The sequence below is a fragment of the Sphingopyxis sp. GW821-FHT10B01 genome (genome assembly GCF_059415685.1).
In genome coordinates this window covers 1-228290 of record NZ_JBWKNS010000002.1, presented here as the reverse complement: position 1 = coordinate 228290, position 228290 = coordinate 1, and the positions used below count along the sequence as shown (strand labels likewise).

204 protein-coding genes and 4 pseudogenes (1 of these 208 running past the window's edge) are annotated in these 228290 nt (G+C 65.2%); 107 read left to right on the top strand and 101 right to left on the bottom strand.

The window, feature by feature from the left end; translation table 11 throughout:
• From AC07NV_RS05500 to AC07NV_RS05475, 6 genes are all read left to right on the top strand, one after another.
• A protein-coding gene (locus AC07NV_RS05500) for an arylsulfatase (protein WP_495165337.1) crosses the window boundary here: on the top strand, window positions 1-438 show its 3' portion. It extends 1236 nt beyond the left edge of the window; the window shows 438 of its 1674 coding nt (coding positions 1237-1674); its start codon lies beyond the left edge, outside the window; its stop codon occupies window positions 436-438.
• 109 nt (window positions 439-547) lie between these two features.
• Window positions 548-1441, top strand: coding sequence for a TauD/TfdA dioxygenase family protein (locus tag AC07NV_RS05495; protein WP_495165336.1), 894 nt, complete (start codon window positions 548-550; stop codon window positions 1439-1441).
• 2 nt (window positions 1442-1443) lie between these two features.
• Window positions 1444-2841 carry an FAD/NAD(P)-binding protein gene (locus tag AC07NV_RS05490; protein WP_495165989.1) on the top strand — a complete coding sequence of 466 codons (1398 nt, stop codon included), beginning with the start codon at window positions 1444-1446 and terminating at the stop codon, window positions 2839-2841.
• Between the two features lie 386 nt (window positions 2842-3227).
• Entirely contained in the window at window positions 3228-3809 is a 582-nt protein-coding gene (locus AC07NV_RS05485; RefSeq protein ID WP_495165335.1) for a hypothetical protein, read from the top strand.
• The gene (locus tag AC07NV_RS05480; RefSeq protein ID WP_495165988.1) at window positions 3730-4341 is read left to right on the top strand and encodes an RNA polymerase sigma factor; all 612 of its coding nucleotides are present in this window, start codon (window positions 3730-3732) and stop codon (window positions 4339-4341) included. Before AC07NV_RS05485 ends, AC07NV_RS05480 begins: the two co-directional genes overlap by 80 nt.
• Window positions 4338-4655 (top strand): hypothetical protein, encoded by a 318-nt coding sequence (locus AC07NV_RS05475; RefSeq protein WP_495165334.1) that lies wholly within the window; start codon window positions 4338-4340, stop codon window positions 4653-4655. Before AC07NV_RS05480 ends, AC07NV_RS05475 begins: the two co-directional genes overlap by 4 nt.
• Here AC07NV_RS05475 and AC07NV_RS05470 read toward each other — a convergent pair.
• From AC07NV_RS05470 to AC07NV_RS05460, 3 genes are all read right to left on the bottom strand, one after another.
• On the bottom strand, window positions 4652-5377 hold the full coding sequence (locus AC07NV_RS05470) for a hypothetical protein (protein ID WP_495165333.1): 726 nt from the start codon (window positions 5375-5377) through the stop codon (window positions 4652-4654). The genes AC07NV_RS05475 and AC07NV_RS05470 overlap by 4 nt on opposite strands.
• Window positions 5378-5385: 8 nt before the next feature.
• Window positions 5386-6597, bottom strand: a complete 1212-nt coding sequence (locus AC07NV_RS05465) for a toxic anion resistance protein (RefSeq protein WP_495165332.1) — start codon at window positions 6595-6597, stop codon at window positions 5386-5388.
• A gap of 63 nt (window positions 6598-6660) precedes the next feature.
• Window positions 6661-7620 (bottom strand): bile acid:sodium symporter family protein, encoded by a 960-nt coding sequence (locus tag AC07NV_RS05460; RefSeq protein ID WP_495165331.1) that lies wholly within the window; start codon window positions 7618-7620, stop codon window positions 6661-6663.
• Window positions 7621-7727: 107 nt separating this feature from the next.
• On the opposite strand from AC07NV_RS05460, the gene AC07NV_RS05455 reads away from it, so the two are divergent.
• Window positions 7728-8381 (top strand): 5'-methylthioadenosine/S-adenosylhomocysteine nucleosidase family protein, encoded by a 654-nt coding sequence (locus AC07NV_RS05455; protein WP_495165330.1) that lies wholly within the window; start codon window positions 7728-7730, stop codon window positions 8379-8381.
• A gap of 310 nt (window positions 8382-8691) precedes the next feature.
• Here the strand turns inward: AC07NV_RS05455 and AC07NV_RS05450 are convergent, their stop codons facing one another.
• Together AC07NV_RS05450 and AC07NV_RS05445 are read right to left on the bottom strand one after the other, a co-directional pair.
• Window positions 8692-9699, bottom strand: a complete 1008-nt coding sequence (locus AC07NV_RS05450; protein ID WP_495165329.1) for a cytochrome d ubiquinol oxidase subunit II — start codon at window positions 9697-9699, stop codon at window positions 8692-8694.
• Complete coding sequence (locus tag AC07NV_RS05445) at window positions 9696-11081, bottom strand: cytochrome ubiquinol oxidase subunit I (protein WP_495165328.1); 1386 nt, start codon at window positions 11079-11081, stop codon at window positions 9696-9698. The genes AC07NV_RS05450 and AC07NV_RS05445 overlap by 4 nt, the downstream gene beginning before the upstream one ends.
• 236 nt (window positions 11082-11317) lie before the next feature.
• Between AC07NV_RS05445 and typA the strand changes: the two genes are divergently transcribed.
• The 4 genes from typA to AC07NV_RS05425 all read left to right on the top strand — a co-directional run bounded on the left by typA (window position 11318) and on the right by AC07NV_RS05425 (window position 16016).
• Window positions 11318-13150, top strand: coding sequence for a translational GTPase TypA (gene typA, locus AC07NV_RS05440; protein ID WP_495165327.1), 1833 nt, complete (start codon window positions 11318-11320; stop codon window positions 13148-13150).
• Window positions 13151-13276: 126 nt separating this feature from the next.
• On the top strand, window positions 13277-13786 hold the full coding sequence (locus AC07NV_RS05435; RefSeq protein WP_495165326.1) for a hemerythrin domain-containing protein: 510 nt from the start codon (window positions 13277-13279) through the stop codon (window positions 13784-13786).
• A 65-nt stretch (window positions 13787-13851) separates the two neighbouring features.
• Window positions 13852-15465 (top strand): NAD(P)/FAD-dependent oxidoreductase, encoded by a 1614-nt coding sequence (locus tag AC07NV_RS05430; RefSeq protein WP_495165325.1) that lies wholly within the window; start codon window positions 13852-13854, stop codon window positions 15463-15465.
• Window positions 15462-16016 carry a pseudouridine synthase gene (locus tag AC07NV_RS05425; RefSeq protein ID WP_495165324.1) on the top strand — a complete coding sequence of 185 codons (555 nt, stop codon included), beginning with the start codon at window positions 15462-15464 and terminating at the stop codon, window positions 16014-16016. Before AC07NV_RS05430 ends, AC07NV_RS05425 begins: the two co-directional genes overlap by 4 nt.
• A gap of 171 nt (window positions 16017-16187) precedes the next feature.
• On the opposite strand, the gene AC07NV_RS05420 is transcribed toward AC07NV_RS05425, so the two are convergent.
• Entirely contained in the window at window positions 16188-18005 is a 1818-nt protein-coding gene (locus AC07NV_RS05420; RefSeq protein WP_495165323.1) for a right-handed parallel beta-helix repeat-containing protein, read from the bottom strand.
• A 363-nt stretch (window positions 18006-18368) separates the two neighbouring features.
• On the opposite strand from AC07NV_RS05420, the gene AC07NV_RS05415 reads away from it, so the two are divergent.
• Window positions 18369-19418: a hypothetical protein gene (locus tag AC07NV_RS05415; protein ID WP_495165322.1), complete on the top strand. Its 1050-nt coding sequence runs from the start codon at window positions 18369-18371 to the stop codon at window positions 19416-19418.
• Here AC07NV_RS05415 and AC07NV_RS05410 read toward each other — a convergent pair.
• Window positions 19415-20203: a LytTR family DNA-binding domain-containing protein gene (locus AC07NV_RS05410; protein ID WP_495165321.1), complete on the bottom strand. Its 789-nt coding sequence runs from the start codon at window positions 20201-20203 to the stop codon at window positions 19415-19417. The genes AC07NV_RS05415 and AC07NV_RS05410 overlap by 4 nt on opposite strands.
• A 141-nt stretch (window positions 20204-20344) precedes the next feature.
• Between AC07NV_RS05410 and AC07NV_RS05405 the strand changes: the two genes are divergently transcribed.
• Both AC07NV_RS05405 and AC07NV_RS05400 read left to right on the top strand, forming a co-directional pair.
• Entirely contained in the window at window positions 20345-21337 is a 993-nt protein-coding gene (locus tag AC07NV_RS05405) for an alpha/beta hydrolase family protein (protein ID WP_495165320.1), read from the top strand.
• Window positions 21338-21357: 20 nt separating this feature from the next.
• On the top strand, window positions 21358-21837 hold the full coding sequence (locus AC07NV_RS05400) for a hypothetical protein (protein WP_495165319.1): 480 nt from the start codon (window positions 21358-21360) through the stop codon (window positions 21835-21837).
• A 166-nt stretch (window positions 21838-22003) separates the two neighbouring features.
• Here the strand turns inward: AC07NV_RS05400 and AC07NV_RS05395 are convergent, their stop codons facing one another.
• On the bottom strand, window positions 22004-22777 hold the full coding sequence (locus tag AC07NV_RS05395) for an SDR family oxidoreductase (protein WP_495165318.1): 774 nt from the start codon (window positions 22775-22777) through the stop codon (window positions 22004-22006).
• A gap of 128 nt (window positions 22778-22905) precedes the next feature.
• Between AC07NV_RS05395 and AC07NV_RS05390 the strand changes: the two genes are divergently transcribed.
• Window positions 22906-23772 carry a helix-turn-helix domain-containing protein gene (locus AC07NV_RS05390; protein ID WP_495165317.1) on the top strand — a complete coding sequence of 289 codons (867 nt, stop codon included), beginning with the start codon at window positions 22906-22908 and terminating at the stop codon, window positions 23770-23772.
• Window positions 23773-23825: 53 nt separating this feature from the next.
• Here the strand turns inward: AC07NV_RS05390 and AC07NV_RS05385 are convergent, their stop codons facing one another.
• The 4 genes and pseudogenes from AC07NV_RS05385 to AC07NV_RS05370 form a co-directional block, all read right to left on the bottom strand.
• The gene (locus tag AC07NV_RS05385) at window positions 23826-26501 is read right to left on the bottom strand and encodes a TonB-dependent receptor (protein WP_495165316.1); all 2676 of its coding nucleotides are present in this window, start codon (window positions 26499-26501) and stop codon (window positions 23826-23828) included.
• Between the two features lie 212 nt (window positions 26502-26713).
• A pseudogene (gene ligD / locus AC07NV_RS05380) lies at window positions 26714-27619 on the bottom strand (non-homologous end-joining DNA ligase); the annotation flags it as partial.
• Window positions 27613-27807, bottom strand: a pseudogene (locus AC07NV_RS05375) (non-homologous end joining protein Ku); the annotation flags it as partial. The pseudogenes AC07NV_RS05375 and ligD, both read right to left, overlap by 7 nt.
• A gap of 65 nt (window positions 27808-27872) precedes the next feature.
• Window positions 27873-28874 carry a pyridoxamine 5'-phosphate oxidase family protein gene (locus AC07NV_RS05370; RefSeq protein ID WP_495165315.1) on the bottom strand — a complete coding sequence of 334 codons (1002 nt, stop codon included), beginning with the start codon at window positions 28872-28874 and terminating at the stop codon, window positions 27873-27875.
• A 149-nt stretch (window positions 28875-29023) separates the two neighbouring features.
• On the opposite strand from AC07NV_RS05370, the gene AC07NV_RS05365 reads away from it, so the two are divergent.
• A complete protein-coding gene (locus AC07NV_RS05365) occupies window positions 29024-31183 on the top strand; it encodes a TonB-dependent siderophore receptor (protein ID WP_495165314.1) in 2160 nt (719 codons plus the stop codon).
• Window positions 31184-31206: 23 nt separating this feature from the next.
• On the opposite strand, the gene AC07NV_RS05360 is transcribed toward AC07NV_RS05365, so the two are convergent.
• Window positions 31207-31386, bottom strand: coding sequence for a hypothetical protein (locus tag AC07NV_RS05360; protein ID WP_495165313.1), 180 nt, complete (start codon window positions 31384-31386; stop codon window positions 31207-31209).
• Window positions 31383-32549 (bottom strand): PepSY-associated TM helix domain-containing protein, encoded by a 1167-nt coding sequence (locus tag AC07NV_RS05355; RefSeq protein ID WP_495165312.1) that lies wholly within the window; start codon window positions 32547-32549, stop codon window positions 31383-31385. The genes AC07NV_RS05360 and AC07NV_RS05355 overlap by 4 nt, the downstream gene beginning before the upstream one ends.
• Before the next feature lie 213 nt (window positions 32550-32762).
• Between AC07NV_RS05355 and AC07NV_RS05350 the strand changes: the two genes are divergently transcribed.
• Window positions 32763-33191, top strand: a complete 429-nt coding sequence (locus AC07NV_RS05350; RefSeq protein ID WP_495165311.1) for a hemerythrin domain-containing protein — start codon at window positions 32763-32765, stop codon at window positions 33189-33191.
• 9 nt (window positions 33192-33200) lie between these two features.
• On the opposite strand, the gene AC07NV_RS05345 is transcribed toward AC07NV_RS05350, so the two are convergent.
• Together AC07NV_RS05345 and AC07NV_RS05340 are read right to left on the bottom strand one after the other, a co-directional pair.
• The gene (locus AC07NV_RS05345; protein WP_495165310.1) at window positions 33201-34799 is read right to left on the bottom strand and encodes a ShlB/FhaC/HecB family hemolysin secretion/activation protein; all 1599 of its coding nucleotides are present in this window, start codon (window positions 34797-34799) and stop codon (window positions 33201-33203) included.
• Between the two features lie 47 nt (window positions 34800-34846).
• A complete protein-coding gene (locus tag AC07NV_RS05340) occupies window positions 34847-35803 on the bottom strand; it encodes a hypothetical protein (protein WP_495165309.1) in 957 nt (318 codons plus the stop codon).
• Window positions 35804-36213: 410 nt separating this feature from the next.
• On the opposite strand from AC07NV_RS05340, the gene AC07NV_RS05335 reads away from it, so the two are divergent.
• Both AC07NV_RS05335 and AC07NV_RS05330 read left to right on the top strand, forming a co-directional pair.
• Complete coding sequence (locus AC07NV_RS05335) at window positions 36214-38538, top strand: TonB-dependent receptor (RefSeq protein ID WP_495165308.1); 2325 nt, start codon at window positions 36214-36216, stop codon at window positions 38536-38538.
• A gap of 104 nt (window positions 38539-38642) precedes the next feature.
• Entirely contained in the window at window positions 38643-38912 is a 270-nt protein-coding gene (locus AC07NV_RS05330; RefSeq protein ID WP_495165307.1) for a DUF3297 family protein, read from the top strand.
• 30 nt (window positions 38913-38942) lie between these two features.
• On the opposite strand, the gene AC07NV_RS05325 is transcribed toward AC07NV_RS05330, so the two are convergent.
• From AC07NV_RS05325 to AC07NV_RS05310, 4 genes are all read right to left on the bottom strand, one after another.
• Window positions 38943-39092 (bottom strand): hypothetical protein, encoded by a 150-nt coding sequence (locus tag AC07NV_RS05325; RefSeq protein WP_495165306.1) that lies wholly within the window; start codon window positions 39090-39092, stop codon window positions 38943-38945.
• An 82-nt stretch (window positions 39093-39174) separates the two neighbouring features.
• Window positions 39175-39759, bottom strand: coding sequence for a CHAP domain-containing protein (locus AC07NV_RS05320; RefSeq protein WP_495165305.1), 585 nt, complete (start codon window positions 39757-39759; stop codon window positions 39175-39177).
• Window positions 39760-39924: 165 nt separating this feature from the next.
• A complete protein-coding gene (locus tag AC07NV_RS05315) occupies window positions 39925-42243 on the bottom strand; it encodes a putative bifunctional diguanylate cyclase/phosphodiesterase (protein ID WP_495165304.1) in 2319 nt (772 codons plus the stop codon).
• A gap of 142 nt (window positions 42244-42385) precedes the next feature.
• The gene (locus AC07NV_RS05310) at window positions 42386-44137 is read right to left on the bottom strand and encodes a fatty acyl-AMP ligase (protein ID WP_495165303.1); all 1752 of its coding nucleotides are present in this window, start codon (window positions 44135-44137) and stop codon (window positions 42386-42388) included.
• A gap of 180 nt (window positions 44138-44317) precedes the next feature.
• Between AC07NV_RS05310 and AC07NV_RS05305 the strand changes: the two genes are divergently transcribed.
• From AC07NV_RS05305 to AC07NV_RS05290, 4 genes and pseudogenes are all read left to right on the top strand, one after another.
• The gene (locus AC07NV_RS05305; protein ID WP_495165302.1) at window positions 44318-44890 is read left to right on the top strand and encodes a regulatory protein RecX; all 573 of its coding nucleotides are present in this window, start codon (window positions 44318-44320) and stop codon (window positions 44888-44890) included.
• Window positions 44891-44925: 35 nt separating this feature from the next.
• Window positions 44926-45387: a DUF192 domain-containing protein gene (locus AC07NV_RS05300; RefSeq protein WP_495165301.1), complete on the top strand. Its 462-nt coding sequence runs from the start codon at window positions 44926-44928 to the stop codon at window positions 45385-45387.
• Between the two features lie 60 nt (window positions 45388-45447).
• The gene (locus AC07NV_RS05295; RefSeq protein WP_495165300.1) at window positions 45448-45834 is read left to right on the top strand and encodes an NADH:ubiquinone oxidoreductase subunit NDUFA12; all 387 of its coding nucleotides are present in this window, start codon (window positions 45448-45450) and stop codon (window positions 45832-45834) included.
• 176 nt (window positions 45835-46010) lie between these two features.
• Window positions 46011-46247 (top strand): annotated as a pseudogene (locus AC07NV_RS05290) (DUF2155 domain-containing protein); the annotation flags it as partial.
• A 35-nt stretch (window positions 46248-46282) separates the two neighbouring features.
• Here AC07NV_RS05290 and aat read toward each other — a convergent pair.
• Both aat and AC07NV_RS05280 read right to left on the bottom strand, forming a co-directional pair.
• Window positions 46283-47056, bottom strand: coding sequence for a leucyl/phenylalanyl-tRNA--protein transferase (gene aat / locus AC07NV_RS05285; protein WP_495165987.1), 774 nt, complete (start codon window positions 47054-47056; stop codon window positions 46283-46285).
• A 5-nt stretch (window positions 47057-47061) separates the two neighbouring features.
• Complete coding sequence (locus AC07NV_RS05280) at window positions 47062-47892, bottom strand: class I SAM-dependent methyltransferase (protein ID WP_495165299.1); 831 nt, start codon at window positions 47890-47892, stop codon at window positions 47062-47064.
• Between the two features lie 64 nt (window positions 47893-47956).
• On the opposite strand from AC07NV_RS05280, the gene AC07NV_RS05275 reads away from it, so the two are divergent.
• Together AC07NV_RS05275 and AC07NV_RS05270 are read left to right on the top strand one after the other, a co-directional pair.
• A complete protein-coding gene (locus AC07NV_RS05275) occupies window positions 47957-48133 on the top strand; it encodes a hypothetical protein (protein ID WP_495165298.1) in 177 nt (58 codons plus the stop codon).
• Between the two features lies 1 nt (window position 48134).
• Window positions 48135-48695, top strand: coding sequence for a demethoxyubiquinone hydroxylase family protein (locus AC07NV_RS05270; RefSeq protein ID WP_495165297.1), 561 nt, complete (start codon window positions 48135-48137; stop codon window positions 48693-48695).
• Window positions 48696-48699: 4 nt separating this feature from the next.
• On the opposite strand, the gene AC07NV_RS05265 is transcribed toward AC07NV_RS05270, so the two are convergent.
• The 6 genes from AC07NV_RS05265 to AC07NV_RS05240 form a co-directional block, all read right to left on the bottom strand.
• A complete protein-coding gene (locus AC07NV_RS05265; protein ID WP_495165296.1) occupies window positions 48700-50190 on the bottom strand; it encodes a TadA family conjugal transfer-associated ATPase in 1491 nt (496 codons plus the stop codon).
• Window positions 50191-50376: 186 nt separating this feature from the next.
• Complete coding sequence (locus tag AC07NV_RS05260) at window positions 50377-50634, bottom strand: ATP synthase F1 subunit epsilon (RefSeq protein ID WP_495165295.1); 258 nt, start codon at window positions 50632-50634, stop codon at window positions 50377-50379.
• 45 nt (window positions 50635-50679) lie between these two features.
• The gene (gene atpD / locus AC07NV_RS05255; RefSeq protein WP_495165294.1) at window positions 50680-52218 is read right to left on the bottom strand and encodes a F0F1 ATP synthase subunit beta; all 1539 of its coding nucleotides are present in this window, start codon (window positions 52216-52218) and stop codon (window positions 50680-50682) included.
• Window positions 52219-52242: 24 nt separating this feature from the next.
• The gene (locus tag AC07NV_RS05250; protein ID WP_495165293.1) at window positions 52243-53118 is read right to left on the bottom strand and encodes a F0F1 ATP synthase subunit gamma; all 876 of its coding nucleotides are present in this window, start codon (window positions 53116-53118) and stop codon (window positions 52243-52245) included.
• A 51-nt stretch (window positions 53119-53169) separates the two neighbouring features.
• Entirely contained in the window at window positions 53170-54699 is a 1530-nt protein-coding gene (gene atpA, locus AC07NV_RS05245) for a F0F1 ATP synthase subunit alpha (protein ID WP_495165292.1), read from the bottom strand.
• 3 nt (window positions 54700-54702) lie between these two features.
• Window positions 54703-55269 (bottom strand): F0F1 ATP synthase subunit delta, encoded by a 567-nt coding sequence (locus tag AC07NV_RS05240; protein WP_495165291.1) that lies wholly within the window; start codon window positions 55267-55269, stop codon window positions 54703-54705.
• A 199-nt stretch (window positions 55270-55468) separates the two neighbouring features.
• Here AC07NV_RS05240 and AC07NV_RS05235 point away from each other — a divergent pair, with 199 nt between their 5' ends.
• Together AC07NV_RS05235 and AC07NV_RS05230 are read left to right on the top strand one after the other, a co-directional pair.
• Window positions 55469-56161, top strand: coding sequence for a dienelactone hydrolase family protein (locus tag AC07NV_RS05235; protein ID WP_495165290.1), 693 nt, complete (start codon window positions 55469-55471; stop codon window positions 56159-56161).
• Window positions 56158-56964 carry an alpha/beta hydrolase gene (locus AC07NV_RS05230; RefSeq protein ID WP_495165289.1) on the top strand — a complete coding sequence of 269 codons (807 nt, stop codon included), beginning with the start codon at window positions 56158-56160 and terminating at the stop codon, window positions 56962-56964. Before AC07NV_RS05235 ends, AC07NV_RS05230 begins: the two co-directional genes overlap by 4 nt.
• Window positions 56965-56979: 15 nt before the next feature.
• On the opposite strand, the gene AC07NV_RS05225 is transcribed toward AC07NV_RS05230, so the two are convergent.
• The 3 genes from AC07NV_RS05225 to AC07NV_RS05215 all read right to left on the bottom strand — a co-directional run bounded on the left by AC07NV_RS05225 (window position 56980) and on the right by AC07NV_RS05215 (window position 59816).
• On the bottom strand, window positions 56980-58524 hold the full coding sequence (locus AC07NV_RS05225) for a S1C family serine protease (protein ID WP_495165288.1): 1545 nt from the start codon (window positions 58522-58524) through the stop codon (window positions 56980-56982).
• Between the two features lie 41 nt (window positions 58525-58565).
• Window positions 58566-59387, bottom strand: coding sequence for a DUF2306 domain-containing protein (locus tag AC07NV_RS05220; RefSeq protein WP_495165287.1), 822 nt, complete (start codon window positions 59385-59387; stop codon window positions 58566-58568).
• A gap of 96 nt (window positions 59388-59483) precedes the next feature.
• On the bottom strand, window positions 59484-59816 hold the full coding sequence (locus AC07NV_RS05215) for a winged helix-turn-helix transcriptional regulator (protein ID WP_495165286.1): 333 nt from the start codon (window positions 59814-59816) through the stop codon (window positions 59484-59486).
• A gap of 110 nt (window positions 59817-59926) precedes the next feature.
• Here AC07NV_RS05215 and AC07NV_RS05210 point away from each other — a divergent pair, with 110 nt between their 5' ends.
• From AC07NV_RS05210 to AC07NV_RS05195, 4 genes are all read left to right on the top strand, one after another.
• Complete coding sequence (locus tag AC07NV_RS05210) at window positions 59927-60799, top strand: NAD(P)-dependent oxidoreductase (protein WP_495165285.1); 873 nt, start codon at window positions 59927-59929, stop codon at window positions 60797-60799.
• Window positions 60800-60886: 87 nt separating this feature from the next.
• Window positions 60887-61357, top strand: coding sequence for a DUF1203 domain-containing protein (locus AC07NV_RS05205; RefSeq protein WP_495165284.1), 471 nt, complete (start codon window positions 60887-60889; stop codon window positions 61355-61357).
• Window positions 61354-62388 (top strand): bifunctional DNA-binding transcriptional regulator/O6-methylguanine-DNA methyltransferase Ada, encoded by a 1035-nt coding sequence (gene ada, locus AC07NV_RS05200; RefSeq protein ID WP_495165283.1) that lies wholly within the window; start codon window positions 61354-61356, stop codon window positions 62386-62388. Before AC07NV_RS05205 ends, ada begins: the two co-directional genes overlap by 4 nt.
• Window positions 62388-63146, top strand: coding sequence for an isocitrate lyase/PEP mutase family protein (locus tag AC07NV_RS05195; RefSeq protein WP_495165282.1), 759 nt, complete (start codon window positions 62388-62390; stop codon window positions 63144-63146). The genes ada and AC07NV_RS05195 overlap by 1 nt, the downstream gene beginning before the upstream one ends.
• 3 nt (window positions 63147-63149) lie before the next feature.
• Here the strand turns inward: AC07NV_RS05195 and AC07NV_RS05190 are convergent, their stop codons facing one another.
• The 4 genes from AC07NV_RS05190 to AC07NV_RS05175 form a co-directional block, all read right to left on the bottom strand.
• On the bottom strand, window positions 63150-64697 hold the full coding sequence (locus tag AC07NV_RS05190) for a tetratricopeptide repeat protein (protein ID WP_495165281.1): 1548 nt from the start codon (window positions 64695-64697) through the stop codon (window positions 63150-63152).
• A 68-nt stretch (window positions 64698-64765) separates the two neighbouring features.
• Entirely contained in the window at window positions 64766-66934 is a 2169-nt protein-coding gene (locus AC07NV_RS05185) for a primosomal protein N' (RefSeq protein ID WP_495165280.1), read from the bottom strand.
• A 144-nt stretch (window positions 66935-67078) separates the two neighbouring features.
• Complete coding sequence (locus AC07NV_RS05180) at window positions 67079-68164, bottom strand: PepSY-associated TM helix domain-containing protein (protein ID WP_495165986.1); 1086 nt, start codon at window positions 68162-68164, stop codon at window positions 67079-67081.
• A 4-nt stretch (window positions 68165-68168) separates the two neighbouring features.
• Window positions 68169-70313, bottom strand: a complete 2145-nt coding sequence (locus AC07NV_RS05175) for a TonB-dependent receptor (protein ID WP_495165279.1) — start codon at window positions 70311-70313, stop codon at window positions 68169-68171.
• Between the two features lie 135 nt (window positions 70314-70448).
• Between AC07NV_RS05175 and AC07NV_RS05170 the strand changes: the two genes are divergently transcribed.
• Window positions 70449-72761, top strand: coding sequence for a patatin-like protein (locus tag AC07NV_RS05170; protein ID WP_495165278.1), 2313 nt, complete (start codon window positions 70449-70451; stop codon window positions 72759-72761).
• Here AC07NV_RS05170 and dnaJ read toward each other — a convergent pair whose 3' ends face one another.
• Window positions 72762-73886, bottom strand: coding sequence for a molecular chaperone DnaJ (dnaJ, locus tag AC07NV_RS05165; protein ID WP_495165277.1), 1125 nt, complete (start codon window positions 73884-73886; stop codon window positions 72762-72764).
• A 61-nt stretch (window positions 73887-73947) separates the two neighbouring features.
• On the bottom strand, window positions 73948-75855 hold the full coding sequence (gene dnaK / locus AC07NV_RS05160) for a molecular chaperone DnaK (RefSeq protein ID WP_495165276.1): 1908 nt from the start codon (window positions 75853-75855) through the stop codon (window positions 73948-73950).
• Between the two features lie 153 nt (window positions 75856-76008).
• Here dnaK and AC07NV_RS05155 point away from each other — a divergent pair, with 153 nt between their 5' ends.
• Window positions 76009-76566: a copper chaperone PCu(A)C gene (locus tag AC07NV_RS05155; RefSeq protein ID WP_495165275.1), complete on the top strand. Its 558-nt coding sequence runs from the start codon at window positions 76009-76011 to the stop codon at window positions 76564-76566.
• Window positions 76567-76572: 6 nt separating this feature from the next.
• Entirely contained in the window at window positions 76573-77049 is a 477-nt protein-coding gene (locus tag AC07NV_RS05150) for a vgr related protein (protein ID WP_495165274.1), read from the top strand.
• Between the two features lie 49 nt (window positions 77050-77098).
• Here the strand turns inward: AC07NV_RS05150 and AC07NV_RS05145 are convergent, their stop codons facing one another.
• Together AC07NV_RS05145 and AC07NV_RS05140 are read right to left on the bottom strand one after the other, a co-directional pair.
• Window positions 77099-77275 carry a hypothetical protein gene (locus tag AC07NV_RS05145; RefSeq protein ID WP_495165273.1) on the bottom strand — a complete coding sequence of 59 codons (177 nt, stop codon included), beginning with the start codon at window positions 77273-77275 and terminating at the stop codon, window positions 77099-77101.
• A 36-nt stretch (window positions 77276-77311) separates the two neighbouring features.
• On the bottom strand, window positions 77312-77749 hold the full coding sequence (locus tag AC07NV_RS05140) for a hypothetical protein (RefSeq protein ID WP_495165272.1): 438 nt from the start codon (window positions 77747-77749) through the stop codon (window positions 77312-77314).
• A gap of 43 nt (window positions 77750-77792) precedes the next feature.
• Here AC07NV_RS05140 and AC07NV_RS05135 point away from each other — a divergent pair, with 43 nt between their 5' ends.
• On the top strand, window positions 77793-79145 hold the full coding sequence (locus tag AC07NV_RS05135) for a DNA recombination protein RmuC (protein ID WP_495165271.1): 1353 nt from the start codon (window positions 77793-77795) through the stop codon (window positions 79143-79145).
• Window positions 79146-79148: 3 nt separating this feature from the next.
• Here the strand turns inward: AC07NV_RS05135 and AC07NV_RS05130 are convergent, their stop codons facing one another.
• The 8 genes from AC07NV_RS05130 to AC07NV_RS05095 form a co-directional block, all read right to left on the bottom strand.
• Window positions 79149-79862: an META domain-containing protein gene (locus AC07NV_RS05130; protein ID WP_495165270.1), complete on the bottom strand. Its 714-nt coding sequence runs from the start codon at window positions 79860-79862 to the stop codon at window positions 79149-79151.
• 160 nt (window positions 79863-80022) lie between these two features.
• Complete coding sequence (locus tag AC07NV_RS05125; RefSeq protein WP_495165269.1) at window positions 80023-80835, bottom strand: TrmH family RNA methyltransferase; 813 nt, start codon at window positions 80833-80835, stop codon at window positions 80023-80025.
• A 4-nt stretch (window positions 80836-80839) separates the two neighbouring features.
• Window positions 80840-81118 carry an HPr family phosphocarrier protein gene (locus tag AC07NV_RS05120; RefSeq protein ID WP_179493804.1) on the bottom strand — a complete coding sequence of 93 codons (279 nt, stop codon included), beginning with the start codon at window positions 81116-81118 and terminating at the stop codon, window positions 80840-80842.
• Entirely contained in the window at window positions 81115-81543 is a 429-nt protein-coding gene (locus AC07NV_RS05115) for a PTS sugar transporter subunit IIA (RefSeq protein ID WP_495165268.1), read from the bottom strand. The genes AC07NV_RS05120 and AC07NV_RS05115 overlap by 4 nt, the downstream gene beginning before the upstream one ends.
• Before the next feature lie 14 nt (window positions 81544-81557).
• A complete protein-coding gene (rapZ, locus tag AC07NV_RS05110; RefSeq protein WP_495165267.1) occupies window positions 81558-82496 on the bottom strand; it encodes an RNase adapter RapZ in 939 nt (312 codons plus the stop codon).
• A 10-nt stretch (window positions 82497-82506) separates the two neighbouring features.
• Window positions 82507-82953 (bottom strand): HPr kinase/phosphorylase, encoded by a 447-nt coding sequence (locus AC07NV_RS05105; RefSeq protein WP_495165266.1) that lies wholly within the window; start codon window positions 82951-82953, stop codon window positions 82507-82509.
• A 51-nt stretch (window positions 82954-83004) separates the two neighbouring features.
• The gene (locus AC07NV_RS05100) at window positions 83005-84624 is read right to left on the bottom strand and encodes a sensor histidine kinase (RefSeq protein ID WP_495165265.1); all 1620 of its coding nucleotides are present in this window, start codon (window positions 84622-84624) and stop codon (window positions 83005-83007) included.
• Window positions 84617-85327: a response regulator gene (locus AC07NV_RS05095; protein WP_495165264.1), complete on the bottom strand. Its 711-nt coding sequence runs from the start codon at window positions 85325-85327 to the stop codon at window positions 84617-84619. The genes AC07NV_RS05100 and AC07NV_RS05095 overlap by 8 nt, the downstream gene beginning before the upstream one ends.
• A gap of 243 nt (window positions 85328-85570) precedes the next feature.
• Here AC07NV_RS05095 and AC07NV_RS05090 point away from each other — a divergent pair, with 243 nt between their 5' ends.
• Together AC07NV_RS05090 and AC07NV_RS05085 are read left to right on the top strand one after the other, a co-directional pair.
• Window positions 85571-87172 (top strand): phosphoenolpyruvate carboxykinase, encoded by a 1602-nt coding sequence (locus AC07NV_RS05090; RefSeq protein WP_495165263.1) that lies wholly within the window; start codon window positions 85571-85573, stop codon window positions 87170-87172.
• Between the two features lie 49 nt (window positions 87173-87221).
• The gene (locus AC07NV_RS05085; protein WP_495165262.1) at window positions 87222-87674 is read left to right on the top strand and encodes a hypothetical protein; all 453 of its coding nucleotides are present in this window, start codon (window positions 87222-87224) and stop codon (window positions 87672-87674) included.
• Here AC07NV_RS05085 and AC07NV_RS05080 read toward each other — a convergent pair.
• Window positions 87671-89503, bottom strand: a complete 1833-nt coding sequence (locus AC07NV_RS05080) for a DUF885 domain-containing protein (RefSeq protein ID WP_495165985.1) — start codon at window positions 89501-89503, stop codon at window positions 87671-87673. The genes AC07NV_RS05085 and AC07NV_RS05080 overlap by 4 nt on opposite strands.
• Before the next feature lie 150 nt (window positions 89504-89653).
• Entirely contained in the window at window positions 89654-90052 is a 399-nt protein-coding gene (locus tag AC07NV_RS05075; RefSeq protein ID WP_495165261.1) for a DUF3597 domain-containing protein, read from the bottom strand.
• A 178-nt stretch (window positions 90053-90230) separates the two neighbouring features.
• On the opposite strand from AC07NV_RS05075, the gene AC07NV_RS05070 reads away from it, so the two are divergent.
• A complete protein-coding gene (locus tag AC07NV_RS05070; RefSeq protein ID WP_495165260.1) occupies window positions 90231-90860 on the top strand; it encodes a DUF937 domain-containing protein in 630 nt (209 codons plus the stop codon).
• A gap of 132 nt (window positions 90861-90992) precedes the next feature.
• Here the strand turns inward: AC07NV_RS05070 and AC07NV_RS05065 are convergent, their stop codons facing one another.
• The 3 genes from AC07NV_RS05065 to rplU form a co-directional block, all read right to left on the bottom strand.
• Window positions 90993-91589, bottom strand: a complete 597-nt coding sequence (locus AC07NV_RS05065) for a GNAT family N-acetyltransferase (RefSeq protein ID WP_495165259.1) — start codon at window positions 91587-91589, stop codon at window positions 90993-90995.
• Window positions 91590-91826: 237 nt separating this feature from the next.
• Window positions 91827-92096 carry a 50S ribosomal protein L27 gene (gene rpmA / locus AC07NV_RS05060; protein WP_332817915.1) on the bottom strand — a complete coding sequence of 90 codons (270 nt, stop codon included), beginning with the start codon at window positions 92094-92096 and terminating at the stop codon, window positions 91827-91829.
• Between the two features lie 48 nt (window positions 92097-92144).
• Window positions 92145-92633: a 50S ribosomal protein L21 gene (gene rplU, locus AC07NV_RS05055; RefSeq protein WP_495165258.1), complete on the bottom strand. Its 489-nt coding sequence runs from the start codon at window positions 92631-92633 to the stop codon at window positions 92145-92147.
• 319 nt (window positions 92634-92952) lie between these two features.
• On the opposite strand from rplU, the gene AC07NV_RS05050 reads away from it, so the two are divergent.
• Entirely contained in the window at window positions 92953-93468 is a 516-nt protein-coding gene (locus AC07NV_RS05050) for a hypothetical protein (protein WP_495165257.1), read from the top strand.
• A gap of 85 nt (window positions 93469-93553) precedes the next feature.
• Here the strand turns inward: AC07NV_RS05050 and pspF are convergent, their stop codons facing one another.
• A complete protein-coding gene (gene pspF, locus AC07NV_RS05045; protein ID WP_495165256.1) occupies window positions 93554-94585 on the bottom strand; it encodes a phage shock protein operon transcriptional activator in 1032 nt (343 codons plus the stop codon).
• A 178-nt stretch (window positions 94586-94763) separates the two neighbouring features.
• On the opposite strand from pspF, the gene AC07NV_RS05040 reads away from it, so the two are divergent.
• From AC07NV_RS05040 to AC07NV_RS04995, 10 genes are all read left to right on the top strand, one after another.
• Window positions 94764-94934: a hypothetical protein gene (locus AC07NV_RS05040; protein ID WP_495165255.1), complete on the top strand. Its 171-nt coding sequence runs from the start codon at window positions 94764-94766 to the stop codon at window positions 94932-94934.
• Between the two features lie 101 nt (window positions 94935-95035).
• On the top strand, window positions 95036-95701 hold the full coding sequence (pspA, locus tag AC07NV_RS05035) for a phage shock protein PspA (protein WP_495165254.1): 666 nt from the start codon (window positions 95036-95038) through the stop codon (window positions 95699-95701).
• 12 nt (window positions 95702-95713) lie between these two features.
• Entirely contained in the window at window positions 95714-95989 is a 276-nt protein-coding gene (gene pspB, locus AC07NV_RS05030; protein ID WP_093509607.1) for an envelope stress response membrane protein PspB, read from the top strand.
• A gap of 1 nt (window position 95990) precedes the next feature.
• Window positions 95991-96371: an envelope stress response membrane protein PspC gene (gene pspC, locus AC07NV_RS05025; RefSeq protein WP_495165253.1), complete on the top strand. Its 381-nt coding sequence runs from the start codon at window positions 95991-95993 to the stop codon at window positions 96369-96371.
• 54 nt (window positions 96372-96425) lie between these two features.
• Window positions 96426-96725 (top strand): hypothetical protein, encoded by a 300-nt coding sequence (locus AC07NV_RS05020; RefSeq protein WP_495165252.1) that lies wholly within the window; start codon window positions 96426-96428, stop codon window positions 96723-96725.
• A 14-nt stretch (window positions 96726-96739) separates the two neighbouring features.
• Window positions 96740-97060 (top strand): hypothetical protein, encoded by a 321-nt coding sequence (locus AC07NV_RS05015; RefSeq protein ID WP_495165251.1) that lies wholly within the window; start codon window positions 96740-96742, stop codon window positions 97058-97060.
• 13 nt (window positions 97061-97073) lie between these two features.
• The gene (locus AC07NV_RS05010; RefSeq protein WP_495165250.1) at window positions 97074-97346 is read left to right on the top strand and encodes a hypothetical protein; all 273 of its coding nucleotides are present in this window, start codon (window positions 97074-97076) and stop codon (window positions 97344-97346) included.
• Window positions 97347-97373: 27 nt separating this feature from the next.
• Window positions 97374-97643 (top strand): hypothetical protein, encoded by a 270-nt coding sequence (locus AC07NV_RS05005; protein WP_495165249.1) that lies wholly within the window; start codon window positions 97374-97376, stop codon window positions 97641-97643.
• A gap of 24 nt (window positions 97644-97667) precedes the next feature.
• Complete coding sequence (locus AC07NV_RS05000) at window positions 97668-97922, top strand: hypothetical protein (RefSeq protein ID WP_495165248.1); 255 nt, start codon at window positions 97668-97670, stop codon at window positions 97920-97922.
• A gap of 133 nt (window positions 97923-98055) precedes the next feature.
• Window positions 98056-98466: a SufE family protein gene (locus AC07NV_RS04995; protein ID WP_495165247.1), complete on the top strand. Its 411-nt coding sequence runs from the start codon at window positions 98056-98058 to the stop codon at window positions 98464-98466.
• Between the two features lie 100 nt (window positions 98467-98566).
• Here the strand turns inward: AC07NV_RS04995 and AC07NV_RS04990 are convergent, their stop codons facing one another.
• From AC07NV_RS04990 to AC07NV_RS04965, 6 genes are all read right to left on the bottom strand, one after another.
• Window positions 98567-101227, bottom strand: a complete 2661-nt coding sequence (locus AC07NV_RS04990; protein WP_495165246.1) for a TonB-dependent receptor — start codon at window positions 101225-101227, stop codon at window positions 98567-98569.
• A gap of 269 nt (window positions 101228-101496) precedes the next feature.
• A complete protein-coding gene (gene clpX, locus AC07NV_RS04985; RefSeq protein WP_495165245.1) occupies window positions 101497-102765 on the bottom strand; it encodes an ATP-dependent Clp protease ATP-binding subunit ClpX in 1269 nt (422 codons plus the stop codon).
• A 169-nt stretch (window positions 102766-102934) separates the two neighbouring features.
• Window positions 102935-103585, bottom strand: a complete 651-nt coding sequence (gene clpP / locus AC07NV_RS04980; protein ID WP_495165244.1) for an ATP-dependent Clp endopeptidase proteolytic subunit ClpP — start codon at window positions 103583-103585, stop codon at window positions 102935-102937.
• A 168-nt stretch (window positions 103586-103753) separates the two neighbouring features.
• Window positions 103754-104092, bottom strand: coding sequence for a ferredoxin FdxA (fdxA, locus tag AC07NV_RS04975; RefSeq protein WP_088474054.1), 339 nt, complete (start codon window positions 104090-104092; stop codon window positions 103754-103756).
• Between the two features lie 115 nt (window positions 104093-104207).
• Entirely contained in the window at window positions 104208-104567 is a 360-nt protein-coding gene (locus AC07NV_RS04970) for an RNA-binding S4 domain-containing protein (RefSeq protein WP_495165243.1), read from the bottom strand.
• Window positions 104567-107347, bottom strand: coding sequence for a helicase-related protein (locus tag AC07NV_RS04965; protein WP_495165984.1), 2781 nt, complete (start codon window positions 107345-107347; stop codon window positions 104567-104569). Before AC07NV_RS04965 ends, AC07NV_RS04970 begins: the two co-directional genes overlap by 1 nt.
• Before the next feature lie 246 nt (window positions 107348-107593).
• Between AC07NV_RS04965 and AC07NV_RS04960 the strand changes: the two genes are divergently transcribed.
• The 4 genes from AC07NV_RS04960 to AC07NV_RS04945 all read left to right on the top strand — a co-directional run bounded on the left by AC07NV_RS04960 (window position 107594) and on the right by AC07NV_RS04945 (window position 113055).
• Window positions 107594-109168, top strand: coding sequence for a peptidoglycan DD-metalloendopeptidase family protein (locus AC07NV_RS04960; protein ID WP_495165242.1), 1575 nt, complete (start codon window positions 107594-107596; stop codon window positions 109166-109168).
• Window positions 109169-109248: 80 nt separating this feature from the next.
• Window positions 109249-110247 carry a porphobilinogen synthase gene (gene hemB / locus AC07NV_RS04955; protein WP_495165241.1) on the top strand — a complete coding sequence of 333 codons (999 nt, stop codon included), beginning with the start codon at window positions 109249-109251 and terminating at the stop codon, window positions 110245-110247.
• A 4-nt stretch (window positions 110248-110251) separates the two neighbouring features.
• Window positions 110252-112504 (top strand): spermidine synthase, encoded by a 2253-nt coding sequence (locus AC07NV_RS04950; protein ID WP_495165240.1) that lies wholly within the window; start codon window positions 110252-110254, stop codon window positions 112502-112504.
• On the top strand, window positions 112501-113055 hold the full coding sequence (locus tag AC07NV_RS04945; protein WP_495165239.1) for a gamma carbonic anhydrase family protein: 555 nt from the start codon (window positions 112501-112503) through the stop codon (window positions 113053-113055). The genes AC07NV_RS04950 and AC07NV_RS04945 overlap by 4 nt, the downstream gene beginning before the upstream one ends.
• An 86-nt stretch (window positions 113056-113141) precedes the next feature.
• Here AC07NV_RS04945 and AC07NV_RS04940 read toward each other — a convergent pair whose 3' ends face one another.
• The 6 genes from AC07NV_RS04940 to AC07NV_RS04915 all read right to left on the bottom strand — a co-directional run bounded on the left by AC07NV_RS04940 (window position 113142) and on the right by AC07NV_RS04915 (window position 119185).
• Complete coding sequence (locus tag AC07NV_RS04940; protein ID WP_495165238.1) at window positions 113142-113720, bottom strand: urate hydroxylase PuuD; 579 nt, start codon at window positions 113718-113720, stop codon at window positions 113142-113144.
• A gap of 80 nt (window positions 113721-113800) precedes the next feature.
• Window positions 113801-114472: an inner membrane-spanning protein YciB gene (locus tag AC07NV_RS04935; protein ID WP_495165237.1), complete on the bottom strand. Its 672-nt coding sequence runs from the start codon at window positions 114470-114472 to the stop codon at window positions 113801-113803.
• The gene (gene ftsY / locus AC07NV_RS04930; protein ID WP_495165236.1) at window positions 114469-115395 is read right to left on the bottom strand and encodes a signal recognition particle-docking protein FtsY; all 927 of its coding nucleotides are present in this window, start codon (window positions 115393-115395) and stop codon (window positions 114469-114471) included. Before ftsY ends, AC07NV_RS04935 begins: the two co-directional genes overlap by 4 nt.
• Window positions 115392-116633, bottom strand: a complete 1242-nt coding sequence (locus AC07NV_RS04925) for a MiaB/RimO family radical SAM methylthiotransferase (RefSeq protein ID WP_495165235.1) — start codon at window positions 116631-116633, stop codon at window positions 115392-115394. Before AC07NV_RS04925 ends, ftsY begins: the two co-directional genes overlap by 4 nt.
• Window positions 116630-117436, bottom strand: a complete 807-nt coding sequence (gene dapF, locus AC07NV_RS04920) for a diaminopimelate epimerase (RefSeq protein ID WP_495165234.1) — start codon at window positions 117434-117436, stop codon at window positions 116630-116632. The genes AC07NV_RS04925 and dapF overlap by 4 nt, the downstream gene beginning before the upstream one ends.
• A gap of 105 nt (window positions 117437-117541) precedes the next feature.
• Entirely contained in the window at window positions 117542-119185 is a 1644-nt protein-coding gene (locus AC07NV_RS04915; RefSeq protein ID WP_495165233.1) for a putative bifunctional diguanylate cyclase/phosphodiesterase, read from the bottom strand.
• Between the two features lie 275 nt (window positions 119186-119460).
• Here AC07NV_RS04915 and ffh point away from each other — a divergent pair, with 275 nt between their 5' ends.
• The 5 genes and pseudogenes from ffh (at window position 119461) to AC07NV_RS04890 (ending at window position 124406) form a co-directional block, all read left to right on the top strand.
• Window positions 119461-120921, top strand: coding sequence for a signal recognition particle protein (gene ffh, locus AC07NV_RS04910; RefSeq protein WP_495165232.1), 1461 nt, complete (start codon window positions 119461-119463; stop codon window positions 120919-120921).
• Between the two features lie 41 nt (window positions 120922-120962).
• Window positions 120963-121418, top strand: a pseudogene (rpsP, locus tag AC07NV_RS04905) (30S ribosomal protein S16); the annotation flags it as partial.
• Window positions 121419-121607: 189 nt separating this feature from the next.
• Window positions 121608-122099: a ribosome maturation factor RimM gene (rimM, locus tag AC07NV_RS04900; RefSeq protein WP_495165231.1), complete on the top strand. Its 492-nt coding sequence runs from the start codon at window positions 121608-121610 to the stop codon at window positions 122097-122099.
• Window positions 122096-122830 carry a metallophosphoesterase family protein gene (locus AC07NV_RS04895; RefSeq protein ID WP_495165230.1) on the top strand — a complete coding sequence of 245 codons (735 nt, stop codon included), beginning with the start codon at window positions 122096-122098 and terminating at the stop codon, window positions 122828-122830. Before rimM ends, AC07NV_RS04895 begins: the two co-directional genes overlap by 4 nt.
• A gap of 58 nt (window positions 122831-122888) precedes the next feature.
• The gene (locus AC07NV_RS04890; RefSeq protein ID WP_495165229.1) at window positions 122889-124406 is read left to right on the top strand and encodes a serine hydrolase domain-containing protein; all 1518 of its coding nucleotides are present in this window, start codon (window positions 122889-122891) and stop codon (window positions 124404-124406) included.
• 86 nt (window positions 124407-124492) lie between these two features.
• Here the strand turns inward: AC07NV_RS04890 and AC07NV_RS04885 are convergent, their stop codons facing one another.
• Complete coding sequence (locus AC07NV_RS04885; protein ID WP_495165228.1) at window positions 124493-124693, bottom strand: hypothetical protein; 201 nt, start codon at window positions 124691-124693, stop codon at window positions 124493-124495.
• A 128-nt stretch (window positions 124694-124821) separates the two neighbouring features.
• On the opposite strand from AC07NV_RS04885, the gene AC07NV_RS04880 reads away from it, so the two are divergent.
• The 12 genes from AC07NV_RS04880 to AC07NV_RS04825 all read left to right on the top strand — a co-directional run bounded on the left by AC07NV_RS04880 (window position 124822) and on the right by AC07NV_RS04825 (window position 132378).
• Window positions 124822-125715, top strand: a complete 894-nt coding sequence (locus tag AC07NV_RS04880; protein ID WP_495165227.1) for a LysR substrate-binding domain-containing protein — start codon at window positions 124822-124824, stop codon at window positions 125713-125715.
• Between the two features lie 57 nt (window positions 125716-125772).
• Window positions 125773-126054 carry an AbrB/MazE/SpoVT family DNA-binding domain-containing protein gene (locus AC07NV_RS04875; RefSeq protein WP_495165226.1) on the top strand — a complete coding sequence of 94 codons (282 nt, stop codon included), beginning with the start codon at window positions 125773-125775 and terminating at the stop codon, window positions 126052-126054.
• A gap of 11 nt (window positions 126055-126065) precedes the next feature.
• The gene (locus tag AC07NV_RS04870; protein ID WP_495165225.1) at window positions 126066-126431 is read left to right on the top strand and encodes a type II toxin-antitoxin system VapC family toxin; all 366 of its coding nucleotides are present in this window, start codon (window positions 126066-126068) and stop codon (window positions 126429-126431) included.
• Window positions 126428-127165 (top strand): tRNA (guanosine(37)-N1)-methyltransferase TrmD, encoded by a 738-nt coding sequence (gene trmD / locus AC07NV_RS04865; protein ID WP_495165224.1) that lies wholly within the window; start codon window positions 126428-126430, stop codon window positions 127163-127165. Before AC07NV_RS04870 ends, trmD begins: the two co-directional genes overlap by 4 nt.
• Window positions 127166-127170: 5 nt before the next feature.
• Window positions 127171-127548 (top strand): 50S ribosomal protein L19, encoded by a 378-nt coding sequence (rplS, locus tag AC07NV_RS04860; protein WP_056345487.1) that lies wholly within the window; start codon window positions 127171-127173, stop codon window positions 127546-127548.
• A gap of 98 nt (window positions 127549-127646) precedes the next feature.
• Window positions 127647-128273, top strand: a complete 627-nt coding sequence (locus tag AC07NV_RS04855; RefSeq protein ID WP_495165223.1) for a DUF1287 domain-containing protein — start codon at window positions 127647-127649, stop codon at window positions 128271-128273.
• A 47-nt stretch (window positions 128274-128320) separates the two neighbouring features.
• Window positions 128321-129346, top strand: a complete 1026-nt coding sequence (locus AC07NV_RS04850) for an aspartate-semialdehyde dehydrogenase (RefSeq protein ID WP_495165222.1) — start codon at window positions 128321-128323, stop codon at window positions 129344-129346.
• 4 nt (window positions 129347-129350) lie between these two features.
• Window positions 129351-129767 (top strand): hypothetical protein, encoded by a 417-nt coding sequence (locus tag AC07NV_RS04845; RefSeq protein ID WP_495165221.1) that lies wholly within the window; start codon window positions 129351-129353, stop codon window positions 129765-129767.
• Entirely contained in the window at window positions 129764-130546 is a 783-nt protein-coding gene (locus AC07NV_RS04840) for a dimethylarginine dimethylaminohydrolase family protein (protein WP_495165220.1), read from the top strand. The genes AC07NV_RS04845 and AC07NV_RS04840 overlap by 4 nt, the downstream gene beginning before the upstream one ends.
• Window positions 130547-130690: 144 nt before the next feature.
• On the top strand, window positions 130691-131314 hold the full coding sequence (locus tag AC07NV_RS04835; protein WP_495165219.1) for a DUF2238 domain-containing protein: 624 nt from the start codon (window positions 130691-130693) through the stop codon (window positions 131312-131314).
• A 3-nt stretch (window positions 131315-131317) separates the two neighbouring features.
• Window positions 131318-131923 (top strand): hypothetical protein, encoded by a 606-nt coding sequence (locus AC07NV_RS04830; protein WP_495165218.1) that lies wholly within the window; start codon window positions 131318-131320, stop codon window positions 131921-131923.
• A complete protein-coding gene (locus AC07NV_RS04825; protein WP_495165217.1) occupies window positions 131923-132378 on the top strand; it encodes a GFA family protein in 456 nt (151 codons plus the stop codon). Before AC07NV_RS04830 ends, AC07NV_RS04825 begins: the two co-directional genes overlap by 1 nt.
• A gap of 4 nt (window positions 132379-132382) precedes the next feature.
• Here the strand turns inward: AC07NV_RS04825 and AC07NV_RS04820 are convergent, their stop codons facing one another.
• Genes AC07NV_RS04820 through AC07NV_RS04810 form a run of 3 tightly spaced genes read right to left on the bottom strand, consistent with a single transcriptional unit; the run spans window position 132383 to window position 135522 of the window.
• Window positions 132383-133972 (bottom strand): MDR family MFS transporter, encoded by a 1590-nt coding sequence (locus AC07NV_RS04820; protein ID WP_495165216.1) that lies wholly within the window; start codon window positions 133970-133972, stop codon window positions 132383-132385.
• 6 nt (window positions 133973-133978) lie between these two features.
• Window positions 133979-135076, bottom strand: coding sequence for an HlyD family secretion protein (locus AC07NV_RS04815; protein ID WP_495165215.1), 1098 nt, complete (start codon window positions 135074-135076; stop codon window positions 133979-133981).
• Window positions 135076-135522 carry a MarR family winged helix-turn-helix transcriptional regulator gene (locus AC07NV_RS04810; protein ID WP_495165214.1) on the bottom strand — a complete coding sequence of 149 codons (447 nt, stop codon included), beginning with the start codon at window positions 135520-135522 and terminating at the stop codon, window positions 135076-135078. The genes AC07NV_RS04815 and AC07NV_RS04810 overlap by 1 nt, the downstream gene beginning before the upstream one ends.
• Before the next feature lie 126 nt (window positions 135523-135648).
• Between AC07NV_RS04810 and AC07NV_RS04805 the strand changes: the two genes are divergently transcribed.
• The 4 genes from AC07NV_RS04805 to AC07NV_RS04790 all read left to right on the top strand — a co-directional run bounded on the left by AC07NV_RS04805 (window position 135649) and on the right by AC07NV_RS04790 (window position 139426).
• A complete protein-coding gene (locus AC07NV_RS04805) occupies window positions 135649-136296 on the top strand; it encodes a 2-hydroxychromene-2-carboxylate isomerase (protein WP_495165213.1) in 648 nt (215 codons plus the stop codon).
• Window positions 136293-136754 (top strand): GFA family protein, encoded by a 462-nt coding sequence (locus AC07NV_RS04800; protein ID WP_495165212.1) that lies wholly within the window; start codon window positions 136293-136295, stop codon window positions 136752-136754. The genes AC07NV_RS04805 and AC07NV_RS04800 overlap by 4 nt, the downstream gene beginning before the upstream one ends.
• Entirely contained in the window at window positions 136751-137503 is a 753-nt protein-coding gene (locus AC07NV_RS04795) for an alpha/beta fold hydrolase (protein WP_495165211.1), read from the top strand. The genes AC07NV_RS04800 and AC07NV_RS04795 overlap by 4 nt, the downstream gene beginning before the upstream one ends.
• A 75-nt stretch (window positions 137504-137578) precedes the next feature.
• Complete coding sequence (locus AC07NV_RS04790) at window positions 137579-139426, top strand: M2 family metallopeptidase (protein ID WP_495165210.1); 1848 nt, start codon at window positions 137579-137581, stop codon at window positions 139424-139426.
• 117 nt (window positions 139427-139543) lie between these two features.
• Here AC07NV_RS04790 and AC07NV_RS04785 read toward each other — a convergent pair whose 3' ends face one another.
• Together AC07NV_RS04785 and AC07NV_RS04780 are read right to left on the bottom strand one after the other, a co-directional pair.
• Window positions 139544-140491, bottom strand: a complete 948-nt coding sequence (locus AC07NV_RS04785; protein WP_495165209.1) for a hypothetical protein — start codon at window positions 140489-140491, stop codon at window positions 139544-139546.
• Window positions 140492-141358: 867 nt separating this feature from the next.
• Entirely contained in the window at window positions 141359-141691 is a 333-nt protein-coding gene (locus AC07NV_RS04780) for an ArsR/SmtB family transcription factor (protein ID WP_495165208.1), read from the bottom strand.
• 48 nt (window positions 141692-141739) lie between these two features.
• Between AC07NV_RS04780 and AC07NV_RS04775 the strand changes: the two genes are divergently transcribed.
• Complete coding sequence (locus AC07NV_RS04775) at window positions 141740-142222, top strand: SRPBCC family protein (RefSeq protein ID WP_495165207.1); 483 nt, start codon at window positions 141740-141742, stop codon at window positions 142220-142222.
• A 6-nt stretch (window positions 142223-142228) separates the two neighbouring features.
• On the opposite strand, the gene AC07NV_RS04770 is transcribed toward AC07NV_RS04775, so the two are convergent.
• Window positions 142229-142666 carry a winged helix-turn-helix transcriptional regulator gene (locus AC07NV_RS04770; RefSeq protein WP_495165206.1) on the bottom strand — a complete coding sequence of 146 codons (438 nt, stop codon included), beginning with the start codon at window positions 142664-142666 and terminating at the stop codon, window positions 142229-142231.
• A gap of 70 nt (window positions 142667-142736) precedes the next feature.
• On the opposite strand from AC07NV_RS04770, the gene AC07NV_RS04765 reads away from it, so the two are divergent.
• Window positions 142737-143543 carry an SDR family NAD(P)-dependent oxidoreductase gene (locus AC07NV_RS04765; RefSeq protein ID WP_495165205.1) on the top strand — a complete coding sequence of 269 codons (807 nt, stop codon included), beginning with the start codon at window positions 142737-142739 and terminating at the stop codon, window positions 143541-143543.
• A 116-nt stretch (window positions 143544-143659) separates the two neighbouring features.
• On the opposite strand, the gene AC07NV_RS04760 is transcribed toward AC07NV_RS04765, so the two are convergent.
• Both AC07NV_RS04760 and AC07NV_RS04755 read right to left on the bottom strand, forming a co-directional pair.
• Window positions 143660-145141, bottom strand: coding sequence for an AMP nucleosidase (locus tag AC07NV_RS04760; RefSeq protein ID WP_495165204.1), 1482 nt, complete (start codon window positions 145139-145141; stop codon window positions 143660-143662).
• Between the two features lie 185 nt (window positions 145142-145326).
• A complete protein-coding gene (locus AC07NV_RS04755) occupies window positions 145327-145809 on the bottom strand; it encodes a peroxiredoxin (protein ID WP_495165203.1) in 483 nt (160 codons plus the stop codon).
• Window positions 145810-145939: 130 nt separating this feature from the next.
• Between AC07NV_RS04755 and AC07NV_RS04750 the strand changes: the two genes are divergently transcribed.
• Window positions 145940-146503 carry a YqgE/AlgH family protein gene (locus AC07NV_RS04750; protein WP_495165202.1) on the top strand — a complete coding sequence of 188 codons (564 nt, stop codon included), beginning with the start codon at window positions 145940-145942 and terminating at the stop codon, window positions 146501-146503.
• Window positions 146504-146507: 4 nt separating this feature from the next.
• Here the strand turns inward: AC07NV_RS04750 and AC07NV_RS04745 are convergent, their stop codons facing one another.
• Window positions 146508-146909, bottom strand: a complete 402-nt coding sequence (locus AC07NV_RS04745; protein ID WP_495165201.1) for a hypothetical protein — start codon at window positions 146907-146909, stop codon at window positions 146508-146510.
• 400 nt (window positions 146910-147309) lie between these two features.
• Here AC07NV_RS04745 and ahcY point away from each other — a divergent pair, with 400 nt between their 5' ends.
• The 9 genes from ahcY to trxA all read left to right on the top strand — a co-directional run bounded on the left by ahcY (window position 147310) and on the right by trxA (window position 163592).
• Window positions 147310-148725 (top strand): adenosylhomocysteinase, encoded by a 1416-nt coding sequence (gene ahcY / locus AC07NV_RS04740; RefSeq protein ID WP_495165200.1) that lies wholly within the window; start codon window positions 147310-147312, stop codon window positions 148723-148725.
• A gap of 149 nt (window positions 148726-148874) precedes the next feature.
• Window positions 148875-151919, top strand: coding sequence for a TonB-dependent receptor plug domain-containing protein (locus AC07NV_RS04735; protein WP_495165199.1), 3045 nt, complete (start codon window positions 148875-148877; stop codon window positions 151917-151919).
• A 273-nt stretch (window positions 151920-152192) separates the two neighbouring features.
• Window positions 152193-154550, top strand: coding sequence for a PAS domain-containing sensor histidine kinase (locus tag AC07NV_RS04730; protein ID WP_495165198.1), 2358 nt, complete (start codon window positions 152193-152195; stop codon window positions 154548-154550).
• Window positions 154547-154999: a tRNA (adenosine(37)-N6)-threonylcarbamoyltransferase complex ATPase subunit type 1 TsaE gene (gene tsaE / locus AC07NV_RS04725; RefSeq protein WP_495165197.1), complete on the top strand. Its 453-nt coding sequence runs from the start codon at window positions 154547-154549 to the stop codon at window positions 154997-154999. Before AC07NV_RS04730 ends, tsaE begins: the two co-directional genes overlap by 4 nt.
• Window positions 154996-155967, top strand: a complete 972-nt coding sequence (locus AC07NV_RS04720; RefSeq protein WP_495165983.1) for an aminoglycoside phosphotransferase family protein — start codon at window positions 154996-154998, stop codon at window positions 155965-155967. Before tsaE ends, AC07NV_RS04720 begins: the two co-directional genes overlap by 4 nt.
• Window positions 155964-156683: a nucleotidyltransferase family protein gene (locus tag AC07NV_RS04715; RefSeq protein ID WP_495165196.1), complete on the top strand. Its 720-nt coding sequence runs from the start codon at window positions 155964-155966 to the stop codon at window positions 156681-156683. Before AC07NV_RS04720 ends, AC07NV_RS04715 begins: the two co-directional genes overlap by 4 nt.
• Window positions 156676-159708, top strand: a complete 3033-nt coding sequence (addB, locus tag AC07NV_RS04710) for a double-strand break repair protein AddB (protein WP_495165195.1) — start codon at window positions 156676-156678, stop codon at window positions 159706-159708. The genes AC07NV_RS04715 and addB overlap by 8 nt, the downstream gene beginning before the upstream one ends.
• Entirely contained in the window at window positions 159705-163208 is a 3504-nt protein-coding gene (addA, locus tag AC07NV_RS04705) for a double-strand break repair helicase AddA (protein WP_495165194.1), read from the top strand. The genes addB and addA overlap by 4 nt, the downstream gene beginning before the upstream one ends.
• A 63-nt stretch (window positions 163209-163271) precedes the next feature.
• Entirely contained in the window at window positions 163272-163592 is a 321-nt protein-coding gene (trxA, locus tag AC07NV_RS04700) for a thioredoxin TrxA (protein WP_495165193.1), read from the top strand.
• Window positions 163593-163725: 133 nt separating this feature from the next.
• Here trxA and AC07NV_RS04695 read toward each other — a convergent pair whose 3' ends face one another.
• Window positions 163726-165144: a sulfotransferase family protein gene (locus AC07NV_RS04695; protein ID WP_495165192.1), complete on the bottom strand. Its 1419-nt coding sequence runs from the start codon at window positions 165142-165144 to the stop codon at window positions 163726-163728.
• 517 nt (window positions 165145-165661) lie between these two features.
• On the opposite strand from AC07NV_RS04695, the gene AC07NV_RS04690 reads away from it, so the two are divergent.
• Entirely contained in the window at window positions 165662-181642 is a 15981-nt protein-coding gene (locus AC07NV_RS04690; RefSeq protein ID WP_495165191.1) for an autotransporter-associated beta strand repeat-containing protein, read from the top strand.
• Between the two features lie 113 nt (window positions 181643-181755).
• Here the strand turns inward: AC07NV_RS04690 and argJ are convergent, their stop codons facing one another.
• The 13 genes from argJ to AC07NV_RS04625 form a co-directional block, all read right to left on the bottom strand.
• The gene (gene argJ, locus AC07NV_RS04685; RefSeq protein WP_495165190.1) at window positions 181756-182982 is read right to left on the bottom strand and encodes a bifunctional glutamate N-acetyltransferase/amino-acid acetyltransferase ArgJ; all 1227 of its coding nucleotides are present in this window, start codon (window positions 182980-182982) and stop codon (window positions 181756-181758) included.
• Between the two features lie 177 nt (window positions 182983-183159).
• The gene (locus AC07NV_RS04680; RefSeq protein WP_495165189.1) at window positions 183160-184596 is read right to left on the bottom strand and encodes an aldehyde dehydrogenase family protein; all 1437 of its coding nucleotides are present in this window, start codon (window positions 184594-184596) and stop codon (window positions 183160-183162) included.
• 96 nt (window positions 184597-184692) lie between these two features.
• Window positions 184693-186003, bottom strand: a complete 1311-nt coding sequence (locus AC07NV_RS04675; RefSeq protein WP_495165188.1) for a M20/M25/M40 family metallo-hydrolase — start codon at window positions 186001-186003, stop codon at window positions 184693-184695.
• Window positions 186004-186060: 57 nt separating this feature from the next.
• On the bottom strand, window positions 186061-187530 hold the full coding sequence (locus AC07NV_RS04670) for a PQQ-dependent sugar dehydrogenase (protein WP_495165187.1): 1470 nt from the start codon (window positions 187528-187530) through the stop codon (window positions 186061-186063).
• Between the two features lie 107 nt (window positions 187531-187637).
• Window positions 187638-188156 (bottom strand): hypothetical protein, encoded by a 519-nt coding sequence (locus AC07NV_RS04665; RefSeq protein WP_495165186.1) that lies wholly within the window; start codon window positions 188154-188156, stop codon window positions 187638-187640.
• A 159-nt stretch (window positions 188157-188315) separates the two neighbouring features.
• Window positions 188316-189728 carry a type I glutamate--ammonia ligase gene (gene glnA / locus AC07NV_RS04660; RefSeq protein ID WP_495165185.1) on the bottom strand — a complete coding sequence of 471 codons (1413 nt, stop codon included), beginning with the start codon at window positions 189726-189728 and terminating at the stop codon, window positions 188316-188318.
• A 71-nt stretch (window positions 189729-189799) separates the two neighbouring features.
• Entirely contained in the window at window positions 189800-190138 is a 339-nt protein-coding gene (locus tag AC07NV_RS04655; protein ID WP_037518110.1) for a P-II family nitrogen regulator, read from the bottom strand.
• A gap of 228 nt (window positions 190139-190366) precedes the next feature.
• A complete protein-coding gene (locus AC07NV_RS04650) occupies window positions 190367-192553 on the bottom strand; it encodes a PQQ-dependent dehydrogenase, methanol/ethanol family (protein ID WP_495165184.1) in 2187 nt (728 codons plus the stop codon).
• 213 nt (window positions 192554-192766) lie between these two features.
• The gene (map, locus tag AC07NV_RS04645) at window positions 192767-193606 is read right to left on the bottom strand and encodes a type I methionyl aminopeptidase (protein WP_495165183.1); all 840 of its coding nucleotides are present in this window, start codon (window positions 193604-193606) and stop codon (window positions 192767-192769) included.
• A 42-nt stretch (window positions 193607-193648) separates the two neighbouring features.
• The gene (locus tag AC07NV_RS04640; RefSeq protein ID WP_495165182.1) at window positions 193649-194032 is read right to left on the bottom strand and encodes a type II toxin-antitoxin system death-on-curing family toxin; all 384 of its coding nucleotides are present in this window, start codon (window positions 194030-194032) and stop codon (window positions 193649-193651) included.
• An 11-nt stretch (window positions 194033-194043) separates the two neighbouring features.
• A complete protein-coding gene (locus AC07NV_RS04635; RefSeq protein WP_495165181.1) occupies window positions 194044-194271 on the bottom strand; it encodes an AbrB/MazE/SpoVT family DNA-binding domain-containing protein in 228 nt (75 codons plus the stop codon).
• Between the two features lie 42 nt (window positions 194272-194313).
• On the bottom strand, window positions 194314-196653 hold the full coding sequence (gene clpA, locus AC07NV_RS04630; RefSeq protein ID WP_495165180.1) for an ATP-dependent Clp protease ATP-binding subunit ClpA: 2340 nt from the start codon (window positions 196651-196653) through the stop codon (window positions 194314-194316).
• A gap of 418 nt (window positions 196654-197071) precedes the next feature.
• On the bottom strand, window positions 197072-197332 hold the full coding sequence (locus AC07NV_RS04625) for a hypothetical protein (protein ID WP_310086262.1): 261 nt from the start codon (window positions 197330-197332) through the stop codon (window positions 197072-197074).
• Between the two features lie 110 nt (window positions 197333-197442).
• On the opposite strand from AC07NV_RS04625, the gene AC07NV_RS04620 reads away from it, so the two are divergent.
• Window positions 197443-198915: a helicase HerA domain-containing protein gene (locus tag AC07NV_RS04620; protein ID WP_495165179.1), complete on the top strand. Its 1473-nt coding sequence runs from the start codon at window positions 197443-197445 to the stop codon at window positions 198913-198915.
• 1 nt (window position 198916) lies between these two features.
• Here AC07NV_RS04620 and AC07NV_RS04615 read toward each other — a convergent pair whose 3' ends face one another.
• Window positions 198917-199117 (bottom strand): DUF1192 domain-containing protein, encoded by a 201-nt coding sequence (locus tag AC07NV_RS04615; protein ID WP_495165178.1) that lies wholly within the window; start codon window positions 199115-199117, stop codon window positions 198917-198919.
• A gap of 132 nt (window positions 199118-199249) precedes the next feature.
• On the opposite strand from AC07NV_RS04615, the gene AC07NV_RS04610 reads away from it, so the two are divergent.
• The 5 genes from AC07NV_RS04610 (at window position 199250) to AC07NV_RS04590 (ending at window position 203744) form a co-directional block, all read left to right on the top strand.
• Window positions 199250-200230, top strand: a complete 981-nt coding sequence (locus AC07NV_RS04610) for an NAD(P)H-quinone oxidoreductase (RefSeq protein WP_495165177.1) — start codon at window positions 199250-199252, stop codon at window positions 200228-200230.
• Window positions 200231-200321: 91 nt separating this feature from the next.
• Window positions 200322-200801 (top strand): MaoC family dehydratase, encoded by a 480-nt coding sequence (locus tag AC07NV_RS04605; RefSeq protein WP_495165176.1) that lies wholly within the window; start codon window positions 200322-200324, stop codon window positions 200799-200801.
• Between the two features lie 217 nt (window positions 200802-201018).
• Entirely contained in the window at window positions 201019-201666 is a 648-nt protein-coding gene (locus AC07NV_RS04600) for a cell cycle transcriptional regulator TrcR (protein WP_495165982.1), read from the top strand.
• 3 nt (window positions 201667-201669) lie between these two features.
• Complete coding sequence (locus tag AC07NV_RS04595) at window positions 201670-202809, top strand: MBL fold metallo-hydrolase (protein WP_495165175.1); 1140 nt, start codon at window positions 201670-201672, stop codon at window positions 202807-202809.
• On the top strand, window positions 202809-203744 hold the full coding sequence (locus tag AC07NV_RS04590) for a TraB/GumN family protein (protein WP_495165174.1): 936 nt from the start codon (window positions 202809-202811) through the stop codon (window positions 203742-203744). The genes AC07NV_RS04595 and AC07NV_RS04590 overlap by 1 nt, the downstream gene beginning before the upstream one ends.
• A gap of 3 nt (window positions 203745-203747) precedes the next feature.
• Here AC07NV_RS04590 and AC07NV_RS04585 read toward each other — a convergent pair whose 3' ends face one another.
• The gene (locus AC07NV_RS04585) at window positions 203748-204023 is read right to left on the bottom strand and encodes a hypothetical protein (protein WP_495165173.1); all 276 of its coding nucleotides are present in this window, start codon (window positions 204021-204023) and stop codon (window positions 203748-203750) included.
• Window positions 204024-204156: 133 nt separating this feature from the next.
• Between AC07NV_RS04585 and AC07NV_RS04580 the strand changes: the two genes are divergently transcribed.
• On the top strand, window positions 204157-205329 hold the full coding sequence (locus tag AC07NV_RS04580) for a DUF481 domain-containing protein (protein WP_495165172.1): 1173 nt from the start codon (window positions 204157-204159) through the stop codon (window positions 205327-205329).
• A 12-nt stretch (window positions 205330-205341) separates the two neighbouring features.
• On the opposite strand, the gene AC07NV_RS04575 is transcribed toward AC07NV_RS04580, so the two are convergent.
• The 8 genes from AC07NV_RS04575 to AC07NV_RS04540 form a co-directional block, all read right to left on the bottom strand.
• Window positions 205342-205803 carry a VOC family protein gene (locus AC07NV_RS04575; RefSeq protein ID WP_495165171.1) on the bottom strand — a complete coding sequence of 154 codons (462 nt, stop codon included), beginning with the start codon at window positions 205801-205803 and terminating at the stop codon, window positions 205342-205344.
• A gap of 10 nt (window positions 205804-205813) precedes the next feature.
• Window positions 205814-206425, bottom strand: coding sequence for a peptidase dimerization domain-containing protein (locus tag AC07NV_RS04570; RefSeq protein ID WP_495165170.1), 612 nt, complete (start codon window positions 206423-206425; stop codon window positions 205814-205816).
• Window positions 206422-207351: a M20/M25/M40 family metallo-hydrolase gene (locus AC07NV_RS04565; RefSeq protein WP_495165169.1), complete on the bottom strand. Its 930-nt coding sequence runs from the start codon at window positions 207349-207351 to the stop codon at window positions 206422-206424. Before AC07NV_RS04565 ends, AC07NV_RS04570 begins: the two co-directional genes overlap by 4 nt.
• A gap of 71 nt (window positions 207352-207422) precedes the next feature.
• Entirely contained in the window at window positions 207423-207920 is a 498-nt protein-coding gene (locus AC07NV_RS04560) for a hypothetical protein (protein ID WP_495165168.1), read from the bottom strand.
• Window positions 207921-207932: 12 nt separating this feature from the next.
• Window positions 207933-209456, bottom strand: a complete 1524-nt coding sequence (locus tag AC07NV_RS04555) for a fumarate hydratase (RefSeq protein ID WP_495165167.1) — start codon at window positions 209454-209456, stop codon at window positions 207933-207935.
• Between the two features lie 152 nt (window positions 209457-209608).
• Window positions 209609-210073 (bottom strand): Fur family transcriptional regulator, encoded by a 465-nt coding sequence (locus AC07NV_RS04550; RefSeq protein WP_495165166.1) that lies wholly within the window; start codon window positions 210071-210073, stop codon window positions 209609-209611.
• A 102-nt stretch (window positions 210074-210175) separates the two neighbouring features.
• Entirely contained in the window at window positions 210176-210610 is a 435-nt protein-coding gene (locus AC07NV_RS04545) for a MerC domain-containing protein (RefSeq protein ID WP_495165165.1), read from the bottom strand.
• Between the two features lie 229 nt (window positions 210611-210839).
• Window positions 210840-212513 (bottom strand): long-chain-fatty-acid--CoA ligase, encoded by a 1674-nt coding sequence (locus AC07NV_RS04540; RefSeq protein WP_495165164.1) that lies wholly within the window; start codon window positions 212511-212513, stop codon window positions 210840-210842.
• A gap of 135 nt (window positions 212514-212648) precedes the next feature.
• Between AC07NV_RS04540 and AC07NV_RS04535 the strand changes: the two genes are divergently transcribed.
• The 6 genes from AC07NV_RS04535 (at window position 212649) to AC07NV_RS04510 (ending at window position 219033) form a co-directional block, all read left to right on the top strand.
• Window positions 212649-213185, top strand: coding sequence for a hypothetical protein (locus AC07NV_RS04535; protein ID WP_495165163.1), 537 nt, complete (start codon window positions 212649-212651; stop codon window positions 213183-213185).
• A 35-nt stretch (window positions 213186-213220) separates the two neighbouring features.
• Entirely contained in the window at window positions 213221-215056 is a 1836-nt protein-coding gene (gene pabB, locus AC07NV_RS04530) for an aminodeoxychorismate synthase component I (protein ID WP_495165162.1), read from the top strand.
• 127 nt (window positions 215057-215183) lie between these two features.
• Complete coding sequence (locus tag AC07NV_RS04525; RefSeq protein WP_495165161.1) at window positions 215184-216398, top strand: pyridoxal phosphate-dependent aminotransferase; 1215 nt, start codon at window positions 215184-215186, stop codon at window positions 216396-216398.
• Between the two features lie 341 nt (window positions 216399-216739).
• The gene (msrA, locus tag AC07NV_RS04520) at window positions 216740-217420 is read left to right on the top strand and encodes a peptide-methionine (S)-S-oxide reductase MsrA (protein ID WP_495165981.1); all 681 of its coding nucleotides are present in this window, start codon (window positions 216740-216742) and stop codon (window positions 217418-217420) included.
• A 186-nt stretch (window positions 217421-217606) separates the two neighbouring features.
• Window positions 217607-218716 carry a serine hydrolase gene (locus AC07NV_RS04515; protein ID WP_495165160.1) on the top strand — a complete coding sequence of 370 codons (1110 nt, stop codon included), beginning with the start codon at window positions 217607-217609 and terminating at the stop codon, window positions 218714-218716.
• A gap of 5 nt (window positions 218717-218721) precedes the next feature.
• Window positions 218722-219033 (top strand): hypothetical protein, encoded by a 312-nt coding sequence (locus AC07NV_RS04510; protein WP_495165159.1) that lies wholly within the window; start codon window positions 218722-218724, stop codon window positions 219031-219033.
• Between the two features lie 3 nt (window positions 219034-219036).
• Here the strand turns inward: AC07NV_RS04510 and AC07NV_RS04505 are convergent, their stop codons facing one another.
• Window positions 219037-220176 (bottom strand): M23 family metallopeptidase, encoded by a 1140-nt coding sequence (locus AC07NV_RS04505; protein ID WP_495165158.1) that lies wholly within the window; start codon window positions 220174-220176, stop codon window positions 219037-219039.
• A 204-nt stretch (window positions 220177-220380) separates the two neighbouring features.
• Between AC07NV_RS04505 and sucC the strand changes: the two genes are divergently transcribed.
• The 7 genes from sucC (at window position 220381) to AC07NV_RS04470 (ending at window position 228095) form a co-directional block, all read left to right on the top strand.
• Window positions 220381-221586, top strand: coding sequence for an ADP-forming succinate--CoA ligase subunit beta (sucC, locus tag AC07NV_RS04500; RefSeq protein WP_495165157.1), 1206 nt, complete (start codon window positions 220381-220383; stop codon window positions 221584-221586).
• Between the two features lie 108 nt (window positions 221587-221694).
• Entirely contained in the window at window positions 221695-222444 is a 750-nt protein-coding gene (locus AC07NV_RS04495) for an electron transfer flavoprotein subunit beta/FixA family protein (RefSeq protein ID WP_495165156.1), read from the top strand.
• Window positions 222441-223370 carry an electron transfer flavoprotein subunit alpha/FixB family protein gene (locus AC07NV_RS04490; protein WP_495165155.1) on the top strand — a complete coding sequence of 310 codons (930 nt, stop codon included), beginning with the start codon at window positions 222441-222443 and terminating at the stop codon, window positions 223368-223370. Before AC07NV_RS04495 ends, AC07NV_RS04490 begins: the two co-directional genes overlap by 4 nt.
• A gap of 6 nt (window positions 223371-223376) precedes the next feature.
• The gene (locus AC07NV_RS04485) at window positions 223377-224714 is read left to right on the top strand and encodes a DUF389 domain-containing protein (RefSeq protein WP_495165154.1); all 1338 of its coding nucleotides are present in this window, start codon (window positions 223377-223379) and stop codon (window positions 224712-224714) included.
• Between the two features lie 99 nt (window positions 224715-224813).
• On the top strand, window positions 224814-226094 hold the full coding sequence (locus AC07NV_RS04480; protein WP_495165153.1) for a serine hydrolase domain-containing protein: 1281 nt from the start codon (window positions 224814-224816) through the stop codon (window positions 226092-226094).
• 53 nt (window positions 226095-226147) lie between these two features.
• A complete protein-coding gene (locus AC07NV_RS04475) occupies window positions 226148-227143 on the top strand; it encodes a cupin-like domain-containing protein (RefSeq protein ID WP_495165152.1) in 996 nt (331 codons plus the stop codon).
• A gap of 40 nt (window positions 227144-227183) precedes the next feature.
• Window positions 227184-228095, top strand: coding sequence for an energy transducer TonB (locus tag AC07NV_RS04470; RefSeq protein WP_495165151.1), 912 nt, complete (start codon window positions 227184-227186; stop codon window positions 228093-228095).
• Here AC07NV_RS04470 and AC07NV_RS04465 read toward each other — a convergent pair.
• Window positions 228086-228290, bottom strand: a 205-nt coding sequence (locus AC07NV_RS04465) for a hypothetical protein (protein WP_495165150.1), incomplete at its 5' end; no start/stop codon positions are given. The genes AC07NV_RS04470 and AC07NV_RS04465 overlap by 10 nt on opposite strands.

Here is a 228290-nt window from a genome sequence, read left to right as displayed (position 1 = left end):
TTTATCAGCGGCGTGGGCATTGCGGCGCGTCCGGGCGCGGAGACGCAATATCTGTCGGTCGCCGATATCGCGCCGACCCTGCTCGATTTCGCGGGCGCCGATGCCAGGGCAACGCGCGTCGCTGGCCGCGAGGTCCGGCCGATTACCGGCCGGTCGTGGGCGGCGTGGCTCCGGAACGCCGACGCGCGTGTCTATGGTCCGAATGACGGCGTCGGCGCCGAATTGTTCGGCTCGCGCGCCTATCGCCGCGGCGACTGGAAGCTCACCGATATCGGCGATGGCATCTGGCGATTGTTCGATATCGCGCGCGATCCCGGCGAGACGCGCGACCTGTCGCTCAGCAATCCCGACCGCAAGGCCGAGCTGGCCGCCGCATGGGACCGATACGCCAGCGATTTCGGCGTCATCCTGCCTGATTCGGTGCCATACCGGCCATAGGTCGCGCGTTTCATGCGTTTCGGCGTATCAGGGCTTGTCAATTAGATTAGTTGAGTTACTTTCGGGGCTCCGGGACATATTGCGATTCGACCGACCGAAAGGACTGCTCATGGCCACGCAGCTGAACACACCCGACCTGTTCGAAACGGCACGATCGCTCGGCGTGTCGATCTTGCCCTCGACGCCGACGATCGGCGCCGAGATCAGCGGGCTCGATCTCGACCGTGCGCTGTCGTCGGAAGAGGCTGATTTGCTGCGCGCCGCCTGGCTGCGGTTCAAAGTCGTCTTTTTTCGCGATCAGGACATCAGCCACGAAAGCCATGTCCGGCTCGGGCGCCTCTTTGGTGAGCTCGAAGGCCATCCGGTGATCCCCTCGGTCGATGGCTATCCCGAAATTCTCAGGATCGAAGGCGTCGAGGGCGTCCAGCTGACCGCTGAAACGCTCGCGCCGTTCCAGGCGTATAATAAATGGCACACCGACGTGACCTTCCGCGAGCGGCCATCGATCGCGTCGATCCTGCGCGCGCGCCACTTGCCGCCGCTGGGCGGCGATACGATGTGGGCCGACACCGTCGCCGCCTATGCCGGGCTGCCGCGGCCGGTGAAGGACCGCATCGAGGGGCTCGAGGCCGAGCATGACATCGTCCGCAGCTTTGGCGGCCGCGTCACTGAGGAAAAGCGCGCGCAGCTCGCGCGCGACTTCCCGCCGGTGCGCCATCCGGTCGTGCGCTCGCACCCCGAAACGGGCGAGAAGATCCTCTACGTCAATTACACCTTCACCAGCCGCATCATTGGCGTGAGCGAGGAGGACAGCGACAGCCTGCTTCGCCTGCTGTTCGACCGGATCAAGGTGCCCGAATATCAGGTGCGCTTCCGCTGGACCCCGAACGCGATCGGTATCTGGGACAATCGGTCGACCCAGCATTATGCGGTCGGCGATTACTGGCCCGAATATCGTGCACTCGAACGTGTCACCGTTTCCGGGGATGTGGTAACCCCGTGAGGATGATCGAAGCGCAGCTTCATTCGCCGCGTCCGCGCTTTCGCACTGCGACTCGCGTCGCAATCGTCGGCGCGGGTTTCTCGGGAACGCTGCTTGCGATCAACCTGCTCGAACAGCCCGATGTCGAAGTGCTGCTGATCGAGCGCGACCGGCACCGCATGGGCGCCGGGGTCGCGTATAGCAGCACCGAAACCGCGCACCTGCTCAACGTCCGTGCAGGCAATATGAGCGCCTTTGCCGACCGGCCCGACCATTTCTGCGAATGGCTGGCCGCGCGTGGGCTCGGCTGCGAAGCGGCGTTCGTCACGCGTGCGACCTATGGCCGCTACCTGCGCGAGACGCTGCGTCAGGCGATGGAGAAATATGGCCGGCGGCTCAAGCTCGTCGACGACGAGGTGCTCGATATCGAGGAGAAGCGCGGGCAGGTCACGCTCGGGCTCGTCAACGGCGGGCTGATCGAGGCCGACCGTGCGGTGCTGGCGATCGGCAATCTGCCGCCACACGATCCGCCCGCGATCGAGGGCGCGCGCCTGCCGTCGCATCGCTATATCGGCGATCCGTGGGCGAGCGCGTTCGAGGACGGGCTCGACAAGCAGGCGCCGGTGCTCGTCGTCGGCACCGGGCTGACCGCGGTCGACGTGATCTTGCGGCTTGTATCGCACGGCTTCGAAGGCCCGATCACCGCCTTGTCGCGGCGCGGCTTGCGCCCGCATCGTCATATCGACGGCCTGCCGCGTCCCAAGCCGGTGCTGGCAAAACCCGCGCCCGATCTGTCCGAACTGGTGCGCTGGGCGCGCGACGAAACCAGTAAGCGCGACTGGCGGCTGGTCGTCGATTCGATCCGCCCGATCACCCAGATGATGTGGGCTGCGGCCGACGCCGACAAGCGCGCGCGCTTCCTGCGCCACCTTCGCCCGTTCTGGGACGTGCATCGCCATCGGCTGGCCCCCGAAGTCGCCGACCGCATCGACGCGCTGGTCGCGTCGGGGCAGCTGAAGTTCCGGGCGGGCAAGATTGCCGGGGTGACGGTCGAGCCCGACGCGCTGGCGGTATCGTGGCTCCCGCGCAGCGCGGCGGATCTGGTGACGACGCATGCGGCGCGGATGATCAACTGCACCGGGCCGCAGGGCGACTTGTTGCGATCATCGGACCCGCTCGTGCGGCGCCTGCTCGGCGCGAAGCGTATCCGCCCCGACGCGCTGCGCCTCGGGCTCGATATCGACCGCGATGGCCATGTTGTCGATGCCGCGGGCAAAGCGTCCGAGCATATATTGGCGATCGGCCCGATGACGCGCGGCGACTTGTGGGAAGTCGTCGCAGTGCCCGACATCCGCAACCAGGTCAGCGCGCTCGCGCGCCGCCTCGTCAATGCGCACTGGACGGGCGGCGAGGGCCTTTAGAGCCTACTCCCTTCCCCCTTGATGGGGGGAAGATACGCAGCCTTGTCGCGGCGCGATTAGGCGCAGTTGGATGGCGGTGACGGTGCGTCATCGCACCGCCGCGTGATGCCGAAACCGCACCCCCACCGCTGCGACTAACCAGTAAGCTGGCAAGTCTCGCTCCCTCCCCCATCAAAGGGAGAGGGCCGCAACCCGAAATTTTTCGCCGCTCCCTGCATCCATCGACTGCCGGCGTGCCGTCTAGTCCATGATCGGACGTTGCGCCGGTCCGGGCGGCGGTTTCGCGCGGCGATTGATATGTGCTCCCCGGTGCAGATCATCCCCGCCTTGCCGGAAGCCGCCGCCTGTGGTTTCAGCATGCCGACGCGGCATGAAGGAGAGAGACAATGGATTTTCTGATTGCCGCGACGGCGGCTGCCGCGCCGCCCGCCACTGCCGCTGCGCCTGTGGTGCTGCCCCCGCAATCGATCAGCCCGGCCGACGTCGCCGCCTATATCGACCCGCGCGACATCGCTTCGTTCATGCCGGCTCCGCCGCCGACCACCGAACTCGTCGCGGTTAGCGATCGATTCTTCGGCTGGCTCGAAAATATCACGATGGTCGCGCTGTTCGTCGTCGGTTTTTTCCTGCTCGCGCGGTTGCTCCACGCGTGGATGCTCCATCGCTCGATCCGCCGCGCGCTCGAAGCGAAATCGGACGCGGTCAGCCCGCTGATCGACAAGCTCAACAAGCCTTATGAGCATCTCGGCGGCCAGCCAGGCGCCGACACGCCGGGCGACGATCGCAACGGGCTCGTCTTGCTCGCAATCGGGCTTGCGATGGCGGGTTTCGGGGTGATCCAGGGGCATGAAGAGTTGATCCGCATCTCGGCGGGCGCCGCGCTCTTCCCTGCCTTCGTCGGCATCGCGCTCCTCGTCCGCCGCCGCCTCGCGCGCGCGGCGGCTGCCGAGGAGCGCACCGCTGCGTGATGAGGAATGCGCCGATGAAGATTGGGCCCTCAACCAGCGCGTTGCCGGGGGAGATCGCGCCGCTTTCCAACTCCTCGTGCTGCGGCACGAGGGGCGACTGCGCGCCTTTCTTGCGCGCGTCGCGGGGAGCGACGCCGACGATCTGGCGCAGGAAGCCTTTGTTCGCGCGTGGCAGCGTGCGGGCGATTATCGGGGGCAAGGGAGTTATGCCGCATGGATCATGGGGATCGGCTGGCGGCTGTTCCTCGACCAGCGGCGCACCGCGCGGCGGCGCGAGGGCCTCGCGGTCGGCGACGATAGCGCGACGTCGAGCGATCCGCGCCCGGCGAGCGATGCCGCGATCGACGCCGATCGCTTGCTCGCTCCGCTGTCGCCGCAGGAGCGCGCCGCGCTTACGCTTTGCTTCGGCCATGGCTGGTCGCACGGCGAGGCGGCCGCGATCATGGGCGTACCGCTCGGCACGCTCAAGTCGCTGGTCTTGCGCGGCCGTGCCAAGGCGCAGAAGATGATCGGCGAAGGAACCGACGCATGACGGCCCCGAACGAAACCGATACAATGCTGGCGGCGATGCTGGCGCCGCCTGACCGACCGGGCGACCGGGGCTTTGTATTGCAGGTTACGTACGCGATCGAAGCGCAAGCGGCCTATGCCCGGGCCCGCCAACGCTTTTGGCGGAGTTTCGCGTTCGAGGCGCTCGCGGTCGGTGCCTTGCTTGCGGCGCTGTGGCTCTTGTCGTCGGCGCCTTTGCTCGCGCCGCTCGCCGGGGCGGGGCATTGGGGACTCGCGCCGCCGCTGTTGCTCGTGCTGTTGCTCTGGTTCGGGACGCAGCGCTGGCGGCAAGCTTAGGCGGGCGGCACGTCCTCGCCGTCGATGCCCTGATATTTGAGCTGAAGATAGCGTTCGCGCGTCGCGAGCTTGTCGAGTTCGCCTGAGGCGAGGCTGCGCGCGGCGTTGCCGATTTCGCTTTCGAGCATCTTGAGGCCGCCCACGAGGGTCTCGTCGGGGGTGCGACCGGCATGGGCTTCGCTGCGCAGGCCCGCAGGAATGCGCTGGTAGCCCGCGACGAGTTCGGGCAGGTCCTCGCCGACGAGCTTGCGGATATTCGCTGCGGCGGGGCTCGATGCGTCGAGCGTCTGGAGTTGCGGTGCGAGCAGATCGAGCTGGACGCCGATGCCATCGACAAGCTGGCGTGCCGGGGCGGGGAGCGCAGGGCGCTGTGCCTCGAGCCAGATTTCGGTGCGCCCGGCGAGCTGTTTGAGGTCGGCCTTGGGCAAATCGGCCTGGCGCGGCTCGGGGAAGGGCGAGCGGCCGAACAGCACCGCAACGCCGATCAGGAGGATGAACAAAGCGAGCAGTCCGGTAAAGCCGAGCGGCTGGATCAGCGCGCCGAACACCGCAGCGCCGATCAGCACGATCCCGCCGGCGATCAGCACGCGGCCGAGCTTTTTATAGAGATGCTGGCGGCGCAGCGCGACGCTCTTGGTGCCGATCGGGCGGCGGCGTTCGCGCGATCGTTCGATCGCGGAAGCGGCTGAAATCCGGATCTTGTCGACTTCACTCATCGTCATGATGTGCCTTAGCCTTCGAGCGATGCGAGCGGGCTGTCGGCGCCGCTGACACTTGCCTGCGCTTGGGAGGCACCCTCGGCGCGCGCGATATAGCCTTTCGACTTGGCGACCTCGCCCTCGAGCGTTGTTACCGTCGTTTTCATGCTGTCGAGCGCCTTCAGCTTGAAGGTGTCGATCGCATCCATCGTGTCATAGATATTCTGGAACGCGCGCTGGAGCGTCTCCATCGGGATCGTGCTCGACGCCGCCTGCTCGTGGATGCGCGCGGTGTTGTCCTTGAGCATCTTCGAGGTGCCGTCGATGATGTTCGCGGTCGTCGTGTTGAGCGCGGTGATCTGTTCGAGCACCAGCTTCTGGTTCGTCATCGCCTGCGCGACGGTTATCGCGGTTTTCAGCGCGCCGACGGTGGTAGTGCTGGCGCGGTCGACGCCCTTCACCAGCTCGACATTGTTCTTTTTGACGAGGTCGAGCGCGAGATAACCCTGCACCGTCACCGCCATTTGCGTCAGCAGGTCCTGCGTGCGCTGGCGTGCATAGAAAAGCGCATTCTCGCGCAGCACCTTCGCCTTGGCGGGGTCGACGCCGTCGAGCTCGGTCGCCTTCGTTTCCAGCTTGGCGTCGAGCGTGCCTGCGATGTGGACCATCTGTTCGAGCTTGCCCATCGCTTCCCACAGCTTGCGCCGTTCGACGTCGATGGCGGCATTGTCCATCAACAGCTCGTCCTTGCCGTTGGACAATGCGGTCAGGATGCCGCCGATATGCGTCTGCGCGCTGCGGTATTGCGCGAAATAGTTACCGACCTTGTTGCCGAGAATCTTGTCGAAAAAGCCGCGCTTGGTCAGGAGCTTGCCGTTCGCCGACGGGTCGAGCCGTTCGACGGTGTTGCGTAGCTCGATCAGGTTCATCCCGATTTCGGTGTCGCGATCCATCGCTTTGATCGGGCGGTCGAGGAAGCGGTTCGACTGGTTCGCCGCCTCCAGCATTTCCTTGCGGCCCATGTTCGTGATCTGGTCGACCTTCTGGCCGAAGGCGGGCGAATTGACGTCCTGCGCGACAAGATCGTCGATAAAGCCATCGACACGCTCTTCGAGTTTTGATTTCTGCTCGGTCGACAAAGGCACCAGGCCAGAGGCCTTTTCGGGCGTAACTGTCGGCACGGGGTCGGGCGGGGTCAGTTTCAGTTCGTCGGTTGCGGTCGCAGTTGCCGTCACGTCGCTCATTCGTCTTCCTTCCACCCTGATACCGCCTGCCTATATGACATGCAGGCCTGTATTATTCAAGTACTACACCGGTACTGATCGATTCAACACCGGCGCGATCCACGCCGACAGGATCAACTGCGCCATATGATAGACGAGGATCGGGACCAGCACCATGCCGGCGATCGCGGGGGGAAAGAGCGTCGCGGCGAGCGGCGCGCCGACGGCGATGCTTTTCTGCGCGCCTGAGAAGAGCAGAGTGATGCGATCGGGGCGCTTGAGCCGCAGCAGCGCCCCGAAAAGCCACGCGCCGCCGAAGGATAGGGCGAGGAGAAGCGCGACGACCCCGAACACAATACCGATCTCGCGGCCGTCGAGCAGCCCCCAGATGCCGGCGACCACCGCAGCGGAAAAGGCGACATAGACCGCGATCGCGATCGCGCTGCGATCCATGAAGGTCGTGAGGCCGCGATGCGCGAGCACCCATGGGCGTAGCCACGCCTGCGCGAATTGCCCGGCGATGAAGGGCAGCAGCAGGATCGCGACGATGCGCAGCGCACCGGCGCCGCTGATCTCCCCTGCGCTGCCGGCCAAGGCCGCGAATAACAGGGGTGAGACGATCACGCCGCTGAGGTTGAGCAGCGCCGCCGCGACGACGCTTGCTGCAACATTGCCGCCGGCGAGGCTGCTCGCGGCGGTCGCCGACTGGACGGTCGAGGGCAGGATGCCGAGAAACAGGAAGCCGAGCGCGAGCGTTGGCGGTAGCAACGGCGCGGTCGCCGCCTGCGCCGCGAGGCCAAGTAGTGCCATCGCGCCAAAGCAGAAAGCGAGCGTGCCACCCTGCAATTTCCAGTTGCGGATGCCGTGCAGCACCTCGTCGCGCGGCAGGCGCACGCCGTTGAGAAAAAAGAGAAAGACGATTGCGGCGGTCGACAGGCCCTGCGCGATGGGCACCGCGCTGCCGCGGACCGGAAGCAGGCTCGCGAGCAGGATCGTCGCGAGGAGCACGGGGACGAAGCGGTCGGGGAATATCCGGGAAAGCATGGACAAGCGATGGCGGGGTGCGGGGCGGTTGGCAAGCGCCCCGGTCCTCCTCCTCTCTTCGCCACAGGGAGGATTGGCTAATCCGCCAAGTCGCGTAAACTGCTTCCATGTCCCGCATCCTCATCCTCGCCGCGCTCCCCGAAGAAGCCGACGCGCTCTTCCCCGATACCGGTTCCTCCGACGACGGTCCCTTCGCGGTCCGCCGCCTGGCCGTCCGCAATCACCATCTCACCATCGCCACCTGCGGGCTCGGTAAGGTCAACGCCGCGCTGTGTGTGGGCACGTTGGGCGTCGACGCCGACATTCTGTTGATGACTGGCACTTGCGGTGCGCTTGGCGCTGCCCCGGGGGCGTATTGGATCGTGGAGGCGGTGCAGCATGATTATGGCGCTGCCCAACCCGGCCGCTTCCGCCGCTATCGTGCAGGCGAATGGCCGATCGGCGAGCCGGGAGAAGCGCATTTTACCGCGATGACCAACCCCGGCCTCGGTCTGCCGCACGCCCGCATTGCGAGTGGCGACAGCTTCGTCGCCTGCCCCGATGCCGCTGCCGATCTCGCCGATAATCTCGGCGCGACGCTGGTCGATATGGAGGTCGGCGCGGTGGCGCAGGTCGCGGCGCAGCTGGGCAAACCCTGGGCCGCGATCAAGGCAGTCACCGACGAAGCCAATGGCGACAGCGGCGATGATTTTCACGCCAATCTGGTGCGCGCCGCGCGGCTGGCGGCGGCGGAGGTCGAGCGATTGGTGGCGATGCTGTGATCGAACCTCTTCGCTGACGAACGGCAGGGGGTGGCCGAGCGAGGCAAACCCCAACCTGCATACACGCACCCAACTTTGTCATTCCCGCTTTCGCGGGAATGACAAGAAACGGGGATAGAGGCAAAAGGGCAGGCAAAGGCGACCCATCATCTCTCGTCGCCCCGGACTCGATCCGGGGCCCATGATTTCAGCGCTGCCGTGGATCCCGGATCAAGTCCGGGATGACGAAGGAGAGAAAGAACGTCCGCTTCTCACCCCATAGCCGACATTAATTCCCCAATCCGCAGCCGCAAACCTTGCTCACCCCGCTTCAATCATAGCTGAGATGCGTCGCCTTCCCCCGGAAGATCCAGTGCGCGAGGATCGAATAACCCAGGATCACGGGCAGCACGAACACGGCTCCGGCAAGGATGATCATTAGCGATTCCGGGCTCGCCGCCGCCTGCCAGATGTCGAGCCGGTCGGCGATCAGATAGGGGTAGAAACTATAGGCGATGCCGACGAAGCCGAGCGCGAACAGGACGCCCGCGGTCGCGAGTGGAACCCATGACAGCTCGTCTTTCGGCCGCAGCGGGCGGCGCAGGAAGATGGCAAGGCCGATAAACAGGGTCGCGGCGGCGATCGGGATCGGCAGCAGCGCGATAATCTCGGGCAGGCGGAACCAGCGTTCGAAGATGCGTTCCGACAAGAGCGGGGTTGCGATCGAGATGATCGCCATGGCGAGCGCGGTCAGCCAGAGCGTGACCTCGGCCCAGCGCATCGCGCGCTTTTGCAGCTCGCCCTCGACCTTGTAGATCAGCCAGCACGCGCCGACGAAGAGATAGCCCGCAACGAGGCCGAGCGCGGCGAGCAGGCAGAAGAGCACCGAGGCAAGGCTCTGGTCGAACCCCAGCACATAGGCGCCGAGCATATAGCCCTGACAGAGTGCGGTGATCAGCGAGCCATAGAAAAAGGCGCTGTCCCAGCGATGCTTCTGCTCGGGCGGTGCCTTGGCGCGGAATTCGAAGGATACGCCGCGCAGGATCAGCGCGACGAGCATCAGCACGACGGGCAGGTAAAGCTGGGTCAGGATCAGCCCGTGCGCGACCGGGAAGGCGACGAGCAGCAGCCCGATACCGAGCACCAGCCATGTCTCGTTGGCGTCCCAGAAGGGGCCGATCGAGGCGACCATCAGGTCGCGATTTTCGTCCTTCTCCAGCCGCGTCAGCATCCCGACGCCCAGATCATAACCGTCGAGGATGACATAGAGCAGGATCGACAGGCCCATCAGCCCGGCGAAGATCACGGGCAGCCACCAGGCGTCGAAGAAAGGGGTCATGACTTTACCTCCAGCGCTTCGGCCGGGCCTTCACCGCCGCCGGGCAGCGGGAACATCGGCTTGGCCCCGGGCGCCGCCTTGCCGAGTCTGGCGAGGCGGTACAGCACCGCGATATAGGCGGCGAGCAGCACGGCGTAGACGGTCAGGTAGAGCGCGAGCGAGCTCGCGACCATTCCCGCGCCGACCGGCCCGACGGCGTCGGCGGTCTTGAGGACGCCGGTGACGAGCCATGGCTGGCGGCCGATTTCGGTGACATACCAGCCCGCGAGCGTCGCAAGCCAGCCCGAAAAGGTCATCGCGACAAGTGCGCGCGCGAGCCAGCGCGGCAGCGCGTCGACCCCGCGGCGCCGGATCGTCCAGCTCGCGGCCCAGGCGGTGAGCAGCATCAGCACCCCGATCCCGACCATGATACGAAAACCCCAGAATAGTGGACTGACGGGCGGATGATTGCCCTCATAATCATTGAGCCCGGGGACGACCCCCGCCGCCTCATGCTTCAGGATCAGGCTGGCGCCCGAGGGGATTGCGATTTCCAGATGGTTGGTGCGCGCCTTCTGGTCGGGGATGGCGAAGAGGACGAGCGGGACATGGCTGCGCGTCTCCCAATTCGCCTCCATCGCCGCGACCTTCTGCGGCTGATGCTCGAGTGTGTTGAGCCCGTGCATGTCCCCGACAAAAATCTGCACCGGGATCAGCAGCGCGGCGGCATAGACCGCAGCTTTCAACGTCCGCCGCACGCCTTCGCCGCCGCCGTCCTTCAGCCAGCGCCACGCACTCATCCCGGCGATCAGGAAGGAGACGGTGAGCGCCGAGGCGAGCAGCATGTGCATCAGCCGGTACGGCATCGACGGGTTGAAGATGATCGCCCACCAGTCGGTCGCATGGACGATGCCGTCGCGCAGCTCATAACCCGCCGGGGTCTGCATCCAGCTGTTGAGCGCGATGATCCAGAAGGCCGACAGCGTCGTGCCGCCGGCGACGAGACAGGTCGCCATCGTGTGGACCCAATTGGGGACGCGGTTGAAACCGAAGAGCATGATGCCGAGGAAGACGGCTTCGAGGAAGAAGGCCGTGAGCACCTCATAGGCGAGCAGCGGCCCGGCGACATTGCCCACCTTTTCCATATAGCCCGGCCAGTTGGTCCCGAACTGGAAACTCATCGTGATGCCCGACACCACACCCATCGCAAAGCTCAGCGCAAAAATCTTCACCCACAGGCGATAAGCGTCCATCCACGCCTCATTCCGGGTGCGGTTATAGGCGAGCTTGAACCCCAGCAGCGCCCAGCCGAGCGAGATGGTGATCGTCGGGAAGAGGATGTGGAAACTGATGTTCGCCGCAAACTGGATGCGGGCGAGTATCAGGGGGTCAATCGCGTCCATCGGCCTTGCTCCCGTTTGGAACCAAATTTTGCTTCCACGCGTGCCGACACCGGTTGCGGCCCAAGCGTGCCCCTTTTATCACAAGCGCGCGCATTTGGCGAAAGTGGACCGATTGTCCCAAATGGCCACAGCGATCCACGGCGGCAATTTTGTTGCGCCGCAGCACCGCTTCTGTTAGGGGCGCGGCGTTTCGCGGCGCCTTGCGCGCTGCCCCCTTCCATTAAGGCTTCTTCCGCATGTCTTTGCGCAATATCGCCATCATCGCGCACGTCGATCATGGCAAGACCACCCTCGTCGATCAGCTGTTCCGCCAATCGGGCACCTTCCGCGACAACCAGCGCGTCGAAGAACGCGCGATGGATTCGAACGATCTGGAAAAGGAACGCGGGATCACCATCCTCGCGAAGTGCACCTCGGTCGAGTGGGGCGAAGGCGCTGACCTGACGCGCATCAACATCGTCGACACCCCGGGTCACGCCGATTTCGGCGGTGAGGTCGAGCGGATTCTCAGCATGGTCGACGGCGTCATCCTGCTCGTCGATGCCGCCGAAGGCCCGATGCCGCAGACCAAGTTCGTGACCGGCAAGGCGCTCGCGCTCGGCCTGAAGCCGATCGTCGTCGTCAACAAGATCGACCGCAGCGACGCACGCGCCGCCGAAGTGCTCGACGAAGTGTTCGAACTGTTCCTGACGCTCGAAGCCAATGACGAGCAGCTCGACTTCCCGATCCTCTACGCCTCGGGCCGCGGCGGCTATGCCTCGGAAAGCCCCGAAGCGCGCGAAGGCACGCTGGAGCCGCTGTTCAAGACGATCGTCAGCCACGTCCCGACCCCGGGCCTGCCCGAAGACGGTCCGTTCACTTTCCTCGCGACCCTGCTCGACCGTGACAATTTCATCGGCCGCATCCTGACCGGCCGCGTCCAGTCGGGCACGGTCAAGGTCAACCAGCCGATCCACGCGATCGATATGGACGGCAAGGTCATCGAGACCGGCCGCGCGTCGAAGCTGCTCGCGTTCCGGGGTCTCGAGCGCGTTCCCGTCGAGGAAGCGCGCGCGGGCGACATCGTCGCGATCGCGGGCCTCGCGCAGGCGACCGTCGCGAACACCATCGCCGACACCAGCGTCAGCGAGCCGATCGCCGCGCAGCCGATCGATCCCCCGACGCTGTCGATGCGCTTTGCCGTGAACGATTCGCCGATGGCGGGCCGCGAAGGCAGCAAGGTCACGAGCCGCATGATCCGCGACCGCCTGACCCGCGAAGCCGAAACCAATGTCGCGATCCGCATCACCGAAAGTGCCGACAAGGACAGCTTCGAAGTCGCGGGCCGCGGCGAGCTTCAACTCGGCGTGCTCATCGAAACGATGCGCCGCGAAGGCTTCGAACTCGGGATCAGCCGCCCGCGCGTGCTGTTCGGCGAGGACGAAAATGGCAAGCGCACCGAACCGTATGAAACCGTCGTCATCGACGTCGACGACGAGCATAGCGGCACGGTTGTCGAGAAGATGCAGATCCGCAAGGCCGACCTGACCGACATGCGTCCGTCGGGCGGCGGCAAGACGCGCATCACCTTCAGCGGTCCGTCGCGCGGCCTGATCGGCTATCATGGCGAATTCCTGTCCGACACGCGCGGCACCGGGATCATGAACCGCCTGTTCGAGAAATATGGCCCGCACAAGGGCCAGATCGCGGGCCGCCAGAACGGCGTCCTGATCTCGAACGGCAATGGCGACGCCGTGGCCTATGCGCTCGGACCGCTCGAAGAGCGCGGCATCCTCTTCGTCTCGCCCGGCGAGGCGCTCTATGAGGGCATGATCATCGGCGAGAATGCGAAGCCCGACGACCTCGAGGTCAACCCGATGAAGTCGAAGCAGCTGACGAACTTCCGTTCGACGGGCAAGGACGACGCGATCCGCCTGACCCCGCCGAAGCGCATGACGCTGGAGCAGGCGATCGCCTATATCGACGACGACGAGATGGTCGAAGTCACCCCGAAGAACATCCGCATCCGCAAGGCGATCCTCGATCCGAACGAGCGCAAGAAAGCCTCGCGCAAGAAAGAAGCGGCATAATCGGGCGCGCCAGGGCTTCGGCTCTGGCGCCTCGTTCCGACACGGTTCGGCCGGACTTAAGCGGTTCAACCTTTCTTCACGTCGCCGCTATACACCTCTATCCTTCTGCGATGGAGGGAATGGGCAATGACGATGTGTGCGGAAATCGAACGGTTGACGACCGAGCATAGCCGGCTGCTTGCCTTGGCGACCACGCTGGGGCGCCATGTGCACGGCGCATTTCCCGCCGATCGTGCCGCGCTCGACGATTTTCACGGCGCGCGCACCCAATTGCGCAACCAGCTGATCGCGCACCTCAAACGCGAAGACTGGGTGCTCTATCCCTCGTTGCTCGCCAGCGACGATGCCCGGCTGGCCGCGACGGCGCAGGATTTCGCCGACGAAATGGGCCATATTTCCGAAGCGTTCAGCGCCTATAGCCGCCAATGGCTCCCCGAAACGATCGCCGCCGACTGGCCCGGCTATTGCGCCGCGACCAAGGGCATCCTGGGCGCGCTGGCCCATCGTATCGAGCGCGAGGACAGCGAACTCTACCCGCTGGCATCGATTGTCGAGGCGGTCGATGCCGCCGCGCCACCGCCCGTTTCCTTCGGCGCCGCCGGCGCGGGCGATGGGGCAGGGGTCGCTCGCGGCTGAGCCGATCGATCGCCGAACGCGCGTGATCGATTGGCGCATCGGTGAATGCGAGCTAGAGGCGTGCGATGCTTCGCCTGACCGAACTCACCTTATCGCTGCACCACGCGCCGGAAGAGCTGCCCGCCGCAATCTGCAAGCGGCTGCGCATTTCCCCGCGCGAGCTGGTGCGCCACGTCGTCGCGCGGCGCGCGCACGACGCGCGCGACAAGACTAACATCAAGCTGATCTATTCGGTCGACGTCAATGTGAAGGACGAGGGCGCCGTGCTCGCGCGCTTTCGCAAGGACCGGGGCGTCCAGCAGACCCCGAACACCGCCTATAAATTCATCACGCAGGCGCCGAAGGGCGTCAAACGGCCGGTCGTCGTCGGCGCGGGGCCGTGCGGGCTGTTCGTCGGGTTGATCCTCGCGCAGATGGGGTTCCGCCCGATCATCCTCGACCGCGGCAAGGTTGTGCGCGAGCGCACCAAGGACACATGGGATCTATGGCGGCGCGGCGTGCTCCACCCCGAATCGAACGTCCAGTTCGGCGAGGGCGGCGCGGGCACTTTCTCGGACGGCAAGCTCTACAGCCGGATCAAGGACCCGCGGCATCTCGACCGCAAGGTGCTCACCGAGTTCGTCAAGGCGGGCGCCCCGCCCGAAATCCTGACCGAGGCGCACCCGCATATCGGCACCTTCCGGCTGGTGACGATGGTCGAAAGCCTGCGCGAGACGATCGAGGGGCTGGGCGGCGAATATCGCTGGCAGCACAAGGTCGACGGGCTCGATATCGCCGCCGACGGCGCAGGCGAGCGCCGCGTCCAGGGCCTGCACCTGAGCAATGGGGAGTATATCGAGGCCGACCGCGTCATCCTCGCCGTCGGGCACAGCGCGCGCGACACCTTTGCGATGCTCCACGCCGCGGGCGTTCATGTCGAGGCGAAGCCCTTTTCGATCGGCGTCCGTATCGAGCATCCGCAATCGTGGATCGACACCTCGCGCTTTGGCGCCGATGCGGGCAACCCGATCCTCGGCGCCGCCGAATATCATATCTCGCACCACTGCAGGAACGGCCGCACCGTCTACAGCTTCTGCATGTGCCCCGGCGGCACCGTCGTCGCCGCGACGTCCGAGGAGGGCCGCGTCGCGACCAACGGCATGAGCCAATATTCGCGCAACGAGCGCAACGCCAATTCGGGCTTCGTCGTCGCGATCGACCCTGCGCGCGACTATCCGGGCGATCCGCTCGCGGGCCTCGCCTTCCAGCGGCACTGGGAATCGCTTGCCTTTGTCGCGGGCGGATCGAACTATAAAGCGCCCGCGCAGCGCGTCGGCGATTTCCTCGCGGGGCGTCCGTCGACCGCGCTGGGCAGCGTCGTGCCGTCGTATCGGCCGGGCGTGACCCCGACCGACCTCGCGGCCTGCCTGCCCGATTTTGCGGTCGAGGCGATGCGCGAGGCGATCCCGGTGTTCGGGCGCCAGATCGCGGGGTACGACCATCCCGATGTGGTGATGACGGGGGTCGAGACGCGCACCTCGTCACCCGTGCGCTTCACCCGCGGCGAGGATTTTCAGAGCCTGAACACCGCGGGGTTGTTTCCAGCGGGCGAGGGCGCGGGCTATGCCGGCGGCATTTTGTCGGCGGCGGTCGACGGCATCAAGGTTGCCGAGGCCGTCGCGCGGAGCCTGATGCCATGACGGTGATTCTGTTCAACAAGCCATGGGGCGTGCTCAGCCAGTTCACCGACAAGAGCATGACCCCGAACGCCGACGGCCCGCGCGCAACGCTGTCCGACTATATCGACGTCCCCGGCGTCTATCCGGCGGGGCGGCTCGACCGCGATAGTGAAGGCCTGCTGATCCTGACCGACGACGGCGCGCTACAGGCGCGGATTTCGTCGCCGAAGCACAAGACCCCCAAAACCTACCTGGCGCAGGTCGAGGGCGAGCCCGACGACGCCGCGATTGAGGCGCTGCGCCGCGGCGTCACGCTCAACGACGGCCCGACGCGCCCCGCGACCGTCCGCCGCATCGACCCGCCGATGCTGTGGGACCGCGACCCGCCGGTGCGATACCGCAAGAGCGTGCCCGACTCATGGCTCGAACTGACGATCACCGAAGGCCGCAACCGCCAGGTCCGCCGCATGACCGCCGCGGTCGGCTATCCGACGCTGCGGTTGGTGCGCTGGCGGATCGGGGGGTGGGAGATTGGCGAGTTAGGGTTGGGGACGTGGCGCGAGGTTGGGTGAATATTAGAAGCGCGGAATGGCCGAAAGCAGCCATTTTGGTTTCGGCTGAGGGTTTACAACGCAGGCACTTTGCCTCCGCCTGTGAAGTTCCCCGCCTCTCGCGATGGAGAGGCGGGATCCCAAGCCCCAAATTTCGTAAATTCTCACTGTGAACGTCGAATTACGTCATCGTTACTCGACCTCGAACCGAATGCCGTCGATATTCCACACCGTTGAACTCGTCGTAGTCTCGCAGTTTCCCGTCGCATTGTCGATATATCCGTCCAGGTTGGGGAGGAGGGCCGAGGAGCTTTTTGGTCTATACCCGGCGGGCAATGTAAAGGCGGAATTGCCAGCGCTGCCCGTCTTTAAAGCTCCCCGCAGCGTCACCCATTTCCCGTCCTTGCGATAGGCGCACTGGGGAAACGGCAAGCCAAAGGCATTTTCGAAGCCATTGGTGAAAGTGACTGGTGTCCAGTGGTTTTGATCGTCGACCACTTGACCGCCTGCGTTGTCCCGGACATCGTTCATGCCCAATTTCACATTGCGGCAGTTGGCGACGATTCCGATGCCATTCATCGTACACCCCGTCACTGTGTTGCCGTCGATCCAACCGTTTTCCAGGCGCTTGCCGTCTACGTTTGTCGACATGCAAAGAATGCCGTGGCTGGCAGCATCCTTTACGATGTTGCCGACTATTTTGAAATCGGCCAGCGGCCCGACCGGCTGATCCCCGTTAAACGTCCCGACCATGATGCCATGCCGGTGCACGTTACGCACATTGTTTTGCGCAATCGTCACTTCCATGGTGCCAGCGTTTCCGGGAGCAGTGCCCCATTGCGCTTCCTCGCTGACAAGGATGCCGTCTTGTCCGCAGTCAAATATGTCATTGCCCTCAATGCGAAGATTCCGCGCTGGTAGACCAGCCGACGCGGCGAAGATGCCGCACCATTTTGTGTCGCGGATTGTCCCGCCGAACACACCACAATTTTGCGTCGCGCGCGTGAATGCAACGCCTCCCCCGACTGAATTCGTCTGCGACGGGTCGCCGATGTTGCGAATGTTCGGTCTGATCAGTTTTAGGCTGGAACGGTCGCCATAGGCTTGTGCGCCATAGTGTAGAAAGCCTCGAACCCATAGTCCTTCGGCCACAGCGTTACAAAATTCGCTGCGGTTTGGCTGATAGGCAATCACCATCAGGCCCGTGCAGAACGTGTCATCCGGCTGTGCCGTGACCGTCGTATAGTCACTTTGGATCATGATATCGCGGACATAGGGATTCATCGAATGGAGGAAGCTGACCCCGTTACCTTGCGTGCCATTGACCATGCGGATCATTGATGATGGACCCTCGCCAACCAGCGAGAAATTATGCGCGTTGCGTATACGGATCGCGCTGCCGAAGTTCGCCTGACTGAAATCGACGCCGACGAGCCCGACATCGCAATTCAATTCCGCGCCCGCTGCGAGCTTGAGTGTCATCCCGTCGAAGGCGACGTCGATGATACCATTAATTGCATAGGAGCCTGCCGGGACAAGCAGGGTGTTCGAACCGATTCCGGCGAAAGCCCGTTCAAAGCGAACCGTGTCGTCCAATCCACTACCGTCCCAATCATAGATGGAAGCTATATCGCTGTTCTTCTCGGCCTGCGTGCGGGTTGCGGTATCTGAGCCGCTGCGTTTTGTCGCGACCATGCCGGCGCCCCTATTGTAGCCAGTAGAAGCGAGATCAATTTTGCTTGCAGGCGCATCATAGGGATCATCGTTAAAAAGAGTGCCACTGGCAGCAGTCACCTCGACACGTAGTTCGCCGAAGTGGCTGTGATGCAGAATGGGGACAGGATTACCCGCTGCGACGGCATAGGGATTGCCCACCGGGCTTGTTAGTGCTTCATCGCTATAAAGTGTGACGCGGTTCGAGGTGCCGAACTCGTAAACGTTAATGTTGATCGCGCTGTCTACGTTGCCAGCATTGATCATGCGGTGGCGGATGTCCGTAATTTTTGCCATTTCTTTGCTCCTTGTTGAAAAAGAACAAAGATGGAACATCTGCAGTCCTACATTGCAACCTACATCGCGTCCTATTTTGGGGCTGCTGTCCTTGGTATTGGCAACACGCTTTTAGCTTGAGTGATGTAGCGCAACGCTTCGGCCAAAAGCCCACACGAAGAAATCCATAGTCGGATGCCAAACATTGACTTCGCTTGCTGGAGCGCAAGGCCGTTTCCGGGACAAGAGAACGTTGATCTGCACGACCTAGACCGGGTGCAGCGACGGTTGTCATCCATTGAGAACAAACCATAAACAAACCCCTTTCCTACATTCCTCTGTCCCGTCATACCCCGTCCGGTTTGGCTAACAGGAGGGCATATCATGCAGAACCGGACACCGATTGTGGCGGAGGCTCGGCCGCCGCTTCCCGACTTTACGCCGGTGCCGCGCAAATATCGGCACGACGGGTGGACGCCCGAGCGGCAGAAGGCGTTTATCGCGGCGCTCGCCGATACCGGGTCGGTCAGCCGCGCGGCGGCGATGGTCAATATGGCGCAGACGAACTGCTATACGCTGCGGCGCGCGGCGGGGGCGGAGGGCTTTCGGCGGGCGTGGGAGGCGGCGCTCGATTTCGGGGTCGCGCGGCTGAAGGATATCGCGTTCGAACGCGCGGTCGACGGCTATCTGGTGCCCGTCTTCGTCGCGGGCAAGCTGATGGGGTTCCGGCGGCGGCATAATGACGCGCTGCTGATGTTTTGCCTGCGCCACTATGGGCAGGATGCGGGCGGCAAGCGGACGACGATCAACTATTTCTCGACGCGCGCGGGCGCGGTTGCCGGGGGCGGTGAGGGCGGTGCTGGGGCGGCGGCGGCGGCCGAAGCCTCGACGACGGTGCGGACGGTGATCCATGGCGATGGCGTGGGGGCGGGTGACCCGGCCGGGGCGCAGGATGCGGCGGCGGCTTTGCTCGAAGGCTATGAGGGGGCGGTGCTCGATGCCGAGGCCGAGGCCGAGATCGGCGCGGCGCTGCTCGCGCTCGCCGAGCGGCAGCGCGCGGTCCATGCCGCGATGGCGGAGGGCGGGTCCGAGGCGATCGCGCTGCAGGTCGATGATCCGGGGGTCGGGCTGGTGCGGCTGGGCGAGCGGGGCATTCCCTTTTACGGGCCGCTGCAGATGCACGAGGGGTTGGCCGATGAGGAGCCGGTGCTGCGGATCGCAGGCGAGGCCGACTGGGTCGAAGCGGGCGGCGATATTCCCGAGGGCTATCGCGAATGGATCGAAGCCGCCGAAGCGCGCGGCGAGGCGACGCCCGCGGTGCCGCTGCCCGCTGCCCCCGTGGCGGATGACGGGATTGCCGAGGTTCGCAAACGACCCCCGCGCCGCCGCCTCGGCAAAAGGGACGCGGGGACCGGGCAGGCCGCTTCGCGCTAGCCCGCGATCCATCCCGCCGCGCGGAGGCGCGCGACGGCGGAGCGGGCGACGGGGGCGGTGACGCCGTTGGCGAGGCGGATACGCATCGCGCGCGGATTGCCCTCGACCGCGGCGACCGCGTGGCGCGCGACCCACCATGAGCGGTGGACCTGCAGCCCCTCGGTGCCCGGAGCCGCCTCGACCGCCGCGATCGCGCGGCCGAGCGGTATCAGCAGCAGCGCGGACCCTGCGGCGTCGTGGATGCGGACATAATGATCCTCCATCTGCAGCGCGAAAATGCTCGCCGGCGCGCGCCCGCCCAGGCCGGGTTCGGCGGGCGCGGTGGGCGCGATGCCCGGTTGCGCGGGCTGCGCGGCGCGGCGCAGGACCAGCAGGATTCCCACCGTCGCGATCAGCCCGATCAATGCGGTATTGGCGTACCAGACGAGCCAGGACGGATCGCGGCGCGCGAGGTCGGGCCAGAGCCGGAAGGCGAAGCCGCGGGTGATCAGCGCTTGCGGGACGCTGGCGATCAGCGCCGCGGCGAGCATCGCGGGCCACCAGGCGCGGCTGGCGGGCGGCACGCGCCGCCGCACCGCGGTCAGCGTGACGCCATAGTTGACCAGCCCGGCGAGCGTCGCGGTGATCCAGAAGATCAGGCGCGCCGCCATGCCCTTGTAAAGCCAGGTGCCGAACGGGCCGACGAGCGCGAGCAGGAGGCCCGCGATCGCGGCGAGCGCGATCCAGCGCCACAGACGGTGCGGCGCGCCGTTCGGGACGGCGGTGGAGAGGGGCGCGCGGGGCATGGCGCTTCGTAACTTGCGGGGCGAAGCGTGGGAAGCCCGTTCGCCCGCCCGCGAACCCGTTCGCCCGTTCGCGAAAGCGGGCTTTCGCGGTGGCCGGCGATGCGGCCAGAGCGGTGCGTCTGTCACGGGAGTCCGGTCCTTATGTCGCTGCGTTTCGCCTTTGCCGCCCTCGCCGCCCTCCTGTCGGTGGCGCCTGCCGCTGCGCAATCGCCGCAGGCGGGCTTCGAACGCACCACGACCGCCGAGGGGGTCGAGGTCGGGATATGGTATCCGGCGCCGGGCGCGGCGGTGCACCAGCGGCTCGGGCTTTATGCGCAGGACGTCGTTCCGGGGGGCGTGCTGCCGCCGGGGCGCCATCCGCTGATCGTGATGTCGCACGGATCGGGCGGCGATTTTAGCGGGCACGCCGACACTGCCGCCGCGCTGGCGCGCGCGGGCTTCATCGTCGCGGCGCTCACCCATCCCGGCGACAATTGGCGCGACAAGAGCCGCGCGACGCATGTCGAGGACCGGCCGCAGGCGCTCGGCGCGCTGATCACCTATATGCTGACCGGCTGGGCGGGGCATAAGAACGTCGACCCCGGCCGGATCGGCGCCTTCGGCTTTTCGGCGGGCGGCTTTACCGTGCTGGCCGCGGCGGGCGGGCGCCCCGACCTGTCGCGGATGGCGGCGCATTGCGCGGCGCACCCCGCCTTCTTCGACTGCCGGATGGTCGGGGCGTTGCCGCCGGGCCCCGGCATCGCCTGGCCGGACAAGGGCGATGCGCGGATCCGGGCGATCGTCGTCGCGGCGCCGGCGCTGGGTTTTGCCTTCGACCGCGCCGGGCTGGCGGGGGTGAGGGTGCCCGTCCAGCTGTGGCGCGCCGACGCCGACCGCGTCCTGCCCGCGCCCTTCTATGCCGATGCGGTCCGTGCGGCGCTGCCCGTTCCGCCCGAATTTCACGGTGCGGCGGGCGCCGGGCATTTCGACTTCCTCGCGCCCTGCGCCGACCCGAAGACCGTGCCGCAGATATGCGAAAGCGCGCCGGGGTTCGACCGGGCGGGATTTCACACGGGCTTCAACGCCGACGTCGTGCGTTTTTTTCGCGCCGCGCTGCACGGCCATTCTTCCGCCCCATTTGAGGGTAATCAATGACGATGGGGAGGGACTAATCGATGACCATGAGATCATTTGCCGTATCGCTCGCGCTGCTGTCGTGCTGCGCGTCGCCGTTGCAGGCCCAGACCTTCGACGGCGGCAGCTATCCGAACGGCGCTGCGCCGATGGCGATGGGCGGCTTCGTCGGCGCGCGCATCCGGATTCCGCTGGGCGGGACGCGCGATGACAGCAAGAAAATCCGCGCGAGCCTGACGGTCGCGCCGATGCAGCGGAGCGACGGGGCGGGGCTGAAAGGACCCGCCTGGCGCATCGGCGAAGGGCTGGAGTTCGGTTTCACGGGTGACGCCCCCAAGCCGCATTTTTCGCTGGCGGGACAGAGCCTCGCGCCTTCGCGTTACGCACCGGGCGGACGCGCATCGACGAAGGGGCGGAATAATCTGTCCGACGCCGGGACCATCGCGCTGGTCGTCGTGGGGCTTGCGGTTGTCGCCGGCGTGGCGCTCTATGCCGCAGCCGACGAAGCCGACGACGCCTGACCCCAACGGGCGCCGAAGCGCGATAGCCGCGATCAGGCGGACGTGGGGCCGGCGTTGCCGCTGCCGGGCTGACCTTCGAGGGGCGGTTCTGAAAAATCGGGCGGACGGCGCTGGGTGCGCCATCCGCCCGGCTGTCCCGGCCACCCGTTGGGCGCCGGGTGAGGGGTCACTTGGTCGTATAGCCGCCGTTGACGAGGATCGTCTGGCCGGTCATCCACCAGCCGTCGGACACCAGCATGCGGATCCACGGGACGATATCGGCGATGTCGGTGAGCCCGGTCTTCGAGAAGCCCGACAAGGCGGCGGCCGATTTATGATAGGCCTGCGCATCCTCGCCCTCGGCGGGGTAGAAGAAGGGCGTGTCCATCGGGCCGGGGCCGATCGCGGTCACCGAAATGCCGCGCTCGCCAAACTCCTTCGAGGCGGCGCGGGTGAAATGCTCGACCGGCGCCTTGGTGCCTGCATAAGCGGCGTAGAAAGGCGTGTAGGCGCCGAGCAGCGACGTGACGAGCGTGCAGATCTTGCCATTATCGTTGAGATGCTTGCCCGCCTCTTTCAGGAAGAAGAAGGCGGTCTTGGAATTGACCGCGGTCATTTCGTCATATTCGCCCTCGCTGATCTCGGTGAAGGGCTTTTTGAGCACTTTGCCCACCGTGTTGATCGCGATATCGGGGCGGCCGATCGCGGCGATCGTATCGGCGAACAGCTTCTCGACGGCGCCCGCAGAGGTGAGGTCGGCCTGGAAGGCGACCGCTTCGGCACCAGCGGCGCGGATCGCGGCGAGCGTCTCTTCGGTTTCGGCGGCCGACGCGGGGCTGTTGTAATGGACCGCGATGGCCTTTGCGCCCTGCGCGGCGAGGTCGCGCGCGATCAGCCCGCCGAGATTCTTGCCGCCGCCGGCGATCAGGACGATTTTGTTTTTGATGCTGTGGTCCGCCATCGAATATATCCTTGAAGGGAAAGGGGAGACGCGGAGAGGTAACGGGCTTTCATCTTGCCCGCTTTCGAATTCCGGCGCAGCCTTCGCTTTCGGGCAACATGAGTCGTGGGGACTCGCAAGGTGGGTGAGTGACCGGAACCGCACTGCACGTCTGGGATGGTATCAGGCCGCGATCGCGGCGCGACGTGGTGACGCGCCATCAGGCGCGGATCGGTCAGCTCGGCATACTCGCCGCGACGGAAAATCTCGAACAGCCGACCGACTGGGCGTTCGAGGAGGACCATCATGTCATCGTCGTCCACCTCGGCGGCCGGCTCGACCGGATGGACTGCGAATTTTCGGTGGGGCCGTCGGGCAGCGCGCTGCCGTCGCGCGGCGACGTCTGGATGATCCCCGCCGCGTGCCGCTATGCCGCGCTCGCGCAGGGCGAGTACGCCGAGTTCGTCGAACTCGGCGTGCCGACGGGGCTGCTCGCCGATACGCCGCTGGCGGCGCGGGTGCAGCATCGCGACGATTTTCTCTTCGGCGCTGCGGCGCGGTTGGCGGAACTGGTGCGCGGGCCTGGTGACGATCTGTCGTCGATGGCATCGCACGCACTCGGCGATGCTCTGGAACGGCATCTGCGCCAGCGATACGGACAGCAGGGCGGCAGGGCGACGGCGCGTCGCGCGCTCTCGGCGTCGGACCGCAACCGGCTGGTCGATGCGATCCGCAGTCAGCTCGACGCGCAGCACAGCCTCGACGCGCTGGCCCTTCTTGTCGGGATGGATGTCCGCCGCTTTACCGGGGCTTTCCACGACGCCTTCGGTCTGTCGCCCTGGCAATATGTGATGCGCGCGCGGCTCGACGAAGCGGCGCGGCGGCTCCGGCAGACGGAGGAACCGGTGACCGATGTTGCGCTGGCGACCGGCTTTGCCACGCCAAGTCATTTTGCGACGGCCTTTGCGCGCCGTTTCGGCGCCCCGCCGTCGCGCTATCGCGCCGCTGCGCGCTAGCGCTCCGAACCCGCGTCCGGTGCCGGGGCACCGGGCGCGGGTTGCGGGAGGGGTCAGAATTTCAGTCGTGCACCGACATAGAATTGACGGCCATTGTCATAGATCGCGCGCGGGCGGTCGCGGGTGCCCGAATATTGCTCGATCTTTTCATTGGTCAGGTTGATCGCGTCGGCAGTGAGCGCGATATTGTCGGTGATGTTGACGCTGACCGATGCGTCGAGCGACGAGAGCGCGGCCTGATTGAGCGGGGCGGCGCGGTCGATATCGATGAAGAATTTCGACCGGTAATTATACGATAGCCGCGCGCTGATCAGGTCGTTTTCGAAATAGCCCGACAGGTTGAGCGAATGTTTCGAATTGCCCGGGATCGGATCGCCATTGTTCGCCTTGGCGTCGGAGTAGGTGTAGTTCACCACCGCGCCGAAGCCGCCCCAGATCGGGCGTGACACCTGGAATTCGAAGCCCTGGTTGCGCCCGCCGTCGCCGTTGCTGCGGCGGTTGATCTGATAGGGGCAGTTGAACAGGTTCGGATTGCCGCCGCCCGCCGCGACGCAGCCCGCGGGCTGCGACCCGGGCACGAACACGCCGGGCAGGATTTCGGTCGAGGTCGTGTTGACGATGTACGACTGGATATCCTTGTAGAAGGCGGCGAGCGCGACGATCGTCTCGCTGTCGGGATACCATTCGATCGACAGATCATACTGGTTGGCGCGGTACGGATCGAGGTTCGGATCGCCGCCGCGGCCGGTCAGCAAGGTGCCGTTGAGATCGACGCCGGGGGTGATGTCGACGAAGTCGGGGCGCGTCACCGTCTTGCCCGCGGCGAAGCGCAGCACAACCTGGGGCGAGAGGTCGACCGAGAGGTTCGCGCTCGGCAGGATGTCGGTGTAGGAGCGTTTCGCGGTCGACGGGGTAAAGCCGCCGAACGGGTTGGTGAACTGCGGGTTCGCGCCGCCGATGATGAAGCCGTCCGACGTCTGCTTGGTTTCGACCACGCGCACGCCGACATTGCCGCGCCAGCCCTCTCCGCCGAATTTGGCGAGGCCGTAGCCGCCCCACGCCTTTTCGTTGATCGAATAGCTGTTGCCGGGGACGAGGAAGCGGTCGTTCGAGGGCGACGTCGATGCGCCATAGATGGCACGCAGCTTCGCGGGATCGACGCGCCAATAGTCGGTTAGCGTACCGGGCGCAGCGATATTGTCGAGGAAATCGCCGGGCATGCCGCCGCCGGTCGCGAAATTGGCCGAGGTGCATGGGGCGCCGCCGCAGCGCAGGCCCGGGGTGAAGACGCCGCCGTTGGTCGCGAAGCGTTCGGCGATACGGTCGTGATCGGTATATTTGACGCCGAATTTAAGCGCGTTGAGCGGACCCCATTCGACCTGTTTTTCGACGTCGAGGTAGAAATATTTCTCCTCATCATCGTTGGTGACCGACTGGATGCGCGCAAAGTCGGGGCGGATGCCCGCGGGATTGAGCGGATTGGGGCTGCCAAAGCTGACTTCGGGGCGGCCGCTGCGCAGATCATAGCTGAACCGGCCGGGCCCGGCGAATTCGATGAAATTCTCGTTGCTCGTGTCGCCGTTCGCCTTGGTCCACCCCGCCTTGAAATGGACACTCAGCGTGTCGACGGGGCGCCAGGTCAGGTCGAGGTCGGCCGAGACGGTCTTGGCGACCGCCTGCCGGTCGATCGCGTCATAGACGACACCGAAGCCCGTCGTGCCGCCCGTTGCCGAGGCGATATTGCCTGCAACCGCGACGCCATCCTTGATCACCGCATTGCTGATCGTGCCGCCGCCCGCGAGCGCCTGTTCGCCCCATGCGATATAATTCTGGTTGAAGTTGTCGGCGTTGAAGCGCGAATAGAGCCCGGTGATGTTGACCTCGAGCGTGTCCGACGGGCGGAACTGGATGCCGATATTGGCGCCGTAGCGTTCGCGGTTCTGCTCGAACATCGTCGAGCCGATCAAGGTCGGGACGAGCGCGCTCTGTCCGCCGCCGACAGGGAAGGAGCGGTAACCGAAAATCTCGAGCCCGTCGCGGCGCGTCCGGCGCTTCTGGTAGATGGCGCCGACAAGCACGCCGAAGGTTTCGTCGGCATTCTTCCAGCTCACCAGCCCCGAGACCTGCGGGTCGAACTTGCCCGACAGGTCGGAATAGACGCCCTGTACCGATGCCGAGAGGGTCAGCGGTTTGAGGTCGAGCGGGTTGCGCGTGATGACGTTGATCGTGCCGCCGACTCCGCCTTCCTCGACATCGGCCTGCGGGCTCTTGTAGACTTCGAGGCGCCCGATGATCTCGGCGGGCAAGGTCAGATAGTTGAAGCTGCGCGTCGAGGCGACCTGATCGAGGATGAACCAGTCGGCGGTCGCGACGCTGTGGCCGTTGAGGAGGGTTTTGGTGAGGTTCGGTGCGGTGCCGCGCAGCGAGACGCGCTCGCCTTCGCCGAACTCGCGGTTGACGACGATGCCCGGAACGCGCTGGAGCGCTTCGGCGACATTCTTGTCGGGGAATTTGCCGACATCCTCGGCGGTGACGACATCGGCGATGACCGACAGGTCGCGCTTGGCGTCGATGGCCTGGCGCAGCGATCCGCGGATACCGGTGACGACGATTTCGTCCGATGCGTCGGCGGCAGCGGCTGGTGCGGGGGTTTGGGCGTGGGCTGCGCTGGCAGCAAAAAGCAGCGTACCAATGCTGGCCGAAGCGAGCAGATATCTTGCATTGGTCATGTTAAGTCTCCCTCTTTTTGATTCTGGATCAATTTTTGTCCTGATTTTGAGAGAAATTTATACATACCAATCGATACGTCAAGCACCTTATGACGCAATATATGGTCAATTCGAGCGAAGTATGCGGAATTTTGGTACTTTATTGGTATTATAGTGCTCGCGCTTAGCTCTCTAACCAATTTATGGCGCGCGAGTCGCGGCGTGCCGGTTGGCTAGACGCCGGGGAGGCGCTGGTTCGCAAATCCCCAGCCCTTGAGCTCGGGGCTGGCGGCGCGGGCAAGCAGGTCTTCGGCATCGCTGATCGTCCAGCGGCCGGCCTTTTCGACGTCGCCAAGCGCATCCCAGCCGATCGGCACCGCGACCGGCGCCTGTTCGCGGGCGCGCGCCGAATAGGGCATGACCGCGGTGCTGCCGCGCTGGTTGCGCAACCAGTCGATGAAGATCTTGCCCTTGCGCTTCGCCTTGCTCATCGTCGCGACGAAGCGGCCGGGTTCGGCGAGGCTGAGCGCTTCGGCAAAGCGTTTCGCGAAATCCTTGTGCGCGTCCCAGCTGTGCCCGGGACCCACCGGAACGACGACATGCACCCCCTTGCCGCCCGAGAGCATCGCGAAACTGACGAGGCCGATGTCGGCGAGCTGGCGGCGGATATCGAGCGCGGCCGTCTTCACGTCGGCGAAATCGAGCCCCTCGTCGGGGTCGAGGTCGAAGACCATGCGGTCGGGCTTTTCGAGCGCACCCACATGGCTGCCCCAGCCGTGGAATTCGATCGTGCCCATCTGGACGCAGGCGAACAGGCCGTCGGCATCCTCGACATAGAGATAATCTTGGTATCCGCCGTCCTTCTCGCGGATCGGGACGTGCCGCACATGCTCGCCGAACGAGCCCGAATCATGTTTCTGGAAGAAGCATCTCTTGCCGCGCCCCTGCGGACAGCGGACAAGGCTGATCGGGCGGCGCGCGGCGTGCGAGAGCATGACGGGCGCGATCGCCGCGTAATAGTCTGCCAGGTCGCCCTTGGTTGCCTTCGTCTCGGGAAAGAGGACGCGGTCGCGGCTGCTGATCGTCACATCGCTTTCCGGAGCGGTGGCGGGTCGTTTCGTTTCGGGTGTCACGTCCTTTCGAGCGTGCGCTTGCTCTCGTGCTTGACCGCCTCGATCTCCTCTTCGTCGAGCAGGTCATAATGGCCCTTCGACAGTGCGAAGCCCTTGACGATCTCGTCATGCGATTTGGCCGTGGAACAGATTTCGACCGGGATCGATACCAGTGCGAGCCGGATCTGCCCTTTCCAATATGCATGTGCGGCCATCGGTTTTCCCTTTCGCTGCCCGAGTCACAATGATCGGCGCAGCGGTGAGTTCCCGGCCAATTCCGTCAGTAGAGATTGTCCTTGTAATCCTTGTCGAGCCCGCGCTGCATCAGTCCGGGGACCGACACAAAGGCGCTGGCGATGCGCGCGCCGAGGCCCTTGTCCTTGTTGAGCCTGAGATGCTCGGCGAACATTCTGGCGGGCTTGATGTCGGCGGGCGCGGCGGCGGCGGGCCACAGCTGCGCGCGCGCCAGCGCCGCGCTCGGCCGCATCTCGATCTTGAGATCGTCGACGCGCGCCGCAAGCAGCGGCACCTTGCCCTGCACCGCGAAGGCCGCACGCGCGGTTTCGTCGTCGGTCAGCATCGCGGTGCCGCGGACGATCGCGATATGCGGCGAACCGGGGATGAGCAGCGCTGCGGCGATATGCGGCTGCGCAATCAGGTTGCGGAAGCTGTCGGTCCGCCGGTTGCCCGGGCGGTCGGCGAACCACAGCCGGTTGCCTTCGATATGCGCCATCGCGCCGGCCGGGTCGCCCTTCGGGCTGAGGTCGGCGCCTCCGGCCGCATCCATCGTCGCGAGCGCCATGAAGCAGGCCGCGGCGGCGAAGGCCTCGGGCGTGCCGGGCGCGACCGCCGCCGGCACCGCGGACCAGAAGCCCGAGCGGATCAGCGCCTTGGCGCAGTGAACATAGCATTCCTCGACCGCGATCCGGGCGGCGGCGCCGTCGACCGCCGCGACGCGGCCGTTGATGCGCAGCGTCTCGCCGATGCCGGGGACGAGGAAGAGCGCGCCGAAGCTGGACCCCGTTCCGGCGAGGGCGGGGTCGTCGAGCGCCGCGAGCGGGATTGTCAGCGTCGCGGGTTCGGCGGTGGCGAAGCCCGGCTCGCCGCCGCCGGGTGTGATCGCCATCGTCCCGCCCCCGCCAAAGCCCGCGAACATCAGCGGCGACGATGCGAGCCAGCGCTGCGCAGTGGCGTCGACATGATCGATGACCTTCAGGCTCACCGCCGCGGGCGCCTTCCCCAATATCGCCTCGAGACCTGCGATGCTGTCGATGTCGCTCATCGTCATTTTCTCCATTCACGCGCCGTAGTGGCCCGATTGGACGGGTTTCTGGCCCGAACGATAGGCTGCATCCCTGCGGCCTTATTGCAAATCAGTCGCATTTACCTTAGCCCCTGCGACAGGACCGATCAAGACCAAGGGGTGTGGAAATGCGCAGATTTGCAGGGATCGCCCTTCGCACGGGTGCATTGCTGATGGCGGGGGCAGCGTGGGCACCGTCGGCCGTGCTGGCGCAGGACGGCGCCGCCGATGTCGTGGAGGAAGGCGGCGTCGAAGCCGTGAAGCAGGACGACGGGGCGATCATCGTCACCGCGCGCCGCTTCGTCCCGTCGGGCGCGATCACTGCGAGCAAGACGACCGCGCCCTTGATCGAAACGCCGCAATCGGTGTCGGTGATCTCGCGCGACCAGATCGACCTGTTGAACTTCATCGATGTCCAGCAGGCGGTGCGTTACACTGCGGGCGTTGCGGGCGAAAATTACGGGCCCGACCTGCGCTTCGACTTCCTGCGCGTGCGCGGGTTCGTGCCCATCCAGTATATCGACGGCTTGCAGGCGCCGGTCAGCGACACGATCGATAACGTCGGCCTCGATCTGTACGGTTTCGACGCGATCGACATCCTCAAGGGGTCGGCGAGCACGCTCTATGGCAGCACCCCGCCGGGCGGCATCTATAACCTGACCAGCCGACGTCCCTCGGCGCGGACCGGCGGCGAGATTCAGGTCAAATATGGCTCCGACGATTTCAAGCAGATTGCGGGTACCGTCACGGGCGAACTCACCAACGGCATCAGCGCGCGGCTGACCGGCCTCTACCGCGACCGCGACGGCCAGACCGATTTCGTCACCGCCCGCCGCGCCTATATCGCGCCTGCCGTGACGTTCGAGATCGGACCGGACACCAGGATCACCGCGCTCGGCACTTATCAGTGGGACCGGGTCGAGGGCGACACCAACGGCTTTCTGCCAGCGAACGGTGTGCTGTTCGACAATCCGGTGGGCAAGGTCCGCCGCAGCATCAATCTGGGCGAGCCCGACTATAATTTCTACCGCCGCGAGCAATGGGGCGTGGGGTATGAGCTGACGCACCGTTTCTCGAACGCGCTGCGCTTCACGCAGAATCTGCGCTGGACCGATTACAGCGAATATCAGCAGATCATCTATGCCTCGGGGCTTGCCGCAGACAACCGCACGGTGCTCCGTTCGAACTTCCCGTTCGCCGACGACACCCAGCAGTTCGCAGTCGACAACCGCTTCGACGGCAATTTTTTAACGGGCGATATCGAGCATCGGGTGCTCGTCGGCTTCGACTATCGCAACTATCGCGAACAGTCGGCCTTCGCCTTTGCCGGCGCGACGAGCATCGATCTGTTCAACCCGGTGTACAGCAGCGCGCCGATCGCGGTGCCCGCCTTCTTCCCCTTCACCGATGTCCGGCTCAAGCAATATGGCGTCTATGCGCAGGATCAGATCAAGATCGGCGGCTTCATCCTGACGCTGTCGGGGCGGCAGGACTGGACGAAGGTCACCAACAACCGGACGACACCCGCCACCGAGACCAATCAGGACAAGTTCACCTGGCGGGCGGGCGCAACCTATGTCACCGAAGCGGGCATCGCGCCCTATGTCAGCTATTCAACGTCGTTCCTGACCAATGTCGGTTCGACCTTCGCGGGCCAGCGGTTCAAGCCGAGCACGGGGAAACAGTGGGAAGCCGGGGTAAAATATGACGCCCGCGGCCTGGGCGAAGACGTCAAGCTGTTCGCGACCGCGGCGCTGTTCCACATCGCGCAGGACAATCCGCTCCTGACCGATCCGAACAATGTTTTCTTCGACATCCAGACCGGCCGGGTCGTGTCGAAGGGCATCGAGCTCGAGGCGGTGGCGCGCTTCAAGGAAAAGCTGAGCGTCAACGCGTCGTACAGCCTGACCGATGCGAAGATCACCCGCAGCGACTTCGCACCCGAAGTCGGGGCGCGGCTCGAAGCCACGCCGCGCCACAAGGTCTCGCTCTTCGTCGATTATACGCAGGACACCGGCGTGCTTGCCGGCTTTGGCGGCGGCGGCGGCGTGCGCTATCTCAGCAGCAGCCCGGGCGTAACTCCCTCGACCATCCCTGCCATTCTCTACACCAGCCCCGCTGTGACGCTGTTCGACGCGACGCTGCATTACGACATCCCGGGCTGGCGCCTCGCGATCAACGGCAGCAACATCTTCGATAAGCGTTATGCGGGCCGCTGCACCGGTCCGACCGGCTGCTTCTTCGCGCAGAGCCGGCAGATCATCGCCACGGCAACCAAGCGCTTCTGACGCGGGGACGACGATCGGGCTTTTTAACGCCGCCGCACCTTCATCGCCCAGCCGACGGCGAGCACCGGAAGGCCGAGCGCGAGCCACGCTGCGGCATCGCGCCAGCCGTCGCCGGTGAGCGCGACGATCAGTCCGCCGACACTCAGCACAGCGAGCAGCAGCGGGACGGCGAAGATTTTTCGCAGGCTGTGCGGCTTCCTCATTCGGTGGGGACCACGATGCCGCCGCTTTCGACCTCGCGCACCAGCGCGTCGGTCCCGGCGCGGCGCTTGCCGAGCCAGAGATAGAGGCCCGAGCCGAGGACGATGATCGTGAAGAGGGTGAGGATCGCCCAGAGCAGCTTGAGCGGCAGGCCGCCATAGTCGCCGAAATGCAGCGGCTGCGACACGAACAGCGCCTGCGCATACCAGGGCATCGCGCGCGCATCGGTGAACGCGCCCGTCCCGGCATCGACGAGCGCGGGGGTCAGCAGCCGTTCGGTCAGCGGCGTGTCGCCCTGAAAGAAGATCGCGACATGATGCGGGCTGCTGAAAGCGCCGCCGGGAAAGGCGATGAACTGCGGGTTGTTGCCGGGGACGGCCTTGCGCGCCGCGGCCATCGCCTTGTCGATCGAGCCATAGCGCGACGGCGGCACCGCATCCTTGCCGTCATAAGCGCGCACCATCTCGGCAAGCTCGGTCGTCTGCCACTGCGCGAAGATCGGCGTGGCGAGCGCGTTGATGATCCCGGTCGCGCCGACGACGGTCATCCACGCGAGCGCGACGATGCCGAGCAGATTATGATAGTCGAGCCATTTGACGCGGCGGCTGCGCGACGTCCTGAGCGTCCCGAAATCGAGTTTGCGCATGAAGGGGGTGTAGAGGACGACCCCCGAGACGAGCGCGACGACGAAGAGCAATCCCATCAGCCCGAGGAAAAGCATGCCGGGCAGCCCGAGGAACATGTCGGTGTGAAGCTGGAGGATGAGGTGCATCACCCCGCTTTCATCGACCGCCCCGGTCGCGAGCCCCGTCGAGCGGTCCCAGAGCTGGATCGTCATCTCGTCTGCGGGCGAGTCGGGGCGCGGCGCAGTGGTGACGGTCATCGACGGCTGGTCATTGTCGAACGCCATGAACACCGGCACTTCGCCCGGACGCGCGGCGAGGGCCTTTGCAAGTATCTCGTCGAGCGGCTTCAGCCCGGGGGCGTCGCCCGACGACCCGACGCCGGGCAGGCCATATTGCGGTGCCGTTTCGGTCAGCGCGTCGATTTCATCATGAAAGATTAGCGGCAGGCCGGTGACGCACAGCATCAGCAGGAAAGCGGTCGAGACGATGCTCGTCCATTTGTGGACCAGAAACCATGCCCGGATGGTTGATCGCTGCATAAACTGATTGGCCGCTGTTATTGCGAGAAATTCTCAATTAGCCCTATGGCCTGGCCCCGCATTTGACAACCCGATTCACGCCGCCGATCATCGCGATCGGGCCAGCTATGCCGCCATTCGGGCCACAGGCAGATGGCTAATGTCCGTTTACCGTCCTTTCATCGCCCGCCATTATAGCGATGATCGAGGGACCGCTCATATGGGGGATCCCCTATGCGCATGGGCCCTGAAATGCGGCGACTCCGCGCCGAGCATGACGCGCTGGTCACGCTGTCGCAGATTTTGATGGGTCTTGTCACGGCGCCCGAACCCCCGCGCCCGACCGAGCTGGCGTCGGTGCGCGGGATGCTCCGCGACACGCTGCTATGCCATCTCAAATGCGAGGATTGGGTGCTGTATCCGCGGCTCAAGGCGAGCGAAGATCCCGTCGTCGTGGAGCTTGCGTCCGACTTCGTCCATGAAATGGGCCATATCGCGAAGGACTTCGCGGCCTATGACGGCAAATGGACCGTCGAACGGATCGCCGACAACTGGGCGGGCTTTTGCAGCGAGACCGAGATCATCCTCGATGTTCTGGCGATGCGGATCGAGCGCGAAAATCACGACCTTTATCCGCTTGCCGAGCGCCTCGACGGCGCCTGACCGTCCGCATCAGGGGCGGAGCGACAGTTTCCAGCTGAGCGCGACGCGCAGGTCCTGACCGAAGCCCGGCACCGGCTGTTTCCAGGCATCGGCGAGTTCGAGGCCGATCGTGGCATATTCGGCGTAGGACAGGCGGACGCCGCCGCCCCAGCTGCCGAGCTGGAAATCGGTGCGCGGAATCGCGGACCGCGCGAGCAGCGTGACATCGGCATAGTCCGCGAAGGTGTATATCTCGCTCTTGGCGAAGCGGCCGCTGCGCAACGGGCGCAGCGCGAGTTCGCCAAATGCCGCATAGCCCCGGTCGCCATTGACCAGCCCGTCATCGAACGCGCGGCCGAAGGTGGCGCCGCCGACGCTGAACCGCTGCGCCGCGGGCAGGCGGTCGCGTGTCCAGCGTCCCGTGCCGGCGGCGCGGGCGACCAGGGCCTTGCCGATCGCCTGGTTCGCCTCGATGCTGGCATCGGCATAGAGGAAACCGGCCTCTCCGACGCCGGGGTCGACGCGCCCACCCGCGAAATCGAGCCCCTTCGCGCCGCCGATGCGCGCGCCGATGACGGTGCGGTCTTCGCTCAGCCGGAAGCCGAGGCTGCCGCTCGCCGTCCAGGTTTTTTCGGCGGCGATCGTCGAGCCGAACAGGGCATTTTTCGAATCGAGATGGTCGAGCCGAACCGCGGCGACGAGGTTGCGGCGGGTCGCACGGATGAGCGGGTGGGTGACGCCGAAGCCGGCACTCCACGCCTCGCCATCGATCGCGATTCCTGCCGGGCGCGTGCGCAGCGCCGCCCCCGAAATTTCGGCGCGCGTTCCCCCGGCACCGATCGGGGTCGAATGGCTCGCCGCGAGATAGAGCAGGGATTTGAAGTTCAGCGCCGCGGCGCCGGTCAACCGCGTTTCGTCGCCGCTGCGCAGCAGGCTGGTGCCGCGTGCATTCGCCTCGACGATCCCGTCATTGACGAACTGGCTGGTGCGCGTTGTGAAGCCGAGACCGACGGTCGGCTTTTTGGCATCGAGCGCGAGGTCGAGCGCGACCGCGCCCTGCTCGCTGCCGAGCGCGAGCGAAGGGGTGACGGTGACGCCCGGAATGTCGCCGATATTGCCGAGCGTGCGTTCGAAGCGGGCGCGCGGCAACGGGCGCTGGCCGGTCAGGCCGGACGCCATTCTGGCGACGAGCGGTGCGGGGCCGCTCTCGCGTTCGCCGCTTAGCGTGACCGACCCGATATAGCCCTCGGCCGATGCGACGGTGACGATCCCGCCCGACAGATCCTGTTCGGGGATGACGAGCGTGAAGAGCGCGACGCTCGATCGGCTATAGGCGCGCGTCATCGCCGCGGCGAGCTTGGCCAGATTGTCCGCCGAGGCGGGCCTGCCGACGAAACGCTGCGCTGCGCGGCCGACATTGGCGGGCACGCCCGCACCGACGAAGCGGATTTCGCGGATGGTGACATCGGGCCGCGCGCCGAGTTCGACCTTCCCGAGCGAGAGGGGCTTTGCCTCCGGATCGGGCAGCGGGTCGCGGTCGCGATCGGGGGCAAGCGGCGGTCGGCCGTCGAGCGGAGTCGCGGCGGGCTGGGCGGTATGCGCCGCGGCGGGGAGGAGCGAGGCTCCCACCACCGCCGCGGCACAAACGTAGCGCAAATAGCGCATCGGCGGCGGTTTCAGTTGCCGCTCTTGGGCTTCAGGCCGCCAAGGACGCCGCCGACGGTGCCGGTCACGCCGGTGACGAGACCGGTCACGGGATCGACCGTACCGCCGCCCGCGGTGCCGCCGGTCACGCCGTTCGTAACCTGACCAAGCGCGCCGGTTGCCGTTGTCACGACGTTGCTGACGAGCGTGACGGGCGATCCGACCGGGCCGGCGCCGGGTGCCCCGCCGGTCAGTCCGCCGGTGGCGCCGCCGAGCAGGTTGCCGCCGGTTCCCGGCTGGAGCGTCACGAGCTGGCCGGCCGACCCGACGCCGACCGTCAGCAGGCTGCCGTTCTGCTGGCCGGGCGACAGGATGCTGGCGCCGATCAGCGGCGAGGCGCTGGGACTGCCGATCGCGGTCGCCTTGCCGATCGTCGCGGTGACCAACTGGCCGGGGGCCGCAGCGAGTCCGTCGACGAGATATTGCTGGCCGTTTCCGGTCTGGACCAGCGCGACTCCGGTGCTTTTGACGACGCCGACGACGGTGCCGACCAGATTGGTGTTGCCGGGTACCTTGCCATCGACCGCGCTGGCGAGCAGCAGCCCCTTGTCGGCGATGACATTGACGAGGCCGCCGGTTTTGACGAGCACGCCGCCGATGACCGGATTGACGCTGGCGGGATCGCCGGTGTTGGCGAGCAGTCCGGTGCCGGCGACGCCGCCGGGACCCACGAGGCCGCCAACCGCGAGCGCGCCCGCGCTGCCGAGACCGAGGCCGCTACCAGCCGGGCCTGCGGGGCCCGCCGGACCGGTGGCACCGGTCGCGCCGGCCGGTCCGGTGGCACCCGTGGGACCGGCGGCTCCGGTTGCGCCGCCGCTGCCGACACTGCCGACGCGATAACTGCCCGATGATTCACAGGCCGCCAGCGCGAAGCACGCGGGAATGAGAATGAGGTGGGCTGGGCGAAATTCAAGACAGGACAAAGGCATTGGATATCCCCTTCGTACATGGTCTGGTCCCTGAACCCGAGATGCCTGGATAAGAGAAAAGGTTCCCTGGAATATTGAAATTTATCGCAGTTAACTTTGATCGTTAACAAAATTTCGGAAAGAGCTATTCAAATTTCACCGAAATTCCATTTTTCTTGTTAATAGTCATTCAGTTCTGTTTACGATAAAGCGGGATCGGCGGCTTGATGCACTTGTTTCATTCCGGAGCACTTGCCCGAGTCAAGTCGGTTTCGACGATTTTTCCCCCGGGACGGGCGCGTGTTCGCCGCCATTCGGTCTTCATTCCGTCATCGCGGTGTCATGCCTTCGCCGCAGCGCAGCAATATCGCTCGCCTACAGCCCCATCTGCCCGAGCGCCATTTCGCCGCCGGGCAAAGGGGATTCATCACATGAGCTATCCGTTCAGGAACCGCCTGCGGGCCGGGGCCGCCTTTGTCGCCATATTCGCTGCGACGCCCGCTTTTGCCGAAGAAGCCGCAGCCGATGCGGCCGATAGCGCGGGTGTCGAGGAGATCGTCGTGCTCGGGCAGGGGCAGGCGCGTCAGGTGCAGGAACTGGGTGCTGCCGACATCGCGCTCGAAGTGTCGGGGATCAGCCCCTTGAAGGCGATCGACAAGCTGCCCGGGGTCAATTTTCAGGCGGCCGATCCGTTTGGCGCCTATGAATGGTCGGCGCGCATCTCGATCCGCGGTTTCAGCCAGAATCAGCTCGGTTTCACGCTCGACGGCGTTCCGCTCGGCGATATGAACTATGGCAACCATAATGGCCTGCACATCAGCCGCGCGATCATCAGCGAAAATGTCGGCAAGGTCGAAGTCGCGCAGGGCGCGGGCTCGCTTGGCGCGGCGTCGACGAGCAATCTGGGCGGCACGATCGAGTTTTTCTCGCGCCAGCCGGCGGAGAAGCTCGGGATCGATGCGTCGGCCACTTATGGCAGCGACGAGACGAAGCGCCTCTTCGCACGCATCGACAGCGGCGAGATCGTTCCCGGCGGGCCGCGCCTGTCGCTGAGCTATGCCTGGCAGGATGCCGACAAATGGAAGGGCAATGGCGTCCAGCGTCAGGATCAGGTCAATGCGCGGATCGTCCAGCCGGTCGGCGACGGCCAGTTCTTCGGCTTCGTCAACTATTCGAACCGCCGCGAGAACGACTATCAGGATCTCTCCGCCGACATGATCAGCCGGCTCGGTTATAATTGGGACAATTTCGCAAAGGATTGGGATCTCGCGGTCCAGGTCGCCAAAGTCTATCAGAATCAGGTCGCGCGCGCGGCGTATAACGCCGGTGTCGCCAATGGCAGCCTGCCGCTCGGGACGCCCTATGTCGCGCCCTATGCCGGGGTCGGCGAGGCGTTTCCGGCGCCGGTCGGAACCGTCGACGATGCCTATTATGACGCTGCGGGTCTGCGCAAAGACTGGCTCGCGGGTATGGGCGTCGAGGCGCCGCTGAACGACAATTGGACGCTGAAGGCGATGGGCTATTACCATGGCAACAAGGGCCGCGGCCTGTGGTTCACGCCCTATGTGACCACGCCCGGCGGCGCGCCGATGACCGTCCGCACCACCGAATATGACATCGAACGCTATGGCATCGTTGCCTCCAGCCTCCTCACGCTCGGCGACAACAAGTTCGAAATCGGCATGTGGTACGAGGACAATGACTTTAATCAGGCGCGCCGTTTCTATGGCCTGGCCAATACGACGGGCGCGCCGAGCCGCGGCAGCCTGAAATTCCCCAAGGATCCGCTGGCGACCCAGTGGGCGTTCGATTTCAACACCCAGACGCTGCAATATCATGTGCAGGACACGCTCGACCTCGGCCAGCTTCAGATCAACGCCGGGTGGAAGGGGTTGCGTGTCACCAACCTCGCGACGCCGATCGTCCGCGGCGGGCTGGCGGCAGGGGAGACCGAGGCGAAGGACTGGTTCCTGCCGCAGGCGGGCCTGCTCTATCGCTTGAGCGACGACAATGAGGTCTTCGCGAGCTACACCCAGAATATGCGCGCGTTCGAAAGCTCGGCGACGGGCGGCCCCTTCGCGACGACGCAGGCCGGGTTCGACGCGCTCGACCTGAAACCCGAAACCTCGACGACCTATGAGCTGGGTTTCCGGACCAAATCGTCGCGCTTTCAGGGCGTGATCGCGGGCTATTATGTCGACTTCAAGGACCGCATCATCGCCTTTGCCAACGGATCGGGCATTCAGGGCAATCCGGCGATCCTGCAGAATGTCGGCGACGTCCGCTCGTGGGGTGTCGAGGCGGCGGGGACGTTCCGCGTCACCCCCGAGCTCTCGCTCTTTGCTTCCTATGCCTATAATGATTCCGAATATCAGGACGATGTCGTGAACGCGGCGGGTGCCGTGGTCGCGGCGACCGCGGGCAAGACGGTGGTCAACTCGCCGCGCCATCTCGCCAAGGGCGAAATCACGTGGGACAATGGCAGTTTCTTCGCGCGCGTCGGGGCGAACTACACGTCGAAGCGTTATTATTCATACGAGAATGACGCCGAGGTTGGCGGCTTCGTGATCGTCGACGCCAGCATCGGATACCGTCTCAACGAGCGCATTTCGATCCAGGCCAATGCGACGAACCTGTTCGACAAGGAATATGTGTCGACGATCGGGACGAACGGCTTCGCCAACCGCGGTGACAGCCAGACGCTGCTCGCCGGCGCGCCGCAGCAGTTCTTCGTAACGCTGAAAGCCGGGTTCTAGGCTTGAGGTCGCGGCGCCGGTCCCTCGGTGCCGCCCTCTCAACGATTGACGATGGTGGCGCGGTCCAGCTAGGGCCGCGCCATCATTTTTTGGGAAATATAGTCATGACCGATACCCCCCCCGACCATATGTCGACCAATCCGCGCTCGCCGCATTTCGACATGGAGGTGCTGCAGCGCGGCATCGGAATCCGCTTCAAGGGCAAGGAGCGCACCGACGTCGAGGAATATTCGATCTCCGAAGGCTGGATCCGTGTCGCTGCGGGCAAGTCGAAGGACCGCTTCGGTCAGGCGATGACGATCAAGCTGTCGGGCGAAGTCGAAGCCTGGTTCGAGGATACGGCGGCCGAAGGCGGCGAGACGTCGGAAGATTGATCTTCTCCCCTCCCGCTTGCGGGTGGGGAGTTAGCCGACCCGGCGCACCCGCGCCTTGTCGCGATAGGCCTGCTGGTGGTTCGCGGCATTACAATGCAGCATATGGGCGCGGTTTGTGCCGGCCACCGGATCGATGGCTGCTGCGTCGACAATCCTTGGTTCCCGCTGCGCGCGAGGCATATCCTAGCCTTGCCGCAAGGCAAGGCGATCGGTCAGGAATAGAGTAGGATATGGGTCTGTCCGGCGCGCGGGCGCCGGAAGCTTACTGACCGAGCGAGGCGGCGACGAACTCGAGGCCGTTGCCGGGCTTCCAGTCGTTCTGCGCCCAGACAGGGGCCTTGAAGCTGGGAGCCTTGTCCGATCCGCCCGGTGCGCCGTCGGAATAGATGAAGCCCTGTACCGGGTTGGCGCGCAGGCCGAGGTCGCCGATCGGCGCATACCAGACGCGAACCATGCTCCAGTCGCCGGCACTGCTCACGTCGACGACGCGGACATTGCGCTCGATCTGGCCGCGGCGGCCGTTGATCGGCGACCAGTTGGCATGATCGATCAGGATTTCGCGGTCGCTGACGATTTTCTTGACCACCGCAACATGGCCCAGCGGCATGCCGCCGGTGCCGGCAAATGCCATCACGGCGCCTTTGCGGGGTTCGTCGCCGCGGGCGTAGGTTCCGGCAGCCTGCGACCACCAGGTCTTGGCGTTGCCGCGGATTTCGACGCCCGATTCGGCGCGGGCGAAGGGGACACATTGCAGATAGTCGCGCGCCGCGGCGGGCGCGCTGGCGAGCATGCCGGTGAGCGTCATCACAGACGCGATGGCAGCTGCCAGATAACGACGATAGAGCATGGAATGCGACCCCCGATGGCTTGTCTTCAAGCGTTGGAGCGTCTTTGCCATGGCTTTCGCGGACCACCACCCGTCTCGCGACGAGTCGCTCCCCTCCTGCGGTGGATGGGGGAACCTTTTGTTAAGCCATTCATTTCGTCGCGCGAAGCGCTCGACCGGTCGCCGTCAGGCGGCGGCGCTCGCAGCAGAATCGGGCGAACGGAACAGTGTCAGCACGTCGCTCGCGGGCATCGGGCGCCCGTAATAATAGCCCTGGATGTTGCTGCATCCCATGCTGCGCAGCGTTTCGACCTCGAGTTCGGTCTCGGCGCCCTCGGCCGTGGTGGACATGCCGAGACTGTCGGCGAGCGCGACGACGGCGCGGATGATCGCGATCGATTCGATGCTGCCTTTCGCAGCGCCGACGACGAAGCTGCGGTCGACCTTGATCGTCGAGAATTGCGTCTTGCGCAGATAGCCGAGCGACGAATAGCCGGTGCCGAAATCGTCGAGCGACAGGCGGATACCGAGCCCGATCAACTGGTCGAGCAATTGCGCGGCGCCGCCGCCGTCGCGCAGGAACACGCTTTCGGTAACCTCGATCTCCAGCCGTTGCGGCGGGAGCCCGCTCTGCGCGAGGGCGGAGACGACGACCGAGGCGAAGGCGGGATCGGTCAGCTGATCGGCGGAGACGTTGACCGCGACCTTGAGGTTCGAGGGCCATTTCATCGCTTCATGGCACGCGGTGCGCAGCACCCATTCGCCGATCGGCGAGATCAGGCGCGAATCCTCTGCGAGCGGGATGAAGCGGCCCGGCGAGACATTGCCGAGTTTCTGGTTCTTCCAGCGGATGAGCGCCTCGAACCCGTTCAACGTGCCGTCGACGGCGGTCACCACCGGCTGGTAATGGAGCTCGAACTCGCCGCGTTCGAGCGCGCCGCGCAATTCCTGCTCCATCACGCGCCGTTCCTCGGCCTGCGCGTGCAGCGAGGCGACATAGCCGGCGACGACGTTGCCGCCCTTGTCCTTGGATTTGTAGAGCGCAAGGTCGGCGTTCCGGGTCAGCGTTTCGACCGTCGCGCCGTCTTGCGGGCCGATCGCAAAGCCGATGCTGGCGCCTACGAAGAGCTGGTGATTGTCGACCACATAGGGCCGGCTGATCGATGTGATGAGCCGCTTTGCAAGCTCTTCGGCCGCATCGGCCGACGGGACATTGTGCAGCACGACGGCAAATTCGTCGCCGCCGAGACGGCCGCAGGTCATGCCGCGCTCGATCAGGCCCTTCAGCCGCGCCGCGACCTGCGCGAGCAATTTGTCGCCGACCGGGTGGCCCAGCGTGTCGTTGACCGCCTTGAACCGGTCGAGGTCGATCATCAGCAGCGCGCAGCGCGACTTGGTTTCGAGCGCATGGGTCAGCGCGCGCGCGAGATCTTCGTTCAGGCTGAGGCGATTGGGGAGGCCGGTGAGATTGTCGAAGCGCGCCATCTTGGCGATCTGTTCGGCGGTCGCGCGCTTTTCGGTCACGTCCGATCCGACGCCGCGAAAGCCGAGGAACTTGCCGGTTTCGTCGAGGCGCGGCGAGGCGGAGAGTTCCCACCAGCGCGGTGCGCCGTCGATCGTCACCGGCACGATCAGGTTCGAAAAACTTTCGCGCCGCTTCATCCGTTCGGCCATGTCGTGCAGGCTTTTGGGAAACAGCCCGGTTTCCCAGGCATCGCCCGAAAGGGCCTGCAACAGCGGTACGCCTTCGATCGCGTCGGCGGTTCCGCCGAGGGCATAGGCGAGGCGCGGCGAGACATGGACGAGCCGGCGGCTGTTGTCGGTCTGCCATAGCCAGTCGGCCGAGGTTTCCTCGAATTCGCGCAGTAGCAGGCTGACGGTCTCTGTCTTTTCGTGCAGCACCTCTTCGGCGCGGCGAAAGCGGATGTGGTTTTGTGCAAAACGGACGCAGAAGGCGCAGAGCAGCAGTCCCGCAACCAGCGCGACGGCCGCCAACTGGGGCGCGCCGGCGCGGACCAGCGCGGCTGCTGCCGACAGGGTAACGGGTCCGATGAACAGCGCGCAGGCCAGCGGGACGCTGTGTGCGACGATCGACAGCGTGAGCATCATCAGCACAGCGATCGTCCACATCGACAGCACATGGTCGAGCGTCGGCGTCAGCCCCTGCAACCAGAAGGGCGAACCCCAGAGCACCGCCGAATAGAGCGCGTGGCGGCAGCACAATCGGTACTCGGCGCTTCCCGCGAGTTTGGGGTCGCCAAGCGGGAGGCCGCGAAACTTGCCATAAGACCAGAGGCTGAAGATCAGTCCGCAGCCGAGCCAGCCGCCGGCAATCGGCAACGGCACGCTGAGGATCATGGTGAAGGCCGCGACAAGCGCCATGCCCATGCCCATCAACAGGCGCAGCGACCCGCGACCGCGGAGTGGCGCGAGCTGGAGCTGGCGAAGGTTCCCGATATCCTCGTTTCGCGGTCCCAGCCCCAACAGGGTCCGCGCAGGAATCACTTCGTCAGCGATAGGGGCGGTTAACAGGCTTTTCACCCGTCCTGCTTAGCGCGCCCGGGTTACCCGAACGTAACTATCGCGCAGCCGGCGAACGCTTTTGTTTTCCCGCTGGACGAAACGCCGGGCGATTCGGGGCGTTTGCTCAGGCTGCCATCGCAAAAGGCTGGATTTCTCCGGCCAGATATTGCGCGCGCGCTTTCGACCGGCTGAGCTTGCCCGAACTGGTCCGCGGCAAGGTGCGCGGCGGAATCAGCTCGATCAGGCAGTTCATGCCGGTGATCGCGCGGACGCGGTCGCGAATCGTCTCGCGCAACGCGAGGCGTTCGGCGTCGTCGCTGGTGCGGCACTGGACGAGCACGGCGGGGGTTTCCTCGCCGCCCGGCGCGGTGATCGCGAAGGCCGCGATATCGCCCGATTTGAAGCCCGGCAATTGTTCGACCGCCCACTCGATGTCCTGCGGCCAGTGATTCTTGCCGTTGATGATGATCATGTCCTTGGCGCGGCCAACGATATAGATGTAACCATCTGACAAATAACCCATATCACCCGTATCGAGCCAGCCGTCGACGAGGCAGGCGGCGGTCGATTCGGGGTCGCGAAAATAGCCGGTCATCAGCGACGGGCCGGTGCACCAGACCTTGCCGACGGTCTGGTCGGGCAGCGCGTTGCCGGCCTCGTCGCGGACCTCGATCACCATGTCGCGTGCGGCGCGGCCGCAGTTGACGATCGCGCGGTAGCGGGTCGGGCGGCCCGAATCATTCGCGGCACCCGACAGCTCGGTTTCCTCGACCAGTTCGACGACGATACCCTCACCCGGCGGCATGATGCTGACCGCGAGCGTCGCTTCGGCCAGGCCGTAGCTCGGCAGAAAGGCGCTCGCCTTGAAGCCCGCGTCGGCAAAGGCGTCGACAAAGCTCTGCATCACGTCGGGGCGGATCATGTCGGCGCCATTGCCTGCCACGCGCCAGCGCGACAGGTCGAAGCGGTCGGCGACGTGCGTCTGGCTCGACACGCGGCGCGCGCAAATGTCGTAACCGAAGGTCGGCGAATAGCTGAGCGTCGTGCCCTCATTGCGGCTGATCAGGTCGAGCCAGGCGAGCGGACGGCGCGCGAAATCTTCGGTCTTGAGATAATCGACCGAGACTTGGTTGGCGACCGGCGAGAGCAGGCAGCCGACGAGACCCATGTCATGATACCAGGGCAGCCACGAGATGCAGCGGTCGCTGTCGCGAACCTCCATGCCGTGGCTGTGCGCGGCGAGATTGTTGAGCAAGGCGGCGTGGGTGACCGCAACGCCGTGCGGGAAGCGCGTCGAGCCGCTGCTGTATTGAAGATAGCAGGTCTCGTTCGACTGTTGTTCGGGCAGGTCTGCGGCCGGGGCTGGACGCGCGGCGAATTCGCTCCAGTCCATCGGCGCGACGCCTTGCTTCTCGGCCGCTTCGACCGCCATCGCGGCGATTTCGGGCGGGAAAAAGAGCATTGTGGGGTCGCAGCTGCTGAGCTGGACCACCAATTGTCCGACATAGGAATCGCGGCCGCCAAAGCTGGTCGGCAGCGGCAGCGGCACCGGCCAGGCGCCGGCATAGATGGTACCGAAAAAGAGGGCGGCGAACTCGGCGCCGGTCTCGGCGATCAAGGCGATGCGGTCGCCGGGCTTCACCCCGGCCGCGATCAACCGATAGGCCGTGGTGAGCGAATCGCTTTTCAGTTCGCTGTACGGATATGGCCGGACAAGCTTGCCGCGCGGATCGTGGAAATTGAGTCCGCGCGTGCCCCCGGCGGCATAGTCGAGGGCTTCGCCAACGGTGGCAAAGTCAGAAAAGCGGCGCGGCTGGGCGCAAAGGGTCGGCGTCGGCGCAAGCGCGTCCGCCTGAACGGCAATATTTTCTGTCATAGAAGATCCACGATCACGGGAGACGGGCCGCGCGGCAACAAGCATGTCATCATTCTGTGTCATGGTGCCCTGCGCGATCCCTAGCAGTTGGAACAAAATCGCCCGATTCCGGGCTTTAGTGCCCGATATGGCGGCGCTGATCGTTCTCAATCGGGCCCGACTGTGGCATAAACATGGCATATGGCCAATCGCCGCGCTTCACCCGACCGTACAAAAAGGCCTCTCGGCGCCGCGCGGCTCGACGAATTGGCACTCGCTTATGTTGCGCGATTCGCGACGAGTCGCGCCAAGCTGACGCGCTATCTCTCTCGAAAAATTCGCGAATCGGAGTGGATGGAGGAGGTCGACGCCATGGCCGCGTGCGAGGCTATTGCTGACCGGATGGAGCGATTGCAGTTTCTTGACGATCGCCAATATGCCGCGATGCGTGCGGGCGCGATGACGCGGCGCGGGCTCGGCGTGCGGCGCGTGAAGGCGCAACTCTATGTCGACGGCATCGCACCCGAGGACAGCGGCGAGGCGATCGACACGGCCGAGGACGCCGCGATTCCGGCGGCGGTGGGCTTTGCCCGGCGGCGGCGCTTTGGGCCGTTTTCCACGCGGGGCGTCGACGATCCCAAGCAGCGCGAGCGGCAGCTTGCGGCTTTTCTGCGCGCGGGACACAGTCTCGCGCTCGCCCGTCGCATTCTGGCGATCGCGCCCGGTGACGCTGCGGCGCTGGCCGCGCTGGACGATGAAGCGGTGCTCGATTAGGTGACGCACACCCGCCCCGGGACAAGGAACTGCCGATGCGCGCTATTTTGACCGCTTTTGCCCTGACGCTCGCGCTGCCGATGGCGGCGTGCAGCAAGGATGCGAGCGAGGAGGCCAGCGTTGCTACGATCCCGCTGACGATCGCGGGGGCGGGCCGGACCCATAAATTCAACGTCGAGGTCGCCCGCACCGACGAGGAACAGAAGCGCGGGTTGATGTTTCGCACCAGCCTGCCCGAGGGCGGCGGCATGATCTTCCCGTTCGAAAAGCCGCGGATCGGTAGTTTCTGGATGGAAAATACGCTTATACCGCTCGATATGATCTTCATCCGCGCCGACGGCAGCATCGACCGCATCGCCGAGAATACGATTCCCGAATCGCTGGAACCGGTGGTCAGCGGCGGTGAGGTTTCGGCGGTGCTCGAACTGGCAGGCGGTACGGCGGCGCGGCTCGGCATCGACGAGACCGCCAAGGTGACGTGGAAAGATGGGAAATAGCGGTGCACCGCGCGGTTTGCGGCTTGCAGACTTCGCATCCTTGCCTGTAAACGCCACGCCATGAGCATCTTGGGCAAGATTTTCACCTGGTGGGACGGTGCGACCGTCGGCACATTGCTGAACAGCTGGAGCACCGGCACGAAGGTGGGCGAGGACAGCCTCGGCAACCGCTATTTCCGTGCCAAAAAGGGCAATCGCCGCTGGGTGCTGTATAATGGATCGAACGATGCGAGCCGCGTGCCGCCTGAATGGCATGGCTGGCTGCACGGCACCTTCGACGAACTGCCGGCCGATATTCTCCCCGCGCCGCGCGCGTGGGAAAAAGAGCCGACCGCGAATCTGACCGGCAGCGCGGGCGCCTATCGCCCCGCCGGTGCGCTCGAGCGCGGCGGCCAGCGTGCCGCGGCGACGGGCGACTATGAGGCCTGGCGGCCCGGCGCCGAGTGAGCGCCGCCGTGTCGAGGCTGAGCGCGACGCTGGGGTTGGCGGCGATTGCTGCGGTCTTGCTCGGCGCGTGCGACCGGACGCCGGCGACCAAGAAGGGCGAGAGTAACAAGGCACCGCAGATCGCCAAGTCCGAACGCGTGCCGCAGGAAGTCGGCGGCATCGAAGGTGCGACGCCGATGGCCGATCGTGTCGCCGTCGTTGGCCTGCTCAACAAGCGCAACGGGCTGGTCCGCGATCTGGAAATGAAGCCCGGCGAAACGGCGCGGGTCGGCCGTGCGATCGTCCGGTTGCGCGCATGCGAGGCGACCGCGCCATGGGAAGATCCGCCCGAAACCGGCGCTTTTGTCCAGTTGACGGTGCAGGATCAGCGCGACGACAAATGGTATCGCGTCTTTTCGGGCTGGATTTTCCGCGAGCGGCCCGATCGCAACGTAATCCAGCACCCGATCTATGACGTCTTCGTCAAAAGCTGTGCGATGACATATCCTGGCGGCGAGCCCGTCGCGCGGTCGGCGCCGAAATCGGGCGCCGCTGCCGCGCCCAAGGCATCGAGTGCACCCCAGTCGCCCGCGACGAACGGCGGCGAGGGCACGGCAACGCCTGCGCCGCCAGCCGTTCCGGCGCCCAAAGCCGCCGCGCCGTCACCCCCCGCCAACACCGAATAGAGCCGCGCGAGATAGTCGGCCTGGCGGATTTCGATCGCGCCGAGGCTGGCGAGATGCGGCGTGATGAACTGGCAGTCGAGCAATTTCCAGCCGCCGGCGATGAGCCGCGCGACGAGGTGTGCGAGGGCGACCTTCGACGCGTCGCGCGCGCGGCTGACCATCGATTCGCCGAAAAAGGCGCGGCCGAGCGACACACCGTAGAGGCCGCCCGCGAGTTCGCCGTCCAGCCAGCATTCGATACTGTGCGCGTGGCCGATCTGGAACAGGCGGTCGTAACTCGCGCGGATCACCGGGTTGATCCATGTCGTCGGCCGGTCGTCGGCGGGCGCGGCGCAGAGCGCGACCATATCGGCGAATGCGGTGTCGGTGGTGACGCGGAACCGGTCCGATATGATGACCTTCTTCAGGCTGTGCGACAGGTGAAAGCCATCCAGCGGCAGGATCGCGCGCAGCCGCGGCTCAACCCAATGGACCGACGGGTCGTCCGCCCCGTCGGCCATCGGGAAAATGCCCTGCGCATAGGCGCTGAGCAGCAGCGCCGGATCGATGGATTCGATGGGCTTCAGGATACGGGCTTCACGAATTTCAGCGTCATGCGATCCGATTCGCCGATCGCGACATATTTCGCGCGATCCTTGTCGCCCTCGGTCAGCACCGGCGGCAGCGTCCAGACGCCCTTTTCATAATCCTTCGTGTCCTTGGGATTGGCGTTGATTTCGCTCCGCGCCGCCAGTTTGAAGCCCGCGGCTTCGGCGAAGGCGATGATCGAGCTTTCCTTCATATAGCCCGATTTTTCTTCTTTCGCGGCGTTGTCCTTTTCGTTCAGCCGGTGATCGACGACGCCGAGCGTGCCGCCGGGTTTGAGCATCGCGAAGATCTGCTTGAACGCGGCGGCGGTGTTGTCGGTGCCGTCGAAGCGCCAGTTGTGGACGTTGCGGAAGGTCAGCACGACATCGGCGCTGCCGTCGGGGACCTTGGGATTGGTGCCCGCGTTGGGGAATTCGGCGAGCTTGACCGCGCCATAGACGTCCGCGCTTTCCGCCTGCTTGGCCTTGACGCGGTTCAGCCCCTTCTCCCACGGCGCCGCAACATAGAGCGTGCCGCCGCCGGCCTTGGTCAGCGGCGCGAGGATTTCGGTGTACCAGCCGCCGCCGGGCCACAGTTCGACCACCGTATCGCCGGGCTTCACGCCAAAGAAGGCGAGCGTTTCGGCGGGGTGCCGATATTTGTCGCGCACCAGGTTGGCGGGGGTACGCGACGGGGCGGCGACCGCCGCGGCGATCGGGTCGCCTGCCTTCGCGGCGGCATGGCCGGCATGGCCGTCGTGCTGCATCGCGGCGGCGGGTACGGCGATTGCGATGGCGGCACTTGCAACTATCAATAGCGGACGCATATGGGGCACCTCTCTCCAGGGGAAAGCCCTGTTTGCGAAGGGATGCGGGGTAATGCAAGTGTCCATGCTGTCGATCGGCATCGGCGCCGCGGCGCTGTTCGGCGTGGCCGAGGTCGCCAACTGGCGCCGCAACAACCGGCGCGACGTCGACAATGTCGGTTTCATGCCCTGGCGCGGGATCGCGCTGGGCTCGGCCGCCGTCGCGCTTTTCGCAACGGCGTTCTGGCTAAGCGGTCGATAATATGGATATCGCGCCCGGCATGACGCTGATCGCGAGGCTGAAGTCGGGCGAAACGCTGGGCGACCGGGTGATGAAGGTCGACCATGCGGGCGAGCATGGTGCCGTCTGTATCTATAGCGCTCAACGCTGGTTTGCGCGCTTGCGTGCGCCTGACATGATGGGCGAGCTCGATTCCTTCCTGACCCACGAACGTGGTCACCGTGCGCTTTTTGCCGAAGAATTGCAGCGCCGTGGCCGCGGTCGCTGCCGCAGCTATTTCTGGTGCGGTTTTGGCGGCCTGATACTTGGCACAATCACCGGGATCGCGGGGCGCGGCGCGATCGCCGCGACCACGGTCGCGATCGAGCGGGTCGTTTTGCGCCACATGCACGAGCAGATTGCGGCGTTGCAGGGCGTTGACGAACCGGCGGTCCGGACGTTGACGATCATCGTCGCCGAAGAACAGGAGCATCACGATCTGTCAGCGGCCCGCTTGCCGTCTGCGAGCTATTGGCAGCGCCTGCTCGACCCGGTTGTGTCCGTGTCGACCGAGGCGGTCATCTGGCTGGGAATGCGGCTCTAGACCTTTACAGGCAAGCCTCGAGATAGGGCTGGTCGAAGCCGTACTGGCGCGCCTTTTCCAGCGTATAGGGGCGCATGCCCATGGCGCGATATTCGCCGACGATCTTGCCGTCCTTGTCCTCGTCGAGATATTCGAACTTGAACAATTCCTGCGTGACGATGACGTCGCCCTCCATGCCGATCACCTCGGTGACGTTGGTGACGCGGCGCGAGCCGTCGCGCAGACGCTTGATCTGGATGACCATGTCCACCGAATCGGCGATCTGTTTCGAAATCGCTTCCTTCGGAATCTTCACGTCGCCCATGAGGACCATATTTTCCATACGGCCAAGGCATTCGCGCGGGCTGTTGCTGTGGAGCGTGCACATCGACCCGTCGTGACCGGTGTTCATCGCGGCGAGAAGGTCGAAACATTCGGCGCCGCGCACCTCACCCATGATGATGCGGTCAGGGCGCATACGCAGCGCGTTCTTGACGAGGTCGCCCATGTGGATCGCGCCATTGCCCTCGAGGTTCGCCGGGCGCGTTTCGAGCGGCAGCCAGTGCGGCTGCTGCAGGCGAAGTTCGGCGGCGTCCTCGATCGTCAGCACGCGTTCGCCGGGATCGATCATCTTTGACAGCGCGTTGAGCATGGTGGTTTTGCCCGAACCCGTACCGCCCGAGATGACGATGTTGAAGCGGCTGGCGCCCGCAATCTTCAGCGCGGTGCACATCTTCTGGCTCATCGCGCCCCACTGGCACAGCATGTCGAGCGTAATCGGCTTGGCCGAGAATTTACGAATCGAGATCGCCGTACCGCGCAAGGACAGCGGCGGAACGATCACGTTGACGCGGCTGCCGTCCTTGAGGCGGGCGTCGGCGAGCGGCGTGGTCTGGTCGACACGGCGGCCGACGAGGTTGCAGATGCGCTGCGCGATCTGGAACAGATGCTGTTCGTCGCGAAACTGGATCGGCGCGATGACGAGCTGGCCCTTGCGCTCGATATAGGTCTGGTACGGTCCGTTGACCATGATGTCGCTGATGTCGGGATCGGCGAGCAACTCTTCGAGCGGGCCGAAGCCCAGCAACTCGTCGACGAGCACCTTTTCGAGCGCGAATTGTTCGCGGCGGTTGAGGGTGATTCGCAGCTCCGCGAGCACTTCGAGGATGATCGGGCGAAATTCTTCGGTCAGCTCGTCCTTCGACAGCGTTGCCGCCGCTTCGGGGTCGACGCGTTCGAGCAGGCGCGGAAGCACCTGTTCCTTGATCTTGTGGACGCTGGCTTCGAACCCTTGCGCCTTTTCGGGCTCCATCGCCTCGGCGGTCGAACGCTGGTTCAGCCGTTCCATCGCCTCTTCTTCGGGCGACAGATTCGACGGCATCTGCGGGATGTCGACGGGTGTGTCGATGGCAGGGAACTGGGTTCCGCCGGGTACGCCCGATCCACCCTGCATTGGCTTCGCCACGCCAAAGGCGGGGCGTCCAGCGGTTCCGGGTCGGCGTCCGAATGCACTCATTCGTTTTGTCCTGCTTTCCTATCTCGGAGTCTCGCCGCCTGTGCAGGCGAACCCCCATCCGACACGGTGAATAAAGCGGAAACTTTGACATTGTCCTAATGCGCCGTGCGCCAAGCGACGCGGGCATAAAAAAAGCCCGCATCCAGAAGGATGCGGGCTTTTGATCGCCGTGGACGGCGGAAGAAATCAGGTCGCGATATGCTCGGCAAGGACGGTCAGGCCGGCCTCGTTGACTTCGGCAAAGCCGCCTTCGACCTCGATCACCTCGGGTGCGGCACCCGCGGTTGCATAGATGGTCAGCGGCCCGTTGCGGAGCGTCGCCATGAACGGCGCGTGGCCTTCGAGCACCGAAAAATCGCCTTCGGCCCCCGGCACGGTGACCATATGGACGTCGGCGGTCCGCTCGAGGCGGGCGGGGGTGACGAGTTCGAACTTCAGAGCCATGATATGTCCTTTGACCCCTCCCGCACGGAGAGGGGCACAGGTTTGTTACGCGTCTTCGGCGAGCTTCGCGGCCTTGGCGACAGCTTCGTCGATGCCGCCGACCATGTAGAAGGCCGCTTCGGGAAGATGGTCATATTCACCATCGACCACCGCCTTGAACGACTTCACCGTGTCTTCGATCGCGACGAACTTGCCGGGGATGTTGGTGAAAACTTCGGCGACGTGGAACGGCTGGCTGAGGAACTTCTGGATCTTGCGCGCACGGGCGACGACCAGCTTATCTTCTTCCGAAAGCTCGTCCATGCCGAGAATGGCGATGATGTCCTGAAGCGACTTATACTTCTGCAGCGTTTCCTGAACGCGGCGGGCGGTTTCATAATGTTCCTGCCCGACGATCGCGGCGGTCAGAACGCGGCTGGTCGAATCGAGCGGATCGACCGCCGGATAGATGCCGAGTTCCGAAATCGCACGGTTCAGCGTCGTGGTCGCGTCCAAGTGAGCGAAGGAGGTTGCCGGCGCCGGATCGGTAAGGTCATCTGCGGGAACGTAGATGGCCTGCACCGAGGTAATCGAGCCCTTGTTGGTCGAGGTGATGCGTTCCTGCAGCGCGCCCATGTCGGTCGACAGGGTCGGCTGATAGCCCACGGCCGAAGGAATACGGCCGAGCAGTGCCGACACTTCCGAACCCGCCTGGGTGAAGCGGAAGATGTTGTCGACGAAGAAGAGCACGTCCTGGCCTTCGACGTCGCGGAAATATTCGGCGATCGTCAGACCCGAGAGCGCAACGCGAGCGCGGGCGCCCGGGGGTTCGTTCATCTGGCCGAATACCAGCGCAACCTTCGAACCTTCGGGGGTCGGGTTGCCGTCGGCGTCCTTGGCGATAACGCCGGCGTCGAGGAACTCGTGATAGAGATCGTTGCCTTCGCGGGTGCGTTCACCGACGCCCGCGAACACCGACGTACCGCCATGGCCCTTGGCGATGTTGTTGATCAGTTCCTGGATGAGAACCGTCTTGCCGACGCCCGCGCCGCCGAACAGGCCGATCTTGCCGCCCTTTGCATAAGGCGCGATCAGGTCGATGACCTTGATGCCGGTGACGAGGATGCTGCTTTCGGTCGACTGGTCGACGAATTCGGGAGCCTTGGCGTGGATCGGCGCACGGCTGACGGCATTGACCGGACCGCGTTCGTCGATCGGCTCGCCGATGACGTTGAGAATGCGGCCGAGCGTCTGCGGGCCGACGGGCACCGAAATCTGCGCGCCGGTGTCGACGACGGGCTGGCCGCGGGTCAGGCCGTCGGTCGCGTCCATCGCGATGGTGCGAACGGTGTTTTCACCGAGGTGCTGCGCAACTTCGAGGACGAGGCGGTTGCCGTTGTTGTCGGTTTCGAGCGCGTTCAGAATGGCGGGCAGGGTGCCGGTGAACTGGACGTCGACGACGGCGCCGATGACCTGCGCGATGCGGCCCGTGGCGGTGCCGGTGCTTGCAGCCTTGGGAGCGGCGGCCTTCTTCGGCGCAGCAGCCTTGGGGGCAGCGGCCTTCTTGGCGGGTGCCTTCTTCTCGGCAGAGGGTGCGGTTGCCATTGGTTTCTTCCTTGCTTGGATAGCTTACAGCGCTTCGGCGCCAGCGATGATTTCAATCAGTTCGGTCGTGATCGCCGCCTGACGCGTGCGGTTGTAAATGATGGTCAGCTTGTTGATCAGGTCACCCGCGTTGCGCGTCGCATTGTCCATCGCGGTCATCGACGCACCCTGTTCGGACGCGGCATTTTCAAGGATGCCCTTGAAGATCTGGATCGTGATGTTGCGCGGCAGCAGGTCGGCAAGGATCGCTTCCTCGTCGGGTTCATATTCGACCGCGGCGCCGCTCGATGCCGGAACGTCGACCGGAGCGGGGACAGGGATCAGCTGCTGGCCGGTCGCCACCTGAAGCAGCGCCGAGCGGAACTTCGAATAGAAGAGATGCGCGACGTCGAACGCACCGGCTTCATACAGCTCCATCACCTTGGCCGAGACTTCGTGTGCCTGGTCAAAGCCGATGTCGCGGATGCCGGTGGTTTCGAAATTCTCGATCACCTGGCCGGGGAAGAGGCGGTTGATCACCGGACGGCCCTTGCGGCCGATCAGGTAGAAGACAACCTTCTTGCCCTGCGCCTGCAGCTCGAGTGCCTTGTCGCGCGCGGCCTTGACGATGTTCGAGTTGAACGCGCCGGCGAGGCCGCGGTCGCTGTTGAGCACGACGAGCAGGTGCGTGTCGCTCTTGCCGGTGCCCGACAGAAGCTTCGGCGCGCTGTCCGACCCGCCGACTTTCGACGCCAGGCTGGCGACGACGCCTTCGAGGCGTTCGGCATAGGGACGCGCGGCTTCGGCAGCCGCCTGCGCCTTGCGCAGCTTGGCCGCCGCGACCATTTTCTTGGCCTTGGTGATCTTCTGGGTCGATTTGACCGAGTTGATCCGCCCTTTGAGTTCTTTCAGGTTTGCCATGAAGGCCCCTATATTTCGTCATCCCGGCCGAAGCCGGGAGGACGGAAACCTTTAAGCGAAAATCTTGGCGAACGCGTCGAGCGCGGCGACAAGGCCCTTCTTGGCGTCGTCGCCAAGGTCCTTGGTGTCGCGGATCGTCTTGAGCACGCCGACATGGTCGCTGCGCAGATAGGCGATCATCGCCTGTTCGTAACGCGAGACGTCGGTGGTCGCGACCTTGTCGAGATAGCCGTTGGTACCGGCAAAGATCGACGCGGTCTGCTCTTCGAACGGCATCGGCTGGAACTGCGGCTGCTTCAAGAGCTGCGTCAGCCGCGCACCGCGGTTCAGCAGCTTTTGCGTCGACGCGTCGAGGTCCGAACCGAACTGCGCAAAGGCTTCCATTTCGCGATACTGTGCGAGTTCGAGCTTGATCGAGCCCGAGACCTTTTTCATCGCCTTGGTCTGCGCGGCCGAACCGACGCGCGATACCGAAAGACCGACGTTAATGGCGGGACGGATACCGGCGTTGAACAGGTTGGTTTCGAGGAAGATCTGGCCGTCGGTGATCGAAATCACGTTGGTCGGGATGTACGCCGAAACGTCGCCCGCCTGGGTTTCGATGATCGGCAGCGCGGTGAGCGAGCCCGAACCATTGTCGGCGTTCATCTTGGCCGAACGCTCGAGCAGGCGGCTGTGCAGATAGAAAACGTCGCCCGGATAAGCTTCGCGGCCCGGCGGGCGGCGCAGCAACAGCGACATCTGGCGATAAGCGACGGCCTGCTTCGACAGATCGTCATAGACGATCACGGCGTGCATGCCGTTGTCGCGGAAATATTCGCCCATCGTGCAGCCGGTGTACGGTGCGAGGAACTGCAGCGGAGCGGGCTCCGACGCGGTCGCGGCGACGACGATCGAATATTCCATCGCGCCATTTTCTTCGAGCTGACGGACGATCTGCGCGACGGTCGAGCGCTTCTGGCCGATCGCGACATAGATGCAATAGAGCTTCTTCGACTCATCGGTGCCGGCGTTGGCTTCCTTCTGGTTGATGAAGGTGTCGATCGCGACGGCGGTCTTGCCGGTCTGGCGATCGCCGATGATCAGTTCGCGCTGGCCGCGGCCGACGGGGACGAGGGCGTCGAGCGCCTTGAGGCCGGTCTGGACGGGTTCGTGAACCGAGGTGCGCGGGATGATGCCCGGCGCCTTCACTTCGACGCGCATGCGCTTTTCGGCCTTGATCGGGCCCTTGCCGTCGATCGGATTGCCGAGGCCATCGACGACGCGGCCGAGCAGGCCCTTGCCGACGGGGACGTCGACGATCGTGCCGGTGCGCTTGACGGTGTCGCCTTCCTTGATCTCGGCGTCCGAGCCGAAGATCACGATGCCGACATTGTCGGCTTCGAGGTTGAGCGCCATGCCCTGCACGCCGTTGGCGAATTCGACCATTTCACCGGCCTGGACGTTGTCGAGGCCGTGGACGCGGGCGATGCCGTCGCCGACCGACAAGACCTGACCGATTTCGCTGACCGTTGCGTCGGTGCCGAAATTGGCGATCTGGTCCTTGATGACCTTGCTGATTTCAGCGGCGCGGATTTCCATGGTTTAGCCTTTCATCGCCTGTGCGAAGCTATTGAGACGGGTACGGATGCTGCCGTCGATCAGCTGGCTGCCCAGCTGGACGACGAGACCGCCAAGGATGGCGGGGTCGACGGTCGCGGCGACGCTGACGTCGCGCCCGACACGGGATTTGAGGTTCGCGGTCAGCTCTTTGAGCTGCTCGGCCGAAAGCGGATGCGCGCTGGTGACCTTGGCGGTCACTTCGCCGCGGTGATCGGCGACGATCGCATCGAACGCGTCGATCATCTTGGGCAAATCGGCGAGGCGGCGATTCTCCGCCAGCACGCCAAGGAACTTGGCGGTGAGCGAATCGAGCTTCATCGCCTTGGCGACCGCGCCGATGGCGTTCGCGGCATCGCCGCGGCCGACGACCGGGCTGGACACCAGCGCCGTCAGGTCGGCCGATTCGGCGAGACCGGCACGAAGGACGCCAAGGCTTTTGGCCACTGCGTCGATCGCGTTCGATTCGCGGGCCAGATCGAACAAAGCGACTGCATAACGGCCCGCGAGGCCCGCCGTGATGTTGCCCTGAATGCCGCCGGAATTCTCCACGCGTGAAAGTCCTTTGTTGCTATCCCGTGGGGGATGGGTCGCGCGATTTTGCGGGATATTCGACGAATGTCCCCCACGCGAAGTCGCGGCGCGCCTAGCAACGATTTTGCTGCAATGCAAGGCGGGGGCGCGATTGCTTTTGCGCCTTCGTGCGATAGGGACGGCCTAACCGAAAAATAAGCTGTGCAAGGAAGGGTGGATGATGGGCGAGATGATCCGGATGACGATGGACGATGGCGCCGAGGTTGCGGTCTATCACGCCCAGCCGACGAGCGAACGTCGCGGCGGGCTCGTCCTCATTCAGGAGATTTTCGGGGTCACCGAGCATATCCGCGAGCTGTGCGACGAATATGCGGCGGACGGGTACGAGGTGCTGTCGCCTGCGCTGTTCGACCGCGAGCATCCGGGGTTCGAGAGCGACTATTCGGGGCCGCAATTCCAGCGCGCGGTCCAGTTGGCGCGCGAGCTGCATCCGTTCGAGCAGAGCCTGAAGGATGCGCACACGTGTATCGATGCGCTCAAGGGCGCCAATGATTCTGGGGGCCCGGTGTTCATCACCGGCTATTGCTACGGCGGCTCGGTCGCGTGGCGGATGGCGCAGATCAGTCCCGACCTTGCTGCATCCTCGGCCTATTATGGCAGCCTGGTGCCGACGATGTTCAAGGATGAGGCGCCCGCCTGTGCGACAATCGCCCATTTCGGCCGCTTCGACGACGGCATTCCGATGGCGGGGGTCGAGGCGCTGATCGCGAAGGATCATCCGACCGCGCAGATCTTCGTCTATGAGGCGGGACATGGGTTCAACAGCGATCGGCGCAAGGATTATCACGCGCCGAGTTGCGAGCTGGCGAAAGAGCGGACGCTGATGCTGTTCAAGGCGTGCGGGGGGTGACGATCGTCCGGATCGCGTTGTTCGGATTGCTGGTGATCGTCGCCTTGGTCGCCATCGCCAGCGCCGTGCTTTATTTCAACCAGCAGAGCATCTTCTATCCCGCGCCGCGGGACTATCCGCGCGGATCGTTGCCCGGCTACCGGCTCGTCCACACCGAAACTCCCGACGGGTTGCGGCTGAAGGCGCTGTATCGCGCCGCGAAGCAGGGTCGGCGCACGATTGTCTTCTTTCATGGCAATGGCGACAGTCTGGCGGGCGCGGCCGAAGCGGTGCGGGGTCTTGCCGCCAACGGCAACGGCGTGCTGCTCGTCGAATATCGCGGCTATGGCGGCAATCCGGGATCGCCCGGCGAGGCCGGCTTCAATCGCGACGGCGAGGCCGCGATGCGCTGGCTGGCAAGCGCGGGCGTGGCGACACCGGATATCATCCTGACCGGAAACTCGATCGGATCGGGCCCCGCGACGGAGATGGCGATGCGCCACCCGGTCGCGGCGCTCATCCTTGTATCGGGCTTCTCCAGCCTGCCCGATGTCGCCCGCGCCCATGTCCGCTGGCTGCCCGTTCGCTGGCTGGTGCGCGATCAGTTCGCGAATGCGACAAAGATCGGTGCGGTCAGGGGCGACGTCTTCCTTCTTCATGGTGATCGCGACAAGGTGGTTCCGGTCGCCAATGCGAGACGGCTTCACGCGGCGCGTCCCGGATCCACATTGACGATCGTTCCGGGGGCCGGGCACGAGCTTGTATATGGCGACACCGCGCAGGCGCTGATGACCGACTGGGTGAACGGCTTGCCCGCCAGGTGACCGGCGGGCTGGCGGTCAGGGCGCGGCCGCGGGTTTGACCGCTGCGCCCGGCGCTGCTGGCTGGCAGCCATAGACGAGCCGTTCGTTGGGGGTCGCGGGAAGCGCGCTGCGAATCGCGTCCTGCTGTACCGCCAGCCCCGCCAGTTCGTCTGCGTTGGCGGTGCAGCTCTTCAGCGTGATGCCCGCGCGAATCTCGCGTGCCTTGGTCATCGTCTCGGCATCGAGCAGATAGCGCTCGACGCGATAGTCGCGGCCCGCCGAATCGATCGATGCCACGGTGACCGTCGCTTCCTCGTTGGGCACGAGGATGCGCTGCCAGCGATCGTCGGCGCCGTGGGTATATTGGGTGCGGTCGTTGACGCAGCCGCCGGCGCGGATCGTGATCGGCACATCGGTCGTCGCCGACACGGTGATGCGGCTGCGGTCGGGACGGATCGTGCAGAGCAAATTGCCCGCGGCGAGTTTGGGCGCCGCGGTGGTACCCGGCGCCGGGGCGTCGTCGGCGATGGCGGCAACGGCATCGGGGCGGGTGACGAACAGGATCGCGGCGGCGAGCATCAGCGCCGCGCCGGCGCCGCCCGCGATCTTTGCGTTGCGCAGATTTTTCTGGCTGTAGAACAGCAGGCCCGCGCCCGCGGCGAGCGCGCCGATGACGAACAGGACGCCGGCGAGCGCGATGCGATTCTCGCGCGCGGCGAGCGCTTCTTTGGCGGCGCGCGCCTGTTTGAGTTCGCGGTCGAGCTTTGCCGCCGCCGCCTTGGCGCTGCTGGCTTCGGCCTCGGCGCGCGCGGCGGCGTCGAGCACCGCCCGGTCGCGGGCGTCGGCGTCGGCCATCGACAGGCAGGGGGTGCCGATGCTGGCATAGTCCTGGCTGGCGTCGGCGAGGAAGCGGGCCAGTTCGCGCGTCGAAATGGCGAAGGCGAATGGCGAATCGCCGTCGTCGGCGCGGGTGATCGCGGTGTTGATGCCGACGATGCGGCCGCACTGGTCGACCAGCGGGCCGCCCGAATTGCCGCGCGATATCTTGGCGGTGTGGATCAGCATCGCGACGCCGTCGACCGCCTGCATGTTCGACATATTGCCTTCGCTGCGTGTCGGTGTGCGCGGGGTGATATAGTCGTTGGCGCTGCGTGCGGTCGCAAGGTCGACATTGCCCGGATAGCCCAGCGCGACGACGTCGGCCCCCGATTCGAGCGGGCCGGTATAGATGGTTGCGGCGGGCAGGCGGGCTTCGGTGATCTCGATCAGCGCAAGGTCGCGCGCGGTGTCGATCGCGATCAGCTTGGCCGCATAACTCTTCTGTCCCTCTGACGGGACGACGCCGAGCGCGACATTGCCGGGATATTTGACCGCCGATTCGACGACATGCGCGTTGGTGATGATCCGCGTTGGCGAGATTGCGATGCCGCTGCCATGGCCGAAACCGACGACCTCGCCGTCGACCATCGCGACGGTGACGACGCGCACGACGCTGCGCGATGCCGCGCTGATGTCGTCGGCGGCGTGCACAGGCTGGGTGAGGGCGAAGAGGGCGGCAAGGAAGAGGAGGATGCGGGTCATGCCGCGCACACTAGTCGCTGGGGATTCGAAGGCAAGCGCGCCTAGATATACGGACCCCACATCACCATCCATGCGCCCGCGCTGCCCGCAAGGATGACGAGGCTGCTCACCGCGAGCAGCAAGGCGGTCGCCCGCCGCGCCAGCGGTGTCCCCCGCGCACCCGCGCGCAGATAGATTTCGGCGACGGCGAGCGGCAGCAACGAATTGGCGAAGGCGAGGAACAGGTCGAACGGGCCGTCCATCGCCTTGCCGATCCCCGCGCCGCCGGTCGCGAGACCCCACGCCATATAACCGACGCGCATGAACCAGACGGCGCTGGCGACCGCGAAGAGGCGGATTGCCCAGCGGCGGTGGTCGGCGAACTGGCGGTGGCGCGCGGCCTGCCACGCGAGCGCGGCGAAGCCGATGATCAGGAGCGCGTCGAGGCTGATGCCGATCGCGCCCATATAGTTCAGCCATGTGCCGCGGCCCCACGTCATCCACAGCCCGCCGAGCGCCAACGCGAGAGCCGAGAGGATATAGATCCGGCCGTTCCAGCGATGCAGCGCGGGCCAGCGGCCCCGGATCGCGGGGACGAGCTGGACGAGGCCGCCGAAAGTGATGACCGCCGCCAGCAGCACATGCACTGCGAAGAAGAGATTGCCCGCGGTGTCACCCGCGACGAAGCCGGTGATGATCGGCTTTTCGTTCCACGCCGCAAAATTGCCGGTCAGCGTCGACGGGTAATAATAGAGCAGGATGAAGGCGACGAAGAGCAGCTGCCCCGCCGCGATGGCCAGGTAGCAGAAGGTCGCGCTGCGCCCGAGCCAGTCGGCGCGGCGGTGGGCCGCTGCCGGTGCGATTGCCGCGTCGATGGTTGCCATGACGAACTCCCCGATTTTCCGGCGGGAGAGTGCGCCGATCCTTTTGGTGAGTCAATGATATAATACAGTAACACACTTGGCGGGGAGCCGGGGTCTTCAACCGGGATAGCGGCCGGTCGCCTTCGCAAATTTCTCTCCCCAATCGGCAATCGGGCCGAGCGCCATGTTGAGGCCGACGCCCCATTCGGACAGCGAATATTCGACATGCGGGGGCACCTGCGGGAAGACATTGCGGATCACCAGCCCATCCTGTTCGAGCGCGCGGAGCTGCTGGATCAGCATCTTCTCGCTCGCACCCGCAACGCGCCGCTTGAGTTCGCCGAATCGCAGGGCGCCGTCGTTAAGCTCCCACAGGATCACGGCTTTCCACTTGCCGCCCACCGCTTCGAAAGCGGGGCCAATCCCGCACGCGTAATTTTCTTTCGTCATGATTTCAGCCTAATTCCCATTTTGGTAAGTAGCTTACCAAATAGTCCGTACTTGCCGATCTGGTAGCATAAATCCCACTTCCGCGTTTCACAACAACAAGGAGGTTCGACATGTCTGACGTAACAATAATCGGCTTGGGTCAAATGGGTGTCCGTCTCGCCGAGCTGCTGAGCGAAGCGGGGCAATCGGTGACGGTGTGGAACCGCAGCATCGCCAAGGCTGCCCCTTTGGCGTCGCGGGGCCTGGCGGTCGCAACGTCCCCGGCAGAGGCTCTGGCGGCGAGCCCCGTGACGCTGATGATCCTGTCCGACGATGACGCCGTCCGTTCGATCCTGTCCGGCGAAGGTGCCGCCGATGCGCTGGCCGGCCGGATATTGGTCAATCTGGGCACAAGTTCGCCCGACGCCGCGAAGGCGTTTGCCGCGGACCTCGCACGGGCCGGAGGACGCTATGTCGACGGCGCGATCCAGGCGGCGCCGAGCCAGATGGGCCAACCCGACACCCCGGTTCTCCTTTCGGGCGAGCGAGCGGCCTATGACGTCGCCGAGCCGCTGTTGCAGATCGTCGCCGGCAACCTCGTCTATCTGGGCGAGGCGGTCGACGCCGTTGCCTATATGGACCTTGCGACGCTGTCCTATGTCTATGGCGCCTATGCGGGGTTCCTCCACGGATCGCGGATCGCCGAAGCGACGGGGATCGATCCCGCAGTCTATGGCAAGCTGGTGAAGGATATTTCGCCGAGCTTCGGCGCCTTTTTCCAGCATCAGGGCGGGGTCATCGCATCGGGCGATTTCACCGTCAGCGAAAGCCCGATGCGCATCTCGATTGCCGCCGTGGACCGCATCGCACAGACGTCGGGCGCGCTCGGGATCAACCGCGAACTGCCCGATCTCGTCAACAACTGGCTCGAGCGGGCAGCCGCGCGCGGCCTTGCCGACGAGGAGCTGGCGGCGCTGATCAAGGTCGTGCGCGAAGACGCGTAGAGGCTGTGCATGTTTGACCGCAAGCATCGGGACGCGATGCGCAGCGGGGCGGGGTATCGGGTGGTCAGTCAGAGAAAGGACGATCCGATGACCTATATGATTAGCGGGCTCAGCCCCGATCCTTTCGCCCCGCTGTTCGCGATGAACGATGCCGAACTGGCGGAGCATCATGCCCGTCGCGTCACGGCGACGTCGGACAGGGGCTTTCCCTGCCGCGTCAGTCTGGAGGATGCGCGAGCAGGCGAGGCATTGATCCTGCTCCACCATGTCAGCCATGATGTCGCGACGCCGTACCGCAGCGCCTATGCCATTTATGTCCGGCCGGACGTCGAAACAGCGACCTATCGCGACGCGCTGCCGCCGGTGTTCGAAGGCCGTCCGTTGGCATTGCGTGCGTTTGACAGCGCGGGCATGCTGCAAACCGCCCGCCTTGCCGGACCGGGCGAGGCCGATGGCGCGATCCGCGACCTGTTCGCCGACGATGGCATATCCTATATCGATGCCCATAACGCCGCGCATGGCTGCTTCGCCGCGCGGATCGAAAGGGATGCAGCATGAGCAGCGACCTGATGACCGACGACACGCGCTGGGCGGCGGTGCTTCGCCGCGACCGCGCGCTCGACGGGCGTTTCGTCACCGGTGTGCTTACGACGGGCATCTATTGCCGGCCGAGCTGCGCCGCGCGGCACCCGCACCGCGACAATGTCCGCTTTTTTGCCGATGGTGCGGCCGCGCGCGAAACCGGGTTGCGGGCATGCAGGCGATGCCTGCCCGACGATGTCGCGCGCGACGAGGGGGCGGTGCTCGCGGCGATTCAGGCGATCAAGACGAGCGAGGAGCCGCTCGCGCTCGCCGATCTCGCGGCGCGAACCGGCTATTCGCCGACACATTTTCAGCGCGTTTTCACCCGGCACACCGGGCTGTCGCCCGCCGCTTATGCCCGCGCCCTGCGCGAGGAGCGCGCGCGGCAGGCGCTGAGCGACGGCAAGAGGGTGACCGACGCGATTTATGACGCGGGCTTTTCGGGGCCGTCGCGTTTCTACGAGACGATGGAGGGACGGATGGGCATGACGGCGTCGGCGTGGGTGAACGGCGGCAAGGGGGCCACGATCCACTGGGCCGTCGTGCCGACCAGCCTTGGCGACATGCTCGTCGCGGCGACCGGCAAGGGCGTGTGCCGCCTGTCCTTCGCCGAAGGGCGCGCGGCGCTGGAAGACCGCTTCCCGGCCGCGAATCTGGTCGAGGGCGGCGACGAGTTTGCGGCGCTGCTGAAACAGGTGGTCGCGGCGGTCGAAGCGCCGACCCATGGCTTTGATCATATTCCGATCGATGTGAAGGGCACCGCCTTTCAGGAAGCGGTGTGGCGCGAGCTGCGGAAAATTCCGGCGGGCGAGACGCGCAGCTATGCCGATATCGCCGCGGCGGTGGGTAAACCCAAGGCGGTGCGCGCGGCGGGGAGCGCCAACGGCGCGAACAATGTCGCGGTGCTGATTCCGTGCCACCGTGTGGTACGCAGCGACGGAACGCTCGGCGGCTATGCCTATGGCCTGCCGATCAAGGAAGAATTGCTCAAGAGGGAGTGTTTTTGATGGTCGACAAGATTGCCCAGTTCCGCGCGCTGCATGTGCCGGGCGACCCGCTGATCCTCGTCAACATCTGGGACGCGGGGAGCGCGAGAGCCGTGGCCGCGGCGGGGGCGAAGGCGATCGCCACGGGCAGCTTCGGGGTCGCGGGCGCGCAGGGCCGCGCCGATGGCGAGGATTTCCCGCTGGAAGATGTGTTCGAAAATCTCGCGCGCATCCTGTCAGTGACCGACCTGCCGGTCACGATCGACATGGAATCGGGCTATGGCGCCGACCCGGCGGCGGTCGGCGTCTCGGTCGGCCGCGCAAAAACGGCCGGCGCCGCGGGAATCAATATGGAGGACCGCCTGCCCGGCCAGTCGGATCTGCTGCCGGTCGCCGAAGCCGTGGCGCGTTATCGCGCCGCGAGCGACACCGGCATTTTCGTCAACGCGCGCTGCGACACCTTTCGCGGGGCGGATGTCGCGAATGACGGCGAGGCGCTGGTGGCGGCGACGCTCGAACGCGCGCGGGCCTATGCCGATGCGGGCGCGGGATCGCTGTTCGTTCCCTTCCTGCTCGATCCCCGTTGCATCGGTGCGATCTGCGACGGTTCGCCGTTGCCGGTCAACATCCTGCGCGGCAAGGGCGGGCCGACGCACAAGGAGCTTGCCGCGCTGGGCGTCGCGCGGATCAGCCATGGGCATCAGCCGTGGGCGGCGGCGATGGCATGGCTGTCGGGGCAAACGGCCCAGGTGATGGGCGGCGCCGAACCCGATTATTGAGGATCAGTCTGTGGCGTCGTCGTCGGATACGGTTTTCTTGTCCTTGCCGGCGCCGCGGTCGCGCATCGCTTCCAGTCTGGCGAGCATCGCCTCGCCCCGCCCATTGTCGTGCGGATCGAATGCCACCGTCCTCGCCAGCCGCAGCGCAGGCTCGAACTCGCCCTGATTCGCAAGCGCGAAGGCATAGGAGACCCGCATCTCGATATTTTCGGGGGTCAGGGCGAAGGCGCGTTCGAGCGCCTTGATCGCCATCTCGCTCGGCCGTTTGCCTTCGGCCAGAAAGCTGTCGAAATAGGCGTAGAGCGGCACCGCGTCGTCGGGATCGGTGCGGTTGGCGAGCTGGATCGGCTTGCGCGCCTCGCGCCAGGCGGCGGGGTCGTCCTCGCCCTTTTCGCGCAGTTGATAGAGGTTCAACCGGCCAAGCAGGACGTTCGCGCGAACATGGTCGGGCTTTGCCGCGAGCACCTTGTCGAGCGCGGCGCGCATCGCCGCAAGGTCGCGCTGGTCCTTGTCCATGTCCCATTCGGCGGCCGCGAGCTCGAACTGGACGTCGGCATTGGCGGGCTGCGCGGCGGCGAGCTTGCGCAGCGTGTCGCGGGCCTTCGTCGCGCGCGCCGCATCGCCGCGCGCATTCAGCCGTTCGAGCCGCGGCATGATCACGGCATCTTCGTCCGCCGAAAGCGGCGTGATCCGGATGTTGGTCGCAATCGGGACGGAATCGCGCGTCGTGCGGTAGCTCATCTTCCCCTGAATGTAGCGATTGATATCCTTGTCGAGCAGGGCGAGGTCGCCAAAGGCATCGGTCGCCGCCTGTTTGGGATCGGTGCCAGCGTTGATCGCATCGGTATAGGCGTTGATCTGGTCCCCGCGGGTGCTGCTGTGAAAGAGCATGTGGGTCAGCACCCATGCGCGGCCGTAATAGACGTCGATCTGTCCGCTGTTCCGCATCGTGCGAGGCTGTTCGAACAACAGCTTTTCCGCCGGAATTTTTGGCATCAGGACCAAACCATAGGCGCGGCGATAGACCGGCTGGCCGATCAGCGCCCGGCCTTGCTTGTCGAAGTCGACGGTCGAATAATATTCGGCGAAACCTTCGATCAGCCAGGCCGGAAAGGCCGCGCGGAGGTGGCGCTTCATGAAATGATGGCTGTATTCATGAAACAGCACCTGTTGGGACGCCGATGTGCCGGATACGCTGCTGCCGCTGTTCTGGCGAAACGACATCGCAAAGCTGCCGTCGCGGTCCTGCCGATAGAAGCCTCCGATCGACGCGCTCCGCGATCCGCTCGCCAGTTCTGCGACATCGGGCGCTGAGGATACGAGGTAGATCGGCAGCCGACTCTCTTCACCGGGCGTTTCGACTTTGAAAAGCAGGCGCAGCGTGGTGTCGAATCGCTGCAGATTCTGGCCGAATTCGCGGAGCGATTTCTCGTTGCTTTCGCTGTAGATGATGAAACTGTCGGTGTCGGCGCGAAGCCATTTGGCTTCGGCCGTTCCCGCCATTCCGGTCATCGCGATTCCGGCCAGCAGGCCCACGCCGATTTTCTTCATCTCGCCCCCCGCATTCAGGTCGAGAGGATGCTGCCAGCGCGCCCGGTTACAGTAAAGGCCTGTTACGCCTAAACAAAGCTATAGGGGTCGATGTCGATCGCGAGCCGCGCCTTCGATGGCCAGTCGATGCTCGCCACCCACTCGCGGATCGTGCCCTGCAGGTCGAAGCTGCGCGGCGCGTGGAGGAGCAGGCGGAAGCGGTGGCGGCCGCGGAGCATCGCGAGCGGGGCGGGGGCGGGGCCATAGACCGCGAGCCCCTCGGCTACCGGGGCCTTTTTCCCCAGCCGCTGCGCGACGCCGCGCGCGACCTCGATATCTTCCGAAGAGATGACAAGCGCGGCGAAGCGGCCATAGGGCGGCGCGCCGGCGAATTTCCGCGCCGCGGCTTCGGCGGCATAAAATCCGTCGCGGTCGTTCGCGACGAGCGCGGCCATCACCGGTGCCTCGGGAACGCGCGTCTGGATCAGCACTTCGCCGGGCTTGACCCCGCGCCCGGCGCGTCCCGCGACCTGCGCGATCTGCTGGAAGGTGCGTTCGGATGCGCGCAGGTCGCCGCCGTCGAGCCCGAGGTCGGCGTCGACCACGCCGACGAGGGTGAGATTGGGGAAATGATAGCCCTTGGTGACGAGCTGGGTGCCGATGATGATGTCGACCAGCCCGCCCTCGACATTGTCGACGAATTCGGCGGCCTTGGCGGGCGACCAGAGCGTGTCGGAGGTGACGATCGCGGTTCGGGCTTCGGGAAAACGCAGCGCGACCTCGTCGGCGACGCGCTCGACGCCGGGGCCGCAGGCGACGAGGCTGTCCTCATCCTCGCATTCGGGGCAGAGCCGCGGCGGCGGCATGACATGGCCGCAATGATGGCAGGCGAGGCGGTGGACGAGGCGGTGCTCGACCATCCATGCGGTGCAGTTCGGGCACTGGATGCGGTGGCCGCAGGTCCGGCAGAGCGTCAGCGGCGCGAAGCCGCGGCGGTTGAGGAAGAGCAGGCTCTGCTCGCCCTTGGTGAGCCGGTCGGCGAGCGCGTCGACGAGCGGCGGGGCGAGCCAGCGGCCGCGGTCGGGCGGGTTGATCCGCATGTCGATCGCGGCGAGATCGGGCATCGTCGCACCGCCGAAACGCGCAGGCAGGACGATATGGCGGTAGCGCCCCGCCTCGACCATCGCGAGGCTTTCGAGCGCGGGGGTCGCGCTCGCGAGGACGACCGGCAGGCCCTCGAAATGTCCGCGCATCACCGCGACGTCGCGCGCGTGATAATGGACGCCATCCTCCTGCTTGAAGCTCGTTTCATGCGCCTCGTCGACGACGATCACGCCGAGCCGCGCATAAGGGAGAAAGAGCGCCGAGCGCGCGCCGATGACGATGCGCGCGTCGCCGCTCGCAATCGCGTGCCACGCGCGGCGGCGTTCGGCCGAGCGCAGGCCGCTGTGCCAGCCGACGGGCTCGCAGCCGAAGCGCGCGGCGAAGCGGGTGAGCATCGGTTCGGTGAGCGCGATTTCGGGGAGCAGCACCAGCGCCTGCTTGCCCGCGTCCAACGCGGCGGCGATCGCCTCCATATAGACTTCGGTCTTGCCCGATCCGGTGACGCCGTCGAGCAGCAGGGTTTCGAATTTCGCGGCGGTCACCGCGTCCCTGAGCTGTGCCGCCGCCGCGGTCTGTTCGTCGGACAGGTCGGGCGGCGCGAAGGCCGGATCGGGTTCGGGATAGGGGGCGTCGGCCGAGACGGTCACTGCTTCGAGCGCGCCGGTGTTCACGAGGCCGCGGATCACCGCCTCGCTGACCTCGGCGAGTGCGGCGAGCTCGCGCACCATGCCCTGCCGCTCGCCGATCGCTTCGAGCGCGACGGTGCGCTGCGGTGTCATTCGGGCAGGAACCTCGCCGGTCGCGCGATATTCGACGATCGGGCGGCGCGCGTCGGCAAAGGCGACCCCGGGGAGCACCATGCGCAGCACCGCGCCGGGCGGGGCGAGATAATAGTCGCTCGTCCATTCGACGAGGCGTCGCAGCGGCGCGGGCACCGGCGGCACGGCCACGACTTCGTAGAGATTGCGCAGGCGATTGTCGCCGACCGCCTCGGGCGCGCCGAAGCTCGAATCCTCCCACACCACGCCGCCCAGCCGCCGCGGCCCCAGGGGGGCGACAACGACACTGCCGAGCGGGGCCTCGCTCTCGCGCGGGACGCGATAGTCGAGCGGGCCGAGGGCGGCGGTGAGGAGGAGGACGCGGGCACGGGTCATGGGCTGCGCAGGATATAGGGCTGCGGGTAAAATAGGAAAGCGGCGTGCGGCGCTCTCCCTACATTCGTCATGCCGGACTTGATCCGGCATCCATTCTACGGCGGTTGCACGGACCCGGGATCAAGTCCGGGGTGACGAAGATGTTTAGGTCGAGGCCAGCGCCGCCTTCTTGACTTGCCGTTTCGCCGGCTTCGGCCGCTTGAACCAGAAGGTCCAGACGGTGAGGCTGCCCAGCAAGGTCAGCGAAAGGCCCGAGATCGTCAGCAAAATGCGCCAGCTCCAGCCGCCGACCTTCGACGCGTGGATCGGGAAGGCCATGTTGAACGCCTGCGCGCCGCCGGGAAGCGCAAGGGCATCGCGTGCGGCGAGGACTTCGCCCGTCGCGGCATCGAACGCCAGCGTGGTGCGGCCGTTGGGCAGCCATTCGGCGGGCTGTTTCATGCGGATGCTGATCGGGTCGCCGGGTTTGCGCGGCAGGCTGAGGATGCGGAATTCGGCGTCGGGGAAGCGGCGCCGTGCTTCGCTCAGCATCGCGGTGTAATCGGGCTTTTCAGCGAGCGGGCCGCCCTTGTATTTCGGCGGATCGAGCGCCCTGGCGGTCTCGGCAACCGGGCCGAAGGGGGCGACAATGCCCAAGGCGAAGGGTCGGAAGATCATCATCGTGCCGGTGACGATCGAGATCAGAAGCAAGGGCGCGACGACGATGCCGAGGTCGCGATGGTGCATGACGATCGCCGGGCGCGACATGCGCTTGGGCCACAGTCGCAGCTGGAAGGTCTTGCGGGTGCGCCACCACAGGATGACGCCCGAAATCACGAAAAACAGCCCGCACAGCCCCGCGATGCCGATCACCCATTCGCCGCTGTCGCCGGTGAAGAGATGATGGTGGAAATCGAAGACCCACAACTCGGGCCGCTCCCACTGGCTTGCCCAGCGCGTGACGATGTCGCCCGACTGGCTGGCATAGGCGCCCGCCTCTTTCCCCAGCCGCAACTGGTGGAGCCCGAAGCGTTCGTCGGCATAGATGATGCCCTGTGCGCCCGGCGCCGCCATCAATCGCTCGGTGGTCGCGGCGACCGTCGTCAGGTCGCCGCGCAGCGGATCGCCGGTGCCCGGCAACCCGATCCACAGATGCTCGTAGAGCAGGATCGTGCCCGACAGGCCGAGCAGCGCGAGCACGAGGCCGATCACGCCTCCCGTCCAGCGGTGCAGGGTGTCGAGCAATTTCATCATGTCAGAAACGATAGTCCCAGCCCAGCGTGACGGTCCGCCCGCGTCCGGTAAAGAAGCGGGCATTGTCGGTCGCCGCGACGGTCGACCTGATCGTCTGGCTGTTATAGGTGACATAGTCGACATCGAACAAGTTGGAGGCCGCGAGCGTGATCCCGCCCAGGCGCGGCAGGTCATAGCGCAGCACCGCATCCGTCAGCGTGTAGCCGGAAAAAGCGGTGTTGGCCGGCGCGCCGTCGAATTTGCGGTCGAGATAAAGACCCGCCTGGACGCGCGCGGACACCGGCCCGCTGTTATAGCTGGCCCAGACATTGACACGGTCGGGCGAAATGTTCGCGCCGTCGAGGTCAATATCGACCTTGTCGTCCTTGTTGCTGTCCGTGCGGCCGGACAGGTGGGCATAGCCGGTGCCCAGCTTCAGACCGTCGACCGGAAGTTGGACCGCAAGATTGATTTCGAAGCCCTGAATTTCGATGCGCTGGCGCTGCACGTCATAGACGCCCGAGCCGTTCATGACCAACAGGCCGCCATCTTTTGACGTGGACCAAAAATAGGAAGCGCTGGCATCCAGAGGGCCCCGCTTGATTTCGATACCAATCTCGCGATTGTTGGAAATAACGGGGGTGACGTTGACATCCTCGATGCGGAAATTCGGCTGGGTCCTGCCGTTGACCGACCGCAGGATGCGGCCGACGTCTGCGATCGAATAGCCTTCGGCATAGCTGGCATAGGCCCGGATGCCCTGTGCCGGCTCGATAATCACGCCGCCGTTGATCAGCAGATCGTCAAAATTGCGGGTGCCGCCGGTGACACGAGCCGAATTATAGGAGGCCAGCGTCACATAATCATCGACCTTGAGCTGGCCATTTTCCCAGCGCGCGCCGCCTGCGACGCGGACGATGCCGTCAAACAGTTTCAGATTGGCCTGGCCAAAGGGAGCGAGCGTACGGAAGGTGGTGGGCGGGACCCAATAGCGCGCTGTCGCGATCATCTCCTGCCGGGTCTTGTCCCACATCGAGTCAAAGCCGAGCGTGATGTTCAGCGCGTCGAAAAATTGCCGTTCATAGCTGACGCGCGCACCCAGTTTGCGCGAGCGGTTCGCCGACTGGTCGAACAATGTGCCGATGGGTGCGATGCTGGCGTCCTGAAAGGTTGCGCTCACATCGCCGCCGAAAATATCGCGCGACCGGTTGAAAAAGGCCTGGAAGATCAGATTGCCGCCGCCGAGATCGGTGTCGGTCAGCGTCAGATTGACGGTTTCGACGCGGTTGGAGGCGGCTTCGCCCTGTATGTCACCCCGTTTCGAGCTGGTCGGGAGGCCCGCCGATCGATTGCCCGCGACCTGCACCCAGTCGCCATTGCCCTCGAGGTTGAAACGCGTGGCGAACAGTTCGAGGCGCGCGGTCGATGACAGGTCATAACCCAATCGCGCAAAGAAGCTGAGGCTTTTGCTATCCTGCACATCGCCCTGCGTATTGTCGATGCCGACACGGCGGCCCGCGCCATCATAATAAAGGCCGCGCGTTTCATAGGCGACGCCGCCGGTCACATCGAACGCGCCCTGGCGATAGGCGAGCAGTCCGCCGAGCTTGCCGCCAAAGCTGTCGCTTTCAAAATTGCCCGTCGATCCTTGCACGAGCGCGCGGCCGGAGAGGCCGTCTTCGCGCGGAGCCTTGATCACCACCTGATTGACCACGCCGCCGGTCGCGCCGATCCCCTGCAAGGCGTTCGATCCATAGATCAACTCGACACGATCGAGGAAAAAGGGATCGATCGTATAGCCATCGCGCGATCCGTCGCGGATCGGGGTCGATTGCGGGATGCCGTTGATCGCATAGAGCGGCGAGCGGCCGCGCAGCGTTTCACCCGAGCCCGAGAGCTTCTGGCGCGTCGGCGAGAAGCTGGGGGTCAGGTTTGCGACCGCATCGATGACCGAGCCAGAGACCGCAACCTGTTGATCCAGACTGTCCTTGGAAATGACATCGATCGTCAGCGGCAGCGCGTTCGGGGGCAGGATCGTCCGCGCGGCGGTGACGACAATACCGTCGTCCTGCGCCGCGGCTTCATCGGCGGGCGCGGTGTCCTGCGCGAAGACGGGGGAGGAAAGCGCGCTCGAGAGCAGCGCTGCGACGATCCATTTGCGATTCATTACGAACTCCTGTTTCGGAGCGGCCGCTAATGCGAGCGATTCGCAAATGCAAGAGAAGAAGCTCGACGCGCGTCGATAAAGCGCATCGTCGTGTAATATTCGCCACAGTCGTCAAAGCGCGCTATCAGGTGCGTGATGCGCGAGAAGGAACTACGCTTCGCCCTGATTTGCTACGGCGGGATCAGCCTCGCCGTCTATATGCATGGCATTACCAAAGAGGTGTGGCGGCTCGCGGCGGCGTCGCGCGCCTTTCACGATGGCGGCAAACCGACCGGCTCGGGGGCCGTCTATCATGACCTGCTGGCCGAAATCGCGGCGCGGAGCAATGTGCGGTTGCGCGTGCTTGCCGATATCGTCGCGGGGGCGAGCGCGGGGGGCATCAACGGCATCTTTCTGGCGCGTGCGCTGGCGACCGGGCAATCGCTCGATCCGCTGACCGACCTGTGGCTCGACGACGCCGATGTCGACAGACTGATCGACCCCGATGCGCGGCCGCTGTCGGCGGCGACCAAATTCTGGGCGGTGCCGATCGCGGGCTGGATGATGAAGAAGCGCGGCAACGCCATCGACCGAACGGTGGGCGAGGGCGCGCAGGACGAGGTCCGCGCCAAATTGTCGCGATTCGTCCGCGCGCGCTGGTTCGAGCCGCCCTTTGGCGGCGAAACCTTCTCGAACCTGCTGCTCGACGCCTTTGACGCAATGGACGCGGGGCCGCGCGGGCCGGTGCTGCTTCCCGACGGGCAGCCGGTCGACCTGTTTGTCTCCGTGACCGATTTTGCCGGGCATAGCGTGCCGCTGGCGCTCAACAGCCCGCCGCGCGTGACCGAGGACGAGCATCGGCTGATGCTGCATTTTCGCGAGGACAGTCCTGCGGGCAAGCGGCTGGACGATGTTCCGGGATTGACTGCCGCGGCACGCGCGACCGCCAGCTTTCCGGGCGCCTTCCCACCCTTCACCTTGCGCGAACTCGACCGGGTGCTCGAAAAGCGCCAGATCGCTTGGCCCGACCGCGCAGCCTTCATCCATGCGCAGCTTCCGGCGAGCGGCGAAAGCGACCCGGCCGACCGGGTGCTGATCGACGGGTCCGTGCTCGCGAATGCGCCCTTCCGTCCCGCCATTGCGGCGCTGAAACAGCGCCCGGCGCGCCGCGAGATCGATCGCCGCTTCGTCTACATCGATCCCAAGCCCGATTTTCGCTCGATCAGCTTCGGCAAGCCCGGCGAGCAGGCGGCCGGCGAAGAAGCGCGGTTGCCGGGTTTCCTGCCCACCATATTGGGGGCGCTGTCCGAAATCCCGCGCGAACAGCCGATCCGCGAAAATGTCGAGGCGATCGAAGGCATGTCGCGCCGCATCCGCCGGATGCAGCATATCGTCGACGCGATGAAGGTCGAGGTCGAGGAACAGGTCGCGGCGCTGTTCGGCAGCACCTTCTTTCTCGACACGCCGACGGTGGCACGGCTCGAAAAATGGCGCGCGAAGGCGCAGGATCAGGCGTCGGCGCGCGCCGGCTTTGCTTATGCGCCCTATGGCCACCTCAAGCTGTCGGCGGTGATCGAGGAGCTGGCGAGCCTGATCGACCGGCTGTTGCCGCCCGAGGGCGCCATCCATCAAATCAACCGACGCGTGGCGCTTTGGGACGAGGCGCGGGCGCGCGGGCTCGACCGGATTTCGGGCAAAAGGGGTGCGGGCGCGAGCGGCGATGCGATCGTCTTTTTCCGCACCCACGATCTGGGCTTTCGCATTCGCCGCTTGCGCTTCCTCGCGCGCGAACTCGACACTGCGGTCGAGGCGACGCGCGACGGCCGCGACCCGGTGTGCGAAGACATGCGCGCGGCGATCTTCACCGCGCTCGGCCTCTATCTCGACCGGCAGGGCGACAGCTGGCTTGCCGACCTCGACCTGCCGGCCGATGCCGGGCCCGGCGCGTGGATCGACGCGATTGCCGCGCGGCGCGATTTGCGGGTGGTCGATGGCGAGGCCGACGCCTTGATCGCAGCAGGGCTCGCCGCGATGCCCAAGGATGACCGGCGCACGCTCCTGCTCGCCTATCTCGGCTATCCCTTTTACGACATCGCGACCTTGCCGCTGCTCCAAGGCGAAGGCTTCGATGAGTTCGACCCGATCAAGATCGACCGCATCTCGCCCTCGGACGCGACCGCGATCCGCACCGGCGGCGCGGCGGCGATGCTCAAGGGTATCGAGTTCAACAGCTTCGGCGCGTTCTTCAGCCGCGCGTATCGCGAGAATGACTATCTGTGGGGGCGGCTCCATGGGGTGGACCGGCTGATCGACATTGTCGCAAGCAGCGTGACGGGGGACGGTGCGTTGCCGCCGGACGAACTCAAGGCGATCAAGCGCCGCGCGTTCCACGCGATTCTCGACGAGGAAGAGGCGCGGCTGCCGAAGGTGCAGGCGTTAATCGACGAACTCAGGGTCGAGATCGGGTAATCATTCCGTCAGGTCGTCCCACATTTCCTTGATGCGGCCGAAAAAGCCCTGACTTGCCGGGCATTCCTCGCCCGTCTCGGTCTCGCGAAACTCGCAGAGCAATTCCTTCTGCCGCGCGGTCAGCTTCGTGGGGGTCTCGACGTCGATCTGGACGACAAGGTCGCCATGGCCGCGGCCGTTGAGCACCGGCATGCCCGCGCCGCGCTGGCGGAGCTGCTTGCCCGACTGGATGCCGGCGGGAATGGCGATGTCATGCTTCTTGCCGTCGAGACCGGGAATGCTGATCTCGCCGCCGAGCGCCGCGGTGGTGAAGCTGAGCGGTGCGCGCGTGAACAGCGTCGTGCCCTCGCGTTCGAACACCTTGTGCCGCGCCATGTGGAGGAAGATGTAGAGGTCGCCCGGCGCCGCGCCGCGCGCGCCGCTCTCGCCCTCGCCCGACAGGCGGATGCGCGTGCCTTCGTCGACCCCGGCGGGAATGTTGACGGTCAGCGTCTTGCGCCGGTCGACGCGGCCTTCGCCATGGCATGAATTGCAGGGGTCGGCGATGACCTCGCCCGCGCCCTGACACGTCGGGCAGGTGCGCTCGACCATGAAAAAGCCCTGCTGCGCGCGCACCTTGCCGTGGCCGGCGCAGGTCGAGCAGCGGTTGGTCTGGGTGCCGGGCTTGGCGCCCGAGCCGTCGCACGCGTCGCAGCGCGCCGCGACGTCGACTTGAATCTCGCGGGTGCAGCCGGAATAGGCGTCCTCGAGCTTGATTTCCATGTCATAGCGCAGGTCGGCGCCGCGTGCCGGGCCGCGCTGCTGGCGTCCGCCGCCGAACGCCGAGCCGAAGATCGATTCGAAAATATCGCCAATGTCGCCGAAATCGGCACCCGCGCCGTTGCCGCCGAAACCGCCCGGACCGCCGGTCTTGCCGAAGCGGTCGTAAGCGGCGCGCTTCTGCGGATCGCGCAGGCAGTCATAGGCCTCGCTGATCGCCTTGAATCGCGCTTCGCTGTCGTCACACCCCGGATTCTTGTCGGGGTGATATTTCATCGCAAGCTTGCGGTAACTCGCCTTCAGCGTCGCATCGTCGGCGGTGCGTTCGCATTCGAGCAGTTCGTAATAATCGATGTCGAGTGACATAGGTCAACAGGCCCCCTCCGGCCTGCCGGACCCGTATGGAACGGACCCGGCAGGGGAGTTCTTACTTCTTGTCGTCTTCGACTTCCGAGAATTCGGCATCGACGACGTCTTCGTCGGTCTTCGCTTCGCCAGCATCGTCGGCGCCGGGGGACGCGGCGGACTGCTGCTCCTTCTCGTAGATCGCCTGACCCAGCTTCATCGCGACCTGCGCGAGGGCCTGGCTCTTTTCGGTCATTGCAGCGCTGTCGCCGCCTTCGACCGCGGTCTTGGCTTCGGCGATCGCCGCTTCGATCTCGGCCTTCAGCGCCGTGTCGACCTTGTCGCCATGTTCGATGATCTGGCGTTCGGTCGAGTGGATCAGGCTTTCGGCGTTGTTCTTCGCCTCGGCCGCCTCACGGCGCGTCTTGTCCTCTTCGGCGAACTGCTCGGCGTCCTTGACCATCTGGTCGATGTCCGAATCGGACAGGCCGCCCGAGGCCTGGATCTTGATCTGCTGCTCCTTGCCGGTGCCCTTGTCCTTGGCGTGGACCGATACGATGCCGTTGGCGTCGATGTCGAAGGTCACTTCGATCTGCGGCACGCCGCGCGGCGCCGGCGGGATGCCGACGAGGTCGAACTGGCCGAGGATCTTATTGTCCTGCGCCATTTCGCGCTCGCCCTGGAACACGCGGATCGTCACCGCCGACTGATTATCGTCGGCGGTCGAATAGACTTGGCTCTTCTTGGTCGGGATCGTCGTGTTGCGGTCGATCATCTTGGTCATGATGCCGCCCAGCGTCTCGATGCCCAGCGACAGCGGGGTCACGTCGAGCAGCAGCACGTCCTTGACGTCGCCCTGCAACACGCCCGCCTGGATCGCGGCGCCGATCGCGACGACTTCATCGGGATTCACGCCGGTGTGCGGTTCCTTGCCGAAGAAATCCTTCACGACTTCGCGGACGCGCGGCATGCGCGTCATGCCGCCGACGAGCACGACTTCGTCGATTTCGCTCGCCGAAATGCCGGCGTCCTTGATCGCCTTCTTGCAGGGTTCGAGGGTGCGCTTGACCAGCTCTTCGACCAGCTTTTCGAGGTCCGAACGCGTGATCGTCTTGACGAGATGCTTCGGCCCGTTGGCGTCGGCGGTGATGAAGGGCAGGTTGACCTCGGTCGTCGCAGCCGACGACAGTTCGATCTTCGCCTTTTCGGCGGCTTCCTTCAGGCGCTGGAGCGCGAGCTTGTCGCCGCGAAGGTCGATGCCTTCGTCCTTCTTGAAGCCGTCGGCGAGATATTCGACGATCTTGCTGTCGAAATCTTCACCGCCGAGGAAGGTGTCGCCGTTGGTCGACTTCACTTCGAACACGCCGTCGCCGACTTCGAGGATCGAGATGTCGAAGGTGCCGCCGCCAAGGTCATAGACCGCGATCGTCTTGTTCTCGGTCTTGTCGAGGCCATAGGCGAGCGCGGCCGCGGTCGGCTCGTTGATGATGCGCAGCACTTCGAGGCCGGCGATGCGGCCGGCGTCCTTGGTCGCCTGGCGCTGCGCGTCGTTGAAGTAGGCGGGAACGGTGATCACCGCCTGCTCGACCTTTTCGCCGAGATAGGCCTCGGCGGTTTCCTTCATCTTCTGAAGGATGAAGGCCGAAATCTGCGACGGCGAATAATCTTCGTTGCCCGCCTTGACCCACGCATCGCCATTGGTGCCCTTGACGATCGTGTAGGGAACCAGCTCGGTGTCCTTCTTGGTGATCGGATCGTCGAAACGGCGGCCGATCAGGCGCTTCACCGCGAAAACGGTGTTTTCGGGGTTGGTGACCGCCTGGCGCTTTGCCGGCTGGCCGATCAGGCGTTCGCCGTCCTTGGCGAAGGCGACGATCGACGGCGTGGTACGCGTGCCTTCGACATTTTCGATAACCTTGGGTTTACCGCCTTCCATCACCGCGACGCAGCTGTTCGTGGTGCCGAGGTCGATCCCGATCACTTTGGCCATATTCTACTCGTCCTTGTTGCTTCTGCGGCGCCCTGAAAAGGCACGCCTGTTATGAGGTTCTGGCCGCGATATAGGTGCGCTTGTCCTTGGCACAAGGGTTTTGAAGGCTTATCGGGGAGGGGAAATCACGCGCTTTCACGGAGTCCTCCCGAAATGAAACCTTTTGCCCCCCGCCTCTTCATTGGCGCCGCTCTTGCCATCACTGCGTTGACCCTGACGGCCTGCGAGGAAAATCTGGGCAAGGGGCCGCAGTTGAATGTCGTTAGCGGCCACATCGTGATGGGCGCGACGCCCGACCGGCCTGCGGTGGGCTATTTCCGGGTCGAAGGCGGGCCGCGGCCGGTCGAACTGGTCGCGGTGACCGCCGACCTCGCGCAGCGCGTCGAAATGCACGAAAGCGTCAAGGAAAATGGCGTGGTGACGATGAAGCCGCTGCTCAGCGCCGCCGTCCCGGCCAAGGGCGAGCTGGTGTTCAAGCAGGGCGGCAAGCATCTGATGATCTGGGGCATCAACGGCGCCGCGGTGCGCGCGGGCAAGCTGCCGATGGCGTTCGTCTTCACCAACAACAACAACGAGCGCATTCTCTTCGATATGGTGGTCAAGCCGGCGGAAGGCGCTGCGGCGGCCGACGCGATGGACCATGGTGCGATGGACCATGGTTCGATGGAGAAGGGCGCCGAAAAGGCGGCTCCGGACGCGGCCAAGAAGTAAGCGCGGGTGCCGCGCGCGTCGCGACTCCTGACCGTCGGCGAGGTCGCGCTGGCACGGCAAGTGTTCGGCGACGCGATCGCCTATGACCGCGTGCGCGTGAACCACCATAAATGGATATTCTTCCAGCCGCGCCATATTGTCATGGCGCCGATGGGAAGCCTGCATTTCAACCCGCATGGCGAGCTGTATTGCGACGATTTCAGTGCCGCCTCACAGCGCTTGCAAGGCCTGTTCATCCACGAGATGACGCATGTGTGGCAGGCGCAGACACGCGGGCGTTGGTATCTGGTGCTGATGCGCCATCCGTTCGCGACCTATAGCTATAGCCTCAAGCCGGGCTGGCTGCTCGACCGCTACGGGCTTGAGCAACAGGCCGAGATCGTGCGCCATTATTGGCTGCTCACGCAAGGCACGATCGTCGGCGGCGCGCCGGGGGTCGAGGCGTATCGCGCGATCCTGCCGTTCGAGGTCGAGCCCGGATAACCGGACGGAAAAAGGCCGGGGAGCGGCGTCCCTCCCCCCGGCCCGGATATCAGTGCTGCATATCCTTGTGATCGGCGTGGTCGGACTTGCCCTCGCCTTTCTTGTCGCAGCAGCAAGCCTCCTTCATCTCCTTGCAGCAACAGCACGCCTTCGCGGGCGTTTCGGCGGCATGGGCGATGGCGGGGGTGGCCAGCGCGATCGCCAGCCCGAACAATATCTTCTTCATAATAAAACTCCTTTGAATGATCGATCGGGATTGCATTCAGGAGCGTGGCGGTTCGATTTCGGGGACTGGATCAACGCCGTCGAGCCGGGCCATCATGGTGTCGGACGGAATGATTTTTTTCAAATCGATCGGGGCAATATCGGGCACCCCACCGGCAATTCCGATGCAGGGTGATGCGCAATCGGGATGTGCGGGGTGCGACGCCTTCTTCGCCGGCCCGGACATGTCGCAGCCTGTCATGGAGGCCCCCTCGATAGGGGCAGCCGCAGCCGCGGTGCAGAGCGGACTACCCGGCCCGGCCGCAAGCAGCACCGCCGCGAACAGCAAGAGCAGGGATTGAAAGAGGCGCTGTCGCATCATCTTGGCCGCAGCTGTATCTGGAAGTGTGGCGTATGCAAAGCCGATCGCAGCGGCCGGGGCTTTTGCTGTCCCGGAAAGGCATCGTCTGTGACTGGCGCCGGTCATGGCCGTCATTCTTTTCTGGCCAAACCCCGATTGTTCGTCCTATGTTCCCTTTATGGATGCAAGCTCGCTCATCGTCGCTCTTATCGCTCTTGCCGTTGGCGGTCTGATCGGCTGGCTCTTTGCCGGGCGGCAATCGGGGGCGCTGAAGGCCGAACGCGACGGATATTCGGAGCGGTTCAAGCGCGCCGTTACGGATCTTGCGGCCGAGGCCGAGGCACGGAAAGCAGCGGATATCCAGCTTGCGTCGCTGCTTAGCGAACAACGTGCACGCGATGAAGCGCATGATGCGCAGATCGCGCAGCTCAAGGATGCGCAGGCGGCACTGACCACCCAGTTTCGCGAAGTCGGGCAGGTGATGCTCGACGGCGCGCAAAAGGCGTTTCTCGACCGTGCCGAGGCACGCTTCAAGGAAAGCGAGGCGACCGCAGGGCAGAATCTGAAGGCGCTGCTCCATCCGGTCCACGACCGGCTCGAAAAATATGAACAGGCGGTGGCGAAGGTCGAGGCCGAGCGGCGCGACGCGTTCGGGCTGCTCCACGGTCAGATCGCGGCGATGCGCGAAGGCACCGAGCGCGTATCGAGCGAGGCGGCGAAGCTCGTCAACGCGCTGCGCAACGCCCCCAAGGCGCGCGGGCGCTGGGGTGAGCAACAGCTCAGGAACGTGCTCGAAAGCTGCGGCCTCTCCGAACATGCCGATTTCCAGACCGAGGTGAGCGTGACCGATGGCGACGGCGGGCGGCTGCGCCCCGATGTCGTGGTGCGCGTTCCCGGCGGGCAGAATCTGGTGATCGACGCCAAAGTGTCGCTCAACGCCTATCAGGACGCGTTCGGCGCGGTCGAGGAGCGCGAGAAGGCGGCGCATCTGGTCGCGCATGCCGCGGCGATGAAAGCGCACGTCAACACGCTCGGCGCGAAGGCCTATTGGAACCAGTTCGACGACACCCCCGACTTCGTTGTGATGTTCGTCCCCGGCGAGCATTTCCTCGCCGCCGCGCTCGATCAGGATGCAGGGCTTTGGGACTATGCGTTCGAGCGCAAGGTGCTGCTCGCGACCCCGACCAACCTCATCGCGATCGCGCGCACCGTCGCGGCGGTGTGGCGGCAGGAAAAGCTCGCCAATCAGGCGCGCGAGATCGCGGCGCTCGGCAAGGAGCTTTATGCGCGCATGTCGGTGATGGGTTCGCATATCGCCAAGGTCGGGCGCAATCTCGATCAGGCAACGGGCGCGTACAACGCATTCGTCGGCAGCTTCGAATCGCAGGTGCTGACGCAGGCCAAGCGTTTCGAGGCGCTCGACATCGAGACTGGTGACAGGGAAATTCCCTCGCTGCCCGTCGCTGAAACGGCGGCGCGGCCGCTGGCGAAGCTGGCGGCGGCGCCTGCGGCGGTCAACGATGGCGACTAACGTCTAATAGACGGGCGCCAATATGGCCGAGGTTCCGTCTTCGGCAAAAAGCCCCAGCAGCCCATTGGTGTTAAGCCGGACCATGACCGGTTTCGCCATCAATGCGAAAAAGGCGCGCTCCTGTTGCATGCCGGCGCCGGGGCATGCCATTTCGGTGGCCATCAACGGCCCCGCAGTCAGCATCGTGCCATCGACTGTATAGCCACCCGAAAACCGGTTGCATCCCGCGCTTCCGCTCATCCGCTTGCCGTCGAAGCTCAGCGTTGTCGGCCGGTCCTTCGCGACGTCGCCCTTTCCGATTACGACAAAGGTCCAGTTGGTACCCGCGAGCTTGTCAGGCAGAAGCGTGCCGCCGCCGCAGCCCGTCACGGTCTTGCTGTCCGCGGTAACCGTCACCGTGTCGCGATAGCGGCGGTCGCTCATCCCGTCGCTGCATGGCGTGTGCTCGACCACGACGGACAGCCGGTCGGTCGCATAGATTCGCCCGTTCGCCGACGGCTTCGCACCGGGGTTCGGGACCATGATCTTGGTCTCGCCATAGTCGCCGTCGTAATTGAGCCGCGACGGCGTGATCTCGAGCGTCCAGCCGGGCTCGGTGCCGAGCGCCATATAGGCGGCGGGCGGCGTGTCGCTTGAGCTTTGCGGTGGGGTGTCGGCGGCGGGCACGCATGCTGCAAGGCAGACACAAGCTGTCAGAGCCGCAAAATTTTTCAACATGGCACCACTCCTTGGCCCCCGCTCGTGTCGAGCGAAGTCGAGACACCCATCGGCACAGCGCAAGGTCGAGGGGCATCTCGACTTCGCTCGATGCGAACGGGAAAGAAAGGCGCATAGTAGCACGGCAATAGCTGCGCGCTGAACGGTGAGTTCTGCCGTGTCAGCCTCGCCGCTGGTTCAGCACCTCATACGCCATCACCGCCGTCGCGACCGCGGCGTTGAGGCTGTCGGCCTTGCCCATCATCGGCATTTTCACGCGCACATCGGCGGCCTCGGCATATTCGGCCGGCATCCCCTGCGATTCATTGCCGGTGAGGATGAAGGTCGGCGCGGTGTAGCGCACGGCCTGATAATCCTCGGTATCGTCGCCGAGCCAGGTTGCAACGAGTTGGGCAGGCCCCTGCCGCAACCAGGGGAGGAACTCGTCCCACCGCGCAACGACCAGCTTCTGCGTAAAGATCGCGCCCATGCTCGCGCGCACCGCCTCGACCGCATAGGGGTCGGTGCTCTCGTCGAGCAGGATCAGCCCGCCCGCGCCGACGGCATCGCCCGTGCGCAGCATCGTGCCGAGGTTGCCGGGGTCGCGGAGGCGCTCGGCGACGAGCCAGATCGGGGCTGCGTCGCGGTCGAGATCGGCAAGCGTTGTTTCGGGCTCGGCATAGATGCCGACGACCGTCTGCGGATTATCCTTGCCCGACAATTTCGAGAGGATCGCACCGGTCGTGTCGACAACCTCGCCGCCCGCGGCAAGCGTATCGGCGACAAGCGCCGCCGCGAGTGGATGCCGGTCGCCCTCGGGACCGAGGAACAACCATTGCGGCAGGATGCCCGCCTCGCGGGCTTCGGTCGCGATGCGCAGCCCCTCGGCGAGGAACAGTCGCTCGGCGCGGCGGTGGCGTTTCTCGCGCAGCAGGCGCATCCGCTTGACCAGCGGGTTCGACAGGCTCTCGATGGTGGAACGGCGACCGGTCATCCGGTCAATCCTCGCCGAAGCTGTCCTTGACCAGCCCGACCAGCTTCAGCAGCGCTGCATCGGCGCCGTCTCCCCTGGTGTGGATCGTGATCGAATCGCCTTTCGCGGCGCCGAGCATCATCAATCCCATGATCGACGTGCCATTGACCCGCGATCCGCCCTTTTCGACCTCGACCGACACGCTTTCGGGCAGGCGGCTGACAAAGGTCACGAATTTGGCGCTGGCGCGCGCGTGAAGCCCGCGCTGGTTGGTGATTTCGACGGTTTCGGAAATCTCGCTCATGGCCCCACCCCCAGCATTTCGGATGCGACCGAAATATATTTCTGGCCGGCTTCCTTGGCCGCGATCACTGCGGCGCGCAGTTCCATCGTCTTGCGTGCGCTTTCGAGCCGGATCAGCATCGGCAGATTGACCCCGGCGATCACTTCGGTCCGACCCGATTCGAGCAGGCTGATCGCAAGGTTCGACGGGGTCCCGCCGAACAGGTCGGTCAGCATGACAACGCCGCGGCCTTCGTCGACCTCGCGAATCGCGTCGGCGATTTCCTTGCGGCGCATCTCCATATTGTCGTTGGGACCGATGCATACGGTCGCAATTGCCCTTTGGGGACCGACGACATGCTCCATCGCGCGCACCATTTCCTCGGCAAGGCGGCCGTGGGTGACGAGCACCATTCCCAGAAGCGGCAGAGCCTTATCGTTCGGCATGTCGTCGTCGACCCTTATGTTTTGCCGCCGGATGCGGGAGACGCGGGCGGAGGCTTGCCCTCAAGCCCATCTTGCGGGGCAGAGTCAAGATTGCGGTGGGTCAGCGTCGGCTCATGACCCGCGGCGCGTAGCGTTTGGGCAACACGGTTTGCGACATGGACCGAGCGATGACGGCCGCCGGTGCAGCCGAACGCGATGGTGACATAGCTTTTGCCTTCGACGCGGTAACGCGGGAGGAGAGTCAGGATCAGCTTCTCGATCTGCGCGACGCTGTCTTCATAAGCGGGGTCGGCGATCACATAGGCCGCGACGGCCGGATCGAGTCCGGTCCCGGGCTTCAGCTTCGGGTCCCAGTGCGGATTGCGCAGATACCGCATGTCGAACACGAGGTCGGCATTGCGCGGCAGACCGCGCGCGAAGCCGAAACTCAATATGTTGAGCACCGGCTCGCCCTCGTCGGTGTCGCCGAAACGCTGGCGTACTTCCTGCTGCAGATCGTTGCTGCTGTAGTTGGTCGTGTCGATGACATGCTCGGCCCAGCGGCGGAGCGGCTCCATCATTTCGCGCTCGCGCGAGATGCCGTCGGCGGCGGGGCGGTCCTCGGCGAGCGGGTGACGCCGCCGCGTTTCGGAGAAGCGGCGCTCGAGTTCGGCCCCCGCGCAGTCGAGGAACAGGGTCTGGATGTTGCGGCCGCCGGCTTCGCGCAATTCCTTGATCTGCTTGACGAGAAGCGCAGGGCGAAAGCCGCGGCTGCGGCTGTCGATGCCGACGGCGATCGGGCGGCCCGCTTCGCTGCGCTTGAGCGGGGCGTCGATCAGCGTCTCGAGCAGCGCGAGCGGCAGATTGTCGACCACCTCCCAGCTGAGATCCTCGAGCACCTTGAGCACGGTCGATTTGCCCGCGCCCGACAAGCCGGTGACCAGCAACAGGCGCGGTTCGGCGGTCACACTCATTATTCGTGCCTCATGCAGCGGGTGCCAGCCGTTCGAGGGCAAGCATGATCTTGATCGGTGCCGATGCCTCGAACGCCGAAAGCAACAGCGCGGGCAGCGAGTAGCCTGCGACCATCTCGACCTGACCCATCGACGGCATGCGGTCGTAACGGTCGGTCAGCCGCACCGCGAGCGCGAGCGGCACGGGGGCCGTCCACGGGCGCTCGATGATGCCGATCCCGCGGATCTCGAGCTTGCCGGCGAGATTTTCGGGCGGGCGGCACCAGAGTCGGTGGCGATCGAACCAGATGTCGCAGCGATCGTCGGCGACCAGCCGCGCGCCGCGATCGATCAGCCGCAGCGCAAGGTCCGACTTGCCCTGTCCCGAATTGCCGAGGATGAGCACGCCGCCGTTACCCGCCGCGACGCAGCTGGCGTGGATGTTGACGATTTCGGTTCTGGTCCGGCTCGGAAGCATGGCGCATGGCTTACCGGCGCCGATGCGGTGCTGCAAGGCGATAGGAGGCGTTTAGCTGTCCCCGTTTGCGCCTTCGCGTGCCGGAAGCGTGATCAGCAAGCTCGCACCGGGTTTGCTGTCGTCGCGATCCTTGGCGTTGATCGTTCCGCTATGCCCCTCGACGATCGTCCGTGCGATCGCGAGGCCCAGCCCGCTATGGCGGCCAAAGGCTTCGCCGGCGGGGCGCTCGCTATGGAAACGGCGGAAAATGGCGTCGCGCTGCGATGGCTCGATGCCGGGGCCATCGTCGTCGACTTTCACATGGACCTCGTCGCCGAGCCGGGTTGCCGAGATGCAGACGAGGCCGGCGGCGGGGGAGAAGCTGATCGCATTGTCGATGACATTGTCGATCGCGCGTTCCAGCCGGTGGCCGTCGCCCATCACCAATGTCGTGCCCTTGCGCGGGCGCGCGAACGCGATGCGGGGGTGCGGGGTTCCTGCATCGATGCGGGCCGCACGCGACGCGAGCATCGATTCGATCATCATCCCGACGTCGATGGGTTCGAACAGGGTGCGCGACAGCTGCGCGTCGACGCGGCTCGCCTCGCTGATGTCGTTCACCAGCCGGTCGAGCCGCCGCACATCTTCGTCGGCAATCGCAAGCAACTGTGCACGCTGTTCATCGGTCTTGACGCGTCCCAGCCCTTCGATGGCGGAGCGCACCGAGGCAATCGGATTCTTGAGCTCGTGCGTCACATCGGCCGCGAAATGCTCACCCGCGTCAATACGCTCGCGAAGGGCTTGCGTCATGTCCGACAGCGCGCGGGCGAGGGTGCCGATTTCGTCGCGGCGGCTCGGCAGACGCGGGACCACGACCTCGCGCGCGCGGCCGAGGCGGACGCGAACCGCGGCGCGCGCCAGCCGACGCAACGGACGGACGATCGTGCGCGCGAGGAACAGCGAGAGCAGAACCGAGGCGATCAGGACCATCGCGACAACGATCGCGATGCGGAGGCGTTCGGCGCGCACCGTGCGCGTGATGTCGCGCGCGTTGAGCGTCATCAGTACCGTTTGCGGCGTTTCGAGGTCGACGACGCGCGCGGCGCTGAGCAAAGGCGTCCGTTCGGGGGCATAGCGGAAGCGGCTCGCCGCGAGGCCACTGGCCTGCGCCTCGACGACTTCGGGCCAGGATTGCGCAATGTCGACGCGGGGTTCGTGAAAGTCGGGGTAGGACGGGGCGCCGACGATCCAGTCGATGCCCCGGTCCATCGCACGCGCGGCGTCGCGTTGCCACGCCTGCAGGTCCGGGTCGCGCAGCGTATAGGTCGCAGGCCCGGTTGCGAAGCTGTCCGAGATGCGCCGGCCGTCGGGCGCATAGAAGCGCAGCCGCGATTCGGTCGTCGCGGCGAATTCTTCGATCAACCGGCCCCGCTGGTCGGGGCGCGCGGCCTCGAGCGCGCTGTCGAGCATCGCCAGCTGATCCTTCATCATGTCGATGCGCGTGTCGACGAGGCGGCTGCGGTAGGTGTCGAGATAGAAGAAGCCGCCCGCGAGCAGCGCGACGGCGAGGATGTTGACCGCGAGAATACGGGTGGTCAGCGACCAGCGCGCCGACCAGACGAGCGGCGATTCCTCCTGTTCGGCGATGCTCGCGTCGGGCTTCAGCGCGGCGGGTTTCAGAGCGTCAGGCATCGTCGGCAAAGCGGTAGCCCGCGCCATAGAGGGTGGCGATCGCGTCGAACTCGGGGTCGACCTCGCGGAACTTGCGGCGCAGGCGCTTGATGTGGCTGTCGATCGTGCGGTCGTCGATATAGACGTCGTCCTGATAGGCGGCGTCCATCAACTGGTTGCGGCTGCGCACGATGCCGGGGCGCGCCGCCAGCGTTTCAAGTATCAGGAATTCGGTAACGGTCAGCGTGACGTCCTTGCCGTCCCAGGCGACCTTGTGGCGTGCCGGATCCATGCTCAGCCGTCCGCGCGTGATCGGTTCGGCGACGGGCTCCTCGTCACCTTCGGGCGGGCTTTTGTTGAGTTCGACACGGCGCAGGATGGCGCGAATGCGCGCGATCACCAATCGCTGCGAAAAGGGTTTCGCGATATAATCGTCGGCGCCCATCGCGAGGCCCAGCGCCTCGTCGATCTCGTCGTCCTTGCTGGTCAGGAAGATCACCGGAAGCTGGCTTTTTTCGCGCAACCGGCGGAGCAGTTCGAGGCCGTCCATGCGCGGCATCTTGACGTCGAACACCGCAAGGTCGGGCGGATTGTCGATCAGCGGCCGCAGCGCCGCCTCGCCGTCCGAATAGACGCGCGTCACGAAACCCTCGGCCTGCAGCGCGATGGACAGGGATTGCAGGATGTTGCGGTCGTCGTCGACCAGCGCGATGGTTGCCGTCATGCTCTTTCCGTTGGCGAGGCCGGATGCAGAGCTAGCCGATCCGATCCCGACCGACAACCGCCACGGATGGCCGCGCTGCAACATGGGAATCTTTTGACCTCATCCCCCATCCTCGCTAACGCGGCCGGGATTTACGGAATCGGCGTCACGTCGGCACCCATGGAGATGTGGGCCTGCCCTTTTGCTCGGCAGGTTTTGCATACCTATGCAACGGGCTGCGGCGCCAAGGTGAAAGGCAAGACAATGACCAATGTTGTAATCGGCACCAGCAGCGTCGAGACGCGGGCCGAGGTCGCTGAAAACTGGGGCACTTCGGCGCTGATCGAAGATGCCGTTCGTCACGGCGAAGGCCTGCTTGCCAAGGACGGCCCGCTGGTCGTCGAAACCGGCAAGCACACCGGCCGTTCGGCAAAAGACAAGTTCATCGTTCAGGACGACGAGACGCGCGACACGATCTGGTGGGGCAAGACCAACGTCCCGATGACGCCCGATCATTTTGCGGCGCTCAAGGCCGATTTTCTGGCACATCTCGCCGAACGCCCGCGCCTGTTCCGCCAGCAGCTGTTCGGCGGCTCGCAGCCCGAGCACCGCGTCGGGGTTCAGGTCATCACCGAATTTGCCTGGCACAGCCAGTTCATCCGCACCTTGCTCTGCCGCCCGACGGCCGACGAGCTGGCAGCCTTTGTGGCCGAATATACGATCATCGACCTGCCGAGCTTCCGCGCCGATCCTGCGAAACACGGCTCGCGCACCGAAACGGTGGTCGCGGTCAATTTCTCCGAGAAGCTGATCCTGATCGGCGGCACGCAATATGCGGGCGAGATGAAAAAGTCGGTGTTCGGCATTCTCAACTATCTGCTTCCCGTAAAGGGTGTGATGCCGATGCATTGCTCGGCGAACATCGGGCCCAAGGGCGACACCGCGGTCTTCTTCGGCCTCAGCGGCACCGGCAAGACGACATTGTCGGCCGACGCCTCGCGCACGCTGATCGGCGATGACGAACATGGCTGGTCGGACACCGCGGTCTTCAACTTCGAGGGCGGCTGCTATGCCAAGATGATCCGCCTCTCGCCCGAGGCCGAGCCCGAGATTTTCGCGACGACGAAGCGTTTCGGTACCATCCTCGAAAATGTCGTGATCGATCCGGTGACGCGCGAACTCGACTTCGACGACGCGAGCCTCGCCGAGAACAGCCGCGGCTCGTACCCGATCGATTTCATTCCGAACACGTCGGAACAGAATATGGGTCCGGTGCCGCAGACCGTCATCATGCTGACCGCCGATGCCTATGGCGTGCTGCCCCCGATCGCGAAGCTGACCCCCGACCAGGCAATGTATCATTTCCTGTCGGGCTACACCGCGCGCGTCGCGGGGACCGAAATCGGTGTGACCGAGCCCGAGGCGACCTTCTCGACCTGCTTCGGTGCGCCCTTCATGCCGCGCCACCCGTCGGTGTACGGCAATCTGCTGAAAGAGCGCATCGCCAAGGGCGGCGTCCAGTGCTGGCTCGTCAACACCGGCTGGACCGGTGGCATGGCGACGATGGAGGGTATCAAGCGCATGCCGATCAAGGCGACGCGCGCGCTGCTCAACGCCGCGCTCGATGGCAGCCTGAACGACGCCGAATTCCGCAAGGACTCGAATTTCGGCTTCGAATATCCGGTCGCTGTCCCCGGCGTCGACAGCGCGATCCTCGATCCGCGCAACGCCTGGGCCGACAAGGCGGCCTATGACCGCACGGCACAAACGCTGGTTCAGCAATTCATCGACAATTTTGCGCAATTTGCGGACCATGTCGACGAAGGCGTCCGCCAGGCCGCTCCGCAGGCGGCCGTTGCAGCCTGATTGACCCGGATCTCTTCCGGGTGCTCATTCACCCGGAAGGACCGGAACCATGACCACCGACCATAAACCGCGCCTGTTCGAGCGCGACAGTGACATTCGCGTGCTTGGCGAGGCGCTGCTCGCTTGCGCGCTGCCGCGCGAAGCATGGACGCACGAGGCGCATCTGGGCACCTGCCTGTGGCTGCTCACCGAGCGGCCCGATATCGATGTCGATGCCGGGATCGGCACCATTATCCGCCGTTTCAACGAAAGCGTCGGCGGGGTGAACGACGACACGCAGGGCTATCACGACAGCATCACCCGCGCCTATGTCGCGGGGGTGCGGCTGTTCCTGTCAGAAACCGGAGAAACCGGGCTGGCGGAACGGGCCAATGCGATGCTGCTGTCCGACGTCGGCCGGCGCGACTGGCCGCTGCGCTTCTACAGCCGCGAGCTGCTGTTCTCGGTCCCGGCGCGGCGCGGGTTCGTCGAACCCGACCTCGCGCCGTTGCCTGTCGTTTAGCCCTGCGCTCCCGCCACATAGGCCGCGACATTCTGCGCGAGCACGTCGAGCGGGACGTTGCCGCCCTCGACGACGACATTGTCGAAATCGCGCAGGTCATATTTCGCCCCGAGCGCTTTCTGCGCCAGCCCGCGCTGGCGGACGATTTCGCTGTGCCCGACCTTATAGCCGCAGGCCTGCCCGGCCCAGCTGCAATAGCGGTCGACCTCGCTCGCGACCTCGAGCGGGTTCGAGCCGTTTTCCTTGACGAAGAAATCCACGCCCTGTTCGCGCGTCCAGCGCTTGGCGTGGATGCCGGTGTCGACGACAAGCCGGCAGGCACGGAACGCGAGCGATTGGAGATAGCCCAGACGCCCGACCTCGAAATCATCGTAGAGGCCGAGTTCGTCGGCGAGCTGTTCTGCGTATAATGCCCACCCTTCGGAATAGGCGTTGAACGCCAGCATCGTGCGGATCAGCGGCATCTGGTTGGCATATTCGCCCTGCCAGACATGCCCGGGAATTGCCTCGTGCATCGCCAGATCGGGAAGCGAATATTTGCTGTGGAGTTCGGTGGTGCGCAGGTTGATCCAGAATTTGCCGGGCGTGCTGCCGTCGATCGACCCCGCGCCGCCATAGGCCGCGGGCGCGCCGGGCTCCTCGGCCAGCGGCAGGCGCTTCACTTCGACATTGCCCTTGACGAGCGTGCGGAAGGCGCGCGGCAGCTGGGCACGGATCTTGCCGAGCCAGGTCTGGATATAGGCGACAATTTCGGCGCGCCCGGCATCATTGTCGGGGAATTTATACTTGGGGTCCTTGGCGAGCGCATTCATCCGGTCGCCGACCGAGCCCTGCGTGTAGCCGAGCTTCTTCAGGATCGGGTCCATGCGGCCGTGGAGTTCGGCGAGCTCTTCGCGGCCCATTGCGTGGATTTCGTCGGGGGTCATGCGCGTGGTGGTCGAGGCGCGGAGGCCCCACGCATACCATTCGTCGCCGCCCGGCCGCGCCCACATGCCGGCGTCCATCGTCGCCTTTGTGCGCTGCTTCTTCATTTCGGCAAGCTGGCGTTCGAGCGCGGGGACGACTGCACCGCGGGTGATCGTCTCGGCGCGCGGGCCCCAATTGCCCGCGATCTTCGCCTCGCGCGTGCGCTTGGCGAGGCTTTCGACCAGTCCGCCGCCTACGCGTGCATCGGCGAGGCTGGCTTCCATCTGCTTGACCGCCTTGTCGATCAGGAAAGCGGGGGCGATCAGGCCTTGGGCGCCCGCCGCCTTCAGACGCTCGGTCTCGCCGTCGAGCGCCCCCGGATAGGCGTTGAGGCGCGACAGATAGGCTTCGGCATCGGCGGCATTCTTCACCGGATGGTCGCTGTCGAGGAATTTGGGAACGTCGAGATAGGCACCGACATTCTGGATCACGACATAGGGCGTGTTGCGCCAGCCGCCGACCGCGACGTCGCCATAGGGCAGGGCGAAGCCGTCGAGCGCGACGCCATAGGCGCTTTCGACGACCGCAAGGCTGGTGCGCGTCTTGTGGTCGAGCCCCGTCTTGTCGAACGCGCGGACACGCGCGAGGTCGGCCTTCAGCGTGTTCGCGACCGCCTTTTGCCCCGCCGCCGACCGGTCGCCGAGCTTGCCGCGCTCGGCGGCGCGGTGGCCGGTGTCGATGCCGAGCGACGTCGCGCCTTCGGGCGAGAGGGCGAGGAGGTTGTCGGCGACCGACTGGAGCAGTTTGTCCGATGCGCTGACGCGTGGCCCCGCGATGACGGTTTCGGCGACCGCGGGATGGATCGGAAGTGCAACACTGGCGGCGCCCGCTCCGAGCGTGGCGAGTGTCTGGCGGCGGTTCATCGGGGCGGAAAGACTATTGTGCACGTGGCGGGCTCCCTTGCGACCTGTTTCTTCTGAAACCTGTCTAGGCACGCCCGCGCGGTGGTCAACGAAAAGGGGCCGGGAAAGCCATCGCCTTCCCGACCCCCGTCGAAAATTATCGGCTGTCTATCAGTCGGTGAGGTCGGCGGGTACTTTGCCGCCGTTTGCCGCGAGTTCGCGCATCACGGCCTTGTGCAGCCAGATGTTCATTTCGGCGCTGCCGTCGAGTTCGCCGGTATAGCCGAGTTCCTGTGCCAGCTCCTTGCGGTTGGTGAGGCTCGAATCGATACCCAGCAGCTTCATCAGGTCGACGATCGACGTGCGCCAGTTGAGGTCCTGTCCGGCGGTTGCCGCCTCGGCGGTGAGGATCGCGTCGACATCGACGGGCGCGGCCGCCGCGGCCGCCATCGCGCTCGTCGCCGCATCGAGTGCGGAGCCGACGGGGTTGGGGGCTGCCGGTGCGGCGGGTTCTGCTGCAACGGCCTTCTTGCCGAAGATAGCGTCTTTGATCTTGCCGAAAATGCTCATTGTGTAGCTCCCACTTCAAAACGCGGCTCGTCCCGGAAAGGGCGAGTCGTATAGCCGCAAGCTAGGACTATGCATTTGAGAATGACAGTCAAATGAACGACTCGTCCTGTGCCCGCACGCTGCTATACTCATTCCCGTCGGCGCGGTTCGATCCGCGCCCGAGCGGGAGTATGACAACATGAATCTCACCGACATATTGGCGCAGGCTGGCGGCATTGAATCAATGGCGAAAGAGCTGGGCATTCCGCCCGCAATGGCCAAGCAGGGGGCCGACGCGCTGCTTCCCGCAATCCTCGGCGGGTTCAAGAAACAGGCGCAATCGGGCGGCGGTGTCGAAGGACTCGGTGGACTGCTCGGGCAGCTCGGCGGTGGCGGCTTGCTCGACTCGGTGCTCGGATCGCAGCCGACGCCGGTGAATCAGGGCAATGACGTCCTCGGCCAGATTTTCGGGTCGAAGGATGTCAGCCGCACCGTTGCGGGTCAGGCTGCGACACAGACCGGGCTCGATTCGGGCATCCTCAAGCAGATGCTGCCGATGCTCGCGATGATGGTCGCGGGCTATATGGCGAAGCAGAGCGGCCAGTCGGGTGGCGGCGGCGGCCTCGGTGACCTGATCGGCGGTGCGCTCGGCGGCGCGGGCGGTGGTGCTGGCGGTCTGGGCGGGATGCTCGGCAGCGTACTTGGCGGCGGCGGCAGTGCCGCTCCGTCGGCGGGCGGTCTTGGCGGCATCGCCAACATGCTCGACATGGACGGCGACGGCAATCCGCTCGACGACATCATGGGCATGGTGGGCAAGATGCGGGGATGAATTTGCTGATCCCCTCCCGCTTGCGGGAGGGGCAGCGAGACTTGCCAGCTTGCTGGTTGGTCGCAGCGGGGTGGGCAAATGCAACGGCGCTGGCCCACCCCCAACCCCCTCCCGCAAACGGGAGGGGAGCACTCACGCCGCGATCAGGCGCAATTCCTCGCGGAAATCCTCGTCCACCCCGATGCGGGTTCGCATCGGGGTGACGGTGTCATCCGATGTGACGTCGCCTTCTTCGAACAGCGCCACCGCGGCTTCGCCGCCGCGTGCGAGGCTGTAGCGCTGCGCGACGCGCCCGGTCGGCTTGAAGCCCAGCTTGCGCAGCACCGCGCCCGACGCCGGATTGTCGAGAAAGTGTCCCGCCGACAGCTTCGGCAGGTTCATCGCGCGTGCGATGTGGATGAGCTGGCGCCCGGCCTCGGTCGCGAAACCGAGACCCCAATAGGGGCGGGCGATCCAATAGCCCATTTCCAGGCCGTCTTCGGGGCTCGGCGAAATGCCGCAGCCGCCGACAAGGCGCGGCGCACCGCCGGTGCGGGCAAAGATCAGGAAACGCGGCTGCGTAGGGTCGAGCGGTTTGCTGAGGAACGCCTGCGCCTCCTCCTCGCCATAAGGCCAGGGCGCAGTCGCGAGATTGCGGACCACCGCTTCCTCGCCGATCGCACGGGCAAGCGCGGGGGCATCTTCCTGCCAGCCGGGCCGCAGCAACAGTCTTTCGGTACGCGCAAACATCTTATCACTCCCAATTGCCTGTCGCCGTGGCGTCAGATGGTGACGCTTTGACGACAGTCGAGATGTGAGGGAGATGGACGGCCCGATTTTCGCGCCTGCCTGCCAAGTGGCGGAGAGCAGGCAAGAAAAAAGGGAGATCGGGGTGACCCGTCTCCCTCTTTTCGAACTTTGTTTCCGCCGATGCGGAAAGGACTGTTCCGGGTCATCCCTTGGAGGACGACCCGTCAGCGATCGTCCTTATTCTGCGGCTTCCGCCATGGCGTCGACCGACACAAATTTGCGGCCAAGCTTGCCATCGTGGAATCGGACGCGGCCTTCGGCGGTTGCGAAGAGCGTGTGGTCCTTGCCCATGCCAACGTTGACACCCGGGTAAACCTTGGTGCCGCGCTGGCGCACGATAATGTTGCCGCCGATCACTTCCTGACCGCCGAACTTCTTCACGCCAAGGCGGCGGCCGGCTGAATCGCGACCGTTGCGCGAAGAACCGCCTGCTTTCTTATGTGCCATGACTGATGCTCCTTAATTCGTTCGAGAGGCCGAGCCGCGTTGCCGCGCTCAGGCTTCTTTCTTGGGGGCTGCTGCCTTCTTGGCAGCGGGCTTCTTTGCGGGCGCTTCGGCAGCGGCTTCGGTCTTCGGAGCAGCAGCCTTCTTGGGCGCGGCTTCCTTGGCCGGTGCAGCCGTGGCTTCGGCGGCCGGGGCGGCCTCTGCCTTCGGAGCGGCTTCCTTCTTCGGCGCGGCCTTTTTGGCATCGCCGACAGCGAGGATGCGCAGCAGCGTCAGCGACTGGCGGTGGCCGTTGCGGCGACGGTAGTTGTGCCGGCGGCGCTTCTTGAAGACGATGACCTTTTCGCCGCGCGTCTGGGCGATGATCTCGGCCGAAACGACGAGGCCATCGGCGCTCTTCACTTCGCCGCCGTCACCGGCCAGCAGGATGTCGCCCAGCGACACGGTGTCGCCAGCTTCCCCGTCGATCTTTTCAACGGCGATTTTGTCTCCGGCGGCGACGCGATACTGCTTGCCGCCCGTGCGCACGATTGCGAACATGGTCTTCCATCCAATCAAAAAACTAAATCACCCGCGCACCAGTCACCCACCAAGGCGAGCGATTTTTCCGGCATGCGGGAAAGTCAGCGCCACTAGCGAGCGGAGGCCGCGCTGTCAACCGCCAAATCCCGTGCTTTTCGCGTCGTTTTACTCGCTGCCGCGAGAATCGGCGCCAGCCCGCTCCCCCACCCGGGCTTCCAACAACCTATCCTGAAATGGGAGGCCGGGTGGAGGAGCGGGCTGGCGTCGCACAACAACTAATGCCTCGCGCCGATTCGGTACTTGCTGCAGCGCGCCTGCCCCCATATCAGGGACGACGATGAAGCGCGCCTTCCTTTTTGCCCCCCTGCTCCTGTCGCTCGCGCTATCGGCTTGCGCCGCGGCGCAGAACACGGGCGCGCCCTCGCTGGCGAAGCGTCCGGTCGAAGGGCGATTCGATGTCGCCCCGCCCGCGCCGGTCGTCCAGCCGCCCGGCCCTCTGCCCGCCGATCTGGCGGGACGCCTTGCGCGTTGGGAAGCGGATGGCGCCGCCGGGCAGCAGGCCTTTGCCGCCGAGCGCAATGCGACGGCGTCGCTCGTGTCCGCAGCAGCGGGGGCGTCGGTCGCCAGCGAGCGCTGGGTCGTCGCGCAGGAGGCGATTTCGCGTCTGGCGGCGGCGCGTGCGCCACTCACCGGTGCGCTTGCCGATATCGACCGGCTCTATATCGAGCGCAGCGTCGACGACGCGATCGATGGCCTGCCCGACATCTATGCGCTGCGCGACCGGCTTGCCGATCTGGTTGCGACGCAGGACGCAGTGATCGAGGCGTTGAGCGGGCAATTGCCGGGGCAGTGACAAAGGCGTCGCCGCCGCGAAGGCGGGGGCCGCTGTCGGCATCGCGCAATGTTTCTGGCGGCCCCCGCCTTCGCGGGGGCGACGGTTACTGATTCAGCCCATGCTTCTTCAACGCATGGCGGATCTGGTCATAGCTCAGGCCCAAGGCTTCGGCCGCGACCTTCTGGTTGAAGCGGCAGCGCGCCATCGTGTCGGACAGGATCTGCCGTTCATAGGCGTCGACCGCCGCGCGTAGGTCGCTGACCGCGCCGGATGGCGCCGTGGACGCGGCGGGCGCTGCATCGTTCGCCGGTGCAGTCGCGGAGGCTTCAGGCCTTGCGGGCGCCTTGCGCGACACCGGCTGCCAGGGGCTTGCAAAGGGATCGAAGCTGAGCGCGTCGACCGGCTTTTCGGGATCGGCCCAGCGATAGATGGCGCGTTCGATCACGTTGCGGAGCTCGCGGACATTGCCGGGCCAGTCATGCCCTTCCATCGCGGCGAGCGCGCGCGGGCCGAAGCCGGGCCATTCTTCCCAGCCCAGCACCGTAGCCATGCGCTGTCCGAAATAGGTGGCGAGCACTTCGATATCGCCTTCGCGCGCGCGGAGCGGCGGCAGGGTGATGACCTCGAACGACAGCCGGTCGAGCAGGTCGGCGCGGAATCGGTTGTCCTCGACCAGTGCGGGCAGATGTTCGTTGGTCGCGGCGACGATACGGACATCGACGCGAATCGGGCGCGACGAGCCGACGCGCGTGACCTCGCCATATTCGACCGCGCGCAGCAGGCGTTCCTGCGCGCCCATCGACATCGTCGCGAGTTCGTCGAGGAAAAGTGTGCCGCCATCGGCTTCTTCGAAGCGGCCTGCGCGCGTGCGCGTCGCGCCGGTGAAGGCGCCGGCCTCATGCCCGAACAGCTCCGATTCGATCAGCGTCTCGGGCATCGCCGCGCAGTTCAGGATCACATAGGGCCGGTCCCAGCGCGTCGACAGCCGGTGGAGGCGCTCGGCGATCAGTTCCTTGCCGGTGCCGCGTTCGCCGATCACCAGCACCGGACGGTCGAGCGATGCGGCGAGGCTCGCGCGTTCGACCGCGTCCTGAAAGGCCGCCGATTGGCCGATAAATTGTGTCTCGCGCTCCATTCCCAATCATTGGCAAATTTTCCCGCTGATTGGCAAGTGTAATCGGTCGGTACGGCCGTTTCAGTGTGAAGTTAGGCGGTTTTCTGCGTCTTTGGGCAATTGGCACGCCCCATGCATTGTTTCAGACGAACCGGCGCACATCGCACCGGTGCAGCGAGAACCACAGGAAGGTTGATCCATGAAAACGATGTTTGCCCAAGCCGCCACTTTCGCGCTCAGCGCGGCCGGAGCGCTGGCCATTCTCGTTGGCGTGATCGACCAGCCGCAGGCCGCCGCCAGCATTACCGGCACCCCCGCCGGCCCGCTGGTCGCCGCTGTCATGTCCCCGGCGGTCAGCGCTTTGGCCTGACCGGCACTGGTGCCGGGGCACTCTCCCCCCTTGCCCCGCCCCGGCACCAGCTTTTCTTCATAAAAGACAATGGTCTCAAGATTTTCGACAGGAGTTTCAAAATGGGTATTTTTTCACGAACCCGCGACATCATCGCCGCCAATGTCACCGACCTGCTCGATCGGGCCGAAGACCCCGAAAAGATGATCCGCCAGATCATCTTCGAGATGAACGAAACGCTCGTCGAAGTTCGCGCCTCCGCCGCCCGCACGATCGCGGACCAGAAGGAAATGCGCCGCCACATCGCCAAGCTCGAAAGCCTGCAGGACAGCTGGAAGGAAAAGGCCGAACTCGCGCTGTCGAAGGACCGCGAAGACCTTGCCACCGCCGCGCTGGTCGAAAAGCAGAAGGCCGGCGACATGGCCGAGCGTCTGAAAGCCGAGATCGCCGTCCTCGACGACGCGCTCAAGGGTTATGAGAATGACATCGCCAAGCTGCAAAAAAAGCTCAGCGAAGCCCGGGCGCGCCAGTCGAATGTTTCGACCCGCCTCGAAAGTGCCGAGAACCGCTACAAGCTGCGCGAAATGACCAACGGCGACCGCGTCGAAGATGCTTTCTCGCGCTTCGAGATCCTCGAACGCCGCGTCGACGACGCCGAAGGCCGCGCCGATGCGCTGAACCTCGGCTATAAAAAGTCGCTCGACGAAGAGATCGCCGAACTGCAGGCCGCCGACAAGGTCGCCGACGAGCTCGCTGCGCTCAAAGCTGCCCAAGCCAGCAAGCAATAAGGAGCCGGACCGATGGAAGAAATCATCATCGTCCCGATCGTTATCGGAACGCTCTTCCTCGGTCTGCCCTGGCTGATCCTCCACTACATCACCAAGTGGAAGCAGGCCAAGACGCTGACCGGAGAAGATGAACAGCTGCTCGACGAGCTTTACGATACCGCACGGCGGCTCGAAAACCGCCTGCACACCGTCGAACGCATCATCAGCGCCGACCATCCCGACTTCCGCCCCGCGGTGCGTAGCGATGAAGACCTGGCGCAACTTGAAAACAATAGCCGGAGGAACTGAGATGTCTGCCAGCCGCACAAAATTCTACCTCGACAAGCAGAACGCCAAATGGAGCGGTGTATGCTCCGGGATCGCGGACTATAGTGGTGTCGACGTCCTTTGGGTCCGCGTCGGTGCGGTGCTGCTCACGCTGATGGGCGGCTTCCCCTGGACGCTGATCGCCTATTGGATGGTCGCCTGGATGGGCACGCCCAAGCCGTTCGCGCTTTACGGATCGAACGAGGAGGCGAAGTTCTGGCAGGGGGTGCGCAGCAACCCGACCGCGTCGACCCGCGACATCAAGTCGCGCTTCCGCGACATCGACCGCCGGCTTGCCGACATCGAACAATATTACACGAGCCACAATCGCCGCCTTGCCGACGAGATCGACGCTCTCCGCTAACCAAAGCGCCGAGCGGGCGTCCCGGGCAGGGATCAGGCAACAGGGAGAAATTGCATGAACTTCGGTGGCACCACTTTTGTCCTCGCCATCATCGCCTTGTCGATCGGCGGCTGGATGTTCACCACCTGGATCCGCGCCAAGCATGGCTATCCGGTCGAGAATGAATGGGGCGGCACGGTTCATCGAACCGACCCCGACGCTGATCGAAAAATCGCCCTGCTGACCGACGACAACGCCAAGCTGGCGGGGCAGGTCAGCCGGCTGGAAGACCGGATTTCGGTGCTCGAACGCATCGCGACCGAGACCAACGGTCAGGCGGCGCAGCTCGCCGACCAGATCGACCGCCTGCGCTGAGAGGATTTAAGACAATGAACGCCAACGAAATACTCAGCACCATCTCCCCGGTCGTTGCCATCCTCGGCATCCTTGCGATCGGCGGCTGGATCTTCACGACCTGGCTGCGCGTCAAGAACGGCTACCCGCTCGAAAACAGCTGGGGCAAGGCGGTCTATCCCAAGACCAGCGACGAGGCGATGGAGCGCGTCAAGCTGATCAGTCAGGAAAATGCCCAGCTGCGTGCCGAACTCGGTTCGGTGAAGGATCGCCTCGCGGTGATCGAACGCATCGTCACCGACGAAGGCCACCGGCTGAGCCACGAGATCGAAGCGCTGCGGCGCCCCTCGAATTGAACGGAGCGAAACGATGAACGGTTATTTCGTCCTGGGTTTCTTCTTCATCGTCGTGGGCATTCCCGTGATCCTCGGCATCGGTGGCGACATGTACAAGCGCCATCTGAAGTTCAAGGAAAAGCAGATGACGTTGCTGTCGAACGAAACCGCCGAAAAGGCCGCCCAATATGCGGCGCACACCGAGCGGCTGGAGGCCCGGGTCCGTGTTCTCGAACGCATCGTGACCGACCGCGGCATCGAAGTGTCCGACGAGATCGAAAGGCTGCGCGACGCGCCGCTCAACTGACAAGAATAAACGAAAGGATTCTTCCCCATGAACCCCTTTGAAATGGTCATCGGCATCGTTCTCATCGTGACGATCGGCAGCGTCGTCCGCGCCAAATATGGCGCCCGCCGCGACCGCAACGGCAATGAGTTTTTCGTCGGCAACGCAGCCGACAATGCCGAGACGAAAGCGCTGCAGACCGAGATCCGGGCGCTGAAAGACCGCATCCAGGTGCTCGAACGCATCGCCACCGACCACAACCGGGCCGCCAGCCTCGACGAGGAAATCGAGAAGTTGCGCGACCGGTCCATCCCCTGAACGGGACGAAGAAGGAGCCGAATCATGGCCACCATCACTTCCGATCTTGCCACCAACCTGATTATGGCTTCGGTCGCTCTGACGGCGCTGACGATCATGAGCCTGGTGGCACTGCGCGGCTGGCGCGACTGGATCCAGCTGAAGCGTGAGGAACTGACCGCCGGTCACGGCATCGGTCAGGACGCCGCCCTGCCGCACGCCGGGTCGCGGATCGAGATCGCCGACCTCAAGGAACGGCTGCGCAAACTCGAAGCGATCGCGGCGGGGGTCGATCTGTAATCCACCCCCTCGCGAAGCCCGGTACCGGCCCGCTCCCCTGTCAGTCGCCATCCGTCCGGCGGCCGACAGGGGAGCGGGCCGGTGTCGTTTCGGGCTCTTTCAACTTGGGCCCATCTATGCGAGGGGCGCGGCCATGCGCAGCCTGACCGACATCTTCGACGAATATGACTTTCTCGATGGCGACGATCGCTATCGCCTGCTGATCGAGCTTGGCCGCGCGCTCGAGCCGATGCCCGATGCACTCAAGACCGATGCGACGCTCGTCCGCGGTTGCAGTGCGAGCGTCTGGGTCTATCCGGTGCCGCAGGCCGATGGCCGGCTCCATTTCCTCGCCGACAGCAACGCCGCGATCACCAAGGGTATCGTCGCGCTCGTCCTTGCCGCGGTGCAGGACAAGCCCGCCGGCGAGGTCGCGGCGATGGATGTCGCAGCGGCGCTTGCGCCCTTCGATCTCACGCGCCAGCTGTCGTCGAACCGGACGCAGGGCGTCCCGAACATGATCGCGCTGGTGCAGGACACCGCGCGCCGCCTCGCCGCGGGCTGACCCGTCGGCGGCATATCTGTCGCTCTCTTTGCAATTCGCCCAACGAAAAAGGGCGCGGGAGTTGCCTCCCGCGCCCTGATTTCGTGTCTGGCCGTGCAGCTTAGAAGCCGACGGTGATCGTGCCGCTGATCGTGCGCGGGGCGCCGATCTGGACGTTCGGAACCGAGCCCGGCGCACCGAGGAAGCTGCCGTTACCGAGCACGCTACCCTGATTCAGGCCCGACGTGTACTTGCCGACATAGAGGGTGTCGAACAGGTTGTAGACGTTGAGCTGGAAGAAGGTCTTTTCGCCAAGACCGGCCCATTCCAGGCTCAAGCGCGCATCGAGGTTGACCAGCCAATAAGCGTTGGTCTTGGCCGGGTACAGGACCGTCGGTGCGGCGGCAGTGCCGCCATAAACCGGCAGGTTCGTGTCATAGATGAACCGTCCGCCCGACCGCTTGGCCGTGATGCCGAGTTCGACCGGGCCAAGATTGCCGCGGGCCGAGCCGCCGAACGAATAGGTCGGAGCGCCCGATTCGCGGTTGCCCGCAGTCGCAACGAAAATCGGCTGGCCGACCACGGTGCAATTGGCGATCCGCGGGACGGCGGCGACCTGTGCCGAGGTGCATTCACCCGCCTGAACATCGTCCTTGATCTTCGACTTCATCCACGAACCGAAAGCATAGAGCGCCAGTTCGGGAATCGGCTGGTACGAGATGCTGCCGTCGACGCCATATTTGTCGACGCGGCCAAGGTTGCGATAGACGTTGCGGTCGGTTTCGGGATCGAAGGCCGAGGCCAGGCGATCGTTATACTTGGTGAACCAGCCCGAAAACTGTGCCTGGATCTTGCTCGACCGGTAACGAACGCCAAGGTCGAAATTGTCCGAAGTTTCCGGGGTCGGACGGGCCGACGGGGTATTCGCTGCAAAGAAGAAGGCGTTGTACAGCGAGTCGGTGCCCGGAACCTGCAGGCCCTTCGAATAGTTGGCGAACACCGACATGCTGGGGCCGAACTTGTACACCAGGCCGGCAGCAGGCAAGATATCGTCATATTTGAACACGCGCTGCTGCGGACCCTGAATCGTCGGGTTCGCCGCGGCATAGCCCGGGGTCAGGGCGTCGCTCAGGCAATCGAGATTGCCTGTTTCGCTGGTCGTGAAGCAATAGTTGTTCAGGTCGCGCTTGAACCAAGGTGCGCGAACGCCGACCGTCGTAACGAGATTGCCGTCGAGGAATTCGCCGCGATATTCGCCCGAAACCTGCGCCAGGGTGGCGTAGGACAGGCGGTTACGCTTCTGCATGACGACACCGTTGGCATCGACCATCGGGTCGTTGACCGGGAACACGTCGAAGGGTTCGCCGTTGAGCTGGACCGGCATGACTTCGCCGGTCTGGCGGTGGCGGGCGCGGTCATAGGTGAAGCCAACGCGGACGGCATGACCGTCGGCGATGTCCCAGCGCAGGTTGGCAACGCCGACATAACGATGCGTGCGCGTCTGGCTCGGTGCCAGCAGCGTGACGCCGGCGAACGGAACGTTGGTCGCCGAAGCGGTCGAGCTGCAAGCCTGACCCGCTGTGCCGACGGTGCGGCAGGTGTCGAGCACGTCACCGTCGCCATTCAGGTCGCGGCCGAAATAATAGTGGCCACCGATGAAGCCGGTATAGTTCACGCCGCCGATGGTACGGAAACCTTCACGACCGGTAATCGTACCGCCGCCATTGGCCTTCGTCGACTGATAGGCGCCGTCGACGGTCAGGACGAGACCTTCGGCCAGCGTGAATTTCGACTGGCCGCGCACGTTGCCCGTGTCCGACGGATTGTAGCGGCGATCGAATTCGGTACCGCAGGTGTTGGTTACATCCTGGACGCCGGCGCTCGGCGCGTCGGTCTGACAGGGATAGTTGATGTCATATTCGCGCTCGTCATTGTTGAGCGGGAAACGATTGCCCGAACCCGAGCCGACCACGCGGCCGGTATCGAGACGCAGCGGCACCGAGCCGAAGAAGTTGGTGCGGTTCTGGTTATAATGCGCCGCGAGCGACACGAAGTCGCCGCTGTCGCCGATCGGCTGATAGATGCGCGCGTTGAACTGCTTCTTGCGGACGCGGCCATAGTTGTTGAACGGGTTGTCGTTCGAGTTCGACGAAGCCGACAAGAAGGCACGTGTGCCGAACGGGGTGAACGTTCCGGTGTTTACCAAGCCGAAGATGCGGAAGAATTTGAACTCGCCGGCCGAACCCGACAGCCGCACGCCGAAGTCTTCGGTCGGCAGGATGGTGCGGTAGTTGACGGTCGAACCCGAAGCCGCGGCGGTCGGGCTGTCGATATCGGTCGAGCCGAGGCTCACGACCACCTGATCGATCAGTTCGGGGTCGAGCTGCTGGTTCGAATAAATGGCATAATTGCCCGAATCATTCTGCGGAATACCGTCGAAGGTCAGGCTGATGCGATCTTCCGAAAAGCCGCGAATGGTCAGCTGGCCGCCCGATGAGCCATAGGCGTCATTGTTGGTGAAGTTGACGCCGGGAACGAGATTGAGGGTATCGAGAATGGTCTGGCCCGGATTCTGGCGCGAGATGATTTCCTGCCCCAGGGCTGCCTTGGCTTTGGGCGTGTCCGGCGACGAGATGCCCGCGACATCGCGCGCGGTCGAACCGGTAACAATGATTTCATTGTCGAAATCCTGCGAGCCGGTCGACTGGGCGAAGGCGGGCGTGGAAAGCAGCGCGACCGGAATCAGCGCAACGCTGGCGGCAAGCGTGTGACGGAATTTCATTACAGGATGTCCCCTTTGGTGGTGTATTTGGCGGGCGCGCGACGGGGCGCGCTTGACCTGCGAGCGCCCCTGAAGCCCGCATGTGGCACGATTGTGACAGCAAATGTGACAGTGCAAGCCGCGCGCCGCCGCTCGATCAGCAAAAGGTCAAAAAATCGCGAATTTGCGTCCGGGGGCGGGAGTTATCCACAGTCCGCCCCGCGTTTTTTTTCGCAACTGTTGCTGCAATGCAACATGAAGGGTCGCCCGCACTTGGCGGGCGACTCGGATCAGGCGGCGTCGCCCGCCTCTTTCGCCTTGTCGGCGTATACGCGCACGGGGTCCTTGCGGCCCTCGACGACATCCTTGTCGACGACGATCTCGACCACATCGGTGAGGTCGGGCAGGTCGAACATGGTGTCGAGGAGGATCGCCTCGACGATCGAGCGCAGCCCGCGCGCCCCGGTCTTGCGTTCGATCGCTTTCTTGGCGACCGCGATCAGCGCATCGTCGGTAAAGGTCAGCGCGACCTCTTCGAGGTCGAACAGCTTCTTATATTGTTTGACCAGCGCGTTCTTGGGTTCGCCCAAAATCTTGACCAGCGCGTCGATGTCGAGATCCTCGAGCGTCGCGATGACGGGCAGGCGGCCGACGAATTCGGGGATCAGGCCGAATTTGAGCAAATCCTCGGGTTCGATGCTTTTCAGCACTTCGCCCTGGCGGCGTTCGTCGGGGCCGGCGACATGCGCGCCGAAACCGATCGACTTGCCCTGCAGGCGGTCGCCGATGATCTTTTCGAGGCCGCTGAACGCGCCGCCGGCGATGAACAATATATTCGTCGTGTCGACCTGCAGGAACTCCTGCTGCGGATGCTTGCGGCCGCCCTGCGGCGGAACGCTCGCGGTCGTGCCTTCCATCAGCTTGAGCAAAGCCTGCTGGACGCCTTCGCCCGACACGTCGCGAGTGATCGAGGGATTTTCGGCCTTGCGGCTGATCTTGTCGATTTCGTCGATATAGACGATCCCGCGCTGCGCCTTTTCGACATTATAGTCGCTGGCCTGCAGCAGCTTGAGAATGATGTTTTCGACGTCCTCGCCGACATAGCCGGCCTCGGTCAGCGTCGTCGCGTCGGCCATGGTGAAGGGCACGTCGAGGAAGCGTGCGAGCGTCTGCGCGAGCAAGGTCTTGCCGCTGCCGGTCGGGCCGACGAGCAGGATGTTCGACTTGGCCAGTTCGACCTCTTCGCCGCGGCCGCTGTTCGCGAGGCGCTTGTAATGGTTGTGCACGGCAACCGACAGCACGCGCTTGGCCTTGTTCTGGCCAATCACATAAGCGTCGAGATGCTGGCAGATTTCCAGCGGGGTCGGTACCGCGCCGTCCTTGCGTGCGGCGACGCCGCCCTTGATCTCCTCGCGGATGATGTCGTTGCACAGTTCAACGCATTCGTCGCAAATGAACACGGTCGGCCCGGCAATCAGCTTGCGGACTTCGTGCTGCGACTTGCCGCAGAAGGAGCAGTAGAGGGTGCTCTTGCTGTCCGAGCCGCTCAATTTCGTCATAAATCTTCCTCTGGCAGCGCCAAAAGGGCGCCGCCGTCTTTATCCTAGCCCGCGGTCACCCAATTACAATATGGCAATTGGGTGACACGGGTACAATGTCCCGCGTAGCGCCAGAGGGCGAAGCGGGCGTCAATAAACGCGGTTACTGGTCCGTTTCGGGACGGTTCGATCAGGGCGTATGGCCTTCGCTCAGATCCTTCGGCGCGTCGCTTTCAGCGGTGCCCGGGCGGCGATCGAACACCTGGTCGACCAGCCCGAAGGCCTTGGCTTCGTCGGCTTCGAGGAACGTGTCGCGATCCATCGCCTTTTCGATGTCCTTCAACGACTTGCCCGTATATTTCACGTACAGGTCGTTCATCCGCTTGCGGATGCGCAGGATCTCGCGCGCCTGGATTTCGATGTCCGATGCCATGCCGCGCGCGCCGCCCGACGGCTGGTGGATCATGACGCGCGCGTTCGACAGCGCGACGCGCATGCCGGGCTCGCCCGCGGCAAGCAGGAAGCTGCCCATCGACGCCGCCTGACCGACGCACACCGTGCCGACGCGCGGACGGATATATTGCATCGTGTCGTGGATCGCCATGCCCGCCGTGACGACTCCGCCCGGCGAGTTGATGTACATATAAATGTCCTTCTTCGGATTTTCCGACTCGAGGAACAGGAGCTGGGCGACGATCAGCGACGCCATCTGGTCTTCGACCTCGCCGGTGACGAAGACGATCCGTTCGCGCAGCAGGCGCGAGAAAATATCAAAGCTGCGTTCGCCGCGGCTCGTCTGTTCGACGACCATGGGAACAAGAGCGGCGAGCGGGTCGATCATTGGGAATTCGTCCTTATGTTTCTGGAGCCCCGCGCCGAGAACCGGCTGGCTGGCCCCTCCGCCATCCTACATCGTCGCCAATCGCGCCCGATTCAAGAGGGGGGTTTCAGGAGGTGGGTTTTTAGGGGGGCAAAAAAGAAGGGGCGGGAAAGTCCCGCCCCTTTTGTATCAGTCGCCCTCACCGGGTTCCGGCGAAAAGAGCGTCTCGAACTTGTTCTCGACGCCCTTGAACTCGTCGGCGTCGGCGGGGCTGTCCTTCTTGACCGTGATGTTCGGCCATTCGGCGCTGAACTTGGTGTTCACTTCCAGCCATTTCTCGAGCCCGCTTTCGGTGTCGGGCAGAATCGCCTCGGCGGGGCATTCGGGTTCGCACACGCCGCAGTCGATGCATTCGTTCGGATTGATGACGAGCATATTCTCGCCCTCGTAGAAACAGTCGACGGGGCAGACCTCGACACAGTCCATATATTTGCACCGGACGCAGGCATCGGTGACGACATAGGTCATGGGTTCTCGGCTCCCTCAGATGACGGCAATCGGGCCGTCAGGCTCTCAATATTGGCTCGCCTCTATGCCGCGTAACGGCGGCGCGTCAACGCTAAGCGACAGTTGCGAATCACTCTCATTGATTAGGATGTTCGGCGCGGCGGGGGTGCAAAGCATTTCCATCGGCGTCGATAGCCGGGGGCGGAGGGATTGAAGGGGCGGGATCAAGCCGCAGGTAACAGGCCTGCGCCTCGGTCGCCGGACCGCGGCGGACCGGCAGGGAAAGCAGGCGCAGCACCTCGATCCGCTCGCCGACGGGGAGGACGAGCGTCTGTCCCACATGCACCGCGCAGGACGAGCGCGTGATCCGCCGTCCATCGAGCCGGATATGGCCCGCCGCGACCATGGCTTGGGCGATGCTGCGCGACCGCGCAAAACGCAGGAACCAGAGCAGCTTGTCCAGCCGGATGCTTCCCGCGGCGCCCGGGCTTGCCATCAGTCTTTGCGCGCGTCCGCGAGGAGCGCGGCGAGCCCTGCAAAGGGGCTGTTGGGCGAAGGGCTGCGCCGTGGCGGCCGGTCGGGACGCGGCGGCTGCGGCGCGTCGACACGGGGGGCTTCCGGCTTGCCGCGCTTGCCCTTTGCACGATGGGCAGGCGGGCGGCTTGTCTTGTCATTCGCTGCGGGACGCGTCTGCGCGTCGGCGTGCTTGCGATGCGGATGCGGCTTTCGGCGCGGCCGCTTCTCGGGCTTGCGCAGCCCGGACCAGCGCCAGCGCTGCAGCGCGGGTTCGCCTATGCTGCGGAAGCCGAAGCTCTGTAGCAGCGCGCGCCGCGTTTCCTCGTCGAGACCGAGCGAGGTCGCGAGCGCCGGGTCGATCACAAAGCCGGGCGGCGGCGGCGCGCCGATATCCTCTGCATCGTCGTTCGCACCGGCGTGATCGTCGAGATGGTCGTTGCCGCCTGCAATCGGCGCGGTCGGCGGCGCCGACGCCTGCATCCGCGCGGCGTGGGCCTGCCGCGCGAGCTTTTCGGCCATATCGACCCGCAACCATCCCGAAGCGCAGCGGCGAAAGCCCGCGATCACCAGTCCGGCATGGCTGCCTGCCTTTTGCAGCACGGCGCCGTGGGGCGGTAACGCCGGGATCGGGGCGCCCTGCTGCGCTGCCGTCAGCGCCGCACGCCAGCGCACCGCTTCGGGTTTGAGCAAGAGCGGGTGAAAGAGATCGAGCGAGCCGATGGTGAAGCCAAGCTTGCGGAGCTGCGGCCGCTCTTCCTGCGTCAGGGCGTTGAGCTGGTCCTCGACTGCGGCACGACCGATCGTTCCGCTATTGTCGGTGAGCGCGGCGAGCAGCGCGCGGACGCGTGGTGGAGTGAAGAGGTCGCCCGCCGCCTCACCCATCGCGGCAAGCGGTCCCGCATGGCGAGCGAGTTGCTGTGCGACGAAGCGCTGGAGCCGCTCGGAAATCGCCTGCACCTGGCTCGGTTCGAGTCGCCGCAGCGACGGGTCGATCTGGATCGCCGGCTGGACAAGCGTCGGTCCCCGCGCGAGCGTCGCGACGACATGGCCATGCCAGGCAAGGCGCGGCGAGGTCCCGGCCTCTGCGACGAGCGACAATGCGCCGTCGTCGCCTTCGGCGAGCGCGGTCGCGCGACGCGCGAGTTCGGCGCGCAGATGTTTTTCGGCGGCCGCGAGCAGCATGCGGTGATCGCTCGCTTTTGCGACCGGATCGACCTTGAACTGGAAGCCCTTGAGCGTCCCGATCGCCTCGCCGTCGACCGCAACGGTTCCGTCGGGACCAACCGCGACGGGCAACGCGGTATTGCGCTGTCCCGCGTCGCGCAGCAACAGCGCGAGCCGCCGATCAACGAAACGCTGCGCCAGCGCCGCGTGCAGCGCGTCCGACAGGCGCGATTCGAGCACCTGTGTCTGTTCGGTCCACCCTGCCGCGCCCGCGATCCAGTCGCCGCGCTGCGCGATGAAGCAGAGCGTGCGCACCGCGGCTATGCGGCTTGCGAGCTGGTCGATATCGCCCTCGACGTCGTTCAGCCGGGCAAGGCGGCGCGCGAACCAGTCGGGATCGATCATCCCGTCGCCGCTGGTGCGCCATTGCCACAGCTTGAATATGGTACGGCTGTGATGTTCGGCGCCGAGTTGCTCGAAATCGGGAAGCCCGCAGACGTCCCACAGGCGCTGGACCGCATCGAAATCGCCGCCGCGCGCGCGCACTTCCATATCGCCCGCCAGATGCTTGAGCACCGCGATATCCACCGCCTCGGGCGCCGCGCGCAGCATCGGCTGGTTCGGCGGCTGGGCGAGGTCGGACAAGAGCTGATCGAGCGAGCCGAAGCCGGGGGTCGGATTGCGCCAGAACAGGCTGGCGAGCGGCGGGAAATGATGCCCCTCGATCGCGTGGATTTCCTCGGGCGTAAAGCCGCCTTGCGGCAGGCCGACGGTGCCGAAGCCGCCGTCTTGCTGGTGGCGCCCGGCGCGGCCCGCGATCTGCGCCATCTCCGAAACCGTCAGGCGGCGGAGGCGCCGGCCGTCGAATTTCTGCAAGGAAGCGAAGGCGACATGCTGGACGTCGAGGTTGAGCCCCATGCCAATGGCATCGGTGGCGACGAGATAGTCGACCTCGCCCGCCTCGAACATCGCCACCTGTGCATTGCGCGTCTTCGGGCTGAGCGCGCCCATCACCACCGCGGCGCCGCCCGAAAAGCGGCGCAGCATTTCGGCGATCGCATAGACTTCCTCGGCCGAGAAGGCGACGATCGCCGAGCGTTTGGGCAGACGCGAAAGCTTCGACGATCCGGCATAGCTCAGCGTCGAAAAGCGCGGGCGGGTGATGATCTCGGCCTCGGGCACGAGGGTTTTGACGAGTCCGCGGATGCTCGCCGACCCCAGGATCATCGTTTCTTCGCGTCCACGCGCGCGCAGCATCCGGTCGGTAAAGACATGGCCGCGCTCGGGATCGGCGCCGAGCTGGGCTTCGTCGATTCCGACGAACGCGACGTCGCGCTCGACGGGCAATGCTTCCATCGTGCCAAGCAGGTAGCGTGCATCGGGCGGCAGGATCCGCTCCTCGCCGGTGATCAGCCCGACCTGCGCAGGGCCCTTGATCGCGACGACGCGGTCGTAAACTTCGCGCGCGAGCAAGCGCAGCGGAAAGCCGATCATGCCGCTGCTATGGGCGGTCAGGCGCTCGACCGCCAAATGGGTTTTGCCGGTGTTGGTGGGGCCAAGGACAGCCTTGACCGGCTGGGAAGAGGATGAGGTCATTTTCTTGGCCTCCAAGCTGGCATGGGTGCGGTCGCCGCGCAACAGGCGATCGTCGAACAGCAGGAGAGAGGCCGATTTTTCCTTGCGCCTTGCATAATATCCCGACCCCGCCACGGCTTGCCGCAACGCACAACGGCCGGCCGGCCATTAAATTGACTTTAACGACCTTTCTTTACAGACAATGGCCTCGAAAACATCATTCGGCAGCCGGGATTACGGGAGGCTGGCCGAGCGGGGGCCCGAAATTTGTTCCAGCGTCACGAACCCATCGCGGGCATGTCCGGCAATGCGGCCGCGCTCACGATGTCGCAAGCGATCCCGCTGCGGCGCGCCGATTCGGTTACCGAACCGCATCTGGGCTGGCGCGACCGGCTGGCGCAGCTCGACCTTGTTCCCGACCTCGGCGACAATATCGGTTCGGCGATATGGTGGCGCGGCCTCGCGACATTAACCCTGCTCTGCGGAACGGCGATCGCAACCTTCCCGGGTATCCAGCCGCTCGAGATCGGCGGGACGCCCGCACTCGACGCTGCCGACTTCAACGAGGCGCGCGCGCAGATGATCGTGCCGCTGGCGTTCGGCGGTGACACCGGGCGGCATATGGCGGCAACCGATGCGGTCCGTCCGCTGACGCAAACCCCTGAACGGCCGCAGATCGAACTGACCGCGACATTGGGCAGCGGCGACAGCTTTGCCCGCCTGCTCGAACGCTCGGGCGTCGGCGGCAGTGAGGCACAAGCGCTGGCGAATCAGGTTTCGGGCGCGGTTCCGCTCGCCGATATCGCGCCCGGCACACGCATCGACCTGATTCTCGGGCGCCGCGCCGCGCGGACGATGCCGCGTCCGGTCGAGGCGCTGGCGATGCGCGCGCGGTTCGACCTGCGCATCGAGATGGAGCGCGCGGGCGACCGGCTGGTGATGCGGCGCATCCCGATCGTGGTCGACACGACTCCGCTGCGCATTCGCGGCCGGGTTGGCGACAGCCTGTATCGCTCGGCGCGCGCTGCCGGAGCGCCGCCCGCGGCGATCCAGTCCTATCTGCGCGTCGTCGGCAAACAGATTTCGGTCGGCAGCGACATTCGCGCGGGCGACGAATTCGACATCATCGTCGATTACCGCCGCGCCGAAACGGGCGAGAGCGAGACGGGCAAGCTGCTCTATGCGGGCCTGATCCGTGGCGGCAAATCGAAACTGTCGATGCTCGAATGGAATGTCGACGGCCGCACGCAATGGTTCGAGGCGTCGGGTGTCGGCGAACAACGCGGCGGCATGGCACGGCCGACGAACGGCCGGGTCACCTCGACCTTCGGGATGCGGCGTCACCCGATCCTCGGATACAAGCGCATGCACAGCGGCATGGACTTCGGCGGCGGCTATGGCGCGCCTATCTATGCGGTGACCGATGGCATCGTGACGATCGCCGGACGCACCGGCGGTTTCGGCAATTATGTAAAGCTCAATCACGGCAACGGCCTCGGCACCGGCTATGGCCATATGAGCCGCATCGCGGTGCGGCCGGGCCAGCGCGTCAATCGCGGGCAAGTGATCGGCTATATCGGTTCGACCGGCCTCTCGACGGGGCCGCATCTGCATTACGAGCTGTATCGCAACGGGCACGCGGTCAATCCGTCGTCGGTGACCTTCGTCACGCGTGCGTTGCTCGAGGGCAAGGCGCTCGCCGATTTCCGCGCCCGCATCCGCGCGCTGACGTCGATTGCACCAGGCGCCGCGCTGACCCCGATCGCAGCCAAACAGGCGGCCGGGCCGAAGCTGGGCAGCCTCGCCGAGGTGGCGTCGAAGCGGGCGGGCGACGGGATCTGATGATTTCATCCTCTCCTCTTTAGAGGAGGGGCTTTAGAAGAACCATTTGCCCCGCGCCCGCACCCCGCTATGCACCCCGCATGACCCAAGCTGCCTTTCCCGACCTGCGCCTCCGCCGCACCCGCCGCACCGGCTGGAGCCGCGCGATGGTGCGCGAAACGACCCTGTCGCCCCCGAACCTGATCTGGCCGTTGTTCGTCTGCGACGGATCGGGCACCGAAGAGCCGATCGCCAGCCTGCCCGGCGTGTCGCGCTGGTCGGTCGACCTGCTGATCGAGCGCGCGAAGGACGCCGTCGCCGCAGGCATCCCGTGCCTCGCGCTCTTTCCCTATACGCAGCCCGACCGGCGCAGCGCGGATGGCGGCGAGGCGCTCAATCCGGATAACCTCATGTGCCGCGCGACGGCCGCGATCAAACATGCGCTCGGCGACGATATCGGCGTGCTCACCGACGTCGCGCTCGATCCCTACACCAGCCACGGGCAGGACGGGCTGATCGACGATGCGGGCTATGTTCTCAACGACGAGACGGTCGAGGTGCTCGTCGGGCAGGCGCTCAATCAGGCGCGCGCCGGCGCCGACATCATCGCGCCCAGCGACATGATGGACGGCCGCATCGGCGCGATCCGCGCCGCGCTGGAGGCCGAGGGTTTCGGCCATGTCCAGATCATGAGCTACGCCGCGAAATATGCATCGGCCTTTTACGGCCCGTTCCGCGACGCGGTCGGCTCGCGCGGGCTGCTCAAAGGCGACAAGAAGACCTATCAGATGGACCCCGCCAACAGCGAAGAAGCATTGCGCGAGGTCGCACAGGACCTTGCCGAGGGTGCTGACAGCGTGATGGTGAAGCCCGGGCTGCCCTATCTCGACATCGTCGCGGCGGTGAAGGCGAATTTCGCGGTGCCGGTCTATGCGTATCAGGTGTCGGGCGAATATGCGATGATCGAGGCCGCCGCGGCCGCCGGCGCGGGCGACCGCGACGCGCTTGTTCTCGAAACGCTGCTCGCCTTCCGCCGCGCGGGCGCGTCGGGCGTGCTCAGCTATCATGCATTGCACGCGGCGCGGCTGCTTGGTGCGTGACAGCGTGACGGACGGCACCTCGCCGCGGCGTTGGCTGTTCGTGCTGACGATTCTCGTCGGCAGCTTTCTTCTGTTCCTTGTCCAGCCGATGGTCGCGCGGATGGTGCTGCCCAAGCTGGGCGGCGCCCCCGCGGTGTGGAACAGCGCGATGCTCGTCTATCAGGCGCTGCTGCTCGGCGGCTATGCCTATGCGCATTGGCTCGGGCGCTTCCCCGTGCGGCGCCAGGCGACCATTCACCTTGCGCTGTTCCTCGTCGCTGCGTTGTGGCTCCCGATCGGTATCGCACAGATATCCCCGCCGGGACCCGGGCAGGAGGCGCTGTGGGTTCCGTTGCTCCTGCTCGCATCGATTGGCCCTGTCTTTTTCGTCGTCTCGGCGCAGGCGCCCTTGATGCAGCGATGGTTCGCCGCGGACACGCGCGCCGGCGACCCCTATTATCTCTATGCCGCGTCGAACCTCGGCAGTTTTGCAGGGCTGATCAGCTATCCCGCGCTGGTCGAACCGACGATGCCGCTCGCCGTGCAAAGCTGGGGCTGGACGGCCGGCTACGCGCTGCTCGTTCTGCTGGTCGCAGGAACGGCGGCGGCGCGCTGGCACGGTGCCGCCGAGGCGCATGGGGACGCGGTCACCGCTGAACCGCGTCCGACGCTGCGCCGCCAGCTCCACTGGCTCCTGATCGCCGCGGTGCCATCGGGTTTGATGCTGTCGACGACGACGCATCTCACCACCGATATCGTCGCGATGCCCCTGCTCTGGGTGCTGCCGCTCGGCCTCTATCTGCTCAGCTTCGTCATCGCCTTTTCGACCCTGGCCCGGCCGATTCAGATCATCACCCTGATCGCGCCGGTCGTACTGCTTGCGGTCGGCGGGCTCGGCCTGTTGAGTTCGGGCGGCGGGTCGATGATGGTCGCGCTCGCCAGCCTTGCGATGCTCTTCGTCGCCGCAACGGCGCTGCACGGCTATCTCTATCACCTTCGCCCCGCGCCGCAGCATCTCACGCTCTTCTATCTCGTCATGTCGGCGGGCGGTGTGCTTGGGGGGTTGTTTGCGGCGCTCTTTGCTCCGTTGATCTTCGACTGGGTGTATGAGCATTCGTTGCTGATCCTCGCTGCCGCGATGCTGCTGCCGCTGCCGGCGCTCTTCCCGTGGGACAAATGGCTGGGCCTTGGGCCGCGACCGGCTCGCGTCGCCGCTTTGCTGTTCGTTGCGCTGGCGGCCTTCGCCTGCTGGCGCATGGTCGGCGGCTGGACGGGGCGGCTCGATGGCGCGGTCGCGGGTTGGGGTATTGCGATTTTCGTCTTCGGGTTGCTCGTCATCGGCTGGCGTTGGGCATATGTATCGGTTCTTGCGCTGTTGATGATCGGCGTCGGCGGCTGGGATACGATCCAGGAGAGTTTTACCGGCGCGCGTGTGCGGAGCTATTTCGGTGTTTACACCGTCACCGACTATCCGGCCGAGCATCAGCGCCGTCTCGCGCATGGCACGACGCTTCACGGATTGCAGCGTACCGACGCTGCACACCGGCGCGATCCGACCACCTATTATGGCCACCAGTCGGGGGTCGGGCTGACGCTCGACAAGGCCGAGGCGCTCGCGGGACCGAACGCGTCGATCGGCATTGTCGGGCTGGGGGCGGGGACGCTTGCCTGTTATCGCAAACCCGGACAGCGATGGACGATCTTCGAGATCGATCCGGTGATGGTCCAGATCGCGCGCAATCCGGCCAAGTTCACCTTCCTCTCGGATTGCGCGGGCGACACGCCGATCGTCATCGGCGACGCGCGGCTTCAGATCGCGAAACAACCGGCGGCGCGGTTCGATATCATCGTCATCGATGCCTTTTCGTCCGACGCCATTCCGCTGCACCTGCTGACAAAGGAAGCGATCGGTATCTATGCGCGCGCGCTGAAACCCGACGGGATCTTGCTGATCCATATCTCCAACCGCTTCTTCGGTCTCGAGCCGGTGCTGGCGGAGGAAGCGAAGGCGCGCGGCTGGGCGAGTGCTATCCGCATGGACCCGGGGCCGGTCGACGATGAATATGGCGACCTGACCGGGTCGAACTGGGTCGCGCTGACCGCAACGCCGCAACGGATGGCGCAATTGACCGGGGGCATCCGTCCGCGCAAGGATTCCGATGAGGATGGCGCGTGGGTGCGGCTCGAGGCGCGCGCGAATTTCGACCGCTGGACCGACGACTATGCCTCGACATTGCCGGTCCTGCTCTGGAACCATGTGATCGGAAACATCGAATGACCTATCCCGACGTCAGCATCATCCGCGTGAACGGCAAGATGCCGCAGATCGACCCCAGCGCGTTCATCGCGCCGGGATGCCGCATCATCGGCGATGTCGTGATCGGCCCCGATGTCAGCATCTGGTATAATTGCGTGTTGCGCGCCGACGTCAGCCGGATCGTGATCGGCGCGCGGTCGAACATCCAGGACGGCAGCGTCGTCCATTGCGACGGCCCGATGCCGCATCGTCCCGAAGGCTTTCCGACGATCATCGGCGAAGATGTTCTGATCGGCCATATGGCGATGGTCCACGGCTGCGTCCTCGCCGACCGGGCGTTCGTCGGGCTCAAGGCGACGGTGATGAACGGGTGCCGGATCGGCAGCGATGCGATGCTCGCCGCGGGTGCGCTCCTGACCGAGAACAAGGAAATTCCCGATCGCGAACTATGGGCTGGGGCCCCGGCGCGGCGCGTGCGCGACATCGACGATGCACAGGCGGCGGGCATGCAATTGGGCGTCGCGCATTATGTGATGAACGGCCGGATGCACAAGGCGGCGATCGAGGGGTAAGCTGATATCCCCTCCCGCTTGCGGGAGGGGGACAAGAAAAAGGGCGCCCCGGTCTCCCGAAGCGCCCCTTTTTGCTGCTTTAGCGATTAGCCGAGGTTGGCGTTCACCATCGCATAGAGCATCGGGATCGATAGCAGGGTGTTGGTCCGCGAAAAGATCATCGCGGTCTTTGCGGCCTTCGCCTTGGTCGCATCGTCGGCCTCGACGATACCGAGCGCCTTTTTCTGGTTCGGCCAGATCACGAACCACACGTTGAATGCCATGATCAGGCCCAGCCACATGCCGACGCCGATCAGCTTGTACGGATCTTGCAGCCCGAGCGCCGGCGCCAGATATTTGGCGTGACCGGCGATTGCGAGGCCCAGGACGACCGTTGCGGCGGCGGCCCAGCGGAACCAGAACAGCGCTGCGGGGGCGATATGCTTGCCGACGGCGGGTTTCAGTTCGGCCGGGATTTTCGGCATCGTCGGAATCTGGACGAAGTTGAAATAATAAAGCAGGCCGATCCACAGCACGCCAAAGAAGGTGTGCAGCCAGCGCATGATCGCGTTGCCCGCAGCGATCCCGTCCTCGAAATTCTGGCCGTTCAGGCACAGCATCAGGATGATTGCGAGCACGAGGCCCGCACCCAGCACGGCGTGCAGGTTTCCGAAAAATTTGTCCATTGCAGTTCCCCCTGTTTTATCCGGCGTGGGAAGCGACCCCGAGCCGATGATGCTCGCTATGCCAGCACCGGGGGCCGGACTCAACTTTTGTCGGTTGCAGCCTCTTCGGGGATGGCGAGGCCGTTCTTGAGCATGACGGGCACCTGGCTGAAGGTGAAGAGGAAGGAGAGGGCGGTGACGCCCCAGACCTTGATCGTCAGCCACAGGTCGAAACTCATCTGCTTCGCCTGGATCATCTCGTACATCACATGATTGGCGATACCGAGCACGGCAAAGAAGATCCCCCAGTTGCGCGACAGCAGCAGCCAGCCGCGGTCGGTGAGGCCTTCCAGCGCCGATTGCAGCAGATATTTGAGCATCGGCTTTTTGAACCACCAGCCGCCGAGGAGCAGCGCGGCAAAGGCCGCGTAAATGATCGTCGGCTTCATCACGATGAAGCGCTCGTCGTGGAACCAGATGGTCAGCGCGCCAAAGCCGATGACGAGGACGCTCGACATCCACAGCATCGGCGAAATCTTGCCGAGCTTCCACTTCGACACCACCATCGCGATGACGATCGCGACCATGAAGGCGATGGTGCCCTTGATCGCCGCGGTCGTCGCGGCGAACGCGCCTTCGCCGCCCGACGCGAATTTATAGGCAAGGAAGAAGACGAGCAAAGGCCCGAAATCGATCACGAAATTGAGCAGGCCATGCTTCGCCGGCGGCGGTGCCGGGACCGCCTCGGGGCCAGTGGGAAGCACGTCGCTCATCGGATATTTCCTGCAATAATGCCCGCAATCTCGTCGGCATCGAACGGACGAAGGTCGTCGATGGTTTCGCCGATGCCGATCGCGTGAATGGGGAGGGCGTGGCGCTCGGCGGCGGCGACAAGCACGCCGCCGCGGGCGGTGCCGTCGAGCTTGGTCATGACGAGACCGGTGACCCCCGCGACCTCGCGGAACACGTCGATCTGCGACAGCGCATTTTGGCCCGTCGTCGCGTCGAGCACGAGCACGACATCGTGCGGCGCGGCGGGGTTCAGGCGGCCGAGGACGCGCTTGATCTTGGCGAGCTCGTCCATCAGCTCGCGCTTGTTCTGCAGCCGCCCGGCGGTGTCGACGATCAGCACGTCGATGCCGGTCGCGGTCGCCTGCTTGACCGCGTCGAACACGATGCCGGCGCTGTCGCCGCCTTCGGGACCCGCCATGATCGGCACGCCGAGCCGTTCGGCCCAGACCTTCAATTGCCCGATCGCGGCGGCACGGAAGGTGTCGCCCGCGACGAGCATCACGCCATAATCCTGTTCCTGGAACAGGTGCGCGAGCTTGGCGATGGTGGTGGTCTTGCCCGATCCGTTGACCCCGATCACGAGGATGACCTGCGGGCGCGGAAAGGCGTCGATGTCGAGCGGCTCGGCGACGGGACGCAGCACCGCGGCGATCTCCTCGGCGACGACCTTGCGCAATTCCTCGGTGCCGTTCGCGGCGATGTCGCGGCGTTCGGCGAGGCGCTCGCGGATGCGGTCGGCCATCGCGGGGCCGAGGTCGGCGGTGATCAGCGCTTCCTCGATGCGGTCGAGATCCTCCTCGTCGAGCCGCGCCTTGCCGGTCAGCCCCGCGAGATTTTCGCCGAGCCGTTCCGACGTACGGCGAAATCCGCCGAGCAGCCGTTCGCTCCAGCTTTGGCCGGTCATGCCGCGATATCCTTTGCTTTGATGGGGGTGGCGATCATCCGGTCGCCGTCGCGCGCGGTCAGGCGCACGTCGATGATGGTGCCGGGCGCCGCGGGTGCGGTGAGCGTCAGGGCGGCAAAATTCGCGGCATGCCCGCTGACGCCGTCGCGCTCGACGAGCATCGATGCGGTGCGGCCGATCTGCGCATCGAGCCAGCCCTGACGCCGCCGTGCATTGGCCTCGCGCAGCCGCGCGGCGCGCTCGCGCGCGATGGTGCGACCGACTTGCGGCATCCGCGCGGCGGGGGTCCCCGCGCGCGGGCTGTAAGGAAAGATATGGCCGAACACGATGTCGCAATCGTCGATCAGCGCCAGCGAATTGGCAAACATCTCTTCGTCCTCGGTCGGAAATCCCGCGATCAGGTCGGCGCCGATGGCTATCTCGGGTCGCGCAGCCTGCAATCGCTCGATCAGCCGAACCGCGTCGGCGCGGCGATGGCGGCGCTTCATGCGCGTCAGCACCATATCGTCGCCGGCCTGCAGCGATAGATGCACATGCGGCATCACGCGCGCTTCCTGCGTCAGCAAGGCAAACAGCGCATCGTCGATCCGGTTCGGGTCGAGCGACGAGAGGCGAAGACGTTCGATGGGGAGTTCCAGCAGCGCCTCGACCAGCGCAGCGAGCGTCGCGCCGCTGTCGTCGCCATAGCTGGCAAGATCGACCCCGGTCAGGATGATTTCGCGCTGCCCGCGTGTCAGCGCGGTTTGCGCGGCTGCAACGACCGCATCGCCGCTCGCCGACCGCGCCGTACCGCGCGCGAGCACGGTGGCGCAAAAGGTGCAGCTATGCGAGCAACCGGTCTGCACGCCGAGAAAGGCGCGGGCATGGTCGGCGCCGGAGAGGGCGGGGGTGTAGGCGCGCGAACTGGCCGGAGAGATGCGCGCGGCGCCATAGCTCTCAGCCAATCCCTTGACATCGTTGCGCACCACCCGCGCGCCCATTGCGGCGAAACGCTCGGCTTCCAATTCCGCCGCGCACCCGGTCACCACGACCTCGGCCTCCGGCCGCTCGCGCAGCGCGCGGCGCACCGCCTGCCGCGCCTGGCGCACGGCTTCGTCGGTCACGGCGCAGCTGTTGAAGACGATCGTATCGCGGACGCCCGCCGCGCGCGCCGCAGCGCGGATTGCTTCGCCCTCGGCGATGTTCAGCCGGCAACCGAAATTGACGACCTCTTGCCGGTCGGCGAGGGAAGCGCTCATCCGAACTGCGCCCAGTCGGTCTCACCCTCGTATACGCGTGTCGCGGCGCCGCTCATCACGATCGGTTCGCCCGGCGTCCAGCGGATGATCAGGTCGCCGCCGGGCAGCGACACCGTCACCGGCGACTGGACCAGGCCCGCGCGGATCGCCGCGACCGCCGTGGCGCACGCGCCGGTGCCGCACGCCTGTGTCAGCCCGACGCCGCGTTCCCAGACGCGCAACTGCAACTGGTTCTCGCCGTCGAGGCTCGCGACATTGACGTTGACGCGTTCGGGGAACAGCGGGTCGGTCTCGATCCGCGGCCCCAGTTCGGCGAGCGCGACGGCATCGGCCTCGGGCACGAAGAAGATGATATGCGGATTGCCCACATTGACCGCGGCGCCATGTTCGAGCTCGTCCCACGCAACGGGCATGTCGCGCGTGTCCATCGGCATCGCGAGCGGGATATGCTCCCAGTCGAACAGCGGCTCGCCGAGCACGACTTCGGCGCCGCCGTCGGCGGGGGTGACGCGGAGCATCCCGCCCAGCGTCTCGATCACCGCCGGCTTGCCGATCAACGTCGCGACGCAGCGTGTCGCATTGCCGCACGCCTCGACCTCGCCGCCGTCGGCGTTGAAGATCCGCATCTTCACGTCTGCACTGGCGGAGGGTTCGAGCAGGATCAACTGGTCGCACCCGATGCCATGGCGCCGGTCGGCGATCGCATGCGCGCGCGCCGGCGTCATCTCGACGGCGCTTGTCCGCGCGTCGATGACGACAAAGTCGTTGCCGAGGCCGTGCATCTTGGTGAAGCGGTCTGCCATAGCTCGCGCATGTAAGGGCGCGCGGGCGCGAAGTCTAGCGATGCGGGGCGGAGCGCGACCGTGGTTGCCTATCTCTCCCCTCCCTGAAGAAGGGAGGGGAGAAGGTCAGGCGCTTTTGCGCAGCGGTTCGGCCACCGTCGTGTCGGAGCCCGTTCCGGGACTCGTCGGCGGCACCATCGGCACGCGAAGCAGGCCGCGGTCGGCGAGCAGCAGTTCGGTGTCGGCGGCCGACGAGGCGCGGCCGAAATACCAGCCCTGTCCCTTGGCGCAGCCGAGCCGTGTGAGCTCGATCGCGGTGGCTTCGTCCTCGACCCCTTCGGCGGTGATCGGCATGGCCAGACTTTCGCCCAGCCGCACGATCGCGACGACGATCGCTTGCGCATCGGGGCTGCCGCGCATGGCGGCGACGAAGCTGCGGTCGATCTTGATCCTATCGAAGGGGAGCGCCCGCAAGTGCGACAGCGAACTGTAGCCGGTGCCGAAATCGTCGAGGCTGAGCGACACGCCCTGATTCTTGAGGCTGGTGACGATCGAGCGCACCAGCGGCAGGTTTTCGAACAGCGAACTTTCGGTGATCTCGACTTCGAGCTGGCTGGCGGGGAAACCGACCTCGACGAGCAGCTTGGTGAGTTTCTGGCTGAACCAGGGGTCTTTCAGTTGCTGCGGCGAGATGTTGACCGCGAGCATGATCGACGGATCCCAGCGCTTGGCGATTTCCATCGCATCGCGGATCACCTGCAGCGACAATTCGCCGATCAGCCCGCTTTCCTCTGCCACCGGGATGAAGCGTTCGGGCGGAATCATGCCATATTCGGGTGATTCCCAGCGCATCAGCATCTCGAAGCCGATCAGGCGTCCGCTGGCGATATCGACCTGCGGTTCGAAATGCGGCACGAACTCGCCGCGCGGCATGCCGTCGCGAATGCCGGTTTCGATCTGGTTGCGGACCTGCACCGCCATTTCCATGCCCGCCTCGAACCAGCAGAAACGGTTCCGGCCTTCGTCTTTGCAATGATACATGGCGATGTCGGCCTGACGGACCATCGTTTCCATCGTCACGCTGGCATCGTTGGCGAGCGATATACCGAGCGACGCGCCGATGCGGATTTGCTGCCCGTCGTGCGTGACATTATTGTCGAGCGCTGCGACGAGTTCGGCCGCCAGCGCATCGATATCGGCGCGCGCCGCGGGCTCGAAGACCAGCATCGCGACGAATTCGTCGCCGCCGAGCCGTGCCTTGGTGGCATTGGGCGGCAGGACGGCGGAGATGCGCTCGGCCGCGACCTGCAGCACGCGGTCGCCGGCGACGTGGCCGTGGATGTCGTTGACGGTCTTGAAATGATCGAGGTCGAGCAGGAATAGTGCGACCTGGCGTTTTTCGGCGATGGCGTTTGCGATCTGCCGCTGCCCCGTCGCGAGCAAGGCCCGGCGGTTGAGGAAACCGGTCAGCGGGTCGGTGTCGGCAAGGTAGCGCGCGCGCTGTTCGGCCTCGGTGCGTTCGAGGATTTCGCGATTGAGGTCCTTGTAGCGGCGCCAGCCGAACAGGATCAGCGCGACGTTGAGAATGAGCGCCGTCGCCAGCGCGCGGTCGGGGCCGCCGCCGATGCCGATCAGCGCGCGGACAGCCGCCTGCATCACGTTGCTGCCCGTGCCCACGAACAGCAGAATAGCGGCGACAACGATGCCCCCTGCTATAATGTCCCGTTTGGCGCCCTCGCTGCGGTCGAATTGCTTTGGCGTCACTGTCATATCGATTTTCCCCACCATTGCAGTGGCTATGGAGGCAAAGCGGTGAAATTTGGGTTAAGTCCTCGGTCCGGGGGCAGTCCCCGGGAGGCTGCGGTTTCCCGAACGCTTGCTTTCGGCGGCGCTTTTGCGTAAAGGCCGCCGCGTCCGCGCGCATCTTGCGTTCGGGCATATCGACATCCGCGACGGAAACACTGTCCACGGATACCGCTGGTTGGCGAGGTTTCGCTCACCGGCGTGTTTTGCGTTGCGGGCGTCACAACCAAGGATTCTGGACTGTGTTCGATAGTCTGAGCAGCCGTCTTGGCGATGTTTTCGGGAAGCTCCGCGGCCGCGGCGCGTTGACCGAGGCCGACGTGCGCGCCGCGATGCGCGAAGTGCGAATCGCCCTGCTCGAGGCCGACGTCGCGCTGCCCGTCGTCCGCAGCTTCGTCGATCAGGTCACCGAACTCGCGATCGGGCAGAATGTCCTGCGCTCGGTCACCCCGGGGCAACAGGTCGTCAAGATCGTCAGCGACGCGCTGACCGAAATGCTCGGCTCCGAAACCGCCGAGCTCGAACTCGCCGTCACCCCGCCCGCCGTGATCATGATGGTCGGCCTGCAGGGCTCGGGTAAGACGACCACCACCGCGAAGATCGCGAAGCGGCTCAAGGAAAAAGAGCGCAAGAAGGTGCTGATGGCGTCGCTCGACGTCAATCGCCCGGCCGCGCAGGAACAGCTCGCCGTCCTCGGCACCCAGATCGACGTCGCGACCTTGCCGATCGTCGCGGGTCAGCAGCCGGTCGAGATCGCCCAGCGCGCACTGCAGGCAGCGAAGCTGCAGGGCTATGATGTCCTGATGCTCGACACCGCGGGCCGTCTCCACGTCGACCAGCAGTTGATGGACGAGATGCAGGCGGTGTCGCGCACGGCGAATCCGGCCGAAACCCTGCTCGTCGTCGACAGCCTCACCGGCCAGGACGCGGTGCAGGTCGCGCAGCGCTTCACCGACCAGGTGCCGCTCACCGGCGTCGTGCTCACCCGCATGGACGGCGACGCGCGCGGCGGTGCCGCGCTCTCGATGCGCGCCGTCACCGGCAAGCCGATCAAATTCGCTGGCACCGGCGAAAAGCTCGACGGGCTCGAACTCTTCCAGCCCTCGCGCATCGCGGGCCGCATCCTCGGTATGGGCGATGTCGTCAGCCTCGTCGAACGCGCCGCCGAGACGATCCAGGCCGAAGAGGCCGAGGCGATGGCGGCGAAGATGGCCAAGGGCCAGTTCGACCTCAATGATCTGCGCACCCAATTGAACCAGATGCGCCGCATGGGCGGCCTCGGCGCGCTCGCGGGGATGATCCCCGGGATCAAGAAGGCGCAGGTCGCCGCGGCGCAGGGCGGCGCCGACGACAAGATGCTCGTTCATTTCGACGCGATCATGGGGGCGATGACCCCCAAGGAGCGCGCGAAGCCCGAAATCCTGACCGCGAAGCGCAAGATCCGCATCGCCAACGGATCGGGCACGACGGTGCAGCAGGTCAACAAGGTGCTGAAGATGCATCAGGAAATGGCCAGCGCGATGAAGAAGATCCGCAAGATGGGCGGGCTCAAGGGGCTCGGCGCGCTGTTCGGCAAGGGCGGCGGCATTCCCGGAATGGGCGGCCCAGGTGGTTTTGGGGGCGGCGGCGGCGGCCTCCCCGGTCTCGGTGGAGGCGGGGGCATCCCGCCCGAACTCGCCAATCTGATGAATAAGAAGAAATAATCCAACCCGACTCTAAACATTAAACTCTGAAGGAAAATATCATGGCAACCTCCATTCGCCTCGCACGCGGCGGTTCGAAAAAGCGTCCTTATTACAAGATCGTCGTCGCCGATTCGCGCAGCCCGCGCGACGGCCGCTTCATCGAGCGTATCGGCAGCTACAACCCGCTGCTCGCCAAGGACAATCCCGAGCGCATCAAGCTCGACGCCGACCGCGCGAAGCATTGGGTTTCGGTTGGCGCGCAGCCGACCGACCGCGTCGCCCGCTTCCTCGACGCCGCTGGCGTGCTCGAGCGCGCCGCGCGCAACAACCCGAACAAGGCTGTCCCGGGCGAAAAGGCCAAGGAACGCGCCGAAGAAAAGGCTCAGAAGCTGGCTGACGCCGAAGAAGCTGCAGCCGCCGCTGCCGCCGCTCCGGCGCCCGAACCCGAAGCGGTCGAAGAAGCCGCTCCGGAAGTGGCCGCTGAAGAAGCCGCCGCTCCCGAAGCTGCTGAATCGGATGCGACCGGTTCGGTGAAGAGCGAAGAAACCGCCGAAGCGGTGGCCGAAGCCGTTGCCGACGAAGTCCCGGCCGAAGCGACCCCCGCCGACGCAACCGCGATCGCCGAAGAAGTCGCCGAAGGCGGCCCGGTTGCCGAAGAAGCGCCTGCTGCAGAAGCTGGCGAAGAAAAGGCAGAAGGCTAAGCCTTGGCCCACACCGACCGCCCCGTTACCCTCGCCGCCATTGCCGGCGCGCATGGGGTGCGGGGCGAGGTGCGCCTCAAGCTGTTCGGCGAAGGCGCGGAGTCTCTCCGCGCCTTTTCCGTTTTCGACGCTGGCGCACGCAAGCTGACCTTGAAGTCGGTGCGCCCCGCCAATCAGGGGGCGGTCGCGACCTTTGCCGAGGTGACCGATCGCAGTGGCGCCGAAGCGCTGCGCGGCACCCTCCTCACCGTCCCGCGCTCGGCACTGCCGCCGCTCGGCGAGGGTGAATATTATCATCACGACCTGCTTGGCCTGCCGTGCGTATCGACCGATGGCAGCGCGGTGGGCGAGGTCGTCGCGATCGACAATTTCGGCGCCGGCGACATCCTCGAAATCGCGAAGCCCGACGGCAAGCGCTTCATGGTGCCGATGAACGGCAAAGCCGTTCCCGAATGGGGCGAGCAGGTGGTGATTTCGCGCGACTATATCGAATGAGCCGGATCGCGGTTCTTTCGGATATCCATGGCAATCTCCCCGCGCTCGAAGCGTGCGTCGACGACGCAAAGCAGCGCGGGTGCGACACCTTCATCAATCTGGGCGATATCCTGTCGGGACCGTTGTGGCCGGTCGAAACCGCTGCCTTTCTGCGCCCGCTCGAATGGCCGACGATCGCCGGCAACCATGAACGCCAGCTGCTGACCCAAACGCGCGATCAAATGGGCGATTCGGACCGCTTTGCCGACGCTGCGCTCGGCGAGAGCGAACGCGCGTGGCTCCGGACGCTGCCGCCAGTGCTCGCGTGGCGGCCCGACATCTATCTGTGCCACGGGACGCTCGACAGCGATCTCGACTATATGCTCCACGACGTCGGCGAAGCGGTGGTGAACGACACGCCGCCCGATGCCGTCGCTGCGCGTGTGGCCGGACGGGGCGAAAAACTCATCCTATGTGGTCATACCCACGTCCCGCGGCAGGTGAGGCTGCCCGATGGGCGGACGGTGGCCAATCCGGGCAGCGTCGGGCTTCCGGCCTACGACTGGGACCGGCCGCACTATCATGTGATGGAAACCGGATCGCCCGCAGCGCGCTATGCGGTGGTCGACGGCGACACGCTCGATGTCGATCTGATCGCGGTCGCCTATGACCATGAAGCCGCCGCGCGCAAGGCCGAGGCCGAAGGCCGTGGCGATTGGGCGATCGCGCTGCGCACCGGCCGCGCCCGATAGCGATGTTGCGACGATCGGGCGCAAATGATAGCGCGATGACATCCTGAAGGGGGATTTCATGCGCCTGAAAACCGGACTTTTCTTCGCCGCCCTGCTCGTGGTGCCGCTTTCTGTGCAGGCGCAGGAGGTCGCCCCCCAAACCCTCGATCAACTGGCGCCAGAAATCGACGCGCTCTTCGCCAAATTTCAGGCCGAGCAGCATGTCCCCGGCGTCGTCTATGGCATCGTCAAGGACGGCAAGTTTGCCTATGTGAAGGGCATCGGGGTCCAGAATATCACCGACAAGCGCCCCGTCACCCCCGACAGCCTGTTTCGCATCGCCTCGATGACCAAGGCGTTCACCGCCTTGTCGATCCTCCAGCTTCGCGACGAGGGCAAGCTGCGCCTCGACGATCTCGCCGAACGCTATGTGCCCGAGATGAAGGGCTGGACCTATCCCACGACGGACAGTCCGCGCATCCGGGTGCGCGATCTGCTCCAGCATGTCGGCGGCTTCGTCACCGACGATCCGTGGGGCGACCGGCAGCAGGTGCTGCCGCAGGACGAATTCACGAAAATGATCGCGGCGGGCGTGCCGTTCAGCCGCGTGCCGCAGTCGGCCCACGAATATTCGAACTTCGGCTATGCGCTGCTCGGCCGGATCGTGGCCAATGCGTCGGGCATGCCCTACACCGACTATGTCCGGAAAACGATCCTGACCCCGCTCGGCATGACGAGCAGCGGCTATGACGCGCCGAAAGCGCCCAAGGCGCGCTACGCGCTCGGCTATCGCTGGGAAAACGACCGCTGGACCGCCGAGCCCGAAATGGTCGACGGCGCGTTCAACGCGATGGGCGGGTTGCAGGTCAGCGCCAACGATTATGCCAAATGGGTCGCCTTCCTGCTCTCGGCCTGGCCGGCGCGCGACGATGCCGACAAGGGCCCGGTCAAGCGCGCGACGGTCCGCGAAGTGGCACAGGGACTGAACTTCACCTCGGCGGTCAATCGCAACGGCGCGAGCGGCGCCGCGGCGTGCAAGCTGTCGAGTGCCTATGGCATGGGCTGGCGTGTCGCGCAGGATTGCGACCTCGGCCTGACGCTGGCGCATGGCGGCGGCTATCCGGGATATGGCAGCCATGTGATGCTGATGCCCGATCATGGCGTCGGGGTGTTCGCGCTGTCGAACCGCACCTATGCCGGGCCGTCGGGCCCGGCGTGGGACACGGCGGTTGCGCTGGACAAGGCGGGGTTGCTCGAGGCGCGCCCGGTACCGGTATCGGGCGCGGTTTCGGAGATGTTCGACGCGGCAAGGGCAGCTTATGCGGCGGGCGATCTCGCTCCGCTCACGGGCAAGCTCGCGATGAACTTCCTGCTCGACCGCTCGGCCGAAAACTGGGCGGCGGAGTTTGCGAAGCTCAGGATCGAGGTCGGTGCCTGCCCCGCGGCCGAACCGCTCGCGCCGACGGGGGCGATGTCGGCGACTTTCCGCCTGAACTGCGAAAAGGGGAAGCTCGACGGTGTGTTGCTGCTGGCGCCGACGACGCCGGTCACAATCCAGGCGCTGCGCCTGCGTGTCGTGCCGCCCGAAAACCGCTAGCGTTCACGGGGTGAGGCTTTTGCAAGGGACGGCCTCACCCCGTTTTCGCCCCGAACCCCTGATCGTTGGGGGGGGGGCAGGGTATCTTACCGCGCCCGCCGGGGCGCCACGCCGCAACGCGCCGCGACGCGGGTGAAGACGCTGTCCTCGCCGGGGGCGCTCGGCACCGCGATCCATTCGCCGAGGCGCCGGAAGGGGGTCGCGAGCCATTTGAGGCCGCGGGTGATATCGGCGCTGAAATGGTCATGACCTTCATTCCAGGCGCGCATGAACTGCTCGTCTTTCATCGTTCATCTCCTTTCGCTTGATGAGCAGAATATGCCTGTTCCTGCGCCGCGCCGCCAACAAAAGCCGTAGACCATGGCATAAGGCTGGCTTATAAGGTCGTATGGTCAGATTGCCGCCCCTTGCCGCCGTGCGAACCTTCGAAGCCGCCGGTCGTCTGGAGAATTTCTCGCGCGCGGCCGAGGAGCTGGGGCTGACGCAGGCGGCGGTCAGTTATCAGATTCGCCAATTGGAGGACCGTCTCGGCCGCGCGCTCTTCGTGCGCGAAAAGGGGCGGGTGCGGCTGTCCGAAACGGGGCAGCGCCTGCTTCCCGCGATCAGCAACGCCTTCGCCTCGATGGGCGATGCCTTCGCCGCGCTCGGCAGCGACGAGGCCGATGTGCTGACGATCAGCGCGATGACGACCTTTGGCGGCACCTGGCTCAGCGCGCGCATCGGCGGGTTCCAGCTCGCCTATCCCGATCTTGCCGTGCGCATGCTGCTGAACAATGAACTGGTCGATTTCGACGCCACCAACGTCGACGTCGCGATTCGGGTCGGCCGCGGGCTCTGGCCCGGCCTGCGCACCGACTTTCTGTACCGCAGCCATATCACACCCATCTGTGCGCCCGCATTTCTCGAGGTGAACCGCATCGCGGCGCCCGCCGACCTGCTTCGCGTCGACCGGCTGGCGCCCAACGACCCATGGTGGGCGGGCTGGTTCGCCGCCGCGGGCGTCGGCACCGTCCCGCCGCAACAACGCCGCGGCATCGAACTCGATAGCCAGCTGCAGGAAGCGAGCGCAGTGCAGGGCGGATACGGCATAGCGCTGATGACGCCGCTGCTCTGGCGCGCCGAACTCGACGCCGGACGCCTCGTTCAGCCCTTCGATACGCTCTACCAGCCGGGGACCGCGCATTATCTTGTCCACCGCGAAAACCGCGTCGGGGTACGCAAGATCGAGCGCTTCCGCGAATGGCTGCACGCCGAAATGGAGAAGGATCGCCACCTGATCCCCGGGGCGCTATGGGAGCCGCTCGGCTGAATCGCCTCGACGCGCGTGCGCGCAATGTATATACGCGATGTATATACGGAGTCCGCTATGACCAAAGAGTATCGCGCCAAAGTCTTCAAATCGGGTAACTCGCTTGCACTGCGGCTGCCCAAGGCGCTCGGCATTGAGGAGGGAGCGGAGATGATCGTCCGCGAAGACCGCGGAGAGTTCCGCTTCGAACCAGTCGACAAATCGAAAGCAAAGATCGACATTAGCGGCTTTTGGGGCAAGGCGCCTTGGCTCAAGGTTCCGCCGCGTGAGGATTTCGAGGACCGTCCCAGTGAGATTGCCGCACGAGAGGCCGCTGCGAAGGCTAAGTCCGGACAGTGATTCGGTATCTGATGGACACCGATTGCGCTGTCTACGCAATGACGGCGCAGTTCCCGGCTCTTGGTGAGCGATTGTCCAACTGCGCACCTGGCGAGGCGGCCATATCGGCCGTCAGTTTTGCGGAAGTGGCCTTGGGGTCAGGGCGGGGCAAGCCGCCGCCGACGGAAATTCTCGAGGCGTTCGTGCGGGTGATTCCGATCTTGCCATTCGACGCGGCAGCGGCGCGTGAGTATGCTAAATTGCCGTTCAGACGCGCGCGTTTCGACAGGTTGCTTGCCGCGCATGCACTGAGCATCGGCGCCACCGTGATCACGAACAACGTAGCCGACTTCGCTGACGTACCGGGGCTTTTGGTGGAAAATTGGACCTTGCCATGACCTTCACCGCCATTCCCCTGACTCTCTATCCCGACATGTTCCCCGGCCCGCTGGGGCACAGCATGGCGGGGCGCGCGCTCGAAAGCGGCACATGGTCCTGCGCGCCGGTGCAGATCCGCGACTTCGCCACCGACAAGCATCGCACCGTCGACGACACGCCTGCGGGCGGCGGCGCGGGGATGGTGCTCAAGGCCGATGTGCTGGCGAGCGCGATCGATCATGCCGCTGCGGCGAATCCCGACCTGCCGATCCTCGCGATGACGCCGCGCGGGGCGCCGGTCACGCAGGCGCGGATTCGCCAGCTTGCGGCGGGTCCGGGCGCAATCATCCTTTGCGGCCGGTTCGAGGGTTTCGACGAGCGGATTTTCGACGCGCGGCCGATCGAGCAGGTGTCGATGGGCGACATCATCCTGTCGGGCGGCGAGATGGGGGCGCTGCTGCTGCTCGACGCTTGCATTCGGCTGCTTCCCGGCGTAATGGGCGCGGCTTCAAGCGGTGATGACGAATCGTTCGAAAACGGTTTGCTCGAATATCCGCACTATACCCGGCCTGCTATGTGGGAAGGGCGCACGATCCCCGAAGTGCTGCGATCGGGGGATCATGCGAAGATCGCGGCCTGGCGGAAACAACAGGCGGAGGATCATACACGGTTACGCAGGCCGGACCTTTGGGAGCGTCATATCGATGCTCGGGCCCGACCTGCCTCTGGCGCGCGGCGAAAAGAAAAGGACTAGAGGACATGAACCTCATCCAGACGATCGAAGCCGAAGAAATTGCCAAAGCGGCAAAGACCATTCCGACCTTCCGTCCCGGCGACACGCTGAAAGTCGGCGTGAAGGTGGTCGAAGGCGAACGCACCCGCGTCCAGAATTTCGAAGGCGTGTGCATCGCACGCTCGAACAAGGGCATGGGCTCCAACTTCACCGTGCGCAAAATGTCGTTCGGCGAAGGTGTCGAGCGCGTGTTCCCGCTCTATTCGCCCAACATCGACAGCATTACCGTCATCCGCAAGGGTGCCGTGCGTCGTGCGAAGCTTTACTATCTTCGTGGCCGCACAGGTAAATCGGCGCGTATTGCGGAGCGCCGCGATTACCGGCCGGAAGCCAGCGAGGGCTAAGGGAGAGTTTCCCGACCCCAAGCGAAAACAGCTTTCCAAAACGACCGGTTCCGCCAAGGCGCAGAACCGGTCGTTTTTATTTGGGCAAAGCGAAATTGATGCAGCAGTCCCCGTCATTGCAGCCGACACGGCGCGCCTTCATCGGCGCGGCGCTGGCGTTTGGGGCGTTTGGGGCGTTCGGCGTGTCCGGACCGGCGATGGCGGCAACCGGCGCCCAACGGCTGGTCACCGCTGCGCGGAAACAGGTTGGCGTTACGCTGCGCTACGATCCAGCCTATACCGTTCTCGCTTTCCCGAACGGCGATGTCGATCGCGCCAAGGGCGTGTGCACCGACGTCGTCATTCGCGCCTTCCGCGATGCGCTGGGGCTTGACCTCCAGGCCCTTGTAAACGCCGACATGCGCGCCAATTTTGGGGCTTACCCGAAAAACTGGGGGCTGGGGCGTCCCGACCGCAACATCGACCATCGGCGCGTTCCCAATCTCGCGACCTTCTGGCGGCGGCAGGGCGCGTCCCTGGCGGTTACCGACAATCCCGCCGACTGGCGGCCGGGCGACATCTTTACCCAGATGGTGGGCGGCCGTCTGCCGCACACCGGCATCGTGTCCGACCGCAAGGATACGACCGGCGTGCCGCTCGTCCTCCACAATATCGGTGGCGGGACGCGCGAGGAGGATGCGCTGTTCGACCACAAGCTGACCGGCCATTTTCGCTGGAAAGTCTGAATTACCGAAACATTTTCAACCGAGTTCTTGCCTTGAGGAGTGAGTAAATGGGTTATCGTATCGTTGTCGCCGGAGCCACGGGCAATGTCGGGCGCGAAGTGCTCGCCATTCTCGCCGAGCGCGAATTCCCGATCGACGAACTGGCGGTGGTCGCCTCGTCGCGCAGCCAGGGGCTCGACGTCGAAATCGGTGACACCGGCCGCACTGCCAAATGCCAGAATATCGAGAATTTCGACTGGGCCGGCTGGGATATGGCGATTTTCGCGATCGGCAGCGAAGCGACCGCGATCCACGCCCCCAAGGCGGCGGCCGCGGGCTGCGTCGTGATCGACAACTCGTCGCTCTATCGCATGGACCCCGACGTGCCGCTGATCGTGCCCGAGGTGAACCCCGACGCGATCGACGGCTATAAAAAGCGCAACATCATCGCGAACCCGAACTGCTCGACCGCGCAGATGGTCGTCGCGCTGAAGCCGCTCCACGACGCCGCCAAGATCACGCGCGTCGTCGTCTCGACCTATCAGTCGGTGTCGGGCGCGGGCAAGTCGGGCATGGACGAGCTGTGGAACCAGACGCGCCAGATCTTTGTCGGCGACGAGAAGGACATCCAGAAGTTCACCAAGCAGATCGCCTTCAACGTCATCCCGCACATCGACAGCTTCCTCGACGACGGGTCGACCAAGGAAGAGTGGAAGATGGTCGTCGAGACCAAGAAGATCCTCGATCCCAAGATCAAGGTCACCGCGACCTGCGTACGCGTCCCCGTCTTTGTCGGCCATTCGGAAGCGATCAACATCGAGATGGAGAATGAGCTGTCGGCCGAGGACGCCCAGCGCATCCTGCGCGAAGCGCCCGGCGTCGTGCTTCACGACAAGCGCGAGGACGGCGGCTACATCACCCCCGTCGAATGCGTCGGCGATTTCGCGACCTTCGTCAGCCGCGTCCGCGACGATTCGACGGTCGAGAACGGCTTGAACCTCTGGTGCGTTTCGGACAACCTCCGCAAGGGTGCGGCGCTGAACGCGGTGCAGATCGCCGAACTTCTGGGACGGCGGCATTTGAAGAAGGGCTGATTATATGGCGCGGCGGGCGATCATGGTCGCGGGGCTTCTGGCCCTCGCGGCGTTCAGCGGTCCACCCGCCGCGGCCAAAAGCATACGCGCGCCAACCTTCGAAAATTTCGCGGTCGTGCCCGACGAAATCCTCGGCACATGGAAAATGGTCGGGGAGAAATGCGAGGAAGGCGAAACGCCGAGCACCAAGCAGGTCGACGCGCGTATCCGCTTCGACCGCGATTCTAGCTATGAACTCACGGTGGAAGGCTGGATTTCGCGCGGACGCTACCGCGTCGAACGCATGCTTGATTCACCGCTTCGTATCCAGCTTGCCGATGTCCTTTATGAATTCGACCTCGTCGACGGCCGTCTCGAAAACTGGAGCGAAGGCGAAGCCGTATTCCTGTGCGGCCGGATCTTCGAGCGGACGAACGAATGAGCCGCGACCCCGCGCATTTTACCCATGCCCTCTGCCGGGCACCGGCGCGCTCGGCGGTCCACGGCATTCGCGCCGATGGCGGTCCCGATCCCGATTTCGCCGGCCTCGCCGCCGAGCATGAAGCCTATGTCGCGACGCTTCGCGACCTCGGCCTCGCCGTCACCGTCCTGCCGCCGCTCGACGATTTTCCCGACGCGCTGTTCACCGAAGACGTCGCACTGACCTTTCCCGAGGGCGCGATCCTGCTCCGCCCCGGTGCGCCGAGCCGCGCGGGCGAAGTCGAACATATCCGCGATGCGCTCGCCGCGCATCATCTACGCCTGCTCGAAATGACCGGTCCGGGATACGCCGATGGCGGCGACATCTTGCGCCTTGCCGACCGGGTGATCATCGGGCTCTCGGCGCGCACCGACCGGACCGGCGCCGAGGAGCTCGCTGTGCTGCTCGGCAAGCTCGGCTATCGCGCCGAGATCGCCGAAACACCGCCCGGCGTGCTCCACTTCAAGACCGGCTGCGGGCTGATCGACGAACGCACGATCCTCGTGGTCCCCGCGCTCGCGGCGTGCCCGCAGTTCGACGGGCTGGAAGTCTTGATAACGCCATCCGGCGAAGAGCCCGCCGCCAATATCCTGCGTATCCGCGATACCGTGCTCGTCGGCGATCGCTGGTCCGCGACCCACGCACTGCTCGCGGTGCGCGGCGTCGAAATCCGACCGCTCCCGACCGACCAGATCGCGCATATCGACGCAGGGCTCAGCTGCATGTCGCTGCGCTGGTGACGGCGTCGAAAATCGCTGTCCTACAATATCCCGCTGCATTAGCGTCATCGCCATGATCCAGTTTTCGCTCGCAAGCCCTTTTTGTGCATTTCAGTGTGAAGTTGCGCAGTTTTCCGCCATTTTTGCCTTTGGGATTTTTCATCAATGAAGGCTGATTCCGCGACCCCGCCCGCGCAGCGCCGCCTGCTCGGTCTGCTCCTTGTGCTGCTGCTTGCCGCGCAGATCGACCAGCCCTATCCGGAGGTCGCGTTGCTCCAGCATATCCCGACGATGCTGCTGATCGTCGCCGGACCGCTGCTGCTCCGCCGCTGGCCGCTGTCGACCGCCTCGGTCGCCTGCATCGTGGCGTTCATGGCGCTCCACACGCTCGGCGGGCGCTATGCGTACAGCAATGTGCCGTATGACGACTGGGCGCGGGCGCTGACTGGCACGACGCTGTCGGACGCCTTCGGCTGGACGCGCAATCATTATGACCGGCTTGTCCATTTTGCATTCGGTGCGTTGTCGGTGATCCCGGTGGCCGAGATCGCGCGGCGCTGGGGCGGGCTGTCCCGGCGCGGGGCGGCGCTGACCGTGCTCGGCTGGGTGCTCGCGATTTCGTGCCTCTACGAAATCTTCGAATGGCTGCTCACTATCGTCGCCGCGGGCGAGATGGCCGACCGTTATAACGGACAGCAGGGCGATATCTGGGATGCGCAAAAGGATATGGCGCTGGCGGCGCTGGGTGCGATAATGGTGCTGGCGATACCGCGCCGGGGCAGGAGATAGGTAATGCGCAAGTGGACGACCTTCGCGATGATTGGCCTGCTCGCCGCGTGCAAACCCGCCGCCGACAAGGCGCCCGTCGACGCTGATCCCGTCGTCCCGACCGTCCCCGAAGCGAAGGCCGACGGGCCGAATGCCGCAACCACCGCGGTCAGCCTTGACGGCGAAGGGCTCCGCTTTGTCGACAAGACCAGTGGCAAGACCAGCCTGCTCGCCTTCGGTGTGCCGCGCGCGCAGGCCGAAACCGCGCTCGCGAATGTCGCGGGCAAGGAGGATGACCGCAGCACCAACGAGGAATGCGGTGCCGGCGCCATGGAATTCACCCGCTATGATGCGATGACGCTGAACTTCCAGGGCGGCAAGTTCGTCGGCTGGTTCCTCGGCAACGAACCCGGCGCCGGCGCCTATTCGACGATGAGCGGCATCGGCGTCGGCACGACGCGCGCAAAGGCAAAGGAATCGGTGTCGATCGTCGACCTCGAGGACAGCACGCTGGGCGAGGAATTCAGCATCGGCACCGGCGACACCGTCATCGGCGGCATGTTCGCCGCGCCCGGCGACGCGGCCAAGATCGACGCGCTGTTCGCTGGCACCAACTGCTTCTTTCGCTGATGTCGACCACAATCACCGGAGGCTGCCGCTGCGGCCAACTGCGTTACAGCTTCGAGCAGGAAGGGCCGCTGCTCAACTATTGCTGCCACTGCCTCGATTGCCAGAAATCGACCGCGAGCGCCTTTGCCGATCAGTTGATCGTCTCGACCGACGCATTGACGCTGACCGGGCGAAGCGTGACCTTCTCGACCCAGCGTCCGTCGGGCGGCACGACGACCAACCAGCATTGCCCCGACTGTTTCAGCCGGGTGTGCAATGCGAATGACGTCTATCCCGCGATGACGATCGTGCGCGCCGGCACGCTCGACGACCCATCGGGGCTCGAACCCTTCGCGCATATATGGGTGACGCGAAAGCGCGGCTGGATAACCATCGCGGAAGGCGTCCCGACCTTCGACGAAAGCCCCGATCCGATGGAGTTCATGCGTTTCGTGATGGAGCGCCGCGGCGCCTGAATTGTCAGTGCCCCATATCCGCCGCCGACGCTTTCGGCCCACCCGGCTTCGGCGGGCGGAGCAGCAGCACCAGCGGCACCGACGCCAGCGTGACCCACATCATGGCCCAAAAATCGTCGATATAGGCGACCATCGCCGCCTGCCGGTTGATCTCGGCATTGATCATCGCCATCGCCGTTTCGCCCGCGATGCCGAAGCGGTCGGCGGTCGACGGGTCGAGCAGGGCGACCGAGCTGTTGGTGACATGCGCCGCCAGATCCGCGTGGCTCGTCTGGATGTTCGAACCAAGCAGCGTCGTCACAACCGAAATGCCGACCGATGCACCGATGCTGCGGAACAGGTTGAGCAGGCTCGACCCATCGGTGCGATATTGTGGCTGGATCGTCGCGAACGCCATGGTGTTGAGCGGAATGAAGATCAGCCCCATGCCCAGCCCCTGCACCAGCCCGCTGATGATCACCGGCTGCATCCCCATCATCAGCGACCAGTGGCTCATCTGCCAGAGCGAGTAAGCGGCGGTGAGCAGCCCGGTGCCGACCATCCAGCGCGCGTCGATCTTGCCGAGCAATTGTCCCGCGATCCACATGCTGGCGAGGATACCGACGCCGCGCAGCGCGAGCGCGACGCCGGTGTCGATCACCGGCCAGCCGAACAGATTCTGGAGCATTGGAGGCAGCAATGCCATCGATGCGAACATCACGACGCCGATCACAACCATGAAGCCCATCGCGGTGACGAGGTTGCGGTCGGCGAGCATCGCACGGCTGAACAGCGGTGCGCGCGCGGTGAACATATGGATGATGAACATCCAGAGGCACGCGAGGGCGACTCCCAGCTCGATCCAGATTTCGAGGCTGTCGAACCAGTCGAGGTGCGCGCCGCGGTCGAGCATGAGCTGGAGCGCGGCGAGCCCGAGCGCCAGCATCGAGAAACCGAACAGATCGAACCGGCGGTTGCTCCTTCTGGTTGCGGGCAGCAACGCCCACATCATCGCGAGCGTGATGAGGCCGACCGGGAGATTAACGTAAAAGACCCAGCGCCAATTGACGCTTTCGGTCAGCCAGCCGCCCAATATCGGTCCCAGAATCGGCCCGATCATGATCCCCATGCCCCAGATCGACATCGCGCGCGCGTGGCGTTCGGGCGGGTTGATGTCGAGCATCACCGATTGCGACAGCGGGCCGATAAAGGCGGCGCTGATTCCTTGCAGGAAGCGGAATGCGACCATCTGTTCGAGCGTTTGGGCGGCGCCGCAGGCCATCGACGCGACAATGAAACCGATGACCGCGGCCATGAACAATTCGCGGCGCCCGATACGATCGGCAAGCCAGCCGGTGATCGGCATCGCGACCGCGGACGCGAGGATATAGCTCGTCAACACCCACGTCACCGTTTCGCTCGTCGCGCCAAGCGCCGACTGCATATGCGGGATGGCGACATTGGCGATCGTCGTGTCGAGAATCTGCATGATCGACGCGCCCATGACCGCGACAGTCAGCAGCCCGCGATAGCGCACCCGTTCGTGCAGCGGGATGCTGTCGTCGTCGGGGAGCGCCGTAGCGGACGGTCGGCGGGGAAGGGCGCTGCTCGCCACGGGATATTACTTCGTAAACACCCGGACGTCGGCCGAGAGCCCCGCGATCATGTCGCGCGCGGGCTTTTCGTCGAAGGCGATGCGCACCGGCACGCGCTGCGTCACCTTGACCCAGTTGCCCGTGGCGTTTTGCGCCGGCAGCACCGAAAATTCGCTGCCCGTACCCGCGCCGATCGTCAGCACATGGCCGCGTACCTTGACCCCGGGATAAGCGTCGAAGCTGATTTCGGCGCGCTGGCCAACGCGCATATGGGCGAGGTCGGTTTCCTTGAAATTGGCTTCGACCCACGGATGCGCGGTATCGACCAGCGTCACCGCGGGCAGGCCTTGAACCATCATCTGGCCGATCTGCAGCCGGTCCGACTGCGCGACGCGTCCGGCGCTCGGCGCGCGGACGGTGGCGCGGCCAAGGTTCACCTGCGCCTGCGAGCGCTGGACGCGCGCCGCCTCGACCTGCGGATTGACGCCGCTCGACGGACCCGCCGCAAGCTTGGTACGCGCTTCGGCGGCGGCGGCTTCGGCCTGGCGGACCCGTTCGCGTGCCTGGGCCACCGCGTGGCGCGATGCGTCATAGGCGGCTTTGGTCGTGAAGCCCTTGTCCATCAGCGCGGCCTGGCGGCCGAAATTGACCTCGGCGAATTTGACGTCCTCGCGCGCGGCGGCGATGTCGACGTTCGACGTATTGGCGCTGGCCGACAGATTGCCGACTTCGACTTGCGCCGCGTCGATCGCGGCCGTCGCCTGCGCGACGGTCAGCGCATAGGGCTCGCCGTCGATGCGGAACAGCAACTGTCCTGCTGCAACCTGCTGTCCGTCGCGCACCGCGACCTCGGTGATGCGCCCGCCGACTTCGGCGGCGACCGACACCTTGTCCATCTGGACATAGGCATTGTCGGTCGACACCGACCCGCCGCTGGTCAGCCACCAGACGGCGCCGCCCGCGATGAGCAGCGCGGGCAGGCCGAACATCAACAGGCGCGTGCGCCAGCTGGCCTTAGGGCTAGCCTCTGTCGCCGGCGAGGCGGGCAGCGGATCGGCTTTTGGTGCCGCTACGGGCGGCGTTGCCTCTTCGGCTTTCGGGCGGGAGGGGGAGAGCTGGTCCATCAGGCGGTCTCATTTTCTTTTTGGCAGATGCGGCGGGACAGGTTGGCGCGGACGCGTTCGACGAGGTCGATCAATTGTTCGGCTTCGGCGGCGGTCAGGCCTTCGGTCGCCTCGGCGGTCAGCGCGTCGGCGGTGTCGCGCATGCCGCCGAGCAGTTCGCCCGCGCGCGGAGTCAGATAAAGCTGCCAGGCGCGGCGGTCGCCAGGGTCCGCGCGGCGCTCGACCAGTTCGGCCTCGACCAGCCGGTCGACCATCCGCGACAGGGTGATCGGTTCGACCTCGATCAGTTCGGCGAGCGGCCCCTGTCGGATGCCCTCGTGCCGTTTCAGATAGGTGATCAGCCGCCATTGCAGCGCGGTGATGCCGCTGCCCTTCGTGCGCGCGTTGAACGAACGGCGGAACAGCCGCGCCGTGTCGTTCAGCAGAAATCCGATCGTTTCGCTCATGGACTAGGATATAATAGCAACTGCTACTATATTCAACAGCCCGATACCCTTGCCAACAATCTCGAATCCGGTGTAAAATTTCTTTACACTGCTTGCGCCGGGCGCGTTTTTCGGCAGGATGGCGTCATGACATTGACCGCCGACCTCTTCTGGTCCTTTCGTTCGCCGTACAGCTACCTTGCTATCGGCCGTTACCGCGCGCTGGCTGCCAGCCATGACGTGACGATCAACCTTCGCCCCGTTTATCCGCTCGCGATCCGCCAGCCCGACTTCTTCGAACGCAACCACCCCAATTGGCTGAGCTATACGATGCGCGACATGATCCGCGTCGCGCAGTTCCACGGCATTCCCTTTGGTCCGCCGCGCCCCGACCCGATCGTGCAGGACATGACGACGCGCGCGATCGCAGCCGAACAGCCCTATATCTATCGCCTGACGCGGCTGGGGCAGGCGGCGTCGCGCCGCGGCAAGAGCCTGGCCTTCGCGCATGAGGCGGCGCAGCTGATCTGGGGCGGCGCGCGCGACTGGCATCTCGGCGATCATCTGGCGGGCGCCGCGCGCCGGGCGGGACTCGACCTTGCCGAACTCGATGCCGAGGCGGTGAGCGAGGCCGATACGCTCGACAATGAAATCGCCGCCAACCAGGTCGCGCTCGAGATCGCGGGCCATTGGGGGGTGCCGACTTTGGTGTTCGACGGCGAACCCTTTTTCGGGCAGGACCGGATCGAAATGGCGAAGTGGCGCTTGGAACAGAAGGGGCTGCGACCGCGATGAGCGAACCCGATAGCCTCGGCGGGGGCTGCCTGTGTGGCATGGTCCGCTATACCGTGCGCCCCGGCTTTCGCATGCGTCCCTATGCCTGCCATTGCCAAGACTGTCAGCGCCGGACGGGCAGCGCTTTCGGTATCCAGCTTGGCGTTGCCGAAGCAGACCTTTTCGTCGAGGGCGAAGTGATCAAGGGCCGCCATGCGCAGCCGAGCGGTGCGGTTGCCGGTATCTTTGCCTGCGCGGCTTGTCTGACCAGGCTCTGGACCACCAACGACCGGCGGCCGGGGATCGTTAATCTGCGCGCGGGGACGCTGGACAACAGTCCCGAAATCGAGCCTGCTGCTCATTTCTGGGTCCGTTCGAAGCAGCCGTGGATATCGATACCCGAAGGGGTCGTCGCACTCGACACCCAGCCCCAATCGCCGGACGAATGGATGCAGTTGCTAGGACAGCCGAGCGCATGACGATCGAACCGCAATTTTTCGAGGCACGCGACGGTGTGCGGCTGGCGTGGCGCGAACTCGGCGAGGGGCGCCCGTTGCTCCTCCTCCACGGCCTGTTTTCGAGCGGCGAGGTCAACTGGATCAAGTTCGGTACCGCCGCGCGCATCGCGGCGGCGGGATACCGTGTGATCATGCCCGACCTGCGCGTCCACGGTTCGAGCGAGGCGCCGCACGAGGAGGAATTTTATCCGCCCGATGTGCTGGTGCACGACCTTGAGGATCTGGTCGCTCATCTTGGCCTTACCGATTTCGACCTTGGCGGCTTTTCGCTTGGCGCCCGTACGAGCGTGCGGGCGGTCGTTGCCGGCATGAAGCCGCAGCGGTTGATCCTCGGCGGCATGGGTCTTGCGGGGCTTGCCGGATGGCAGCGGCGCGGGCAATTCTTCAAGCGCGTGATCGCCGAATATGAAACGGCCAAGCGCGGCGACGCGACCTGGCTGTCGATCCAGTTCATGAAAACGATGAAGGTCGATCGCATTGCTGCAGGGCATCTGCTCGACAGCTTTACCGATACGCCGCCCGAAGCGCTTACTGCGTTGACCATGCCCGTGCTCGTCGTGTGCGGCGCCGACGATCAGGACAATGGTTCGGCGCCCGAGCTGGTCGCGGCGCTTGCTGACGCGCGGCTCGCGACGATCCCCGGCACCCATATGTCGAGCGTCACCTATCCCGAACTCGGCGACGCGATCGCGGCGTTCCTCACCGCTTGACCGGACTCGCGGCAAGCGCCTAGCTGTTGCCATCGCGCCAGAGAGCGCCGTGTAACAATCCAGAGGACGCACCCCATGAAAGCCATGATTTCGAGCCTGTCGCTTGCCCTGTCGCTTGCGGCGGTCGGCCCCGCCGTCGGCGCGGAGCAGAAGCCGGCAACATCCACCGCCAGCACTGCAAAGCCCACTGCCGCAGACGCCGATGCGTTTATCGCCGCCGCGGAGAAAGACCTGTTCGACTATACGGTCGAGGCGAGCCAGGTGAACTGGGTCAACAGCACCTATCTGACCGAAGATACCGATGCGATGGCGTCGCGGATCAACGCCGTCGGGACCGAAAAGTCGGTCAAATATGCGCTCGAAGCCGCGAAATATAAGGATGTTCCCGGCCTGAGCGCCGACACCAAGCGCAAGCTCGACATATTGCGCACCGGCCTCGTCCTTCCCGCGCCGACGAAGCCCGGCGCCGCGACCGAACTCAATACGATCGCAACGAACCTCCAGTCGCAATATGGCAAGGGCCGCGGCACGCTGAACGGCAAGGAGATCTCGGGCTCCGACATCGAGGCCGAGATGGGCGACCTCAAGAATACGCCCGCGCAATTCGCCGAAATGTGGACGAGCTGGCACGACAATGTCGGCGCGCCGATGAAGGACGACTATGCGAAAATGGTCGGTATCGCCAACGAAGGTTCGAAGGAACTGGGCTTCGCCGATACCGGCGCGATGTGGCGTTCGGGGTACGACATGTCGCCCGAAGAGTTCGCCAAGACGACCGAGCGTTTGTGGCAGGAAGTGAAGCCGCTCTATATGGCGCTCCACACCTACACGCGCTGGAAGCTCAACGAAAAATATGGCGACGCGGTGCAGCCGAAGACCGGCCCGATCCGCGCCGACCTGCTCGGCAATATGTGGGCGCAGGAATGGGGCAATATCTACCCGCTCGTCGCACCCAAGGGGTCGGGCGACCTGGGTTATGATGTCGGCGACCTGTTGACCGCGCAAGGCAAGACCCCGCTCGACATGGTCAAGGCGGGCGAGAATTTTTACTCCTCGCTCGGTATGGCGCCGCTGCCCGAAACCTTCTGGAAGCGGAGCCAGTTTCTGAAGCCCGCCGACCGCGAGGTCATCTGTCACGCATCGGCGTGGGATATCGACAACAAGGACGATATCCGGATCAAGATGTGCATCAAGGTGAACGCCGACGACTTCACCACCATCCATCACGAGCTGGGGCATAATTACTACCAGCGCGCCTATAACAAGCAGCCCTATCTCTACCTCAACGGCGCCAACGACGGCTTCCACGAGGCGATCGGCGATTTCGTCGCGCTGTCGATCACCCCGCAATATCTGGTCGACATCGGCCTGCTCGACAAGGCGAAGGTGCCGAGCGCCGACAAGGATACCGGCCTGCTGCTGCGGCAGGCGATGGACAAGGTCGCGTTCCTGCCGTTCGGCCTGCTCGTCGACCGCTGGCGCTGGGGCGTCTTCGACGGCACGATCAAGCCCGCCGATTACAATACGGCATGGACGCAGCTGCGCACCCAATATCAGGGCATCGTCCCGCCGGCTGCGCGTCCCGCCAATGCCTTCGATGCAGGCGCGAAGTTCCACATCCCCGGCAACACCCCCTACACCCGCTATTTCCTCGCACGCATCCTGCAGTTCCAATTCTATGAGGCTGCCTGCAAGCAGGCGGGCTGGAAAGGGCCGCTCCATCGCTGCTCCTTCTATGGCAACAAGGCGGTCGGCGCGAAGCTGAACGCGATGCTCGAAATGGGGGCGTCGAAGCCGTGGCCCGATGCGCTGGAAGCCTTTACCGGCAGCCGCGAAATGTCGGGCAAGGCGATGGCCGACTATTTCGCGCCGCTGAAGACATGGCTCGACGAACAGAATAAGGGCAAGCCGCAGGGTTGGTGAGCCATATACGCAATATCGTCGCCCTGCGCCATTTTCGCGCGGGGCGGCGGGGCCCTCCGCACAAATCGTCCTTTGCCGGGGTGGACCCCGGATCAAGTCCGGGGTGACGAACGAGGGTTAACTGCCCGCCGTTTTGGCCGCCCCCGTGCCATTTTTCGCTGTAGGCTCCGGATCATTCGCCGGGCTGGGCAGTCCGAAGAAGGCGCGGCGTGCGGCCTCGCCGGCCCTGCGGAGCGGGACGAAGGCTTCGGTGCGGGCGGATTCCCAGGCTTCTTCTTCGGTCGCATCGAGGGTGCGTTCATAGTCTTCGTCGCCGAACACGCCCTCCTCGATGCCGATATAATCCTCCGGCGGCGGGAAGTTGGTGCGCCATTCGCCGGTTTCTTCGTCGGGCCAGATCGTCATCGCGGCGGCCGCCTCTTCGGGGGTCGGTTCGGTTTCGGGCTCATCGTCAAGACCCGCGGAAAACTGCGCAACTTCACGCGCGATCGGCGTGTCTTTCCACAGCGTGGCGAGCGGGTTAGCGCGGTAGTCGCGGCCGGCGAGCCAGCAGGCGAGCGCGGCATTATGGCCGCCCGCACCGGTATCGGCGTCCTCGACAGCGAAGAGCGACAGGAAGCCCGCCCAGTCGCCCGCGATGATCTGTGCGAGCATCGCTTCGCCGGCGCGGGCGCGGATGTCGACGGCGCGGTCGAGCCGCGCGAGCATCGCAAGGCCGAGGCTGGGGATCTGGCGGCGGCGCTTGGTGAAGCTGCGCTGCGTTTCGGCCTCGGCGAGGCGCTCGGTGCTTTCCTCGACCCCGTAGAGCGCGCGGTCGAGCAGTTCGTCGACGAGCCGGTCGCGCGCGATGAGCAGCGCCGCGGCCCAGCCAAGCGAAAAGGCGGCGCCCTCGGGCCGGCGGCGCAGCTGATAGGCGGCGCCTGGCGACATCGACACGCGCAACGCGGCGATGCGTACCGAGCCGGTGACCGATAAATGGTCGAGAAAATCGCGCTGGAGCGCCGGGGTCCAGTGGTAGCTGGCGGGGGCGGGGATGTCGGTCGGGTTGGCGGTAGTGTCTTCCATGTCGATTCGTCCTCAGGTTAAGGGAAACCAAGCAAGCGAACCATATCGGTGAAATGTAGGAAAGGGTTTTTGCCGCGACACCGATCCTATTTCGTCATCTCGCCGGATGCGCACTCGACCCGGGCGTCGGGAATGGCGGCCAACGACCGGTTGCGGACATAGGTACCGTCACCCCGGGCTTGACCCGGGGCCTGCCTTTGCCTTTCGGACGGCAAGGAAGGCGGGTCCCGGGTCAAGCCCGGGATGACGAAAGGCAATGGCAGTTCACCACCCCATAGCCGTCATTGGCTCCGATCGCGTCCGAATGACCGCAATCGACCGAAAGGCGACCTCTTTGCCCGTTCGCATCGAGCGAAGTCGAGATGCCCATCGGCACGGCACAAGGACGAAGGGTGTCTCGACTTCGCTCGACACGAACGGACGCGGGACGTTTTCGAAAGCGTCCAGCCGCTACCTATCGACCATCGTCACCCCGGACTTGATCGGGGGTCCATGACGACGGCGCAGCTATGGATCCCGGGTCAAGCCCGGGACGACGAAGGTCTGAATGGGACCAAGAGTTGCTGTTCCCCGGCGAAGGCCGGGGTCCAGGGCGCAACCAGCAGACGTCTGCTCTCCAACGCTCTGGGCCCAGGCCTTCGCCGGGGAACAATATGGCGGCTGACGACCAGTTGCTGACATCTTCTCCCCTCCCGCAAGCGGGAGGGGTCGGGGGTGGGCAGCGACGTTGCGTTCGTGCCCACCCCGCTGCGGCTAGCCAGCAAGCTGGCAAGCCTCGCTGCCCCTCCCGCTTGCGGGAGGGGAGAGCAACGCCCGCTTCCCATCCCAAAGCAGATGCTATCGTCGTCCCGACCCGATGCCGTTCGATCAGTCGGAATGCGTTTCGACCGCCTGCTTGAACCGCGCCAGCCGCGCGGTGGCTGCAGCCGCGTGGGGACCGATCCAGCGGTCGTGGATGTCCTGGATCGGCATCGCGTTGAGATGGTTCCAGCGTTCGCGCCCGCGGCGTTCGGCGATCAGCAAATCGGCATCCTCCAAAACCTTCAGATGCTGCATCACCGTGCAGCGATCGAGGTCGGGGAAATGCGTGCACAGGGTTCCTGTGGTCAGCGGTTGATCCTTGAGATCGTCGAGAATCTGCCGCCGGACCGGCGACGCAAGCGCCTTGAAAACCGCGTCATATTGATCGTGGATTGACATGTTATAAATTTATAACATAATGAAGGGCGAATCAAGCGGAGAATGGTCATGGAATTGAAATTCAGGGTCGCGGCGCGGATTGCGAAGCCGGTTCACGACGTGTTCGAGGCGGTTGCCGATCCGAAGACGTTGTCCGAATATTTCACCACGGGCGGCGCCGAGGGGCGGCTTGCGACCGGTGCGACGGTGACATGGGACTTCCTCGACTTCCCCGGGGCCTTTCCGGTCTATGTGATCGAGGTTGTCGAAGACGAGAAGATCGTCCTCGAGTGGCAGGCGAATGAAGGCGAGGCGCCGAATGTCGAGGGCGGCGAGATGAAGGACAGCGACTATCGCACGCGGGTGACGATGAGCTTCAAGGGACTCGACGACGGCCGCACGCTCGTCGAGATCGCCGAGGAAGGCTGGCGGGAAAATCAGGGCGCGCTCGCGGCGTCCTATGGCAATTGTCAGGGCTGGTCGCAGATGCTCTGCGCGCTCAAGGCATGGATCGAGCATGGCATCAATCTGCGCGCGGGCATGTACAAGTAACGTCCGCTATTCGGGGACTTCGAGGCGCAACGCGCGGGTGCCGATCGGCGCGCCGGTGTTGGCGTCGACCACCACCGGGCTGATCGCTTCGCCGGTTTCGACATCCAGATGCCGGCTGAGCGCGCCCGCGCCATTATATTTCCTCCCCCAGGCGCCAATCGCCAGCAGGATCGGCAGGAAGTCGCGCCCTGCATCGGTCAGCAGATATTCGTCGCGCGGTGGACGCTGGCTGTAGCGCCGCTTCTCCAGCAAGCCCGCCTCGGTGAGTGCGGCAAGCCGCCGCGACAGGATGTTCGGCGCGATGCCCAGGCTGGTGCGGAGTTGTTCGTAGCGCGTGAGGCCGCGCTCGACGTCGCGCAGCACGAGCATGCTCCAGCGGTCGCCCACGCGCATCAGGCCGCGGTCGACGGGGCAGGTGCCCGAAATTTCTTTTTCGCCATCCATTGAATGCATGTAGGCGAGTCACTATCATTTTGCAAGTGACCCGCTCCCGGGTCTTTGCAGGAGTCCAGATATGTCCACGTCAGACCTTGGAACGGCTTTGATTACCGGTGCTTCGACCGGCCTTGGCGCCGTTTATGCCGACCGCCTCGCGCGGCGCGGGCACGACCTGATCCTCGTTGCCCGCAACGGTGCGCAGATGGAAGAACTCGCCGCCAGGTTGCGCGCCGACACCGGCGTCGCGGTCGATGTGATCGTCGCCGACCTGACCAATGGCGACGATGTGACGCGCATCGAGCAGCGGCTGATCGACGACGCGACCATCGCGCTGTTTGTGAACAATGCCGGCATGTCGCTGAACGGCGGCACGCTCGAAAACAGCGCCGCCGAGGTGCAGACGATCATCGCGCTCAACATCACCGCCGCGGCGCGGCTCGCGATCGCGGCGGGCAAGGCGTTCGGCGCGCGCGGCAAGGGCGCGATCGTCAACATTGCCTCGGTCCTCGCGCTCGCGCCGGAACTGTACGAAGGCGTTTATAGCGGGTCGAAGGCATTCCTGCTGAACCTCAGCCTTGCGCTTGCCAACAGCCTTCGCGAGCAGGGTGTGGTGGTGCAGGCCGTGCTGCCGGGTGCGACGCGCACCGAAATCTGGGAACGTTCGGGCAAGGACGTCGACGCCTTTCCGGCCGAAATGGTGATGGATGCCGGCGACCTTGTCGACGCGGCATTGCTCGGGCTGGGCCGCGGCGAGGACGTCACGATCCCGCCGCTCGCCGACGAAGGCCAGTGGGATGCGTATCACGCGGCCCGGCTCGCGATGGGTCCGGGATTGTCACGGCGCGACGTGGCGGATCGCTATCGAGTGAGCGAAGCGGTTTGAAATCCCGTTGGGTCCCCGTGAAGGCGGGGACCTGCATTCGGATTTCGGCTTTGGAGTGGCTTCCGGCCATTCCCCTCCCTTCCAGGGAGGGGAGAAGGAAGGTCCGCTTTCGGCCGTCAGCGGAACGGCGGCTCGTTGAAGGCGCGGAGTTTGCGGCTGTGGAGCTTTGCCCCTTCGTCGCGCATCGTTTCGCAGGCGCGGATGCCGATCTGGAGATGCGCGGCGATCGCTTCTTCGTAGAAGCGGTTCGCTTGTCCCGGCAGCTTGAGTTCGCCGTGAAGCGGCTTGTCGCTGACGCAGAGCAGGGTGCCGTAAGGAACGCGGAAGCGGTAGCCCTGTGCCGCGATGGTGGCGCTTTCCATGTCGATGCCGATCGCACGCGACTGCGAGAAGCGCAGCGCCGAGTCGGTGTAGCGCAATTCCCAGTTGCGGTCGTCGGTGGTGACGACGGTGCCGGTGCGCATACGCTTCTTGAGGTCGGCGCCGGTCGCGCCCGACACGGCTTCGGCGGCGGTTGCGAGCGCGACCTGCACTTCGGCGATCGGCGGGATCGGGATGGCGACCGGGAGCACGGCGTCGAGGATATGATCGTCGCGGAGATAGGCGTGGGCGAGCACATAGTCGCCGATGCGCTGGCTGGGGCGGAGGCCGCCGCAATGGCCGATCATCAGCCACGCCTCGGGCCGCAGCACCGCAAGATGGTCGCAGATCGTCTTCGCGTTCGACGGACCGACGCCGATGTTCACGAGCGTGATGCCGCCGCCGTCGGGCGCGATCAGGTGATAGGCGGGCATCTGGTGCCGCCGCCATGCGCTGTCGGCGACAAGCGCGCTGGCGTTGACGCCCGGTTCGTCGACATAGAGCCCCGCGGCGCCCGCGAGCGCGGTGTAGCGGCCCTGGCCGACCTGCGCGCCCGCCCAGGCGACGAATTCGTCGACATAGCGGTGATAGTTGGTGAACAGGATATAGCGCTGGAAATGCTCGGGCGCGGTGCCGGTATAGTGGCGGAGGCGCGCGAGGCTGAAGTCGGTGCGCAGCGCGTCGAACAGCGCGAGCGGCTGCGATGCGGTCGGGTCGGCGCCGAACAGGCCGTCGGCGAGTTCGTCGCCGATGTCGGCGAGTTCGGTGGTCGGGAAATGGCGCGCGAGTTCGAGCGGGGTGACCCCGCCCATGTCCGAGCCGTCGCTGGCGTCGAGCACGTAGGGGAAGGGGATCTGCTGCCCGGTGCGTGTGACCGACAGTTCGAGGTCGTAATGGCGGGCGAGCAGGGTCAGCTGGTCGCGCAGATAATCGGCGAACAGGTCGGGCCGCGTCACCGTGGTGACAAATTCGCCCGCGCGCTCGAAACGGCCGAAGGCAAGATTATGGCCCTTCTGCCCTTCGCGTTGTTCACCGGTGGTGACGAGGCGGATTGCCGGATAGTCGAAGAGGCCCGTCGCCGCGGCGTCGGCCGGCGGCAGCGTGCGGTCGTGGACATAGGCGGCGATGGCGGATTTGAGATTGGTGACCGACGTGCGGAACCGGGCTTGAAGTTCGGCGATGATCTCGTCGACGAGCGCGGTGGGGTCGGTGGTGTCTTGCGATGCGTTGGATGTCATCGCGTCGCTGTTGCATGAAATTATGACAAAAGGGAAGGGGGAGGGTTGCCCGGCTTCTCCTGCCCGTCATCCCGGACTTGATCCGGGATCCACCGGCTCGACGCCGGCGCGAATGGACCCCGGATCAAGTCCGGGGTGACGAAGAGTGGAGGGGCAGCGCACTATTGCACCGCCCCTTCCGGCTCTTAGAGCTGCTCGAGCATATGGTCGGCGCTCGACACCTTGAATTCGCCGGGCGCTTCGACGTTGAGCTGTTCGACGACGCCGTCGTTGACGATCATCGAGAAACGCTGGCCGCGCTTGCCCATGCCGAATGCCTTGCCGTCCATCGTCAGGCCGACCGCCTCGGCGAAATCGCCATTGCCGTCGGCGAGCATCGTGACGCTTTCGTTCGCACCGGCGCTCTTGCCCCAAGCGCCCATGACGAAGGCGTCGTTGACCGCGGTGCAGACGATCTCGTCGACGCCCTTGGCCTTCAGTTCGCCAGCCTTGTCGACATAGCCCGGCAGATGCTTGGCCGAGCAGGTCGGGGTGAAGGCGCCGGGAACCGAGAAGAGCGCGACGCGGCGGCCCTTGAAATAATCGGCGGTGCTCACCTGTTCGGGGCCGCTTTCGCTGACCTTTACGAAGGTCGCGTCGGGCAGCTTGTCTCCGGTCTGGATCGTCATGGTCGGCATCCTTTCACTTGAGGGGATTTGGGTCGCGGTGACATCGGGTTGCCGACCCGCCGAGTCAAGCGCGGCGGAGCGTTTCATCGAAAAGCTGGACCACAACGGCGCCGCGCGGCATGATGGTGCGATGGACACAGACCCTACCTGGTTCACCGGCCAGCTGCTGCTTGCACTGCCCGGAATCGGCGACCCCCGCTTCGAACATGCGGTGATCGCAATGATCAGCCATGACGAAGAGGGGGCGATGGGGATCGGCATCGACGATCCGATCGACGGCATGACCGTCGGCGCCGTGCTCGATCAGCTTGAAATTGCGCATGATGTGCCGCTCGATCAGCCCGTGTTTCTGGGCGGTCCGGTCGAACCTTCGCGGGGGTTCGTCATCCACAGCCTCGATTGGGGCGGTCAGGAGGCGGTCCAGGTCGGCGATCGCTGGATGGTATCGAGTTCGCACGACATATTGCGCGCGATCGGCGAAGGGCGCGGTCCTTCGCGCTGGCTGGTGGCGCTTGGCTATGCCGGCTGGTCGTCGGGCCAGCTCGAAGACGAGATGGTCCGCCATGGCTGGCACGTCACGCCCGGAAGCGACGGTCTGTTGTTCGAAACGCCGCCCGCCGAACGGTGGCAGGCGGCGTTTGCCGAAGCGGGAGTGGACGCCCGCTTGCTGACAACCAAGGGCGGCGAAGCCTGACCCGTCAGCGCGCGAGCGCGAGCACCGGCCGGCCAGCGCCGAGATTGGCGAGCGCGGTCCGTGCGGCCCAGCGCGAATCGACATAACGGCCGTCGGCGAGTTCGAGATCGTAGCGGATCGGGCTGCCGATCGCGTTATCGTAGGCCGCAGCGGCTTCGGCGGTGCGGCCGAGGCGGGCATAAGCGGTGCCGAGGTTGATCAGTCGCGCCGGATCGCGTGCATCGAGGGTGGTTTCGCCGGTCAGTTTTTCGACCGCGGCGCGGTTCTCACCGGCCTTCAGCTCTGCATAGGCAACCGGCAGGATGTTTTCCGAATCGGCCTGCGGTGCGGTCACAACGACAATCGATTGTGCGGCGGCCGGGCTTGCAAAGGCCAGTGCGACCAGCGGCAGCAATATTATTTTCATCTCTCTATCTCCCCGAAAACTTTCACCGATTTTCTCGCGCATGGTGCAAAAAGTCAATGTTTTCGGGGGTTTGTAATATAGATGTCACAAATAGGGATTATGCTCAACGCAAGGCGCATTATAAGTCAGGATTTTCAGAATCTTGGGCTTTGCGGCCGCTTTGTCACAAAGCGCGCTCGCATCTGTCATATTTGTGCCCGGCGAAATTTTTTTCGCAGCCGACGTGCATTTCGCGCGCCGATTCGCATGGCCTGTGGCCATCGTCGGGCGGTGCCGGATTCGTGATATAAAGAAAAGTTTATATTTGATCGGGAGCGCCCTTTCAGCTAGGGGCGCAACATAATTACCAGACTTTTCGGGGCCGCTCGCCTGCGGTCGAACTCGCCTACAGGAGACTATCGTGGCCACTCTCGCCGCCGACACCCGTGACTATGTGATCGCCGACATCGGCCTTGCCGACTTCGGTCGCAAGGAAATCAACATCGCTGAGACCGAAATGCCGGGCCTGATGGCGCTGCGCAGCGAATTCGGCGCAGCGCAGCCGCTGAAGGGCGCGCGCATCGTCGGGTCGCTGCACATGACGATCCAGACCGCGGTGTTGATCGAAACGCTGACCGCGCTCGGCGCCGACGTTCGCTGGGCGACGTGCAACATCTTCTCGACGCAGGACCATGCCGCCGCCGCGATCGCCGCGACGGGCGTGCCGGTGTTCGCGGTGAAGGGCGAAAGCCTCGCCGATTATTGGGATTATGTCGGCCGCATCTTCGACTGGGGTGTCGAAGATGGCACGACGTGCAACCTGATCCTCGACGATGGCGGCGACGCCACGATGTTCGCGCTGTGGGGCGCGAAGCTCGAGGCCGGGCAGACGATGCCCGCGCCCGAGAATGAAGAAGAGATCGAAATGCAGCGCGCGCTGAAGGCGTTCGTCGCGGCGAACCCGGGTTACCTGACCAAGACGGTCAAGGCGATCAAGGGCGTGTCGGAAGAAACGACGACCGGCGTCCACCGGCTGTACCACATCGCCAAGAAGGGCGAGCTGCCCTTCCCCGCGATCAACGTCAACGACAGCGTCACCAAGTCGAAGTTCGACAACCTCTATGGCTGTAAGGAGTCGCTGGTCGACGCGATCCGCCGCGGCACCGACGTGATGCTTGCGGGCAAGGTCGCGACCGTTGCCGGCTTCGGCGACGTCGGCAAGGGTTCGGCGCAGAGCCTCCGCAACGGCGGCGCACGCGTGCTGGTGACCGAAATCGATCCGATCTGCGCGCTGCAGGCGGCGATGGAAGGCTTCGAGGTCGTGACGATGGACGAAGCCGTCAAGCGTTCGGACATCTTCGTCACCGCGACCGGCAACGCCGACGTGATCACCGCCGAACATATGGCGGGCATGAAGAATATGGCGATCGTCTGCAACATCGGCCACTTCGACAGCGAGATCCAGATCGCGGCGCTGGCGAACTATAAGTGGACCGAAGTGAAGCCGCAGGTCGACCTGGTCGAGTTCCCCGACGGCAAGCAGATCATCATCCTGTCGAAGGGCCGCCTTGTGAACCTCGGCAATGCCACCGGCCACCCGAGCTTCGTGATGTCGGCGAGCTTCACCAACCAGACGCTGGCGCAGATCGAGCTGTGGACGCGCAGCGAGCAATACAAGAACGACGTCTATGTCCTGCCCAAGCATCTCGACGAAAAGGTTGCTGCACTGCATCTTGAAAAGCTGGGCGTGAAGCTCAGCCAGCTGAGCCAGAAGCAGGCCGACTATATCGGTGTACCGGTCGACGGGCCGTTCAAGCCTGATCATTATCGTTACTGATAATTTACACTATGTTGCGTTTGGGCCACATCTTCTCCTGAAAATCGGGGGCGATGGGGCCCATTTGCGTTATCGCGTTGACTTGTTCCGGGATTTGACCCTGATTTAGCGTGGCCGGGGGGCTCGCGAACAGGGAAGGAATTCCGGGGATGAGTATTTCGCGCAGCGTGCAGGTCAGCCTGTATACCAGCATATCGGTTCTTGCGGTTTTTGCCGCCGCCGTTCCCGCCCATGCGCAGGAGCCGCAGTCCGACAGTGAGCAGATCGCGTCCGGGGGCGGGGCGGCCGAAGGCGATGCCATCATTGTTACGGGCTCACGCATTGCACGTCCGCGCGATTTCACTTCGCCGGCGCCGCTCGTGACGATCGGTGCGGACCGCCTGCAACAGTCCGGCTCGACCAACCTAACCGATATTTTGACAGGCTATCCGGCGCTGGTGGGTTCGACCACCTCGGGCGATACGTCGGGCGACGATGCGGGGATCGGTGAGGCGGGCCTTAACCTGCTCGACCTTCGCAACCTTGGCAGCCAGCGCACGCTTGTCCTCGTTGACGGACGGCGCCATGTCGCGGGCTCTCCCGGGACCCAGTCGGTTGACATCAACACGATCCCCGGCGACCTTGTTGAGCGGATCGAGATCGTCACGGGCGGCGCATCGGCGCTCTATGGCGCAGATGCCGTCTCCGGCGTCGTCAACTTCATCCTGAAGCGCGATTTCGAGGGGCTCAGCGCGCGGGCGCAGGCGGGCATCTCTCAGCGCGGCGATAGCGGGCAGCGCCTCATAAGCGTCACTGCCGGCAAGAATTTCATGGACGGACGCGCCAATGTGACGCTCGCTTATGAATATGGCGAGGATGATCGGCTGGTCAGCCAGCAGCGTGGATATCTTTCCGGCACGCGTTATCGGGGCTTCTATCCGAACCCCGCGAGTAACGACCCCGCTGGCGGACATGATGGTATCCCCGACCGGATTTTGTACAACGACCTGCGCTATTTCGATACGACGCCTGACGGCGCGATCGATCTCGACTTCGACGGCGTGCCCGATCTGTACGGGGCGAACGGCCTTCCGTTCATTCACGGGCAAGGACTGGGCAGCGGGGTCGACAGCGGGGGATCGGGTACGCCGTTGTCGCGCTATGCGAACGACCTGCGGCCCGACATCACACGCCATGTCGTCAATCTGTTCGGCCGGTTCGAAGTATCGCCGGCGTTCGAGATTTACGCCGAAGGCAAATATGCGCGAAGCAAGACCTTCACGCTGGCCCAGCCGACCTTCGACTATTATCTTTTCGTTGACGAGGCCAATCCCTTCATCCCTGCGTCAGTTCGCGCGAACATCATACCGGGGATCGGCGAGGATAATTTCGGTCCCGGCGCACCCGACGGCGTTCTTGTCACCCGTGACAATTTCGATTTCGGGCAGCGTGGGCAGGAGAATCTGCGCGAAACATGGCGTGGCGTTCTGGGTGCGCGCGGTGAAATCACCTCCAACCTGCGCTACGACATCTCCTATGTCTATGGCCGCACTACCCAGCGCTCGCGTTTCGTGAACGACATCTATGACGACCGTTTCTTCGCGGCGCTCGATGTCGTCACCGATCCCGTGACAGGGCGGCCGACTTGCCGCGCCAACCTCGATCCAAACTGGACGCCGTTCCAGCCGTTTCAGGATCCTGACGGCGCGCGCGGGGCCGGGTTGGGCGGGCCAGTGACCTTCCAGCCTGGCCAGTGCGTTCCGATCAATCTGTTTGGCGAGGGTCAGTCGCAGGAAGCACTCGATTTCATTCGCGCCGAGACGGTGGACCGGTCGAAGATCGAGCAGCATGTCGTATCGGCGATCGTGAACGGAACGTTCGGCGATGGCTTCAAACTTCCCGGCGGCGAGATCGGTTTTGCCGTGGGGGCCGAATATCGCCAGGAGAAAAGCAATTTCAACAGCGATGCCCTCGCGCGGCAAGGGCTGACCTTCACCAACTCGATCGAACCGACGCGGGGCAAGTTCAGCGTGAAGGAAGTTTTCGGCGAAATCAGCCTCCCGCTTCTGGCCGATGTTCCTCTCGTCGAACGCCTTCAGCTTGGCGGCGCGGTTCGCTATTCGGACTACAGCACCATCGGTTCGACGACGACCTGGCAGCTCAGCGGCGAATATGCGCCGGTGCGCGATATCACGTTAAAGGGCACCTATTCGCGCGCTATCCGGGCGCCCAATATCGACGAATTGTTCGGCGGGCAGGCGCAGACATTCCTGGTCATCACCGATCCATGCCAGAAAAACGAACTGCAAAATGCGCTCGATGTCGATCTGCGAACACGGAATTGCGCGACATTGCTGTCGGGTCTGGGGGTAACGAATCCGGCCCAATTCACTGATGGTCGCAGCACGAACATCCCGGGCCTCCAGGGCGGCAATCGCAGCCTCAGAGAAGAGCGGGCGACGATCTGGACTGCAGGAGTCGCGATTCAGCCGCGCTTCATTCCGGGGCTCAACGTCACGCTGGACTGGTATGATGTGAAGCTGAAGAACGCTATCAATACGGTCACCGCCAACCGGCTCGCGGCGCTGTGCGTCGACCAGCCTACGCTCGACAATGTCTATTGCGACGGAATCGATCGCCAGAATGGCCCGCCCGCCTCGGGCACGGCGCAGCCTGGATATATCACCGGTTTCCGCCTTGGGCCGCAGAATGTCGCTTCCTTCACGACGTCGGGTCTCGACGTGAATATGAATTATCGCCTGCAGACCGAAAAAATGGGCACCTTCGGCATTCGGGTCATCGGGAACTATCTGAAATCGCTGAAGACGATCCCGACGCCGGGCGCCAATGCAATTGAAAATGCCGGCACGTCGTTCACTCCCAAATATCAGGTGAACAGCGATCTGACCTGGAGCAACGGGCCCCTCACGATCAACTATGGGCTGTCGTGGTTCGACAAGACGTCGCGATATGCGCTCGGGACGATCGCGAGCAACCCCGATATCGTCGAAAAGAAATATCTCTATTACAAGGAGCGGTGGGTGCACGACATCTATGTCTCCTTTGATGTCGCGGAAAATTTCCAGTTCTTTGGCGGCGTGAATAATTTCACCGACAACAAACCGGGCGTGGCCGCAGATGATTATCCGGTGTCCGCGATCGGGCGATATTTCTTCTTCGGTGCAAAAATGAATCTCGGCGGCAAGTTACGCTGATCAGACCAATTTCGCGGTGCCGGGCCGTCGACTGACGGCCCGGGAAGACAGGATACAGGAAAAGCCCGCCCTCTCTCGGCGGGCTTTTCATCGCCCGCGGTCATACGGCCTAAAGACATGCGGCGCGCGCTGGAGCGATAATGTCATCTTTCTGTCGCGATGCGGTGAGCAACCGGTCGCCCGACGATTGAATCGGTGCTCCACAGTCGATAGTGGCAGCAGGATGCTATCCGGCCCTTGCCCCCCTTTTCCTGTCCGATCGGTGCTATGGCCATGATGCTCTCATCGGGGGCCTTGTTCGCCATTGGCCTGTTCGCCGCGCTCTGGCTGCTTGCCGGTGTGTGGGCGGTCGGGCGCGGGATCGCGATGCAGCGGCGTTCGGCGTTCGTCGCGGGACAGGCCGAACGGCTCGCGAGCCTGGTCGAGGCGTCGCCGCAGCTTCCCGTCATCGTCCGCGCCGACTGGCGGATCGAGGCGAGCGAGCGGCTCGGGCGTTGGCTGGGGCTCGAACGCGGGCCGCGCAATTTCGACGAATTGCGCGGGCTGGGTAGCGGGCTCGACGCCGGGGGGCATGACGCGCTGCGGCAGGCGATCCTCGGCGCGCAGCGCGGCGCCAAGCCCTTTACGCTGAGCCTGAAGCCCGAGGCGAGCAACCGGACGATCATCGTCCATGGCGCCCCGGCGCCGCAGGCCGTCGGCGGTGCGGGCAGCGTGCTGCTCTGGCTGAGCGATGCGACCGACGGCCAGCAGGCGCTGGCGCATGCGCGCAGCGAGCGCGACGAGGCGATGGCGGCGTTCGAGGCCTTGTCGGGGCTGATCGAAGCGGCACCCTTTCCGATGTGGTTCCGCGACACCGACCTCCATCTTGCGCTCGTCAACGGCGCCTATGTTCGCGCGGTCGAAGCAAAGGGGCCCGCCGCAGTGATCGATGGCGGGATCGAGCTGTGCGAAACCGTCGCGGGGGTCAGCGCCGCCGAAGCCGCCGACGAGGCGCGTATCGCCGGATCGGCGCAAGTGCGCACGATCCCGGTGACGATCGAGGGCGAACGGCGGATCATGCGCGTCGTCGACGTGCCGCTGGTGCCCGAGGGCGGCCGGGCGATCGGCATCGCGGGCTATGCGATCGACATTCAGGAACTCGAAACCGAACGCGGCGCGCACCGCCGCTTTGTCGATACCCAGCGCGAGCTGCTCGACCGATTGTCGGCTGCAGTGGCACAATTCGGCCCCGATCAGGGGCTGAGCTTTGCCAATCTGCCGTTCCGCCGCTTCTTCGCGCTCGAGGCCGACGATGTCGCCGAGGCGCGGCCGTTCGCGCGGCTGCTCGACGCCTGGCGCGAGGGCGGGCGGACCCCCGAGGTGCGCGACTATCCCGAATGGCGGCAGGCGCATGTCGACTGGTTCGCGCAGGCCGGGGCGAGCGAGGAAGACTGGTTGTTGCGCGATGGCACGCACCTGCACGTCGTCGCGCAACCGACCCCCGACGGCGGACTGTTGCTGATCGCCGAAGACCGCACCGAGCAGGTGCAGCTGGCCGGCGCGCGCGACACGTTGCTGCGCGTCCGCACCGCGACCTTCGACAATCTGTTCGAGGCGATTGCGGTGTTTGCCCCCGACGGCCGGCTGCATCTGTGGAACCAGCGGTTCCGGCGCCTGTGGGGTGTCGACGAGCCGACACTGGCGGCGCACCCGCGCGTCGATGCGCTGATGGGCGGGCTGGCCGACCGGCTGGCCAAGCCGAACCAGATCAGCATCGTGCAGGAGGTGATCCGCGCCGCGACGCTCGAGCGGCAGCAGCGCGCGGGCGAAATCCGCTTTGCCGACGGGCGCCATTTCGACTTCGCCTCGATCCCGCTCCCCGACGGCAATGCGCTGCTCATCATGCTCGACATCACCGCGAGCCGGAAGATGGAAGGCGCGCTGCGCGAGCGGAACGAGGCGCTGGAGGCGGCGGACCAGGTCAAGACCGCCTTCCTGTCGCGGATGAGTTACGAACTGCGCACGCCGCTGACGTCGATCGGCGGCTTTGGCGAGATGCTGCAGGCGGGCTATGCTGGCAAACTTGCCGATCAGCAGCGCGCCTATATCGACGCGATTATGGAATCGGTCGCGGTGCTGCGGCGCCAGATCGACAATGTGCTCGACCTTGCGCAGGGCGAGGCGGGGACGCTGGCGATCGAACGTGCGCCGGTCGACATTCGCACGCTGCTCGAAGGCGCGCTGGCCGATGCCGGGATTCTCGCGGCAAGCGAGAAGGTTGAGCTTGTCGGCAATCTGGCGCCCGATCTGGGGAGCATCGACGGCGACGCGCCGCGGCTGTCGCGTCTGGTGGCGGGGCTGCTCGACAATGCCGTGCGTTATACCGCGCCGACGCGCCGGACCGGTGGGCGCGTGCTGCTCCATGCCGCGGGCGATGCGCGCGGCGTCGACATCATCGTGTCGGACAACGGCCCCGGTATGCCCGATGCGGTTGCAGCGGTGACCAAGGGCCAGCAGGCGGGGACATCGTCGGGCGGTATCGGTCTTGCACTCGCGCGGCAGCTCGTCGCGGCGCATGGCGGGACGATGGAAGTGGTGAGCGAACCGGGGCAGGGCACGCTCGTGCGGATCAGCCTGCCGCGCGGCGCATGACGGATTTTACACTCAGCTATGATCTGGACAAAGCGGAGCGGATCGGCGCGGCGATCGGCGCGGCGCTGATGCCCGGCGACGTCGTCGCGCTGTCGGGCGACCTCGGCGCAGGCAAGACGACGCTGGCGCGCGCGATGCTGAAAGCGCGGGGGCTCGCGGGCGAGGCGCCGAGCCCGACCTTTGCGATCGTTCAGCCCTATGCGCCGCCCGAAGTCGACCTGCCGATCGCGCATGTCGATCTGTACCGGATCGAGGACGAGGACGAGCTGATCGAGCTTGGGCTCGACGATTATCTCTATGATGGCGCGCTGCTGATCGAATGGCCCGAGCGGCTCGGCGAGGGCGGTTGGCCCGGTACGCTGCTGCTCACGATTTCGGGTGAGGGCGGCGCGCGCGTCTTGACAGCGTCGGTGCCGCCCGCTTGGGGAGCAAGATGGCCGCTCCGATGATTCCGCCCGCCCATGCTCCGGCGTTCCTTGCCGCGCATGGCTGGGGCGATGCCCAGATTTTGCCGCTCGCCGGCGATGCGTCTTTCCGGCGTTACTTCCGCGTCGTCGATGGCGCGCGGCAGGCGGTGCTGATGGATGCGCCGCCGCCGCACGAGGACCCGCGCCCGTTCATCGCGGTTGCCGAATTCCTCTGCGAACAGGGGCTGACCGCGCCGACGATCCTCGCGCGCGATCTGGAGCGGGGCCTGCTGCTGATCGATGATTTCGGCGATGTCCGCCTGCGCGAGACCGTCGACGAAGCGCCGCACACCGAAGCCGATTATTATGCGGGGGTGACCGACCTTCTCGTTCATCTCCACGCGCGGCCGCCGATGGCCGGATTGCCCGTGCACGGCCTCGAGCAATGGCTCGACGAGGTGATGCTGTTCAGCGACTGGTATTGCCCGGCATTCGATCTGGACGTCGACCGCGATGCGTTTCGCGCCGCATGGGCGGAGGTCTTGACCCCGGTCGAGGCCGACGGCCTGCCGCGCGTCACGGTTTTGCGCGACTATCATGCCGAAAATATCATGCTGGTGCCGGGCAAGGACGGCATCGCGCATTACGGCCTGCTCGATTTCCAGGACGCGCTTATCGGCCACCCTGCCTATGACCTTGCCTCGGTGCTCGAGGATGCCCGGCGCGACGTGAGCCCGGCGGTCGAGACGGCGATGCTCGCGCGCTACAGACAAGCGACCGGGCAGGATATCGAGAACGCCTATTGGGCGCTCGCGGCGCAACGCAACACCCGCATCCTCGGCGTCTTCGTGCGGCTGTGGAAGCGCGATAACAAGCCGCATTACAAAAGCTTCCAGCCGCGCATGTGGGGGCTGCTCGAACGCGATCTCGCGCATCCGGCGCTTGTCCCCGTTCGGCAATGGTTCGACGCCAATGTCCCCGCTTCGAAACGGGCGGAGGCTTGGTTGTGAGCGTGAAGATCGAAAGCGCGATGGTGATGGCGGCGGGGCTGGGCAAGCGGATGCGTCCGCTGACCGCGACGCGGCCCAAGCCGTTGGTGCGCGTCGCAGGCAAGCCGCTGATCGACCATAGCCTCGACCGCATCGAGGCGGCGGGGATCGAACATGTCGTGGTCAACGTCCATTATCTTGCCGATGCGCTCGAGGCGCATCTGGCGGCGCAGAAGCGGCCGTTCAGCATCGCGATTTCGGACGAACGCGACCAGTTGCTCGAAACCGGCGGCGGGATGGTCAAGGCCTTGCCGCAGCTCCGCGGCGACCCGATCCTGATCGTCAACAGCGACAATATCTGGACCGACGGGCCGCAGGACAGCATCCGGCATCTCGCGCACCACTGGGATGGCGAGCGGATGGACGCGCTGCTGCTCCTGATCCGGCAGGCGAGTGCAACGGGGCACGGCGGCCGCGGCGATTTCCATATGGACGGCGAGGGCAAGTTGAGCCGCCGCAAGCCCAGCCGGATCGCGCCCTTCGTCTATACCGGCATCCAGCTCATCTCGCCGCGCCTGCTCGAAGATGCGCCCGAGGGGCCCTTTTCGACCAATATTTTGTGGGACCGCGCGATCGCGGCGGGGCGGCTCTATGGCCTGTCGCACATGGGGCAATGGTTCGATGTGGGCACCCCGGCGAGCATTGCGCCGACCGAAGCCGCGCTGACGGATGGCTGAGACAAGGCCAACGGTCTTTTCCATCCCGGTCAACCGGGCATTTGCCGATGCACTTGCCGCCGGGCTGATCGAGCGTTTTGCCGACGGCGCGCTCGGGCTGGCCGAAGGATTGATCGTGCTGCCGAGCAACCGGGCACGCAGCGCGGTGCAGGCGGCCTTCGTGCGCACGGGCGGAGCGGGGCTGCTGATGCCGCGGCTTGCCGTGATCGGCGATGCCGATCTCGACGAGAGCGTGGCGCTGGCGCTCGACGCGATCGACGAGGCCGAACCCATCCCGCCTGCGATCGATGCGCTCAAACGCCGGCTGATGCTCGCGGGCTTGATCGAAAAGCATGTTCCAGCGGGCGAAGACGCGATCACGGGTGCGGCCGCCTTCCAGCTTGCCGAGGGACTGGGGCGCGTGATCGACCAGTTGCATTATGAGGAGATCGCGCCCGCGCGGCTTGCCGATATCGAAAGCGCGCTGGGCGATCTGGCCGGGCATTGGCAGGCCTCGTGGCGCCGTTTGTCGCTGCTCGTCGACCAGTGGCCCAAGCTGCTCGCGGCGACGGGGCATATCGACCGCGCCGACCGCCGCAACCGGCTGCTCGATCGGGTGAGTGCCGGGTGGCGCTCCGCGCCGCCCACGCGCTTCGTTGCCGCCGCAGGGGTGACCACCGCGGCACCCGCGATCGCGCGACTGCTCCGCACCGTCGCCAACCTGCCGCAAGGTATGGTCGTGCTGCCGGGGCTCGATCTTGGCATGGCGGGCGAGGAATGGGAGGCGCTGGGGCCGGTGAAGCCCGACCCCGAAAAGCCGGGTGCCAAACAATTTGGGGAGCGTCCGCTCGAAACACACCCGCAATATCATCTGAAGCTGCTGCTCGGGCGCATGGGCATTTCGCGCGACGAAGTGCACGAATGGGGCGCTTCATCGCCTTTCGACGGCCCCGAGGCGCGCGCGCCCTTCACTTCGCTGCTCTTCGCGCCCGCCGCCTACACCGCGCGCTGGCAACAGGCGGGCGATCTGCGTTCCGGCATCGCCGGTGTCAGCGCCGCGGTTTTCGCCGACGACGGGCAGGAGGCGCAGGGGATCGCGTTGATGATGCGCGCCGCGCTCGAAACCCCCGCGCGCACCGCTGCGCTCGTGACTCCCGACCGCGCGCTGGCCACACGCGTCGCGGCGGCGCTCGCGCGCTGGGGCATCTCGGTCGACGACAGCGCGGGGCAACCGCTCGGACAGACGCCGCCCGGCGCGCTGCTGCTCGCGCTCGCCGAATTTGCCGCTGGGTTCGATCCGGTGCGATTGGTCGCGCTGCTCGGTCATCCGCTCGTGCGCGCGGGCGATACGCGGCTGGCCTGGCTCGATCAGGTACGGCGGCTCGATCTCGTGCTGCGCGGTCCCGGACTGGTGCCGGGGTGGGAGGGCATCACGGCGCGGATCGTCGCGGTCGCCGCCGACCCCAAGGCGCGCGGGCATGCCGCCGCGCAGGCGATCGATGAATGGTGGGCCGATACCGCTGCGGGGCTGGGTGCGGCGCTTGCCCCTTTCACCGCGGGCGTTTCCGCATCGCCTTCGACGTTGCTCGGGGCATTGCAGGCCGCGCTCGGCTGGTTGACCGGCGAAGGCGCGTGGACGGGGCATGCCGGCCGTGCGCTGTCCGAAATCTTCGACCGCTGGGCGCTTGCGAAGGGGGACGGCCCGGCGCTGATCGCGCCCGCCGATTTCCCGGCGATGCTGGCCGACCTCTTGTCGGGGACAAGCGTCCGGCCGCCCTATGGCGGGCATCCGCGGCTGTTCATCTGGGGCCTGCTCGAAGCGCGCTTGCAACGCGCCGACCTGATGATCCTCGGCGGGCTCGACGAGGGCCGCTGGCCGCCGCAGCAAAGCCCCGATCCTTGGCTGGCACCCGGCATCCGGCGGATGCTGGGCCTCGCTGCCCCCGAACGCCAGCAGGGTGCTGCGGCGCATGACTTCGTCGGTGCGTTCGCGGCGCGCGAAGTGGTGGTGACGCGCGCGATACGCAGCGGCGGCGATCCGGCGGTCGCTTCGCGCTTCTGGCTGCGGCTTGCGGCGCTCGCGGGCGAGCTGCCCGAGGCGGCGCGGGACGGGCAACCGGTGACGGCGCTTGCGGCGATGATCGACGTGCCCCCCGGCGCCAGCGCGCCCGCCGACAAGCCGCACCCGGCGCCGCCATCGGCGGCACGGCCCGACCGGATCAGCGTGACGGGGGTCGATCAGCTCGCGCGCGATCCCTTTGCCTTTTATGCGGCGAAGATATTGCGGCTGAGCGAGCTCGATCCGCTGAGCAGCGGCCCCGATGCGAAATGGTTCGGCATCCGCGTCCATAAATTCCTGCAGGACTGGCAGACGGCCGGGCTGACCGAGGTCGCATTCGACGCCGAGGTTGCTGCGCTACGCGCGGACCCGGCGCTCGATTCGCTGGCCCGCGCCTTCTGGCTGCCGCGCATCGAGCCGTCGCTGCGCTGGGCGGCCGAGCGCGTGTGGGCTTCGCGCGACGAACGCTGGCCGGTCGCCAACGAGGTCAGCGGCAAGCGGCTCGTCGACGGCATCACCCTCCACGGCACCGCCGATCGCGTCGATCAGGCGGCGGACGGCACGCTGGCGATTGTCGATTACAAGACCGGCGCAGCGCCGTCGGGCAAGTCGACGGGGGAGGGGCTCAACAACCAGCTTGGCTTGCTCGGCCTGCTCGCCGAAACGGCCGGTCTTGGCGACCTTGCGCCCGAAACCGTGGGCGCGTTCGAATATTGGGAGTTGAAGCGCGACCGGAAAAAGGCCGTCGATGGCGCGGTGAAGGCCATAAAGGGGCAAAAACCCAAGCCTTCAACGGCGGCGGCGGTTGTCGAGCGCGCGCGCGAAGCGCTCGCCGACCTCACGGCGCGCTATCTGCTGGGGCAGGAACCCTTTGTTCCGGGCGATACGGGCAAACGCTACGCCGATTTCGACCAGCTGATGCGCCGCGACGAATGGTTCGGGCGCGATGACGCCGACGCGCGTGCGAACGACGGGGGCGCGGCATGATCGATCCCGACAAGCTGCTCAAAATGCTCGACGCCGGGCAACGCGCCGCGGCGCAGCCCGACGACCATGTGTGGCTGGGCGCATCGGCGGGGACGGGCAAGACGCAGGTGCTTTCGGCGCGGGTGCTGCGCCTGATGCTGGGCGGCGTGTCGCCCGAGGCGATCCTGTGCATCACCTTTACCAAGGCGGGCGCCGCCGAAATGGCGCACCGCATCCATGAGCGGCTCGCGATGTGGGTGCGGATGGGGGATGGCGATCTGCGCACCGAATTGCGGGCGTTGGGGCTGGATCTGGAGTTTATCGGCTATGATCGCGGCGTCCCGGCGCTGATCGAGCGCGCTCGCTCCCTCTTCGCCACCGTCATCGACAGCCCCGGTGGCGCCGTTCGCGTCCAGACGATCCACAGCTTTTGCCAGACCTTGCTCGCCAGCTTCCCGCTCGAGGCGAAGATATTGCCGGGTTTCCGCGCGCTCGAAGACAGCGAGGCGAGCGCGTTGCAGCGCGACGTGCTGGGCAAGCTTCTGTCGCAACAGGATGGTGATGGCGATGCGATGCGGACCATCGCCGCGATGTTGTCGCGGCGGCTGGGGCAGGATGCCGCGATCGCCTTCCTCGCGCGCTGCGCCAGCAGCTTCACCGCAGCGAACGCGCCGCGGCTGGCCCCGCGGGCGCATGATCTGCGGGCGGCGCTCGGCCTGCCGCAGGGCGATCCGGCGGACTGGCAAGCGGCGGCGATTGCCGGCGGCGCAGTCGCCGATGCCGATATCGCGGCGGTGGCGCTCAGCGGGCGCGACTGGGGTACGAAGACCGGCGATGGCCGCGCCGATATCATGGACGACTGGCAGCGCGCCGATTCGCACGGACGCGCGGCGCTGCTGGCGGCGGTCCGCGGCTGTTTCCTGACCGGGACGGGCGATCTGCGCGCCGATTACACCAAGGAAAAGGGCGCGATGCGCGTCTGCCTGGGCGCCGCCGAGCGGATCGTCGCCGCCACTACCGACCTGCTGGCGACCGCGACCGCGATGCAGGTCGCCGATGAGCTGGCGGCGGCGTGGGATTTGGGCAGCCGCTTTGCCGAAGCCTATGCGCTCGCCAAGCGCGACAAGGGCTATGCCGATTTCGACGATCTGATCAGCATCGCCGGCCACCTGCTCGCGCAAGGCGATTTTGGCGACTGGGTCCGGTTCAAGCTCGACCAGCGCACCGATCATATTTTGGTCGACGAGGCGCAGGACACCAATGCGCGTCAATGGGCGATCATCCTGTCGCTGGCGGCGGAGTTTTTCGCCGGGCTCGGCGCCAAGGACGAGCGTGTCCGCACGATGTTCACCGTTGGCGACCGCAAGCAGGCGATCTTCGGCTTTCAGGGCACCGAGCCCGCGGCGTTCGAGGCGGCGCGCATCCGCTTTGGCGAACGCGCGGCGGCGGGCGGCAAGCCGTTCGAAGATGTCGATCTCGACACCAATTACCGGTCGAGCCCCGCGGTGCTCGATGTCGTCGACGCGTGGATTTTGGCGGGGGCGCCCGAACTGATGGGGCTCGAAAGCGACGAGCCGCCGCATATTCCCGCCGATTTCAACCGCGACCGCGCCGGGCGGGTCGAGCTGTGGGAACCGCTGCCGGTCGGCAAGGCGCTCGATGGCGCCGCCGACGATGAGGAAGACGGCGGCGATGGCGACGAGGATGCCGCGCCGGGCACAGGCGATTCCTCCACCGCCGCAAGCGACCCCGCGAGCCTGCGCCTGTCGCGCGCCATCGCCGACGAGGTGCAGGGCTGGATCGCCCATGGCAAGGACGGGCGCAGCGTCGCGCCGGGCGATATCTTGATCCTCGTCCGCCGCCGCCGCGACCTTGCGGCGCGGATCGTCGCGCGGCTGCAATCGCTTCACGTGCCGGTCGCGGGGGTCGACCGCTTTTCGCTGACCCAATCGCTGGCGGTGCAGGATCTGCTCGCGGCGATGCGCTTTGCCGTGCAGCCGCTCGACGACCTTAATCTGGCCAGCCTGCTTGTCTCGCCGCTGTTCGGCTGGACGCAGGAGGATCTGTTCGGCTTTGCCCACGGCCGATCGGGGGCGCTGTGGGAGGCTTTGCGTGAGCATGAGGGAAGGGCGCCGCCCGAAACCATGGCCGCGCTGCGCCGCTTGCTGGGCATGGCCGATTTCACCACGCCCTTCCGCTTCCTCGACGCCATCTTGTCGGGGCCGCTCGATGGGCGGCGCAAGCTGTACCACCGGCTGGGCCGCGAAGCGCGCGATCCGATCGACGAATTGCTGGGGCAGGCGCTGGCGTTCGAGCGGCAGGAAGCGCCGTCGCTGCTCGGCTTTCTCGCGCGCATCGCGGCCAGCACCGCAGAGATCAAACGTCAGACCGAGGCGCGCAGCGACGTCGTGCGCGTGATGACGGTGCATGGGTCGAAGGGGTTGCAGGCGCCGATTGTCATCCTTGCCGACGCGACCGACGATCCGCGCCCCCGGCGGCTGACCTTCGACCTGTCGATGGAGGCGTGGGACAAATTGCCGGTGTTCGCGCTGGGCAAGGACGAACGCCATGGCGCGGTCGCCAAAGCGCATGACGACAAGGAAGCGGCCGAACGGCAGGAGCATTGGCGATTGCTCTATGTCGCGATGACGCGCGCCGAGGAGTTGCTGGTCGTCACGGGTATCACCAAGACCGCCGATCGCACGCTGCCCGATAACAATTGGCATAGTGCGGTCGATGCGGTGATGGCCGACATGGGCGCCGATTGGCAGGACGCCGGGCCGCGCTGGAGCCGCAAGCGGGTCCATGCCGTGCAGCCGAAGAAATGGCCGCGGGCGCCGAAGGACAAGGCGCGGCAGGCGGTGGCGCCCGTGACCGTGCCGCCTTGGGCGCGGCTACCCGCCCCCGAAGAGGCGCGGCCGCCGCGCCCGCTCGCGCCGTCGGCGCTGGGCGAGGATGATGTCGCATCGCCGCCGCAAGGCAGCGAGCGGGCGGTGGCTGTAACGCGCGGCCTGTTGCTGCATGCGCTGTTCGAACGGCTGCCGCCGGTTTTACCCGAAAGGCGGCACGACGCGGCGATGCGATGGCTCGCGGTGCAGGCGCCGTCGCTTGATGAGGCTGCGCGCGGGGCGATGGTCGCGGAAATCCTGACGGTGCTGGACGATCCTGCCCATGCCGCGCTGTTCGGCGCCGGGTCGCTCGCCGAAGTGCCCTTGTCGGCGGTGGTCGACGGCGTCGTCGTCGCGGGGATCGTCGACCGGCTGCTCGTCACCGCGGACCGGGTGACGGTGGTCGATTACAAGACGGGGCGGCATGTCCCCGATGTCGCGCAGGATGTTGCGCCCGCCTATCTGCGCCAGATGGCGGCGTATCAAAGTGCGCTGGCAGCGATCTTCCCCGGACGGCGGGTCGAGGCGGCGCTGCTCTATACGGCCGGCCCGCGGCTGATCACGCTCGACGATGCCACGCTGGCGCTGCACAAGCCGGGCTTCGCAGGAACCAAGGCGAATTTGGGGAGCTGAGGCCTTGAGCCGGAGGCCCCGACCGCTTAGTTTAGGGACAAGAGAATTTCAGGAGTTCAACATATGGGTACCAAGGCAATCAGCGACGACAGCTTCCAGGCCGACGTCCTCGACAGCGACACCCCCGTGCTCGTCGATTTCTGGGCCGAATGGTGCGGCCCGTGCAAGATGATCGGCCCGTCGCTCGAGGAAATCGCCAACGAGCTCGGTGAAAAGGTCGTGATCGCGAAGCTGAACATCGACGATCATCCGAACGCCCCCGCCAAATATGGCGTGCGCGGCATCCCGACGATGATCCTGTTCAAGAATGGCGAGATCGCCGACACCAAGGTCGGTGCGGCGCCGAAGAGCGCGCTCAAGGGCTGGCTCGAAAACGCGCTGTAACGGACTGTGCCCCGGCGAAAGCCGGGGCCGCTTCCGGCGCCCCCGGGCCGTTGCGCGACAATCGACTATGGCCTCAAAGCGGCCACTGCGGCCTTAGGAAACGGCGTTGCCGGCTACAAGCGCCGGTCCATCATTATCGGATGTCGAGCGCGGCCTGTAGCGGCTTCAGCCAAGGCAGATAAGGCTGCCATCGGTTGTTCTCGCGATGAATCGGCGCCCGGACCTGCTGGGCGCTCGGCGTGTAAATGGCGCGCGAATTTTCTTCGGGCCTGAGGCAGGCCGGCGAAAAGGGTAGCCGCAGAAAGCCAAGTAGCGCGCGAATTTCCTGCTCCGCATTCGAGACAAGTCGCGCGTGATCGAGGCGGTACAATGTGCCGGGTGCCAAGCCCCGCACCATTTCCATCAGCCGGAGATAGAGTCGGTAATATCGACCGAGATCTTCGAGCGTGTTCGGAAAGTCCGTGTGGCGGTTGAAATAGGTCGTGTAGGCCGAAAAGCAGCAAGCCAGCGGGTCGCGCCGCACATCGATAATCCGTGCGCCCGGTAGAATCCGCTGGATGAGTGCGACAAGGCGCCAGTTGGCCGGCATCTTGTCCGTAAAGCAGGGACGGTCGGTTCGGCGGTAGCGCTCCGCTTTCGTCAGATAATGCGCGCCGAGCCGCGCCGCTTCGGCTTGCGTCAATGTGTGCAAGCGGTGGACAAAGGCATCGGGTGAGTTGAAAGCGCGGATCGACGCGGCGACCTCCTGAAGTGCGAACAACTCGCCCATTGCTTCGACTTCGGGATGGCTGGCGAGGATCTGTTCGACGAGCGTGGATCCCGATCGGGGCATGCCGACGATGAAAATCGGTCCATTCACCTGGGTGGGGACTTCTGGTGCCGTCGCGAAAAAGGATTTCCGGAGCCTCCCGTGGGCCTCGACAAAGGCGGCGAGTCCGGCGCCGTCGTGGGGAACCGCCGTTTCGCGCAGGGCATTGGCTTCGGTAAATTTTTCGAAGGATCGGCCGAATGCCCCGTGCGCGCCATGCGCGCTGCCGAGCGCGAAAAGAAGCTGGATCTTTTGATAGGGATCATGCGCGAGGGCGACCCCTTTTTCCATCGCCGCGAGATCGGCGTCGTCAAGCGACGCACCGGGCAAATTGGCAAGCCCCAGCCATGCGGTCCCGTAGTCGGGAGCGCGCTCGACCGCCGCGCGAAAGGCGGCGGCTGCTTCGTCTACGTCGCCGACGGCCGCGAGGTCGCTGCCGAAATTCGCCCACAGAAGCGCGACATCCGGGGCCATCGCGACCAGTCGCCGGTGGACGTCGAGCGCCTCGGCCGCACGCCGTTCGCTGGAAAATATGCCGGCCTTTATCGACAGCGGCCAAATCTTCGACGGCTGACGGCCTGTCTCGCGATCGATATGCGCCAACGCTTCATCCACACGACCGGCGCCGCAGAGGGAGGATGTCAGCGCTGCATGCGCGCGGGCGTCGCCGGGATGGTTCGCGATGGCCTGACGCAGCGCCTGCTCGCTGTCAGGGGAAAGGGCGTGCGGGTTTATCGATGGCATGCGGGCGATTTAGGGACGCAACCGCCATCGGGGCAAGCGTCGTGTAACCGTGACTGCTTGCGCTATGGCCTGTTAAAAAATGTTATGCGGGATCAGCTTTCCGTGTCGATACCGTGACATACGGTAATTATCCGCGGTTTAGTAATAAGTTAATAACCAATGCTTCGTAGCGAGCGAAGGATGTCATCTTTCGGACGCTCCGATGGATTGATCTGGTTTTGCTCTCCGCGACCATCCGCCTCGGCGGAGGAGGCATGACGATGGGGCAGATTGCGCGGGCCGTCAAAAGCCTCGTGAGGCAATCAAAGAAGGCGTTGCCCGTCCGGTGGGCGGCGGCGCTGGAGCCAGGGGGTCGTCGAATGAGCAGAGGTCAAGGGTTTGGTTGCGGCATATCGGGCCGTTGCATCCCTATCGCCGAGCGCCGTTCGACATTGCTTCCGGCCTTCATCCAATAATCAAGCCGCTTATTGCCTTGCTCGTCCGTCCGGACGGGCTTTTTTGCGTTCGAGGATGCGTCATGACCGAGAAGAAAATGCCCCGCCATAACGACCGGACCGCAAAGGGGCGTTCGCGGCGCCTTCTTTGTGGAGCCTCGCTGGCGGCCGTGCTGGCATGCGTGCCGATGTCCGCACACGCCGAGGATCGGTATTGGGATGCCAACGGTACTGCGGTCGGTTCGGGTGGCACGGGCACGTGGAACCTCGCCAACCTGAACTGGAGCCCCAATGGCGACGGCGTCAGTGGCCCCTTTGCCGAGCCGTGGAATAATGGCGATCTCGACAACGCAATCTTTGGCAGCACTGCGGGGACGGTGACCGTTGGCGTTCCGGTGACGGTTGGCAACATCACCTTCAGTTCGGCCGGCTATGTTCTGAGCGGCAGCACGATCACGCTGGGTGGCGCCAATTCGACGATCACGACAGTGACCGGAAACAGCACGATCAACTCGATCGTGGCGGGATCGAACGGATTGATCAAGGCGGGCAATGGCGGGCTGATTCTCGGCGGCGTGAACAGCTTTACCGGCGACATCAACATCAATGCGGGCAGCCTCTATGCGAATACCGACAGCGCGCTCGGCGCGGCGGGGAACAATATCTTTACCGGCGCCGGGAGCAACGTGCGCCTGTCCATCGGTGGTGCCAGTTCAGCGCGCACGGTTACGATCGGCAACGGCGGCAACCTGATCGTCGAAGGCGCGGCTGCGGGCGCGGCGCGGATCCGCGGCAACGGGTCGGTGCAGCTCGCTGCGAGCGGCGTCACAATGAGCAACGACCTGAGCGACTACACCGGCCGCACCGTTTTTACCGCGTGCAACGGCAACTGTTCGACGCGCTTCACCTCGATCGGTAATCTCGGCGAAGCAAGCTCGCTCGGCGCCCCCGTAACGGTGGCCGACGGTACGATCATCTTCAACCAGCAGAGCCAATATAGTGACAGCATCATCTATCTTGGTGATGGCGACAGTTCGAACCGCAACTGGGACATCAACGGCAACGGCGCGCTCATCCGAAATCAGGGGACGGGTACGCTCGAGATTACAGGCGATGTCGATATCTCGTCCAATGGGGGCTTCTACGCGGACACCGCCGACGTCCGTCTGCTCGGCGTGCTCAGCGGGGGCAGCTTCGGTTTCAGCGCGCTGGCGGGTCGTCATGTTCTTCTTGGCACCGCAAATGTCTTCGCCGGCCAAGCGACCCTTGTCGGCGAAGTCCGCGTAGGAAAGCTGGCCGACATCGGAAGCGCCAGCTCGCTGGGCGTGGGCACGACGATCGGTCTCGCCAACGGGACGCTCAGCTATACCGGTGCGGGCGATGCCAGTAATCGCGAATGGCTGATCAACGGGGCCGCCAACATAATCCGCAACGACGGCACCGGCGCGCTCAACCTGTCGGGTGCGCTGGTGTTCAACGCCGGCAATCCGAATCCCGACGCACTGACGCTTGGCGGCAGCTATGGCGGGACCAATATCTTCTCGGGCGCCATGTCCGGTAACGGCAATCTGATCGCCGACAGCGCCGGCACCTGGGTGCTCGGCGGCACGAATGCCCATCGCGGGACGGTGACGGTCAATAATGGCACGCTGCGCGCCGGCGGCGCGGGGGCGTTCGGCAATGCGACGGGCTTTATCATCAACGGCGGTACGCTCGATCTGGGTGGTTTCGACCTTGTCGCCCCGTCGCTGACGGGCAGCGGCGGTATGGTCGCGCTCGGCAATTCGACGCTGACGGTCAACGCGGCGGCGGCGCAGAGCTTCGGTGGCAGCATCACGGGCAGTGGCGGGCTGACCAAGGCCGGCGCGGGCGCGCTGACGCTGACGGGCACGAACAGCTACACCGGCGCGACGACGATTGCCGGTGGCAAGCTCGCGCTCGATTTTACCGGCGCCGCTGGTCCGGTATCGAACATCATTTCGTCGGCGTCGCATCTGGTGCTGTCGGGCGGCGTGCTCGAAATATTCGGCGCGGCGGGTGAGGCGAACGGCCAGACGTTCAATGGCCTGACGGTCAGCGCGGGCAGCAACACGCTGCGCGCGGTCAATGGCGCCGGCGGTACGCTGAACCTCAACCTCGGGGCGATCGACCGCACCGGCGGCCTCGTCAATTTCATATTGCCCGGCGCGGGCGCGATTACGACGAGCAATCTCGATGGCGTGCTCGGCGGCTGGGCGACGATCAACGGCTCGGACTATGCCAAGGTCGTCGGCGGCAACATCGTTGCGTTCGACGCGACCGATTATACCGACAAGGACAATGCCGGCACCTGGGCGACGGGTGAAATTATCAGCGATAGCGCGGGCGCCGCGAACTCGCCCTTCACCGGTACCGTCGGCGGCAATGTCTATCTGGCGGGCCTTCGCTATTCGGCGGCGGCGGGGTCGACCGTCACCGTCGGGGCCGGCAACGCACTGGGAATCGACGGCACGATCATCGTGGCGCCAAGCGTCGGTACGGCGAACCAGACGATCAACGGCGGCCAGCTCACCAGCGGCATTGCGGGCGGGGCGCTCGGTATCCAGCACAACGGCAGCGGTATATTCACGATCGGATCGACGATTGTCGACGGCGGCGGCGTCACCTCCTTTGCAAAGGGCGGTGCGGGCCGGGTCGTCCTGTCGGGCGCGAACAGCTATACCGGCGCGACGACGCTGACCGATGGTATCCTTCAGGTTTCAAACATCGCCAACGGCGGCGCGGCTTCGGGCCTCGGCGCCTCCTCATCGGCCTCGTCGAACCTCGCTCTCGAAGGCGGTACGCTGCAATATACCGGCGGCACCGCGACAAGCGATCGCGGTTTTACGCTGGTAAACGGTGGTCCCTTGCGGACGATCGAGGTGACTGCGGGCGGCACCAACCTGACCTTCTCGGGCGTCGTGACCAGCCCCGATGATGCGGGCTTCACCAAGACCGGCGCGGGGACTTTGACGCTTGCCCATGCCGCGAATGACTATGTCGGCGTAACGACCGTGGCGGGCGGCACGCTCGCGGTGAATAGTTTGAGTGACGGCGATATTGCGAGCGGAATAGGCGCGGCGGGCAATGCGTCGGCGAACCTCGTTCTGACGACGGGCGGCCAGCTTCGCTATACCGGCGGCACTGTCGCCACCAATCGCGGCTTTACCCTCGCGAGCGGCAACGGCCGCATCGACGTCGCGCAGGCGGCGACGACGCTGACGATCAGCGGTGTTGCAACGGGCGCGGGTTCGCTGGTCAAGGATGGCGACGGCACGCTGATTCTCGGCGGCACCAACAGCTACACCGGCGATACCACCGTCAACGCCGGCACGTTGCGCGCGGGATCGGCGCGCGCGTTTGGCCCGGGCGGCCGTTATATGACCGTCAATACGGGCGCGACGCTCGACCTTGGCGGGTACGACATCAATGTCGCGGCGGTGATCGGCGGCGGGCTCGTCAACTTGGGCGGGCGCACGCTGACGACCGCGGGCGGCCCCGGCATCTTCACCGGCCGGATCACCGGCGCCGGCGGTTTCACGCGGGGCGCCGGTGGCTACACCCAGACGATCAGCGGTTGCACCAACGACTATACCGGCGTCACGACGATCAGCGGCAGCCTCGCGATCGACTGCATCGCGGATGGCGGACAGGTGAGCGGCATCGGCGCGTCTTCGGCGGCGGCATCGAACCTGATCATCGGGTCGGGCGGGACGCTCGTTTATATGGGCGCAAATGCGTCGACCAACCGTGGCTTCACGGTGGCTGGCAACGGTACGATCAATGTCTTCGACGCCGGGACGACACTCGAATTTTCGGGAGCCGTCGCAGGCGGTGCGCAGCTGAACAAGGATGGCGCGGGGACGCTGCTCCTGTCCGGAACGAATAGTTCGACCGGCAATGTCCGCGTCTTTAACGGCACCATTCGTGCAGGGTCGACCACCGCGCTCGGCAGCGGCTGGATGTCGCTCGACAACACGTCCGGCGTGCTGTTCGACCTCAACGGGTTCAGCAACAGCGTCGCTGCGCTCGCGGGCGGTGGAACGCTGGGTGGTAATATCGCGCTCGGCGGCGCGACGCTCACGATCAATCTTGGCGGCAGCCTTGTGGCTGCCAATTTCGGGGGTGCGATCAGCGGCAATGGCGGCCTGATAAAGAATGGCGGCAGCATCCAGCAGCTATCCGGTTGTTCGAGCAGCTACGGCGGCACCACGGTTATCAACGCCGGTACGCTCGCCGTCGCCTGTCTCGACGATGGCGGCGCGAACAGCTCGATCGGATCCTCCTCCTCGGACGCGGGCAACCTGGTTCTGAGCGGGGGCACGCTGCAATATGTGGGCGCTGGCGGAAGCACCAACCGCCAGTTCACGCTCGGCGCCTCGACGACCAGCAAGCTCGACGCGTCGGGCACCGGCGCGATCGCCTTCACCCATGCCGGCCCGCTGACCTTTGCGAGCGCCAACACGGCGCAGACGCTGACGCTGGGCGGCACCAACACCGGCAACAATATCCTGGCCGCGCAAATCACGAACAATGGTAGCGGCCTGACCCGCCTGACCAAGAATGACGCGGGCACCTGGGTGCTGACCAATGCCGGCAGCACCTACACCGGCGTGACGACGATCAACGGCGGCGTGCTCGCGGTCGACAAGCTCAGCAACGGCGGCGCCGCGAGCAGCATCGGCGCTTCGTCGGCCGCCGCGGCGAACCTCGTCATCGGCAACGGTTCGACGCTGCGCTATACCGGCAGTGGCGATACGACGAACCGCCTGTTCACCTTGTCGGCGGGCGTGACCTTCCTCGAATCGTCGGGCACCGGCGCGGTCGTCTTTACCGACACCGGTCCTGTGACGCTGCAGGGTGCCAACCAGGCGCGTACGATCGCGCTCGGCGGGACGAACAGCGGCAACAACACGCTTGCGGGTTCGATCGGTAACTCCGGTATCGGCATCACCACGCTTGCGAAAAACGACAGCGGCAGCTGGGTGCTGACCGGCAACCATAGCTATACCGGGTCGACCAATGTCAACGGCGGGACGCTGTTCATCGGCAATGGCGGGACGACGGGCTCGATCGCCAGCACAATCGTCAACAATTTCGGTACGCTCGGTTTTAATCGCAGCGACCTTCTGGCCTATGGCGGACAGATCGTCGGGACAGGCGCGCTGCGTCAGGCGGGGACGGGGACGACGGTCCTGACCGGCACCAACCTCTACACCGGTGGCACAACGATCGACACGGGCACGCTCCAGCTCGGTAACGGCGGCACGGCGGGCAGCATCGTCGGCAACGTTATCGATAATGGCGTGCTGGCATTCAATCGCGCGGATCTCGTCACTTTCGCCGGAACGATCTCGGGCAGCGGCGTCGTGCGGCAGATCGGCAGCGGAACCACGGTGCTGAGCGGGATCAACGGCTATGCGGGCGGCACGTCGATCCTCGGCGGCACATTGCAGGTTTCGGCCGACGCCAACCTCGGCGCTGCGGCGGGCGGTCTCACATTCTCGAACGGTATATTACGTACCACGACATCCTTTGCGAGCGCACGGAGCAGCAGCCTGACCGGCGCGGGCACGATCCTGCCCGACACTGGCACGACCTTCGCACTGGGCGGTGTGATTTCGGGCGCGGGCAGCCTCATCAAGTCGGGCGCGGGCATCCTGACGCTCAGCGGAAACAACGGCTATGCCGGCGCGACCAACGTCAACGCCGGGACCCTGCGCATCAACGGCGACCAGTCGGCGGCAACGGGCCTCGTCACCGTGGCTTCGGGCGCGGCGCTCGGCGGCAACGGGACGATCGGCGGCAGCGTCAATGTGCTGAACGGCGGCATCCTTGCGCCGGGCAACAGCCCCGGCACGCTCAACATCAATGGCGACCTGGCGCTCGCGGGCGGCTCGGTCCTGAACTTCGAGTTCGGCGAGGCGAATGTTGTCGGCGGCGCGCTCAACGATCTGGTCAATGTCGGCGGCAATCTGACGCTCGACGGGACGATCAATGTCAATGTGTCGACTGGTGGCAACTTCGGCGGCGGCCTCTATCGCGTGTTCAACTATGGCGGCACGCTCATCGACAACGGGCTCGCGCTGGGTTCGATGCCGCCGGGAAGCAATGTCACCGTCCAGACCTCGGTCGCGGGTCAGGTGAACCTGATCAATTCGGACGGCCTGTCGTTGAGCTTCTGGGATGGCGCTGGCGGACCGAAGTTCAACAATGCGGTCAACGGCGGCAACGGCAGCTGGCATCTGGGCGGCGCCGACAACAACTGGACGGGCGCCGACGGCAGCATCAACGCGGCCTATGCCGACGGGACCTTTGCGATCTTCGCGGGCGCGCCGGGCACGGTGACGGTGGACAACAGCGGCGGCGCGGTCACCTCGACGGGAATGCAGTTCGCGACGGGTGGTTATCTGATCAGCGGCGCGCGGCTGACGCTGGTCGATCCCGATGCGATCGTCCGCGTGGGCGACGGCACCGCGGCAGGTGCGGCCTATCTCGCGACGATCAACGCCGAACTCAGCGGGGCGAGCCGGCTGGTCAAGACCGATGCGGGCACGCTGGTCCTCAATGGCACCAACAGCTACATGGGCGGCACCGCGCTCAACGGCGGCGTTCTGCAGATCACGAGCGACGCCAATCTGGGCGATGCGGCGGGTGACATCAGCTTCGACGGCGGAACGTTGCGATTGATCGCTCCGATCGTCACGGGCCGCGACATTGGCTTCACCGGAAACGGCACGATCGATGTGTCCACCACCTTCAATGCCGGTACCACTTTGACGCTCGCAGGCGACACCAGCGGGTCGGGGGCGCTGACCAAGACCGGCATCGGCGCCCTGATCATCACTGGCGACGCGGCGCACACCGGGCTCACCACGATCATGCAGGGCGGGCTGCGGATCGGCGATGGCGCCACCAGCGGCTCGTTCGCCGGCGACATCGCCATCAACGGCGGGACCGCCGTCACCTTCAATCGTTCGGACAGCTACACCTATGGCGGCTCCTTCTCCGGAACGGGCACCGTTGTCGTCGACGCCGGGATATTGAACCTCACTGGCAACAGCAACTTCGGCGGAAACATTACCGCCCAGCCGGGCAGCGAGCTTCGCATCAACGCCGGCAACACCGTCGCGACGACGGGAAATGTGACCGCCCAAGGCAGCGTGCTGACCGTTTCGGGCATCGGTTCGACGCTCAATGCCCAACGCGTTTCCGCTGTGGTCACAAGCCCGAGCGGCGCCACGATCAACGTGACGAACGGTGGCACCATCCGGACGACCTCCGGCATCGGCATGCAGCTTCGTACCCTGTCGGGCACGGGCTCGGCGGACCTGAATATTTCGGGCGCCGGTTCGCTGGTCGATCTGGGCAGCAACGGGCAGTTTCAGGTCGGCAACACGACGGCCTCCCACTCGGTCGTCACGATCAGCAGTGGCGGCAGCCTGCGAACGGGCACATTGAATCCGATCGGCAATCTCACCGGCAACACGACCGCGTCGACGATCACTGTCACCGGCGCCGGGTCCAACTGGACGAGCAGCGGCGTGCTCGGTTTGCGCACAGCGCAGCTCTCGGTGCTCGACGGTGGCGCCGCGAGCTTCAGCAGGGCCGAGATCGGCGTTTCGCAGCAAGCGGGGGTGCTGGTTTCGGGCGCAGGATCGACCTTCGCGGTGACGCAGGATCTGAAGATCGGGTCGACCAACACCGGCACCGGTATCGTGACGATCGCCAATGGCGGGCGGGTCACCGCCGGCACCGGTGTCACACTCGGCGGCGATAACGCCGGGACCAGCGGTACGGTCAATATCGGCGGCGTCGAAGGCGGCGCGGCCGCCGCCGCGGGCTTCCTCGATGGTGCGATCATCTTCGGACCCGGTACGGGCGAACTGAACTTCAACCACACCGAGACGAACTATCTCTTCGCCAACAGCATGGCGGGCCTCGGAACGGTCAACCATATGGCGGGAACCACACGCCTGACCGGCGACAGCTCGGCCTTCATCGGCACGACATCGGTCGCGGGCGGCACGCTGCTTGTCGACGGCATTCTTGGGGGCGGAGTGAGCCTCGTGAGCGTGGCGACAGGCGGCACGCTGGGCGGCACCGGCGCCATCGGCGGCTATGTCGATATCTTTGATGGCAACCTCAATCCGGGCGATGCCGGCGGGATTCCGGGCAGGCTGACCATCGCTCGCAATCTGTACCTTGGGTCGGCCGCAACGCTCAACGTCGACTTCGGTCAGGCGAATGTCGTCGGCGGCGCGCTCAACGATCTGATCGAGGTCGGCGGCGATCTGACCCTCGACGGTACGCTCAATGTTGCGGCGCCGCCGGGCGGCAGCTTCGATCCGGGCGTCTATCGCATCATCAACTATGCCGGAGCGCTGGCCGACAACGGGCTCACGGTCAATTCTGGTTACTTCGTGCAGACCTCGGTCGCGAACCAGGTCAATCTGGTCAACACCACCGGCCTCACCATGCGTTTCTGGGACGGCGTCAACGGCGCGAAGAATGACGGGGCGATTACGGGCGGTGACGGCTTGTGGCAGGCCAGCGGCGGCAACGACAATTGGACCGAATTCGACGGATCGGCCAACGCGCCCTTCACCGACGATGCCTTCGCGGTTTTCTCGGGCGTGGGCGGTACGGTGACCGTCGATGGCTCGCTTGGCGACGTCACGGCTTCGGGGATGCAGTTCGCCAGCGACGGCTATGTCATCGCGGGCGACGATCTCGCGCTCGTCGATGCGGCGGCGATCATTCGCGTCGGCGACGGCTCGATCGGCGGTGCCGGCTATACCGCGACGATCGCATCGAACCTGACCGGCATCGGCGATGTCATCAAGACCGACCTCGGCACGCTCGTGCTGACGGGGACGAGCAATTTTGCTGGCGAAACCAATGTTCGCGGCGGCGAATTGCGGCTTGCGAACGGTGGCAGGCTGAGCAACGCGGAGGGTGTGATCGGCCGCGAGAGCGGCGAGCAGGGCATCGTGACCGTCGTCGGCGCAGGCGTCGGCGGCAATGCATCGACGTGGACCAGTACGGGCAATCTCCGTGTCGGCCGCCTTGGCACCGGCACGCTGAACATTCTCGATGGCGGCGTCGTGACCGTGACGGATGTCGCTTATGTCGGCGACGATGCCGGCAGCCGGGGGATTGTCACCGTTTCGGGGCAGGACGCGAACGGCAATGCTTCGACGTGGACCGGGGCGAGCGACATCGTCATCGGCGAGTTCGGCACCGGCACGCTGACCATCACCGCGGGCGGTCAGGTCAGCAACCAGTCGGGCTGGGTCGGTTCGAACGTCGGGGGGCAGGGCATCGTCAATGTCTCGGGCGTCGGCGCGAATGGGGTCGCTTCGACCTGGACGAACGCTGGCGATGTGCAGGTCGGTTACAACGGCAACGGGACTTTGAATATTGCCGATGGCGGCAAGGTCGTCGGCGTCGGGGGACAGATTGGCGCCGACAGCAATGGCGTGGGGCAAGTCCTCGTCAGCGGCGCGGGCTCGCTGTGGCAAAACAGCGGACGGATCACCGTCGGTCTTTCCGGCACGGGGAGCTTACGTATCGAAACTGGTGCGACGGCCTCCAGCAACGACGGGCTCGTTGGTGCGTCGGGGCATGGCGACGTGATCCTATCCGGTGCCGGGACGTCGTGGATCAATACCCAGCAATTGACTGTCGGCAGCTTTGGCACCGGCACCTTGCGTATCGAAAACGGCGCGAGTGCCGTCAGCAATCAGGGCTATATCGGCGCGAATAACACCGGCAGCGCGGTTGTGACCGGCGCGGGTTCGAACTGGCTGGTAACCGACTTCACCATGACCGTCGGCAATGAAGGCGACGGCTCGCTGACGATCGGAGATGGCGGACGTGTCCGGGCCGAAGGGGGCTTCTCACTCGGCGTAGCGGCCGGCGTCACGTCTACGGTGACCTTGCTCGGCACTACCGGCCGTCGTGGCGTTCTGGAAACCAGCCAGATCGCCGGTGGCCTTGGAACCGTGAACTTCTCTTTGGATGGGGGCCTGCTGCGCGCAACCGCGGACAATGACTTCTTCTTCGTCGATTTCGATACGCGCGACATCGCGCTCGGCGCGAACGGCGGCGTCATCGATACCGACGGCCACGACATCCGCATTTCGCCGCGGTTCGCGGGCGCGGGCGGGCTGGCCAAGGACGGTCTCGGCACGCTCACGCTGACCGGCGCCAATAGCTATGCGGGGGCCACGCTCGTCAATGCGGGAACCTTGCTGGTCGAGGGTGACCAGTCGGCAGCGACCGGGCTGACGACGGTCTTCTCGGGCGCCACGCTCGGCGGCACCGGGATCATCGGCGGCAGTGTCGATGTGCAGAACGGCGCGATCCTTGCTCCGGGCGAAAGCGCGGGCACGCTGACGATCAACGGCAATCTGTCGCTCGCCAGCGGTTCGATCCTCAATTACGAGTTCGGACAGGCCGATGTGTTCGGCGGGGCGCTTAACGATCTGGTCAATGTTGGCGGCGACTTGACCCTCGATGGAACCATCAACGTGACGGTTCCGACGGGGGGCAGCTTCGGCCCCGGTATATACCGCGTGTTCAACTATGGCGGCGCGTTGATCGACAATGGGCTGACGCTGGGGACGATCCCTGGCGGCACCGGCAACGTTTCGGTCCACACGGGGGTCGCGGGTCAGGTAAATCTCGTCAATGGGCAAGGCCTGACGCTCAGCTTCTGGGACGGCGTGGCCGGACCCAAGAACAATGGTGCGCTCAACGGCGGTGATGGCGTGTGGCGTGTCGGGGGCGGCTCGAACAACTGGAGCGACGCCAACGGCACGATCAACGCCGATTATGCGCAGGACAGTTTCGCGGTTTTCGCGGCCGCACCCGGTACCGTCACGATCGACAACAGCGGCGGCAACGTTCTCGCCTCACGCATGCAGTTCGCGAGCGACGGCTATGTTCTGACGGGCGCCGCGCTGACGCTGACGGGTACACAAGCGGTCATTCAGGTCGGCGATGGCAGCACGGCGGGCGTGGGCTATACCGCGACGATTGGAGCCGAACTCACCGGAACCGCCGGACTGAGCAAGGCCGACGCGGGCACGCTGGTGCTCACCGGCAGCAACAGCTACACCGGCGGCACGCGCATCGAAGGCGGCACGCTGCAGATTGGCAGCGGCGGCGCGAGTGGCCTGATCGGCGGCGATGTCGTCAACAACGCCGCGCTGGTGATCGACCGGTCGGGGACGATCCGCCTCGACGGCGCCATCTCGGGAACGGGCTCGCTGACCAAACGCGGCAACGGTCTCCTCGAGCTGACTGGAACGAACAGCTATGACGGGGGTACGCTGATCGACAGCGGCACCGTGCGTGTGTTCAGCGACGCGGGCCTGGGCAGTGCTGCGGGCACGCTGTCGCTTCAGGGCGGCACGCTGCAGGCGGGCGCATCCTTTGCTTCGACGCGCACGATTCTGCTCGGCAGCCCCGATTCCAACGCGATCGATACGCAGGGCTTCGACGTCACGCTCGGCGGCGTGATCGGCAACGGCCCCGGCAATGCGGCGGGCAATTTCCTCGACAAGCGCGGAACCGGGACGCTCACGCTGACCGGCGCCAACAGCTATTCCAACCGGACGGTCCTCGCTGGCGGCACGCTGGCGCTGGCGGGCGCGGGAACGATCGGCGCGGGCAATCTGGTCGTCGGGTCGGGGACCGTCTTCGACATTTCGCAGACCGCGACCGGGGCGCGTGTCATCCAGCTGAACGGTGCGGCCGACGGGACGATCGCGCTGGGATCGAAGACGTTGACGCTCGGGCTTGCCAACAGCTTCAGCGACTGGGCGGGTTCGATTGCCGACGGCGGCATCGGCGGCGGCACCGGCGGCCGGGTCGTCGTGACCGCCTTCGGCGGGGCCGTGCGTTACTTTGGCGCGACCAGCTATACGGGCGGCACCACCGTGGCTGCGGGCAATTTCGAGCTCGTCGGAAATGGCTCGCTCTATTCGCAAGGCGCGGTGACGGTAAACGGCGGCGCGTTGTTCAATATTGCGGGCGTCGCAAGCGCCGGAACGACGATCGGCGATCTCTCCGGCGCCGGCGCGGTTTTCCTCGGCGGCAAAGCGTTGACCTTCGGCACCGCGAACGACACGCTCTTCTCCGGCCCGATCACGGGCACGGGTGGCGCGCTCGTCAAACAGGGGGCCGGTACCTTCACGCTCGGCGGCGCGAACAGCTATACCGGCGCGACCGACGTCCTGGCGGGCACGCTGCTTGTGAACGGTAACCAGTCGGCGGCGACAGGCCTCACCAGCGTCGCCTCGGGCGCGACATTGGGCGGTACCGGCATCGTCGGCGGTAACGTCGCGATCGCGGATGGCGCAACGCTTGCCCCGGGCGCGGGCGGTCCGGGTGCCCTCGCGATCAACGGCAATCTCGCGCTCGCCGCGGGCGGAACTCTTGGCTTTGAACTTGGTCGGGCGAACGATGTCGGCGGCCCGCTCAACGATGTCGTCAATGTCGGTGGCAACCTCGTCCTCGACGGCACGCTCGACGTGTCGGTCTCGCCGGGCGGGGCGTTCGACATCGGGCTTTACCGCGTCATCAATTATGCGGGATCGCTGACCGACAACGGGATTCAGCTCGGGACGATGCCTGCCGGTGCCAATGCGCAGGTGCAGACGGCGATTGCAGGCGAGGTGAACCTGATCAACAAGGGATCGGCTACGCTCAATTTCTGGGACGGCGCGGCCGGGCCGAAGTTCGACGGCGCGGTGAACGGCGGCGACGGGGTATGGCAGAACGGCCTCGGCAACGACAATTGGACCGACATCGGCGGCACGGTCAACGCGGGCTATGACGACGGCGCTTTCGCCATCTTCTCCGGCACGGCCGGGACGGTGACGATCGACAACGGCCCCGGCGCCGTATCGGCATCGGGCATGCAGTTCGCGACTGGCGGCTATCGCATCACTGGCGATGCGCTGTCGCTGGACGGCGCGCAGGCAGTGATTCGCGTTGGCGACGGCACCGCAGCAGGCGCGGCTTATGTTGCGACGATCGACGCCGGGCTGACCGGTGCGGCGGGCCTCGTGAAGACCGACGCCGGAACGCTCGTCCTGTCGGGCGCGAACAGCTATGCGGGCGGAACATCGGTCAACGGCGGCACGCTGCGGATCGGCGCGGACGGTAACCTCGGCGCCGCGCCGGGCGCGCTCCGCTTCGACGGTGGCACCCTGCAAACGACAGCGACCTTCACGTCGGCGCGCGGCGTTGAACTGACCGGCACCGGCGGGTTCCGCACCGATGCGGGTACGACGCTGACGCTGGCGGGTGCGCTTTCGGGCACGGGCAGCTTTGCCAAGAGCGGCGGCGGTACGCTGGTTCTGGGCGGGAGCGGCACGTTCAGCGGCGCGACGGTTGCGGGCGGCACGATGTTCGTCAATGGCGATTATGCGGCTGCGGCCGGGACGACCAACGTCCTCGCTGGCGCGGCGCTGGGCGGTACCGGAACGATCGGCGGCCATGTCGTGCTGGCCAACGGCGCGGTGCTGGCACCGGGCGCGGGTGCAGCGGGCACGCTGACCATCGGCGGAAACCTGTCGCTGTCGGCGACGACGCAGCTCGATTTCGAGTTCGGCGAAGCCGGCACGGTCGGCGGCGCGCTCAACGACCTCGTCAACATCGGTGGCAATCTCGTACTCGATGGCGTGCTCAACGTCGGCGTGCCGGCCGGCGGCGCGTTCGACGTCGGCGTCTATCGCATGTTCAACTATGGCGGGGCGTTGACCAACAATGGCGTCACGCTCGGCACGATGCCGGCGGGCTCCAATGCGAATGTCCAGACGTCGATCGCGGGTCAGGTCAATCTCGTCAATTCGGCGGGCCTCACGCTCAATTTCTGGGACGGCGCGGGCGGACCCAAGAATAATGGCGTGATCAACGGCGGCAACGGCGTGTGGCAGAACAGCGGCGGCAACGATGGTTGGACGGGTGAGAGCGGCGCGATCAACGCGGCCTATTCGGACGGTGCCTTCGCAATCTTCGGCGGCACTGGCGGGACGGTCACGGTCGATAACAGCCTTGGCGCGGTGTCGGTCGCCGGAATGCAGTTTGCGGCGAACAATTATGTGATCGGCGGCGGCGGTATCGCCCTGACCGATGCGACCGCGACGATCCGCGTCGGCGATGGCAGCACGGCGGGTGCCGGCTTCACCGCGACGATCAACTCGGCGCTGGGCGGTGCGGCGCAGCTGGTGAAATCCGACGCGGGCACACTCGTCCTCGGTGGCACCAATAGCTATGCTGGCGGCACGCTGATCGCCGGCGGTACGTTGCGGATTTCGAGTGATGCCAATCTGGGCGCCGCCGGGGGCGATGTGACGCTCGACGGCGGCGCGCTCGAAACGAGTGCCAGCTTCGCCAGCGCGCGCGACATCGTCGTCGCGAGCGGCGGATCGATTGCGACTGCGGCCGATACGGTCTTCACCTACAATGGCCTCATCTCCGGCGCCGGCGCGCTGACAAAAAATGGTATGGGTATGTTGCTCGTTACCGCCGACAATAGTGGTTTCGCCGGCAGCACGACGGTCGCTGGTGGCACGCTGGCGGTCCGGGGCAGCCTCGGTGGCGCGGTGACCGTCGGCTCGGCTGGTCGCCTCGAAGGCGCCGGCCGCGTTGGCAGCATCGCGAATGCGGGCGTCGTCGCACCGGGCACTGGCATCGGATCGCTGACCGTTTCGGGCGATTATCGCGGCAATGGCGGCGTGCTGGAAATCGAGGCCGAACTCGGCGGCGATGCGTCGCGCGCCGACCGGCTGGTCGTGAACGGCGCGACATCGGGCAATACGCGGGTGACGGTGATCAACCGCGGCGGCCTTGGCGCGCAGACGGTCGATGGCATCAAGATCGTCGACGTCGTCGGCGCATCGAACGGCAGCTTCGCGCTCGACGGCGATTATCTGTTCGACGGTCAGCAAGCGGTGGTTGCTGGCGCCTATGGCTATCGTCTCTTCAAGAACGGGATTGCCGCCCCGCAGGACGGCGACTGGTATCTTCGCTCGTCGCTGCTCGATGCGGGTGGTAAACCGGAGGGGCCGCTCTATCAGCCGGGCGTTCCGGTTTACGAAGCCTATGTCGGCGCCTTGCAGTCGCTCAATCGCCTGCCGACGCTCCAGCAGCGGATCGGAAACCGGTCGTGGGCGGCTTCGCCGGTCGCCGGCGCAGGTCTCTGGGGCCGGTTCGAGTCCGAACGCCAACGCCCCGAGGCGCGCGTCTCGACAAGTGGCGCCGACCGCAAGGCCGACCAGTGGCAGGCGCAGTTCGGCCTCGATACGGTACTGGCGCAGCGCAGCGACGGCGCGGCGCTCGTCGGCGGGCTGACCGCGCATTATGGCGAAGCAGACAGCAGCGTGACGTCGATCTTCGGCAACGGCTCGATCGATACGCAGGGCTATGGCGTCGGCGCGACGCTGACCTGGTACGGGCCCAAGGGCTTCTATGCCGACGGGCAGGTCAAGCTCAGCTGGTTCGACAGCAATCTGGAATCGAATATTCTCGGATCATTGGCCCGCGGTAACAAGGGCGAGGGGCAAGCCTTCAGCCTCGAACTCGGCAAGCAGACGCCGATCGGGCGGAATCTTTCGATCACGCCGCAGGTTCAGACGAGCTATGCCAAGGTCGATTCCGACCGGTTCGCGGACCCGGCCGAAGCCGCGGTTTCGGTGACGAAAGGCGAAAGCCTGAAGACCCGCTGGGGACTGGCGATCGATTATCAGACGAGCTGGAAGGGCCGGTCGGGGGATATCCGCCGCACGCGCCTCTATACCGTCGCGAACCTCAGCTACGAATGGCTCGACGGCGCCGAGACCGATGTGTCGGGAACGCCCATCGTCAACCGCGATCACCGCCTTGCGGGCGAACTCGGTCTTGGCGGCAGCTACAGCTGGGGCAACGACCGCTTCACGCTCTACACCGAGGTGTCCGGCGATACCGCAATCGCCGATTTCGGCGCGGGCTATAATCTGAAGGGCACTGCGGGCTTCCGGGTACGGTTCTAGACCGGCCGGGGCCCCGGCTCCCGAAGCGCGATTGCGGAGGTGACAGGCTTACAGGATCCGATGGGTCCGGCCTGCCATCTTCGCTTCGCGGTGGTCGTCAAACGTCGCGGTCGTCAGCTCCGGTAATCGGCATTGATGCTGATGTAGCCATGGGTGAGGTCGCACGTCCAGACGGTCGCGCGGCCGTCGCCCAGGCCCAGGTCGGCGCCGACGCGGATTTCCAGCCCTTTGAGATGCGCCGCAACCGGCGCCTCGTCATAGCCGTCGACCGGTAGGCCATCTTTCGCGACCCAATGATCGCCGAAGCGGATCGCGAGTTTGTCACGATCGGCGGGTTCGCCCGCCTTGCCCACCGCCATCACGACGCGGCCCCAGTTTGCGTCCTCGCCCGCAATCGCGGTTTTCACCAGCGGCGAATTGGCGATCGCGAACGCGACGCGCTTGGCGCTGTCGTCGCTGACCGCGCCGGTCACCTGTATCTCGATGAATTTCGAGGCGCCTTCGCCGTCGCGGACGACTTGCTGCGCCAGATCCAGTGCCACCTCGCGGATCGCGGCATAGAGCGCGTCGGCGCCTGCGCCATCGCGGCTCGTCAGCGGTGCGTTGCCAGCCTGCCCGGTTGCGAACAGCAGCACGGTGTCGCTGGTCGAGGTGTCGCTGTCGACGGTGATACTGTTGAACGTTCCACTGGTCGCCTCGCTCAGCATCGCCTGCAAGAGGGCGGGGGCGACCGCGGCGTCGGTGAAGATGTAACCGAGCATCGTCGCCATGTCGGGGGCGATCATGCCCGATCCCTTGACGATGCCCGCGACATGGACGGTCTTCCCGCCGGCGATCGCGCGCGCGGCCGATCCCTTGGCGAAGGTGTCAGTGGTGCCGATGGTTTCGGCGGCGGCCTCCCATGAACAGGGTTCGGCGGTCAGCGCCGCCTCGACCCCGGCGCGCGCCTTGTCCTTGGGCAGCGGGACGCCGATCACGCCTGTCGAACTGACGAAGACGTCGTTCGCATCGCAGCCGAGATGATCGGCGACCTGCGCCATGATTTGCTCGACCGCCTCGCGGCCGCGATAGCCGGTGAAAGCGTTGGCATTGCCCGCGTTGACGACGAGCGCGCGGCCGATGCCGCCCTTCACTTGCTCGCGGCCGAGCTCGACTTCGGACGAGCAGCAGACATTGCGCGTGAACACGCCCGCGACGGTGGTGCCCGGCGACAGCTCGACATAGGTGAGGTCGCAGCGGTCCCAATTCTTGTAGTGCGCGCGCGCGACGCGACGCGTTACTCCGGCAATGTCGGGGAGAGCGGGGAAGCTGGCGGGAGCGAGGGGGGAGCGGGTGGTCATGATGAAGTGGCGCATAGCCGCTCTTCCCGAAACGCAAAACCCCTCCTCTTCAGAGGAGGGGCAGCGAGACTTGAGCGCTTGCGCCCAAAGTCGCAGCGGGGTGGCGGTCGAGGCGTTACGCCAGGCCGCTTTCACCACCCCAACCCCTCCTCTGAAGAGGAGGGGCTTATTAGATGATCAGCCCGGAATGCCGCTGATCGACTTCACTTCCATGAAATCCTTCAGCCCGAACACGCCGCCTTCGCGGCCGTTGCCCGATGCCTTGTAGCCGCCGAACGCCGCGCCCGGGCCGGGGCCCCACGCGTTGACCGCGACCATGCCGGCACGCAGCTTCGGTGCGACGGCGGCGGCCTTGGCCGGATCGCCCGAGATGACCGCCGACAGGCCATATTCGGTGTCATTGGCGATATCGACGGCCTCGTCGAGGTCGCCATAGGCCATGACCGTCGCGACGGGTCCGAAGATTTCCTCGTTGGCGATGCGCATGTCGCGGGTGACGCCCGAGAACACCGTCGGCTTGATATAATAGCCGCGGTTGACGTTCGCGGGCAGGCCGGTGCCGCCGGTCTCCAGCGTCGCGCCTTCGTCGATCGCCGACTGGATCAGATCCTGGATCTTGTCGAACTGCGCCTTGTTGACGACGGGGCCGATGTGGCCGCCTTCGGCCTGCGGGTCGCCGACCGAGGTGCCGTCGAACATCGCCTTGATCACGCCGACGGCTTCGGCCTCGCGGTCCTTCTGGACGAGGATGCGCGTCGGCGCGATGCAGCTCTGGCCGGTGTTGACGAGCACGCCCTGCACCGTCGGCGGCAGCACGGCGGCGAAATCGGCGTCGGGCAGGACGATGTTCGGCGACTTGCCGCCGAGTTCCTGATGGACGCGCTTCACGGTGTCGGCCGCCGCCTTGGCGACGAGGATGCCGGCGCGGGTCGAGCCGGTGAAGCTCACCATTTCGATGCCGGGGTGCGCGCTGATCGCGTTGCCGACGGTCGGGCCATCACCCTGAACAAGGTTGAACACGCCCGGCGGCACACCCGCGGCGTCGAGGATTTCGGCGAAGATCGTCGCGTTGCCGGGGCATTCTTCCGACGGCTTCAGCACCATCGTGTTGCCGGCGGCGAGCGCGGGAGCAACCTTCAATGCGATCTGGTTGAGCGGCCAGTTCCAAGGCGTGATCATGCCGACGACGCCGATCGGTTCATAGGCGATGACGCCTGCGGCATATTTTTCGGTGAAGGCAAAATCCTTGAGCGCCGCGATGGTGCCAAGGAAGCCGCCGATGCCCGCGCCGACCTGCGCCGTGCCGGCGAAGCTGACCGGGGCGCCCATTTCGCTCGCCATCGATTTGGCGAGGTCGGCGCCGCGCTTCTTATACTCCTCGACGATGCGGTTCAGCAGTTCGAGGCGCTCCTCGCGGGTGGTCTGCGACCAGCTCTTGAGCGCTTCGCGCGCTGCGGCCACGGCATCGTCGACGTCGGCGGCGGTACCGAGGACGATCGTCGAGGCGGCTTCTTCGGTTGCCGGGTTGATCACGTCGTGGGACTTGCCGCCCTTGCTGTCGACCCATCGGCCGCCGATGTAATTCTGCTTGAGGTGCGTTGCGGTGTCGCTCATTTTTTTTCTCCCAATCGGCGTGAATTTACGTCTCGGATTGCTACCTAATCACTGTGGCGAATGAATCAAGGAAGGCCAACTGCGAAAGGTGACGGTTTAGCGCTTTTCAGCACTCAGACGTGACATAAGGATGGCAGCGCGGGTCGCCTGGCGCGCGATGCTGGGGATGTCGACCGCTTCGCCCGGCGCGTGGTCGCCGGTGCTGTAGGGGCCGAGTCCTGCGATGCCGTCGACGTCGGCAGCGACGAAACTGATGTCGCCCGCACCGCGCTTCAGCGGATCGAGGGGCGCCATTTCGGCGAGGCCGAGGTCGCGGTTCACGCCGTTCAATTTGACCAGCAGCGCGCGGTTGCCGTCGGTGGGCGCCATCGGCGGGTAGCCGCCAGGGTCGAAGCTGATCGTGGCGTCGGTGCCGGGGGCGTGTTCGGCGACGATCGCGGTCATCTTCGCCTTCACCCGGGCGATCTGTTCGGGCGACAGCGCGCGCAGGTCGCCGCGCGCGATTGCGATGGCGGGGATGATATTGGTCTTGCCGGTTGCGGTGGCGCGAATGCCGCCGGCATCGAGTTCGGCCTGCTGGCCGCCCGCGATCAGCCCGACGTTGAAGGTCAGGTTGGTTTCGGGAAGCTCGGTACGAAAACGCTGGATGATGCGCGTCAGTTCATAGATCGCGCCGTCGCCCGCCGCGGCGCTGAAAATGCCCGAGCTGTGCGCGCTCTTGCCCGTCGCAATGACCTTCCAGCTGTCCGACGAGCGCCGCGCGACCGACCCCATGTCGGCACCATTGTCGCGGACGAGGCCCTCGAAATCGAGCGCGACGTCGCTGCGCTTGCCGGCTTCGACCAGGTCGGCGCGTGCCTTTTCGATCGGGCTCCCCGAATCCTCTTCGTCGCCGGTCATGTGGATTTCGATATTGGCGCCCTTCAGCGTCCCCGCCGCCTGCATCGCGCGCAGCGCCGCGACGATGACGACCATGCCACCCTTGTCGTCGCCCGCGCCGGGGCCTTCGCCCATGTCGCCCTTGCGGGTGAATTTCTGGAACGGCGAGTCGGGCTCGAACACCGTGTCGAGATGCGCGACGAGAAGCAGGCGCTTGGCATCGGGCTTGCCGGTGTGCGTCGCGATCAGATGGCCGGCGCGGCCGGTATCGGTCATCGGTTTCCATGTCACCTTGAACCCCAGCGGTTCGAGTTCGGCGCGCATCATCTGCCCGACCTTCTCGACGCCTTCGAGGTTCAGCGAGCCGCTGTTCTGGTTGACCAGCTTTTCGAGCAGCGCGAGGCTGCGCGCCTGTTCGGCCGCGACCGTTTTCGCCATGCCGCTTTCGGCTTTCGTCAGCTTTGCCTGCGCGGCGGGTACGAGCGCGAGCTGAAGCGCGACGAGAGCGGTAAAGGGCAATGATTTCATGGGGAGGCCTCCTGTGGAGGCGTCCTTGTGCCGTGCACCTCAAGAGGTCGCAAGCGGTTAGCCCTGGCGGACCATGAAAATATCGCCGCCGATGCCGATCAGGAAGAGATTGCCCGCGCTGTCCTCGCCGAACGAGGCGATCGAATTGAGCGTCCCGGCATCGGGCGTGAAATCTTCGTTGCGCCGCGCGAAGCGTGACGAGGCGACCGTCTGGCCGGGCACGAGGCTGGCGAAGGGCACCGACCAGATATTGCCCGAAACAAAGTCGGCGAAGACATATTGGCCGGCGAGCGAGGCCACCGGGCCGCGATAGACATAGCCGCCGGTGATCGAATTGCCCTGCCGCGGGCCGCTGCCATGGCCATATTCGGCGACCGGGTCGGTGAGCCCGCCGGGTGCGGTGCCGGTGTAGGGCTGCGTCCCTTCCTTGAAGCGCCAGCCGAAATTGAGGCCGGGTTGCGTCGTCGTGACCAGATCGACCTCTTCGACCGCCCCTTGGCCGACATCGCCGATCACCAGCGTCGAGCCGCTGAACGAGGCGCGGAACGGATTGCGCAGGCCATAGGCAAAGACATAGGGATCGCCGCCGCCGCCGAGGAAGGGATTGCCGGGCGCGGGCGCGTAGCTGCTGCCGTTCGCGCCGACGGTGAAGCGCAGGATCTTGCCGAGCCGCACATTGGTGTTCTGCGCATTGTTGCCGGGGTCGCCGCCTCCGCCGCCGTCGCCGATGCCGACATAGACGAGGCCGTCGGGACCGAAACCGATCCAGCCGCCATTGTGATTGTCGGCGCCGGGGTGTGGGACGCCGAGCACCGTATCGTAGACGGTCGAGCTGTTCGGCTGGCCGAGCGTATAGCGGCGCACCTGCACCGTCCCGTCGGGGGCGGTCGCGACGGCGAGCAGCCGCTGCGTCGTCGCATGGTCGGGATAAGCGGCGAGCCCGAGCAGACCGCGCTCGCCGCTCGTCGAAATGTCGGTGATGTCGAGGACGAGCGTCCGGCTGCCGTTCGCGGGGTCGAAGCGGTACACATTGCCGCCCTTCTCGACGACATAGACGTTGCTGCTTCCCGGGATCGGCGCGACATAAAGCGGCTGGTTGAAACCGGTGCCGACGCGCGCGACCGATATGCCTTCGCGGCTGTTGGTGACGGTGATGTTGACCGTCTGCGTCGCGCTGGCGCTCGCGTCGCTGACGCGGAGCTGGACCGAATAGACATTGTCGCCATTGGCGTCGCCGGGCAGGTCATAATCGGGCGCGGTGTTGAAGCGCAGCGCGCCCGCGGCGGTAATCGAAAAGAGCGCCGCGTCGGCGCCGCCGTCGACGGCGAAGGTCAGTGCATCGCCATTGGGATCGCTCGCGGCTGCCTGATAGGCGGCGGCCGTGTTTTCGGCGACGCTGGCGGTCTGGAGCGAGGTGAAGCTTGGCGGCGCGTTGGCTGCGGGGGGCGTGCCGCCGCCACTCGCTCCTCCTCCACCGCATGAGGCCAGGAACAAGGGGGTCAGGGCAACAAAGACGCGCATCCGCATGGGCAAACAGCCTTTCGCGATCGAGCCCGCCCCGACGCAACCTGCCATCCGGGCGCGGGGACTGCAACCCCGGCCGGTTTACCACTTATGCGGTGGTGGCGGTTCCGTCAGGCGGGTTCCTTGACCTCTTTGAAATCGTCGAGTTTGTTCAGCGCCTCGCGCGCGATTTTCTGCAGCGCGGAGCGGTTGACTTCGAGGCCCTTGGCGCCATCGCCTTTGAGATCGTCGATCGCAAAGGCGACCTTGGTCCGATCGGGTGCCAGTTCCTCTAGCGTGAATTTCAACCCCGTCGTCAGCGCGCCGTCGTCGACACTATAGATCAGATGCGCCTCGCGCGGGATTTCCATCGCGACCGCGATCTTGATCTTATATGCCTCGGGCCGTTCGTCGGGCACCATCTGCTCGAACCCGGGCTCGCCCTTTTGCGCGACAAGTTCGTAAAGCCGCGTCGACCCGCCGTTGGTGACGAGCGGAAGGCCGGTGAAGGCGCTGCCGTCGCCGAACATTTTGGCGAACACTTCCTCGCGCGGCGCCGCGACGGTCCGCGTCTGGTTCGCCAGTTCTGCCATCTTGCCGCACCCCGTCGCGAGCAGCATCGCGGCAATCGGAACCATCAAACGCAACATGGAAACATCCCCCGGAAAGTCCGGCCTTCCGCCTAGCGCAAACGGCTTACCAAAGCGTAATTTCGGGTGGTTTTTTTCGGGATGCCGGGTCGCGAAAAGGAAAGGGCGCCCGGTTCCCCCGAACCGGACGCCCTTCCTTCGCGTCGCTGATCTTGGGAATCAGGCGCTGTAGTACATGTCGAACTCGACCGGGCTCGGCGTCTGTTCGAAACGATAGACTTCGTCCCACTTCAGCTCGACATAGGCTTCGATCTGGTCCTTCGAGAAGACGTCGCCCTTCAGGAGGAAATCGTGGTCGGCGAGCAGCGAGTCGAGTGCTTCGCGCAAGCTGGCGCAGACGGTCGGGACTTCCTTCAGCTCCTCGGGCGGCAGGTCGTACAGATTCTTGTCCATCGCCTCGCCCGGGTGGATCTTGTTCTGGATGCCGTCGAGGCCCGCCATCAGCAGCGCCGAATAGCAGAGATAGGGGTTCGCCATTGCGTCGGGGAAACGGAACTCGACGCGCTTCGATTTGGCGCCCGCACCATAGGGAATGCGGCATGAGGCCGAGCGGTTGCGGCTCGAATAGGCGAGCAGAACCGGGGCTTCGAAACCGGGGACGAGGCGCTTGTAGCTGTTCGTCGTCGGGTTGGTGAAAGCGTTGAGCGCCTTGGCATGCTTGACCACGCCGCCGATGAAATAGAGGCACATGTCCGAAAGGCCCGCATAGCCGTTGCCCGCGAAGAGCGGCTTGCCCTTTTCCCAGATCGAGATGTGGGTGTGCATGCCGCTGCCGTTGTCGTCCTTGATCGGCTTGGGCATGAAGGTCGCGGTCTTGCCATAGGCATGCGCGACCTGATGCACGACATATTTGTAGATCTGCATGCGGTCGGCGGTTTCGGTGAGCGTGCCGAAGGTCAGGCCGAGTTCGTGCTGTGCAGCCGCGACTTCATGGTGATGCTTGTCGCAGGGCAGGCCCATTTCGAGCATCGTCGAGACCATCTCGGCGCGGATGTCGACCGCGCTGTCGACGGGCGCAACGGGGAAATAGCCGCCCTTGGCGCGCGGACGGTGGGCCAGGTTGCCGCCTTCGTAAGCGCGGCCGGTGTTGGTCGGCAGTTCGATGTCGTCGATTTCGAAACCCGACTTGTTGTAGCCGGTTTCGAAACGGACATCGTCGAACATGAAGAATTCGGCTTCGGGGCCGACATAGACGGTGTCGCCGACGCCGGTCGAGGCGACATAGGCCTCGGCGCGCTTTGCGGTCGTGCGCGGGTCGCGGGCATAGCCTTCGCCGGTCGCCGGCTCGACGATGTCGCAGACCATGATCAGCATCGGGGTCGCCGAGAAGGGATCGTCATAGACGGCGTCGAGGTCGGGCTTGAGAATCATGTCCGACTCGTTGATCGCCTTCCAGCCTTCGATCGACGAGCCGTCGAACATCAGGCCGTCTTCCAGCTCATCCTCGCCGAGGATCGACGCCACCATGGTCAGATGGTGCCATTTGCCCTTGGGGTCGGTGAAGCGCAGGTCGACCCACTCGATGTCGTTTTCCTTGATCCGCGCGATGATGTCCTTGGGCTTCGTAGCCATGGTCTATGCTTCCTTCTTGCGAAATGGTCCGGCGTGCCGGGGGTTGTCGGGTTTTCGAAAAATGCGAAAGATTAAAGCGCGTCCTCGTTGCGTTCGCCGGTGCGGATGCGGAGCGCGGTCTCGACCGGAATGACGAAGATCTTGCCGTCGCCGATGCGTCCGGTCTGCGCGGCGGCGGCGATGGCCTCCACGACGCGTTCGGCCATCGAGTCTTCGACGATGACCTCCAGCTTCACCTTCGGCAGGAAGTCGACGACATATTCGGCGCCGCGATAGAGTTCGGTGTGACCCTTTTGCCGGCCGAAACCCTTGGCTTCGGTGACGGTGATGCCGCTGACACCGACTTCGTGCAGCGCTTCCTTCACTTCGTCGAGTTTGAACGGCTTGATGATCGCCTCAATCTTCTTCACGCTTTTCGTCCCCCTTTGGGCTGGCCGCCGCCCCTTGCGCGCAAAGCCGGATCAGGTCTGCCTGTCCGGTTCACCCGTCGAGTCGGTGCGGTGTCCCGCCATCTTGCACCAATCAAAAGCCGTGCCAATTGGCGAATCGCGGGGTTCTGGTAAGAAATTCGAAACGAAATGAAGCCGCTGCCCAAGGGGTGGGCAACGACTTCATTCTGGTGCCTAAATTTTGGGCAATCAGCGTCCCATCGGCGCCGCAGAGTCCGCCAGATTGGCCTTGGTCCAGTTCGAGCGTTCGATGACATAGGCGCGAATCGCCTCGGCATCGGTGGGGGTCAGCACCTTGGCGAAGCTCACCATGCCGCGATCCTTGAGCGCGCCGCCGATGATCACCGATTTCCACGCCTCGGCGTTGGCGAGCGTGCCCGAGACGCGCAGATCGGGGGTGAAGCCGTTGCCGATCGCGCTGTCGCCGTGACAGACTTGGCAATAGCGACCGAAATGCGCCTTGCCGGCGGCGACTTCGGCGGGCTTGGCGGTCATCGGCGGCGGGTTCCACGCGAGCGCCGCCGTCGCGGGCGGCGCGGGCAGCTTCGCGGTGCCGCCGATCTTGAGCACGACGAGGCGCGGGATGTTCGGCACCTTGCGCGTCGCACCGCCCGCGATCCCGGCAACGAGCGGAAAGGCGCCGCCCTTGCTCGTCATGAACGCGACATATTGCACCCCGCCGACGCGGAAGGTCGAGGGTGCGCTGACGATCCCCGACTGCATGTCGAGGTCGAGCAACTGCTTGCCGGTGTCGGCGGTGTAGGCGCGGAAGCGGCCGAGGCTGGTGCCCTGGAACACGAGATTGCCCGCGGTCGTCATCGTCCCGCCGTTCCACGCGGCGGGATGGTCGACCGCCCAGGCGACCTTGCCGGTGCGCGGGTCGAAGGCGACGAGGCGGCCTGTCGTCGCGGCGACCGCAGCGCGGAACGCCGCCTTGTCGTCGGGGAGCATCGTCTTGTTCAGCGAGGTGCCGACGTTGAACCCCAGCACCTTGCGCTTGTCGAGTTCGTCCATGTCGGCGAGATAGCCCTGCGGAATCTGCTGCGCGGGGATGTAGACGAGGCCAGTCGCCGGATTGTAGCTCATCGGGTGCCAGTTGTGCGCGCCGAGCGCGCCGGGGACCGCGATGAAGGGCTTGCCGGTCTTGTAGAAGCGCGCTTCGGGATTCTCGATCGGGCGGCCCGTGGCGAGGTCATATCCGGTCGCCCAGTTGATCCCGTCGACAAAGGGCTTGGCGTCGATCAGCTTGCCGTTCGCGCGGTCGATCGTGAAGAAGAAACCATTCTTCGGCGCATGGTACAGCACCTTCGTCGGCTTGCCGTTCACCGCCTGCTCGGCGAGGATGATCGGCTGGGTCGCGGTATAGTCCCACGTCTCGGCCGGGGTTTCCTGATAGTGCCACTTATATTTGCCGGTCGAGGCGTCGAGCGCGACGACCGACGAGAGGAACCAGTTGTCGCCTTCGCCATTCGAGCGCGTGCCATGGTTCCACGGGTTACCGTTGCCGACGCCGAGATAGATTTGGTCGAGATCCTTGTCGTAGACGATCGCGTCCCACACGGTGCCGCCGCCGCCCGAGGTCTGCCACTCGCCCTTGTCGGACCAGGTGGCGTTCGCCTTGCTCGCAAAGATGTCGTCCGACGCTGCGCCATCCTTCGCCTTGGTCGGGTTGGGGGCGGTGTAGAAGCGCCAGCGTTCCTTGCCGGTGTCGGCGTCATAGGCGGTGACATAGCCGCGCACTCCGAATTCGGCGCCGCCGTTGCCGATCAGCACCATGTCCTTCACGACGCGCGGGGCGCCGGTGATGGTGTAAGGCTTCGACGTGTCGAAGGTCTGCGTCGACCAGAGTTCCTTGCCGGTTTTCTTGTCGAGCGCGATCAGGCGGCCGTCGAGCGCGCCGACAAAGACCTTGTCGCCCCACACCGCAACGCCGCGGTTGACGACATCGCAGCAGGCCGAAACTGCGCGCTCGCCGGGGACCTTGGGGTCGAATTTCCACAGCGGCTTCCCGGTCGCGGCATCCCACGCGCTGACTTTCGACCAGGCGTGGGTGACATACATTACGCCGTCGACGACGACGGGGGTCGCTTCCTGCCCGCGCGCATCGTCGAGGTCGGCGGACCAGGCGAGGCCGAGCTGCCCGACATTTTTGTCGTTGATGTCGGTCAGCGGGCTGAAGCGTTGTTCGTCATAGCTGTAACCGATGGCGCCCCAGTCGTCGCCGTTGCCGCCGGTCTTGAGCAGGGTCTCGCTGGCTTTCTCCGCAGCATCGAGCGATCCGCCGCCCGAGGCGCTGTCATTCTTCGATGCATTGCATGAAGCCAATGCCAGTGCCGCGCAGCCCAGCAGCGCAGCCTTCAAGACCCGTTTCGCCATTCCATGCTCTCCCGTTCGACGCCTATGCTTGACGTTAACGTCAAGACTGCGCGCGAAGGGGGACGGGTGCAAGCAAGAATATGGGGGGTATGCGGAGGGGGCCGCCCGAACTCACCTGTTCCCCGGCGAAGGCCGGGGTCCAGAGCGAGGTAGAGCTGGTGTTGCGTGAGAACGCTCTGGACCCCGGCCTTCGCCGGGGAACAGCTTAGCGGCTCACTGCCAGGGCGGCGCGTTCAGGCCCGTCGGGCTTGCGGTGAAAATCTCGCAGCCGGTCTCCGTAATCCCGATGCTGTGCTCGAACTGCGCCGAGAGCGAGCGGTCGCGGGTGACCGCAGTCCAGCCGTCGGCGAGCATCTTCACCGCATATTTGCCGGTGTTGATCATCGGCTCGATCGTGAAGAACATGCCCGGCTTGAGCTCCGGGCCGGTGCCGGGGCGGCCGGCGTGGACGACCTCGGGGGCATCGTGGAACATCTGCCCCAGCCCATGGCCGCAGAAATCGCGGACGACCGAATAGCGGTGGCGCTCGGCGTGGGTCTGGATCGCGTGCGCGACGTCGCCCATGCGGTTGCCGGGCTTCGCCTGCTCGATCCCGAGCATCAGGCATTCATAGGTGACCTCGACGAGGCGCTTCGCCTTTACGCCCACGTCGCCGACCAGATACATGCGGCTGGTGTCGCCGTGCCATTCGTCGATGATTGTCGTCACGTCGATATTGACGATATCGCCGTCGCGTACGGGCTTGTCGTCGGGGATGCCGTGGCAGACGACATGGTTGATGCTGGTGCAGCAGCTGTGCGTAAAGCCACGATAGCCGAGCGTCGCGGGGATGCCGCCGCCGTCGAGCATCATCGTGCGGACGAGGTCGTCGATCGCGGCGGTGGTCACGCCCGGCTGGACGAAGGGGACGAGCGCGTCGAGGATTTCGGCCGACAATCGGCCTGCCTTGCGCATGCCGGCAAAGCCCGCTTCGTCGTGCAGCTTGATCGTGCCGTCGCGCACGGGGGTGGGGCTCGCCGCATCGCCGGCGGTCACGGAAACATAGTCGTACATGGGACTGATATAGTCGCTGGAGGCCGGAAAAGCGAGAGGGCGTCAGCTTTTGGCAAGATGGTCGCGGAACCAGTCCGCAAGCTCGCCTTCCGACAATTCTCCTGCCGCAAGCGCGAGGAAGGTTACCACCAATTCTGCATCGGTGGCAATCAAACCATGGCCGTTCAGCACCAGAAAGGTTTCGCTGACCACCGCGGCTGTACGCTTGTTGCCGTCGACAAATGGGTGGTTGCGCGCGATGCCGAAGGCGTAGGATGCTGCCAGTTCGGCTGCATCGGGATTGCCGTAAGCGACAAGGTTTTGCGGCCGCGCCATGGCGCTTTCGAGCATACCCGGATCGCGCACGCCTTCGCCGCCGCCATGTTCGGTCAGCTGTTCCAGATGGGCCGCCAGAGCAACCTCCGGCGATACCCAGATCCAGTTCATCGTCGGTATCGCTATTTGGCTAGTTCGCGCAGCGCGCGCTTGCGGCGTGCCATGACGTCACGTGCCGCCGCCATCTGGGTTTCGAAGTCTGCGTCATAGGGCGCGAGTTCGATGCCGCGTTCGGTATCGCGTACCGAAAGCATGTCGCCTTGAGCCGCGCCAAGGCGCGCCAGCAATTCCTTGGGCAGGATGACGGCGGCGCTGTTGCCGACTTTGGTTATCTTGAGCGGCGTGTTCATACGCCTGTTATAACAGCGCCGCCCAAGAATTTCAACCCAGGCTTACTCCGCGGCCTTCTTCGCCTTGTCGGTTTTCGGCTTGCCCTTGCCCGCCTTGGGCGGGGCCGAGACGATTTCGAAGGCGAGCGGATTGCCGACCTTGGCATCGTCGCCGGTCTTCATCTTCACCTTGACCTCGCCGCCATGGACGAGCTTGCCGAAGAGCAGTTCCTCGGCGAGCGGCTGCTTGATCTTTTCCTGGATCAGGCGGCCCATCGGACGCGCGCCATAAAGCTTGTCATAGCCCTTGCCGGTCAGCCATTCGCGCGCCGCCTCGTCGAGCTGGATATGGACGTTGCGGTCGGCCAGCTGCAGTTCGAGTTCGAGGATGAACTTGTCGACGACGCGTGCGACCACTTCGGGCGGCAGATAGCCGAACGGCACGATCGCATCGAGGCGGTTGCGGAATTCGGGGGTGAAGAGATTCTTCACCGCTTCCTCCTGCACATCCTCGCGCGTGAACTGGCCGAAACCGATCGATTCACGCGCCATGTCGCTGGCACCCGCATTGGTCGTCATGATCAGGATGACATTGCGGAAGTCGACCGTCTTGCCGTGATGATCGGTCAGGCGGCCATGGTCCATGACCTGCAACAATATGTTGAACAGGTCGGGATGCGCCTTTTCGATCTCGTCGAGCAGCAGCACGCAATGCGGGTTCTGGTCGATCGCATCGGTGAGCAGGCCGCCCTGATCATAGCCGACATAGCCCGGGGGCGCACCGATCAGGCGCGACACGCTGTGGCGCTCCATATATTCGGACATGTCGAAACGCTGGAGCGGAATGCCCATGATCGACGCGAGCTGCTTGGCGACCTCAGTCTTGCCGACGCCGGTCGGGCCGCTGAACAGATAGTTGCCGATCGGCTTTTCGGGATCGCGCAGGCCCGCACGGCTGAGCTTGATCGCCGACGACAGCACTTCGATCGCGGTGTTCTGACCGAAGACGACGCGCTTGAGGTCGGTTTCGAGGCTGGCGAGCGTCGCCTTGTCGTCGCTCGACACCGATTTGGGCGGGATGCGCGCCATCGTCGCGATCACGGCCTCGATCTCCTTGGCGGTGATCGTCTTCTTGCGCTTCGACGGGGCGACGAGCATCTGCATCGCGCCGACCTCGTCGATCACGTCGATCGCCTTGTCGGGCAATTTGCGGTCGTTGATGTAGCGCGCCGACAGGTCGACCGCGGCGTTGATCGCATCCTGCGTGTAGCGCACCTGGTGATGCGCCTCGAACGCGCTGCGCAGACCCGCAAGGATCTTCTTGGTATCCTCGAGCGTCGGTTCGACCACGTCGATCTTCTGGAACCGGCGGAGAAGCGCGCGGTCCTTTTCGAAGTGATTGCGGAACTCCTTGTAGGTCGTCGAGCCGATGCAGCGGATCACGCCGCCCGACAAAGCGGGCTTCAGCAGGTTCGACGCGTCCATCGCGCCGCCCGAAGTCGCACCCGCACCGATGACGGTGTGGATCTCGTCGATGAACAGGATCGCGTGCGGCAGGCCTTCGAGCTCGGTCACGACCTGTTTCAGCCGCTCCTCGAAATCGCCGCGATAGCGCGTGCCGGCGAGCAGCGCGCCCATGTCGAGCGAATAGATGACCGCGGGCAGCAGCACCTCGGGCACGTCGCCCTCGATGATCTTGCGCGCGAGGCCCTCGGCGATCGCGGTCTTGCCGACGCCGGGGTCGCCGACATAGAGCGGGTTGTTCTTGCTGCGGCGGCACAGGATCTGGATCGTGCGGTCGACCTCGGCATTGCGGCCGATCAGCGGGTCGACCTTGCCGACCTTGGCTTTCTCGTTGAGGTTGACGGTGAACTGGTCGAGCGCGGTTTCCTTCTTGTTCTTGCCGTCGCTCTTTTCTTTCGCCTCTTCCTTTTCCTCGGGCTCGGCCTGCGGCGAGGGCTTGCCGCCCTTGCCGACGCCATGGCTGAGGTAGGAGACGGCATCGAGGCGCGTCAGATCCTGCTGCTGCAGGAAATAGACCGCGTAGGATTCGCGTTCGGAGAACAGGGCGACGAGGACGTTGGCGCCCGTGACTTCATCCTTGCCCGACGACTGGACGTGCAGGATCGCGCGCTGGACGACGCGCTGGAAACCGCTGGTCGGCGACGGGTCGCTGTGCCCCTCGACCTTCAGGCTGTCGAGTTCGGTGTCGAGATAATGGACGACGGCGGATTGCAGGTCGTCGATCGCGACGCCGCAGGCGCGCATGACTTCGGCGGCATGGTCGTCGTCGATCAGCGCGTAGAGCAGATGCTCGAGCGTCGCATATTCGTGGTGACGCTCCGATGCGGCTTTCAGCGCATTGTGCAGGGTCTTTTCGAGGCTCTCCGAAAAGGACGGCATGGACTTTTCTCCTTGCGAGGCCCGCCGGGGGAGAGAGGCGGCCCCTAGGAACACAAGGTGGCGATGCCGCCGCCGCCCTGCAAGGGAAAAGCGGATGGCTTTGTGAAATTACGATGACGGGGTTGTGGTATGGTTAACGGGGCGTTGAGGATTTGGGGCGCGGCGTCATTACCCGCCTCGTCTCCCCGGACTTGATCCGGGGTCCAGAAGGCGAGTGTTGCCATGGATCCCGGATCAAGTCCGGGATGACGATAGGGAAGGTCCACATTGGCGTGGTGAGCTGCCATCCCCCATTTTCGTCATCCGCGAAGGCGGGGACCCAGAGCGTCCGTCGGCTGGCCTAGCCCTGGGTTCCCGCCTTCGTGGGAATGGCGAAATATTGGAAGCTACGGCGTCCGCTATCGGTTGTGAGTTGCCTTCAACCCTCACCAGCCCGATCGACCATATCCATAAAATCGCGCGCCGTGTTGCGCTCGCCTTCATCCTTGAAGGCCACGTCAAGGTCGGGCGCGACGCCGAGCATGTACATCAGCGCCCACAAAGCGAAGCGGCGGCCGGGGTTGGTTTCGAGGCCGAAATCGACGCGCATGCGTTCGGTCCCCGCGGCGTGCGCCTCGGGGTGGATCGCCGCGAGGTCGGCGGTGCCGAAATAGCGGCGGAGCTGGTCGTCGAAATCCATGCTGTCCTTTTGGCGCCTTCGCGCCGCTTGGCAAGCTCGCGCGGCAAAATCGGGCGATCCGAAGACCCGCCCGGTTGTCATTCCCACGGCCGACCGATAGGGCGGCGTCCGTGAAGACGAGCATCGAGATCGGAACCGACAGCACCGGGCAGGGCGTGCACATCAACGTCCAGGAGCTGCTGGCGACGCGTCTGCTCGTCCAGGGCAATTCGGGGTCGGGCAAGTCGCACCTGCTCCGCCGCATCCTCGAGGAAAGCGCCGAGCTGGTGCAGCAGATCGTGATCGATCCCGAGGGCGATTTCGTGACGCTCGCCGACGCGTACAGCCATGTCGTGATCAACGGCGGCGATTATAACGAGCGCGAGATTGCGGCGATGGGCGCGCGCATCCGCGAACATCGCGCGTCGATCGTGCTCAGCCTCGAATCGCTCGATATCGAGGCGCAGATGACCTGCGCCGCCGCTTTCCTCAACGCATTGTTCGATGCGCCGCGCGAGCACTGGTTTCCGGCGCTGGTGGTGGTCGACGAGGCGCAGATGTTCGCGCCGAGCGTCGCGGGCGACGTGTCCGATACGGTCCGCCGCGCGAGCCTGAGCGCGATGACGAACCTGATGTGCCGCGGGCGCAAGCGCGGACTTGCGGGTGCGATCGCGACCCAGCGGCTCGCGAAGCTTGCGAAGAATGTCGCCGCCGAGGCGAGCAATTTCCTGATGGGGCGGACCTTCCTCGACATCGACATGGCGCGCGCCGCCGACCTGCTCGGCATGGAGCGGCGGCAGGCCGAGGCGATCCGCGACCTTGAACGCGGCCATTTCCTGGGGCTCGGCCCCGCGATCTCGCGCCGGCCGCTGTCGGTGCGGATCGGGTCGACGCAGACCGCGACGCGGATGGGGACGCACAGCCTGATGCCGCTGCCGTCGGCGGGCGGCGAGGATATGCGCTCGATGCTGTTCACCGAGATGGAAGCGCCGGTGGCGCCGCGCGTCTTTGCACCCGAACCCGAGCCGGTGGCGGCGAGCGAGCTGCTGGAGCGGATCGCGGCGAGCGAGGGGCTGCACGAAGATCATGACGCTCCGCCGGTGTTCGACATCGTCGAGGCGGCCGAGGAAGCGGGGCACAGCGACGCGGTGGTGATCGCGATGCTCGAAGAGATGCTGTCTGACCCCGACAGCGCCTTCCAGCCCGAAGCCTATCTCTATCAGGATTTTTCGGTGCGTTGCCGGATGCAGAAGCTGAAGAAGGTGCCGCTCGACCTCGCCGCCTTCCGCCGTCGCTTCGCGCTGGCAAAAGGGGGCGTGTTCGATCCGACCGAGCCGCGCTGGCGCGAGGCGCTGTCGGTCGCCGACCGGCTGCCGCACGACATGTTCGCCCCGTTCCTGCAGATCGCGCGCGCCGCGATGGACGGCGAAGCCTGCCCCGACGACGACATTCTCGGCCGCGCTTATGGCAGCCGTTCGCCGGGCCGCATCCGCCGGCTCGTCGAATATATGGAAAAACAGGGCGTTATCGTGGTCCGGTCCGATTTCGGCGGCCGGCGATCGATCGGCATTCCCGAACTCGGGCTGAGCACCGAGGCGGAGTAGACTATCCCTTTTTGAACAGCGCGTCGGCGATTGCCTTATGGCTCGTTGCGGCGGCGCGGTGTGCCTTGACGCGCTCGATCTCGGCCGTGAGCAATTCGATGCGTTCGCCCAGCTCGTCGACCGACAGCGGGTCGAGCGGTTGTTTGATCAGCGCCGCCAGCACGTCGTCGCGGCGGCGGGGAAGGTCGTCGTCGTCGTCCATGGCGCGTCCCTACGTCAATATGGTTGCGCGACTGTTGACCCGTGTCGTTGCTCTGTCAATAAGGCGAGGCAGGGGGTAGGGGATGACAGGACCAGTGGGGGAAATTTCAGCGTGACCAGCTTGCCAGAGAGCATGACCGCCATCGCCATCAGTGCGCCGGGCGGGCCCGAAGTATTGCAGCCGACGACCAGGCCGGTGCCGCAGCCCGGACCGGGCGAAGTGCTGATCCGCGTTGCCGCCGCGGGCGTGAACCGCCCCGATGTGCTGCAGCGCATGGGCTTTTATCCACCGCCGCCGGGCGCGTCCGACCTGCCGGGGCTGGAAATCGCGGGAACGATCGTCGCGGTCGGCCCGGGGGGCGATCCCGAACAGCTGGGGCAGGCGGTGTGCGCGCTCGTCGCGGGCGGCGGTTATGCCGAATATTGCACCGCGCCGGCCGGAAGCTGCCTGCCGGTGCCGAAAGGCTTTTCGATGGCAGAGGCAGCGGCGCTGCCCGAGACCGTCTTCACCGTGTGGCACAATCTGTTCGAGCGCGCCTATGTGGCCGAAGGCGAGACCGTGCTTGTCCATGGCGGTACCAGCGGCATCGGGACGACCGCGATCGGCCTCTGCAAGCTGTTCGACATCAAGATCGTCGTGACGTGCGGCAGCGCGGAGAAATGCGCCGCGGCGACGGCTCTCGGCGCCGACCTTGCGGTCGATTATTCGACCGAGGATTATGTCGAAGCGGTCAAGGCCTTCACCGGGGGCACGGGCGTCAATGCGGTGCTCGATATGGTCGGCGGCGATTATCTGCCGCGCAACCTTGCGTGCCTTGCCGAAGATGGGCGCCACGTCAGCATTGCGTTTCAGCGCGGCGCAAAGGTCGAGTTCGATATCGCCGATGTGATGCGCCGCCGCCTGATGCTGACCGGATCGACGCTCCGCGCGCGCAGCGCCGATTTCAAGGCGCTGCTCGCCGACGAAATCCACCGCACGCTGTGGCCGCGATTGTCCGAGGGGGGATGGAAGCCGGCGATGGATCAGAGCTTCGCGCTTGCCGACGCCAGCCTTGCGCATGCGCGGATGCAGGCGGGCGAGCATGTCGGGAAGATCGTGCTGACGGTGGATTGACGCGCCATCGGCCGGCACGGTTGACAAACCGGGCCGGCCTCATCACCGGCCATGGCGAACGCAGCGGCGTTCGGTTCCGGAGGTGGTTGTGGTGTCTCGCTCGCTTTTTCTCGAAGATCTTGAAGTCGGGCAGGTCTGGACCGGTGGTCCGGTCGAGATGACCGAGGCGGACATTGTCCGCTTCGCGCGCGAATATGATCCGCAGCCGATGCATGTCGATGCCGAGACCGCCGCGAAGGGCCGCTTCGGCGGGCTGATCGCCAGCGGCTGGCACGTCGCGTCGGTCGTGATGCGCGAGTTTGTCGATGCGGCGCCTTTCGGCGAAACGCCGTTGCTCGGCCTCAAGGTCGATGATCTTCAGTGGCGCAGCGCCGTGCGGCCGGGCGACCTGTTGTCGATCCGGCGCGAGATCGTCGATGTCCGCCGGTCCGAAAGCAAGCCCGACCGCGGCGTCCTGACCATGAAAATGACCGTCACTAACCAGCGGGGAGAGGTTGCAATGTCTTTCCTCAACCTGATCCAGATCCCCGCCCGGCCCGGCCCCGGCACGGATGCTACAAGATCCAGCTAACCGCCGCGCCGGATTGCACGGGTGGAAGCCGAGCCCGGTTATGTGACGATGGGGGCGTGCTATTGTCCCTCCTGCCTCGAGGGGAGAGGGAGTAAGGCTTGCTCCGTCGGCCAAACAGGTCTACATCAACCGCCGAACGGCCGCCTCGCAAGGGGCGGCCCTTATTATTTCCGCTTGGAGACTTTTCGTCATGGCCACCGCCGATGCCACCCCGCTGATGCCGCACGCGACCGCCGCCTGGCTGGTCGACAACACCGGCCTCACCTTCGTCCAGATCGCCGAATATTGCGGCATCCATATCCTCGAAGTGCAGGCGATCGCCGACGAGACTGCCGCGACCAAATATACCGGCCGCGATCCCGTCCGCGCGCACGAACTGTCGATGGACGAAATTGAAAAGGGTCAGAACGACCCGAACTACAAGCTCAAGATGAGCAAGCAGGCGCAGGACACGATCCGCCGTACGCGCGGCCCGCGCTACACCCCGGTCAGCAAGCGTCAGGACAAGCCCGACGGCATCGCGTGGATCCTGAAGAACCACCCCGAGGTTTCGGACGGCGCAATCGGCAAGCTGATCGGTACGACGCGCAACACGATCGGCGCGATCCGCGACCGCAGCCACTGGAACAGCGCGAATATTGTCGCCAAGGATCCGGTGACGCTCGGTCTCTGCTCGCAACGCGAACTCGACGCGCTCGTCGCCAAGGCCGCGAAGAAGGCGGGCATCAAGGCCCCCGAGGACAGTCGTTTCGAAGGCGACCGCGAAGCGCTGCTCGAAGAGCTGCGCGCCGAACGGACCGCCGCGAACGAAGCGCGCGCTGCCGAGGAAGCGGCCGAAGTCGCGAGCGACGAAACGGCTTCCTGACGCATGTCGGTGGGCGACGACGACAATATCCCGGCGGCCAGCGGTTCGCCGGATGCCTCGCTGACCCAGGACGACAGCTTTACCGCGACCAGCCATGCGGGGCTCACCTATCCGTGGGGCGATGCCGCGCCGGCGGCGGGTGAAACCATCCGCATCGCGAACGGCATCAGCTGGGCGCGCATTCCGATGCCGGGGTCGCTCGGCCATATCAACAGCTGGCTGCTCGATGACGTCGCCAGCGATGGCGAGGCGGGCACGGCGGTGGTCGACACCGGCATCTGCCTGACCATGTGTTCCGATGCGTGGAAGGCGCTCTATGCCGGCGCACTGAAGGACAAGCGCATCACGCGTGTCATCGGCACGCACCTCCATCCCGACCATATCGGCCTTGCCGGATGGATTACGAAGAAGCAGGACGTGAAGCTGTGGATGACGCGCGGCGAGATGCTTACCGCGCGCGCGATCATCGCCGATTCGTCCGACACCGCCCCCGATGAGGTGCTGACGCAGTCGCGCGCCGCGGGCTGGGACGAAGCGGCGATCGAAGCATCGAAAGCGCGCGGCTGGAATATGTTCCAGCGCATGATCTTTCCGCTGCCGCGCAGCTATGTGCGGATCGGCGATGGCGACCGGCTCGACATGGGGGCGCACCAGTGGCGCGTCGTCACCGGGTCGGGGCACAGCCCCGAGCATGCGTGCCTGTGGAACGAGAAAGAGGGCGTGCTGGTGTCGGGCGATCAGGTGTTGCCGCGGATCAGTTCGAACGTGTCGGTCAACATCACCGAACCCGACGCCGATCCCTTGGGCGAGTGGCTGGCGTCGATCGACAAATTGCTCGCCACCGTGCCCGGCGACGTCGTCACCTGTCCCGCGCACGGCGAACCGTTCAAGGGCTTGCACGTCCGCCTGATGGCACTGCGCGACGAGCATCGGATGCGGCTGTATAATCTGGCCGAAGCGGCTGCGAAGGCGCCTATGCGTGCGGTCGACAGCTTTCCGCTACTCTTCAACCGCCCGATCGGCGAGCATAATCAGGGCCTGGCGACGGGTGAGGCGCTCGCGCACCTCAAGCGGCTTGAAGTCGAAGGCCGCGTGAAGCGCGAAGACCGCGACGGGGTGTGGTGGTACCACGGGGTCGCCTGATGCGCGGTCTGATGGCGATTTTGCTGGCCGCCGCGACGGTAACCTCGCCGGCTGCCCGGGCGAGCGAGCCGCCGGCTACCGATCAGGCAAATGACGACATTGTGGTCACCGCCCGCCGGTCCGGCGCGCCGATGTGGACGATCCAGACGCACGCGGGTGTCGTCATCCTCGTCGGGGAGATTGCCGACGTTCCCAAAGCGACGCCGTGGCGGCCCGAGCGGCTGGAAGGCGCGACCGACCGCGCGCAGCGCGTCATCCTTGGCACCAAGGCAAAGGTGTCGCCTGGCGATATCTTGCGGCTGATTTTCAAGGGCGGCGGGCTGACCAAATTGCCGAAGGGGCGCGTCGCCGCAAATTACCTCGACGCGCACCAGATGAAGCGGCTGCAGGCGCTCGAAACGCGATTCGATCAGGATTATGCGCGCGGCAACTTCCTGATGACGGCGTTCGACCTGCTGTCGAAACGCCTTTCGTTCAACAAGGATACCGCCGACGACGCATCCGATGTCGTGCGCAAGGCGGCGCGGCAGTCGAAAATCCCGACCCAGCCGGTGGGCGAAGTGCGCGGCGAGGACGTGCTCGACAATCTGTTCGCAGCAGCGCCCGAGACGCATATCCCGTGCCTCGAAGCCGCGATGGGCGCAACCGAAGCCGGGGGCGATATCGTCACCGAGCGCGGCCGCGCGTGGACCGAATTCGACGTGCCCGCGGTGATGGCCAACCCGCTCGAGGAAGCGCTCGGGCGCTGCTGGCCGTGGACGAACGACGGTTTCGGCCCCGCGCTGCGCCAGACATGGGTCGACGCGATCCGCGATGCGACCACCCAGCCCGGCGTGACGCTGGCGGTCGTTCCCCTGCGCATACTGGCCGAAAAGGACGGCGTGCTCGACCGGCTCAAATTGCAAGGTCTGCCGATCACCGGTCCCGCATGGTAGCGTCTAGCGCGGCCGCTGCATGATCCAGCTGAACGCCATCGCGTTGAAGATGGTGTAGAGACCATAGAGCATCATCGCGGTAAACCAGTTCCGCGTCGCGATCGCCATTGCGCCGACGAGCAGCAGGAATTCGAAGACATAGGTGATATTCGGCCCGGCCCGGTCGGCGAGCGGTTTGACCATCTGCTGGATCAGCGGATCGTCGCTCTCCATAAAAGCACGATGCATCGCGAAATTGCCGACGCCGGCGCAGAAAATGGCGATGATTGCGACCCACATAGGTTTGCAGATGGGGCAGCCGGGGTGGAAATGCCAGTAACTTTCGGGCTATAGGGGCGCATCGTACGCGCACCGGCCCCGCGCGAACGATCGAACGAACCCGGCTTCTGCCCCCCAGAGAAGGACGTCTTCGGTGACAACTCTCCCCCGTCTGGCCGCGCTGTGCCTGCCGCTTGCCGCCATCCTTGCCGTTTCGCCGGCGGACGCGTCGCAGGAACCGGTGACTCCGCCCCAGCCCAATCCCGTGCTCGCCAATCCGGTTCCCGTGGTGCTGATGGAGCCCGATCCCGAGTTGCCCGATGCGGTTCGGGCGATGATCGACGCCGCTTTCGCGAGCGGCGAGAACGACGATGTCGAGGCGGTGGCCAAGGTCGCCAGAAGGACGAACCCCGCCAATATCGGGGAAATCGACGCGCTGCTCGCTTATTACCGGAGCGCCAACCCGGCGGAGATTCCGCCCGATCCCGTGCGCAACATGCTCGCGGCTGCCATTGCGAGCGGCAAGGATGCCGATGTGGAGGCGGTGGCCCAGGTTGCGAAGGCCGCAAGTCCTGACGACGCGGCAGAGATCGAGGAGCGTCTGCTGGCCTATCGCGCTGAACGAAAGCGGCTCAAGGACGAGGCGGCAGCGGCCGAGCGCGCAAGGCTGGCGGCGGCGAAATTCTGGCAGAACTGGAAAGGCGAAGGCCAGATCGGCGCCTCGCAGAGCAGCGGCAACACCAAGTCGGCCGGGGTCAGCGCCGGGGTGGCGCTTGCGCGCAAGGGGATCGATTGGACGCACCGGATGCGCGCGCAGGCCGATTACCAGCGCACGAACGGCCAGACGTCGGTCGAACGCTATCTGGTCGAACTGGAGCCGCAATACCGCATCAATGACCGCGCCTTTGCCTTTGGACTGGGCCGGTGGGAACATGACCGGATTCTCGGATACGACACGCGCTGGAATCTTTCGGGCGGGCTGGGTTACAAGGTGCTCGACAGCAAGAAGATGACATTGAGCCTGAAAGGCGGGCCGGCTTTTCGCCAGACCGATTTCGTATCCGGCAAGGAAGATACCGAACTCACCGCGCTCGCGGGGCTCGATTTCGGCTGGCAATTGTCGCCCACGCTGCGGCTGACGCAGGTCGCCTCGACGATCATCGGCGAGGCCAATGGTTCGACCAGCTCGCTGACGGCGCTCAATGCCAAGCTGACCGGCGCGCTGTCGGCGCGCATCGCCTATTCGGCGCAGATCGACACCAGCCCGCCGCCGGGCATCGAACGCGTCGACACGCAGACGCGCTTTACCCTCGTGTACGGCTTCTAGTCCGAACGGGACTCAGCTGCCGTCGAATGCGTCGGCATTCCCGATCTCCTGCCCCTCGGCGAGCAGGCCGACGCCGGGGACATGGTTGAACTCGATCCGGATGCCGTCGGGGTCCTCGAACAGGATCGAATAATAACCAGGCGCCCAAGGCTCCTCCTGCGGCGCATGAACGATATGGATATCGTCGCGGCCTTTCAAAAAAACGCCAACGGCATCGACTGCGGCGCGATCGCGCATGCGGAAACAGGCGTGGTGCAACCCGGGCGCCCCCTGGTCGAACCGCCTCCCGGCATTCTCCGGGCTGCCGGTGCGGATGCCGATCGCGGTGCGGCCGCCGACGCCATAGAGCATATATTCGCTGTCGAGCACGATCTTGAGATCGAGATAGCGGATCATCGCGCGCCAGAAGGCGGTCGACCGTTCGAAATTTCCTGCGGTCAGGATGACATGCGCAACTCCGTTGAGATCGCTCATTTGCCCCGCCTCACTTGATCGCCGCCAGCGTGTAGAGGAATTCGACAAAGCCCATCGTCGCGTCGACGAGCCCTGCGACTTTCGGATTGGTCGAATCGATCAGGAAATATTCGTTCGGCGCATGCGCGCCCGACCCGTGACCGATGCCGAAGTGGCCCGCCGGGATCGACACCGGCGGCGCGGTGAAGGTCGCGCCCGGCCAGCTACCCGCGAGCCGCGCGTTGACGTTCGTCTTCACACCGAGCTTGTTATAGGTCGCGAGCTCGGTGCGGATCAGCATGCTGTTTTCGGCGACTTCTGTCGGGTCATAGCCGCCCGAGACGTTCATCTCGACATCGGTAAAGCCGTGTTTGTCGAGGTGGGCGCGGAGTTTCTTCTCGGCCTCGGCGCGCGTCTGATTGGGGACGAGCCGCAAGTCGAGCTTGGCGACCGCGCGGCCGGGAAGGACCGTCTTGCCGCCGGGGCCGGTATAGCCGGCGACAAGTCCTTCGATATTGACCGTGGGCTCCTGCGCAAGGCGGATCAGCGCATTGTCATAGCTCAAATTGTCGATCCACGTCTTGACCCCGAGCGCCTGCTTTTCGGCCGCCTCGTCGGCGCCTTTCGCCGCTTCGCGGATCAATGTCTTTTCGCGGTCGGTGAGCGGGCGGACATTTTCGAACCAGCCGTCGATTGCGGGGTGTTGCCGTCGGGGGTGACGAGCGTCTGGAGTGCCTGGACCAGCCGCCATGCGGGCGAATCGATCATCGCCTTCAGGCTCGAATGCACATCCTTCTGCGGGCCGCGGCCCCATTTTTCGCCGCTTGCCACCAGTTCGAGTTCGATAATGCCCTTCGACCCCAGATTGACGTCGACCGCGCCGGTCTTGTCCTGCGAGGCGAAGGGGATGAAGATACCGTCGCATTTCTTGAGCGCGGCGAGGATGTTGGGCTTTGTCGCCACCTGACGGAAGTGCGGCGACCCGATCTCCTCCTCGCCCTCGCAGATCAGCACGATGTTCACCGGCAGCTTTGCTTTGGCGGCGCGGATCGCGTGGAGCGCGGCGAGGAAGGTCGCCTCGGGGCCCTTCTGGTTTACCGCGCCGCGACCGACGATCGACTGGCCGAAGCCGGGTTTGTCGACCATCTTGCCCTCGAGCGGCGGCGACGACCATTCGGCGGGATCGAACTGCTTCACGTCGTACATGAAATAGATGCCGATCGTCCGTTTCGCGCCGACGTCGATCGTCCCGAACACGCCGGGGTGGCCGTCGGTGGGTACGATCTCGACATTGGTGAAGCCTGCATCCTTGGCAAGCTCGGCCATATAGGCCGCGCCTTCGGGCATGCTGCGGTTCTCGGCGGCGATCGAGGGAAGGGCAATCCAGTCGCGCAGCCGCTTGATCGACGCCGCCTTGCCCGCTTCTGCCGCCTTGCGGATGTCCGCCATCGCTCCCGACTGCGCCCACAGCGGAACGGGCTGCATAAACGCCGCGCCCGCGCCCAACATCGCGGTGCCGCGCAGCATATCGCGGCGGTTCAATCGGTTAAGCTCACGGAAATCCATCATGCGTCCCCTGCTGCTTTGATTGCGCAGCAATGTGCCGCATCGGCGGCCAAACGCAAGGTCGTGCCGGGGACTTACCGTGACGTGACGGGTCGGGCGTCGATTTCGCGCGCGAGAAAGTCGAGAATCTTCGCCTTGTCATCGGCGGGGTCGGGCTGGGCGCGAAAGGCGGCAAGGCCCGCAAAGATCATCAGCAGCGGAATGCCGGCGAAGAAGGTCGCGAACAGACCGGCGCCGGGGATGTAAAGAAACGCAAGGATACCGCCGATAACGAACAGCGAGAGGAAGCCGACCCATATATAGGGGAAATAGCGCGCGCCCGGCGGCGCGCCGAAGCTGCCGGAGATCCGCGTGCCGCCCGCGTACGGTTCCATCACCGCGTCGAGTACCGGTTCCATATTCGTGCGCGTATCGCGCTGGCGGTAGCGCAGATTCATGTCGCGCTCGCTGCCCCTGCCGAACACGCGCGCCTTTGCGCCCGGCATCGGGTCGTCCATGATCTTTTTGAGCTTGCGCGCGATCTGCTCGGGCGAGTGGGGGGAGTAGAGGTCGATCGCTTCGCTGTCCGCCATCGCCCCGTCCCCTTATGCCTTTTCGAGCAACTCCTCGTCCTTGATCCGTTTCTGCCACAGCATCGGCGCGTTGACGTGGACATTCTGGCCTTCGCTGTCGACTGCGACGGTCACGGGGAAGTCCTGGACCTCGAACTCGTAGATCGCCTCCATGCCGAGGTCGGCGAAGCCGACGACCTTGCTTCCTTTAATAGCGCGCGCGACGAGATAGGCCGCGCCGCCGACCGCCATCATATAGGCGCTTTTGTGCTTCGCGATCGCCTGCGTCGCGGCGGGGCCGCGTTCGGCCTTGCCGACGCAGGCGAGCAGGCCTTGACCCAGCATCATGTCCATGAACTTGTCCATGCGCGTCGCGGTCGTGGGCCCGGCGGGGCCGACGATTTCCTCCGCCACCGGATCGACCGGGCCGACATAATAGATAACGCGGCCCTTGAACTCGACGGGCAATTGCTCGCCCTTGGCGAGCATGTCGGCGATGCGTTTGTGCGCGGCGTCGCGGCCGGTGAGCATCTTGCCGTTGAGCAGCAAGCGGTCGCCCTGTTTCCAGCTCGCAACGACTTCGGGGGTCAGATTGTCGAGGTCGACGCGGATCGCCGCCGTATCGGGCTTCCAGTCGATCTGCGGATAGTCGGCAAGCACGGGCGGTTCGAGGAACGCGGGGCCGCTGCCGTCGAGGGTGACATGCGCGTGGCGGGTCGCGGCGCAGTTCGGGATCATTGCGACGGGCTTCGACGCGGCGTGCGTCGGCCAGTCGGCGATCTTGATGTCGAGCACGGTGGCGAGGCCGCCGAGCCCCTGCGCGCCGATGCCGAGCGCGTTGACCTTTTCATAAAGCTCGATGCGCAGCTCCTCGGTCGGCGACGACGGCCCGCGCGCGAGCAGTTCGGTCATGTCGATCGGGTCCATCAGCGATTGCTTGGCGAGCAGCATCGCCTTTTCGGCGGTGCCGCCGATGCCGATGCCGAGCATGCCCGGCGGGCACCAGCCGGCGCCCATCTGCGGCACCATTTCGAGCACCCAGTCGACGATCGAATCCGACGGGTTCATCATCTTGAACTTCGACTTATTCTCGCTGCCGCCGCCCTTCGCGGCGACGTCGATGTGGACTTTCGCGCCCGGGACCATCTCGACGTTGAGCACCGAGGGCGTGTTGTCCTTGGTGTTCACGCGGCTGAACGCGGGGTCGGCGAGGATCGAGGCGCGGAGCTTGTTCTCGGGATGCAGGTAAGCGCGGCGCACGCCCTCATCGACGACCTGCTGCAGGCTGCGGGGGCTGTCGAGGCGGCAGTCCATGCCCCATTTGATGAAGACCGTGACGATGCCGGTGTCCTGGCAGATCGGGCGGTGCCCCTCGGCGCACATGCGGCTGTTCGACAGGATCTGCGCCATCGCATCCTTCGCGGCGGGCGAGACTTCGCGCTCATAGGCGGCGCCGAGCGCGCGGATATAGTCCATCGGATGGAAGTAGCTGATGTACTGGAGCGCGTCGGCGATCGTCTCGATCAGATCGTCTTCGCGGATGATCACGGTGTTCATGTGCAGCCTTTCGCCCCTTTTTAAGGATTCGCGGTTTCCCTAGACCTGCACGGCCGGAGTGAAAAGGGGCGTCGGGCACGGCAAGGGTCGAAGACGCGCCGCGGAGACGCGCAGGCCCCTGCCGGATGGTTCTGCGGGTGTGCTCGCCTAGCCTATTGGCACTCGGCGCATTTGCCGCGCACCTCGATCACCGGGCGTTCGGCGGCAAAGCCCGTCGCTTCGGCCGCGGCGCGGACGCCGCCCGAAATCTTGTCATTGTCGACATGCACCGCGCTGCCGCAGGTGTCGCAGATCAGGAAGATGCAATCGTGCAGGCAGCCCGGATGGCTGTTCGCGACAAAGGCGTTGGCGCTCTCGACGCGGCGGACAAGGTTGTTCGCCACAAACAGGTCGAGGATGCGATAGACGCTGTTCGGCGCGACGCGCTTGCCGCGCTTCTGCGATACAATGTCGGCAATTTCATAGGCGCTGGCGGGCTTGCCGATTTCGGCGACCGCGTCGAAAATCTGCGACCGCATATCGGTCCACGCTTCGCCCGCGCTTTCGAGCGCGGTCTGCGCTGCCTTGGCGAGCGAGGCGCCGCTTGCCTCGACGTGCGGATGATCATGCTTGCCCATTGGCTGTTCCTCGTGCGCGGAAAAACCCCGCGTCCACTATCGACACAATGTAGGCTGTTTGGGGGACGCCCGCAAGTTGCGGACATCTCCGATGCGGAGCGATCAGTGCCGCGCGCGGCGGTTGAGGTCGTGACCGAGCGCGACGACCGCGACACCGATCATCGTCGCGATCACTTCGCTGCCGTCGTGCGGCCGCGACAGCGCGCCCGCCATCATGCCAAGCCCGAAGCTGCCGACCGCGAACGGCATCATATAGCCATGGCTGAGCACGCCCGAGACGAGCGTGATCAAGGCGAAACCGATCGCGACGATCAGCCCGATTTCGTGGAAGAGATGATTTTCGAGAAACACCCCGCCGACCGAGGCAAGCGAAGCGAAGAAGACGGTCGTCGCAAGGCAGTGCACGAGGCACAGCCCCGACAGTCCCATCGCGAGCTGGTCGCCGCTGAGGGAGGTGAGCGGTTTCGAATCGCGCGCAGCCCGGACCACCGCGCCGAGGCGCGTCAGGACAGGGGCAGGGCTGGCGACATGGGTCACCCGATTCTCCGTTGGTGCGATTGCAGCGCGAGATATGGCATAACATGACAAAGGTTACAACATTACATTGTGACAATGCTGTTGGCTCCCTCCTTGATGGGGGAGGCAGCGAGACTCGCCAGCTTGCTGGCTTAGTCGCAGCGGTGGGGGTGTGTTCTCGGCCTGAAACGGTGGCGCATTGTCGCACCGCCACCCTCATCCAACTTCGCCTATCAAGGGAGAAGGAAGCTTAGGCTCCCTCACCCTCCTCCGCACGTAGGGCTTTCCGGTCGAGCTTGCCGATCATCGTCTTGGGCAGATTCAGCCGGACTTCGACCGCGTTCACCCGCTCATGCTTGCCGAGCTGCGGGTTGAGCCAGGCGGCGAGCGCTTCGCCGCTGATCTGGAAGCCGTCCTCGAGCGTGACGAAGGCTTTCGGTGCCTCGCCCCGATAGGCGTCGGGGACGCCGAGCACGATCGCTTCCTTGACCGCGGGATGTTCGTACAAATGCGCCTCGATCACGCTGGGGTATACCTTGAACCCGCCGACCGCGATCATGTCCTTCAGCCGGTCGACGATGCGGATATAGCCGTCGGCCTCGACCACCGCGACGTCACCGGTGCGCAGCCAGCCGTCGGCGGTAAAGCTGTCCTTGTCCGCGTCGGGCCGGTTCCAATAGCCCTGCATGATTTGCGGTCCCTTGACCGCGAGCTCGCCCGGCTCGCCGTCGGGCGCATCTTTCGAGGGGTCTTCCTTGTCGAGCAGCCGGATATGCGTCGCGGGAAGCGGCTGGCCGATCGTGCCGGGTTTGACCGGGCCTTCATAAGGGTTGGTCGAGACGACCCCCGAGCTTTCGGTCAGTCCATAGCCTTCGACGAGCGATGCTCCGGTTGCGGCGACGAATTTTTCGCGCAGTTCGGCGGACATCGGCGCGCCGCCCGAAATGCAGATGCGCAGGGAAGAGAAATCGGTCGTCGCAAGATCGGGATGATCGAGCAGCGCCTGATACATGGTCGGCACCCCCGGCAGCGCCGTCGTTTTCGTGCGGCTGATCGCCTGCAGCGCCTGTTTGGCTTCGAAGCGCGGCAACATCGTGATCGAGCCGCCGTTGAGGATCGTGCGATTGAGCACACAGGTGTTAGCGAAGACATGGAAGAAGGGGAGGACGCCGAGGATGCGGTCGGCCGCGCCATGGTCGGGGTCGATGGCATTCACCTGCCGTGCATTGGCGGTCAGATTCTGGTGCGTCAGCATCGCGCCCTTCGGCGTTCCGGTCGTGCCGCCGGTGTACTGGATGAGCGCGATATCCTTTTCGGGGTCGATCGCAACGGGATCGGGCCGGCCATCATTGTCCGTGAGCGCGGAAAAGCGGATTACACGCCGGTCGGCGGGCAGCGCCGCAACCTCGGACCGCTTGAACAGCCGGTAGAGCACGGACTTTGCCGCTGGCAGTCCCCCCGCGACCGACCCGACGACGAGCGTCTTGAGGCTTGATCCGTCGAGGACTTTCAACGCCGTAGGCAGCAGCGCAGCGGCGCTGACGGTGAACAGCGTGTCGGTGCCCGAATCCTCGACCTGCGCCTCGAGTTCGGCGACGGTATAGAGCGGCGAGAAGTTGACCACCGTCGCCCCGATCGCGAGTGCGCCATAATAGGCCGCAACATAATGCGGCACATTGGGGAGAAAGAGGCCGACGCGGCTGCCTTTGCTGACCCCGCGTTGTTGCAATCCGCGCGCGACCCGCGCTGCGCCGCGCGCGACCTCGGCATAGCTGAACTCGCGGCCCATGAAGTCGAGCATCGGCATATTGCCGCGCCGTCCGGCGCTGGCGGCGAGCATGTCGGGGAGCGACAGCGGCGCAAATTCCTGATCCCATGACGTGGGGTGGTGGTAATCGGTCGACCAGGAAAAGCGGCTATCCATGCGAGCGGACGTCCTTTTAAGAAGGATGGGGTTCCTTACACTAGGGTCAGTAAGCGATGATCGCAACCGGGCTTGCTTGCGGCGCGCCGTCGTGGCGGCTAGGCAGCGCTTATCGTTCTCGCCAGGGGTTTTGCCATGCTGCAGCTGTCATATCGCGTCGCCGCGCCGCTCGTTCTTCTTGCTTGCGTTGTCGCCATGCCGGTGGCCGGGAAAGACAAGGAGCCGCCGATGCGTCCCGCTCAGATCCAGCAACTCTATGCCTGCCGCGATATCACCGATGCCACGGCGCGGCTTGCCTGTTTCGACCGCACGGTCGGCGCGTTGTCGAGTGCCGACCAGGCGCGCGAGATTACCTTCACCGATCGCGAGACGGCAAAGAAGGCGCGGCGTGGCCTTTTCGGTTTTTCCTTCCCCAAGCTCGGCGGGATTTTCGGCGGCGACGAGGATGAGGTCAAGGAAATCGAAACGACGATCCGTTCGGTAAGCACCGATGCTTCCGGCAAATACCGGCTTGTGATGGACGATGATGCCGTGTGGGTGCAGATCGACTCCACCAGTCTTCCGCGCGATCCCAAGGCGGGACAGAAGGTCAAGATCAAGGTCGCGGCGATGGGCAGCTATTTCGCTTCGGTCAACGGCGGCCGTTCGATCCGTATGAAGCGCGACCGCTGACCCGCGGCCGGCGCGCAATCGACATTGGTAGGATAATGATGGCGGACGGCGACGCAATTCCCGTTCCGGGCCCCGGCTGCCCTCCCTTCGTGCTGCTCGACGATGCGCGCGTCGAGGGCGCCGCGGCGGCGCGCCTGTTCGTCGATCCGGTCGAAATCCTCGCTGCGCATTCGGCGGCGGAGGTTCCGGCCTTGCTGTCGGCGCTGGAAGCGGCGCAGGCGCGCGGGCTCCATGCTGCGGGCTATCTGGCTTATGAAGCGGGCAAAGGCCTCGCACCCGCATGGCGCGGGGTGGTCGACACCCAAGCGGGGGGTGCTCTGCTTGGCTGGTTCGGGCTGTTCCAAAATGTCGAGCGGATCGACCCCGATGCTGTGCCCGGCCTGCTTCCCGATCCGGCATCGGCGTGGATTGGCAAGGTCACACCGGGCGTCGCGCGCGCCGATTATCTGGCGGCGGTCGAGACGGTGCTGGGATTCATTCGCGCGGGCGACATGTATCAGGCGAATTTCACGTTCCGCGCCGAGGTTCCGGTGCTGGGCAATCCGCTCGCCGTCCATGCGCGGCTGCGGCGGACGGCGCGCGCGGGCTATGGCGGCGTCATCTGGACCGGAGAGCAGGCCATCGTGTCGCACTCGCCCGAACTATTCTTTGCGCTGCGGGGACGGCAAGTGATGGCGCGGCCGATGAAGGGGACCGCGGCGCGTCTTGCCGACGCCGGGGCCGATGCCGCCGCGGCGCGCGAGCTGGCAGCGGATCCCAAGCAGCGCGCCGAAAATCTGATGATCGTCGACCTGATCCGCAATGATTTGTCGCGCGTCGCGGTGCCGGGATCGGTCGCGGTACCGGACCTGTTCCGCGTCGAAAGCTTTCCAACGATCCACCAGCTTGTTTCCGACGTCAGCGCGCGGCTGCCGGATGGGGTCGGCGCGGTCGATGTGTTGCGTGCTGCCTTTCCCTGCGGGTCGATCACCGGAGCGCCCAAGGTGCGCGCGATGGAAATCATCGACGAACTGGAAACGGGCGCGCGCGGGCTTTACACGGGCTCGATCGGGTTCATCGAGCCGGGGGGCGATGCGGCGTTCAATGTTGCGATCCGGACTTTGATGTTACCGCAAAGCGGCTTGCAGGACGGCCGGCCTTGCGCCACGCTGGGATTGGGATCGGGAATCGTCGCCGACAGCGAACCCGTTGAAGAATGGCGTGAATGTCTGGCCAAGGGGGAATTTGTGGGCGCAGCGGAGGAAAGCTTCGACCTCATCGAAACCATGTTCTTCGATCCGGTCGAGGGCGTCCAGCGGCTCGAGGGGCATCTGGCGCGAATGAAGGCGAGCGCCGAGGCGTTGGGCTTTGCGTTCGATCGGCACGGTGCGCGCAACAGCCTGCAATCGGCGACCTTCCGTCTGCGCAATGCCGCGCGGGTGCGGATGCGGCTCGCCCCGTCGGGTGCGCTGGCGGTCGAGGTGTCGCCGCTGCCGCGGCTTGCCGAACTGCCGGTGCCCGTCGCGGTATGCCCCGCGCCGATGGCCGCCGACGACTTTCGCCTGACCCACAAGACCAGCCTACGCGCTGCCTATGATGGCGCGCGGCACGAAAGCGGCACGGCGGAGGTGGTGTTTGTCGACGAGCCGGGCTTTGTCACCGAGGGCAGCTGGAGCAATATTTTTGTCGAGCGCGATGGCCAGTTGCTCACCCCGCCGCTTGCGCTGGGGCTGCTTCCCGGGGTGCTGCGCGCCGAGCTGATCGACAAGGGGCGCGCGGTCGAGTCGCACCTGCGGCTTGCCGATCTGGACGGCGGTTTCTTCATCGGCAATTCGCTGCGCGGATTGATCCCGGCGCGGCTGGCCGACGCTGCGGCATCCTCGATAGACTGACCTGTCCGCTGCATAGGTAAATTATCAAGTCGCGCGCTTGCGAATTGCGAGCGGACACGATAGGCGCTGCCGCGCGCAATTTTCTGCCAGATCCTCGCCGCCCGCCCTCTCGCAAGGACGCTTTTCCATGTCGACTTTCCAGCCCCATGTCTCCGCCGCGCTCGGCCGCATCCAGCCTTCGGCGACGCTCGCGATGACCGCGCGCGTATCGGCGCTGAAAGCATCGGGCGTCGACGTGATTGGCCTCTCCGCGGGTGAGCCCGATTTCGACACCCCCGATTTCGTCAAGGAAGCGGCGATCGAAGCGATCCGGAACGGTCAGACCAAATATACGCTGGTTGACGGCACGGTGGCGCTGAAGGAAGCGATCCGCGGCAAATTCCGCCGCGACAACGGGCTCGAATTCGGGCTCGACCAGATCAGCGTCAACGTCGGCGGCAAGCATACCTTGTTCAACGCGCTCGTCGCGACGGTCGACAAGGGCGACGAGGTCATCATCCCCGCGCCCTATTGGGTGAGCTACCCCGATATCGTCGCCTTCGCGGGCGGTACCCCGGTGATCATCGAAGGCACCGCGGCGCAGAATTACAAGATCACCCCGGCGCAGCTCGACGCCGCGATCACGCCGAAGACGCGCTGGATCATGTTCAACTCGCCGTCGAACCCGTCGGGCGCCGCCTATTCGGGCGAAGAACTCGACGCGCTGGGCGAGGTCATCCGCCGCCACCCGCATGTGATGGTGATGACCGACGATATGTACGAGCATGTCTGGTACGCCGATTTCGAATTCACGACGCTGGCGCAGCGCTGCCCCGACCTGATCGACCGCATCCTGACCGTCAACGGCTGTTCGAAGGCCTATGCGATGACCGGCTGGCGCATCGGCTATGCCGGCGGCCCCGCGTGGCTGATCAAGGCGATGGCGAAGCTGCAGTCGCAGTCGACGTCGAACCCCTGTTCGATCGCGCAGGCCGCCGCCGCCGCGGCGCTCGGCGGGCCGCAGCAGTTCCTCGACGACCGCAATGCCGCGTTCAGGAAGCGTCGCGACATGGTCGTCGCGATGCTCAACGACGCACCCGGCCTGATCTGCCCCGTCCCCGATGGAGCCTTCTATGTCTATCCCGACGCGAGCGGCTGCATGGGCAAGAAGACCCCTGACGGCACGCTGATCGACAGCGACGAAAAGCTGATCGATTATTTCCTCGATAGCGCGAAGGTCGCGGCGGTGCATGGCGGCGCCTTCGGCCTCTCGCCAGCGTTCCGTGTTTCCTACGCGACATCGGAAGCGGTGCTGAAAGAAGCGTGCGTGCGCATCCAGCAGGCGTGTGCGGCGCTCTCCTGACAGGGAGAATTTTCGTCCGCATAGGAATTCTGTACCGACCGGTCTTGTAATCCCGGCGGCGCAGCCTATTTGAACCTGAACGGCGGTTAACCGCCCGGTTCACCGGATAGTAAGTCATTCCTGTTAGGGTGACTGCTATCACTGCACGGTTGGTCGGGGCGCTCCATATCGTCGGTGTAAGCAAAGCGGCCAAAGCCGCAAACCGACAAGACAAGAAAAGAGGCCCATATGCTCTCCATGCTCCGCTCCGACTGGTTCCTTTCCATGCTCGCTGGCTTTGCGATTGGCGCGACCTATATCGTCTTCAACGCGCCGGCGCTGCCGATCGCCGCGTGACGCCGCTGCGGCGCACCTTTTCCCTTCGTGCGATCACTGCGCTGGTTGCTGGCGCGGTCGTCGCGCAATGCACCCCGGCGCAGGCCGAGGCTGTCGTCAAATTGCCTGCCGCGGCGGTCGATCCAGCGGTGAAAGTGCGGCGCGCCACCGCGGTGCTTGCGGGCGGCTGTTTCTGGGGCGTCGAGGGCGTTTTTTCGAACGTCAAAGGCGTGATTTCGGTCGAATCGGGCTATCATGGGGGCAGCGCCGCGACCGCCAGATATGAGCGGACCCACGACGGCAAGTCGGGGCACGCCGAGGCGGTTCGCATCGTCTATGACCCGACCCAGGTCAGCTACGGGAGCTTGCTCCGCATCCTCTTTTCGGTGGTTGCCGATCCGACGCTGAAGAACCGTCAGGGTCCCGACAGCGGGACGCAATATCGCGCTGCGATCGTCCCGCTCGACGCGGTCCAGCGGCAGGTCGCGACCGCCTATCTGTCGCAGATCGGACGCGGCAAATATTTCTCCCAGCCGATCGTTGTTCCGGTCGAGGCGTATAAACGCTTCTATCCCGCCGAGGCGAATCATCAGGATTTCATGCGCCGCAACCCGTCGAACGGCTATATTCTCCGTTGGGACGCGCCGAAACTCGCAGCGCTGAAGCGGCTTTATCCCGACATGGTGCGGGCGACCCCGGCGCCCTGAAATCTGCCGCCAAAACCGGCGGGTTCCGCCGCTTGTCGCGACAGATGAATCATTCACCGCAAATCGCTGGCCCCTCCCGCGGGCCTGCGTGACGAGTGGCAAGACCGACGGGTGTCGGGAAAAGATAAAAGTCGCAAATGCGGGGTTCGAATGAAGTTTAGGTTATCCGGCAAGCCGCTCCTCGCGATGTCGCTGAGCGCCGCGGTGCTTGCGGGCTGTGTCAGCAGCGCCGCGATCGTGCCGCAGCCGCGCCCGCAACAACAAACGGCGGTGCGGGGGCCGGCGGGGTCGGTCAGCGTCCCGATCGGGCAGCCGGTGCGTTCGACGATGCCGCGTCCTGACGGTCCGCTGGATCAGGGTTTCCGCCGTGCTCCTGCCGGGCTTACCGACCGTATTGCCGCCCTCTGGCGCGCTTTTCCTGGCAAGACCGGCATCGCGGTGCAGCGCATCGACGGCGAATGGGCGATTTCCCAGCGCGGGCCCGAACTGTTTCCGCAACAGAGCGTGTCGAAACTGTGGGTCACGCTGACGGTGCTCGACGCGGTCGACCAGGGGCGGATGCGCATGGACCAGCGCGTCCGCATCGGTCCCGAGGATCTGGTGGTCTTTCACCAGCCGCTCGCGGCACGCGTGCGTGCTGAGGGTTCGATTACGATGAGCGTCCGTGACCTGATCGAGACCGCGATCACCCACAGCGACAATCTTGCGAACGACAGCCTGTTGCGTACCGTCGGCGGACCCGCCGCCGTGCGCGCCTTCATCGCGAAAAAAGATCTGGGGTCGATTCGCTTTGGGCCCGGTGAACGCCTGTTGCAGGCGGGGACTGCCGGACTGACCTGGCAGCAAAGCTATTCGGTCGGCCGCAATTTCGAAACCGCGCGCGCCGCATTGTCGCCGGCGGCGCGTCAGGCCGCGATGAACAATTATCTCGCCAATCCCGTCGACGGCGCGAGCCCCGCCGCGATCGCCAGCGCCCTCACGCGGCTTGCGCGTGGCACCTTGCTGTCGCCCGAATCGACGGAATATCTGCAGGGCGTGCTGAGCCGGACGAGGAGTGGGCCGCAGCGGTTGAAGGCCGGGCTGCCGCCGGGCTGGCAATTCATGCACAAGACCGGCACGGGACAGAATCTCGGCGGTATGACCGCGGGCTATAACGACATCGGTATCGCCACCGCGCCCGACGGCACCCGTTACGCGATCGTCGTGATGATGGGCAGCACGACATCGGGCATTCCTGCGCGTATGGCGTTGATGCAGGCCGTGTCGTCCGCCGTTGCCGAATATCACGGAAGGTAATCCCGATGAAGCTTGCTGCCCTGCCGCTGGTCGTGCTTTCGCTTGCGCTTGCCGGTTGCGCGACCCCCGAAGCGCGGCTGCGCACCGGCCTCAACAACGCCGGCCTGTCGAAAGCGATGTCGGCGTGCATGGCCGAACGCATGGTCGACCGCCTGTCGCTGGTCCAGCTTCGCCGCCTGTCGGCGCTCGGCAGTCTCAAGGACAAGCACGTCACCGACCTGACGCTCGACCAGTTTTTCCGCAAGGTTCGCGCGCTCAAGGATCCCGAAATCCTGACCGTGTCGACCAGCTCGGCTGCGCTCTGCGCGCTGCGCTAGCCCTCAATCGCCGGGAAAGCGTACGACAAGGTTCGGCGGCGGAAAACTGCCCCGCACCATTTCGGAGCGATCGGCCGGCGGCCATGCCTGGCCGCGGAAAAAACTGTCGATCGTCGCATATTGCCCCAGCCGCGTGAGCGACGCGAAGACATAGGGTTGACCCTCGGCACCGAGGATCGACGGCCGGTCGGCCAGATGGAAATGCAGATGCGGCTCGCTGGCCTGCCCGGTGAAGCCGAGGAAACCGACGAGCTGTCCGGCCTTGACCCGGTCACCTACCGCGACCGGCGCACCCTGCTTCAGATGTTCGTAGACGGCGTAGCGTCCGCCGCCGATATCGAGCGTGACGAAATTGCCGCTGGCGTCGGCGATCGACGGGTTCGTCCGGCCCGATCGCGTCGCGGGGTCGGGAACATCGTCGCGGATGGCGACGATAGTGCCGTCGGCAACAGCGAGCACTTCGGCGCCGAAGCCATAGTGGCTCGCCGGAATATTGGCATCGCCCGACGACAATTTTCCGCTCGTGTCGATCTTCATCCAGTCGATCGCAAAGCGGCCGGGAAGCGTCGCCGACCCGTCCGTAGTATAAAAGACCCGCCGATGGCCGCGTTCCATGCCCGGATCGTATACCGCCACCCACGGCCCGCCGCGCAGCGGCGGCGACAGGCGGGGCAGGGCGCGGTCTTCGATCTTGGCGAGGCCGCCCGTCACCGTGAAAATGGTGTCGGCGCTGTCGGGCCCGGCGTCGCTCAACCGCAGATCGTGCGTGATGAGGCCTTTGGCGAGACGGGCGGGTATCGGTGCGTTGATATAGAGGACGGCACGGCGCCCCGGGGCGATCATCCGCACGCCGTTCGTATCTTTGGGGCCGACGATCGCGATCGCGGCGGCCAGTTCGTCGCCGGTATAGGCCTTGATCGGTGCACTGCGGCCATCCGCCTTGACGATCAATTCGTCGAGCCGGAGCGGGCCCGCGGACAAATTTGTCAGGTGAAGCTCGTATATGAGCTGTTCTTCCGCACCGACGCGAACGACATTCGGCGCCGCGGCGACATCGATGTCGAGCACCTGCGGCGTTTCCGCGAGCGCCCCATGCGAGCCGGCGAGCGCCAGCAGCGCCAGAATCGTGACCCTTATCTGCACCTTCGGCTCCCTCGTTCGCATCCGCGCCATCGCGGAACTATCAGGGAAAGTTTCAAGCGTCACTATAAGCGGCGGGCGGCCCGTCCCGGCCCCGCCGCGGCCCTGACGCGACAGGGGCCCGCTAGGGGTAGCCTTGCCGCCAAACTTGTGCTTATGCGGCGCCAATCCTCTCCCGCATCAGAGTCGAAAGGCCCGGCAGACCTCATGAACATCCACGAATATCAGGCGAAAGAACTGCTCGCGAAATACGGCGTCGCCGTCCCCAAGGGCATTGCCGCGATGACCGTCGAAGACGCCGTCGCCGCTGCGAAGCAGCTCCCCGGGCCGCTCTATGTCGTGAAGTCGCAGATCCACGCTGGCGGCCGCGGCAAGGGCAAGTTCAAGGAACTCGGCCCCGATGCAAAGGGCGGTGTCCGTCTCGCCAAGACGATCGAAGAGGTCGAAGCGCACGCCAAGGACATGCTCGGCAACACGCTGGTGACGATCCAGACCGGCGAAGCCGGCAAGCAGGTCAACCGTCTCTACATCACCGACGGCGCCGACATTAAGCAGGAATTCTACCTCGCTTTGCTCGTCGATCGTGGGTCGAGCCGCATCGCGGTCGTCGCCTCGACCGAAGGCGGCATGGATATCGAAACCGTCGCGCACGACACGCCGGAAAAGATCCACACCATCCTCATCGACCCCGCGACGGGCCTCCAGCCGCATCACGGCCGCGCCGTCTCGGCGGCGCTGGGCCTGTCGGGCGACCTTGCCAAGCAGGCCGCCAAGACTCTCGCGGGCCTGTATGACGCGTTCCTCGGCACCGATGCCGAGCAGATCGAAATCAACCCGCTCGCCGTTTGCGAAGGCAAGGATGGCGACGAGCTTCTCGTGCTCGATGCCAAGGTGGCGTTCGACGGCAATGCGATGTTCCGCCACAAGGATCTCGCCGAGCTGCGCGACCTGACCGAAGAAGACCCGGCCGAGGTCGAAGCATCGGAATATGACCTCGCCTACATCAAGCTCGACGGTAACATCGGCTGCATGGTCAACGGCGCCGGCCTCGCGATGTCGACGATGGACATCATCAAGCTCAACGGCGAATTCCCGGCCAACTTCCTCGACGTGGGCGGCGGCGCTTCGAAGGAAAAGGTCACCGCGGCGTTCAAGATCATCCTCAAGGACCCCGCCGTGAAGGGCATCCTCGTCAACATCTTCGGCGGCATCATGAAGTGCGACATCATCGCCGACGGCATCGTCGCCGCGGCGAAGGAAGTGAATCTGTCGGTGCCGCTCGTCGTCCGCCTCGAAGGCACGAACGTCCAGGAAGGCAAGGACATCCTTGCCAATTCGGGCCTGCCGATCGTAGCCGCCAATGACCTTGGCGACGCGGCGAAGAAGATCGTTGCGGAAGTCCGCGCGGCATAAAGAACGACACCCTCCCCAAAAGGGGCGGGTGCGGGACTGCTAGTTGACGTTTACGTAAACGCCAATTATGGCGCAGTGCACAATTTTTCGAGAGGAGCTGTCGAAGCTATGAAAATCCTCGTTCCCGTAAAGCGGGTGCTCGATTACAACGTGAAGCCGCGGGTCAAGTCCGACGGTACCGGCGTTGACCTTGCGAATGTCAAAATGTCGATGAACCCGTTCGACGAAATCGGTGTCGAAGAAGCGATCCGCCTGAAGGAAAAGGGTGTCGCGACCGAGATTATCGCCGTGTCCGTCGGCCCGGCAAAGGCGCAGGAAACACTACGCACCGCGCTGGCGATGGGCGCCGACCGCGCGATCCTCGTGCAGACCGACGACGACGTCGAACCGCTCGCGCTCGCCAAGATCTTCAAGGCGATTGCCGACGCCGAACAGCCCGGCCTTGTCATCCTTGGCAAGCAGGCGATCGACGGCGACAACAACCAGACCGGCCAGATGCTCGCAGCCCTCACCGGCTGGGCGCAGGGCACCTTCGCCAGCGCGGTCAATGTTGATGGCGACAGCGTCAATGTGACGCGCGAAGTCGACGGCGGTCTCGAGACGGTGAAGCTCAAGCTTCCCGCGATCGTCACCACCGATCTTCGCCTGAACGAGCCGCGCTACGCGTCGCTGCCGAACATCATGAAGGCGAAGTCGAAGCCGCTCGATACCAAGACCCCCGCCGACTACGGCGTCGACACCGCGCCGCGCGTCAAGACGGTCAAGGTTTCGGAACCGCCGGTTCGTTCGGCCGGCGTCAAGGTCGCCGATGTCGATGATCTGGTTGCCAAGCTGAAAGCGATTGGAGTGCACTCATGAAAACTCTGGTTTGGGTCGAACATGACGGCAAGGCCGTCAAGGACGCCACGCTCGCGGTGGTCACCGCCGCGTCGAAGCTTGGCGAAGTCCATCTGCTCGTCGCCGGTTCGGGCGTCGATGCAGTTGCCAAGGAAGCTGCGCAGATCGCCGGCGTCGGCAAGGTGCATGTCGCCGACAACGCCGCTTTCGGTCACAACCTGCCCGAAAATATCGCGCCGCTCGTCGCCGAACTGATGGCGTCGCACGATGCGTTTCTCGCGCCCGCGACGACCACTGGCAAGAATGTCGCGCCGCGCGTCGCTGCGTTGCTTGACGTGATGCAGATTTCGGAAATCCTGTCGGTCGAGGGTCCCAAGACCTTCACCCGTCCGATCTACGCCGGTAACGCGATTGCGACCGTCGAATCGTCGGACGCCAAGCTGGTCCTCACCGTTCGCGGCACCGCGTTCGACAAGGCCGCGACCTCGGGCGGTTCGGGTACCGTTGAAGCTGTTGGCGCGGGCAGCGATGCCGGCATCTCGAGCTTCGTTGGCGCCGAAATCGCCAAGCAGGATCGTCCCGAACTGACCTCGGCGAAGATCATCGTGTCGGGTGGCCGCGCGCTGGGTTCGAGCGAGAAATATCAGGAAGTCATCGTCCCGCTCGCCGACAAGCTCGGCGCCGCGCTCGGTGCGTCGCGCGCTGCGGTCGATGCGGGCTATGTCCCCAACGATTATCAGGTCGGTCAGACCGGCAAGATCGTCGCGCCGCAGGTCTATTTCGCGATCGGCATCTCGGGCGCGATCCAGCATCTTGCGGGCATGAAGGATTCGAAGACGATCGTTGCGATCAACAAGGACGAAGACGCCCCGATCTTCCAGGTCGCGGACTTCGGCCTCGTCGCCGATCTGTTCAACGCCGTTCCGGAACTGACCGGGAAGATCTGATCGGCCGTGGCCGGCGATCCTTCCGGAGTGCCCGGACTGGGCGATGCGCCGTTCAACGCCGGCGGTCGCCGCGCGGCGCGGGCCAGACCGCCCGGGAACGAAGAAAATAACGAAGCGGCCGGGGGCGATGCCCACGGCCGCTCGTTGACTCTGGCGAGCGTTGCGCGCGATGCGCGGCTCGACAAGAAATTCCTGCTGCTCATCATATTGGCTGCGGCGATCGCGACGCTCGGCCTGCTGCAAAGCTCGACCGCGGTTGTCATCGGCGCGATGCTCGTGTCGCCGCTGATGGGCCCGATCATGGGCCTCGGCTTTGGCCTCGCGACGATCGAAAGCAATCTGATCAAGCGCTCGCTGGTGACGCTCGCTGCCGGGATGGCGGTCGCAATTCTCGTGGCGATGCTGATCATCTGGCTGTCGCCGATCAAGGACGTCACCCCCGAATTGCGCGCGCGGACGCAGCCGACCTTGCTCGACCTGGGTGTTGCGGTGGTCGGCGGCATCGCCGGCGTCTATGCGATCATGCGCAAACTGTCGGGGGTGATGGTCGGGGTGGCGATCGCGACCGCGCTGGTGCCGCCGCTTTCGACCGTTGCTTTCGGGCTGGTCACGGGGCGGATGGATTTCGCGCTCGGCGCGGCGCTGCTGTTCCTCACCAACACGCTCGCCATTGCGTTCGCCGCGACGATCGTCGCGCGGCTCAATCATTTCGGCCCGTCGCTGACGCGGCAGCACACCGCGATGCAGGTCACCGGCATCGTCGTCGCGCTCGGCATTTTGTCGATCCCGCTGGCGCTATCGCTCAACGGCATCGCGCGCGAAGTGCGCGCGCGCTCGATCGTGCAGTCCGAACTGAACCGCCTGCTGGGCAAGGACGACCGCGTCGATAGCCTGAACGTGCGGATCGAGAATGACGAGGTCGCGGTCGACGGCGTCGTGCTCGTCGATCAATATGCTGCGCGGCTCAACGACGATCTGGCGGCGAAGGTGCGCTACGAACTCGATCGTGCCAGCCACGTCAATATCGTCCAGTTGCGGCAACAGACCAACGCCGCGGTGCAGTTCGAGGAGCGGCTGAACCAGCGTATCGCGACGCTCGAGCAGCGCGACGATGACAGCCGCGCGATCCTCAGCGAGTTGACCGTGGGCGGTCTGGTGCGGCGCGAGGCAATCCTGATCGACGCGCAGGCCCGCCGTGTCGTCATCCGTCGCGATCGCGACAGCGAGGGCGAACAGGTCGCGGCGGCGATGGACCGCATCATCGCATCGGTGCAGGCCGGGCACCCGCAATGGCTGATCCAGAATGGCACCTTGGTCACCGCGGAGCCCGTCGCAGCCGAATAACCGCAGACCTATTCATGCGCTCCAGCGTTGACCTGTGGCACCGAACGCGATGTGATGCCCCCGAACCGGCGCCGATCGGCCGGACAAAGGGGAGCAATCATGCGCGCAGTGGCACTCGCTTTGGCCATCTTCTCGGCGGGGGTCGCATTTCCGCTCTCCGCGCCGCCCGCACAGGCGCAAGCCGCACCTTCGGAAAAGCTCAAGATCGACAAGGCGCGGATCGACGCCGCGCTTAAATCGATGATCGCCGACGGTCGCGCCGCGGGCACCTCGGCGTTGATCTGGCAGGGCGGGCGCGAGGTCTATTTCGGCACTGCCGGCCTGGCCGACCGGGCGGTAAACACGCCGATGCGCCGCGACACGATCGCGCAAATCTATTCGATGACCAAGCCGGTGACCGGCGTCGCGCTGATGCAGCTTTGGGAACAGGGCAAGTTCCACCTCGACGATCCCATCGCAAAATATCTGCCCGAATATGCGACCATGCGCGTCTATGCGGGCAGGGATGCGGCGGGCAAGCCGCTCTATGCCCCCGCGGACCGTCCGATCACGGTGCGCGATATCCTGCGCCACACCGCGGGCTTCGCATATGGGGCGGGGCCGACGCCCGCGCACGACGCCTATCTTGCGGCCGATCCGCTCGCGCTGACGATCCCGCTCGCCGAAGCGAGCCGGCGATTGGGGACGGTGCCGCTGTTGTTCCAGCCGGGAACGCAGTGGGAATATAGTATCGCGGTCGATGTGCAGGCTGCGCTCGTCGAGACGCTGTCGGGCCAGCCCTTCGCGGCCTATGTTCGCACGCACATCTTCGAACCGCTCAAAATGACCGACACGGCATGGAGGCAACCCGATGCGACGCTGCCGCGCTTTGCGGCGATGTATGTGAAAAAGGACGGCAAGCTGGTCCAGCAGGACGGCGCCGAGGCGCAGAAGCTGAACTTTCAGGACAATGCATTGACCCCGGGCGGGTTCGGGCTCGCCTCGACGCTCGACGATTATCAGCGTTTCGCGCGCATGCTGCTGAACCAGGGCGAGCTCGACGGCGCGCGTATCCTGAAGCCCTCGACGGTGCGCTTGATGGCGACCGACCAGCTCGACCCGGCGATTACCGAGCGCGCGTGGCTACCCGGCAAGGGCGCGGTCGGCTTCGGTTTCGACTTCGCCGTGCGCAAGGCGCCGCCGCAAACGCCGCAAGAGAATCGCGGCGCGGTCGGCGAATTTTTCTGGGACGGCGCGGCCTCGACCTTGTTCTGGGTCGATCCCGCGAACAAGCTGACCGCGGTCTTCTTTGTCCAGACGATGCCTTATGATGGCACGCTTCACCGCGACTTTCGCGCCGCGGTTTATGGAGCAGATTACAAAGGGCCGGCGGGCGACTAGGCTGTCATTCTTTTGTCATCTCGATGCCCTTGAGCGGGCCGAGGAGCTTTTGAATGTCGCAACCCGATAAACGCACTTTGCTGGCCGAAGGCCTTGCGGCTGGCGACGACGATGGCGCCTTGCACAGCCGGCTGGTTGCCGCGGGCGTCTCGGCGGCGGCGGCTAAATATGAGGTCGACCGGCTTATTAAGGATCCGATGGCGGCGATGCTGCGGCGGCAGGCGGCGCGCATGGCGAAGCAGGGCTGGCTGCTGGCCAATCACGAGCGGTTGGCGCGCGAGGCCGATGGCGGCTTCGCGCTCGACACGCTGAATGCGCCCGACCCCGATCCTTTCTATCGCCATTATTATGACGCGAACCGGCCCGCGAAGCTGACGGGAATTATCGATCGCTGGCCGGCGCTGGCGCGCTGGTCGCTCGATCATTTCGCGCGCGTCGCGGGCGATGCCGTCGTCGAGGCACAGGTCGAGCGCGAGCGCGATCCCGCCTATGAACTCGCGAAGGACGATCATCGCCGCCTTGTCCGCTTTGCCGAGCTGATCGACTGGCTCCGCAAGGACGAGGCGAGCAACGACATTTATCTTACCGCCTATAACAGCGGTACCAATGCGGCCGCGCTGGCGCCGTTGTGGGACGATATGGCGCCGATCGCTCTGCTCGATGGAACGCGCGAGCGTGATGGCTTTTTCTGGCTCGGCCCCAGGGGCACGCTGACCCCTTGGCATCATGATCTCACCAACAACCTGCTGGTGCAGGTGATGGGACGGAAGCGGGTACGGATGGCGCCGCCGTGGGCGTTCCCGCGGATGCGCAACAGCCGCCATTGCTTCTCCGACTGGGGCAATGAAGCGCTGCCTGCGGGGAATGGCGATTCGGACGTACCGCCGGTGCTCGAAACAATCATAGGGCCGGGCGAGGCGATATTTCTGCCCGTCGGCTGGTGGCATCAGGTCGAAGCGCTCGACCTGTCGGCAAGTATGAGTTTTACCAGCTTTCGCCGGCCCAATGCCCATGTCGAGGACTATGCATCGTGGGGCGCTTTGTTTTGAAGGACTTGCGTTCCGCATGAAGGTTGGCAAGATTAGGTCCATGGGGAGCTTGGGACGCGATCTTTCGATCTTCGTTTTGCCGGCGGCGCTTGCGCTGGCCGGCACGGTTGCAGCCAAAGAGCCGTTGAGGCTCAAGCCCAGTTCCAAATGGAACGTCCATTATGCCGAGGACAGCTGCCGTATGGGGCGCAGCTTCGGCGAGGGCGACCAGAAGGTCGTGTTGGTGATCGACCGCTACCAGCCGGGCGATGCGCTGCGACTGAGCTTTATCGGCAAGCCGGCATACACCTACATGAACGAGGGCGATGTACGGCTCCGGTTCGGACCCGCTGAAGCCGAGCAGGAGGTGCAATTCTATCCCGGCAGGCTGGACAACAAGACGCCGACGCTGATCATCCGCGGCGCGGTGCGGCTGGCGCCGCGTTCACCGGAAGAAATCGCCGCCTATGAAGCGTCGATCAAGGCCAAGCGATTTGACTTCGAATGGCCGGATATTACGCCTGAGCAGGAAGCGGCCGTTACCTTTATCGAGGTGAAACGTGCGGTTCGCCAACCCTTCATCCTCGAAACCGGGTCGCTGGGTGCGCCGCTCGCAGCGCTCGAAAAATGCACCGACGAATTGCTCGACCATTGGGGTATCGACGTGGCGAAACACGCCGCCCTGTCGCGCAAGTTGAAGCCCGGAAGCAATCCGGGCGACTGGGTGACATCGCGCGATTATCCGACAGAGATGTGGATGATGGGCAAGCGCGCCATCGTTCAGTTCCGGCTGAACGTCGATGCCGCCGGCAAGCCGACGGCCTGCCATATTCAGCAATCGACCCGGCCCAAGGCGTTCGACGATGCGGTATGCAAGGCGATCATGCGCAACGCCAAATTCGAACCCGCGCTTGATGCCGGGGGCAACCCGATCGCATCCTATTGGCTGAACTCGGTCACTTTTCATATGTAGGCGGCGGTGTGTCCGTCGGCCTTGCCACAGCTTGCTGCCTTTTTGGCGCTTTCTTGATCGTCGGCCCTGCTGACGCGATTGCCGGGTTGCGCTCGCTTCGTATCGCCCGCACGATCATCGCATGACGACATTTTCCATATTATTGTCAGCTTTGATGGCGCGTGTTGCGGGTCCTGGCGTGCTCGGTGGTCTTGA

Coding starts and splice junctions, on each gene's coding strand:
- AC07NV_RS05280 (WP_495165299.1), bottom strand. CDS start 47,892: ATGCGTCCGCTATTGATAGTTGCAAGTGCCGCCATCGCAATCGCCGTA.
- AC07NV_RS04480 (WP_495165153.1), top strand. CDS start 224,814: ATGCGCGCAGTGGCACTCGCTTTGGCCATCTTCTCGGCGGGGGTCGCA.
- AC07NV_RS05340 (WP_495165309.1), bottom strand. CDS start 35,803: ATGCCTTTGTCCTGTCTTGAATTTCGCCCAGCCCACCTCATTCTCATT.
- AC07NV_RS05205 (WP_495165284.1), top strand. CDS start 60,887: ATGACCTATATGATTAGCGGGCTCAGCCCCGATCCTTTCGCCCCGCTG.
- AC07NV_RS04690 (WP_495165191.1), top strand. CDS start 165,662: ATGACCGAGAAGAAAATGCCCCGCCATAACGACCGGACCGCAAAGGGG.
- AC07NV_RS05325 (WP_495165306.1), bottom strand. CDS start 39,092: ATGCCTCGCGCGCAGCGGGAACCAAGGATTGTCGACGCAGCAGCCATC.
- AC07NV_RS05070 (WP_495165260.1), top strand. CDS start 90,231: ATGAATCTCACCGACATATTGGCGCAGGCTGGCGGCATTGAATCAATG.
- AC07NV_RS05235 (WP_495165290.1), top strand. CDS start 55,469: ATGATGGGCGAGATGATCCGGATGACGATGGACGATGGCGCCGAGGTT.
- atpA (WP_495165292.1), bottom strand. CDS start 54,699: ATGGAAATCCGCGCCGCTGAAATCAGCAAGGTCATCAAGGACCAGATC.
- AC07NV_RS05495 (WP_495165336.1), top strand. CDS start 548: ATGGCCACGCAGCTGAACACACCCGACCTGTTCGAAACGGCACGATCG.
- AC07NV_RS04555 (WP_495165167.1), bottom strand. CDS start 209,456: ATGAACACCGTGATCATCCGCGAAGACGATCTGATCGAGACGATCGCC.
- AC07NV_RS05155 (WP_495165275.1), top strand. CDS start 76,009: ATGAAACCTTTTGCCCCCCGCCTCTTCATTGGCGCCGCTCTTGCCATC.
- AC07NV_RS05080 (WP_495165985.1), bottom strand. CDS start 89,503: ATGAACCGCCGCCAGACACTCGCCACGCTCGGAGCGGGCGCCGCCAGT.
- ada (WP_495165283.1), top strand. CDS start 61,354: ATGAGCAGCGACCTGATGACCGACGACACGCGCTGGGCGGCGGTGCTT.
- AC07NV_RS05485 (WP_495165335.1), top strand. CDS start 3,228: ATGGATTTTCTGATTGCCGCGACGGCGGCTGCCGCGCCGCCCGCCACT.
- AC07NV_RS04940 (WP_495165238.1), bottom strand. CDS start 113,720: ATGGACAAATTTTTCGGAAACCTGCACGCCGTGCTGGGTGCGGGCCTC.
- AC07NV_RS04760 (WP_495165204.1), bottom strand. CDS start 145,141: ATGACATCCAACGCATCGCAAGACACCACCGACCCCACCGCGCTCGTC.
- AC07NV_RS04785 (WP_495165209.1), bottom strand. CDS start 140,491: ATGGAAGACACTACCGCCAACCCGACCGACATCCCCGCCCCCGCCAGC.
- AC07NV_RS04665 (WP_495165186.1), bottom strand. CDS start 188,156: ATGTTGCGTTTGATGGTTCCGATTGCCGCGATGCTGCTCGCGACGGGG.
- AC07NV_RS05265 (WP_495165296.1), bottom strand. CDS start 50,190: ATGAGTGCATTCGGACGCCGACCCGGAACCGCTGGACGCCCCGCCTTT.
- AC07NV_RS04535 (WP_495165163.1), top strand. CDS start 212,649: ATGCTGCAGCTGTCATATCGCGTCGCCGCGCCGCTCGTTCTTCTTGCT.
- AC07NV_RS05330 (WP_495165307.1), top strand. CDS start 38,643: ATGACCGATACCCCCCCCGACCATATGTCGACCAATCCGCGCTCGCCG.
- AC07NV_RS05410 (WP_495165321.1), bottom strand. CDS start 20,203: ATGCCCCGCGCGCCCCTCTCCACCGCCGTCCCGAACGGCGCGCCGCAC.
- glnA (WP_495165185.1), bottom strand. CDS start 189,728: ATGGCTACGAAGCCCAAGGACATCATCGCGCGGATCAAGGAAAACGAC.
- AC07NV_RS05435 (WP_495165326.1), top strand. CDS start 13,277: ATGACGATGTGTGCGGAAATCGAACGGTTGACGACCGAGCATAGCCGG.
- AC07NV_RS05095 (WP_495165264.1), bottom strand. CDS start 85,327: ATGACGGCAACCATCGCGCTGGTCGACGACGACCGCAACATCCTGCAA.
- AC07NV_RS05075 (WP_495165261.1), bottom strand. CDS start 90,052: ATGAGCATTTTCGGCAAGATCAAAGACGCTATCTTCGGCAAGAAGGCC.
- AC07NV_RS05430 (WP_495165325.1), top strand. CDS start 13,852: ATGCTTCGCCTGACCGAACTCACCTTATCGCTGCACCACGCGCCGGAA.
- AC07NV_RS05400 (WP_495165319.1), top strand. CDS start 21,358: ATGACCATGAGATCATTTGCCGTATCGCTCGCGCTGCTGTCGTGCTGC.
- AC07NV_RS04780 (WP_495165208.1), bottom strand. CDS start 141,691: ATGTCAATCCACGATCAATATGACGCGGTTTTCAAGGCGCTTGCGTCG.
- AC07NV_RS05425 (WP_495165324.1), top strand. CDS start 15,462: ATGACGGTGATTCTGTTCAACAAGCCATGGGGCGTGCTCAGCCAGTTC.
- AC07NV_RS04560 (WP_495165168.1), bottom strand. CDS start 207,920: ATGGCGGACAGCGAAGCGATCGACCTCTACTCCCCCCACTCGCCCGAG.
- AC07NV_RS04490 (WP_495165155.1), top strand. CDS start 222,441: ATGAAAACTCTGGTTTGGGTCGAACATGACGGCAAGGCCGTCAAGGAC.
- AC07NV_RS05320 (WP_495165305.1), bottom strand. CDS start 39,759: ATGCTCTATCGTCGTTATCTGGCAGCTGCCATCGCGTCTGTGATGACG.
- AC07NV_RS04765 (WP_495165205.1), top strand. CDS start 142,737: ATGTCCACGTCAGACCTTGGAACGGCTTTGATTACCGGTGCTTCGACC.
- AC07NV_RS05350 (WP_495165311.1), top strand. CDS start 32,763: ATGCGCATGGGCCCTGAAATGCGGCGACTCCGCGCCGAGCATGACGCG.
- rapZ (WP_495165267.1), bottom strand. CDS start 82,496: ATGAGTGTGACCGCCGAACCGCGCCTGTTGCTGGTCACCGGCTTGTCG.
- AC07NV_RS04625 (WP_310086262.1), bottom strand. CDS start 197,332: ATGGATTTCGACGACCAGCTCCGCCGCTATTTCGGCACCGCCGACCTC.
- AC07NV_RS05455 (WP_495165330.1), top strand. CDS start 7,728: ATGTCCCGCATCCTCATCCTCGCCGCGCTCCCCGAAGAAGCCGACGCG.
- AC07NV_RS05195 (WP_495165282.1), top strand. CDS start 62,388: ATGGTCGACAAGATTGCCCAGTTCCGCGCGCTGCATGTGCCGGGCGAC.
- AC07NV_RS04840 (WP_495165220.1), top strand. CDS start 129,764: ATGAGCCGCGACCCCGCGCATTTTACCCATGCCCTCTGCCGGGCACCG.
- AC07NV_RS05385 (WP_495165316.1), bottom strand. CDS start 26,501: ATGACCAATGCAAGATATCTGCTCGCTTCGGCCAGCATTGGTACGCTG.
- pspC (WP_495165253.1), top strand. CDS start 95,991: ATGTCTGCCAGCCGCACAAAATTCTACCTCGACAAGCAGAACGCCAAA.
- AC07NV_RS04855 (WP_495165223.1), top strand. CDS start 127,647: ATGCAGCAGTCCCCGTCATTGCAGCCGACACGGCGCGCCTTCATCGGC.
- clpX (WP_495165245.1), bottom strand. CDS start 102,765: ATGACGAAATTGAGCGGCTCGGACAGCAAGAGCACCCTCTACTGCTCC.
- AC07NV_RS04775 (WP_495165207.1), top strand. CDS start 141,740: ATGGAATTGAAATTCAGGGTCGCGGCGCGGATTGCGAAGCCGGTTCAC.
- AC07NV_RS05360 (WP_495165313.1), bottom strand. CDS start 31,386: ATGAGGAAGCCGCACAGCCTGCGAAAAATCTTCGCCGTCCCGCTGCTG.
- AC07NV_RS05050 (WP_495165257.1), top strand. CDS start 92,953: ATGAAGCGCGCCTTCCTTTTTGCCCCCCTGCTCCTGTCGCTCGCGCTA.
- AC07NV_RS05125 (WP_495165269.1), bottom strand. CDS start 80,835: ATGACCGGTCGCCGTTCCACCATCGAGAGCCTGTCGAACCCGCTGGTC.
- pabB (WP_495165162.1), top strand. CDS start 213,221: ATGATGGCGGACGGCGACGCAATTCCCGTTCCGGGCCCCGGCTGCCCT.
- AC07NV_RS04525 (WP_495165161.1), top strand. CDS start 215,184: ATGTCGACTTTCCAGCCCCATGTCTCCGCCGCGCTCGGCCGCATCCAG.
- AC07NV_RS05215 (WP_495165286.1), bottom strand. CDS start 59,816: ATGACGAAAGAAAATTACGCGTGCGGGATTGGCCCCGCTTTCGAAGCG.
- addA (WP_495165194.1), top strand. CDS start 159,705: ATGATCGATCCCGACAAGCTGCTCAAAATGCTCGACGCCGGGCAACGC.
- AC07NV_RS04475 (WP_495165152.1), top strand. CDS start 226,148: ATGTCGCAACCCGATAAACGCACTTTGCTGGCCGAAGGCCTTGCGGCT.
- AC07NV_RS04745 (WP_495165201.1), bottom strand. CDS start 146,909: ATGAAAATAATATTGCTGCCGCTGGTCGCACTGGCCTTTGCAAGCCCG.
- AC07NV_RS04640 (WP_495165182.1), bottom strand. CDS start 194,032: ATGAACTGGATCTGGGTATCGCCGGAGGTTGCTCTGGCGGCCCATCTG.
- AC07NV_RS04810 (WP_495165214.1), bottom strand. CDS start 135,522: ATGAGCGAAACGATCGGATTTCTGCTGAACGACACGGCGCGGCTGTTC.
- AC07NV_RS05365 (WP_495165314.1), top strand. CDS start 29,024: ATGCGCAGATTTGCAGGGATCGCCCTTCGCACGGGTGCATTGCTGATG.
- AC07NV_RS05370 (WP_495165315.1), bottom strand. CDS start 28,874: ATGAGCGACATCGACAGCATCGCAGGTCTCGAGGCGATATTGGGGAAG.
- AC07NV_RS04600 (WP_495165982.1), top strand. CDS start 201,019: ATGCCGCACGCGACCGCCGCCTGGCTGGTCGACAACACCGGCCTCACC.
- AC07NV_RS04495 (WP_495165156.1), top strand. CDS start 221,695: ATGAAAATCCTCGTTCCCGTAAAGCGGGTGCTCGATTACAACGTGAAG.
- AC07NV_RS04830 (WP_495165218.1), top strand. CDS start 131,318: ATGCGCAAGTGGACGACCTTCGCGATGATTGGCCTGCTCGCCGCGTGC.
- AC07NV_RS05015 (WP_495165251.1), top strand. CDS start 96,740: ATGAACGCCAACGAAATACTCAGCACCATCTCCCCGGTCGTTGCCATC.
- AC07NV_RS05415 (WP_495165322.1), top strand. CDS start 18,369: ATGCAGAACCGGACACCGATTGTGGCGGAGGCTCGGCCGCCGCTTCCC.
- AC07NV_RS05175 (WP_495165279.1), bottom strand. CDS start 70,313: ATGAATCGCAAATGGATCGTCGCAGCGCTGCTCTCGAGCGCGCTTTCC.
- AC07NV_RS05445 (WP_495165328.1), bottom strand. CDS start 11,081: ATGGACGCGATTGACCCCCTGATACTCGCCCGCATCCAGTTTGCGGCG.
- AC07NV_RS04835 (WP_495165219.1), top strand. CDS start 130,691: ATGAAGGCTGATTCCGCGACCCCGCCCGCGCAGCGCCGCCTGCTCGGT.
- AC07NV_RS04695 (WP_495165192.1), bottom strand. CDS start 165,144: ATGCCATCGATAAACCCGCACGCCCTTTCCCCTGACAGCGAGCAGGCG.
- AC07NV_RS05305 (WP_495165302.1), top strand. CDS start 44,318: ATGGCCAATCGCCGCGCTTCACCCGACCGTACAAAAAGGCCTCTCGGC.
- AC07NV_RS05250 (WP_495165293.1), bottom strand. CDS start 53,118: ATGGCAAACCTGAAAGAACTCAAAGGGCGGATCAACTCGGTCAAATCG.
- pspA (WP_495165254.1), top strand. CDS start 95,036: ATGGGTATTTTTTCACGAACCCGCGACATCATCGCCGCCAATGTCACC.
- trxA (WP_495165193.1), top strand. CDS start 163,272: ATGGGTACCAAGGCAATCAGCGACGACAGCTTCCAGGCCGACGTCCTC.
- AC07NV_RS05295 (WP_495165300.1), top strand. CDS start 45,448: ATGAGCATCTTGGGCAAGATTTTCACCTGGTGGGACGGTGCGACCGTC.
- fdxA (WP_088474054.1), bottom strand. CDS start 104,092: ATGACCTATGTCGTCACCGATGCCTGCGTCCGGTGCAAATATATGGAC.
- AC07NV_RS04675 (WP_495165188.1), bottom strand. CDS start 186,003: ATGAAATCATTGCCCTTTACCGCTCTCGTCGCGCTTCAGCTCGCGCTC.
- typA (WP_495165327.1), top strand. CDS start 11,318: ATGTCTTTGCGCAATATCGCCATCATCGCGCACGTCGATCATGGCAAG.
- AC07NV_RS04885 (WP_495165228.1), bottom strand. CDS start 124,693: ATGAAAGACGAGCAGTTCATGCGCGCCTGGAATGAAGGTCATGACCAT.
- rplU (WP_495165258.1), bottom strand. CDS start 92,633: ATGTTCGCAATCGTGCGCACGGGCGGCAAGCAGTATCGCGTCGCCGCC.
- rpmA (WP_332817915.1), bottom strand. CDS start 92,096: ATGGCACATAAGAAAGCAGGCGGTTCTTCGCGCAACGGTCGCGATTCA.
- tsaE (WP_495165197.1), top strand. CDS start 154,547: ATGACGGATTTTACACTCAGCTATGATCTGGACAAAGCGGAGCGGATC.
- rplS (WP_056345487.1), top strand. CDS start 127,171: ATGAACCTCATCCAGACGATCGAAGCCGAAGAAATTGCCAAAGCGGCA.
- AC07NV_RS05115 (WP_495165268.1), bottom strand. CDS start 81,543: ATGCCGAACGATAAGGCTCTGCCGCTTCTGGGAATGGTGCTCGTCACC.
- AC07NV_RS04735 (WP_495165199.1), top strand. CDS start 148,875: ATGAGTATTTCGCGCAGCGTGCAGGTCAGCCTGTATACCAGCATATCG.
- AC07NV_RS05170 (WP_495165278.1), top strand. CDS start 70,449: ATGCGCGAGAAGGAACTACGCTTCGCCCTGATTTGCTACGGCGGGATC.
- AC07NV_RS05220 (WP_495165287.1), bottom strand. CDS start 59,387: ATGGCAACCATCGACGCGGCAATCGCACCGGCAGCGGCCCACCGCCGC.
- AC07NV_RS04650 (WP_495165184.1), bottom strand. CDS start 192,553: ATGGCGAAACGGGTCTTGAAGGCTGCGCTGCTGGGCTGCGCGGCACTG.
- AC07NV_RS04925 (WP_495165235.1), bottom strand. CDS start 116,633: ATGAGCGCTTCCCTCGCCGACCGGCAAGAGGTCGTCAATTTCGGTTGC.
- AC07NV_RS04730 (WP_495165198.1), top strand. CDS start 152,193: ATGATGCTCTCATCGGGGGCCTTGTTCGCCATTGGCCTGTTCGCCGCG.
- AC07NV_RS04870 (WP_495165225.1), top strand. CDS start 126,066: ATGGACACCGATTGCGCTGTCTACGCAATGACGGCGCAGTTCCCGGCT.
- AC07NV_RS05100 (WP_495165265.1), bottom strand. CDS start 84,624: ATGCCTGACGCTCTGAAACCCGCCGCGCTGAAGCCCGACGCGAGCATC.
- AC07NV_RS04825 (WP_495165217.1), top strand. CDS start 131,923: ATGTCGACCACAATCACCGGAGGCTGCCGCTGCGGCCAACTGCGTTAC.
- AC07NV_RS04540 (WP_495165164.1), bottom strand. CDS start 212,513: ATGGATAGCCGCTTTTCCTGGTCGACCGATTACCACCACCCCACGTCA.
- AC07NV_RS05465 (WP_495165332.1), bottom strand. CDS start 6,597: ATGAGCGACGTGACGGCAACTGCGACCGCAACCGACGAACTGAAACTG.
- argJ (WP_495165190.1), bottom strand. CDS start 182,982: ATGACCACCCGCTCCCCCCTCGCTCCCGCCAGCTTCCCCGCTCTCCCC.
- dapF (WP_495165234.1), bottom strand. CDS start 117,436: ATGGCAGACCGCTTCACCAAGATGCACGGCCTCGGCAACGACTTTGTC.
- AC07NV_RS05140 (WP_495165272.1), bottom strand. CDS start 77,749: ATGACGGCCATGACCGGCGCCAGTCACAGACGATGCCTTTCCGGGACA.
- AC07NV_RS05065 (WP_495165259.1), bottom strand. CDS start 91,589: ATGTTTGCGCGTACCGAAAGACTGTTGCTGCGGCCCGGCTGGCAGGAA.
- AC07NV_RS05135 (WP_495165271.1), top strand. CDS start 77,793: ATGGATGCAAGCTCGCTCATCGTCGCTCTTATCGCTCTTGCCGTTGGC.
- addB (WP_495165195.1), top strand. CDS start 156,676: ATGGCTGAGACAAGGCCAACGGTCTTTTCCATCCCGGTCAACCGGGCA.
- AC07NV_RS04565 (WP_495165169.1), bottom strand. CDS start 207,351: ATGATGGATTTCCGTGAGCTTAACCGATTGAACCGCCGCGATATGCTG.
- AC07NV_RS05490 (WP_495165989.1), top strand. CDS start 1,444: ATGATCGAAGCGCAGCTTCATTCGCCGCGTCCGCGCTTTCGCACTGCG.
- AC07NV_RS04815 (WP_495165215.1), bottom strand. CDS start 135,076: ATGGACCAGCTCTCCCCCTCCCGCCCGAAAGCCGAAGAGGCAACGCCG.
- AC07NV_RS05260 (WP_495165295.1), bottom strand. CDS start 50,634: ATGGCTCTGAAGTTCGAACTCGTCACCCCCGCCCGCCTCGAGCGGACC.
- AC07NV_RS05355 (WP_495165312.1), bottom strand. CDS start 32,549: ATGCAGCGATCAACCATCCGGGCATGGTTTCTGGTCCACAAATGGACG.
- AC07NV_RS05105 (WP_495165266.1), bottom strand. CDS start 82,953: ATGCTTCCGAGCCGGACCAGAACCGAAATCGTCAACATCCACGCCAGC.
- AC07NV_RS05145 (WP_495165273.1), bottom strand. CDS start 77,275: ATGAAGAAGATATTGTTCGGGCTGGCGATCGCGCTGGCCACCCCCGCC.
- AC07NV_RS04790 (WP_495165210.1), top strand. CDS start 137,579: ATGAAAGCCATGATTTCGAGCCTGTCGCTTGCCCTGTCGCTTGCGGCG.
- AC07NV_RS05335 (WP_495165308.1), top strand. CDS start 36,214: ATGAGCTATCCGTTCAGGAACCGCCTGCGGGCCGGGGCCGCCTTTGTC.
- AC07NV_RS05270 (WP_495165297.1), top strand. CDS start 48,135: ATGGATATCGCGCCCGGCATGACGCTGATCGCGAGGCTGAAGTCGGGC.
- AC07NV_RS04635 (WP_495165181.1), bottom strand. CDS start 194,271: ATGAACACGCCGCTCAAGATAACCAAAGTCGGCAACAGCGCCGCCGTC.
- sucC (WP_495165157.1), top strand. CDS start 220,381: ATGAACATCCACGAATATCAGGCGAAAGAACTGCTCGCGAAATACGGC.
- AC07NV_RS05475 (WP_495165334.1), top strand. CDS start 4,338: ATGACGGCCCCGAACGAAACCGATACAATGCTGGCGGCGATGCTGGCG.
- AC07NV_RS04945 (WP_495165239.1), top strand. CDS start 112,501: ATGACCTATCCCGACGTCAGCATCATCCGCGTGAACGGCAAGATGCCG.
- AC07NV_RS05000 (WP_495165248.1), top strand. CDS start 97,668: ATGGCCACCATCACTTCCGATCTTGCCACCAACCTGATTATGGCTTCG.
- AC07NV_RS05210 (WP_495165285.1), top strand. CDS start 59,927: ATGTCTGACGTAACAATAATCGGCTTGGGTCAAATGGGTGTCCGTCTC.
- AC07NV_RS04895 (WP_495165230.1), top strand. CDS start 122,096: ATGAGCCGGATCGCGGTTCTTTCGGATATCCATGGCAATCTCCCCGCG.
- dnaJ (WP_495165277.1), bottom strand. CDS start 73,886: ATGTCACTCGACATCGATTATTACGAACTGCTCGAATGCGAACGCACC.
- AC07NV_RS05470 (WP_495165333.1), bottom strand. CDS start 5,377: ATGACGATGAGTGAAGTCGACAAGATCCGGATTTCAGCCGCTTCCGCG.
- AC07NV_RS04850 (WP_495165222.1), top strand. CDS start 128,321: ATGGGTTATCGTATCGTTGTCGCCGGAGCCACGGGCAATGTCGGGCGC.
- AC07NV_RS05190 (WP_495165281.1), bottom strand. CDS start 64,697: ATGAAGAAAATCGGCGTGGGCCTGCTGGCCGGAATCGCGATGACCGGA.
- AC07NV_RS04845 (WP_495165221.1), top strand. CDS start 129,351: ATGGCGCGGCGGGCGATCATGGTCGCGGGGCTTCTGGCCCTCGCGGCG.
- AC07NV_RS05310 (WP_495165303.1), bottom strand. CDS start 44,137: ATGACAGAAAATATTGCCGTTCAGGCGGACGCGCTTGCGCCGACGCCG.
- AC07NV_RS04720 (WP_495165983.1), top strand. CDS start 154,996: ATGATTCCGCCCGCCCATGCTCCGGCGTTCCTTGCCGCGCATGGCTGG.
- AC07NV_RS04805 (WP_495165213.1), top strand. CDS start 135,649: ATGACATTGACCGCCGACCTCTTCTGGTCCTTTCGTTCGCCGTACAGC.
- AC07NV_RS04610 (WP_495165177.1), top strand. CDS start 199,250: ATGACCGCCATCGCCATCAGTGCGCCGGGCGGGCCCGAAGTATTGCAG.
- AC07NV_RS05420 (WP_495165323.1), bottom strand. CDS start 18,005: ATGGCAAAAATTACGGACATCCGCCACCGCATGATCAATGCTGGCAAC.
- AC07NV_RS05020 (WP_495165252.1), top strand. CDS start 96,426: ATGAACTTCGGTGGCACCACTTTTGTCCTCGCCATCATCGCCTTGTCG.
- AC07NV_RS04800 (WP_495165212.1), top strand. CDS start 136,293: ATGAGCGAACCCGATAGCCTCGGCGGGGGCTGCCTGTGTGGCATGGTC.
- AC07NV_RS04795 (WP_495165211.1), top strand. CDS start 136,751: ATGACGATCGAACCGCAATTTTTCGAGGCACGCGACGGTGTGCGGCTG.
- AC07NV_RS04515 (WP_495165160.1), top strand. CDS start 217,607: ATGTCGCTGAGCGCCGCGGTGCTTGCGGGCTGTGTCAGCAGCGCCGCG.
- dnaK (WP_495165276.1), bottom strand. CDS start 75,855: ATGGCCAAAGTGATCGGGATCGACCTCGGCACCACGAACAGCTGCGTC.
- AC07NV_RS05120 (WP_179493804.1), bottom strand. CDS start 81,118: ATGAGCGAGATTTCCGAAACCGTCGAAATCACCAACCAGCGCGGGCTT.
- AC07NV_RS04915 (WP_495165233.1), bottom strand. CDS start 119,185: ATGACAGTGACGCCAAAGCAATTCGACCGCAGCGAGGGCGCCAAACGG.
- AC07NV_RS04970 (WP_495165243.1), bottom strand. CDS start 104,567: ATGGCAAGCCCGGGCGCCGCGGGAAGCATCCGGCTGGACAAGCTGCTC.
- AC07NV_RS04750 (WP_495165202.1), top strand. CDS start 145,940: ATGGACACAGACCCTACCTGGTTCACCGGCCAGCTGCTGCTTGCACTG.
- AC07NV_RS05395 (WP_495165318.1), bottom strand. CDS start 22,777: ATGGCGGACCACAGCATCAAAAACAAAATCGTCCTGATCGCCGGCGGC.
- AC07NV_RS05090 (WP_495165263.1), top strand. CDS start 85,571: ATGACCAATGTTGTAATCGGCACCAGCAGCGTCGAGACGCGGGCCGAG.
- AC07NV_RS04965 (WP_495165984.1), bottom strand. CDS start 107,347: ATGACCTCATCCTCTTCCCAGCCGGTCAAGGCTGTCCTTGGCCCCACC.
- AC07NV_RS05180 (WP_495165986.1), bottom strand. CDS start 68,164: ATGAAATTGCTCGACACCCTGCACCGCTGGACGGGAGGCGTGATCGGC.
- AC07NV_RS04755 (WP_495165203.1), bottom strand. CDS start 145,809: ATGACGATCCAGACCGGAGACAAGCTGCCCGACGCGACCTTCGTAAAG.
- ftsY (WP_495165236.1), bottom strand. CDS start 115,395: ATGACCGGCCAAAGCTGGAGCGAACGGCTGCTCGGCGGATTTCGCCGT.
- AC07NV_RS05085 (WP_495165262.1), top strand. CDS start 87,222: ATGACCACCGACCATAAACCGCGCCTGTTCGAGCGCGACAGTGACATT.
- pspF (WP_495165256.1), bottom strand. CDS start 94,585: ATGGAGCGCGAGACACAATTTATCGGCCAATCGGCGGCCTTTCAGGAC.
- AC07NV_RS04890 (WP_495165229.1), top strand. CDS start 122,889: ATGCGCCTGAAAACCGGACTTTTCTTCGCCGCCCTGCTCGTGGTGCCG.
- AC07NV_RS04875 (WP_495165226.1), top strand. CDS start 125,773: ATGACCAAAGAGTATCGCGCCAAAGTCTTCAAATCGGGTAACTCGCTT.
- AC07NV_RS04575 (WP_495165171.1), bottom strand. CDS start 205,803: ATGAGCGATCTCAACGGAGTTGCGCATGTCATCCTGACCGCAGGAAAT.
- AC07NV_RS04585 (WP_495165173.1), bottom strand. CDS start 204,023: ATGTGGGTCGCAATCATCGCCATTTTCTGCGCCGGCGTCGGCAATTTC.
- clpA (WP_495165180.1), bottom strand. CDS start 196,653: ATGCCGTCCTTTTCGGAGAGCCTCGAAAAGACCCTGCACAATGCGCTG.
- AC07NV_RS04615 (WP_495165178.1), bottom strand. CDS start 199,117: ATGGACGACGACGACGACCTTCCCCGCCGCCGCGACGACGTGCTGGCG.
- AC07NV_RS04590 (WP_495165174.1), top strand. CDS start 202,809: ATGCGCGGTCTGATGGCGATTTTGCTGGCCGCCGCGACGGTAACCTCG.
- AC07NV_RS05010 (WP_495165250.1), top strand. CDS start 97,074: ATGAACGGTTATTTCGTCCTGGGTTTCTTCTTCATCGTCGTGGGCATT.
- AC07NV_RS05225 (WP_495165288.1), bottom strand. CDS start 58,524: ATGACCCGCATCCTCCTCTTCCTTGCCGCCCTCTTCGCCCTCACCCAG.
- pspB (WP_093509607.1), top strand. CDS start 95,714: ATGGAAGAAATCATCATCGTCCCGATCGTTATCGGAACGCTCTTCCTC.
- AC07NV_RS04470 (WP_495165151.1), top strand. CDS start 227,184: ATGGGGAGCTTGGGACGCGATCTTTCGATCTTCGTTTTGCCGGCGGCG.
- AC07NV_RS05040 (WP_495165255.1), top strand. CDS start 94,764: ATGAAAACGATGTTTGCCCAAGCCGCCACTTTCGCGCTCAGCGCGGCC.
- AC07NV_RS05460 (WP_495165331.1), bottom strand. CDS start 7,620: ATGCTTTCCCGGATATTCCCCGACCGCTTCGTCCCCGTGCTCCTCGCG.
- AC07NV_RS05185 (WP_495165280.1), bottom strand. CDS start 66,934: ATGACCCGTGCCCGCGTCCTCCTCCTCACCGCCGCCCTCGGCCCGCTC.
- clpP (WP_495165244.1), bottom strand. CDS start 103,585: ATGATCGACCCGCTCGCCGCTCTTGTTCCCATGGTCGTCGAACAGACG.
- atpD (WP_495165294.1), bottom strand. CDS start 52,218: ATGGCAACCGCACCCTCTGCCGAGAAGAAGGCACCCGCCAAGAAGGCC.
- AC07NV_RS04670 (WP_495165187.1), bottom strand. CDS start 187,530: ATGCGGATGCGCGTCTTTGTTGCCCTGACCCCCTTGTTCCTGGCCTCA.
- AC07NV_RS04680 (WP_495165189.1), bottom strand. CDS start 184,596: ATGAGCGACACCGCAACGCACCTCAAGCAGAATTACATCGGCGGCCGA.
- AC07NV_RS05275 (WP_495165298.1), top strand. CDS start 47,957: ATGCTGTCGATCGGCATCGGCGCCGCGGCGCTGTTCGGCGTGGCCGAG.
- hemB (WP_495165241.1), top strand. CDS start 109,249: ATGACCCAAGCTGCCTTTCCCGACCTGCGCCTCCGCCGCACCCGCCGC.
- AC07NV_RS04510 (WP_495165159.1), top strand. CDS start 218,722: ATGAAGCTTGCTGCCCTGCCGCTGGTCGTGCTTTCGCTTGCGCTTGCC.
- AC07NV_RS05005 (WP_495165249.1), top strand. CDS start 97,374: ATGAACCCCTTTGAAATGGTCATCGGCATCGTTCTCATCGTGACGATC.
- AC07NV_RS05300 (WP_495165301.1), top strand. CDS start 44,926: ATGCGCGCTATTTTGACCGCTTTTGCCCTGACGCTCGCGCTGCCGATG.
- AC07NV_RS04550 (WP_495165166.1), bottom strand. CDS start 210,073: ATGGGCAAGCATGATCATCCGCACGTCGAGGCAAGCGGCGCCTCGCTC.
- AC07NV_RS05405 (WP_495165320.1), top strand. CDS start 20,345: ATGTCGCTGCGTTTCGCCTTTGCCGCCCTCGCCGCCCTCCTGTCGGTG.
- AC07NV_RS04770 (WP_495165206.1), bottom strand. CDS start 142,666: ATGGATGGCGAAAAAGAAATTTCGGGCACCTGCCCCGTCGACCGCGGC.
- AC07NV_RS04935 (WP_495165237.1), bottom strand. CDS start 114,472: ATGAGCGACGTGCTTCCCACTGGCCCCGAGGCGGTCCCGGCACCGCCG.
- map (WP_495165183.1), bottom strand. CDS start 193,606: ATGTACGACTATGTTTCCGTGACCGCCGGCGATGCGGCGAGCCCCACC.
- trmD (WP_495165224.1), top strand. CDS start 126,428: ATGACCTTCACCGCCATTCCCCTGACTCTCTATCCCGACATGTTCCCC.
- AC07NV_RS04995 (WP_495165247.1), top strand. CDS start 98,056: ATGCGCAGCCTGACCGACATCTTCGACGAATATGACTTTCTCGATGGC.
- AC07NV_RS05130 (WP_495165270.1), bottom strand. CDS start 79,862: ATGTTGAAAAATTTTGCGGCTCTGACAGCTTGTGTCTGCCTTGCAGCA.
- AC07NV_RS04595 (WP_495165175.1), top strand. CDS start 201,670: ATGTCGGTGGGCGACGACGACAATATCCCGGCGGCCAGCGGTTCGCCG.
- AC07NV_RS04990 (WP_495165246.1), bottom strand. CDS start 101,227: ATGAAATTCCGTCACACGCTTGCCGCCAGCGTTGCGCTGATTCCGGTC.
- AC07NV_RS05450 (WP_495165329.1), bottom strand. CDS start 9,699: ATGACCCCTTTCTTCGACGCCTGGTGGCTGCCCGTGATCTTCGCCGGG.